The sequence below is a fragment of the Acinetobacter sp. ANC 3832 genome (assembly GCF_002135415.1).
Classification (GTDB): domain Bacteria; phylum Pseudomonadota; class Gammaproteobacteria; order Pseudomonadales; family Moraxellaceae; genus Acinetobacter.
The window spans coordinates 1-230,686 of sequence record NZ_NEGJ01000003.1 but is presented as its reverse complement, the minus strand read 5'-3'; the positions used below and the strand labels follow the sequence as shown (position 1 = coordinate 230,686).

The 230,686-nt window shown below is 36.3% G+C and carries 196 protein-coding genes, 4 tRNA genes, 4 pseudogenes and 1 other annotated feature; of the genes and pseudogenes, 119 read left to right on the top strand and 85 right to left on the bottom strand.

Going from position 1 to position 230,686, the window contains the following annotated elements; translation table 11 throughout:
- Positions 1-25 precede the first annotated feature (25 nt).
- The 8 genes from B9T35_RS05470 to B9T35_RS05435 all read left to right on the top strand — a co-directional run bounded on the left by B9T35_RS05470 (position 26) and on the right by B9T35_RS05435 (position 11,963).
- Positions 26-1,141, top strand: coding sequence for a beta-ketoacyl-ACP synthase III (locus B9T35_RS05470; RefSeq protein ID WP_086190110.1), 1,116 nt, complete (start codon positions 26-28; stop codon positions 1,139-1,141).
- Between the two features lie 27 nt (positions 1,142-1,168).
- The gene (locus B9T35_RS05465; RefSeq protein WP_086190109.1) at positions 1,169-1,963 is read left to right on the top strand and encodes a lysophospholipid acyltransferase family protein; all 795 of its coding nucleotides are present in this window, start codon (positions 1,169-1,171) and stop codon (positions 1,961-1,963) included.
- Between the two features lie 36 nt (positions 1,964-1,999).
- On the top strand, positions 2,000-2,398 hold the full coding sequence (locus B9T35_RS05460; RefSeq protein ID WP_086190108.1) for a GFA family protein: 399 nt from the start codon (positions 2,000-2,002) through the stop codon (positions 2,396-2,398).
- A gap of 240 nt (positions 2,399-2,638) precedes the next feature.
- Entirely contained in the window at positions 2,639-5,407 is a 2,769-nt protein-coding gene (gene blp2 / locus B9T35_RS05455) for an Ig-like repeat protein Blp2 (protein WP_086190107.1), read from the top strand.
- Between the two features lie 126 nt (positions 5,408-5,533).
- Positions 5,534-10,720: a DUF4011 domain-containing protein gene (locus B9T35_RS05450; protein ID WP_086190106.1), complete on the top strand. Its 5,187-nt coding sequence runs from the start codon at positions 5,534-5,536 to the stop codon at positions 10,718-10,720.
- Between the two features lie 183 nt (positions 10,721-10,903).
- On the top strand, positions 10,904-11,191 hold the full coding sequence (locus B9T35_RS05445) for a PadR family transcriptional regulator (protein WP_086190105.1): 288 nt from the start codon (positions 10,904-10,906) through the stop codon (positions 11,189-11,191).
- Positions 11,184-11,480: a glutathione binding-like protein gene (locus B9T35_RS05440; RefSeq protein WP_139842006.1), complete on the top strand. Its 297-nt coding sequence runs from the start codon at positions 11,184-11,186 to the stop codon at positions 11,478-11,480. Before B9T35_RS05445 ends, B9T35_RS05440 begins: the two co-directional genes overlap by 8 nt.
- A gap of 18 nt (positions 11,481-11,498) precedes the next feature.
- The gene (locus B9T35_RS05435) at positions 11,499-11,963 is read left to right on the top strand and encodes a hypothetical protein (protein ID WP_086190103.1); all 465 of its coding nucleotides are present in this window, start codon (positions 11,499-11,501) and stop codon (positions 11,961-11,963) included.
- A gap of 185 nt (positions 11,964-12,148) precedes the next feature.
- On the opposite strand, the gene B9T35_RS05430 is transcribed toward B9T35_RS05435, so the two are convergent.
- Together B9T35_RS05430 and B9T35_RS05425 are read right to left on the bottom strand one after the other, a co-directional pair.
- Positions 12,149-12,577: an EamA family transporter gene (locus B9T35_RS05430; RefSeq protein ID WP_086190102.1), complete on the bottom strand. Its 429-nt coding sequence runs from the start codon at positions 12,575-12,577 to the stop codon at positions 12,149-12,151.
- Between the two features lie 301 nt (positions 12,578-12,878).
- Complete coding sequence (locus B9T35_RS05425; protein WP_086190101.1) at positions 12,879-14,324, bottom strand: SulP family inorganic anion transporter; 1,446 nt, start codon at positions 14,322-14,324, stop codon at positions 12,879-12,881.
- A 215-nt stretch (positions 14,325-14,539) separates the two neighbouring features.
- Between B9T35_RS05425 and B9T35_RS05420 the strand changes: the two genes are divergently transcribed.
- Complete coding sequence (locus B9T35_RS05420; RefSeq protein ID WP_086190100.1) at positions 14,540-15,151, top strand: glutathione S-transferase family protein; 612 nt, start codon at positions 14,540-14,542, stop codon at positions 15,149-15,151.
- 53 nt (positions 15,152-15,204) lie between these two features.
- Here B9T35_RS05420 and B9T35_RS05415 read toward each other — a convergent pair whose 3' ends face one another.
- Positions 15,205-15,855, bottom strand: a complete 651-nt coding sequence (locus tag B9T35_RS05415; protein ID WP_086190099.1) for a hypothetical protein — start codon at positions 15,853-15,855, stop codon at positions 15,205-15,207.
- Positions 15,856-16,004: 149 nt separating this feature from the next.
- On the opposite strand from B9T35_RS05415, the gene B9T35_RS05410 reads away from it, so the two are divergent.
- Positions 16,005-16,586 carry an NAD(P)H-dependent oxidoreductase gene (locus B9T35_RS05410; RefSeq protein ID WP_086190098.1) on the top strand — a complete coding sequence of 194 codons (582 nt, stop codon included), beginning with the start codon at positions 16,005-16,007 and terminating at the stop codon, positions 16,584-16,586.
- 27 nt (positions 16,587-16,613) lie between these two features.
- Complete coding sequence (locus B9T35_RS05405) at positions 16,614-16,925, top strand: putative quinol monooxygenase (protein ID WP_086190097.1); 312 nt, start codon at positions 16,614-16,616, stop codon at positions 16,923-16,925.
- Between the two features lie 145 nt (positions 16,926-17,070).
- Here B9T35_RS05405 and B9T35_RS05400 read toward each other — a convergent pair whose 3' ends face one another.
- From B9T35_RS05400 to B9T35_RS05380, 5 genes are all read right to left on the bottom strand, one after another.
- Positions 17,071-17,856, bottom strand: coding sequence for a thiazole synthase (locus tag B9T35_RS05400; protein ID WP_086190096.1), 786 nt, complete (start codon positions 17,854-17,856; stop codon positions 17,071-17,073).
- Between the two features lie 14 nt (positions 17,857-17,870).
- Positions 17,871-18,068 carry a sulfur carrier protein ThiS gene (gene thiS, locus B9T35_RS05395; RefSeq protein WP_086190095.1) on the bottom strand — a complete coding sequence of 66 codons (198 nt, stop codon included), beginning with the start codon at positions 18,066-18,068 and terminating at the stop codon, positions 17,871-17,873.
- 25 nt (positions 18,069-18,093) lie between these two features.
- Positions 18,094-18,459 carry a DUF423 domain-containing protein gene (locus B9T35_RS05390; RefSeq protein ID WP_086190094.1) on the bottom strand — a complete coding sequence of 122 codons (366 nt, stop codon included), beginning with the start codon at positions 18,457-18,459 and terminating at the stop codon, positions 18,094-18,096.
- Positions 18,460-18,606: 147 nt separating this feature from the next.
- Positions 18,607-19,476 (bottom strand): RNA polymerase sigma factor RpoH, encoded by an 870-nt coding sequence (rpoH, locus tag B9T35_RS05385; RefSeq protein WP_086190093.1) that lies wholly within the window; start codon positions 19,474-19,476, stop codon positions 18,607-18,609.
- Between the two features lie 160 nt (positions 19,477-19,636).
- Positions 19,637-19,861 carry a sulfurtransferase TusA family protein gene (locus tag B9T35_RS05380; protein WP_086190092.1) on the bottom strand — a complete coding sequence of 75 codons (225 nt, stop codon included), beginning with the start codon at positions 19,859-19,861 and terminating at the stop codon, positions 19,637-19,639.
- Positions 19,862-20,252: 391 nt separating this feature from the next.
- On the opposite strand from B9T35_RS05380, the gene B9T35_RS05375 reads away from it, so the two are divergent.
- Positions 20,253-20,465, top strand: a complete 213-nt coding sequence (locus B9T35_RS05375) for a cold-shock protein (RefSeq protein ID WP_004822370.1) — start codon at positions 20,253-20,255, stop codon at positions 20,463-20,465.
- Positions 20,466-20,991: 526 nt separating this feature from the next.
- On the opposite strand, the gene B9T35_RS05370 is transcribed toward B9T35_RS05375, so the two are convergent.
- On the bottom strand, positions 20,992-21,204 hold the full coding sequence (locus tag B9T35_RS05370; protein ID WP_086190091.1) for a cold-shock protein: 213 nt from the start codon (positions 21,202-21,204) through the stop codon (positions 20,992-20,994).
- Positions 21,205-21,797: 593 nt separating this feature from the next.
- On the opposite strand from B9T35_RS05370, the gene rhlB reads away from it, so the two are divergent.
- Positions 21,798-22,949, top strand: a complete 1,152-nt coding sequence (rhlB, locus tag B9T35_RS05365) for an ATP-dependent RNA helicase RhlB (RefSeq protein WP_086190090.1) — start codon at positions 21,798-21,800, stop codon at positions 22,947-22,949.
- A gap of 80 nt (positions 22,950-23,029) precedes the next feature.
- Here rhlB and B9T35_RS05360 read toward each other — a convergent pair whose 3' ends face one another.
- The gene (locus tag B9T35_RS05360; RefSeq protein WP_086190322.1) at positions 23,030-23,416 is read right to left on the bottom strand and encodes a hypothetical protein; all 387 of its coding nucleotides are present in this window, start codon (positions 23,414-23,416) and stop codon (positions 23,030-23,032) included.
- A 223-nt stretch (positions 23,417-23,639) separates the two neighbouring features.
- Here B9T35_RS05360 and B9T35_RS05355 point away from each other — a divergent pair, with 223 nt between their 5' ends.
- From B9T35_RS05355 to B9T35_RS05290, 14 genes are all read left to right on the top strand, one after another.
- Positions 23,640-24,224 carry a nitroreductase gene (locus tag B9T35_RS05355; protein ID WP_086190089.1) on the top strand — a complete coding sequence of 195 codons (585 nt, stop codon included), beginning with the start codon at positions 23,640-23,642 and terminating at the stop codon, positions 24,222-24,224.
- 92 nt (positions 24,225-24,316) lie between these two features.
- Complete coding sequence (locus B9T35_RS05350) at positions 24,317-25,390, top strand: NAD(P)H-dependent glycerol-3-phosphate dehydrogenase (RefSeq protein ID WP_086190088.1); 1,074 nt, start codon at positions 24,317-24,319, stop codon at positions 25,388-25,390.
- A gap of 71 nt (positions 25,391-25,461) precedes the next feature.
- Positions 25,462-25,917: a SixA phosphatase family protein gene (locus B9T35_RS05345; RefSeq protein WP_086190087.1), complete on the top strand. Its 456-nt coding sequence runs from the start codon at positions 25,462-25,464 to the stop codon at positions 25,915-25,917.
- 38 nt (positions 25,918-25,955) lie between these two features.
- Entirely contained in the window at positions 25,956-27,098 is a 1,143-nt protein-coding gene (gspL, locus tag B9T35_RS05340) for a type II secretion system protein GspL (RefSeq protein ID WP_086190086.1), read from the top strand.
- Entirely contained in the window at positions 27,098-27,577 is a 480-nt protein-coding gene (gene gspM, locus B9T35_RS05335; protein ID WP_171264222.1) for a type II secretion system protein GspM, read from the top strand. Before gspL ends, gspM begins: the two co-directional genes overlap by 1 nt.
- Before the next feature lie 90 nt (positions 27,578-27,667).
- The gene (locus tag B9T35_RS05330; protein WP_086190084.1) at positions 27,668-28,672 is read left to right on the top strand and encodes a quinone-dependent dihydroorotate dehydrogenase; all 1,005 of its coding nucleotides are present in this window, start codon (positions 27,668-27,670) and stop codon (positions 28,670-28,672) included.
- Between the two features lie 2 nt (positions 28,673-28,674).
- Positions 28,675-29,259, top strand: coding sequence for a CvpA family protein (locus B9T35_RS05325; RefSeq protein ID WP_086190083.1), 585 nt, complete (start codon positions 28,675-28,677; stop codon positions 29,257-29,259).
- Between the two features lie 24 nt (positions 29,260-29,283).
- Complete coding sequence (gene purF / locus B9T35_RS05320; protein ID WP_086190082.1) at positions 29,284-30,825, top strand: amidophosphoribosyltransferase; 1,542 nt, start codon at positions 29,284-29,286, stop codon at positions 30,823-30,825.
- A 162-nt stretch (positions 30,826-30,987) separates the two neighbouring features.
- Positions 30,988-32,877, top strand: coding sequence for a M48 family metalloprotease (locus tag B9T35_RS05315; protein ID WP_086190321.1), 1,890 nt, complete (start codon positions 30,988-30,990; stop codon positions 32,875-32,877).
- 184 nt (positions 32,878-33,061) lie between these two features.
- Positions 33,062-33,742, top strand: a complete 681-nt coding sequence (locus B9T35_RS05310) for a hypothetical protein (protein WP_139842005.1) — start codon at positions 33,062-33,064, stop codon at positions 33,740-33,742.
- The gene (locus B9T35_RS05305; protein WP_086190080.1) at positions 33,739-34,707 is read left to right on the top strand and encodes a 2-hydroxyacid dehydrogenase; all 969 of its coding nucleotides are present in this window, start codon (positions 33,739-33,741) and stop codon (positions 34,705-34,707) included. Before B9T35_RS05310 ends, B9T35_RS05305 begins: the two co-directional genes overlap by 4 nt.
- A 79-nt stretch (positions 34,708-34,786) precedes the next feature.
- The gene (locus B9T35_RS05300) at positions 34,787-36,226 is read left to right on the top strand and encodes a M48 family metalloprotease (RefSeq protein ID WP_086190079.1); all 1,440 of its coding nucleotides are present in this window, start codon (positions 34,787-34,789) and stop codon (positions 36,224-36,226) included.
- A gap of 79 nt (positions 36,227-36,305) precedes the next feature.
- Positions 36,306-36,701, top strand: coding sequence for a hypothetical protein (locus B9T35_RS05295; protein ID WP_086190078.1), 396 nt, complete (start codon positions 36,306-36,308; stop codon positions 36,699-36,701).
- A 103-nt stretch (positions 36,702-36,804) separates the two neighbouring features.
- Positions 36,805-37,167, top strand: a complete 363-nt coding sequence (locus B9T35_RS05290) for a hypothetical protein (RefSeq protein ID WP_086190077.1) — start codon at positions 36,805-36,807, stop codon at positions 37,165-37,167.
- Between the two features lie 149 nt (positions 37,168-37,316).
- Here the strand turns inward: B9T35_RS05290 and B9T35_RS05285 are convergent, their stop codons facing one another.
- The gene (locus tag B9T35_RS05285) at positions 37,317-37,763 is read right to left on the bottom strand and encodes a GatB/YqeY domain-containing protein (protein WP_086190076.1); all 447 of its coding nucleotides are present in this window, start codon (positions 37,761-37,763) and stop codon (positions 37,317-37,319) included.
- Between the two features lie 38 nt (positions 37,764-37,801).
- Positions 37,802-38,017 carry a 30S ribosomal protein S21 gene (gene rpsU, locus B9T35_RS05280; protein WP_001136722.1) on the bottom strand — a complete coding sequence of 72 codons (216 nt, stop codon included), beginning with the start codon at positions 38,015-38,017 and terminating at the stop codon, positions 37,802-37,804.
- A 144-nt stretch (positions 38,018-38,161) separates the two neighbouring features.
- Between rpsU and tsaD the strand changes: the two genes are divergently transcribed.
- Both tsaD and B9T35_RS05270 read left to right on the top strand, forming a co-directional pair.
- Entirely contained in the window at positions 38,162-39,178 is a 1,017-nt protein-coding gene (gene tsaD / locus B9T35_RS05275) for a tRNA (adenosine(37)-N6)-threonylcarbamoyltransferase complex transferase subunit TsaD (protein WP_086190075.1), read from the top strand.
- 313 nt (positions 39,179-39,491) lie between these two features.
- Positions 39,492-40,817, top strand: a complete 1,326-nt coding sequence (locus tag B9T35_RS05270; protein ID WP_086190074.1) for an esterase-like activity of phytase family protein — start codon at positions 39,492-39,494, stop codon at positions 40,815-40,817.
- Between the two features lie 97 nt (positions 40,818-40,914).
- Here the strand turns inward: B9T35_RS05270 and B9T35_RS05265 are convergent, their stop codons facing one another.
- On the bottom strand, positions 40,915-41,787 hold the full coding sequence (locus tag B9T35_RS05265) for an ATP-binding protein (RefSeq protein ID WP_086190073.1): 873 nt from the start codon (positions 41,785-41,787) through the stop codon (positions 40,915-40,917).
- A 198-nt stretch (positions 41,788-41,985) separates the two neighbouring features.
- Here B9T35_RS05265 and B9T35_RS05260 point away from each other — a divergent pair, with 198 nt between their 5' ends.
- From B9T35_RS05260 to B9T35_RS05240, 5 genes are all read left to right on the top strand, one after another.
- Positions 41,986-43,497, top strand: a complete 1,512-nt coding sequence (locus B9T35_RS05260) for a DUF3336 domain-containing protein (RefSeq protein ID WP_086190072.1) — start codon at positions 41,986-41,988, stop codon at positions 43,495-43,497.
- Complete coding sequence (locus tag B9T35_RS05255) at positions 43,484-44,293, top strand: protein kinase domain-containing protein (protein WP_086190071.1); 810 nt, start codon at positions 43,484-43,486, stop codon at positions 44,291-44,293. Before B9T35_RS05260 ends, B9T35_RS05255 begins: the two co-directional genes overlap by 14 nt.
- 108 nt (positions 44,294-44,401) lie before the next feature.
- Positions 44,402-44,486: transfer RNA gene (locus tag B9T35_RS05250), tRNA-Leu, on the top strand.
- Between the two features lie 41 nt (positions 44,487-44,527).
- Positions 44,528-44,601: transfer RNA gene (locus B9T35_RS05245), tRNA-Trp, on the top strand.
- Between the two features lie 37 nt (positions 44,602-44,638).
- A tRNA-Leu gene (locus B9T35_RS05240) sits at positions 44,639-44,723 on the top strand.
- 137 nt (positions 44,724-44,860) lie between these two features.
- On the opposite strand, the gene B9T35_RS05235 is transcribed toward B9T35_RS05240, so the two are convergent.
- Positions 44,861-45,064 (bottom strand): hypothetical protein, encoded by a 204-nt coding sequence (locus B9T35_RS05235; RefSeq protein WP_086190070.1) that lies wholly within the window; start codon positions 45,062-45,064, stop codon positions 44,861-44,863.
- A 642-nt stretch (positions 45,065-45,706) separates the two neighbouring features.
- Positions 45,707-46,438: a hydroxyacylglutathione hydrolase gene (gloB, locus tag B9T35_RS05230; RefSeq protein ID WP_086190069.1), complete on the bottom strand. Its 732-nt coding sequence runs from the start codon at positions 46,436-46,438 to the stop codon at positions 45,707-45,709.
- 254 nt (positions 46,439-46,692) lie between these two features.
- Between gloB and B9T35_RS05225 the strand changes: the two genes are divergently transcribed.
- The 10 genes and pseudogenes from B9T35_RS05225 to B9T35_RS05180 all read left to right on the top strand — a co-directional run bounded on the left by B9T35_RS05225 (position 46,693) and on the right by B9T35_RS05180 (position 58,914).
- Positions 46,693-49,200 carry a TonB-dependent receptor plug domain-containing protein gene (locus tag B9T35_RS05225; protein ID WP_086190068.1) on the top strand — a complete coding sequence of 836 codons (2,508 nt, stop codon included), beginning with the start codon at positions 46,693-46,695 and terminating at the stop codon, positions 49,198-49,200.
- 19 nt (positions 49,201-49,219) lie between these two features.
- The gene (locus tag B9T35_RS05220; protein ID WP_086190067.1) at positions 49,220-49,630 is read left to right on the top strand and encodes a DUF4951 domain-containing protein; all 411 of its coding nucleotides are present in this window, start codon (positions 49,220-49,222) and stop codon (positions 49,628-49,630) included.
- 346 nt (positions 49,631-49,976) lie between these two features.
- Entirely contained in the window at positions 49,977-50,594 is a 618-nt protein-coding gene (locus B9T35_RS05215) for a paraquat-inducible protein A (protein WP_416202421.1), read from the top strand.
- Positions 50,581-51,354 carry a paraquat-inducible protein A gene (locus B9T35_RS05210; RefSeq protein WP_086190065.1) on the top strand — a complete coding sequence of 258 codons (774 nt, stop codon included), beginning with the start codon at positions 50,581-50,583 and terminating at the stop codon, positions 51,352-51,354. Before B9T35_RS05215 ends, B9T35_RS05210 begins: the two co-directional genes overlap by 14 nt.
- 6 nt (positions 51,355-51,360) lie before the next feature.
- Positions 51,361-53,034: an intermembrane transport protein PqiB gene (locus tag B9T35_RS05205; RefSeq protein WP_171264221.1), complete on the top strand. Its 1,674-nt coding sequence runs from the start codon at positions 51,361-51,363 to the stop codon at positions 53,032-53,034.
- Complete coding sequence (locus B9T35_RS05200) at positions 53,024-53,752, top strand: PqiC family protein (protein ID WP_086190063.1); 729 nt, start codon at positions 53,024-53,026, stop codon at positions 53,750-53,752. Before B9T35_RS05205 ends, B9T35_RS05200 begins: the two co-directional genes overlap by 11 nt.
- A gap of 520 nt (positions 53,753-54,272) precedes the next feature.
- Positions 54,273-54,579, top strand: a pseudogene (cas1f, locus tag B9T35_RS05195) (type I-F CRISPR-associated endonuclease Cas1f); the annotation flags it as partial.
- Between the two features lie 253 nt (positions 54,580-54,832).
- The gene (locus tag B9T35_RS05190; RefSeq protein WP_086190062.1) at positions 54,833-57,037 is read left to right on the top strand and encodes an OsmC domain/YcaO domain-containing protein; all 2,205 of its coding nucleotides are present in this window, start codon (positions 54,833-54,835) and stop codon (positions 57,035-57,037) included.
- A 492-nt stretch (positions 57,038-57,529) separates the two neighbouring features.
- A complete protein-coding gene (locus tag B9T35_RS05185; RefSeq protein WP_086190320.1) occupies positions 57,530-58,555 on the top strand; it encodes a type I glyceraldehyde-3-phosphate dehydrogenase in 1,026 nt (341 codons plus the stop codon).
- A 59-nt stretch (positions 58,556-58,614) separates the two neighbouring features.
- The gene (locus B9T35_RS05180; protein WP_086190061.1) at positions 58,615-58,914 is read left to right on the top strand and encodes a hypothetical protein; all 300 of its coding nucleotides are present in this window, start codon (positions 58,615-58,617) and stop codon (positions 58,912-58,914) included.
- Positions 58,915-58,999: 85 nt separating this feature from the next.
- Here the strand turns inward: B9T35_RS05180 and B9T35_RS05175 are convergent, their stop codons facing one another.
- Together B9T35_RS05175 and B9T35_RS05170 are read right to left on the bottom strand one after the other, a co-directional pair.
- Positions 59,000-59,296 carry an AzlD family protein gene (locus B9T35_RS05175; RefSeq protein ID WP_086190060.1) on the bottom strand — a complete coding sequence of 99 codons (297 nt, stop codon included), beginning with the start codon at positions 59,294-59,296 and terminating at the stop codon, positions 59,000-59,002.
- Positions 59,293-60,036 carry an AzlC family ABC transporter permease gene (locus B9T35_RS05170; RefSeq protein WP_086190319.1) on the bottom strand — a complete coding sequence of 248 codons (744 nt, stop codon included), beginning with the start codon at positions 60,034-60,036 and terminating at the stop codon, positions 59,293-59,295. Before B9T35_RS05170 ends, B9T35_RS05175 begins: the two co-directional genes overlap by 4 nt.
- 225 nt (positions 60,037-60,261) lie before the next feature.
- On the opposite strand from B9T35_RS05170, the gene B9T35_RS05165 reads away from it, so the two are divergent.
- From B9T35_RS05165 to B9T35_RS05140, 6 genes are all read left to right on the top strand, one after another.
- A complete protein-coding gene (locus B9T35_RS05165) occupies positions 60,262-60,720 on the top strand; it encodes an Lrp/AsnC family transcriptional regulator (RefSeq protein ID WP_086190059.1) in 459 nt (152 codons plus the stop codon).
- 167 nt (positions 60,721-60,887) lie between these two features.
- The gene (locus B9T35_RS05160; protein ID WP_086190058.1) at positions 60,888-62,054 is read left to right on the top strand and encodes an ATP phosphoribosyltransferase regulatory subunit; all 1,167 of its coding nucleotides are present in this window, start codon (positions 60,888-60,890) and stop codon (positions 62,052-62,054) included.
- Between the two features lie 69 nt (positions 62,055-62,123).
- On the top strand, positions 62,124-63,443 hold the full coding sequence (locus B9T35_RS05155; protein ID WP_086190057.1) for an adenylosuccinate synthase: 1,320 nt from the start codon (positions 62,124-62,126) through the stop codon (positions 63,441-63,443).
- Between the two features lie 178 nt (positions 63,444-63,621).
- Positions 63,622-64,416: a M48 family metallopeptidase gene (locus B9T35_RS05150; RefSeq protein ID WP_086190056.1), complete on the top strand. Its 795-nt coding sequence runs from the start codon at positions 63,622-63,624 to the stop codon at positions 64,414-64,416.
- Between the two features lie 163 nt (positions 64,417-64,579).
- On the top strand, positions 64,580-64,885 hold the full coding sequence (locus B9T35_RS05145) for a hypothetical protein (RefSeq protein ID WP_086190055.1): 306 nt from the start codon (positions 64,580-64,582) through the stop codon (positions 64,883-64,885).
- Between the two features lie 121 nt (positions 64,886-65,006).
- Positions 65,007-65,786, top strand: a complete 780-nt coding sequence (locus B9T35_RS05140) for a M48 family metalloprotease (protein WP_086190054.1) — start codon at positions 65,007-65,009, stop codon at positions 65,784-65,786.
- Between the two features lie 167 nt (positions 65,787-65,953).
- Here B9T35_RS05140 and B9T35_RS05135 read toward each other — a convergent pair whose 3' ends face one another.
- Complete coding sequence (locus B9T35_RS05135) at positions 65,954-67,003, bottom strand: NADP(H)-dependent aldo-keto reductase (protein ID WP_086190053.1); 1,050 nt, start codon at positions 67,001-67,003, stop codon at positions 65,954-65,956.
- A gap of 167 nt (positions 67,004-67,170) precedes the next feature.
- Complete coding sequence (gene crp / locus B9T35_RS05130) at positions 67,171-67,881, bottom strand: cAMP-activated global transcriptional regulator CRP (protein WP_086190052.1); 711 nt, start codon at positions 67,879-67,881, stop codon at positions 67,171-67,173.
- A gap of 154 nt (positions 67,882-68,035) precedes the next feature.
- Here crp and B9T35_RS05125 point away from each other — a divergent pair, with 154 nt between their 5' ends.
- Complete coding sequence (locus tag B9T35_RS05125; protein WP_086190051.1) at positions 68,036-68,455, top strand: OsmC family protein; 420 nt, start codon at positions 68,036-68,038, stop codon at positions 68,453-68,455.
- Between the two features lie 190 nt (positions 68,456-68,645).
- Here B9T35_RS05125 and B9T35_RS05120 read toward each other — a convergent pair whose 3' ends face one another.
- From B9T35_RS05120 to B9T35_RS05105, 4 genes are all read right to left on the bottom strand, one after another.
- Positions 68,646-69,446 (bottom strand): peptidoglycan DD-metalloendopeptidase family protein, encoded by an 801-nt coding sequence (locus B9T35_RS05120; RefSeq protein ID WP_086190050.1) that lies wholly within the window; start codon positions 69,444-69,446, stop codon positions 68,646-68,648.
- Positions 69,447-69,818: 372 nt separating this feature from the next.
- Positions 69,819-71,762 carry a family 2A encapsulin nanocompartment cargo protein cysteine desulfurase gene (locus B9T35_RS05115; protein ID WP_086190049.1) on the bottom strand — a complete coding sequence of 648 codons (1,944 nt, stop codon included), beginning with the start codon at positions 71,760-71,762 and terminating at the stop codon, positions 69,819-69,821.
- Complete coding sequence (locus B9T35_RS05110; RefSeq protein WP_086190048.1) at positions 71,737-72,669, bottom strand: family 2A encapsulin nanocompartment shell protein; 933 nt, start codon at positions 72,667-72,669, stop codon at positions 71,737-71,739. The genes B9T35_RS05115 and B9T35_RS05110 overlap by 26 nt, the downstream gene beginning before the upstream one ends.
- A 212-nt stretch (positions 72,670-72,881) precedes the next feature.
- Positions 72,882-73,370 (bottom strand): rhodanese-like domain-containing protein, encoded by a 489-nt coding sequence (locus tag B9T35_RS05105; protein ID WP_086190047.1) that lies wholly within the window; start codon positions 73,368-73,370, stop codon positions 72,882-72,884.
- Between the two features lie 310 nt (positions 73,371-73,680).
- On the opposite strand from B9T35_RS05105, the gene epsC reads away from it, so the two are divergent.
- From epsC to B9T35_RS05090, 3 genes are all read left to right on the top strand, one after another.
- Entirely contained in the window at positions 73,681-74,589 is a 909-nt protein-coding gene (gene epsC / locus B9T35_RS05100) for a serine O-acetyltransferase EpsC (RefSeq protein WP_086190046.1), read from the top strand.
- Between the two features lie 782 nt (positions 74,590-75,371).
- A complete protein-coding gene (gene clpB, locus B9T35_RS05095; RefSeq protein ID WP_086190045.1) occupies positions 75,372-77,951 on the top strand; it encodes an ATP-dependent chaperone ClpB in 2,580 nt (859 codons plus the stop codon).
- Between the two features lie 190 nt (positions 77,952-78,141).
- The gene (locus B9T35_RS05090) at positions 78,142-78,597 is read left to right on the top strand and encodes a hypothetical protein (protein ID WP_086190044.1); all 456 of its coding nucleotides are present in this window, start codon (positions 78,142-78,144) and stop codon (positions 78,595-78,597) included.
- 20 nt (positions 78,598-78,617) lie between these two features.
- Here the strand turns inward: B9T35_RS05090 and rlmKL are convergent, their stop codons facing one another.
- Both rlmKL and B9T35_RS05080 read right to left on the bottom strand, forming a co-directional pair.
- Entirely contained in the window at positions 78,618-80,822 is a 2,205-nt protein-coding gene (rlmKL, locus tag B9T35_RS05085) for a bifunctional 23S rRNA (guanine(2069)-N(7))-methyltransferase RlmK/23S rRNA (guanine(2445)-N(2))-methyltransferase RlmL (protein ID WP_086190043.1), read from the bottom strand.
- 339 nt (positions 80,823-81,161) lie between these two features.
- The gene (locus B9T35_RS05080) at positions 81,162-82,055 is read right to left on the bottom strand and encodes a LysR substrate-binding domain-containing protein (RefSeq protein ID WP_086190042.1); all 894 of its coding nucleotides are present in this window, start codon (positions 82,053-82,055) and stop codon (positions 81,162-81,164) included.
- Between the two features lie 148 nt (positions 82,056-82,203).
- Here B9T35_RS05080 and B9T35_RS05075 point away from each other — a divergent pair, with 148 nt between their 5' ends.
- The 5 genes from B9T35_RS05075 to B9T35_RS05055 all read left to right on the top strand — a co-directional run bounded on the left by B9T35_RS05075 (position 82,204) and on the right by B9T35_RS05055 (position 88,402).
- Positions 82,204-83,610: an aspartate ammonia-lyase gene (locus tag B9T35_RS05075; protein ID WP_086190041.1), complete on the top strand. Its 1,407-nt coding sequence runs from the start codon at positions 82,204-82,206 to the stop codon at positions 83,608-83,610.
- A gap of 354 nt (positions 83,611-83,964) precedes the next feature.
- The gene (locus B9T35_RS05070; RefSeq protein WP_086190040.1) at positions 83,965-85,467 is read left to right on the top strand and encodes an OmpA family protein; all 1,503 of its coding nucleotides are present in this window, start codon (positions 83,965-83,967) and stop codon (positions 85,465-85,467) included.
- A gap of 111 nt (positions 85,468-85,578) precedes the next feature.
- Positions 85,579-86,598, top strand: a complete 1,020-nt coding sequence (locus tag B9T35_RS05065; RefSeq protein ID WP_086190039.1) for a hypothetical protein — start codon at positions 85,579-85,581, stop codon at positions 86,596-86,598.
- Between the two features lie 86 nt (positions 86,599-86,684).
- A complete protein-coding gene (locus B9T35_RS05060; RefSeq protein ID WP_086190038.1) occupies positions 86,685-87,464 on the top strand; it encodes a Rossmann-like and DUF2520 domain-containing protein in 780 nt (259 codons plus the stop codon).
- A 149-nt stretch (positions 87,465-87,613) separates the two neighbouring features.
- The gene (locus B9T35_RS05055) at positions 87,614-88,402 is read left to right on the top strand and encodes a fatty acid desaturase family protein (RefSeq protein WP_086190037.1); all 789 of its coding nucleotides are present in this window, start codon (positions 87,614-87,616) and stop codon (positions 88,400-88,402) included.
- A 71-nt stretch (positions 88,403-88,473) separates the two neighbouring features.
- Here B9T35_RS05055 and trmB read toward each other — a convergent pair whose 3' ends face one another.
- Positions 88,474-89,190: a tRNA (guanosine(46)-N7)-methyltransferase TrmB gene (gene trmB / locus B9T35_RS05050; protein WP_086190036.1), complete on the bottom strand. Its 717-nt coding sequence runs from the start codon at positions 89,188-89,190 to the stop codon at positions 88,474-88,476.
- A 191-nt stretch (positions 89,191-89,381) separates the two neighbouring features.
- Here trmB and B9T35_RS05045 point away from each other — a divergent pair, with 191 nt between their 5' ends.
- Positions 89,382-91,847 (top strand): ExeM/NucH family extracellular endonuclease, encoded by a 2,466-nt coding sequence (locus B9T35_RS05045; protein WP_086190035.1) that lies wholly within the window; start codon positions 89,382-89,384, stop codon positions 91,845-91,847.
- A gap of 105 nt (positions 91,848-91,952) precedes the next feature.
- Here B9T35_RS05045 and B9T35_RS05040 read toward each other — a convergent pair whose 3' ends face one another.
- Both B9T35_RS05040 and B9T35_RS05035 read right to left on the bottom strand, forming a co-directional pair.
- A complete protein-coding gene (locus B9T35_RS05040) occupies positions 91,953-93,872 on the bottom strand; it encodes an ATP-binding protein (protein WP_228147075.1) in 1,920 nt (639 codons plus the stop codon).
- Positions 93,873-94,261: 389 nt separating this feature from the next.
- Complete coding sequence (locus B9T35_RS05035) at positions 94,262-94,960, bottom strand: response regulator transcription factor (protein WP_086190034.1); 699 nt, start codon at positions 94,958-94,960, stop codon at positions 94,262-94,264.
- A gap of 231 nt (positions 94,961-95,191) precedes the next feature.
- Here B9T35_RS05035 and B9T35_RS05030 point away from each other — a divergent pair, with 231 nt between their 5' ends.
- Both B9T35_RS05030 and B9T35_RS18545 read left to right on the top strand, forming a co-directional pair.
- On the top strand, positions 95,192-97,819 hold the full coding sequence (locus tag B9T35_RS05030) for an ESPR-type extended signal peptide-containing protein (RefSeq protein ID WP_086190033.1): 2,628 nt from the start codon (positions 95,192-95,194) through the stop codon (positions 97,817-97,819).
- Between the two features lie 211 nt (positions 97,820-98,030).
- The gene (locus B9T35_RS18545) at positions 98,031-98,534 is read left to right on the top strand and encodes a hypothetical protein (RefSeq protein ID WP_213033353.1); all 504 of its coding nucleotides are present in this window, start codon (positions 98,031-98,033) and stop codon (positions 98,532-98,534) included.
- A 147-nt stretch (positions 98,535-98,681) separates the two neighbouring features.
- Here B9T35_RS18545 and B9T35_RS05020 read toward each other — a convergent pair.
- The 6 genes and pseudogenes from B9T35_RS05020 to dnaE form a co-directional block, all read right to left on the bottom strand.
- Positions 98,682-99,536, bottom strand: a pseudogene (locus B9T35_RS05020) (tetratricopeptide repeat protein).
- A gap of 205 nt (positions 99,537-99,741) precedes the next feature.
- A complete protein-coding gene (locus B9T35_RS05015) occupies positions 99,742-101,745 on the bottom strand; it encodes an esterase/lipase family protein (protein ID WP_171264219.1) in 2,004 nt (667 codons plus the stop codon).
- 115 nt (positions 101,746-101,860) lie between these two features.
- Positions 101,861-102,784 (bottom strand): ABUW_2363 family tetratricopeptide repeat lipoprotein, encoded by a 924-nt coding sequence (locus tag B9T35_RS05010; protein ID WP_086190031.1) that lies wholly within the window; start codon positions 102,782-102,784, stop codon positions 101,861-101,863.
- A gap of 111 nt (positions 102,785-102,895) precedes the next feature.
- Positions 102,896-103,714, bottom strand: a complete 819-nt coding sequence (gene cysE, locus B9T35_RS05005; RefSeq protein WP_086190030.1) for a serine O-acetyltransferase — start codon at positions 103,712-103,714, stop codon at positions 102,896-102,898.
- On the bottom strand, positions 103,714-104,550 hold the full coding sequence (locus B9T35_RS05000; protein WP_086190029.1) for an RNA methyltransferase: 837 nt from the start codon (positions 104,548-104,550) through the stop codon (positions 103,714-103,716). Before B9T35_RS05000 ends, cysE begins: the two co-directional genes overlap by 1 nt.
- A 28-nt stretch (positions 104,551-104,578) precedes the next feature.
- Entirely contained in the window at positions 104,579-108,175 is a 3,597-nt protein-coding gene (dnaE, locus tag B9T35_RS04995) for a DNA polymerase III subunit alpha (RefSeq protein WP_086190028.1), read from the bottom strand.
- Between the two features lie 184 nt (positions 108,176-108,359).
- Between dnaE and B9T35_RS04990 the strand changes: the two genes are divergently transcribed.
- Positions 108,360-109,241, top strand: coding sequence for a tetratricopeptide repeat protein (locus B9T35_RS04990; RefSeq protein WP_086190027.1), 882 nt, complete (start codon positions 108,360-108,362; stop codon positions 109,239-109,241).
- A 188-nt stretch (positions 109,242-109,429) separates the two neighbouring features.
- Here B9T35_RS04990 and B9T35_RS04985 read toward each other — a convergent pair whose 3' ends face one another.
- A complete protein-coding gene (locus B9T35_RS04985; protein ID WP_086190317.1) occupies positions 109,430-110,488 on the bottom strand; it encodes a type II asparaginase in 1,059 nt (352 codons plus the stop codon).
- A gap of 303 nt (positions 110,489-110,791) precedes the next feature.
- The gene (locus B9T35_RS04980) at positions 110,792-112,027 is read right to left on the bottom strand and encodes a pyridoxal phosphate-dependent aminotransferase (protein WP_086190026.1); all 1,236 of its coding nucleotides are present in this window, start codon (positions 112,025-112,027) and stop codon (positions 110,792-110,794) included.
- A 151-nt stretch (positions 112,028-112,178) separates the two neighbouring features.
- Here B9T35_RS04980 and msrB point away from each other — a divergent pair, with 151 nt between their 5' ends.
- The 4 genes from msrB to B9T35_RS04960 all read left to right on the top strand — a co-directional run bounded on the left by msrB (position 112,179) and on the right by B9T35_RS04960 (position 114,897).
- Positions 112,179-112,598: a peptide-methionine (R)-S-oxide reductase MsrB gene (gene msrB / locus B9T35_RS04975; protein WP_086190316.1), complete on the top strand. Its 420-nt coding sequence runs from the start codon at positions 112,179-112,181 to the stop codon at positions 112,596-112,598.
- Positions 112,595-113,077, top strand: coding sequence for a glutathione peroxidase (locus B9T35_RS04970; protein WP_086190025.1), 483 nt, complete (start codon positions 112,595-112,597; stop codon positions 113,075-113,077). The genes msrB and B9T35_RS04970 overlap by 4 nt, the downstream gene beginning before the upstream one ends.
- 33 nt (positions 113,078-113,110) lie before the next feature.
- Entirely contained in the window at positions 113,111-113,968 is an 858-nt protein-coding gene (locus B9T35_RS04965; RefSeq protein ID WP_213033352.1) for an AraC family transcriptional regulator, read from the top strand.
- 308 nt (positions 113,969-114,276) lie between these two features.
- Positions 114,277-114,897, top strand: a complete 621-nt coding sequence (locus B9T35_RS04960) for a LysE family translocator (protein WP_086190023.1) — start codon at positions 114,277-114,279, stop codon at positions 114,895-114,897.
- A 39-nt stretch (positions 114,898-114,936) separates the two neighbouring features.
- Here B9T35_RS04960 and dapC read toward each other — a convergent pair whose 3' ends face one another.
- The 5 genes from dapC to B9T35_RS04935 form a co-directional block, all read right to left on the bottom strand.
- Positions 114,937-116,106, bottom strand: a complete 1,170-nt coding sequence (gene dapC / locus B9T35_RS04955; protein WP_086190022.1) for a succinyldiaminopimelate transaminase — start codon at positions 116,104-116,106, stop codon at positions 114,937-114,939.
- 24 nt (positions 116,107-116,130) lie between these two features.
- On the bottom strand, positions 116,131-118,797 hold the full coding sequence (glnD, locus tag B9T35_RS04950) for a [protein-PII] uridylyltransferase (protein ID WP_086190021.1): 2,667 nt from the start codon (positions 118,795-118,797) through the stop codon (positions 116,131-116,133).
- A 44-nt stretch (positions 118,798-118,841) separates the two neighbouring features.
- Positions 118,842-120,062 (bottom strand): formate-dependent phosphoribosylglycinamide formyltransferase, encoded by a 1,221-nt coding sequence (purT, locus tag B9T35_RS04945; RefSeq protein ID WP_171264218.1) that lies wholly within the window; start codon positions 120,060-120,062, stop codon positions 118,842-118,844.
- Positions 120,063-120,399: 337 nt separating this feature from the next.
- Positions 120,400-120,747, bottom strand: coding sequence for an L-valine transporter subunit YgaH (gene ygaH / locus B9T35_RS04940; protein WP_086190019.1), 348 nt, complete (start codon positions 120,745-120,747; stop codon positions 120,400-120,402).
- The gene (locus tag B9T35_RS04935; protein WP_086190018.1) at positions 120,737-121,492 is read right to left on the bottom strand and encodes an AzlC family ABC transporter permease; all 756 of its coding nucleotides are present in this window, start codon (positions 121,490-121,492) and stop codon (positions 120,737-120,739) included. Before B9T35_RS04935 ends, ygaH begins: the two co-directional genes overlap by 11 nt.
- A 105-nt stretch (positions 121,493-121,597) precedes the next feature.
- Here B9T35_RS04935 and B9T35_RS04930 point away from each other — a divergent pair, with 105 nt between their 5' ends.
- Positions 121,598-122,083, top strand: coding sequence for a hypothetical protein (locus B9T35_RS04930; RefSeq protein ID WP_139842004.1), 486 nt, complete (start codon positions 121,598-121,600; stop codon positions 122,081-122,083).
- A 151-nt stretch (positions 122,084-122,234) separates the two neighbouring features.
- Here the strand turns inward: B9T35_RS04930 and B9T35_RS04925 are convergent, their stop codons facing one another.
- Entirely contained in the window at positions 122,235-122,624 is a 390-nt protein-coding gene (locus tag B9T35_RS04925) for a hypothetical protein (protein ID WP_086190017.1), read from the bottom strand.
- Between the two features lie 538 nt (positions 122,625-123,162).
- Positions 123,163-123,861 (bottom strand): Crp/Fnr family transcriptional regulator, encoded by a 699-nt coding sequence (locus tag B9T35_RS04920; protein ID WP_086190016.1) that lies wholly within the window; start codon positions 123,859-123,861, stop codon positions 123,163-123,165.
- Between the two features lie 104 nt (positions 123,862-123,965).
- Here B9T35_RS04920 and B9T35_RS04915 point away from each other — a divergent pair, with 104 nt between their 5' ends.
- Positions 123,966-124,505: a DUF962 domain-containing protein gene (locus B9T35_RS04915; protein ID WP_086190015.1), complete on the top strand. Its 540-nt coding sequence runs from the start codon at positions 123,966-123,968 to the stop codon at positions 124,503-124,505.
- Between the two features lie 156 nt (positions 124,506-124,661).
- On the opposite strand, the gene ychF is transcribed toward B9T35_RS04915, so the two are convergent.
- The 8 genes from ychF to B9T35_RS04875 all read right to left on the bottom strand — a co-directional run bounded on the left by ychF (position 124,662) and on the right by B9T35_RS04875 (position 133,359).
- Positions 124,662-125,753 (bottom strand): redox-regulated ATPase YchF, encoded by a 1,092-nt coding sequence (gene ychF / locus B9T35_RS04910; protein WP_086190014.1) that lies wholly within the window; start codon positions 125,751-125,753, stop codon positions 124,662-124,664.
- Between the two features lie 168 nt (positions 125,754-125,921).
- Entirely contained in the window at positions 125,922-126,581 is a 660-nt protein-coding gene (locus tag B9T35_RS04905; protein ID WP_086190013.1) for a methionine ABC transporter permease, read from the bottom strand.
- On the bottom strand, positions 126,562-127,632 hold the full coding sequence (locus B9T35_RS04900; protein ID WP_086190012.1) for a methionine ABC transporter ATP-binding protein: 1,071 nt from the start codon (positions 127,630-127,632) through the stop codon (positions 126,562-126,564). Before B9T35_RS04900 ends, B9T35_RS04905 begins: the two co-directional genes overlap by 20 nt.
- An 11-nt stretch (positions 127,633-127,643) precedes the next feature.
- Entirely contained in the window at positions 127,644-128,480 is an 837-nt protein-coding gene (locus tag B9T35_RS04895) for a MetQ/NlpA family ABC transporter substrate-binding protein (RefSeq protein WP_086190011.1), read from the bottom strand.
- A 10-nt stretch (positions 128,481-128,490) separates the two neighbouring features.
- On the bottom strand, positions 128,491-129,372 hold the full coding sequence (locus tag B9T35_RS04890) for a MetQ/NlpA family ABC transporter substrate-binding protein (RefSeq protein WP_086190010.1): 882 nt from the start codon (positions 129,370-129,372) through the stop codon (positions 128,491-128,493).
- A gap of 55 nt (positions 129,373-129,427) precedes the next feature.
- Positions 129,428-130,873: an LLM class flavin-dependent oxidoreductase gene (locus B9T35_RS04885; protein WP_086190009.1), complete on the bottom strand. Its 1,446-nt coding sequence runs from the start codon at positions 130,871-130,873 to the stop codon at positions 129,428-129,430.
- The gene (locus B9T35_RS04880; RefSeq protein ID WP_086190008.1) at positions 130,873-132,117 is read right to left on the bottom strand and encodes an SfnB family sulfur acquisition oxidoreductase; all 1,245 of its coding nucleotides are present in this window, start codon (positions 132,115-132,117) and stop codon (positions 130,873-130,875) included. The genes B9T35_RS04885 and B9T35_RS04880 overlap by 1 nt, the downstream gene beginning before the upstream one ends.
- Before the next feature lie 36 nt (positions 132,118-132,153).
- Complete coding sequence (locus B9T35_RS04875) at positions 132,154-133,359, bottom strand: SfnB family sulfur acquisition oxidoreductase (RefSeq protein WP_086190007.1); 1,206 nt, start codon at positions 133,357-133,359, stop codon at positions 132,154-132,156.
- Between the two features lie 396 nt (positions 133,360-133,755).
- Here B9T35_RS04875 and B9T35_RS04870 point away from each other — a divergent pair, with 396 nt between their 5' ends.
- Together B9T35_RS04870 and B9T35_RS04865 are read left to right on the top strand one after the other, a co-directional pair.
- Positions 133,756-134,520, top strand: coding sequence for a glutathione S-transferase family protein (locus B9T35_RS04870; RefSeq protein WP_086190006.1), 765 nt, complete (start codon positions 133,756-133,758; stop codon positions 134,518-134,520).
- Between the two features lie 366 nt (positions 134,521-134,886).
- Positions 134,887-135,357 (top strand): Lrp/AsnC family transcriptional regulator, encoded by a 471-nt coding sequence (locus B9T35_RS04865; RefSeq protein ID WP_086190005.1) that lies wholly within the window; start codon positions 134,887-134,889, stop codon positions 135,355-135,357.
- A gap of 142 nt (positions 135,358-135,499) precedes the next feature.
- On the opposite strand, the gene B9T35_RS04860 is transcribed toward B9T35_RS04865, so the two are convergent.
- The 3 genes from B9T35_RS04860 to B9T35_RS04850 form a co-directional block, all read right to left on the bottom strand.
- On the bottom strand, positions 135,500-136,249 hold the full coding sequence (locus B9T35_RS04860; protein ID WP_086190004.1) for a YebC/PmpR family DNA-binding transcriptional regulator: 750 nt from the start codon (positions 136,247-136,249) through the stop codon (positions 135,500-135,502).
- 151 nt (positions 136,250-136,400) lie between these two features.
- Complete coding sequence (locus B9T35_RS04855; protein ID WP_086190003.1) at positions 136,401-136,967, bottom strand: 1-acyl-sn-glycerol-3-phosphate acyltransferase; 567 nt, start codon at positions 136,965-136,967, stop codon at positions 136,401-136,403.
- A gap of 531 nt (positions 136,968-137,498) precedes the next feature.
- Entirely contained in the window at positions 137,499-137,918 is a 420-nt protein-coding gene (locus B9T35_RS04850) for a hypothetical protein (RefSeq protein WP_086190002.1), read from the bottom strand.
- A gap of 148 nt (positions 137,919-138,066) precedes the next feature.
- On the opposite strand from B9T35_RS04850, the gene B9T35_RS04845 reads away from it, so the two are divergent.
- A complete protein-coding gene (locus B9T35_RS04845) occupies positions 138,067-141,045 on the top strand; it encodes a BapA/Bap/LapF family prefix-like domain-containing protein (protein ID WP_086190001.1) in 2,979 nt (992 codons plus the stop codon).
- A gap of 261 nt (positions 141,046-141,306) precedes the next feature.
- Here B9T35_RS04845 and B9T35_RS04840 read toward each other — a convergent pair.
- The 5 genes and pseudogenes from B9T35_RS04840 to B9T35_RS04820 all read right to left on the bottom strand — a co-directional run bounded on the left by B9T35_RS04840 (position 141,307) and on the right by B9T35_RS04820 (position 146,985).
- Positions 141,307-142,196 (bottom strand): annotated as a pseudogene (locus B9T35_RS04840) (IS5 family transposase).
- Between the two features lie 154 nt (positions 142,197-142,350).
- A complete protein-coding gene (locus tag B9T35_RS04835) occupies positions 142,351-142,737 on the bottom strand; it encodes a transcriptional repressor (protein ID WP_086190000.1) in 387 nt (128 codons plus the stop codon).
- A 66-nt stretch (positions 142,738-142,803) separates the two neighbouring features.
- Positions 142,804-145,323: a TonB-dependent siderophore receptor gene (locus B9T35_RS04830; protein WP_086189999.1), complete on the bottom strand. Its 2,520-nt coding sequence runs from the start codon at positions 145,321-145,323 to the stop codon at positions 142,804-142,806.
- Positions 145,324-145,497: 174 nt separating this feature from the next.
- Positions 145,498-146,454: a FecR domain-containing protein gene (locus B9T35_RS04825; RefSeq protein WP_086189998.1), complete on the bottom strand. Its 957-nt coding sequence runs from the start codon at positions 146,452-146,454 to the stop codon at positions 145,498-145,500.
- 15 nt (positions 146,455-146,469) lie between these two features.
- The gene (locus B9T35_RS04820; RefSeq protein WP_086189997.1) at positions 146,470-146,985 is read right to left on the bottom strand and encodes an RNA polymerase sigma factor; all 516 of its coding nucleotides are present in this window, start codon (positions 146,983-146,985) and stop codon (positions 146,470-146,472) included.
- Between the two features lie 242 nt (positions 146,986-147,227).
- Here B9T35_RS04820 and B9T35_RS04815 point away from each other — a divergent pair, with 242 nt between their 5' ends.
- From B9T35_RS04815 to B9T35_RS04785, 7 genes are read left to right on the top strand one after another with little or no spacing between them, the layout of a single operon-like run.
- Complete coding sequence (locus B9T35_RS04815; RefSeq protein WP_213033351.1) at positions 147,228-147,518, top strand: hypothetical protein; 291 nt, start codon at positions 147,228-147,230, stop codon at positions 147,516-147,518.
- On the top strand, positions 147,515-149,206 hold the full coding sequence (locus tag B9T35_RS04810) for a PepSY-associated TM helix domain-containing protein (RefSeq protein ID WP_086189995.1): 1,692 nt from the start codon (positions 147,515-147,517) through the stop codon (positions 149,204-149,206). The genes B9T35_RS04815 and B9T35_RS04810 overlap by 4 nt, the downstream gene beginning before the upstream one ends.
- Complete coding sequence (locus B9T35_RS04805) at positions 149,203-149,556, top strand: DUF3325 domain-containing protein (RefSeq protein ID WP_086189994.1); 354 nt, start codon at positions 149,203-149,205, stop codon at positions 149,554-149,556. The genes B9T35_RS04810 and B9T35_RS04805 overlap by 4 nt, the downstream gene beginning before the upstream one ends.
- Before the next feature lie 9 nt (positions 149,557-149,565).
- Entirely contained in the window at positions 149,566-150,777 is a 1,212-nt protein-coding gene (locus B9T35_RS04800) for an efflux RND transporter periplasmic adaptor subunit (protein WP_086189993.1), read from the top strand.
- 4 nt (positions 150,778-150,781) lie between these two features.
- On the top strand, positions 150,782-153,868 hold the full coding sequence (locus B9T35_RS04795; RefSeq protein ID WP_086189992.1) for a multidrug efflux RND transporter permease subunit: 3,087 nt from the start codon (positions 150,782-150,784) through the stop codon (positions 153,866-153,868).
- Positions 153,865-156,972, top strand: a complete 3,108-nt coding sequence (locus B9T35_RS04790) for an efflux RND transporter permease subunit (RefSeq protein WP_086189991.1) — start codon at positions 153,865-153,867, stop codon at positions 156,970-156,972. The genes B9T35_RS04795 and B9T35_RS04790 overlap by 4 nt, the downstream gene beginning before the upstream one ends.
- Positions 156,973-156,981: 9 nt before the next feature.
- The gene (locus tag B9T35_RS04785) at positions 156,982-158,376 is read left to right on the top strand and encodes an efflux transporter outer membrane subunit (RefSeq protein WP_086189990.1); all 1,395 of its coding nucleotides are present in this window, start codon (positions 156,982-156,984) and stop codon (positions 158,374-158,376) included.
- 127 nt (positions 158,377-158,503) lie between these two features.
- Here B9T35_RS04785 and B9T35_RS04780 read toward each other — a convergent pair whose 3' ends face one another.
- Together B9T35_RS04780 and B9T35_RS04775 are read right to left on the bottom strand one after the other, a co-directional pair.
- Positions 158,504-158,881 carry a VOC family protein gene (locus tag B9T35_RS04780; protein WP_086189989.1) on the bottom strand — a complete coding sequence of 126 codons (378 nt, stop codon included), beginning with the start codon at positions 158,879-158,881 and terminating at the stop codon, positions 158,504-158,506.
- Between the two features lie 150 nt (positions 158,882-159,031).
- Positions 159,032-161,221: a TonB-dependent siderophore receptor gene (locus B9T35_RS04775; protein ID WP_171264217.1), complete on the bottom strand. Its 2,190-nt coding sequence runs from the start codon at positions 161,219-161,221 to the stop codon at positions 159,032-159,034.
- A 236-nt stretch (positions 161,222-161,457) separates the two neighbouring features.
- Here B9T35_RS04775 and B9T35_RS04770 point away from each other — a divergent pair.
- Positions 161,458-162,679: pseudogene (locus B9T35_RS04770) on the top strand (IS3 family transposase).
- Positions 161,732-161,848, top strand: a sequence feature (AL1L pseudoknot). Its footprint overlaps the pseudogene before it by 117 nt.
- Before the next feature lie 125 nt (positions 162,680-162,804).
- On the opposite strand, the gene B9T35_RS04765 reads toward B9T35_RS04770, so the two are convergent.
- The 3 genes from B9T35_RS04765 to B9T35_RS04755 form a co-directional block, all read right to left on the bottom strand.
- Positions 162,805-163,275 carry a DUF4102 domain-containing protein gene (locus B9T35_RS04765; protein WP_086189988.1) on the bottom strand — a complete coding sequence of 157 codons (471 nt, stop codon included), beginning with the start codon at positions 163,273-163,275 and terminating at the stop codon, positions 162,805-162,807.
- A gap of 171 nt (positions 163,276-163,446) precedes the next feature.
- Positions 163,447-163,523 (bottom strand) — tRNA-Ile (locus B9T35_RS04760).
- 533 nt (positions 163,524-164,056) lie between these two features.
- Positions 164,057-165,685, bottom strand: coding sequence for a long-chain-fatty-acid--CoA ligase (locus B9T35_RS04755; RefSeq protein WP_086189987.1), 1,629 nt, complete (start codon positions 165,683-165,685; stop codon positions 164,057-164,059).
- A 752-nt stretch (positions 165,686-166,437) separates the two neighbouring features.
- Here B9T35_RS04755 and B9T35_RS04750 point away from each other — a divergent pair.
- Positions 166,438-166,650, top strand: a complete 213-nt coding sequence (locus tag B9T35_RS04750) for a hypothetical protein (RefSeq protein WP_086189986.1) — start codon at positions 166,438-166,440, stop codon at positions 166,648-166,650.
- 220 nt (positions 166,651-166,870) lie between these two features.
- On the opposite strand, the gene bioB is transcribed toward B9T35_RS04750, so the two are convergent.
- Both bioB and queG read right to left on the bottom strand, forming a co-directional pair.
- Positions 166,871-167,860, bottom strand: coding sequence for a biotin synthase BioB (bioB, locus tag B9T35_RS04745; RefSeq protein WP_086189985.1), 990 nt, complete (start codon positions 167,858-167,860; stop codon positions 166,871-166,873).
- Positions 167,861-168,159: 299 nt separating this feature from the next.
- A complete protein-coding gene (queG, locus tag B9T35_RS04740) occupies positions 168,160-169,254 on the bottom strand; it encodes a tRNA epoxyqueuosine(34) reductase QueG (protein ID WP_086189984.1) in 1,095 nt (364 codons plus the stop codon).
- 23 nt (positions 169,255-169,277) lie between these two features.
- Between queG and B9T35_RS04735 the strand changes: the two genes are divergently transcribed.
- The 3 genes from B9T35_RS04735 (at position 169,278) to B9T35_RS04725 (ending at position 172,135) form a co-directional block, all read left to right on the top strand.
- Complete coding sequence (locus tag B9T35_RS04735; RefSeq protein ID WP_086189983.1) at positions 169,278-170,795, top strand: NAD(P)H-hydrate dehydratase; 1,518 nt, start codon at positions 169,278-169,280, stop codon at positions 170,793-170,795.
- Positions 170,796-170,915: 120 nt separating this feature from the next.
- Entirely contained in the window at positions 170,916-171,791 is an 876-nt protein-coding gene (locus B9T35_RS04730; RefSeq protein ID WP_086189982.1) for a hypothetical protein, read from the top strand.
- A gap of 2 nt (positions 171,792-171,793) precedes the next feature.
- Positions 171,794-172,135, top strand: a complete 342-nt coding sequence (locus B9T35_RS04725) for a hypothetical protein (RefSeq protein WP_086189981.1) — start codon at positions 171,794-171,796, stop codon at positions 172,133-172,135.
- Positions 172,136-172,139: 4 nt separating this feature from the next.
- Here the strand turns inward: B9T35_RS04725 and ruvC are convergent, their stop codons facing one another.
- A complete protein-coding gene (gene ruvC / locus B9T35_RS04720) occupies positions 172,140-172,685 on the bottom strand; it encodes a crossover junction endodeoxyribonuclease RuvC (protein ID WP_086190313.1) in 546 nt (181 codons plus the stop codon).
- A 121-nt stretch (positions 172,686-172,806) separates the two neighbouring features.
- On the opposite strand from ruvC, the gene B9T35_RS04715 reads away from it, so the two are divergent.
- Positions 172,807-173,391: an FxsA family protein gene (locus B9T35_RS04715; protein WP_086189980.1), complete on the top strand. Its 585-nt coding sequence runs from the start codon at positions 172,807-172,809 to the stop codon at positions 173,389-173,391.
- A 123-nt stretch (positions 173,392-173,514) separates the two neighbouring features.
- Positions 173,515-174,141, top strand: a complete 627-nt coding sequence (locus tag B9T35_RS04710) for a LysE family transporter (RefSeq protein ID WP_086189979.1) — start codon at positions 173,515-173,517, stop codon at positions 174,139-174,141.
- Here the strand turns inward: B9T35_RS04710 and B9T35_RS04705 are convergent.
- Complete coding sequence (locus tag B9T35_RS04705; protein ID WP_086189978.1) at positions 174,112-174,318, bottom strand: hypothetical protein; 207 nt, start codon at positions 174,316-174,318, stop codon at positions 174,112-174,114. The two genes, B9T35_RS04710 and B9T35_RS04705, sit on opposite strands and share 30 nt — an antisense overlap.
- 296 nt (positions 174,319-174,614) lie before the next feature.
- Here B9T35_RS04705 and B9T35_RS04700 point away from each other — a divergent pair, with 296 nt between their 5' ends.
- A complete protein-coding gene (locus tag B9T35_RS04700; RefSeq protein WP_086189977.1) occupies positions 174,615-174,872 on the top strand; it encodes a hypothetical protein in 258 nt (85 codons plus the stop codon).
- Positions 174,873-174,933: 61 nt separating this feature from the next.
- Here the strand turns inward: B9T35_RS04700 and B9T35_RS04695 are convergent, their stop codons facing one another.
- Both B9T35_RS04695 and metK read right to left on the bottom strand, forming a co-directional pair.
- Entirely contained in the window at positions 174,934-175,236 is a 303-nt protein-coding gene (locus B9T35_RS04695; RefSeq protein WP_086189976.1) for a monooxygenase, read from the bottom strand.
- Positions 175,237-175,357: 121 nt separating this feature from the next.
- Positions 175,358-176,524, bottom strand: a complete 1,167-nt coding sequence (gene metK, locus B9T35_RS04690) for a methionine adenosyltransferase (protein WP_086189975.1) — start codon at positions 176,522-176,524, stop codon at positions 175,358-175,360.
- A 529-nt stretch (positions 176,525-177,053) separates the two neighbouring features.
- On the opposite strand from metK, the gene B9T35_RS04685 reads away from it, so the two are divergent.
- From B9T35_RS04685 to B9T35_RS04675, 3 genes are all read left to right on the top strand, one after another.
- The gene (locus B9T35_RS04685; RefSeq protein ID WP_086189974.1) at positions 177,054-178,223 is read left to right on the top strand and encodes a GGDEF domain-containing protein; all 1,170 of its coding nucleotides are present in this window, start codon (positions 177,054-177,056) and stop codon (positions 178,221-178,223) included.
- A 185-nt stretch (positions 178,224-178,408) separates the two neighbouring features.
- Positions 178,409-180,397, top strand: a complete 1,989-nt coding sequence (gene tkt, locus B9T35_RS04680) for a transketolase (RefSeq protein WP_086189973.1) — start codon at positions 178,409-178,411, stop codon at positions 180,395-180,397.
- Positions 180,398-180,571: 174 nt separating this feature from the next.
- Positions 180,572-180,787, top strand: a complete 216-nt coding sequence (locus B9T35_RS04675; protein WP_086189972.1) for a hypothetical protein — start codon at positions 180,572-180,574, stop codon at positions 180,785-180,787.
- Positions 180,788-181,003: 216 nt separating this feature from the next.
- Here the strand turns inward: B9T35_RS04675 and B9T35_RS04670 are convergent, their stop codons facing one another.
- Positions 181,004-181,411, bottom strand: a complete 408-nt coding sequence (locus B9T35_RS04670) for an OsmC family protein (RefSeq protein ID WP_086189971.1) — start codon at positions 181,409-181,411, stop codon at positions 181,004-181,006.
- Positions 181,412-181,725: 314 nt separating this feature from the next.
- Here B9T35_RS04670 and B9T35_RS04665 point away from each other — a divergent pair, with 314 nt between their 5' ends.
- Positions 181,726-182,304: a YceI family protein gene (locus B9T35_RS04665; protein ID WP_086189970.1), complete on the top strand. Its 579-nt coding sequence runs from the start codon at positions 181,726-181,728 to the stop codon at positions 182,302-182,304.
- A gap of 221 nt (positions 182,305-182,525) precedes the next feature.
- On the opposite strand, the gene B9T35_RS04660 is transcribed toward B9T35_RS04665, so the two are convergent.
- Positions 182,526-183,677 carry a catalase family protein gene (locus B9T35_RS04660; protein WP_086189969.1) on the bottom strand — a complete coding sequence of 384 codons (1,152 nt, stop codon included), beginning with the start codon at positions 183,675-183,677 and terminating at the stop codon, positions 182,526-182,528.
- 537 nt (positions 183,678-184,214) lie between these two features.
- Here B9T35_RS04660 and B9T35_RS04655 point away from each other — a divergent pair.
- The 10 genes from B9T35_RS04655 (at position 184,215) to B9T35_RS04610 (ending at position 197,125) form a co-directional block, all read left to right on the top strand.
- Entirely contained in the window at positions 184,215-184,961 is a 747-nt protein-coding gene (locus B9T35_RS04655) for a HesA/MoeB/ThiF family protein (protein ID WP_086190312.1), read from the top strand.
- Between the two features lie 39 nt (positions 184,962-185,000).
- Positions 185,001-186,299 carry an ABC1 kinase family protein gene (locus tag B9T35_RS04650; protein WP_086189968.1) on the top strand — a complete coding sequence of 433 codons (1,299 nt, stop codon included), beginning with the start codon at positions 185,001-185,003 and terminating at the stop codon, positions 186,297-186,299.
- Positions 186,300-186,425: 126 nt separating this feature from the next.
- The gene (gene folB / locus B9T35_RS04645; protein WP_086189967.1) at positions 186,426-186,806 is read left to right on the top strand and encodes a dihydroneopterin aldolase; all 381 of its coding nucleotides are present in this window, start codon (positions 186,426-186,428) and stop codon (positions 186,804-186,806) included.
- Entirely contained in the window at positions 186,763-187,200 is a 438-nt protein-coding gene (locus B9T35_RS04640; protein ID WP_086189966.1) for a 2-amino-4-hydroxy-6-hydroxymethyldihydropteridine diphosphokinase, read from the top strand. Before folB ends, B9T35_RS04640 begins: the two co-directional genes overlap by 44 nt.
- A gap of 368 nt (positions 187,201-187,568) precedes the next feature.
- Positions 187,569-188,672, top strand: coding sequence for a sterol desaturase family protein (locus B9T35_RS04635; RefSeq protein ID WP_086189965.1), 1,104 nt, complete (start codon positions 187,569-187,571; stop codon positions 188,670-188,672).
- 370 nt (positions 188,673-189,042) lie between these two features.
- Complete coding sequence (gene kdpA, locus B9T35_RS04630) at positions 189,043-190,773, top strand: potassium-transporting ATPase subunit KdpA (protein ID WP_086189964.1); 1,731 nt, start codon at positions 189,043-189,045, stop codon at positions 190,771-190,773.
- A gap of 12 nt (positions 190,774-190,785) precedes the next feature.
- Positions 190,786-192,813 carry a potassium-transporting ATPase subunit KdpB gene (gene kdpB / locus B9T35_RS04625; RefSeq protein ID WP_086189963.1) on the top strand — a complete coding sequence of 676 codons (2,028 nt, stop codon included), beginning with the start codon at positions 190,786-190,788 and terminating at the stop codon, positions 192,811-192,813.
- A gap of 10 nt (positions 192,814-192,823) precedes the next feature.
- Positions 192,824-193,429, top strand: a complete 606-nt coding sequence (gene kdpC, locus B9T35_RS04620; protein WP_086189962.1) for a potassium-transporting ATPase subunit KdpC — start codon at positions 192,824-192,826, stop codon at positions 193,427-193,429.
- A gap of 295 nt (positions 193,430-193,724) precedes the next feature.
- Positions 193,725-196,397, top strand: coding sequence for a sensor histidine kinase (locus B9T35_RS04615; protein WP_086189961.1), 2,673 nt, complete (start codon positions 193,725-193,727; stop codon positions 196,395-196,397).
- A 17-nt stretch (positions 196,398-196,414) separates the two neighbouring features.
- A complete protein-coding gene (locus B9T35_RS04610) occupies positions 196,415-197,125 on the top strand; it encodes a response regulator (protein WP_086189960.1) in 711 nt (236 codons plus the stop codon).
- A gap of 272 nt (positions 197,126-197,397) precedes the next feature.
- Here the strand turns inward: B9T35_RS04610 and B9T35_RS18375 are convergent, their stop codons facing one another.
- Positions 197,398-197,541 (bottom strand): hypothetical protein, encoded by a 144-nt coding sequence (locus B9T35_RS18375; protein ID WP_171264216.1) that lies wholly within the window; start codon positions 197,539-197,541, stop codon positions 197,398-197,400.
- 81 nt (positions 197,542-197,622) lie between these two features.
- Here B9T35_RS18375 and B9T35_RS04605 point away from each other — a divergent pair, with 81 nt between their 5' ends.
- The 4 genes from B9T35_RS04605 (at position 197,623) to B9T35_RS18535 (ending at position 201,064) form a co-directional block, all read left to right on the top strand.
- Positions 197,623-199,170, top strand: a complete 1,548-nt coding sequence (locus tag B9T35_RS04605) for an FAD-dependent monooxygenase (protein ID WP_086189959.1) — start codon at positions 197,623-197,625, stop codon at positions 199,168-199,170.
- A gap of 228 nt (positions 199,171-199,398) precedes the next feature.
- Positions 199,399-200,400: a helix-turn-helix domain-containing protein gene (locus B9T35_RS04600; protein WP_086189958.1), complete on the top strand. Its 1,002-nt coding sequence runs from the start codon at positions 199,399-199,401 to the stop codon at positions 200,398-200,400.
- Complete coding sequence (locus B9T35_RS18540; RefSeq protein ID WP_213033350.1) at positions 200,400-200,801, top strand: NAD-dependent epimerase/dehydratase family protein; 402 nt, start codon at positions 200,400-200,402, stop codon at positions 200,799-200,801. Before B9T35_RS04600 ends, B9T35_RS18540 begins: the two co-directional genes overlap by 1 nt.
- Complete coding sequence (locus tag B9T35_RS18535; RefSeq protein WP_213033349.1) at positions 200,798-201,064, top strand: hypothetical protein; 267 nt, start codon at positions 200,798-200,800, stop codon at positions 201,062-201,064. Before B9T35_RS18540 ends, B9T35_RS18535 begins: the two co-directional genes overlap by 4 nt.
- 72 nt (positions 201,065-201,136) lie before the next feature.
- On the opposite strand, the gene B9T35_RS04590 is transcribed toward B9T35_RS18535, so the two are convergent.
- Positions 201,137-202,600, bottom strand: a complete 1,464-nt coding sequence (locus tag B9T35_RS04590) for an aldehyde dehydrogenase family protein (RefSeq protein ID WP_086189957.1) — start codon at positions 202,598-202,600, stop codon at positions 201,137-201,139.
- Positions 202,601-203,546: 946 nt separating this feature from the next.
- Here B9T35_RS04590 and B9T35_RS04585 point away from each other — a divergent pair.
- From B9T35_RS04585 to B9T35_RS04575, 3 genes are all read left to right on the top strand, one after another.
- Positions 203,547-204,554 (top strand): DUF1852 domain-containing protein, encoded by a 1,008-nt coding sequence (locus B9T35_RS04585; RefSeq protein WP_086189956.1) that lies wholly within the window; start codon positions 203,547-203,549, stop codon positions 204,552-204,554.
- A 30-nt stretch (positions 204,555-204,584) separates the two neighbouring features.
- Positions 204,585-205,616 carry a methionine synthase gene (locus B9T35_RS04580; RefSeq protein ID WP_086189955.1) on the top strand — a complete coding sequence of 344 codons (1,032 nt, stop codon included), beginning with the start codon at positions 204,585-204,587 and terminating at the stop codon, positions 205,614-205,616.
- A 201-nt stretch (positions 205,617-205,817) separates the two neighbouring features.
- The gene (locus tag B9T35_RS04575; RefSeq protein ID WP_086189954.1) at positions 205,818-206,309 is read left to right on the top strand and encodes a flavin reductase; all 492 of its coding nucleotides are present in this window, start codon (positions 205,818-205,820) and stop codon (positions 206,307-206,309) included.
- Positions 206,310-206,670: 361 nt separating this feature from the next.
- Here B9T35_RS04575 and coq7 read toward each other — a convergent pair whose 3' ends face one another.
- Both coq7 and B9T35_RS04565 read right to left on the bottom strand, forming a co-directional pair.
- Positions 206,671-207,306 (bottom strand): 2-polyprenyl-3-methyl-6-methoxy-1,4-benzoquinone monooxygenase, encoded by a 636-nt coding sequence (gene coq7, locus B9T35_RS04570; protein WP_086189953.1) that lies wholly within the window; start codon positions 207,304-207,306, stop codon positions 206,671-206,673.
- A 1-nt stretch (position 207,307) separates the two neighbouring features.
- Positions 207,308-208,627 (bottom strand): MFS transporter, encoded by a 1,320-nt coding sequence (locus B9T35_RS04565; protein WP_086189952.1) that lies wholly within the window; start codon positions 208,625-208,627, stop codon positions 207,308-207,310.
- A 177-nt stretch (positions 208,628-208,804) separates the two neighbouring features.
- On the opposite strand from B9T35_RS04565, the gene B9T35_RS04560 reads away from it, so the two are divergent.
- From B9T35_RS04560 to B9T35_RS04515, 9 genes are all read left to right on the top strand, one after another.
- Entirely contained in the window at positions 208,805-211,531 is a 2,727-nt protein-coding gene (locus B9T35_RS04560; protein WP_086189951.1) for an autotransporter assembly complex protein TamA, read from the top strand.
- A gap of 113 nt (positions 211,532-211,644) precedes the next feature.
- Positions 211,645-216,183: a translocation/assembly module TamB domain-containing protein gene (locus tag B9T35_RS04555; RefSeq protein ID WP_086189950.1), complete on the top strand. Its 4,539-nt coding sequence runs from the start codon at positions 211,645-211,647 to the stop codon at positions 216,181-216,183.
- A 601-nt stretch (positions 216,184-216,784) separates the two neighbouring features.
- Positions 216,785-217,159 (top strand): hypothetical protein, encoded by a 375-nt coding sequence (locus B9T35_RS04545; RefSeq protein ID WP_086189948.1) that lies wholly within the window; start codon positions 216,785-216,787, stop codon positions 217,157-217,159.
- A gap of 130 nt (positions 217,160-217,289) precedes the next feature.
- Entirely contained in the window at positions 217,290-217,559 is a 270-nt protein-coding gene (locus B9T35_RS04540; protein ID WP_086189947.1) for a hypothetical protein, read from the top strand.
- A gap of 347 nt (positions 217,560-217,906) precedes the next feature.
- Positions 217,907-220,546, top strand: a complete 2,640-nt coding sequence (locus tag B9T35_RS04535) for a bifunctional aconitate hydratase 2/2-methylisocitrate dehydratase (RefSeq protein WP_086189946.1) — start codon at positions 217,907-217,909, stop codon at positions 220,544-220,546.
- A 133-nt stretch (positions 220,547-220,679) separates the two neighbouring features.
- Positions 220,680-221,939: a PD-(D/E)XK nuclease family protein gene (locus B9T35_RS04530; protein ID WP_086189945.1), complete on the top strand. Its 1,260-nt coding sequence runs from the start codon at positions 220,680-220,682 to the stop codon at positions 221,937-221,939.
- A complete protein-coding gene (locus B9T35_RS04525) occupies positions 221,936-222,271 on the top strand; it encodes a hypothetical protein (protein WP_086189944.1) in 336 nt (111 codons plus the stop codon). The genes B9T35_RS04530 and B9T35_RS04525 overlap by 4 nt, the downstream gene beginning before the upstream one ends.
- Before the next feature lie 69 nt (positions 222,272-222,340).
- The gene (locus tag B9T35_RS04520; protein WP_086189943.1) at positions 222,341-222,556 is read left to right on the top strand and encodes a hypothetical protein; all 216 of its coding nucleotides are present in this window, start codon (positions 222,341-222,343) and stop codon (positions 222,554-222,556) included.
- Between the two features lie 265 nt (positions 222,557-222,821).
- A complete protein-coding gene (locus B9T35_RS04515) occupies positions 222,822-223,841 on the top strand; it encodes a tyrosine-type recombinase/integrase (protein ID WP_086189942.1) in 1,020 nt (339 codons plus the stop codon).
- On the opposite strand, the gene B9T35_RS04510 is transcribed toward B9T35_RS04515, so the two are convergent.
- From B9T35_RS04510 to B9T35_RS04470, 9 genes are all read right to left on the bottom strand, one after another.
- Complete coding sequence (locus B9T35_RS04510) at positions 223,834-224,127, bottom strand: hypothetical protein (RefSeq protein WP_086189941.1); 294 nt, start codon at positions 224,125-224,127, stop codon at positions 223,834-223,836. The two genes, B9T35_RS04515 and B9T35_RS04510, sit on opposite strands and share 8 nt — an antisense overlap.
- Before the next feature lie 11 nt (positions 224,128-224,138).
- Positions 224,139-224,402 (bottom strand): hypothetical protein, encoded by a 264-nt coding sequence (locus B9T35_RS04505; RefSeq protein ID WP_086189940.1) that lies wholly within the window; start codon positions 224,400-224,402, stop codon positions 224,139-224,141.
- A complete protein-coding gene (locus B9T35_RS04500; RefSeq protein WP_086189939.1) occupies positions 224,399-224,998 on the bottom strand; it encodes an HNH endonuclease signature motif containing protein in 600 nt (199 codons plus the stop codon). Before B9T35_RS04500 ends, B9T35_RS04505 begins: the two co-directional genes overlap by 4 nt.
- A gap of 3 nt (positions 224,999-225,001) precedes the next feature.
- Positions 225,002-225,241 carry a hypothetical protein gene (locus B9T35_RS04495; protein ID WP_086189938.1) on the bottom strand — a complete coding sequence of 80 codons (240 nt, stop codon included), beginning with the start codon at positions 225,239-225,241 and terminating at the stop codon, positions 225,002-225,004.
- Positions 225,242-225,490: 249 nt separating this feature from the next.
- A complete protein-coding gene (locus B9T35_RS04490; protein ID WP_086189937.1) occupies positions 225,491-226,258 on the bottom strand; it encodes an ERF family protein in 768 nt (255 codons plus the stop codon).
- An 11-nt stretch (positions 226,259-226,269) separates the two neighbouring features.
- A complete protein-coding gene (locus B9T35_RS04485) occupies positions 226,270-226,815 on the bottom strand; it encodes a hypothetical protein (RefSeq protein WP_086189936.1) in 546 nt (181 codons plus the stop codon).
- The gene (locus B9T35_RS04480) at positions 226,812-227,015 is read right to left on the bottom strand and encodes a hypothetical protein (protein WP_086190311.1); all 204 of its coding nucleotides are present in this window, start codon (positions 227,013-227,015) and stop codon (positions 226,812-226,814) included. Before B9T35_RS04480 ends, B9T35_RS04485 begins: the two co-directional genes overlap by 4 nt.
- A gap of 317 nt (positions 227,016-227,332) precedes the next feature.
- On the bottom strand, positions 227,333-228,748 hold the full coding sequence (locus B9T35_RS04475; protein WP_086189935.1) for an MFS transporter: 1,416 nt from the start codon (positions 228,746-228,748) through the stop codon (positions 227,333-227,335).
- A 573-nt stretch (positions 228,749-229,321) separates the two neighbouring features.
- Positions 229,322-230,092, bottom strand: a complete 771-nt coding sequence (locus B9T35_RS04470; RefSeq protein ID WP_086189934.1) for a LexA family transcriptional regulator — start codon at positions 230,090-230,092, stop codon at positions 229,322-229,324.
- Positions 230,093-230,220: 128 nt separating this feature from the next.
- Here B9T35_RS04470 and B9T35_RS04465 point away from each other — a divergent pair, with 128 nt between their 5' ends.
- Both B9T35_RS04465 and B9T35_RS04460 read left to right on the top strand, forming a co-directional pair.
- On the top strand, positions 230,221-230,442 hold the full coding sequence (locus B9T35_RS04465) for a transcriptional regulator (RefSeq protein ID WP_086189933.1): 222 nt from the start codon (positions 230,221-230,223) through the stop codon (positions 230,440-230,442).
- An 8-nt stretch (positions 230,443-230,450) separates the two neighbouring features.
- A partial coding sequence (locus tag B9T35_RS04460; RefSeq protein WP_086189932.1) for a CII family transcriptional regulator occupies positions 230,451-230,686 on the top strand: 236 nt, incomplete at its 3' end.

Here is a 230,686-nt window from a genome sequence, read left to right as displayed (position 1 = left end):
AATGTATTAGGAAAAGGAGTTTTACATGGGCATTCGTATTACAGGTACAGGTCTTTATCAACCTGAAGAAGTTATTACCAATGAAGAGTTGGTGGATTGTTTAAATGCTTATGTAGAACAATTTAACAGCGTCAATGCTGAGAAAATTGAAGCGGGTGAAATGATTGCTCGTCGTGGTTCAAGTGCTGAATTTATTGAAAAAGCATCGGGTGTAAAACGTCGTTATGTCATCGAAAAATCAGGTATTTTAGACATTAATCGCTTACGTCCACGCTTAGAAGAACGTACTGAAGATGAACTTTCAATTCAAGCGGAATGGGGCGTAATTGCCGCTAAACAAGCGATGGAAAATGCAGGTGTAACTGCAGAAGATATCGATGTGGTTATTCTTGCTTGCTCGAATATGCAACGTGCATATCCTGCGGTAGCCATTGAAATTCAAACAGCACTGGGTATTCAAGGTTATGCTTATGACATGAATGTTGCATGTTCTGCTGCAACTTTTGGTTTAAAACAAGCATATGATGCGATTAAAACGGGTGCGCGTCGTGTATTACTTGTGAATGTAGAAATTACTTCAGGTCATACAGATTATCGTTCACGTGATTGTCACTTTATTTTTGGTGATGTTGCGACAGCGTCAATTATTGAAGATACAGACAGTAAAACAGGTTTTGAAATTGTAGATACGCATTTGTTCACGCAATTCTCAAACAATATTCGTAATAATTTTGGCTTTTTAAACAGTTCAGAATTAACATCTCGTGACGATAAGCAATTCCGTCAAGATGGTCGTAAAGTCTTTAAAGAAGTCTGCCCATTGGTTGCTAAAATTATTACAGGGCAATTAGAAAAAAATAATATTGCGCCTGAAAATGTGAAGCGCTTTTGGTTGCATCAAGCCAATAAAAGTATGAATGAATTGATTCTGAAATTAGTGGTGGGTAAAGAAGCGGCTGAAGCTGATCCAGATTTAGTACCGATTATTTTAGATGAGTTTGCAAATACTTCTTCAGCAGGTGTGATCATTGCTTTACATCGCACAGCAGATCAAGTGAATGATGGTGAATATGGCGTACTGTGTTCATTTGGTGCAGGCTATTCTGTTGGTGCGATTCTTGTACAAAAGCATGTTGCATAAAACTTTAGCTCTATAGAGATAAAGATCATGAAATCAAAAGCGTTGCATATACAACACAATTCGACATTGATTCGATTGATTAGTAGTGTGCAACGCTTTTATTTTTCTCCGACTTATCTCGGTACAGAAAACTTAATTGCCAATAAACCCGCGATGTATGTGGGGAATCATACGATTTATGGTGTACTCGATTCACCTGTTTTGATTGATTATTTATTTAATGAACATAAAATTGCCATTGTCAGCCTAGCGGATCACATGCATTTTCACATTCCTATTTGGAAGGAAGTGGTCAAACGTGTAGGTGGCGTAGACGGTGTGCAAGAATATGCCCGTGAAGCCATGCGACAAGGTTATTCGATTCTAGTTTTCCCTGGCGGTGGACGAGAAGTGATTAAACGTAAAGGCGAGGCTTATCAATTGATTTGGAAGCAGCGTTTTGGTTTTTTAAAACTTGCCCAAGAATTTAATTATGATATTGCACCATTCGTGGCTTTAGGTGGTGATGAAGTTTTTGATCTCGCTTTTGACGTGAATAGCCTACTTAAGAAAAAATGGTTTCAGAAGTTATTGAGTTATCCTAAAATTGATAAATTATTACGCAATGGGGAAGTCATTCCATCAATTCCAAAGAATATTATTCCGAAAAGAATTCCTTTTTATTTTAAATTTTTACCCCGTTTAAGTATTCAAAATATCCAGTCATTTGATGAGATGATTGAGTTTAGAGATGAGTTACAACAGCAAATTTATGCCGAAATAGAATTATTAAAACAAGTTCGTCAATCTGATTTACGTGATAAAAAGACTTTTAAAGAATAAATATATTTATTCAAAAATATGAGCAAAGGATTAAAAATGTATACAGCTTCATGCTTGTGCGGTGGAATTCAACTCAAAATTAATGCGGAGATTCCCAAAGTATTTATTTGTCATTGCCAGCAGTGTCAGAAAGCTCAAGGATCTGCTTTTGTTGCCATTGCACCTGTACTGAGTAAAGATTTGGAAATACTCGCAGGGCAGGATTTATTTACTGAATATTGGGCGACTGAAAATAAGAAAAGAGTATTTTGTAAAAATTGTGCTTCGCCATTATTCAGTGCACGATTAGATTTTCCCGAAGTTATTCGCCTACGTGTTGGTATTATCAATGAACCGCTTAAAGCTGAACTAGCATCACATGCTTTTACTCAAAATAAAGCAGCTTGGTTTGAAATTTTAGATGATCATGCAAAGTTTGAAGGAGCTGTTAGATAGAGAGGTTTCTTATATACAGTGCTTGGTAATATTGTTGTAAAATATCTAATAGAATATTTTGGTAATTTTACATACGTTAGATTTATCTAAACCTTATTGACCGAGATTGAATAAAAATACCGTATATGTTTTATAGTTATGAAAAAATAAAAAAAGTGTGATGCGTAATTCATTTTGTGAATAGGGTCACATCCTGTATAATTTCAAAAAAACTTAGACTTTTTAAAATCGAGGATAATAATGACAAGAATAGTTGTTGCAGCAAAACAAGATAAAACACTATTGCAAGATACGCAGTCAAAAGATGTCATATTATCTCAACCATCTATTGTTCAAGTGGGTGTGACGAAGGATGATGTTCAATCCATAGTCAAAGATGGCAATAACATAATAATAAATTTAAAAAATGGTGAACAAATTGTTTTAGAAAATTTCTTCAATCCAAGCGCTGATACAACAAATTCACTGGCTTTTCCTGAAAAAGATGGAAGTTTTACGGTTGCTAATTTTGATGCACAAGGAAAATTTACCAATTATTCAGGTTTAACTGAATTAGATGGCTTGTTGTATAAAAATGCGACCAGTAATGCTGTAAATCAACTAGATGCTTATGATTCGCATACTAGCTCAGACTTCTCATTTGAAAATCTTTTATCAATGAATACGGTAAAAGCAGGTCTAGGAATTCTTTCTGCTGTTGGTTTGGGTTTATGGTTATTGGATGATAATGGCAGTAGTAGTACACCTGCTAATCCAGACATTGTTGCTCCAGTGACTCCAACGGCTGTATTAAATGCAGATGCAGTTTCAATCACAGGTACTGGTGAAGCGGGTTCAACCGTTTATGTGGTTGATGCAAATGAAAAAGTTTTGGCAAGTACCACTGTAGATTCATCTGGTAATTATTCAGTTAAATTATCGACTGCTTTAACAGATGGAAATAAGGTTTATCTTAATGCTAAAGATAGCGCAGGTAATGCTTCAAAATATGTCGCGGTAACAGGAACGAAAGATACAATTGCTCCAGATGAACCACAGGCTCAGTTAAGCGATGACGGTAAGGTGGTTTCTGGTAAAGCAGAGGCAAACTCAACGATTAATGTATATGACCCAGCAGGTAATTTAGTGGGTACTGCAAAAGCCAATGCCAATGGTATTTTTTCAGTTCAAGTTTCACCTGCTTTAACAGGTGGAAGTGTTGGAACAGTTGTCGCTGTCGATAGCACAGGTAACAAGTCAACTGCACATTCTGTTATTGCGGGTAAAGATACTGTTGCTCCAAATGCGCCAATGATTGAAGTCAATAAAGATGGCTCATCTGTTAAAGGTACTGCGGAAGCGAATGCTAAAGTAGAAATTCAAGACTCAACAGGAAAAGTGATTGGTACAGGAACTGTTGATGCAAATGGTAAATTTACAGTCAGTATATCTCCTGTTTTAGCAAGCACGGATACAGCTAAAATTGTTATTGAAGATGCTGCTGGAAATAAATCAACACCTTTGGATATTAAATTAGGGTCAGATACTTTAGCACCAGACAAAGCGGTTGCAACCTTAAATACAGATGGAAATCTGGTTGCAGGTACAGCAGAAGCGAATGCTAAAGTTGCTGTATATGACTCAAGTAATAATTTACTAGGAACAGCAACAGTTGATGCAAATGGTCAATATTCAGTGACACTTTCTACGCCTATTACAGACAGTAAAATAGGTAATGTTTATGTTACAGATGCTACGGGTAATAAATCTGATGTCACCAATGTAACAGGGATTAAAGATACAATTGCTCCATCTAAAGCTGTTGTCAGTGATGTAGTCGATGCTGTTGGTGCGGAGAAAGGTTCTGTTAAAACAGGTGGAACGACTGATGATAGTAAACCGACCTTGTCAGGTACGGGTGAAGCAAATGCCACATTAACTATTTATGACAATGGTAAAGCGATTGGTGTTGTAACCGTGCCTGCAGGTGGTAAATGGTCATATACACCTAATGTTGATTTAGGCTTGGGAAGTCATAGCATCACTTTGATTCAAACAGATCAAGCTGGAAATACAAGTTTAGTCAGCGACTCATATACTTTTACGGTAGTTGAACCTGTAGCGACTACAAGTAGTGTTGAGGTTGCTTCTACAGCAATGAGTGCTGATGTTGTACCTGAAACGGTTGTAGCGACTTCTGCATCTATACCTGAAATAACAGCGACAGCTGAAAATTTAGCTGTTCCTAATACGGCATCTGCAACAGTAATTGGAGTGAATGCAAGTAGTTTAAAACTCGCAACAACATCTTTGGTAACAAATGTAGATAACAGTTTAGATGTGCATCAAAATCCAATTGTAAGTACTTCAAGTGTTACTTCACCTGAGGTTGTATCAACTTCAGATGTTACATCAAAGAGTGTTATACAAACTGCTTCTGTTGCAGATACTATTGCTCTACCTGAAAATAGTGTTTCACCTACAAGTATTAATACTACGGTTATTCCAACCGCTATTGACGCTTCAAGTGTTGTAACGGATCAGGCAACAAGTGTTGCACTACCATCTGCAATAACAACACCAGAGATTGCAGTCACTTCTGCAAGTATTTCAAATGAACCTGTTACAGACACGACTGTAGTGACTCATGCAGTTGATCCTACAGCCGAGTTGATTAGCTCTTTTGTAAATCCTATTTCTAGTTTTTCTTTAGGTAGTATTTTAGAACAGTCTGATTTAAATGGTATTGATTATTCAGCACCATTAGCAACGGCAACAAATGTTCCAAGTATTGCAGATTTACTCAGTGATCATCAGCTCAATACAGCATCAACAGTGGATTCAACAATCAATCAAGCGATTCATGAGTCTGCGCCAGATACAGTCCATACGCTTGCACAATCTACAGAAATGACTGCTCAACCGACAACAGCAGTAACTCCAGATGCAGATGTATTGACACATTTGATTTCTGTTGGTCAAAGAGACGATTTGTTCGATTTACTCAATTCAAATCACTCGATCATCTAAATATTTTAATGATGTTATTAAAGCACCTTCGGGTGCTTTTTTACTGTACATCTAGGTTTAGATAGCGTATAGAAATTTATAGTTTAAAAATGAATGCAATAAAATAAACATAGAGGTTCAAGCCACATGCAAGACGTTGGGACACAAAATCAATATCAAATTTCTATCGATGCAAGTAAAACGCTTAATTTTGTCTTCCAGCAAAATGCAGTACCTTTTATTCGAAGTATTCATTTAACTTTAGATGTTTTACAAGAAATTGGAAATGAAGAAAGTGATATAAAAACAAAATCATTACTTTCTAAAAGTATGTTAGTGATTAAAAGTAATCCAGAATTTTTGATTGAAACAAAAATCAACTTAGGAGAAATTAATGCAGGACAAGCATTAACGCTCAGCAATCCTAAACTGAATTTTGATGTGCAATATCTACAAAATTTACCTGAAAATATTCAAGCCGTGGTGACATTACAATGGTTAGATGCAGAACAAAATATACTGATAGAAAAACAATGCGATGTTGATGTTTTAACCATTGATACATGGGGTGGTGAAACTCAGCCATTAGAGTTATTAGCGAGTTTTTCACAACCTAATTCAGCGTCTTTATTGCCTATTTTAAAGCGTTCAAGTGAATGGCTGAATCAAAAAAGTTTAGGTAGTCTCAATGGTTATCAAGATAAAAGTATTGAGCAAGTATTCAATCAGCTTAATGCTGTATGGAATGCTTTAGTAGAGCAAAATTTACATTATATCGTGAGCCCACGCGGTTTTATTCAAGCAGGGCAACGGATTCGCTTTGCTAAACAAATTTTAGAAGAAAAACTCGCATGTTGTTTAGATTCAACTCTGTTGCTGTGTTCTTTAGTGGAACAAATTGGCTTAGATCCAGTGGTCATTATTGTTGAAGGGCATAGCTATTTAGGTGTTTGGTTGCAAGAAACACCTAATGTTGATGTTTTGATTGATGATCTACAAACTTTACGTAAATGCATGGAATTAAATGCAATTACATTTATAGAAACCACTTTATTGGCACAAAAATCTTCGCTTAAACAAGCCATTGAAGTAGCAAGAAATTATCTGACTCAGCAAGATGAAATTGATAAGTTTTATGTGGCGGTTGATATTCGTCAAAGTCGTTTACGAGGCGTACGCCCCATTTCTAGACAGTTAGATACTCAAGTCAATTTAGATGATGAAGAGATTGGGTGGAGTGAAGCATCTTTACCTGCTTATGGTGCAATTCAAGAAGGTGAAGTGATTGCTACCCGTGTAGATCGTTGGTTAAGGCATTTACTGGATTTAAGTCTGCGTAATAAACTTTTGAACTTTAAAGATAATCGCTTAAGTATTCCATTGCAATGTACGGAACAAACCTTATCAAATTTAGAAGATGCGTTATCGCAAAGCCAAGGTTTTTTCTTGAATAGTGTCGATCATATTTCTTTAAAAGGTGTGACACGAGAAAATGAAGCACAACATGTTCAGCAATATGTAGAAGATAATTTAAGTCGTCAGTTACTTTTCAGCTCACTTGATACGGATACCTTAAATAAAAGGTTGGTTGAGGTGTATCGTGCATCTCGAACGGCATTGGAAGAAGGTGGGGCGAATACTTTATTTTTAGCGATTGGTTTCTTAGAATGGAAAGAATCGGAACGTGCGGAAAGAACCTTTAAAGCACCTTTGCTGTTAATTCCTGTACGAATGACTCGAGAAAGTGCCAAATCAGGTTATCGTTTGTTTATGTATGATGATGAACCTCGTTTTAACTCGACTTTATTACAATTATTAAGACAAGATTTTGAAATAGAAATTCCAAATTTAGATCCATTGCCGACTGATGATTCAGGTGTTGATGTAAATGCAATTTTGCATTTAGTCCGCCGAGCTGTGGTCAATATGAGAGGGTGGGAAGTCAAGGCTGAAGCTGCAATAGGACAGTTTTCATTTTCAAAATATTTAATGTGGTTAGATTTATCAACACGGATGCAACAACTCAAAGAGCAACCTGTAGTCCAACATTTAATTGAAACGCCACGCGAGCCTTTCCAAAAACAGGATGCATTTCCACATCCAAATGAATTAGACCAAAAATATACCCCACAACAATTATTTACGCCCTTGTCTTCAGATTCCTCACAACTTGCAGCAGTCATGTCCGCAGCTTTGGGGCGAACTTTTGTACTATCAGGTCCTCCAGGGACAGGTAAGTCACAAACGATTACCAATATGATGGCGCAGTGTTTGGCAGATGGTAAATCGGTATTATTTGTTTCTGAGAAAATGGCTGCATTAGATGTTGTTTATCGTCGTTTAAATCAAATTGGTCTCAGCAGTTTGTGCTTACAATTACATTCTGCCAAAGCACAGAAAATTGAAGTTTTAGATCAATTACGTGAACGTGCTGATTTAACCAATAATCCCTATGCTTTAACGCAAAAAAATACCCAAGCTGAATGGCAACAATTATCAGAACAGTTGGTACACAGCCGAGATGATTTAAATCAGCATGTGAAGGTTTTACATCAAACTCATGCCATTGGTTGGAGTTTATTTGATGCAATGAGTGAAGAATTATTGCATCGACAATTAACAACATTACGTTTTCCGCAGATTGATATTGCACAATTGTCTCAATCCGCGCGTGAAAAATTGTTAGAACTCAGTCAAAAAGCTGTTCTTCAATATCAACAGATTGCATCGAATGGATTGACGGTTTTGGATGGTTTTGCTGAAGGAATAGAACGTAATATTTGGAACTTGGCATGGCAAGATCAGTACTTGCAACTACAACAACGCTTAGCTGAATTGATTCCAAGTTTAAAGTCGGCATTACAAACTTGGCAAAATAGTTGTCAATTCGCACCCGCTGAAAATTTAAAACAAGTTCAAACTGATGTTGATGTTTTTCAAAAGTTAGTTCATTTTGTTAATAGTCATGATCTCAAGCTATTGAATATTATCAATACTATGGATATTCGAGATATTCAACAAGCACAGGCAATGTGTGTAGAATTATCCAGTTCTCGAACCAAGCTGATTTTTAATTATGATGCTGCAATTTATCAGGCAGATTTAAAGCAGATTGAATTTAAGTGGCATGAAGCCGAAGCGAAATTTTGGCCATGGTCTTGGTTTGCAAAATTTCAATTGCGTAATTTAATACGAAGCTATCAAGCAGATCAACAGCGTCCCTCTGCAATGGTGATGAGCCATGATTTACCCATTCTGATCAATATCCAAAACCATCAGCAACAATTTCGAGCCATTGAGCAAAAAATCTCACAGCAATTAGAACAATATTGGCAAGGTGAAAAAACAGATTGGGCACAATTTGAGAATATGTCCAAAGCATGGACACAGCTTAAAAATGAACTCAGTGAACGTATATCGAGTACACAAATTTTAATTCAGACTGTACAGTTTGCCAGTCAAAATGATTTAACCAAGGTCAACCAATATTCTGATGAGTTGACGCAACTGATTCAGCAATTACAAGCCGATATTCAATTGCAAGGTCAGGAACTTGAACGTGATTATAGCCAAATTGACTTTAATCAACTTCTGCAAAGACAGCAACAATTACAACAATATTCGAGTGAATGGCGTCATTGGTTAAATTGGCAAGCACTTAAAACTCAAATGAAACAGCAAGGGCTTGCATCGTTTGTCACATATCTACAAGAGAATGTGCTAAACCAAGAACAAGCCACGTTATTGGTGAATATTAATCTGGCACGACAATGGATTGTTCGTCAATTCAGTCAGCATCCTGAGCTAAATCAATTTAGTGGTGAGATACAGCAGCAGAAAATTCAAAAGTTTTCTGAGCAAGATCAAGCGCATCAAAAATTTGCCAGTGAAGAAATTATCCAGCGTTGGCATAAGATCTTTGAACAGCCTGATGAATATAAAAAACAGTGGTCTTTACTAAATAAAGAATTGGGTAAGAAACGTCGTCATATTCCAGTACGCGAATTGATTCGACAAATTCCAGAAGTCTTAGAGGGGTTAAAACCCTGTTTGCTGATGAGCCCTTTATCTGTAGCTCAATATTTAGATACAGAATCTAAATTTGATGTGGTCATTTTTGATGAAGCTTCACAGATTCCAGTGTGGGATGCCATTGGTGCATTGGCGCGTGGAAAACAATCCATCGTGGTGGGGGATAATAAGCAAATGCCACCGACCAGTTTCTTCGGCAAAGGCGATACTGAAGAAGTAGATGAGGATGTGACTGAGGATTTAGAGAGTATTCTCGATGAGTGCTTGGCAGCAAAACTGCCTGAATTGGTTTTAAATTGGCATTATCGCAGTCGTTATGAAAGTTTGATTCAGTTCAGTAATCAAAAATATTATAAGGGTGAATTATTAACATTCCCTGCACCTGTGGCAAAAGATACCGCTATTCAATTACATGCAATACAAGGTATTTACGATAAAGGCAATACTCGAACCAATCAGGCTGAAGCTGAAGCCATTGTTCAATTTATTCTTCAGCATTTACGTAGTCAGATGGGGCTTGAGCAAAAACAAACGCTAGGTGTTGTCACTTTTAATATGACACAACAGAAATTGATTGAAGATTTGTTAGATCATGAGTTGGCAAATTCACCTGAACTGGATGTGTTAAGTCGAGAAGGAATAGAACCTTTATTTATTAAAAACTTAGAAAATGTTCAGGGCGATGAGCGAGATATTATTATTTTCTCCATCACCTATGCCAAAGATGAGCAGGGCAAGTTATTAATGAATTTTGGCGCATTGAATCGTCAAGGTGGACAGCGCCGTTTAAATGTGGCGATTACCCGTGCACGACAAGCTTTACATGTATTTTCAACTTTAGCACCTGAACATATAGATTTGTCTCGAACCAATAGTGAAGGTGTTCGTGATTTAAAAGACTTCTTAATTTTTGCCACAACTGGACAGATGCCTTATTACGCTCAAACGACAGAGAAGCCAAAATCTAAAGATGAGTTTATGTTGTATCTAAAAGATCAATTACAACAGTTGGGTTGGAAAGTAGATTTAGCGGTGGGTAGTGGTGATAGTCGAATTGACGTAGCCATTCAGCATCCTGAAATTTCAGGAGAATATCTAACAGGTATTTTGGTAGATGGTGATGATTATGCTAAGGCCGCGACAGCACGAGACCGTGATCAACTTCGTCCAACTGTATTGAAAGGTTTAGGATGGAACGTATTGCAACTTTGGGCGGTAGAATGGTGGTTAGATCCGAAAGGGAATTTAGCGAAATTAAATAGTAGATTAAATCTGTTGTTAGAAAAGGATGAAGTGATTTAATCGAATAAACGTCTTGTATAAATATGAACAAGCTCTTTATTTTCCTCCTACAAGAAGAAATGAAAAGGAGTTATGCAAAAAGTCCAACGAGACTTATATTGAATATTAAATGTGTTGAATATAGAAAACATTAATTTTCTTTTGGAGTAAGGGATGTCACTTCGTCAAGTATTGTAGGTTTATCTGGGTACAGGTGCTGCCACGGGCTATGACATTGTCAAAGGTTTTCAACATAGTTATGGTTATTTGTGGAATGCTAGCTTTCAGCAAATTTATCGTGATTTAGCAAAACTGCATAGTGATGGTTTAATCGAATGTGACATAGAGGAAAATGCACCTCGTCCACCACGGAAGGTTTATCGGCTGAATGACCGTGGTTATCTTGTCATGCAAGAATGGCTTGCGACCCCGCTTAAATTACCGCATATCAATAGTGCATTATTGGTAAAGCTAGCATCGGTTCATTTATGATGCAGAGGTTGCTCACTCTTGGGACTGTATTCAGCAAGGATTAATCCAGTTAGAAGAGTGGTTGGGTGGTCAAGTTGATCATTATTTGGTGGGTGATCAATTTAGTCTGGCAGATTTAACGGCAACAAGTATGCTTGCGCCATTGGTTGGACCTGAGAATAGTCCGTGGAGTGATGCTCGTTTATCGCAACTCGGTCGACAGCAACGGGATGAACTGAGACCGAGTTTAGCAGGACAATGGGTATTAAGACTTTATAAAGACTATCGAAATCAAGTATTACTCAAATAATGATTGAGTGACAGAACAATGATGAAAAAAATCTATATTTCTCTATTATTTTTAAGTGGTTTTTCTGGTCAGGTTTATTCTGCAGAAATAGATCAAGCGACTGCGAACCGTTTTATTTCAAATTTCTATCAAGCGATTCATAAACATGATATGACAACTGTCAGTAAGATGATGGATGATAAAGTTACCATTAAAATAGTATTAGCTGAAACAACACCGCAACAGACGTTTACGTTAACGAAGGTAGATTATTTACAGCAGTGGAAAGCCATATGGCGATTTGCTTCTGATGAAAAGTATGAGCTTAAAAATGTGAAGGTGAATACACTGAATGGCTTGGCTGTGGTGAGTTTACAGGGAAAACAAAATAGAGTATTTTTTGGCAAAAAAACAGTTCAGGAAAATGATCTAAACATTATGTTGAATAATGATCAAAACCGACTAAAAATTGTTGCTATTAACAGTAATACTAAATTGGGTTAAATTTAGGAAAGAATACCGTTCTTGCATAAAAGAGATCGTAAATACTTGCAAGATAGGTGTTTAATAGAAGATGGAAAAATAGTTTTAAAAGAATATAAGAAGTTTCAATAAAACTATAGATGACGTGAGATGAATTATTTATTCATTATCATATAAAAATTGAGTTTATACTTTCACATAAGCAATCATTTTAATGCGATAGTCAGGACACCGACCGTAATCATGGTGATGCCAAAGTATTCTTGTAAACTTGGACGTTCGCCTAAAAATATAATGGCAAAGATAGCGACCAATACCACGCTTAACTTATCAATTGGAGCAACTTGAGAAGCATTTCCTATTTGTAGAGCTCGAAAATAACATAGCCAAGATGCCCCAGTTGCAAGGGCTGATAAACTTAAAAATAACCATGTTTTGCCTGAAAGTAGAAATGGGTTTTGCCATTTACCGAGAATAAAGACGATAAAAATAAGGACAAAAACAATAATGATGGTACGAATAAGCATGGCATAGTCTGAATCTACGCCTTGAAGCCCAACTTTTGCAAAAATTGCAGTGAGAGCAGCAAAGTAAGCTGACAGTAAAGCCCAAAATAACCAGTGTTCTATATTCATTGTTATCACCTTTTTATGTTTAAAACTGATTTTCTAAGCTATCCATTATTTTTTTTATGTTTGAATGATAAGTCATAAATATATTAGGTGTCTTAAAGTAGTATTAACAATTTCTTTATTCTCTCATTTATGCAAATGAAATAGTTATGTGAGAAAGTTCACTATGAGAGCAATAAAAGGTAAAACGTAGCTTGACGATGTATTTAAGAAGAAAGGAATTTTAAAAGTAAGGCATTTAAAATTAAGGTCTTAAAAGACTAAGCCTATGTAGACTTAATCTAGATAAGAATAAAGAGATATTCTATGAACTGAATTGATCGATAATTGTGCTACTGGCTTCATTTAAACCAATAACCTCAACATCTATTCCATTTTCAAGGAATTTACTTTTTACAGTATTGAGCATTGCAACAGAAGTAATATCCCACACATGTGCTTGGGTTAAATCAATAACGACCTTTTCAACCTTCTCATCAAAATCAAAAAATTGATAAAACTTATCCGCACTACTAAAGAAAATTTGACCTTGAATTTGATATAAGCGGGTATGCTGATTTGAAAGAGTGGATTGAACCTTGACTTCACTTTCTAGTTTATTGATTAAGAATAATGCAGATAAAAGTACGCCAACTAAAACGCCCAAAGCCAGATTATGTGTTGCGAGAACAATAACGACAACAGTGACCATCACTACATTACTTTGCTTAGGATGTTTAGAAAAATTCTTTACCGAATCCCAATTAAATGTAGTGAATGCGACCATAATCATAATTGCAACTAAAGCAGCCATTGGAATATAAGCCAACCAATCTTTTAGAAATACCACTAAACACAGAAGAAAAACACCTGCAACTAAGGTCGATAAGCGAGTTCGTGCACCCGAGGAAACATTAATGATGGATTGACCAATCATGGCACAACCCGCCATTCCCCCCATAAAACCACTGACGATATTCGCAATACCTTGCCCGCGACATTCCTTATGACGATCACCTTCTGATTGGGTCGCTTCGTTCACAATAGTTGTTGTCATCATGGTTTCCAATAAACCCACTGTGGCAAGTGTGATGGCATAAGGAAAAATGATTTTTAAAGTCTCTAAATTAAGCGGAATATCAGGCATTAAAAAGATTGGTAGAGTATCTGGGAAATGACCTAAGTCACTGACAGTACGTATATCAGAACCAATCAATAAGGCGATTAAACTTAAAAGAAGAATACAAATTAATGGTGATGGAATGAGCTTGCCAATTTTAGGAATATAAGGAAAGAGATAAACAATAAGCAGCCCTAAGCCTACAAGTAAATAGCCTAAGCCATCCATTTTTAATAGCTCTGGAAATTGCGCAATAAAAATTAATATCGCTAAGGCATTCACAAAACCATAAACCACAGATTGGGACACAAAGCGCATCAGTTTGGCGACTTTGAAGTAACCCGCAATAATTTGTAAAATACCCGTGAGAATAGTGGTCGCAAATAAATATTGTAAGCCATGGTCTTTAACCAGAGTGACCATGAGTAAAGCCATTGCACCTGTGGCTGCAGAAATCATGGCAGTGCGTCCACCAAAAAAGGCAATGGTGACCGCAATACAAAAAGAAGCATACAAGCCAACTTGAGGGTCTACACCAGCAATCGCTGAAAAGGCGATAGATTCTGGAATGAGTGCCAGACCGACAACTAAACCTGCAAGAACATCTGTTCGAATATTGGAAAACCATTCCTCTTTTTTCAAACTAATCACAGCAAACCTTTCATCATTCTTTAAAGATGCGTATGTTAAAACATCTATTAATGAAAATGCAGGGGAATTTCACTTGAAAAAGAAATGCTTTTGCTGAATATTCAAAGGGTCATATTTTTTATATTTACGCTTTATTGCAATTTAGTTGGATTGAAAACTTGCAAGATTGTTGGAAGCGTTTTAAAACATTAGAAGTTCAATAACAAGGATCAAGTATGAAACTATATTATTCTCCGGGTGCATGTTCGCTAGCATCACATATTATTTTAAATGAAATTAATGTTGATTTTGACCTTGTTCGAGTCGATTTAAAAACACATAAAACAGAAAAAGGCGCTGATTATTATGAGATTAATCCTAAGGGCTATGTGCCTGCTTTAGAGATTAATCCGGGTTTGATTCTGACTGAAAATGTCGCAGTTTTACCATTTCTCGCACAGCATGATCCTAAACAGGATTTGATTCCACCATCAGGTTTAGGGCGCGCTAAAGTTTTAGAATGGTTAGGGTATTTGAATTCTGAATTGCATGATGCATATGCTGTGTTTTTTGGTCCAGCATTGTCAGAAGAACAAAAAGAGCGTGGCTATGCAACTATTAATAAAGTTTTAAAATATACAGATGACTATTTGCAAGAATCTGATTATGACTATCTTGTGAATGATCATTTCGGTCCTGCGGATGCCTATCTATTTGTACTCACAAATTGGTCAAATGGGATTCAGCATGATTTAACACCGTTTAAAAATGTGATTGCATTGCGTAATAAAGTGGCTGAACGCCAGTCAGTGCAAATTGCAATGCGTGACGAAGGCTTAATTCCTTAATTGGCTTGGACTATATTCACTTTATAAAAATAGTACCTTTAAAGGTGCTATTTTTATTTCAGCATCTGTTTTAGAAAGCTGTCGCTTTGTTTCAATTGAATTTTAGACAAATGATCAGGTTGAATAGGTGCTAAAGTCTTCCATGATATTTTAGGAGTCACATTTTCGATCCTCTCATTTTCTAAGGTGGTCTTTAATTTGTGTGTTAAAAAATTACCACTATAATTTGTGGATTCTCCATTATTTTTATTAAAAAAATTATATTCAAAACCGATCAACTTAAAATCTATGGTTTGCCATTGAAATCGATAGGTTGAAGAAATGCCATACCAATTAGAGCATGCGTTCATTTCAGCAAAGGTAAGATCTAAAACACCACGATGAATAGAAACACCACCACTTTCTATAGCATCATTAATGCAATTTTCTTTTTCAGAATAGGTCCAGTTTGGAATTTTTTTACTGAGGTTTAAATGCAATCGGTTTTTTTGAGACATTAAAATCAATAATTTACGATTCTGTAGTATTTGATTTTTAGGTTGAATAATAATGGCAAAGTCATCTTTTCTATCTTGATTTAAATCACCTTGAGCTTTAGAAATGATTTCCCAGTTTTTAGGGACAAATTGCTTTATAGATGGGGGAGTGGCATAGCAAAAATCAGGAAGTAAAAGGGCAGAAATAAATATAATTGATTTTTTCATAGAACAGGCTCAGCTTTTTAATCTTAACTAATTCTTCTTTGAATTTTATTATTGCTTTTTAAGCAATAATATTTTGCATATTTATGCGTTTTTCTCAATAGTTTTTTCAACTATATTGTCTGCAAATCAAATTTATCTAAGGCAAAATCATGAGTAATATTTTAATCATCAATGGTGCAAAACAATTTGCGCATTCCAATGGTGAATTAAATGACACGTTAACCCAAGTGGCAAATGAAGTGCTTGCTGAGTTAGGGCATACCATTAAAATAACACGCACAGATGGTGATTACGATATTACTGAAGAAATTCAAAAGTATGTTTGGGCAGATGTAATTATTTATCAAATGCCGGGTTGGTGGATGGGTGCACCGTGGACAGTTAAAAAATATATTGATGATATTTTTACCGAAGGGCATGGCACGTTATATGCGAGTGATGGGCGTAGTCGTTCAGATGCATCTAAAAAATATGGCTCAGGCGGCTTAATCCACGATAAAAAATATATGTTGTCACTCACGTGGAATGCACCGATGGATGCATTTACAGATGAAGATCAATTCTTTCATGGTGTGGGTGTAGATGGTGTTTATTTACCCTTTCATAAAGCCAATCAATTTTTAGGGATGCAAAGTTTGCCTACCTTTATTGTGAATGATGTGATTAAAGCACCGAATGTTGAATTGTATAAAACAGAATATCGTCAGCATCTATTGGCATTATTTGCTTAAGTCTATTTGCTGAGGAGAGGTTAAATCATGCTTACCGTTATTGCTGAAATTTTGACAGATTCTGAACAGGCTTTTCAAACAGTTATAGATTCGTTTAAAAGTATTCAGGCAAGCGTTTTAGACGAAGAGGGTTGTCATGGCTATGACTTGTATGTAGATAGTACAGTAGATAGCCCAATGCAAAACAAAGTGCCTTATTCAATTGTCATGTATGAATATTGGGAAAGCATTCAGCATCTTGAAGCACATATGCAAACCGTACATATGCAAGCACATCAAAAAACCACCAAAGGTTTGATTTTAGATGTCAAAATTAGAATCTTAGAAAAAGGCATTTGATGGTTTATATAAGATAAAGGTGATTTTTATCATCATTATATTTCTAAGTATTAATTTAAAAATGCCAGTGATAAAACTGGCATTTTTTTGAGATTAGATTTCACATGAGAAATTTAATCGTAAATGGATTTAAAGTAATCAAAAATTATTTAAAAAAATAGCCTGTTTCAGGCGAGCTAGCATTTGCCATACGTTTACGTGGCATACGACCTGCTAAGTAGGCTTCTCGACCTGCTTCAACTGCTTTTTTCATAGCAGAAGCCATTAAAATAGGATGTTGTGCTGCTGCAATAGCAGTATTCATTAAAACACCATCACAACCCAATTCCATCGCAATCGCAGCATCACTTGCTGTACCAACGCCTGCATCGACTAAAACAGGAACTTTAGCATTTTCTTTAATAATAGAGAGCGTATGCGGATTTAGAATGCCTAAACCTGAACCAATTAAACTACCTAAAGGCATAATTGCGACACAACCCATACTTTCCAATTCTTGTGCCACAATTGGATCATCAGAGGTATACACCATGACTTCAAAACCATCGTCAATTAAGGTGCGAGCCGCTTTTAAAGTATCGATGATATTGGGATATAAGGTTTTTTCATCACCTAAAACTTCAAGTTTTACCAAATTATGCCCATCTAAAAGTTCACGTGCTAGCATACAAGTACGAATAGCACTATTGGCATCAAAACAACCTGCTGTATTCGGTAAAATCGTATATTTTTCAGGTGGAAGCACAGAAAGTAAATTCGGTTGATCAGGATGCTGACCAATGTTCACTCGGCGAATAGCAACAGTTACAATTTCAGCGCCACTGGCTTGAATAGCAGTCTCTGTTTCATTGAGGTCTTTATATTTTCCAGTTCCGACAAGTAAACGTGATTTAAATGTACGAGAACCAATAATAAGAGGGGTGTCTTCCATGGGAGAGCTCCGTATTAGCCGCCACCGACAGCGTGAATAATTTCAATACGATCGTGTTCAAAAATAGGGGTATTTTCAAGTCTGCTCTTGGAAATGATCATCTCATTTTTTTCCACAGCAAATCGTTTTCCTTCCAATGCTAATTCTTGAATCAATTGCAATAAATTTTGGCAAGTGGTTTGTTGTTGCTCACCATTTAAATAAATTTGCATGAAAATTCCATCTATGCTGAATCAATTATTTTGAGTATTTGTATGCATTCCAAGCAAGCAATAGCCAGCCTATAATCATGAGTGCTCCGCCTATAGGTGTAATTGCACCAAAGATACGCAGAGAACCTAATGCCATGATATATAAAGAACCGCAGAAAATTAGAATGCCAAACTGGATACAGATAAAACTTGATTTAATGGGAAGTTGAGGAATCACTTTTGCAAGTATTCCCAATGCCAATAGTCCCAGTGCATGATAGAAAAAATATTCAGTCGCGGTATGCCACCATGTAAGTTGCTCAGCACTAGCACGTGCTTTTAAACCATGTGCCCCAAATGCACCTAAAATCACAGCCAAAGCTAAATTGAGTGCCGAAATTGCAATCCACATAAGCAAGCTTAACCTGAATAAATTTGCACAATACCTTAACACAATTATTTGTTAGGGATAAAGGCAAAATCATTTAAATGAGACGGTATAAAAGACAAAATAAAAGGGCAATCAAGCCCTAATATTTTAATCAATGAGGAAGTTATTTTAGTTTGAAGACATCGCCACTTTAATTTTTTCCATCGCATTTTTTTCTAGCTGACGAATACGTTCCGCTGAAACATTATATTCTGCAGCCAATTCATGCAAAGTCGATTTATCATCATCTAACCAACGACGTTGTAAGATGTTACGTGAACGATCATCCAGCTGTTCCATTGCACTGTGAAGCGCAGAATTACTTTGTTGTTCGTAATCTTCTTCTTCAACTAAGCGAGCAGGATCGTAACGGTTATCTTCTAAATAAAGCGCAGGAGCAACATGAGTTGAACCTTCATCGTCATCATCACCTTGAGCTTCGAAGGCAGCATCATAAGCCGTTAAACGGCCTTCCATCTCAAGGACTTGTTCTGCTGTGACATTTAAATCATTGGCAATCGACTGTGCTTCTTTCAACGTTAGTTTTTTACTGGATTTTTTAAGGCTACGTAAGTTAAAAAATAATTTACGTTGCGCTTTAGTCGTTGCGATTTTCACAATACGCCAATTGCGAATCACGTATTCGTGAATCTCGGCTTTAATCCAGTGAACGGCAAAAGAAACTAAACGAACACCCATATTAGGATCGAAACGCTTTACAGCTTTCATTAAACCAAGATTACCTTCTTGGATAAGGTCACCTTGAGGCAAGCCATAACCTGCATAACTGCGTGCAATATGCACGACAAAACGCAAATGAGACATCACTAACATTTTAGCGGCATCTAAATCTTGATCATAATAATAACGATCAGCCAACTCTTTTTCTTGTTCAGCTGTCAATATAGGAATCTGATTCACGGTACTAATATAAGCACCGAGATTTACACCAGGCGCAGATAAGGACAGGGGCATCAATTGATTGCTGCTGTCACTCATAAGTTCTCCTTATAGCATTTTCTTTGTATGACCAATGTGACCATATTAATGCGAATACCTTTCATAAGTAAGGAAATTTGGGTAGAGAAATGTAAAATTTTATGCAAATTTGCAAATATTGAGTCTCAATAAAAATTAACATTCTGTCAATACTAAATAATTAAGATTCAATCAAGTAGTGAAATTCATGATTTGACACTTTGGTTAATTGACATGAGATCTGATGTAATTGGCAATAACGAAGTATATCTAGTTCACTATGTGGGTCAGAAGCTTTCAATAAAAACACCTGATGATCCTGAGATTTTTTGAGCTCACGCTTTAGCATTAACAAGGGCATTGGACAAGGTTTGTGCATTGCATCGATATAAATGTGTTCAGTCATTTCCTTAAAAAATCAAGATATTTCGGGAAGTCTATTTTAACAAACAAAGAAACGAGAACCAAAAGATTTGAAGATTCTTTTTATGTAAAAGTGGATTTATGTTCATCTTTTGAGTTGGGTGAAATTTATACAGTGGTTTTTAAATATAATTATCAAAAAAAATTCTATTAATTACAATAAACCCGTGGTAAGCTCGTCGCGTACTTAAGATTAATGATAAGCAATTATTGTTTAGAATCAATCTTAAATATTTATGGATGTAACCCAGGATTTTGTTAATAGTTTTATAGAATGATTACAAACTTTGAAATACAAAAATATTTTAAACTTTGTTTGCTCTGCTGTTTGCAACACCGGGTGGTCCTTTTTCTTAATAACTGAGGATTAACTTATGACAGCTCGTGAACAAGGCGTTGTTAAATGGTTCAACGATACTAAAGGTTTTGGCTTTATTCAGCGCGCTGGTGGCGATGATGTATTTGTTCATTTCCGTGCTATTCAAGGTGACGGTCACCGTTCACTTCGTGACGGCCAACGCGTTGAATTCAGTGTTGTTCAAGGACAAAAAGGTTTTCAAGCTGAAGAAGTTCAGCCTTTAGACTAATATTTAGTTTTCGTAACTGAATATTCAAAAATGCCTCAATTCTATATTGGGGTATTTTTTATTCTAAAAAATAAATAAAATTAGATAGCTAACTCTTTCTTTTTGTATTTTTAATTTAGTTTTTCAATTGCGATAACCATGAGTCTTTCGTATGGATTGTGCTAAGTATTTATAACTAAAAATAACATCATTTTTGTTTTTCTTGTTTAATTCGAAACCAAATTCTTTATAAGGTTGGTTGATAGATGTTCTTTCAATATCAATGAGCTGGGAATTTTATAGGCGAGAAGGCGGTTAAAATACAAAAATGTAAATCATGATATGGGGAGTATTTAGTATTTTAAATAGATACAACTGATTTTATACAAGCTTGATGTTGTATATGTGAGAGGTCTGGTGGCTGTAGAGAGTGCGCTTTGAAGTGCTATTTTATTGTGTTTTTATAATTAGATTTTTAATTAAAAGTGAAAATATAGAATCTTAAAAATTAAAAAGCACCATTAAGGTGCTTTTTAATACATTCTACTTAAAGAACAACGATATTAGTCGCTGTAGGTCCTTTTTGACCTTGACCAACGCTGAATTCAACTTTTTGGCCTTCAAGTAAAGTTTTGAAACCAGAGCTTGAGATTTCGCTGAAATGAGCAAAAACGTCAGGGCCGCCTGATTCTTGTTGAATGAAACCGAAACCTTTAGTTTCGTTGAACCACTTAACAGTACCTTTAACAGTGTTAGACATAATCTATCCTATAAATTTTAACAATTTGGTATTTAAACCAATGGTTTGACAAGAAAACAGAGTGGAACTTTAAATCTAAAAAACGAAGGATTATGACTAAAACTGCGAAATATAAGGAGATTTACGTGAACAAAACTATTTCTCTATTCACGCAAGATTATACATGTAATAAAACAAAATTCAATTGATTAATTTTCTATCCATCACTAAAGGTTTATATGCTAGTCAATTTATGATTGATGGTATTGGAATTTTTGGTATAAAAACATTTTTAATCAGTATCTTATGTCTGTTGTGAGAGTTTTAAAATAAATGGTAATTAAATGTATTATTTGTGTTCGCTTGTAAAATAGGATGAAACAAAATGGATTAAGTTATGCGGATAGGGCAATTTAAGTCTATAATTGTAGAGATCAACATAAGAAGATAATTTTTTAAAAATGCTTTATTTATGCCGTATTTTAAAAAAATTATTTTGATAAATGATTGATTTTAAATTCTTTCAATAAGCAAGATGTACAATACACATGTTATTGCATTTTAGTTTTATATAAGATTCCGTTTTTTAGTCGATACAGTTAGAGCACGCATATATGGCATCTGGTTTCCAAACCTTGAGTTTACATCCGCAATTAAGTCAAGCGATTGATGCTTTAGGGTTTAAAGAGATGACCCCAATTCAGCAAAAAGTTTTAAGATATACTTTGGCTGGGCATGATGCGATTGGTCGTGCACAAACAGGTACAGGTAAAACAGCTGCATTTTTAATTAGTATTATTAATGATTTACTTGAAAAACCAATTTCAGGTCAGCGTTTTCGTGGTGAGCCTCGAGCATTGATTTTAGCGCCAACACGTGAACTTGCAATTCAGATTGAAAGCGATGCTAAAGATTTAACTAAATTTACCAATTTAAATGTCGTTACTTTGGTCGGTGGTGTTGATTTTGATAAGCAAAAGAAATTATTAGATCAAAACTTTGTTGATATTATTGTGGCTACACCAGGTCGTTTAATTGATTTTGTTGAGCAAAAAGAAGTTTGGTTGGATCAAATTGAATTTTTAGTGATTGATGAAGCAGACCGTTTATTAGATATGGGGTTTATTCCCTCAGTAAAACGTATTGTTCGTTATTCACCACGTAAAGAGCAACGTCAAACGCTTATGTTTTCAGCAACATTTAGTTATGATGTTTTAAATTTAGCTCAGCAATGGTTATGTGAACCTGTAACGGTTGAAATTGAGCCAGAAAAGAAAACCAATGCTGATGTTGAACAACGTGTTTACATGGTTGCAAAACAAGATAAGTACAAGCTGCTAGAAGAAATTTTACGTGATGAGCCGATTGAAAAAGTAATGATCTTTGCAAATCGTCGTGATCAAGTACGTAAATTGTATGATCATTTAAAAAGAGATGGCTATAAAGTGGTCATGCTTTCTGGTGAAATTGCGCAAGATAAACGTTTGAAAATGTTAGATCAATTCAAAAATGGTCAACATAACATCATGATTGCAACGGATGTGGCGGGTCGTGGTATCCATGTAGATGGTGTATCACATGTAGTGAACTTTACTTTACCTGAACAGTCTGATGATTATGTACATCGTATTGGCCGAACTGGTCGTGCAGGTACACAAGGTGTAAGTATTAGCTTCTTGTCAGAAGATGATGCTTTCTATCTACCTGAAATTGAAAAAGCCATTGGTCAAAAATTACCTTTGACACGTTTGGAAGGGTATTGTTAGTCTTAAATTTATTGATTAAATCATCAATAAAATAAAAAAACCTCACCTAAATTGGTGAGGTTTTTTTTAATTCAAGTTTTTTAGCTAATCGCCTTACAAGTAAATGTTAACGTGGTTTGATAGTCAGTATCTTTTTCAATGTTGGTATTCTTACCCAATACAGAACCTAAAACACCAGCAGCCGCTTGAATCATCTGTCCTGTTTTTTCATCAACAATACCTTTTAATGCACCTGTGTATTCAGACTTTTCATCAATAACGACAGGTGCTGCTTTTTTACCACAGGTATTATTCGCAGCATTAATGGCATTATTTTTTGCAATAATCTGACTTTTGCCTAGGCCTGTGACTTCGTATTGATTATTTTCTTTCTGAATAGCGAGACTTTGAGTTGGTGTGGTTGCACATGCTGTAAGAGTAATGGCTGCAATTGCAACACTTAAGCCTAAAACTTTCTTCGCGTTCATAATGGTATTTTGCATTTTTATTCCCCATGTTAAATAAAAGAGTCATTCCTATTGGAACATAGGAGTCGCATGTAATGAGGAGTAAGTTGTATAAAAATTGAAGTTTTCTATTGTATTACTGTGAATATCAAAGTGTTCATCGTGGTTTATAAAAGAGTGCATAGCGCATTTTTTTAAGATTATGCTAAGCTTGGAACATGATAGGTTTTATAGAAAATGATCAATGTCAGATTTAAATCTACAAGCAGTGCATGAAAATATTCATCAACGTCAGTCTATTGGTCATTTGCTTGAGCCTGCGCCAAATTCAGAGCAACTTGAAATTGCTTTTCAAGCAGCATTAACAGCACCAGATCACCATCGTTTAAAACCAACCCATTTTATTGTTGTAGCAGGCGAAGAGCGTGAAGCCTTTGGTAAATTATTGGCGGAAGTTGTTACTGATCTAGGTGAAATGGAAGAGGCACAAGTTGAACGTGTGAAACATCATCCATTTCGTGCGCCAATCTTGATTCTTGCGGTGACTAAATTTGTAGATCATCCGAAAGTTCCATATTTTGAACAGACTTTAAGTACGGGTGCTGCAATACAAAACTTCCTACTTTCTATGCAAGCTCAAGGGTTTTCAACCATGTGGCGTAGTGGAGCAGTGGTTGAATCTATATTCTTTAAAAAAGCATTGGGTTTGAATGAGCATGATTTGATTTCAGGCATTATTTATGTTGGCACAGCAGCAAAGGCTATTGCTCCGCGTGGTGAAATTGAAAGTCAAAATTATGTGAGCTTCTGGCATAAAAAAGGAAAATGATTTAAGACTTTTTGAATAAAGAAGTTGTAAGCATTTATGTTAGATGTCTATTGTTTAATAATTTAAAAGTGAAATGAGTTGGGATAAAAATAATGTCGGAATTAAAATTTTCAGATTTAGTTGAACCTGTGGTACTTGATCAAAAAACTGCATTGCGAGTGACTGTGTTGGGGGGCGGGAGTTTTGGTACAGCGATGGCAAATACGGCTGCACGGAATGGTTGCGATACCAAAATTTGGATTCGAGATCCATCTGTTGCAGAAGAAATTAATGCTACGCATGTGAATAAGCGTTATTTGGCTGACTATACTTTAGAAGCATCATTGCGAGCAGAGTCTGATTTAGAAAAAGCGGTGCGCGATCGTGACATTATATTGGTTGCGATTCCTAGCCATTCATTTCGTGACGTGCTTAAACAGATCAAGCCATTTATCAGTGCGCAAGCAGTTATCTCACTGACTAAAGGTATTGAAGCTAAAAGCTTTAGTTTTATGAGTGATATTATTCGTGCTGAACTTCCTGAAGTTCCGTATGGCGTGCTTTCAGGTCCGAATCTTGCGAAAGAAATTATGGCTGGAATGCCTGCGGGAACAGTGATTGCCAGTGACTCTGAGTTGGTGAGATACGCAGTTCAACAGGCTTTACACAGCGCATTGTTCCGCGTGTTTGGTAGTGATGATGTACATGGTGTAGAGCTCGGTGGTGCATTAAAAAATATTTATGCTGTAGCGATGGGTATGGCAGCAGCATATAAAGTGGGTGAAAATACCAAAAGCATGATTTTGACCCGTGCATTGGCTGAAATGAGCCGTTTTGCCGTTAAATTGGGTGCGAATCCATTAACTTTCTTAGGTTTGTCAGGTGTGGGTGATCTTTTTGCAACGTGTAATAGCCCATTGAGTCGAAATTACCAAGTCGGTTTTGCACTCGGTTCAGGAAAAACATTGGATCAAGCAACCAAAGAGTTAGGGCAAACAGCGGAAGGGATCAATACTATCGTACAGGTCAATACACGTGCTCAAGAATTAGATGTGTATATGCCAATTACAACAGCTTTATATGAAGTGATTTTTGAAGGAGCACCACCTTTAAATATTGCCGTATCACTGATGAAAAATGGACATCGCAGTGATGTTGAATTTGTATTGCCACATAATGAAGTTTAATTTTCAAGTCTAGGATTAAACTTGTCATAAAGCTTAGATATAATCAGTTTTAAATAAAATAGGGAAAGTAAATGCAACTGACATTAGTGAGACATGGCGAAGCTGCTCCACCGATTAATGGAAATGACACAAAACGACCATTAACCCAACGTGGTCATCTTCAAGCAAAGCAAACGGCAGAATTCTTAAAAGAGCTTATAGTGCCTGATGTCTTTGTAGTCAGTCCTTTGTTGCGTGCACAGGAAACTTTGGCACACATTCAGCATTATTTTAAAGATGTACCTGTTTTAATCTGTGATAAAATCAAGCCAGAAGATGATGCTAAATCTGCAGTGGAATGGTTGTCTCAGCTTCCTTATGGAAATATTATTGTTGTATGTCATATGAATGTTGTCGCGCATATTGCTGAGCAATTAACACTAGAAAATTTTAATCCTTTTGCTTTGGCAGAAGCGAGATTATATGAACAGACAGTCATCGTAAATGGTTTATCAACACAACAAAAAGCCTTTATTCCAACTGCATAAAAGCACTATATAATTAATTAACTGGCAGAAAATGATCGATGTTGTACTTATGGATGCCTGAAGCCAATGGGGTTTGGCAATGGTCGCGTGGTGAGCAATGGATTCAGTCACAAAGTCTGGAACAGCTTATTCATGAGGCTAAAATAGAACAAAATGAAGAAGCAGTGGTCTTTTTTCCTAGTCGTGATGTACAAATTCTTCAGCAAAACTTCAGTAAAACTCAATATAAGCAGTTGGGTGTAGATGGGGTTAAATATTTATTAGAAGAATTTGTGATCTTACCCATTGATCATATGAAGGTTTTTTCACACTTTCAGCAACCTGATCAGCTTTCAGTTTTGGGTGTTGCACAGAATACAGTGCAAACCATTCAACATGCTTTATTACTATTGCCGATTAAAGTTGTTTCATTGTTACCTGATTTTTTAATTTTGCCTGTTCCTGAAGCTAAGCAAAGTATTATTGCCAATATTAATGGCAGATTACTGGTTCGAGAAAATGAATTTCTTGGAACATCAATTGATGACCTAGCTGTCTATACGGAATTTGCTGTAAAAGACAGAACGTATCGATATAGTGGTTTGACCAGTGAACAAGTGGATAGTTTGTTTGCTGTTACAACCTCAGATTTACGTGAAAGTTTTGACTATTCATTCCTAGAGATTAAAAAGCCAAAAAGCCATCCTTATAATGTTTTGCCTAAAGCCAAACAATCGAATGACGGTATTTCGGGGTATTGGAAAGCATGTGCGGTATTGTTGTTAGCACTATGCGTTGTACAGCTCAGCTATGATGCTTTGCGATGGGTGAAACTCAAAAAAGTCGCAGATCAAACTGCTGTCATTGCAATTGATCAATATAAGTCATGGTTCGGCACCAATAGTCGTGTCACAGAACAGAATATTAAAAGCCAATTTGAAAGTAATTTACGTTTAAGTCAAAGTGCAAATACACAAGCCTTACAATTGTTGAGCCGAGTGGGTCCAATTTTAATGCAACATCAAATTGTTGCGAATAAGGTAAATTATGATACTGCAATTTTGCATATGGATTTGGTTTCAAAAACTGCGGACGGATTACAAACCTTAGTACAGCAATTAAATCAACAAGGTTTTAAAGCTGAATTAGGAAATGTACAGACGCAGGGTACATCTGTTATCGGATTGGTGAAAATACAATAATGAAAGCAATGGATAATATGCAGAGTAAATTCGATACTTGGTCAGATCGAATGAGTGATCATTTAGAGAAGATGTCGCCACGTGAACGTTATATGGTGGTTTTTACTTCGCTTTTTGTTGTACTTGCTTTGATCGGATCTGCGCTATGGTATACACATATTGCAGCAGAAAATCAAAATAAGCGTGTTAATGAACTGAAGGACTTGGTGGTCTGGATGCAAAGTAATGTTGTTACCATGAAACCTGCCAATGATTTAGCCATGACGACTGCTGAAAAAATACAGCGTGTTGCTCAACAGCAGAGTATTTCGGTTGCCTCTCAGCAAGTGGGAGAACAAATGCAGATTGTTGCTCAACATGAAAATTATGCGGTGCTTGCTAACTTTTTAACGCAAATTGCACAAATGGGCATTAGTATTGAAAAATTAGAGTTAGTGAAGTCTGAAGCTCAGATTAAATTAACAGCGACAGTACAATAAGCGGTGAAAATAAACACTTATCAGGCATGGTGTTTTCATGGGGCTGTGCCTATAATATGGCAACTTAAAAAGCCGTAGACTTTTATAGATATGTTGTATTCACTTGCTCGCCCATTGTTGTTTTCTTTGGCACCAGAGCGTGCACATGAACTGACATTATCATTACTTAAATCTTCCCATAAAATGGGTGTAATGCGTCAAGTTGTAGAATCGAAACCCGTAACATGTATGGGGATTGAATTCCCGAATCCTGTAGGTTTGGCTGCTGGTTTAGATAAAAATGGTGCTTATATTGATGCTTTGGCAGGATTAGGCTTTGGTTTTATTGAAATTGGTACAATTACGCCTAAGCCACAGGAAGGTAATCCAAAACCTCGTTTATTCCGCATTCCAGAAGCGAAAGCCATTATTAACCGTATGGGTTTTAATAATGATGGTGTAGATCAGCTCATTGAAAATGTAAAAGCTTCTAAATTCAAAGGGATTCTTGGGATTAATATTGGTAAAAATGCCTCTACGCCCGTTGAAGATGCTGTTTCTGATTATTTGATTTGCCTTGAAAAAGTATATAACTACGCTTCATATATCACCGTTAATATTTCTTCGCCAAATACCAAAGATTTACGTAGTTTACAAAGTGGTCATGCACTGACAGAGTTACTTGAAACTTTAAAAAACCGTCAATTGGAATTGGCTGAAGAACATCAACATTATGTGCCTTTGGTTTTAAAGGTCGCTCCTGATTTAACTTCACAAGATATCGACTTTATTGCGTCACAATTAATTCAATTTAAAATTGATGGTTTAATTGTGACCAATACAACCTTGTCACGTGAAGGGGTTGAAAATTTAGCTTTTGCAGATGAAGCGGGTGGCTTATCTGGCGCGCCAGTATTTGAAAAAAGTACTGCATGTTTGGCTGCTTTTGCTCAGTTACTGAAAGATAAAGTTCCATTGATTGGTGTTGGTGGTATTCTGGAAGGTGATCAAGCCCTCGCAAAACAGAAAGCGGGTGCAAGCTTGGTTCAAATTTATAGTGGCATGATTTATACAGGGCCGACTCTGATTAAAGATTGCGTTAAAGCTATGATGTAAACATGAATACCCCTGATATCATTATCCTGATTATTTTGCTCATTGGAGGGCTAAACGGTTTGCGACAAGGATTTGTTAAAGCCTTTGCGAACTTGGTAGGTTGGATTTTTGCGCTGATTGTCGGTGCAAAATATGCCAATATCATCGCACCCTCCATGGCATCACTGAGTCAAGATCCAGTGGTACAAAAAATTGCTGCTTTTGCATTTATTGTCTTACTTATTATTGTTTTAACGTGGATTGTTACCGCTTTTCTGAATCGAATTTTAAAGACTTTAAAGTTGGGTCCATTAAATCGTTTAGCTGGTGGTGCATTTGGCACCTTGAAAGGCTTACTGGTCGTCCTCATAACTATGCAAGGATTAGGTCCTTGGGTGGAAAGTTCTCCGCATTGGAAACAATCTAAGTTTATACAAACCTTATTACCATTCGCACCATTGGCAACGGAATTTTCTCGTAATGCGGCAAATCATGCATTGGATGAGATGAAGTCTGAAGGTGGTTCAGAGTCAAAGAATTTAGAGTCAGAACCTGATCAAAATCAAAAAGATCAGTCTTCTCATTCAACGAAAAACCCTTTTTATTAATCCTAGCTAGTCTGCGAGGTAGTTATGTGTGGAGTCGTTGGTATAGCTGGTAAAACACCTGTTAACCAAATGTTATTTGATGCGTTGACGATGTTACAACATCGTGGACAAGATGCAGCTGGGATCGTGACTTGCCATAATGGCCGTCTTTATTTAAGAAAAGACAATGGGATGGTACGTGATGTATTTCATACCCGCCATATGCGTGCTTTGCTTGGTAATTATGGCATTGGTCATGTTCGTTATCCAACTGCAGGTTCATCAAGCAGCGCGGAAGCGCAGCCATTTTATGTGAACTCACCTTACGGTATTACCCTTGCACATAATGGTAATTTAACCAACGCCGTTGAAATTCACGAAGATTTGTACAAAACCGATCTTCGTCATATGAATACTGACTCAGACTCTGAAGTATTGCTGAATGTGTTTGCGCACGAGTTGCACAAATGCGCGACTTTGTCACCGAGCCCTGAAGATATCTTTCATACGGTAAAACGTGTGCATGAGCGTTGTAAAGGTGCTTATGGCGTTGTTGCAATGATTACAGGGCATGGATTAGTTGGTTTTCGTGATCCAAATGGTATTCGTCCTTTAATTTACGGTTCTCGTGTACTTGATACTGGTGAGAAGGAATATATCATTGCATCTGAATCTGTTGCGATTACAGCGTTAGGTTTTAAAGTCGAACGTGATATCGAGCCAGGCGAAGCGATCTTTATTAATGATAAAGGTGAGTTATTCAGCCAACAATGTGCTGAAGGTTCACGTTATCGTCCATGTATTTTTGAATATGTGTACTTTGCTCGTCCAGATGCAACAATTGATGGTATTTCAGTTTATAAAGCTCGTTTAAAAATGGGTGAAACTCTTGCAGGTAAAATCTTACGTGAATGGGGCGTGGATCATGATATTGATGTTGTGATTCCTATTCCAGATACCAGTCGTACATCGGCATTAGAGTTGGCAAATATATTGGGCGTGAAATTCCGTGAAGGTTTCATGAAAAACAGATATATCGGTCGTACTTTTATCATGCCAGGTCAGTTACAGCGTGAAAAATCAGTCCGTCAAAAACTGAACCCAGTAGAACTTGAGTTTAAAGGTAAAAATGTTCTGTTGGTCGATGACTCAATTGTACGTGGTACAACGTGTAATGAGATTATTCAGATGGCGCGTGATGCAGGTGCGAAGAAAGTATATTTTGCATCGGCTGCACCTATGGTGAAATATCCCAACGTGTATGGTATTGATATGCCAGCGAAAGCTGAGTTGATTGCATCAAATCGTACTGTTGCAGAAATTGAAGATATTATTGGCGCTGACCGTTTAATTTTTCAAGATTTAGAAGATCTGAAAAATGCGGTACGTACAACAAAAGTTCCTGCAGTCACAGATTTTGATTGTTCTGTTTTTGATGGAATTTATGTAACAGGCGATATTGATGAAGCTTATCTTGATAAATTAGAGAAAAGCCGTAGCGATACTGCAAAGAAAGAAAAAGATGGTTACATCGATGTAAACATCGATTCAGCCTCTGTAGATTTATGTGGGATAACAGAGCACTAAGTAGCTGTTTTCCTTGATGTGTAAATCTCTTTGAAAAAGCGGGTAATTCCCGCTTTTTTAATTTATGATGATCGAATTGCGAATATATTCATTCATGTGCTACGTCATTGACAAATAAATGAATGTTCATTAGTCCTAAGCAATGTAATGAGGATGTTTACATTGAAAGATGTTGGTCATTATTTATTAAAAAACAAAAATATGTTGTGGTCTGCGAGTATCTGTTTGCTTGCGGTCATTTTGACCATTTTTATTTTAAATACCGTTTTAGGTTTACTGGTTTATTATATTAATCCAATACAATCCATCTTTTGGCATGCTTTAAGCCCTTATTTTGTGGGTTTATTGATTGTAATTATTGGTTTTTCTATTCTTTATGAATTTTATGTTTTCCGCTCGGGCGGGCATTCACTGGCTAAACAATTAAATGCAAGACGATTAAGCTTCATTGAAAGTACACCTGAAGAAAGCGTGGTTTTAAAGCTCACTGAAAAATTAGCGCAGACTTTTGAAATTGATGCGCCAGTCATTTATATCTTACCAGATGAAGTGGGTGTGAATGCACTGACGGCAGGTTTTCATCCTAAAGATACCGTGATTATTTTAACGTGGGGTGCATTACAAAATTTAGATGAACTTGAGCTATATGGCTTATTGGGGCATGAGTTCAATCAAATTTTATCTGGCGAAGCAACTGAGAATACTCGCTTAAAAATTTTGTATAGTGGCTTAACCACCTTTAGTCAGTGGGGCAGTAAGATCTCGAAGCAAGGTTTTAACCGTTATAACACGACGACACGGCATAAGTTTGAAACCAGTTTTGTGGCTATTGGTGGTGTCATTTGGTTGATTGGTAGCATGGGGATTTTGATTGCACGATTAATTAAATACCTAACTTTAGGTGGGCGTACTTTTTATAATGATTATAAAGCCAAAAGATTGATGCTGAACAATGCCAATATACAGACTTTATTGCGTATTTATGTGCATCATGCGGGTTCGCAAATCCATAGTGAATATTCAGAAGCGATTGCACATATGTGTTTTGCAAATTCACTCAGCCCACAAAGTTGGTTGAATATTCATCCGAGTATTGAAGACCGAATTTTTGAATTAAATCCAACTTTATTGCAAGATTTACAACTTGAAAACCTAAAAAAACTGAAAATCCAGCCTTTATTTAGTATCTTACGGCCATTAGAAGAGGCGAATATTGAGGCTTACAATCCATGGGTTTCACCACAACCATTGCCATTATTACGTTTATCACCCATTAGTTTTGCACTGAATGATGCAATTAAGCCGTTGAATCCTGAAATAAGAAAAAATATGCAACGTCCTGAGCTTATTCAGCGTGCGATGCAAACCGCAACAGGTTCAAGAGAGGTGATGGTCGCTATTTTAATGATTCGCCAATATCGTGAATATATTCCATCAGAAGCGGAAGTCAGTCGTGCAATTGTTGATTCATTGCTGAATTTAGATGGGCGTGTTCATATTCAGATTTTTCATGCTGCCTGTGAAAATTTGGGCAATATGCCTGCAACCAGTGCCCGTCAATTTATAACAAAATTGGCTAAAATTATTCAAGAAGATGGTGAAATTGGTTTATTGGATGCATTGCTGATAGAAAAGGTTAAAAGTGAATTAAATTTATTGCCGCTACATACACCATCCTCATTAGAGAATGTTAAACCGCAAATTGTACGTTTAATTGATGCATTACTGCATGTTCAGCAAATTAATAGTGCCAATCAACTTGATGTACGTTATCAAATTCTAGAACGTGTTTTGAGTCATGATGAACTTGAATTATTTGAAGAAATTTCGGATGAGCCGATTGACTTGGGTGAAATTGTTAATGATATTGCGGGGCTGTTATTGCGAGATCGTTTGGGTATTCTAGGAATAGCGGAAATTTGTTTGTGGAATGATCGTATTATTACTCAAGATGAATTAGATGTCTTAGAATTGTTATATTGGCGATTGGGCTTTGAAACAGAAGATATGATTGATCAAATGCAGAAGAAAAATAGCATTATGATTATTTAACAGCTATTTAAACAATTATTGAAAAGAGTGGTTAAAATAGTTGTCTAATTTACATCATTAAGTCTTGGTAAATATTGAGTCGGACAGCGATATAAATGAGTAGAGAGAAAGCTCAGCAAAAGATTGAAAAGCTCGTTAAAATAGCGCCAAAGTGAAATGATTTAGAATTGTGATGAATGTGAATATGCTAGAACATCAGCGGAGTGTTTTAACTGCCTTAGGTATCGATGTTTGGGTGCCTAAAACTGATGTGCGTTCACGTACCTATACGAAAAGCTTGTATAGAGATATTGCTGTTGCTGAAGTTGAAAGTCAGATTGAGTTTCAGATAAAAACTCCAATTATTCATGCTAAAGAAGAAGAATCTGTTCATATCCCCGTCAAAGCCAAAGTTGAAGCGATTGTCGAGAAGTGTGAAGAACCATCACAATTATCTGTTGAATCTGTTCGGGTCATTAAAACAGACTTTGATTTACAGCCAGCATTAGATGTTGAGCCTTTCACATTACAAGCATATTGTTTGCATCATTGTGTTCTTATTTTGGATGCAACAAATTTAACCGCTGATCAAGCGAAATTGTGGAGTAATATACAAGCAGTGCAAAGGGGCTTGTATCACGAGTTAAAATGGCCTTTTGCCTTAAAACAATTTCAAGATGGGCGTGGTGCTGCGGCTTATATCCAAGGTTTTATGGATACTTTGGCACAAGAAAAACAAGTTTTAAGTATTGGTATTTTGGTGCATTCACAAGAGCAACAATTTATTCAATTGGCAGGTTTGCAGGAAATGTTGGAGCAACCTTTATTGAAACGTCGTTTATGGCAATTTATGCAACCTAAAGTCAGTCAAATGGAAGTGAAATGAGTAACAAAGTTGTAGTCTTTAGTCAAATTGATTCAGATGTTTTAGAAAGTTTACAAGCACGTTATAACGTAGTGTTGATTAACCCTAAAAATGGCGATGTGAATGAACAAATTCGAACGGAAGTGGTTGATGCTGATGCGATGATAGGTTCAGGGCGATTACTGAATGAAAGTAATCTGGCTACTGCACAAAAACTTAAAATCATTTCCTCTGTAAGCGTGGGCTATGATAATTATGATGTTGAATATTTAAATCAACAAAAAATTTGGTTAGCCAATACACCACACGTGTTGACTGAAACCACCGCTGATTTAGCCTTTACTTTGTTGATGAGTGCTGCACGCCAAGTTCCACATTTAGATCAATGGACAAAGCAAGGGCAGTGGAAACGCACAGTAAGTACAGCGCAGTTTGGGCGAGAAATTTTTGGGAAAAAACTTGGAATTGTTGGTTTAGGCAATATCGGTGCTGCTATTGCTCGACGTGGTTTTTATGGTTTTAATATGGATGTTCTTTATCATAATAGAAATGAAAAAATTGAGTTGGCACAATCTTTAAATGCACAATATCGAAACTTAGAAGCCTTATTGCAAGAATCTGATTTTGTGGTTGTTGCTGTAGATTTAAACAGTGATTCTAAGGCACTGATTGGCACGAAAGAATTTGATTTAATGCAAAAACATGCTGTTTTTGTCAATATTGCACGGGGTTCTGTCGTAGATGAGCAGGCTTTATTTGAAGCTTTGCAAGAACAGAAAATCTTTGCAGCAGGATTGGATGTATACCAAAAAGAGCCATTACAAGATTCTGAATTATTTAAATTAAACAATATTGTGACATTGCCACATGTTGGCTCAGCGACTGCGGAAACGCGCCGGAAGATGGTAGAATTGGCGTATCGTAACTTAGAAGATGCTTTGGAAGGTCGTACACCACGCTATTTGGTCAATGCAACTTTTGGTTAAAACAAGATAACACTTCACTATAAATTTGTTCAAATTTCAATGTTATAGTGAAGTGACTTTAAATTTTTGAGTTTCAGCTTTGAAAAAAACTTTACTTGCCCTTAGTTTGAGCTTGAGTACAGCAATCAGTTCTGCAGAAGACTTTAGCTCATTTATTGCACCACAATTTGAAGTGCCTGAAATTGGTGGTGGCATAGGGCTGATTGATCAACAAAAAGAAAAAATGATCGGTGAAAAAGTTTTTCGCGAAGTTCAGCATCAACTTCCCACTCTTCAAGACCCATGGCTTGAGGACCAATTCATGATGGTTTTTACCCGAATTTTGAGCCAGACCCAACTTGGGCAACCTATTGGTTTAATTGTGGTCAGAGATCCTCAAATTAATGCTTTTGCTGTGCCCGGGGGTTTATTTGCATTGAACAGTGGCATGGTGACATCGTCAAAAAATATGGATGAAGTTGCAGGTGTTATGGCGCATGAAGTTGCACATGTGGCACAACGTCATTACAGTCGATCACAAGAAGCTTTTAAAGGGCAGGGTTTATTGGCGCTTGCAGGTATTATTGTTGGTGCTGCTTTAGCGGCTAAGTCGGATGGTGATGTCGGCGGTGCGGTGATGCTAGGTACTCAAGCAGCTCTAATGGATAAGCAGTTAAGTTATAGTCGAAATCAAGAGCGTGAAGCAGACCGTATTGGTATGCAATTTATGTACAGTGCAGGTTATAACCCAGAAAGTATGGCTGACTTTTTTGAAGTGATGCATAGAACAACGAGTCGGTTGAGCTTTTTACCTGATTTTTGGCTCACTCACCCACTCACAACAGAGCGTATGAGTGAAGCACGATTACGTGCTAATCAATTTCCAAAAGTACCTTTTAGTAATACTCAGTCCGATTTTGATATTATTAAATGGTATACCGCAGTGATTTCCAATCAAGCCAATGAACGTCAATTACAAGTTTTAGCATCACAAAAAAATTATGCAGGTTTAGTGGCTCTAAGTAAATTTTATTTGATGCAAGGTGATTTTACTCAAGCACAGCAACAATTAGATTTGGCAAAAAAAATAAATGCTGAGCACAACTTAATCAATATAATCCAGGCAGATATTTATTTGGATCAGAATAAGATAGATGATGCTTATCAGATGATGGTGAATAAACAGCGAACGATGCCAGAAAATCGAGCTTTGAGTTATAAAATGGCTGAAGTATTAATACGCCAAAATAAACCAGAAGAAGCAGATAAACTTGTTCATCGCTTTATCAATAAGAATGATAGAGATTTGATGGGTTGGCAGCTATTACAGCAGGCAGCAAATTTAGACAAAAATAATCCAATGCGTACAGTGAATGTTTTACGTAATCGGGCAGAAGTGGAGTATTGGTCTGGTGCGGAAGAAAATGCGATTAAATCTTTATTACATGCGCAACGATTAGCAAAAGGCAATGTTGCGATGACTGCAAAAGTCGATTCTCGTTTAAAAGTGATGCAAGATGAGCATCGCGCTAAAATTTAGACTTGATGATTTAATGTTGTATTGTGAAAATAAGGATGGATTCATTTTTATGCAAGATATTTATTGAAGAGGAACAATAATGAAAAAAATCATATTAATTTTACTGAGTGTTTTAAGCTGTACTTATGGTTTAGCAGAGCCTTCAAAACAAAAAGATCATAGTCAAATCACAAAGATGACGGATGATGAATTAAATAATCGTTTAAATAAACTGAATGAAAATTATGAATTACAAATGCAATTACTTTTAGAAGGACTTGATCAAACTGGGCATGTGAATGCAGTACAGAATGAAAAAGCTTGTTTAATTCTTCAAAATTTTATTAATGAGTTTTATGGTTATTTAGATCAATACAGACCGATGTTTGAAACTGAAATTAAAAATTATAATCGGGAACAATTTGTTGCGGCAGTCGATCAGCTTCGTAATTTTAAAATTGCAAAAAGTGTTGGAGTGAAGTGCCAATTTAAATAGTTTTTATAGTGGAGTAAATGATTGAAATAAAAATTAACTATCTATTATTGTTAGAAAAAGATAATCTTATTTGTAAATTTATTGGTGGAATTTTTGAATCAGCATGAAAAAAATCATAATCTCCTTGGTGATGTTACTGAGTTCAGTGCAGACATTTTCAGCTGAAATTCCAGAACGTTATGTACGTGATGTAGAAAAAATTTCAAATCAATATAATGCAGATATGAAAAACTTTCTGAGAAGTCTAAATCCACAAATTACACAGTTTGATGCACAACAACAGGCTCAATTTTGTAATATTGTGGTTCAATATGTAGATTCGATGTATAAAACGACAGATCAAAATAGACAGTATTTGCCTTTATCTATTCAGTCATTAACAAAGCAGGATGTAATTGATAAAGTAATGCTTTCTCCAGAAATGCAAATTCTAAAGAAATATAATATTCAGTGTAAATTACAATGATGTAGAGAAAAAAATAAAAAATTCTAAAAAATGAAATATTTGTTTTAATAAAATTTTTGAGTTTTCTGTGATATTTGGGCTATTTAATATATTAAAGGATCATTAAATAGACCAAATCAAACATGGATAATAAAGATACTATTTCGGGCTTATGCGAGTTTTGCTTTAATTTTCGCAGAAACTTGTGCAGGATCGGCACGTCCGGCTATGATCGGACGTAGAGAATTCATCACCTTACCCATATCTTTAATGCTAGTAGCTTGTTGAGCAAGAATAGTTTGCTCAATCATGGAATCAAGTTCTTCCTCAGTCATAGCTGCTGGTAGAAATTGAGAAATAATCTCAAGTTCGGCTTGTTCCTTACTAGCTAAGTCTTGTCGATTAGCGCCTTCATAGGCTTTAATCGATTCTTTACGTTGTTTGATTTGCTTTTCAATGACCGCAAGAACTCGACTTTCATCAAGCTCTATACGCTCATCGATTTCAATTTGTTTAATTGCTGCTTGTAGACCACGCAGAACCGTTACTGTTGCCATATCTTTGGCACGCATAGATGTTTTCAATGCATCAGCAATTTGGTTTTTTAAAGTCGTCATCTATTTTATCCAAGCAGTCAATTGGTCACAAATTAATTTTAGTAAAGGCGAGTAGTACGTACAGATTCACGCGCCAATTTCTTTTGGTAGCGTTTAACTGCAGCAGCTTTTTTACGTTTACGTTCTTGAGTCGGTTTTTCGTAAAATTCACGTTTACGAACATCAGCTAAAACGCCTGCTTTTTCGCATGAACGTTTGAAACGACGGATAGCTACGTCTACTGGCTCGCCTTCTTTCAATTTAACTTGTGGCATGAAGAATCCTCTAGTTTATGGATAAGACTTAGCGCACGATTGCACCAAGTCACAAGTGAAGCTCAGTATTTTACTCATTTACATCTCATACCACAAGTCTATAATAGCTTTGGCAATATTTTGATACGGGTAAAAGGCAGTTTAATGATCGTTCTCGGCTTAGAAACTTCTTGTGATGAAACAGGTTTGGCACTTTATGACAGTGAAGTCGGCTTAAGAGGACAGGTACTGTATAGCCAAATTAAATTACATGCAGAATACGGTGGTGTTGTTCCTGAGTTAGCATCACGTGATCATGTGAGGAAATTGATTCCTTTAATGAATCAATTGCTTGAAGAAAGTCAAATTAAAAAATCTGAAATCGATGCGATTGCATATACACGTGGTCCAGGCTTGATGGGTGCATTAATGACGGGAGCATTGTTTGGTCGAACACTGGCTTTTGCCTTAAATAAGCCTGCCATTGGTGTACATCATATGGAAGGTCATATGCTTGCACCTTTATTATCAGAAAATCCACCAGAATTTCCTTTTGTTGCTTTATTGGTCTCTGGTGGTCATACCCAATTGATGGCTGCTTATGGTATTGGGCAATATGAAATTTTGGGCGAATCGATTGATGATGCTGCGGGTGAGGCTTTTGATAAAGTCGCAAAAATGATGGGTTTACCTTATCCAGGTGGTCCAAATATCTCAAAACTTGCGCAACAAGGTGATGACAAAGCTTTTATATTTCCGCGTCCAATGTTGCATCAAGGTTTAGATTTTTCATTCAGTGGATTAAAAACTTCAGTTTCAAATCAATTAAAGAAAGTAGAAGGGCAAGGTCGTGAAGCCGATATTGCTGCCTCTTTCCAAGAAGCATTAGTGGATACTCTAGTGAAAAAATCTGTGAAAGCACTCAAGCAAACAGGTTTAAAACGTTTAGTGATTGCAGGTGGTGTCAGTGCGAATCAGTGTTTGCGCGAGCGTTTAGAAGCTGATTTAGCTAAAATTAAAGCACAAGTTTATTATGCAGAACCTGCTTTATGTACAGATAATGGTGCGATGATTGCTTTTGCAGGTTATCAGCGTTTAAAAGCAGGAGAGCAGGACGGTTTATCTGTCACGACGACACCACGTTGGCCAATGACGGAATTGACTAATCCTGAGCAAGTTTAAAATTGAATTATTTTGAAAGAGGCGAAAGCCTCTTTTTTTATTGATAAAACCTTAATTTTCATTATCTTTTATCTCTCTTAGCTACATTTAAACAAATAGAAAAGCTTTTACCATGTGCAAATTATAAAAATGAATGAAATTTGATTGGAAAGATTATCTAGTCATATTTGCCTTTTCTGTCTTTATTCTAGAAAGTTATCTATTAACAATTATGCTTTGAATAATCTATGCTATTTGGAGATTTTTATGTTGAATTATTGTGTTGCTCTTACATATCAGGCATGCTGAAAACAAAGAAAATCAAGGAAAAATAATGACTGATCAAAATGACAAGCAAGAACTATTAAATTTTTACCAACCTTTTTTTAAAGGTGTTCAGTTACCTTATGATCTCCTTGAGATTCATAATATTCCTGATGGGGCAAAGCAGGGACATTTTATCGAGTTTCGATATGGTGGTTTTGGTTCAGAATTATCCGCACATCCTACAGAAAAAAACCAATTTTATGCATTAACAGATCGTGGTCCAAATACGACTTATGACGTTAATCATGATCATGGGAAAATATTTTTAAATCCAAGTTATACGCCACGTATTGGGTTATTTAAACTTGAGGCGAATGGCACAATCACTAAAATACAAGAAATTTTATTAAAGAATCCAGAAGGTCAATATATTACAGGATTGCCGAATCAACATTTTGGTGCAACCAAAGAAATTGCTTATGATCAAAATTTACAAGTTCTCAAAGAAGGAACAGATGAATTTGGTTTGGATTCAGAAGGATTTACAGCATTAAAAGATGGAACATTCTGGGTGAGTGATGAATATGGACCACATATTGTACATTTTGATGAAAATGGTGTGGAAATAGATCGTATCAATGCGTATGAGCAAGATCATCGTCGAAAGTCAGGCTATTTACTCCCTGCGGAATATGCAAACCGACGTCAAAATCGTGGGATGGAAGGTTTAAGTATTACGCCTGATCATAAAAATTTAGTCGGGATAATGCAGTCTACCATGAGTAATCCTGATGCATCTGTGACCAAATCAGATTTGGTTAGAATTGTGATGCTTCATTTGGAAACTCAAGCGATTTCCCAATATTTGTATAAGCAAGAAGGGGGGGCACAAGCTTATTCAAATACCGCGATTACCGCATTAAACTCAAACAGCTTTTTAGTGGCTGAACGAGACGATGATTTTTATAAAGATAATCCTCAGGCCTTTAAACGAATTTATAAAATTAATTTAAATGATGCTACTGATTTGGAAAGTGTTATTGAATCAGATCAAATAAAACAAGATGCTAAGATAGGTTTAACGATTGATGGGCAAAGCATAGAGCAGTATGTGTTGAGTGCGGGATGGGAAGGATTGGCTGAACACGGTATTTTCCCGGTCAGCAAAACGTTGGTTATTGATTTGGTGGAAAGATTGCAATATCCACATGACAAAGTTGAAGGACTTTGGGTGATTGATGATCAGCACTTGGCTGTCATTAATGATGATGATTATGGATTTTCTGAAACCGATGGTGTGTTAGAACAGAAATATTTAGATCAAGATAAAACCATCATTGATACAAATACGCTTTATATCATTGATGGTTTGGACTTAAAGCCCATCCCTTAAATGTGTTGGAAAATAAAAGAGGCAGAGACCTCTTTTATTTTTGCGAGTAAATATACAACGTAAAGCTAATCAACGATTTGCATAGAGTCTTTTTATTTCACATTGCTTTTAAACGTTCTGAACCAATCCAATGTTTTGAAAATTGATAGGCAGCACGCCCTGAACGTTGCCCACGAGCTTGACACCATCTTAAGGCTTCAGCACGTATTTCTGCATTAAAAGGCATATTTTCTTTTACTAAATAATGTTCAACGATTTCTAAATAGAGATTTTGATCCATTGGGTAAAATGACAACCAAAGCCCAAAACGGTCAGATAAAGAAATCTTTTCCTCAACTGCTTCTTGAGGATGTAACTCTGTATATTGTGGAACATCGACACGGGTTACAGGGGTATTTTCATGCATAAATTCGGGTAATAAATGACGGCGATTACTGGTTGCATAAATAATAAAATTACTTGAACCTGATTGTAGTGAGCCATCTAATACGCTTTTTAAACTACGATAATTCTCATCTTCCGCATTAAAAGCTAAATCATCACAATATACGATAAATTTTTCAGTACGATCTTTAATTAGCTTTTGAATTTCAGGTAAATCTGATAAATCGTCACGTTCTATTTCAATTAAACGTAATCCTTGATCTACATATTTCGTTAGTAGCGAACGGACAATTGAAGATTTTCCAGTACCACGTGAACCTGTGAGCAAAATATCATTGGCAGGAAGCCCATGCAAAAACTGTTCTGTATTTTGTAGGATTTTATTGACTTGTCTTTCTATGCCTTTTAAATCATCCAAATGCATCGCTTTAGGCTGATAAATGGGTTTGAGTTGTTTGTCTTGCCATCTAAAGGCAGGTGCAGAAAAATCCGTTTCTTGCTTAGGTTCTGGTAACATTTGGTGTAATTGTTCAAGAACAACGGATAAAGATTTGATTAAATGATCAGGTAAATCAAGGGTCGCCATATCTGTTCGCTGAGTGTTTACTTTATGATTTGAATATTAGCACTAGAAATACAGCATGTCCTTGGTTTCAGCATAACAATTGATGATAAAAGTCAGTAAATAGTTTCGTTGTGCGATTGATTATCTGTATATTATTTAGCATAGTCTAGGCAAATAATATTCAATCCATTGGATGAGAGTCAAAGGAAAGAGGCATATATGATGTTAGATTTCACCCGTGATCTTAATCCACACCAAGCATATCGTATAAAAAAATTAAAACGTCAGTTACGAAAAGCTGAATCTTATGAAGAGTGGAAATCTACCGCTTTAAAATTAGATGAAGAAAGTGGGGCGCAGGAGTGGAAGTATGACAATAGCTCTCCTTATTTTGATGCCGAAATTATTTCCCACCGTCTTAATATGATTCGCCGCTATCGACATCAACATCGAACAGCTGATCTGATTTATATATTACGTGAAGGCTTTAGTCATGATGTCGCTAATATTGGTCATCCGCTATTATTCACACATACGTATTTTGGCACTAAAAAAATTATTGAAGATTATATTGATGAAGTCAGTAAAGCTTTGGCTTATATCGCTTCATCAAGCTGTGAAACATTAACGCTAAAAGATAAATTGGAGTTTTTTGAGAACTGTCAAAAAGTGTATGGTCAGCCTGCATTAATGTTCTCTGGTGGGGCTACACTCGGATTGTTTCATAGTGGTGTGTGCAAGGCATTGATGGAACAGGATTTGATGCCTAAAGTCTTATCAGGTTCAAGTGCTGGTGCAATTATGACAGGGATGTTGGGTGTTGCAGACCCTAGTGAAATACCGAATTTGCTAACAGGTGATCATTTTTATAGTGATGCTTTTCATTTCAGAACCTTAAGTGAACTGATGAAAGGCAATGGTGGCTTTGCAGACGTTAAATATTTAAGAAAATTTCTGATTGAAAATTTAGGTGATGTCACTTTTGCTGAAGCCTTTGAAAAATCAGGTTTGGATATTAATGTGACTGTTGCACCGTATGATGTATCACAAGAAGATGCACGGATCATGAATAAATACACCTCACCTGATTTATTGGTGTGGAGTGCCGTTTTAGCGTCGTGTGCAGTGCCTATTTTATTCCCACCTGTACGTTTAACCAGTAAGCGGTATGATGGCGTACATACGCCGTATTTGGCGAATACGCGTTGGGTTGATGGAAGTGTACGAAGTGATTTCCCTCAGGAGCGCATGTCACGCTTATATAATTTAAATTACACCATCGCTAGTCAAGTGAATCCGCATATCGTGCCTTTTATGCAAAGCGATGAAGAGCGTTTTAGAAAAGATCTATTTAGTTGGCCTGAACGTATTGTACGGATGCAAGGTAAGCTTGCAGCAATGGGGGTGATGGATTTTACTCGTGATCGTATGGGACGCGTACCTTCAATTCGACGTTTACTTGATCATGGATATGGTGTTGTTGATCAGCGTTATTATGGTGATGTGAATATTGTTGGAAATTATAGTTTGCGTCATTATGGCTATATGTTACAAAACCCGCGTCCTCATTTATTCAAGTTGTTACAACGCGAAGGTGAGCAAGCAACGTGGCCTAAAATTTCCTCTATAGAAACACATGCACGCATTGGTAAAACCATTGAACACTGCCTTGAAGTGTTAAAATTACCCAAGTTAAAAGTTGAAGCTTCTGGGCAATATGCAACAGTCTGATTTTATATTTCAGTTTGATGCCGCATGTAATTCGTTAAACAGCCAAAGTTTTGGTCGTCGTCTCTATTTACTCAAAGAAGATGACCAAAAGCATTGGTTGAAAATGCAAATGAGGGGTATAGATGCCGAAAGAGAGCATAGCTTCTTACATGAAATTGATATTTATACGCAAATCAATGCGTGTATAAAACCGAATCAGAATATTTTACTAAACTTCAAAATATTTAATCCACATCACACATTTAAATTGCCTGTGGACATACTTCCTCAGGCATTATCCCTTCAAGATTCCAACGTACTTTTTTCTCAAATACCCGATCAGCTCAGTAATTCAGAGTTATTGAATCTATTTTGGCAAAGTTTAACTGTCCTCGAGAATTTACATCAGATGGGTTATTTACATGGTGATTTGAAAGTAGAACATTTTCGTCGGCAAGGCAATCAAGTTGCATTAATCGATTTTGAGCAAACGTGTTTGATTGAACACGCTGTAAATATGCGAAACTCAGCAACGCCACGCTATATGGCACCTGAATTATTTCATGCAAAAGCAAAATCTATTCAATCTGATCTTTATGCGCTTGGAATTATTTGGTTGGAATGGCTGACTCAACAACGATTACAAGGAAAAAGTTATATTGATTGGGCATATTTACATTGTCAGCACTTAAATATTGAACTATTAACGCAATATCAATATTTAAAACCTGTTTTAGAGCAGATGTTGATGAAGAAGAAAGAGCAACGTTGTGCAAATATTAGTGAAATAAAACAAAGATTAAGTGATTTTGTATAAAGAAAAAGCAGTAAATATTGGATTTGTTTTATATTTAGTCAAACGAGTATCTTTTTAATAAAAAGGACTTGTCAGGATGTAATGATCTCTATAATATACACAGCCATTGGGGACGTGGCGAAATTGGTAGACGCACTGGATTTAGGTTCCAGCGCCGCAAGGTGTGAGAGTTCGAGTCTCTCCGTCCCCACCAAGTTTTTAATTAAGTGGTACTAAAACTTAATTAAATGCGATAGAGGATTGGTGTAATGGTAGCATGACGGTCTCCAAAACCGTTCGTCAAGGTTCGAGTCCTTGATCCTCTGCCAAGTTTTATAAAAAACCACTTTAGTGGTTTTTTTATTCGGGGACGTGGCGAAATTGGTAGACGCACTGGATTTAGGTTCCAGCGCCGCAAGGTGTGAGAGTTCGAGTCTCTCCGTCCCCACCATATATTGAAAAGAAGGCAAGATGAAAATCTTGTCTTTTTTTTGCTTTAAATTTAACAATAAAAATTTTAGGCATTACTCTTTTGACTAATGCCTATTTTGAAATCTACTCAAATTTTAGAATAGAAAAAATATTTGATTAAGCTTTTAAGTGATCTTCAAACTCTTCACCTAACTGTACTGCCAGTGAGTTTCCTGCGAGATCACATGTGACAAGACCATACTCTTTCTTGAAACTAAACGTAAATCCTTTATTGTCAGTTAAAGTTTTGACTGAATAACCTAATTTTTCTAACCAGATACGAAATGCGATTAAATTTTTTGCCTTAACAACTTTTTTCACAGAAGATCTCCTTAATTCCTGCCCTTAAAAATTAATAGGGATGATCATTAAATTTTTAAAGGGGGCGAACAACAAATTAATTTTTTTATATCAATTTTTGATCAATTGCGAAAGATGGGCTTTTGTATGTGAATGTAAAAATGGGTTAATGATGTAAGTGGGAAAATAAGATGTGTTTATTATAAATTTGTAAGATGTTGAATTTATTTATAAATATTTTAGGTAAATACTTTGTATTTAGCGTGATGTAAGTGAATTCACTCCCTAATTAAATTGCAAAGAAATATTTGCATATAAAGTAGCCATACTGAATTTACTGTACAAGTGTAACTAAATATGTCAAATTTATTTAATATATCATTTATCGATCAATTTTCTAGCAAACATTCTTTTCAAGAAATTTAAGGATGTCTGAATGGAGCTGTATTGGGTTAGGGTTAAGAGTGAGTAAAGGCGATGACTCTTATGTAAATTAGACCGCTCGATTGGGTATTTATTGAATGAAATTAAGCTTTTCTCACATCGCGCTTTTTAATTGTCTTTGAAGAGAAGGGTGAATAATTGGCACTTATGCAATAAATTTTTAAAAAGCTAAATATCAGTTCATTATTGATACCTAGCTTACTTAAGTAAATTGGCTTACTAAAAGTTATCTTTGAGTTGTCGAATTCTTGCAAACTCTTCGGCGCTTTCAACTCTTAAAAATGGGTTGGTTTCTAATTCAAGTTCAATGCTGCTCGGTAAAGTAATTTCACCACGATCACGTTGTAATTGGATCTGTTCAGCACGATTTCGAATCGCAATATTATCTGGCTCTATGTGTAAGGCAAATTTTGCATTTGAAAGGGTGTATTCATGGGTACAATATACTTTGGTTCGTGGAGGTAGTGCCGCTAAGCGATTCAACGAATGGTAGAATTGTTCAGCTGTTCCTTCAAACATTCGCCCACAGCCCATTGCAAATAATGTGTCACCACAGAATACGCTGTCTAAAGCATCAATAAAATACACAATATGCCCAAGGGTATGACCAGGGACGGCAATAATTTCAACTTTTAAATGATGAAACTCAAAATGATCATCGTGTTGTAATGGATGAGTCAGAAAAGGGATATGACTCAGTTCTTCACGTGGTCCATAAACAGGAATTTGTTGTTCAGCAATAAGGTCAGGAACACCGCCAATATGATCTTTATGCCAATGTGTCAGCCAAATTTGTTTTAACTGGAGTTGATTTTCCTGACAGTAAGCTTTAACTAAATGTGCTTCAGTTGGGTCAATTGCAATCACATCATGTGTTGATGTTTCTTCAATGAGCCAAATGTAGTTTTGTAGTTGATTCTTAACGTCAATGACATGAATTTTAAACATAATCTTTTAAATCCATTTTGATATATGATTAAAGTGTATTTAAGTTGGTCATAGAATGCTAGCGTTGATTTTATATGCAACAACTGAATTATTATAGAAAGTAAGTATTATGAAATATATTTTAAATATTAATAAATTATTGGATTAATTGATATTTATTTAGTCGTTGGAAATATATTCAATTAGATTGTGTTTTCCTTGCTATTAAAACATAAATGTAAATAATAACGAATCTCATTTATATTAAGATTCGGTTGATGCAATATTCGCGTACAACATTGGCATGTTCAATTTATTTGGTTTTATCTACTGTACATGCGGAATCTATTCAAAATGAGGTGCAAGCACATCGCTCTGTATCTTTAATACCGATTGTTGTGCAAGCTGATAAAACCGATGAGGTAGGCACAACGACATATAGTAAAGAACAATTAGAAAACACGCCAAACGCTCAAAAAACCATGACTGATTTTCTAAAGATTAATCCGAATGTGCAGTTTTCAAATACTGTGATGGAAGGTGGTAAACAAGGGGAAATCTCAGGTGCTGAAATTAGCATTAACGGTGCATTGGCTTATGAAAATAAATTATTACTCAATAATGTCAGTTTAAATAACTTAATAAACCCAGCGAGTGGCAATCAGGATTATAACACGACAGATTTAAGTGGTTCTTCTGCAACTACGACTGTAAATACGCATTTGATTTGCGAGTTGGAGGTGCTCGACAGTAATGTCAGTGCTGAATATGGTGAGTTTACAGGTGGTGTTGTTAAAGCAAAAACATGCGCACCTAAAACTCAGGTTGGTAAAATACATGGACAGATGAGCTATGACTATACTTCAAGTGACTGGACCAACTTTAGTCATGTTACAGAAGGTGAATTAGAAGAATATGACGATGACAATAAACAATATCAAAAAGATTTTGTTAAACAAGGTCTATCAGCATCTTTGTATGGTCGTGTAACGGATCGAGTAGGTATAAGTTTAGGGCTCGCTAAACGTTGGTCTGATATTGATTTAAAGTCAGACTTACTTACTGTCGAAAATGCCAATCAAAAACGTGAAAATGATAATGTAAATTTAAATGTTTATGCAGATTTAAGTGATCAGCATAAATTAAGAGTCGGCTTACAATTTCAGAATGATCAAAAAGATTTAGAACAAGCCAATAATTTAAATAGTGGGAAGCAAGTTAATAGTAAGAATGCAGCATTGGATGTCGAACTGGTTTCACAGTTTCAGAAAGCAAAAATTACCCAGTCTTTAGTCTATCAACAACAAAAAATGCTAAATGAGTCAGATAGTGATGCCTTGGTGTCATGGAAAAGCTCGCCTGATAAAGATTGGTCAAGTACAAATACTGCTGTAGAAGGTGGGTATGGAACACGATCTCAGCAACTGGATGTTTTAGAATATAAAATAAAATCAGAATTTACACCGTTTCATTTCGAGAATTTAGAGCATAAAGTCACTGTCGGGGCTGGCTATGGTAATTACACAGCAGATTGGCAACGTCCAGATTCAGTTTATTCCTACTTTTTACCTTCGGGTGTTGGTCTTGCTGGAACGAGCTCATGTTTAAATGCTCAGGGTGATGTCGATCCCTATTGTGATTTAAGCTATAACGATGGCAAAGGTCAGTTTCATATTCAACGTGATGTATTTGGTGCAGGTAAAATTGATGTTAGTCAGGATCGTGCGCATCTTTTTCTAGAAGACCGCATGAACTGGAACAACCTTCTGAAAGCGAATATTGGTTTACGTGCAGATTATGATAGCTTGAATGGTCAGACGAATTTGGCACCGCGAAGTTCATTTATTTATCAACCCTTTAAAGATAGCCGTCTTGCATTTACAGCAGGGTGGAATCGTTATTATGCCAATAATCTTTTTACTTACAAATTACTGGATGGGGTCAATCAATTAAATTCTCGTGAGAAGCGCAGTAGTGTGAAAGATGATTGGACGTTTGTATCTGCAAGCACCAATAATGTGCAACGTAGCGAGCTTGATACACCATATACCAATGAAACGGTATTTGCTGTGAATGGTCGAATTGGGTTGTTTGATGCACAGTTAAAATATGTGAATCGTGATAATAAAGATCAAATCCGTAAAAAACGCATTTCATTTACACCAATTACAGATGAATATGATAATTATGGTATGAGTGAGGCAAATATTTATACATTCAGCATTGCAAATCATCACCCAATCGAATTCTTATCTACACAAAATCGTTTCCAATTGGGTTTGGACTATAGCGATATCACACGTAATTTTACTGATTATGATAACAACAGTTATAACTCACTCACTTATCAGCAATATATTTTATATCAGGGCGATATTATTGATGAATCGCTACGCCCAGCAGAAAATTTCGCTCGTCCATGGTCTGCACGATTAAGTTGGGATATTCAACATAACTATTTACCTTTAAAAATCAGTCATTTATTTTGTTATCGCTCGAATTATGATGCGATGGTTTCATCAACAATTCCTTTTGCAAATCGTCCGATTGCACCCAATGGTGATGCGATAAAAACAGCTTATAACGCCACACGAATTGACGGTAGTTTCACATGGGATATGCGCACGACTTATGATATTGCTTTAGCAAAAGAAAACAAATTAATACTTGGTTTAACCATCAATAATTTAACCAATCAAGATAATAAATATACTCAAAGTAATAGTAATTATCTGTATTCAGAATCAGGTCGTCAATTTATTGCAGACATCACATTTAAGTTTTAATTAGCGTGGAAATTAAATCATGAAACACTTAAAAGCCTCATTGCTCATCTGTTCATTGTTGAGCATAAGTGCTTGTTCGACAATACAACATGACAAAGTAAAAGCACCCGAATTAGTGAAACATCATCTATGTAAAGTAAATACAAATATTGAGCGTAATCCTATTCCCAAAACACCAAATAATATGAGCTTACCTAATTTTGGACAAGGTGTGATTGGTTGGGCGACAGGGCAAGAAGGTGCTAAAACTCGGCTGGAAAGTATTAAAAAATCAGATTTGAAAGCGATTCAAATTAAAGGCACAACTTTGGATATGGTAAAAGAATGGCAGGCTTTTTATGAAAATGAAGTAGTTCGTAATCCGTGTAATCCTACAGCGCCATATCGTGCACAATTGATGAAAAAAATTGCTCAGTTATGGGTTGAATAAGCCTGTGGTATATAAGTTTTAAATTTTTGTTTATACAAACAAGATAAGGAATTCGTCAGTACATTTTAGTAAGGTATTTCCTCATCTGATTTAAATAGAAGTGAATCATTTTAAGGGTTCATTTCTATTGATTTGACTGATTTAGTGAAATCAAAGAAGTGAGTTGTTAAAAAAACACGAACAAGATATCCTCAAAAAACATCATAAATCATCTGTATGATGATCAATAAAATATAGCAAAATATTGACGATCCTAAAAACACAGCAATGGTATGCATGCTCTATGAGCCAATTCCCTTTAGTTCATCCCATTCCACCTGTTATCAATCAGTCTCAATTGTCTGATTTGTCACCTGAGGAATTAGCAGGTTGTGAAGAATGCGATACGGTATATCGTAAAGTTCCGCTTGCTTCAGGTGAGCGTGCATATTGTGTATGTTGTGGTGCAGAACTTTATCGGCAAAGTAAACCGTTCACAGTACTTTTGGCTTTAGCTATTACGGCACTGATCGTTTTTGCGATTTCGAATAGCTTTCCAATTGTGAAAGTTGAATTACAAGGTCATGACTCACAAACCACATTATTAGGTGCAGCATGGGCAATGTTTCATGCTGACCGAGCTTTTGTTGGCGTATTGATATTAATAACCACATTCGTTGTGCCACTCATGGATTTACTTTTACTGATTTATGTACTTTCATCCATCAGTTTATTTAAAACAAAACCTAAATATCTTGTTATTGCCCTTCGTATTATTTTCTTGTTTAGAACATGGGGAATGATTGAGGTTTTTTTAATTGGAGTTTTAGTAACATTGGTGAAGCTCGCAGGAATGGTGGTTGTGATTCCGGGGATTGCATTGTGGTCATTCGCTGTATTGAGCTTGTTACTGGTTTATATCGCATCAGTCAAAGTTAAGGATATTTGGGACGAAATTGATAGGTATAGTCATGAAAAATCATGATGTAACAACGGTATTTTCAAAATATCCAAGAGCGACTGATTTATCATTGGTGCTTTGTCATTGTTGTGGCTTATTAAATCAAGAATCGGTCTTAACTGAAAGTGATCAAAAAAAATCGTATTGTTCAAGATGCCGTACGATATTACATCAACGTAAGCCTAAAAGTTTAGACCGAACAGTAGCACTGATGATTGCAGCAAGTATTTTATATATTCCTGCCAATGTTCTGCCCATGACAATCACAGACTCTCTTTTAGGTCATCAGCAAGATACGATTATGAGTGGTGTGATTTACTTTTGGCAAAGTGGTGATTATTTTGTTTCGAGTGTCATTTTCATGGCGAGTATTTTTATTCCCATGTTGAAACTATTTATTTTATGTTTTTTAGTGATGGCAGTAAAAATGCAATCATCAAAGCGTTGGAATTTTTTACCAGAACATTGTGCAATGCTTTATCGTGTGGTTGAATTTATCGGAAGATGGTCAATGATTGATGTATTTGTGGTTGCTTTACTTACTGCACTGATTCAAATTCAATCTTTAGCGACGATTTTAGCAGGACCGGGTTCAGTTGCTTTTGGTGCAGTTGTGGTTTTGACGATGTTAGCTTCATTGAGTTTTGATCCACGGATTATTTGGGATAACTATTATTCAGCTCAAGCCAAAGATGATAAAAATTCATCTTCTAATACAAGTACCCGTATTATTCAAACAGGGCATACTCCTTTGAATAATGATTTTTCCAATTCTAGCCAATAAAGAATAATGCGTATGTCTGAAAATAAAACAAATAATGAGCATTCAGATTCAGATCATGATGAGACAAACTCGACCACAGTAAATCAGCACGTTTTGCCAGAACCTGAAAAAAAGAAAGGCAAATGGAGACCCTCATTCATTTGGCTGATTCCACTGATTGCTTTTTTAATTGCTTTGTCACTGGCAGTGAAAACTTTTATGGATACTGGGCCAACCATTAATGTTTCTTTTAAAACGGCAGATGGTTTGGTTGCAGGAAAAACTACAGTTAAATTTAAACAAGTGGATATTGGCTTAGTACGGAAAATTGGATTTTCGGAAGATCATTCTCATGTCATGGTTAAAATTGAACTGCGCAAAGATGCCAGTAATTTTGCTACAAAAGATTCTCGTTTTTGGGTGGTGCGACCACGTATAGGTACAGGGGGTGTATCGGGTATTGATACATTATTGTCAGGTTCTTATATCGAAGTGGATGGTGGAAAAGCACAAGAAAAACAAGATGAATTTAAAGGTTTAGAAGTTCCTCCTGTGATTGCCTCAGATGTACCGGGAAAAGTATTCTTTTTAACAGCAGGAGATTTGGGTTCTTTGGATGTGGGCTCTCCCATTTATTACCGTCGAATTAATGTGGGGCAAATCACCGCTTATAAACTGGCGAATGATGGTAAAACTGTGGAATTGCAAACCTTTATCCAATCGCCATACGATAAATTTGTGACAACAGATGCACGCTTTTGGCAAGCGAGTGGTGTTGATGTCAGTTTAAATGCTTCTGGATTTAGCTTAAATACCCAGTCTCTCGCCAGTATTATTGCAGGGGGAATAGCATTCGGTTATCCCGAAAATTCAAATGCTGCTGTAGCCACGAATCAAAGTCATTTTAATCTTTGGAGCTCAAAAACAGATGCACTCAAAGTGCCTGATGGAAAAGCACATCCAATTGTGATGTATTTTGATCAATCATTGCGGGGATTGGCAGCAGGTGCACCGATTGATTTCATGGGGATTGAAATTGGGGATGTTAAATCGATTAATGTCGAATTTGATGCAAATTACACGCAACTACGTATGCGTGTTGATGCTGTAATTTATCCATCTCGTTTAGCCCAAGGAAAAGAATTAGACCCTGATGGTTCTATTTTTAAACGTTTCATTCAAAATGGATGGCGTGCACAAGTCAGAACAGGGAATCTATTAACAGGGCAAAATTATATTGCCTTTGATAAGTTTCCTAAAGCAAAACCTGCTGTGTTAAAAATGCGTGGTGATGGAAAAACAGAAGTGCCAACGACACAAACCGAGTTGAGTGGATTGCAAGCTCAGGTTTCACAAATCGCGGATAAATTAACCAAATTTCCATTGGTAGAGATTGGGCAAGACGTTCGTAAAACTTTAAATAATATGAATACGACAATTGAAACTACAGATAAATTAGTGAAGCAGTTAGATACTAAGGTTGCACCGGGTATGCAAGCAACGCTTGAAGATGTACGTAAAACAATGCGTTCAACTGAGTCTATTCTATCCAGTGATGCGCCTTTGCAACAAGATGTACGCCGTGCATTACAACAAATGACACGTGCTGCAGCATCCTTACAGCTCATGTCAGATTATATTGAACAACATCCAGAATCATTAATCCGTGGGAAATCAGTTGAGGAAGAAAATGGTCAATAAAAAAAGTAATTTGAATTTCTCACAGATTTTTTCATTCCGTAGACTTGGGTGGAGTGGGTTGTCGGTGCTTTTGTTAGGTTTAACAGCATGCTCAAGTTCGACTACACCGAATTATTATACATTGGCACCAAAAATTGCTCCTTTAGTTAATGGTACAAATATACGGGTGATTGAAGTGATGCCCGTTGGTTTGCCTGATCGTTTAGATCGTGCACCATTGGTACTACAAGAAATGAGTGGTAAGTCAAATGTGCTGGATAATGAGCGTTGGACATCAACACTAGGTGCTGAGCTGAGAGATGGTTTATCTGCGGGTTTACAGCAAAAATTAGGGGCGGTAGATCGTTATAATAGTGGAATGACGGGTGGGCAAATCTCTTATCGAATTTCTGCTGATTTTTCTCGTTTTGATATTGTTGAACATGCCAGTCCCCAATCTTTAAAGGGGGATGTGAATCGTGATGTTGATGTTACAGTCGCTTGGACGATTAAAGTCGATGATCCGAATCGACCATTAACTCAAACAAAGACATCCAATTCGCCATTAAGTTGCAGAATGGCCTTTAGTACACCTGTAACGAAGGATGGTAATAAAATACAAAATGTAGTGGGTGCGTCTCGTCAGTCACTTAGTCGGGTGATTGAGGCTGTTAGTGCATCAGTCATTGTAGTAGAAGCTAAAAAAACAGTCATTGCACAAAATGTGGTCTGTTCTTAATGATTTAACACCTAGTATTTTAAGAGACGTTGTGTTCTAAATACTTCTCTTCAAAAGCTTTTGCATAAGTCAGCGTTTAATCAACATTTATTTCGCAATAGGTTCCTCCTTTCCTTTTTTAAGGAAAGGACTAGGGAGAGGATTATCCTTAAGGTTCACCCTTATCCTAACCATCTCCCAAAAGGAGAAGGAAAATTCAATATTAATCAAATATGATTTCACTTATATAATTTTGTTTATTTTTTGACCTTTGCGAGGAGATCTAAGTTTTATTAAAGAAGACATTAAAAAGCTTTATGCTTGAAGCCACATGTGATTGTAATTATATATTTAATAATCAGTAATATAAGTATCATATAAAAACTAAAATTAAACTGTGATTGAAAATACGACAATATGTGTCGTTTGAAGGAGAAAGACTTATTCTATTTTTCAAAAATACATATATACTCAAATTAAAATGATATAATACAAAGATTTGAATAAAATTAAATAACTCAATCCGTCAGACTTAAAAGCAATTTTACATTCTAAACATGCCAATGTGTATTACCTCGAATATTGTCGAGTCATGTAAAAAGATGGTCGAATTTTATATTTGACCGAAGCCAAAAATGAAAACCAATATTGGAATATTCCCATTGCCGATACTACGGTGATCATGCTCGGCACAGGGACATCGATTACTCAAGCCGCCCATGCGGATGCTCGCCAGTGCAGGCGTATTGGTTGGTTTTTGTGGTGGAGGTGGGGCGCCACTGTTTATGGGTAGTGAAATTGAATGGATAACCCCACAAAGTAAATATCGCTCAACGGAGTACATACGTTCACTGCCATATAAACAGCCATAAGTATGAAATTCATGTAAAGACAGATAAAAGTTATCAACTCAAGCAAATAACTCTATAATAGTGCCCATCATTACATGACGAGAGTCAATTATTGATTACAAACATTGGATCAATAGTTATAGCTCGCGTCGCTTTTTTAAGTCAATTTCTTATCCGCTATTCGGCTTATGTTTTAATATTTTAAATTTTATGTGTGCCTGCAGACACATAAGAACATTTAGGTGCCCGCATGGAAATCAAGGTCAATTATCTCGACAATCTTCGAGTTGAAGCCAAATTCGATGACTTCACGGTAATCGCCGATCAACCCATTCGCTACAAAGGCGATGGTTCAGCGCCGGGACCATTTGACTATTTTCTCGCTTCATCAGCACTCTGTGCAGCTTATTTTGTCAAAGTGTACTGTGCCGCGCGTGATATTCCGACTGATAACATTCGTCTTTCACAGAACAATATTGTCGACCCTGAAAACCGCTATAAACAAATTTTTAAAATTCAGATTGAATTACCATCTGATATTTCTGATAAAGATCGTCAAGGTATTTTACGCTCGATCGACCGTTGTACTGTAAAAAAAGTAGTACAGACAGGTCCAGAATTTGTCATTGAAGCTGTTGAAAGTATCGATGCAGATGCACAAGCTTTGCTGATGCCAAGTTTAGCTTCAGAAAATACTACATATATACAAGGTAAAGATTTACCGCTTGAAGAAACCATTGCCAATATGTCAGGTATTTTGGCAGGTTTAGGCATGAAGATTGAAATCGCTTCATGGCGTAATATTGTACCAAATGTGTGGTCTTTACATATTCGTGATGCACAATCTCCCATGTGTTTTACCAACGGTAAAGGCTCAACCAAAGAAAGTGCTTTAGCATCAGCTTTAGGTGAGTTCATTGAGCGTTTGAATTGTAATTTTTTCTATAATGATCAGTTTTGGGGTCAAGATATTGCCCATGCTGAATTTGTACATTATCCAGATGAAAAATGGTTTAAGCCTGGTGCGGAAGGTGCGTTACCCACTGAAATTCTAGACGAATATTGCTTAGAAATTTATAATCCAGAAGATGAGTTACTCGGTACGCATTTGTATGACACCAATTCAGGTAATACGGAGCGTGGTATTTGTTCATTACCTTTTGTACGTCAATCTGATGGTGAAACCGTATACTTTCCATCTAATTTAATTGAAAACTTATATTTATCTAATGGGATGAGTGCGGGTAATACCTTGGCGGAAGCACAGGTACAGTGCTTATCTGAAATTTTTGAACGTGCAGTAAAGCGTGAAATTTTAGAAGGTGAAATCACACTGCCAGACGTACCACAAGAGGTTTTGGCGAAATATCCAAGTATCGTAGAAGGGATTAAAGGTCTAGAAGAACAAGGTTTCCCAGTCTTAGTGAAAGATGCATCATTAGGTGGAAAATATCCTGTGATGTGTGTGACGTTAATGAACCCACGTACAGGCGGTGTATTTGCTTCATTTGGTGCACATCCAAAATTAGAAGTAGCGTTAGAGCGTAGTTTGACTGAATTGTTACAAGGTCGTAGTTTTGAAGGTCTAAACGATTTACCAAAACCAACATTTAGCAGTAATGCAGTGACTGAACCCAATAATTTTGTTGAACATTTTATTGATTCTAGTGGTGTAGTGTCATGGCGTTTTTTCAGTGATCAGGCTGATCATGAGTTTGTAGAGTGGGATTTTACCAGTCAAGGTGAAAATGCCAACGCTGATGAAGCTGCAACGATGTTCGGTATTCTTAAAGAAATGGGCAAAGAAGTTTATATGGCTGTATATCAACATTTAGGCGCAACGGCTTGTCGTATCTTAGTTCCAGGCTATTCAGAAATTTATCTTGTGGAAGATTTGGTTTGGGATAATACCAACAAAGCCTTATTATTCCGTGAAGATATCTTGAATTTACATCGCTTAGATGAAGAACAGCTAGAAGCTTTGCTTGAACGCCTTGAAGAAGTTGAAGTGGATGATTACACAGATATTAGTACTTTAATTGGTATTGAATTTGATGATAATACTGTTTGGGGTCAATTGACCATTCTGGAATTAAAGCTTTTAATTTATCTGGCATTACAGGAATTTGAAGAAGCGAAGGAACTTGTGGAAACATTCCTGCAATATAATACCAATACAGTGGAACGTGGTTTGTTCTATCAGGCATTGAATGTTGTTCTGGAAGTGGAGCTTGATGATGAGATGGACTTGAATGATTATGAAGTCAATTTCCGCCGTATGTTTGGTGATGAGCGAATGGATGCCGTGATTGGTTCTATGGATGGCAGTATTCGTTTCCATGGTTTAACTGAAACAAGTATGAAACTTGAAGGTTTGGATCGTCATTTACGCTTGATTGATAGCTATAAGAAGCTGCATAAAGCGCGTGAGAAGTTTGCGAATTTATCGAGTTAAGTTTTGATGATGTAAATTTAAATAAAAAAGCCAGCGATTATGCTGGCTTTTTTATTTTTGTATTTGACATAGTACTAGATATTCGAATGACTCATGTTAGAACTCATTGAAAGTGTCTATATTCTTACCAATAAAAATGTCTGGTTTATGATGGTTTTTATCATCATGGACTGGATATAGATGCTAATCACTATGTCTGATAAAGAAATTTAATTAAAATAGTTCACGAAACCTCTTAGTCTTTCTGGCTATTTGGCAAGGATTTATGCTTCATTATGTGTTAATCAGGTTTATTACCCAAATAAACCAACGATTCAAATTAACGGAATGTTGGCTTAAATAGGATTCAGGTTGATTTAAGTTAAATTTCGATCAAATTGTCAGCAAAGATAATATATTTGCATTCTCATCTGACAAATTATAACGATAAGGCTTAGAAATCCGATAACATATCTGTATGTAACAATGAATGTTTCAAAAGAAGGACAGCTGATGCAACGTGTGGCGATAAATGGATTCGGACGAATCGGGCGTAATGTATTACGGGCTTGGTTTGAAAATCCAAAGAACTTTCATTTTGAAATCGTTGCAATTAATGATATTGCAGATGTTGAAACACTGGTTCATTTATTTAAATACGATACCACACATGGTCGATTTCAAGGCAAGGTCAATGTCATTCAAGAAAATGAACAGATCTATATGCACATTGAAGCAGGATTATCCCAATTAAAAGTACAAATCCTACGTGTGGAAGACCCAGAACAATTACCATGGAAAACATTAGATATTGATCTTGTACTTGAATGTACAGGTTTATTCCGTTCTAGAGTTGCTGCGACCAAACATATTACAGCAGGGGCGAAGCGGGTCATTATTGGTGCTGCACCATTTGATACTGTAGATGCTGCTATTGTTTATGGTGTGAATCATCATGATGTCAAAGCGACAGATCAAATTATTTCAGGTGTGTCATGTACGACACAAGCACTTGTTCCTTTAGTCAAAGTTATAGATGATGCGTTTGGTATTGATACAGCTTTAATGACCGAAATTCATGCTGTAACAGCAGATCAATCAGTTCTAGATCATGCGCATCGAGATTTACGTCGCGCACGTGCGTCGGGTCATAATATTATCCCAACGACATCTTCAGCATTGGGTGCTTTAAAACAAGTCATGCCAAAAATGGAAGATCGCATTGATGGTTATTCAATACGTGTACCCACAATTAATGTTGCTGCCATTGATTTAACGTTTATTTCTCAAGCTCCGATTACAGCACATTTATTAAATGAAAAATTGATTCACGCAGCAAAATTTGATTATGCTGAAATTATGTCAGTAACTGATGAGGCGCTTGTTTCAAGTGATTTTAATCACTCACCTTATTCTTTAATTGTAGATTTAACTCAGACAATGGTCGTAGGTCGTCAAGCAAAGGTATTTGCTTGGTATGATAATGAGTGGGGTTATGCCAACCGTTTACTTGATTTATCAGAATCATTTTATTTTTAACATATAGATTTATCATCAATTTTAAATATTTATAAAATAAAGTATAGAAGGGAAATTATATGACATTTGTATTGTTGGGTATTGTCTTGCTCTATGTTGCAATCATTTTTTTAGTTTGGCAATTGGGCAAATTGAGTAAAGAAAATAAAGATTCGCTACTGATGATTCAAGATCAAGAAACGAAAATTGCGGCACAAGAAGATCATTTGAAAAAGACCTTAGAAATTATGCAAGATTTAGCAAAGAAAATGCATATCCAACAAGAAGTCTTAGATCAAACCACAGCAAGATTGAATCAAGTTGAATTTCAAAATGCTGAATTGGTTCGAATTTTACAAAACCAACAATCTTCACATTAACATCTAATTATTTTGAAAAAAACGAAGATCATCTATTTATCTTCGTTGTTTTTTTATTCGCGATGATGTAAATATACAAAAAATCTTATATCAAGTAGCGCAATAAACCCGTCACAGTAATGCTAATAATCACGGTGGGTAATAAGGAAAGATACATTGCAGCAAAAAAAGTAACAATAATTGCAAGCAGATCCGCAGGATTGTCTGTGACAAAATAGGGTGCAATTACTGAAATTAAGACACAACCTGGAATGACTTGTAAAATTCGTTGCGCACGAACACTGAGCGTTTTATTTTTTAATAATAAATAACCTAGAATTCGGGTCAGATAGGTTGTTAAAGCAATGCATAAAATTGCGATAAGGGTTGCAGAATGAATCATTTTTCATCTCCAACTAAAAAAAATGCAGATGCGATACCACATAAAGCACCGACAAGCACATACCAACCTTGCGGGAGAAAATGATAAGCCAAACCCGCTGAAATTAAACTGATAAACCAAGGTTGAGCCGCTTTAAAGCCTTTCCACATACCACGTAAAAGCACCAGGAAAACGGCAGGGAAAGCCATATCAAAACCAAATTGAGTGACATCACCTAAAAATCCACCAATACCAACACCGAGTGTTGTAAAGACAACCCAAATTAAATATAAAGCAAAGCATAAACCCATATAAAAAGAGACACTAAAGCCCGCATACGGGTTTTGTGGATTACGCTTATGTGCATCGGTCATGCTCATTGCCCAACTTTCATCACACATAAAGAACAACATAGGCAATGTTTGGCGATTGGGTAAATGGCGAATAAAAGGGGCAATACTTGCACCCATCAGTAAATGACGACTATTCACTAAAAAGGTAATTAAAATCAGAAATAGAATATTTGGTGGATTGGTCCAGACTTGTAAAATAGCAAACTCTGATCCACCTGCAAAATTAAGCCCCGTAAACAGTGGAACTTCTACAACCGAAAAGCCTTTTTGAGTTGCTTGTGCCCCCAGTACCAATGCAAAAGGGATGATTCCAAGCATCACTGGAATTGAAACCTTGATACCACGGAAAAACTCTTGGTAGCTTACAGACTGGTTTAACTCATTGACTGATGTTTTTAGCGTGGACATGATTTTACCTAAAGCGTATTTCAAGCTAAGCATTTATTTAAAACAAGCGAGATATTGCACTGCATATTTTGTGAAATATAAAAAAGAGCAACTTTTTATACTTATTATTTTATGCTTATAGATAAGGTGTTTTTCACCTTATTTGGCTAGATAATGATAGATATTGAAATTTTGTTCTAATTTTTATATATTTTTAGCAATAAAATTTTAATTCGGTCAGTCGTTGTGAAATTAGATCATCTGGATAAGCGTATTTTACAAGTCTTACAGCAGAATGGAAAACTGCAAAATAATGAATTGGCTGAAAAAATTGGTTTATCTCCATCACCCTGTTTACGCCGAGTCAAACAATTGGAAGATGCGGGAATCATAGAAAAATACGTGGCTTTGGTCGATTCTCATAAAGTGGATTTAAAACTCACCGTTTTTGCTCGAATTTGGTTGAAAGAACAAGATGAAAAAACTGTGAATCAATTTATTGAATCTATTATGGATATGCCGGAAGTCGTAGAATGCCAATTAATGGCAGGGGACTGTGATTTTTTTTTAAGAATCGTGGTGTCTGATTTAGAAGCCTATCGTAAATTTCAGATTCATCATTTAAATAAAATATCAGGCATTCAAAATGTAAAAACTGAGATCCCGTTGCAGAAAATTAAACACACGACCGAATTGCCTCTATAACGTTATTCGTAAATTGTTGATGAATTATAAAATATTGGGTGATTTAAATTTCCTTAAATTCCCTGATGCATGGCTTTAACTATCGTGCTAAAATAAGAGAAATCGGGTGTGTTCCCGATTTTTTTATGCGGATTAGTTCCGCGCAGACAAGAATTTAGGTCTACAACATGCCCATTTCAGAGACATGGTTATTACCTGATGGTGTAGCTGATGTATTGCCAGAACAGGCGCAAGTCATTGAAACTTTGCGTCGTGACGCACTAGATGTCCTCGCTTCACGAGGTTATCAATTGGTGTACACGCCATTTATTGAATACATCGAATCTCTATCGTCTCTTTCAGAATCGAATCAAGATTTAGACTTAGCCACTTTTAAAGTCATCGACCAACTCTCAGGTCGTTTACTTGGTGTGCGTGCCGATATGACACCACAAGTGGCGCGTATTGATGCACATGTACATCCAGTAGAAGGTGTGGCGCGTTACTGCTATGCAGGAACGGTTTTACATACGAAACCACAAGGGTTTAATACCACACGTGCGCCATTACAGTTGGGGGCGGAGTTATTTGGTTCCAACAGTATCGATGCAGATGTCGAAATGGTTGATCTGATGCTCAACCTCATTGAAAAAGTCGGTTTGGTGGATGGAATCCATCTTGACTTAGGACACGTTGGACTATTCCGTAGTTTAGTAAAACATGCTGGATTAAGCAAAGCGACAGAACGTCAGCTTTCAGACTTATATCAACGTAAAGCATTACCTGAGCTTGCTGAATTTACCAAAGCGTTGAAATTTGGTTCAGATTTTTATGTATTGGGTCGTTATTCAAGTGACTTAAATGCATTGCAAAGTCATTTAAGTGCTGAGCTTTTAGCTGATGAAGCATTCAAACAAGCGTTTGATGCTTTAAAAACGACACAAATTGAAATTCAAACGCGTTGGCCAAATCTTCATATCGGTATTGATGTGGTTGAACTTCGCTCATATCATTATCATACAGGTTTAATGTATGCCGTTTATGCACCTAATCGTGCAGCGCCTTTAGCTCAAGGCGGTCGTTATGATGGTATTGGTGAACATTTTGGTCGTGCGCGTCCAGCAACAGGTTTTAGTTGTGACTTATATGCATTGAGCGTAGGTCAGTTTAAAGATATTAAAATTGTTGTTGCACCCAAAGGTACAGATTCGAATTTACTTAAAGCTATTGCTGATGTGCGTCAGCAAGGTTTAAGTGTAATTCAATTGCTTGGTAATGATGATTTAAATTCAGTGCCATATGCGACACACCAATTGGTGAATGTTGTAGGTGAATGGACAATCAAACAGATTTAATCGCTTAATTTGGTTGTTTTAACCAAAGCAAGTTTTTCAATTTTAACAGCATGATGCAATGAGGCTATTATGGGCAAGAATGTTGTGGTACTTGGTACCCAATGGGGCGACGAAGGCAAAGGCAAGATCGTCGACCTGCTCACAGATCAAGCGGCTGCGGTAGTACGCTATCAAGGTGGACATAACGCGGGTCATACTCTCGTAGTTGGTGGTAAGAAAACTGTATTACACCTCATTCCATCTGGTATTTTACGTGAAAACGTACTGTGCTTAATTGGTAATGGTGTTGTACTTTCACCTGCTGCATTAATTGAAGAGATGGACATTCTTGAAAAAGAAGGCGTGCCAGTTAAAGAACGTTTACGTATTTCTCCAAACTGTCCTTTAATTCTTCCAAACCATATTGCACTTGACCAAGCACGTGAGAAAAAACGTGGTAATGCTAAGATTGGTACAACGGGTCGCGGTATTGGTCCAGCGTATGAAGACAAAGTTGCACGTCGTGCAATTCGTGTTGCAGATTTGGTTCGTGGTGGTGCACATTTGAAAGCTCAACTTGAAGAGCTTCTTGAATACCATAACTTCCAATTAACTCAATTCTACGGTGTAGAAGCGGTTAATCTTGAAGAAGTGCTTGCGCTTTGTGATGAATGGCGTGAAGTCGTTGCTCCACTTGTTGTGGATGTAACAACTGAATTGCATAATTACCGTAAAAACGGTGAAAACATTATGTTTGAAGGCGCTCAAGGTTCACTTCTTGATGTTGACCATGGTACATACCCGTATGTAACATCTTCAAACACAACTGCTGGTGGTGTAAGTTCAGGTTCTGGTTTAGGTCCATTGCATCTTAACTATGTACTTGGAATTACCAAAGCGTATACAACACGTGTAGGTGCAGGTCCATTCCCAACTGAGTTGGTTTATGACGCTGCTAACGATGTTGGTGATGCCATTGGTAAACACCTCGGTACTAAAGGTTCTGAGTTTGGTGCATCTACTGGTCGTCAACGTCGTTGTGGTTGGTTTGACGCTGAAATTCTACGCCGTTCTGTAGATGTAAACTCATTATCAGGTATTTGCTTAACTAAACTTGACGTTCTTGATGGTTTGGATGAAGTGAAAATCTGTATCGGTTATGAAGCAGCAGATTCTGGTTGTGTTGGCTCTTCTGATGCACTTGCATTTGAAACGTTAAAACCAATTTATGAAACTATGCCAGGTTGGTCTGAATCAACTTTCGGTGCGAAAAGCTTTGATCAATTGCCTGCAAATGCAATTGCTTATGTAAAACGCATTGAACAGTTAATTGAATGTCCAATTGACATCGTTTCAACGGGTCCAGATCGTGAAGAAACAATCGTTTTACGTCATCCATTTGATGCTTAAAATGATCTGTTAAAGAGAGCTCCTTCGGGAGCTTTTTTTATGGGTTGCTTAAAAAAAATAACGAGAATAAAAATATATTTTTGAAATTTATTGATAATTAGTATACATTAAGCCAAAGAATTTCGAATGATATTCTTAATAATAAACTTAGATTCAATAATTTAATTTTGGTGTATATATGTTTAATAAGAAAATTTTAATGGGTATGATTATCGCGTCTAGCTTATCTGGATGTTCAACAGTGGCTGAATTGACAGGTCAAGACTCAGCAACTTTAAATCTAAATGCTGCTCAAGATTATAAACTCCTTGTAGATGATGCAAAGGCTCAAAAAGCTTTGGATACAACATCTGCGACGTATAAGCGTGTGAATGCAGTTTTCTTAAAAATGAAACCTTTTGCAGATCAAGTCAACCAAACAGGTCAAAAATTTGACTGGCAGTTAAGCGTACTTAGATCTGATGAGTTAAATGCATTTGTGATGCCAGGTGGTAAAGTTGTATTTTTTACAGGTATTGTGAATACTTTAAAATTAACAGATGCGGAAATTGCTGCGATCATGGGTCATGAAATGACGCATGCTTTAGAAGAGCATTCTAAGAGTGCTGCTGGTGCAACTGCATTAACTGATTTTGCTGTGAAAATGGGCAAAACTTATGCTGGCGATAAATTGGGTTCTATGGGGACTCAAGCATTAGATATCGGTAGTAAATATGGTGTTGGTCTACCTTATTCACGTAATCTTGAATCAAAGGCTGACCGTGGTGGTTTAATGCTTATGGCGAAAGCAGGTTATAACCCTGATGCTGCAATTACCGTATGGCAAAAAATGAATAAAATTGATGGTGGAGCAAATAACGGCGTTTCGAAATTTACTTCAACGCATCCATCGAATAATGATCGTATTTCAGATTTAAATAAAAGTTTAGCTGAAGCGAAAGTTGTGTATCAATCGAGTAAAAAAACAACTTAATTTAATCAGTTATTAGTGACAAAAGACTCGGTTTTAACCGAGTCTTTTTGTAAAAAATTAGGTGTCAGTAAAAGTCCAAGACTAAAGTTGCAGTTAAGTGAACTGATTATATAATTTGAGCTTGTTAGAATACGGTTTTGAAATTGGGATAAGGTTTTGCGGGATGCATAAGAATATTTCAGGTACCATGTTTTATTCATTGCTTTTTGCAATGGGTGGGGCTCCAACAATTGCAATGTTAATTATTCATGCTCAGACACAAGACCCTGTTGTGATTAATAATGCCTTACTTGGGCTTAGTGTGATTATTGCGTGCATTTTAGTGCCTCTTATTTTAATCCAAAATGCTTTTCTTTTTTTGAAGCGTAAAAGTGAAACATTGGAAAAAAAAATTAAACCACTATGTCAGCTTTATTTGGGTTTGAATGCTGCTTGTCTTGTTTATTGGTTGTGTATTCAATTTCTATAAGTTTTGAGTTTAAAATTACATAATTAATAAAATTATGAAGTTATTAGTGATTTAATCAATTGAAGTGATTGCATATAATCCACATTATTTTAAACTATTTTTAAATTTGGAGATTATTATAATGAACAATAAGTTCTTACTGAGTTTATGTTTAACAGGTGTAGTGAGCATAACTGGATGTACCACGATTGCAGATATGGCAGGGGCAGATTCTGCAACATTAAATCAATCTGCAACACAGAATTTTAATAAGACTGTACAAGAAGCGCAGGGCAATAAGACCTTAGATACATCATCATCGACGTATAAGCGGATTAATGCCGTTTTTCTTCGTTTAAAACCGTATGCAGATCAAATGAATCAGACTGGTCAACAGTTTGATTGGAGGCTTGCTGTATTAAAATCTGATACCGTGAATGCTTATGTTGCACCAGGTGGTAAAGTTGTTTTTTATACAGGAATTGTGACGAAACTTAATCTGACCGATGCAGAAATTGCGGCTGTAATGGGTCACGAAATGACGCATGCGCTAGAAGAACATTCTAAACAAAAAATGGGTGCTCAAGCTTTAACTAATTTGGCATTGAATATCGGTTTGTCTGCAGCGGGTGATAGTGTGGGGCAGCTTGGAACAGCGGCTGCTCAATTAGGAAGTCAAGTAGGTGTCGGTTTACCTTATTCACGTAGTTTAGAAAGCCGTGCAGATCAAGGTGGCTTAATGCTTATGGCACGTGCTGGTTATAACCCACAGGCTGCAATTACCCTTTGGGAAAAAATGGGCAAACAAGGTGGTTCACAAGGTCTCGCATTGTTATCAACGCATCCTACAGATGAAAATCGAATGAATGCAATGAAGAAAAATTTAGCAGCCGCAATGACAGTATATAACCAACGTCGCTAATTCATTGGTGTAATAAAAAAGGATGCTTAAGCATCCTTTTTTATGGGGCAATCTTTTAAATTAATTTTCAATATTTTAAAGTGGTACTCTAAAAAGAGCTTATAAAAATAAAACGTTGCTTAATTCTAAAAAACTTTAATAAATAGAAAACACCACTTTATATTTATTTAAGGCGCAGGGTTCGGTTGTTGACGATGGATCGCTTCAATTTCTTGTAAAATATCTTCAGATAGATCAATTTCAAATGCTGAGATATTTTCTTTGAGCTGTTGCATATTGGTTGCGCCAATAATGGTACTGGTGACAAAAAACTGTTGTTTGATAAAGGCTAAAGCCAGTTGGGCTAAACTGAGCCCATGCTTTTCAGCCAATACAGCGTATTGCTCAGTTGCCCATTCACTTTCTGGGTTGCTGTAGCGTGTAAAGCGAGAAAATAAGGTGATTCGCCCATCTTTCGGTCGAGCGCCATTTTTATATTTTCCAGTTAAATAACCAAAAGCCAGCGGGGAATATGCGAGTAGTCCAATCCCTTCATGCTGTGCAATTTCAGACATCCCTATTTCATAGGTTCGATTGAGTAAATTATAAGGATTTTGGACGCTTACAATTTTTTCTAAGCCCATTTTTTCAGCCAATTGGATGAACTTCATGGTACCCCATGGCGTTTCATTGGATAGACCAATATGACGGATACGACCTTTGCTCACTTCTTTTGCGAGTGCCGTTAAAGTTTCCTCCAATGGCGTAATATCTATACTCTGTATTGCCTGTTGATTGCCATAACCGAGCGCACCAAAGAAGTTGGTTGGTCGTTGTGGCCAATGCAGTTGATATAGGTCGATATAATCCGTTTGTAAGCGATTTAGAGAGCTGTCTATCGCACTAGAGATCTCTTGTTCAATGAAGCGAGTATGTCCGTCACGGATGCTACTTCCGCCTTGCTGAGGACCTGCAATTTTTGATGCTAAAAATAGCTGATCACGATTACCATTTTGTGCAATCCAATTTCCAATAATGATTTCCGTTGAACCTTGTGTTTCTGGTTTAGGCGGAACAGGATACATTTCAGCGGTATCCCAAAAATAAAGCCCTTGGTCCAATGCATACTTTAACTGTTCGAAAGCTTCTGATTGGCTATTTTGTTCACCAAAGGTCATTGTACCTAAACAAATTTCAGGGACTTGTAATCCAGATTGACCCAACGGATTAAATTTCATGAGTAAATATCCTTACATCATCATAATTGGTTGTTACTGATTCAAAACACTATGTCTAGTAGCGTGAAAAATCAACGATAAAGTTGCATAAGTATTGTATTGGTTTAAATTAAGACATAAAAAAAGCAAACCCGAAGATTTGCTTTAATTTTATTTATGGATGATGATTATTCATCATCATTTTCGCTCTCATCTTCAGAGAATGCTGATTCATCAACAGACACATCAAAAATTAAAATAGCTTTACCATCGGTTTCGATCATGCCTTGTTCTTCAAGTGTTTTTAGAACACGACCAACCATTTCACGTGAACAACCGACAATACGACCAATCTCTTGGCGAGTAATGCGAATTTGACGACCATTCGGGAGAATCATGGCTTCAGGTTGTGCAGAAAGATCAATCAAGCAACGCGCGATACGACCAGACACATCAATAAAGGCAAGGTCAGTAACTTTACGTGTGGTGTTTTTTAAACGACGTACAAGCTGAGCAAATACGGCATAACTTAAGTCAGGATATTGTTTGCTGATTTCATGGAAATTTTCATAAGATATTTCAGCAATCTCACAAACATCACGTGTTCTTACTTCTGCTGTACGTTGAGGGTTTGTTTCAAATAAACCCATTTCCCCAAAAAAATCACCAGGGTTCAAATACGCAACAACAATTTCACGATCATCATCTTCACGTAAAATAATTGAAACTGAACCTTTTAAAATTAGATACAGAGATTTAGACTCAGAACCTGCATCAATGATTGCCGTACGTTTAGGGAACCGATTAATGTGAGCTCTTTTGAGTAAAGCTTTGACTGACTCAGGCAGTTGCCCAGGAGACAAAGCATCTGTACTTAGTTGTGCAAAATTAGAAGACATGCTTAAACATTCCGAATTGGATTATACTAGATCTGCTGATCTAAAAATGAACGCGTCACATAGAAACAGCAGTAGAGATGAAATTCCTTATCAACTCATTTTATGCTAGTGTACAGGTACCCCGTAAATTTATAGCTTTTTTTAGGTAGTTGCAATGCAAACTAGCGTACATTGGTTAGAGAATGTTGCTTTCGAAGCAAAATCAGAAAGTGGTCATCAAATCGTGATGGATGGCTCTGCTGAGTATGGCGGTGAAAACCGTGGTCCACGTCCTATGGAACTGATATTAATGGGACTTGGTGGGTGTGCTTCGTTTGATATTGTGACTATATTGAAGAAATCTCGACAAGATGTGACAGATGTCATTTGTCAGCTACAAGCAGAGCGTGCCGATACCATCCCTGCTGTGTTTACAAAAATTCATTTACACTTCGTTATTACTGGTCATGAAGTGAAAGAAAAACAAGTGGCTAAAGCTGTTGAGCTTTCAGCTGAGAAGTACTGTTCAGCGAGTAAAATGTTGGCAGATGGTGGTGTGGAAATCACTCACGATTTTGAAATTATCAATGTATAATCATTTGAAGATTCATGTAAAAAAGCCAATTTAATCAATTGGCTTTTTTTATTTAAATTGTCTGTTATATCAAGTGACTGGTCAGACATCATAATTTGATCATTAAATTATTACAAAATGTGTATTTTTTAATGAATGCGCTCATTTTTTATAATTTAATATAAAAAACTTAGCATCTCTTAAAATAGAATCATTTAGATAAGAATAATTGTGGGTCAACTCGGGCATTATTAAGACTCATTCCCCAATGTAAATGTGGACCAGTAACTCGACCAGTTTTTCCAATTAATCCAATAAGTTCACCTTGTTTAATAGTTTGACCTTTTTGCACATCTATTTTACTTAAATGGCAGAACATACTAATGAGTCCTTGCCCGTGATCTATTAAAACCGTGTTGCCATTAAAAAAATAATTACCAGTAGCAACCACGATACCATTTGCAGGTGCGACCACTTTTTGCCCTACGGGTGCAGGAATGTCTAAACCTGAATGTGGCGCTCGTTCTTCACCATTGAAAAAGCGTTTGCGTCCAAATGAATTACTGAATTTTCCAGCAGTCGGTCGAATAAACTGAGGAAAGTCTGTCCATTGTGCTTTTGTGAATGATGAATAAATATCATTTTGCTCTTTAGCCTCCACAGCATAGCGGTTGAGTTGTTCTTCATTGGGATTCACATAGTCATTATTTTTGACATTCAGGCGTTGTTCTACATATTTATACGGTTTGATCTCTACACGAATTGGCTGTGCATTGGTTTGTAATTCAATTGAACCGACTGGTGTAGAAAGGGGAATTCCAAAAATGGCATAGTTACGTGAATTAGGCTGCGTGATTAGAATAGGCTGATTATTATATTTGACTTCAGTGATATTACTTTCGAGTGGAATAACAGCAATACCACCCGCATGCCTTGAATCTTGTGGAAGGGCGTGTAATTGAGATGCTGAAAAGAATGCAGTAAGAACAAATAATTTTTTGAATAAAGACATAACAAGAATGCTGATTTTGATTTGATTCAATTATGAAGCTGATCTAATGTTTTGCTCAAGATCGACTTTGTTAATTCAAACTGAAATTATTCGAAGATTTCAGCTAACAGAATGTATATTCACGTGTCTAAAACTTTAAATATGTGAGTGATCGGTGATTGTATATAAATATTAGATCTCTTACGAAAGTGGAGAAATAAACAAAATTTTATAAGCGGAAATGCTATTTGACAAAAATTGAATGTTCTTTCTCACTTTCAGAGAAGGTTAAGATTAATCCCAAAGATAACCCTCTCCTTAAAAGGAGAGGGGGACACATCCATTATGAACCAATGTTGATTAAAAGCTGACTTATGCAAGATATTTAATAGATTATGTTTTATAAGGTCTATTACGTCTTAGTTGGTGCAGGACAGAAATCAGCGTATCAATTTCATCCGTGGTATTGTAAAAAGCCAAAGAAGGACGAATTGTTCTTTCAACGCCAAAGCGCCGTAAGATCGGTTGAGCACAATGATGACCTGTACGCACAGCAATACCATGCTGATTCAGCACTTTACCAACTTCTTCTGTTTCATAACCCGCCAATGTAAATGACATAACACTGGCTTTATTTAATGCTGTGCCAATCAAGCGTAGACCTGAAATACTTTGCAAAGCATGTTGCCCATATTCTAATAAATCATGTTCATAACGGGCAATATTATGAATTCCCAGACTTTCTACATATTCAAGTGCAGCACCTAAACCGACAGCATCAGCAATATTTCCAGTACCTGCTTCAAATTTGCTTGGAGCAGGTTGATAGACAATATTTTCAAAGGTGACATCCTGAATCATATTACCGCCACCTTCCCAAACTGGCATGGAATCTAATAACTCAGATTTTGCATATACAGCACCGATACCTGTTGGTCCAAATACTTTATGCCCTGAGAATACAAAGAAATCTACATCCAAAGCAGTGACATTGGTAGGCATGTGAGACACAGACTGCGCACCATCCACCAAAACAGGTACACCTGCAGCATGTGCAAGGGCAATGATTTCTTGAGTAGGCGTCACAGTTCCAAGCGCATTGGATACCTGAGTGATTGAAACAAGTTTAGTTCTTGGATTAAGTAGTTTAACAAACTCTTCAATCTGAATTTGACCTGTATCATCCACAGGAATCACGCGTAGTTTAGCACCTGTTTCTTGAGTAAGCTGATACCACGGTACAATATTGGCATGATGCTCCAAGTGCGAAACAATAATTTCATCTCCTGCTTGAATATTTTGCTTACCCCATGTTTTGGCGATTAAGTTGATGCCTTCAGTCGTTCCTCTGACAAAAACAATATTCTGTGATGATTTTGCACCAATAAATCGGGCAACCACATCACGCGCGTGTTCATAGGCATCACTGGCACGGGCAGCCAACTCATGTGCGGCACGATGAATATTGGAGTTTTCGTGCTTATAAAAGTGACAAATTCGTTCAATAACGGCTAAAGGTTTATGCGTTGTCGCTGCATTATCTAACCAGATCAGCTGCTTTCCATTGACACGTTCTTGCAAAATTGGAAAGTCTTTCCGAATTTGCAAAATATCAATTGGCTGATAGTTTTGCGCTGTCGTTGGGATTTGCAAATCTGAATGCGGACGAGTTGTTTCAACCGTTGGTGATTGTAAAAAGTAATAGCCAGATTCTGCTGTAGCAGGTTTGTCATTACGATCTTGTAAAGCACTTTTCAATTGATGATCTTGACTAAAATGATAGTCATCAAAAGCATACGGATTTCTTAATACATCTGATTGTGCTGAACGTGTCTGCACAGTTTGCTGGTTCACAGCATTAGGTTTTTGCAAATCGAGGAAATAAAACCCAGAAGATGCTTGAGCAGGCGAAGACACAGGAATACTTGTCGGCGCAGAGTGCTGTGAGAACGGTGCAGAGTTGAGTGATAAATCCAATCTATTTACTGCCACCAATGGATCAGGCGTGTTCGCGCCACCAATCACAGGAGCAGAAGATAAAATTCTACGTTCAGGATGATCCGCGATTGGCTCAATAAAATGCTGTGTTGAATTTGGATTTAAATTTGTCTGTTCAACAATCGCAGGAATTCGACCTGATAATGCAACAATCGGATCTTTCGGCTGTGGAGAATGTCTCGGTAAATCAAAGTTGAAACCTTGCAGGTTTTGTTTTGGTAAAGCAGAAAAAAATTCTGCTGCCAACTGAGTAATGAATGATTCACTGATCGGTGCTGTTGCAATCTGTTCTGAAAGATCAGCCCTTGGTGAATTACTTGTAAGTTGTTGGATAGTCATGGTATTTGTCTACCTCCACGTCATCAAGTACCGCAAGGGCATCATCAGTTAAAACAGCAAGTGAGCAATACAGTGAAATTAAGTAAGATGCAATCGCATTACGGTTGATGCCCATAAAGCGTACTGACAAGCCTGGCGCTTGTTCACCTGCAAGACCCGGTTGGAATAAGCCAACCACACCTTGACGTTTTTCACCAACACGTAAAAGAATAATCTTGGTTTTACCATCTTCAACAGGGATTTTATTGGATGGAATCAGTGGAATACCGCGCCAAGTAATAAACTGAGAACCAAATAGGCTGACTGTTGGAGGCGGAACACCACGACGCGTACATTCACGACCAAAAGCAGCAATTGCATCTGGGTGTGCAAGGAAGAAACCTGGTTCTTTCCAAACTTTACGCAATAAATCATCAAAATCGTCAGGCGTTGGTGCGCCAGTCAATGTTGAAATACGTTGTTCATCTGCAACACTGGCCAATAAACCATATTCAGGGTTATTGATCAGTTCGCTTTCTTGACGTTCTTTGATGGTTTCAATGGTTAAGCGTAATTGTTCTTTAATCTGATCATGTGGACTGCTGTAAAGGTCTGAAACACGGGTATGGATGTCTAATACCGTAGAAACACCGTTTAAAAAGTATTCTCTTGGATTAACTTCATAATCAACAAAAGTTTGTGGCAAAGTCGCTTCATCACGTTGTGTACATGCGACTTGAATATCATCGGTATTGCTGACTTTATTGACACGGTAAATACCTGCTTCAACAGGTGTCCATTGCAGTAAATGCGTGAGCCAACGTGGCGTAATGGTCGAAAGCTGTGGAACTGTTTTGGTGGCATTGGCAAGCTGACGAGCGGCTTGATCGTTCAGCGCTTGACGGGCAACATCTGGGTGTTTAGCCATGTTTTGAATCCTTAGAATATCTTTTTAATTGGGTTTAATTTTTCGGTTAAGAGGTAATGAATCTGCATATTTATAAAATTTTAGTAATAGTGATCCTCTCCATGAAAATTGAAGTTCTAAAATGATGTTTACTTGTTATGTTTAAAGACTTTTTACGTATCTGAAATTTAATTCGATCACAAAAAATGAATCATTATTTAATCGGTTTTTAATTATTCCTGTCGCCATGGCAGATTATGAAAACGCCAACCATTGAAAGCACCACGATGATTAGTCTCATCTAAATCACCTTCAAAACCTTGATCAATATTATAAATTTCAGTGAAACCTGCATTAAAAGCGACATTGGCAGCAGCAGCGGAGCGTTTACCACTACGGCACAATAAGAGAATGATTTTGTCTTTACCGACTTTGCTTTCAAGTTCTTTTGCAAAGCGTGGGTTACGGTTTAAAGCCGTGCCTGTTGCCCATGGGATATGAATAGTTTCTTCAACAAAACCGACAAATTTACGTTCTTCAGCCGTTCTGACATCTACAATTGATACATGACCTGCTTGGAATAAAGCCCATGCTTCATGTGGAAGAACTGTGCCTGTAAATTCTAAATAATGATCTTCAACCCGCTGTTTTGCCTGATCAAAGATTTGCTTAATTTGATCAGAATTTAATTCGGGAAAATTAGGATTTGTTAAACTATTCATTTCTAGTGCCTTCGATCAAACTCCATTTATTTAACCTTAAAAATAGAGTTTGCTCTCATTTATTGGTAAAGATGATATTTAATATAATGATTTTTTATATTCTTAAAATGAATAAAAATTGGATTAGTTATTCTTAAAAAAGGAAAGGTTTTTAATTCAAAATGTAGATATCGATATACAAAATAATGTTTATCTAAAACGGAGATAATAAAATACTATTTGCTCAGTGAATTGAATAATAAATCATAGTTTTTCATTCTTAAAGTTTAAAAAATAAAACAATGACTCTATGTGCAATGTAGGTAAACATATGACAATGTGGAATATTCAGAATATTGTTGATGAGTTGCAAGAAGCTCGTAACCAATGGCGAACTCAGCAAAGAAGCCTGAAAGATTTTGGTGGGCGTGAGTTACCATCCAAAGATGAAATTAAAAAAATACTGAATGATTTATGTGGTGTTCTATTTCCGATGCGTTTAGGGCCACATGATTTAAGGCAGCAAAGTGAAAATTTCTATATTGCACATACGCTTGAAAAAACATTATATGCTTTGCTTGAGCAAGTTAAATTAAACCTAACCTATGATTATAAATATAAAAAACATCATGAAAATATAGAAGTGAGCACAGTGCTTGCTGAAAGTATTGTTAATGAATTTGCACAAAAGCTTCCTAACATTCGTAAAATTTTAGATACAGATGTGATTGCTGCTTATGAGGGTGATCCCGCTGCCCGCAGTGTAGATGAAGTCTTGTTATGCTATCCGGGGATTCTTGCGATTATTTATCATCGAATTGCGCATGAGTTTTATAAAAAAGATCTCTCTTTATTGGCAAGGCTGATTGCTGAAATTGCACATTCTAAAACAGGGATTGATATTCACCCTGGTGCACAAATTGATCAGGGCTTTTTTATTGATCATGGGACTGGTGTGGTGATTGGCGAAACTTGTGTTATTGGTAAAAATGTCCGTATTTATCAGGCTGTCACACTGGGCGCTAAACGCTTTGAAATTGATGATTCTGGGCGTTTGCAGAAAGAGTATGCACGGCATCCAATTGTTGAAGATAATGTGGTGATCTATGCAGGGGCGACCATTCTCGGACGCATTACCATTGGACAAGGCGCGATTATTGGTGGGAATGTTTGGATTACGCAAAGTGTTGCACCGAATAGTGCTGTTTCACAGAGTTCGCTGACAAAAACAGAAGTTTAATAATCGAGTAAATTCATTTACTAGGGTGTGACAGCGGCTTACATATCGTATTGAAACGAAGACAGATCAGCATTTTATAATTAAAACCATTTCTATGATCTGTTATTAGAGCTCTTGCGAGAATCGAGAAATGAACAAAATTTTATAAACAGAAATGGTATTTGATTGAGATTGAATGTTCCTTCTCTTTATGGGAGAAAGTTTGGATGAGGGTGAATCCTAAATAAAGATAATTCTTTCTCTAACCCTCTCCTTAAAAAGCGGAGGGACATCCATTATGAACAAATGTTGATTAAAAGCTGACTTATGCAAGAGGTCTATTGAAGATTTTAAATCGGTTATTTCATCAAAATGGATGCTTTAGGCTAGCCTAGATATTTATGGGGCAAATGCTTTCTATTGTGAGGGTTGAAAGCGACGTGAAAGGAGCTAATTTCAATGAGATTAGTGATAGAAGTCTCTATTCTTTCTATTAAAAAATTAAAATAAAACAGTTACTAAAATTCTACATTGTTTTTATTCTCAATTGCTGTGTAAGTGCTTATTGTAGTTATGAGCTTATTCAATTTTAAATATTCATGGGGAATTAAGTAATGAATATTTAAAATAAAATGAGCTTGAAAGGGTATGCGTTAGTACCCATGTTATAACTGTAGTTTAATTTTATTTCAATATTTGTTAGTTGTTGAAAAAAAACAGTATTTTTATAAAATTTCCTTGAAAAAACGTAAATCATTCCCATATATCTATCAAGTAGAAAATTTGTTGTGAGGAAAATAAGAATGCGTTTTGAAAAATTTACAAACCGTTTACAGCAAGCGTTATCAGATGCCCAATCTTTAGCAATGGGCAAAGACAATACCTCAATTGAAGGTATTCATATTTTATCTGCCTTATTGGAAGAACCAGCCAATATTAGTCTGTTACAACAGGCAGGTGCAAATTTACGTGATCTTCAAACCAAGTTGCAACAAGCATTAAATGATGCAGCAACGATTGCCAATCCAACGGGTGATATTAACCTGAATCCTGAAGCTGTACGTGCCTTGAATTTGGCAGACAGCTATGCACAGAAAGCAGGGGATGAGTTTTTATCGACTGACTGGGTGATACTGGCTTTAGCGGAAACAGGTACAACCAAAACATTATTAAATGGCGTAGGTGTAACAACTGAAAAACTACGTAAAGCAATTGAAAATATTCGAGGTGGCGACAAAGTTATGGCAAATAACCACGAAGATCAAAGAGATTCATTAAATAAATATACCGTCGACTTGACTGAACGTGCGATGGTGGGAAAATTAGACCCTGTAATTGGTCGTGATGAAGAAATTCGTCGTACCATTCAAGTATTATCACGCCGTACCAAAAACAATCCAGTATTGATTGGTGAGCCAGGTGTGGGTAAAACAGCGATTGTTGAAGGTTTGGCACAGCGTATTGTGAATGGTGAGGTGCCTGAAAGTCTAAAAGGTAAACGTGTTTTATCTTTAGATTTAGGTTCATTGCTTGCAGGTGCAAAATATCGTGGTGAGTTCGAAGAACGTCTAAAAGCAGTGTTGAAAGACCTTTCTAAGCATGATGGCGAAATCATTCTATTTATTGACGAATTACATACGCTCGTTGGCGCAGGTAAGGGTGATGGTGCAATGGATGCAGGGAATATGTTGAAACCTGCATTGGCTCGCGGTGAATTACGTTGTGTGGGTGCAACGACTTTAGATGAATATCGCCAATTCATTGAAAAAGATGCTGCTTTGGAACGTCGTTTTCAAAAAGTATTGGTCGATGAGCCAAGTGTAGAAGATACCATTGCGATTCTGCGTGGATTGAAAGAGAAATATGCAACCCATCATGGTGTGCAAATTCTTGATTCTGCGATTATTGCCGCTGCGAAAATGTCGCATCGTTACATCACAGATCGTCAATTACCTGACAAAGCAATTGATTTGATTGATGAAGCAGCATCACGAATCAAAATGGAAATTGACTCTAAACCAGAGCCTTTAGACCGTTTAGATCGACGTTTAATCCAGTTGAAAATGCAATTGGAAGCAGTGAAAAAAGATGCTGATTCTGTCAGTCATGTTGAAGTGCAACATCTTGAAAAACAAATTGAAGAAGTTCAGCGTGAATACAATGATTTGGAAGAAGTATGGCGTGCTGAAAAAACTTTAGTTGAAGGTACAAATCAGGCTCAGGTTGAATTGGATAAAGCACGTACTGCTTTTGAAAAAGCGCAACGTGAAGGTGATTTGGCAGAAGCAAGCCGTTTGCAATATGGTGTGATTCCAGAGTTGCAAAAACGCTTGAATGAAGAAGAGGTGGCTGAAGCAAATGACGAGCCAAAACTGATTCGTACTAAAGTGACTGAAAATGAAATTGCAGAAGTTGTAAGTGCTGCGACAGGTATTCCTGTGACCAAAATGTTGCAAGGTGAACGTGAAAAACTCTTAAATATGGAAGAGTTTTTACATAACCGTGTTGTAGGTCAAGATGAAGCTGTAGTTGCTGTATCAAATGCGGTACGTCGTTCACGCGCCGGTTTATCCGATCCGAACCGTCCAAGTGGTTCATTCTTATTCCTTGGACCAACAGGGGTCGGTAAAACTGAGCTGACTAAAGCATTGGCGAACTTCTTGTTTGACAGTGATGATGCGATGATTCGTATCGATATGAGTGAGTTCATGGAAAAACATTCTGTGAGCCGTTTAGTGGGTGCACCTCCTGGTTATGTGGGTTATGAAGAAGGTGGTGTGTTAACTGAAGCTGTTCGCCGTAAACCGTATAGTGTGGTGTTATTTGATGAGGTTGAGAAAGCACATCCTGATGTATTCAATATTTTACTACAAGTGTTGGATGATGGTCGTTTAACCGACTCTCAGGGTCGTGTCATTGACTTTAAAAATACGGTGATTGTGATGACATCAAACCTTGGTTCAAGCGATGTGCGTGAATTGGGTGAGGGTGCAAGTGATGATGAAGTGCGTGTGACTGTAATGAATGCAGTTTCACAACATTTCCGTCCAGAGTTTATTAACCGTATTGATGAGCTTGTGGTTTTCCATTCATTGAAAAAATCACAAATTCGTGGCATCGCAGACATTCAATTGGATCGTTTACGTTCTCGTTTGAATGATCGTGATATGGGCTTAAAAGTAGATGATGCTGCTTTTGATTTATTGATTGAAGCAGGTTTTGACCCACTTTATGGTGCGCGTCCATTGAAACGTGCCATTCAGCAACAGGTTGAAAATCCATTGGCTCAGAAAATTCTGGCGGGTGATTTCATCCTAGGTGATACAATTTTAATCACTGCTGAAAATGGTCGACTTCAATTTGATAAATTGAAATTAAGTTAATGGTTTAGCTTTACTCAGCAATAAAAAACCCAGCTTCGGCTGGGTTTTTTATTGCATATGAACTCAGTACAGATAGAAAGCGATATAAATATGGACATACCTGTTATCGGGTAATTGAAGGATATGATTGCGGTTGTTTTATAAAATTGTTAGATTTTACTAAGCAATAATAAAAAATGGAGTAAGGATCATGATGATCAGGAATAATGAATTATATCAAAGCTATGTAAAAATAATTTTATCTGGTTGTTTAGTACTAGGGTCTTCACTGGCTATCGCTAAAACAGAAATGAATGATGAAATGTTAGCAGAGCAAACAGATCATTTAGCAAGGTTAACACCCATTGTTATTGTCGCAGTAAAAGAAGATTTGAAACAATCTACAGAAGCTCAAGAAAAAGTGCATGGGCAAGTTGCCAAAGAACGATCAGATAAAGAGAAAAAGAAAGAAATTTATACGACTGTGTTAACAGATTATGAATGGCAGAAAAAAGATCGTGAATATGATAAATCATCAGACAAATATATCAGCCCTATTGAACAGTATCGATTTATTGAAATTGCGGATTCGCCATATTTAAGACATGATGTCCGCATCACAACCGCAGATAAAGTGACAGTCTATCTGGGTCATGAGCGGGATTAAAACAATGCGCTAATTAAATATTAAACAGGATGGTGCTTAATAATCCATGATTTATGGATTCTTGTATTTCGTTTAAAATCAGGACCAATCGTTTCACTGGTGATTTCCTGAACATCAAACATGGCTTGAACTTCTTCATCCATTTCAAAACCACGATAGTTATTTGAGAAATACAAAGTACCAGCAGTGGTTAAACGATTCATGGCGCGTTTAAGCAATGAGTTGTGGTCACGTTGAATATCAAAGGTACCATGGAATTTTTTAGAGTTTGAGAATGTTGGTGGATCAATAAAGATCAAATCATATTGTTCATGACCTTCTTTCAACCATTCAAAACAATCACTTGCAAAGAATTGATGTTGTTGGTCAACGTGATCTACTGTTAAGCCATTGAGCACGAAGTTTTCTTTAGACCAGTTCAAGTAAGTATTCGATAAATCGACACTTGTTGTACTCGCAGCACCACCTAAAGCCGCATGTACACTTGCAGTAGATGTATAGCTATAAAGATTTAAGAAATGCTTACCTTTGGCTTCAGCAGCAATACGTAAACGCATTTGACGATGATCAAGGAATAAACCTGTATCTAAATAATCTGTTAAGTTCACCAGAATTTTAGCTTTGCCTTCTTGAACAATAAAGCGTTTAGAAGCAGTACTTTGTTTTTCGTACTGAGTTTTACCTTCTTGACGTGCACGTGTCTTAATGAAAATTGAATCACGACCAATACCTGTAACAGCACGAATAGAAGCAAGTGCTAAGTTAAAGCGTTTTTTTGCTTTTTCAGGATCAATAATTTTTGGTGGAGCATATTCTTGAACGTGTAAACGATCACCATATAAATCAACAGCAACATTAAAGTCAGGTAAATCCGCATCATATAAGCGCAGGCAGAAAATATTTTCTTTTACAGCCCATTTTTTCAATGCTTGCATATTCTTTTGCAAACGATTAGCAAAATCTTCTGCACCTTCAATCGGTTCAAATTGTAGAGGTTGCCAATTTGCTAAGAACGGTTGACTAACTGCCGCAGGTTTGATGTCACCAAAACGAATATAAATAGGCAATTTACCATTCATTAAACGTAAAAGTTGTGGGTTGTTGAAAGCTAATACATCGGCTTGCTCAACAGCAGAAGCAATGACTGCTGCATATTGATTTGGAAAGTTTTTCTGTAAAAGCCCAGATAAACCTAAATATAAAGAACGGTTTGAGGCTTTTTCACCTAAACGTTCACCATAAGGAGGATTTGTGACGATAAATGCTTTTTTGCCTTCGGCTTGAAAGTCAGGCCAATCCGCCATGGTACGTTCTTCGATTTTAATATGATCAAGAACTGATTCAAAACCTGCAGCGATAATATTTTGTTTGGTGGCTTTTACAGCTTCCCAATCTGCATCGTAGGCATAGAATCGTGGTAATTCATATTGTAACGCTTCTTGATGGCGATCGGCCGCTTCAGCTTTAATTGACATCCATAATTCATGGTCATGCCCATTCCAACCATTGAACCCAAAACGACGAACTAAACCAGGTGCGCGATCTGTCAAAATCATTAAAGATTCAATAATAAATGTACCAGAACCACACATTGGATCTAAAATAATATCTGGATTACGTTCTTTTAATTTGGCTTTCTGCAAAATTGCAGCTGCTAAATTTTCTTTAATTGGTGCATCTGTCATAAAGTGACGATAGCCACGTTTATGTAATGAATCGCCTGATAAATCTAAGCAATAAGTATGTTCTGTTTTACCTGCAAGCACATACAATGTAATTTCAGGTTGTTTAATATCAACACTTGGACGTTTACCAACCGCTTCCATAAAGGAGTCGACGACACCATCTTTCACACGTAATGTTGCAAATTGCGTATTTACTTTAATATCGCGTTCCACATGCAAACGAATAGCAAAAGTACTTTGTGGTGCAAAAATAAGAGACCAATCAAAATTCATTGCACCTTCGTACAATTCTTCAGCAACATCACGTGCATCATGAGTGAATTCAAGTTCATGGGTATGAATCGGGGTAAGTACACGTGAAGCCAAACGTGACCACATGCAAACGCGATAAGCGTCTTCAAGTTTACCTTTAAAAATTAATCGACCAGGGAAACGTTCAATGTTTTGGACGCCTAAACCTTCTATTTCTTCTTGAAGTAAGGTTTCAAGTCCATCTGCACAGGTGACCCAATATGTAGACAGACGTGGTTTCGAATTCATGAACATTTCCAAAGACAATAAAGCAATCTGCTATTTTAACGTATTTTGCGTGGGAAAACTTAGAGATTAAAATGAGACAGACGTATTTTTATTGAATGTTTAAATTTTTATTGAAATTCAGTTACTTTGCCAAGGTGAACTTTTAAGCATCTGGGTGGTTGATGATTCTATCCCTGAATTTAATTTACTCGATTTTAGGATTAGGCATCTGATATAAAGATGAGTAACATCTTTGATATATCCAGAATAAAAAGGTTTTACATAAAATATTTCATAAGATCGAAAAAATTAAAGTTCAAGGATGATATTCCATCATCCTTTTGTTTATAACGATTTAAATTATTTAATTTGATTACGGAGTTGATTCCAAAGCATGGAAATCGATTCTCGATGAATTAAATTACTCTTTAGAATAAAGATTTGCTGTGCTTTGTAGACCATGTTTTCATCACAAATGACCAATTGGTTTTTTATCAGTTCATCTTTAATGGTCAGTTTGGGTAACCACGCAATGCCGAGACCTTGTAAGACTAAGTCTTTGACATTATTTGCATTATCAGTTTCGTACAAAATACGATAAGTGAGTTTTTGTGTATCTAATAACTCATTCACCAAAATTCTCAAATAGGCTTTCGGGCTGTAAGTTAACAATGGAAAAAATTGATGAATATCAAATTTAGGTTGCCCTTGGTCATTTAAAAGGGTGACTGGAACAATGTCGGTTTCACCGATTTGAAGGTAGGACAAAATTTTCAAATTAATACTTGAAATGAGATTTTTATCTGCATAACAAATTAAAAAATCACAGGCACCTTCTTTGAGTAGATTGATCCCTTCATTAACATTGGTTGCAATAATTTCTAATTTAAAATTTTCAATATTACTGGGGAATAATTTAATAAAATTTGAGAAAAAATTTGAAGCTAAGGAATGTGCTACAGCAAAACGGATGGACATATTATTTTCTTTGCCCATGTTGTGTAGCAATTGAATGGTTTCATTCAATTGTTTTTCAATATCTTTCGCTGTTGAAAGTAAAACTTGACCTGCTTCAGTAAATTGAATATCTCTAAAGTTTCGTTCAATAATTTGAAAGCCTAGACTTTTTTCAATGTGTTGCAATCTTCTGGTAAAGGCCGATTGGCTGACAAAACGAATTTCTGCTGCCTTGGAAATAGATCGAGTTCGCTCTACTGCGATTAAATCTTCAATCCATTTAATTTCTAAACTCATTTTCACTAAATATCACGTATTTCATCATTATTAAGTATAAATGTATTATGCAAAAAATGCATAGCGAAATATAACAATGCATTAGCAAGCAGAAAACGAAATATTTATGATTTATTTACATTATTTATTGTTATTTACGGTTTAAAAAATGAATACAGAAATTGCTTCACGGACTGAGAAAGATTTATTAGGTACGAAAGAAGTTCCTCATCAATTTTATTTTGGTATTCAAACATTACGAGCAATTGAAAATTTTAAACTCAGCAATTCAAAAATTAGTGATCATCCTAATTTCATTAAAGCTTTAGCGATGGTGAAGCAAGCATGTGCAGAAGCAAATTATAAATTAGAATTATTAAATGATGAAAAATATCAAAGTATTGTTCATGCATGCCATCAATTAATTGAAGGTCAATATCATGAACAATTTCCTGTAGATATGCTTCAAGGTGGTGCAGGCACGTCGACCAATATGAATGCAAATGAAGTGATTGCAAATATTGCTTTAGAGCGTTTAGGACAACCTAAAGGTGCATATAAACATTTACATCCAAATAATGATGTCAATATGTCGCAATCCACGAACGACGTTTATCCGACAGCAATTCGTTTGGCTTTGTTATTAGATTTAGACCAGTTATATGTTCGTTTTAATAGTTTAATTACAAGCTTTAAAGCGAAAGGTGAAGAGTTTTCTGATGTTCTAAAAATGGGTCGTACGCAGTTACAAGATGCTGTGCCGATGACGTTAGGACAAGAATTCAATGCTTTTGCAATTACACTTGAAAAAGATTTAGCAAAATTGATGCAAATTGCACCTGAAAGTTTAAATTATATGAACTTAGGCGGAACTGCCATTGGTACAGGAATTACAACACCAAAGAACTATGCAAATTTAGCAGTATTGGCTTTGGCTGATATCAGTGCAAAACCTATTAAACTTGCACCAGACTTGATTGAAGCAACATCTGATATGGGTGATTTTGTACTTCTTTCTGGTTTATTAAAGCGTACTGCAACGAAATTATCAAAAATCGCCAATGATTTAAGATTGTTATCGAGTGGTCCACGTACTGGATTAGGCGAAATTAATTTAGAAGCAAAACAGCCAGGTAGTTCAATTATGCCAGGTAAAGTGAATCCAGTGATTCCTGAAGCTGTGAATATTTCATCATTCCAAATTATTGCCAATGATTTAGCGATTACTTTGGCTGCTGAAGCTGGACAATTACAGTTGAATGCGATGGAACCTTTAATTGCCTCTAAGCTTTTTGAATCTATTGATTTAATGGGCAGAGCAATGCAAATGTTTGAAACGAAATGTATTCGTACAATTACTGCAAATAAGCAAGTGTGTAAAGATTATGTTGAAAATTCAATTGGTATTGTGACTGCATTGAACCCTTATTTGGGTTATGAAACGACAACACGTATTGCAAAAACTGCGAATGAAACAGGGCAAAGTGTTGTTGATTTGATTCGTCAAGAAAACTTATTAAGTGAAGATGTTTTAGCGAAAGCACTTTCAATTGAAGTGATGGTGAATGCGGCATAACACTGTATTTTCAATACTTCGATAATTGCATAAGGATCAGTCATTCTTTCTTTTTTAAATAGAAATTAGAAAGTTTGATGTAAGAAATCTACGCATTGAAGTTCTAAAAGAGCCTGTAATCAGGCTCTCTTTTTAATGATTTTTTTATTGGTGATCGTGATTATTTTTTTAAAATTATGAGTGAAATTTGTTAAATTTTCTAAAAAGTCATTCTATTGTAACTATAGGTAAATAATTCGCGGTTCTGAATAACAAAACTCAAATAATTAGATTGAATAATAAGCGCATAATCGTGTTGTACAAATAAGCATCACAACAAGAAATTGAAAATTCTAATGAGCTAGGAGTATTTATATGGATCTAATCACACTGCTGAAAGATCGTGTAACACCGATGGTTATGAAAGGTCAAACAACCTACTTAACAGAAAAAAGCACAGCACTTGCTGAATTTTATCCCTTTTTATTAGCAGCTTTAAAATCCAATTCACATCTGATTTCTTTTTTTCAGAATAATTTGAATCCAAGACTGAGTGATTTATTTACCAAACATCCTCAAGTTAAAGATGAGTTTTTACAGGCGGTTAGTCAGGGTGTACCTGCGGAAGAAATAGAACCACTGTTAAACCACGCCATTCCAGCAACCCTAAATGTTATTGAAGAAGAAGCTGGGTCTAGAGACACTTCTGTCATTGAGCATTTTCTAGGGCAACATCATACGGATATCAGTTCTGCAATAGCGCCATGGGCAAAAGGGCTATTAGCAACATTAGGCTTTGGTGCTTTATCTCATGCGACTACGGCACATGCTATTCCACAACAGGCTCCGCCTACGCCAACAGTGGTTACACAAAGACCAGTTGCAACGGAAGAAAATAAAAAGAAATCAGGTGGTGGTTTATTAGCGGTCATTGCACTGATTATTTTAGCTTTACTTGCATTTTTATTCATGCGTAGTTGTAAAAAAGAGGATGCACCCACTGCGCAGCCTACGGTTGCACAAAGTAATAATGTTACTCAACAAGCTGCATTATTCCAAGTCGCGACTGATGCGAGTGGTAGTTTAACCAATTGTATGGCAAATATTGGTAATCCAAGCTTTATTGAAACTTTACAAAAAGATGTGAAGCAATTATTCAACCATCAAACTGGTTGTACCGTAGATTCAAGTCAAAGTTTTGGTGCAGAATTGGTTGATCAAAGTGCTTTGGCTGGTGTATTGAATTTGATAAAAGGTACACCAAATGTTCATATGACATGGACAGGAAATCAATTAACCTTACAAGGTAGTGATGCGATTGCTGTACAAGCTTTAGCGGATAAAATTAAACCGCTTGTTAAAGACATGCAGGTCGTTGTGGAAAAACCATTGAATGAGGCTGATGCGGTTAATTCAAGTATTGATCAAGCGAAACAAGCTTTATCAAGTATTAATCCTGATCAAGCAAAACCTGCTGATATTGCAAAAGCACTTAATTTGCAAATTATTAACTTTGCCAGTGCTTCTAAAGAAATTCCAGATGCGAACAAGGTTATTTTAGATCAAGCTGCTGAATTGATGAATAAAGTACCGAATGTAAAATTAGGTATTAAAGGCTATACCGATTCAACAGGTAATGCTGAAAAAAATAAAGCTTTATCTTTAAAACGTGCACAATCTGTGGCTGATTATCTTGTATCAAAAGGTGTTGACCCAAGTAAATTGGTGGCTCAAGGCTTTGGTCAAGAAAACCCAGTGGCTGATAATGCAACCAAAGAAGGTCAATTCAAGAATCGTCGTATCGAGTTTGAGGTTGTAAATACTGAAACTGGAACGGTTCGTGAAGTCACTGAAAATGGTGTACAAGAAAAAAAATAAATTAATCTTTAAAAAAACCTCGATTTTCGAGGTTTTTTTATGCATTCTATCGAACTGTAAAAGTAGATTTGTTTAAATACAGACAAAACAAAGACAATAAGGTTTTATAAAATGAAGAAGTTAGCATTGATTACAGCATTATCCAGCACATTATTAATATCAGGTTGTGATTTTTTTAAACATAAGAAAGATGAAACGAATGCAAAAGAAATGTCGGAATGGAGTTGTACAAATCAGGATAATATCAATCAAATTCAACAATACTTAAAAGATGAATATTTAAAACAAGTGGATAAAAATCTACGCGATACTAACTATTATGAAGCAGACCAAGTCCTTTTAAATCAAATTAATAGTGGTTTGAAATTTGAAATTAAAAATATTCGTACAGTAACAACAGATCCTAAAACTGCGACTCAGTTAGAGTGTGAAAGTCAGCTAGTTGTGCATTTTCCGAAAGGGCTACAGAAACGAGCAGAAAATGCATATCTAGAACAACCTTGTGAAGAATGTGAAAGTGAGGGAAATACGACACTTCGTGATCATTTAGAAGCAGGCGAGTATAAATTGACTTTGGACAATGACACTTTAAAAGGTGCATTTAACTATGATATTACCAAAACAGACAAAGAGGGTTTAAGCCTGAATGTACAAAATCAAAGTGCAGTAATTGATGGTGTAGCTTTGGTGACTGTCAATGCGGTGCAATATGAGGCGTACGTAAAAGCCAATAAAAAGAATCAAGAACAAAATGAGAAATCGAATGTAGAAAATGCTGAACAAACAGCATTAGCGCAAAAATCTATGGATATTCGTAAGAAAGAATTAGATGAAGATAAAGCGAAGCAAGTTGATCGCTTGAATCAAACGTGGGATCGTTTTACTGATGAGCAAAAGGCACAATTGCAACAAGATCAGTCTGAATGGTTTGAAAAACGTGATGTTGATTGTAAAGTAATCTCTCAGAAATCTGTTGGTCAACTTTCGGATAGTGAAAAAGAAACCTATCAAAAACAATCAAATTATTGGGATGATGCTTTAAGCGCTCAAAATCAGGAAATGCAATATACCAATTGCTTTAATCAACGAACAGCTGAACGCATTATTTATTTAAACAACGTTTTTAATTGATTTTTAGACAAAAATAAAAAGGACGAATTGATTCGTCCTTTTTTTATTGGCATGCTGTATCAATTATGGTGATTTAGTACATTCAAATGCGTATCAGTTTTATTGGCTCAGGACGAGTGGCAACACATTTAGCTCGTGTTTTATCGGCTTCATATCAGATTGTACAAATCTATAGTCCACAATTAAAGCATGCTGAAATGCTTGCAAAGCAAGTTCATGCTCAAGCGATTAATCAAGATCAGCAAATAGATATCGATATTGATTTATTGATTATTGCAGTAAGTGATTCCGTCATTGCTAAGGTGATTGAACAAGTTTCAACGCGTTTGAGAGATATTTTAATTGTCCATACCTCAGGCAGTACCAGTTTAGAGGTACTGACTCAATATCACCTAAAGTCAGGTGTTTTTTATCCATTACAAACCTTTAGTTTTGAGCGTAATATAGATTGGTCGAATACACCTTTATTTGTTGAGGCTCAGGAAGAATCTGATCTTCAAATTTTAACAGAACTTGCACATAGTCTTAGCCAACGAGTATATCAGTATTCATCTGAGCAGCGTTTAAGCTTACATTTAGCAGCGGTATTCGCCTGTAATTTTAGTAACTACTGTTATGACATGGCAAAACAGGTTGTCGATGCTCAACAGGTTGATTTTAGTTTGCTTTATCCACTGATATTAGAAACAGCACATAAAGCGACTCAAAATGATCCAAAGAGCGTGCAAACTGGACCTGCGATTCGAAATGATTTCAATATCTTAGAGATGCATCAACACATGTTATTAGCTTCAGGGAGAGATGATTTAAAACAAGTTTATGCATTGCTGAGCCAAGGCATTATACAAAGACATGAATCTGAATGAATTGAGATGTTCTAATCTAAAGTTATGATGTGATATGGATGATCTAAAGATTCTGGAAATAAATTGAGTTGTAATGGTTGAAAAATAGACTTGCAACTCAAAGCCCAAAAACTTATATTCTGATTTAAGTTAATAAAAAATATATAAAAATGAATCAGCATAGTCACTTATTACAAGATGTTGAATGGAAAGATTTGCTCAAATTAAATTTATTTGATGTGATCAATGAATTATTATTGTCCTTGCCATGGCTTATTCTTTCTTTTATTTGTGCATTTCAGCAGTGGTATCCAATCGCATTATTCTGTTCATTTATGTTTTTCTTAACAGGTTTAAGGCAAGTGCATAATGCCTTTCATTTTGCTCTAGGCATTGGTCGTCAACAAACCCATTGGGTCATGTTTATACTGAGTATATTGATGCTCGGTTCAATGCATGCAGTGCAAATTAATCATCTTCGGCATCATCAACATTGTATGGAGGATGAGGATATTGAAGCGAAAAGTGCCAAAATGAAATGGTGGCAGGCTTTTTTATTTGGCCCATTCTTTCCTTTAATGTTACATAAAAAAGCTTTTGAAGTGGGTACGCCTATACAACGCAAATGGATGAGTGCCGAATTATTGGCGAATGTGATCGGGCTTATTCTCGTTTTTGCTGTACTTGATATCACTTTATTAAAATATCACGTCATTGCAATGCTGATCGGTCAATGCATGACTGCCTTCTTCGCAGTTTGGACAGTACACCACGACACTGAAGATCATATTTATATGGCGCGTACGGTACGAAATGAGTTTAAAAGAGTAGTCACTTATAATATGTTCTACCATGTTGAGCATCATCTTTTCCCTGCTGTGCCGACACGTAAGCTACATATTTTGGCAAAGCGTCTGGATGACTATGATCCAACCGTTGAAATTAGGGAAGTTTTTTAATTCTATAATTGTTGATTGCAAAATAAAAAACAGAGCCTAATCGCTCTGTTTTTTATGACATGGTTTAAGAATTAATGAGTTTTCTTAAACAAGAAGTCATTAATTTTATGACCTTCTTCTAAACCACGACGTTCAAATTTAGTTTGAGGACGCCAATCTGGGCGAGGGTAGCTATTGCCTTTACCTGCCATATTTTCAAGATTCGGACGATTCTCTAAAACATCCAACATCCATTCAGCATACGGTTCCCAATCTGTTGCTGAGTGGAATGTACCACCCATTTCCAGTTTTTGTTCAACCAATGGCATACGGTCATGGGAAACGAAACGACGTTTAAAATGACGTTTTTTCTGCCAAGGATCTGGGAAATACAATTGAATCGCATTAATGCTGTTGTCAGGCATTTCACGTAACACTTGAATAGCATCAGCATCTAAAAGACGTAGGTTGCTTACTTCTGCCATACCTGCTTCATAAACACACTGTGCAATCCCAGGCACATGAACTTCAATACCAACATAGTTACGCTCAGGATTTGCCTTTGCCATGAGTACCAGTGAACGACCCATACCAAAACCAATTTCAACAGTCAATGGACGTTCAGGGTGCTCAAACTGTTGACGTAAGTCGCCCACAGGATATTCCAAAATTAAATCACGATGTTGTTCAAGCGCAGTACGTTGTGACGTATTTAGCGGAGAAGAACGGCGCATAAAAGTCACAATTTCACGGTGCTCTTGCAAATTGTCTAGTTCTACAACTTGCGAATCTAATTGATCGTTCGACATAACCTTGGCAAATGTAAAATTCAAAAACGGTATTGTAAGACCTCAGTCAACCAAGTCAAACTTTTTATTTTCAGGATGATAATCTCTTCACATTAGATTAGGTCATTTAAACTAAAACTGTCATCAAGCATTCATAGTGATGTCATGTATAAAAATTACTCTACATTCAATTTTAACAACTGTTCAAAATCATGATGAATATAAAACCACAGCTATTAAGTTTAAGTATGATACTTCTAGGGTGCTCTTTTTCTGTACATGCACAATTGATGTTTAGTCAATATATTGATGGATCTGCAAATAAAAAAGGGATTGAAATTTATAATCCAGATGGTACAACTGTGAATTTAGCAGATTATGAGATTCAGCAATTTACGAATGGATCTACGACTAAGTCAGCTACTTTTACATTACAAGGTTCATTAGCAAGCAAAGCAAAATATGTCGTTGGTCGCACAGAGTTACAGACAGAAATTGGTTCTAAAGTGAATCAAGTTGCGGGGCTTGCATTTAATGGTAATGATGCTTTGGTGCTTTTATATAAAGGAGTGCCTGTCGATCGTTTTGGTCGTGTTGGGGAAGACCCTGGAACAGGGTGGAGCGGAGCGAATTTTAGTAGTTATAAGAATAGTTTGTCACGAATTAAAACATCGAATAATGTGACTTCAATTGATCCAACTGCTGTATTTAATTTAGAAAGTGAATGGTTGAAGTGGTCAGATCAAAATGCATTTTCTCAGTATTTAGGTACGGATTCCGTCGTTACACCACCTGTGACAACCATTAGTTGTAGTACCACTGATACACCCATTGCAGATTTACAGTCTGCAATGCAAAATCAGCAATATGTCATTCGTGGTGTTATTACTGCAGACTATCGCTATGACAATGGTTTCTCAGGCTTTTACGTACAAACACCTGATACAAAAGCCAAAGCAAATTTGAGTAATGCTATTTTTGTATACTTACCACCAAGTAGTCAAATTATTGGAGGAAAAGTAGGTGAAGAGATAATTTTAAAAGGTCGTTTAACCTCTTATCTCAATCAACTTCAAATGGATCAGCTTGATCAAAATATTCAGACTTGTAATCAACAAGCATCTAATGCAGTCACAGCACAATCAGTAAGTTTACCTTTTGCTAGTTTGACTGATACAACGGGGAATGTACCTAAACGCTTTCAAGGAATGTTGGTTAAAATTCCACAGGCTTTGACAGTGAGTGAAAATTATAATTATGGTCGTTATGGTGAGTTATATTTAAGTTTAGGGCGTTTATATCTCCCAACCAATTTATATCCTGCAAAATCAGCAGAAGCCATTGCTTTGGCGAAACAGAATATTTTGTCAAAAATCATTTTAGATGATGGATACAACAATCAAAATAGAACGCCGTGGTTACCACAAAATTTTAGTGCATTAAATACTTTACGTTCAGGTTATCAACTTAAAAATGTAGAAGGAATTTTAGAATATCGTTTTGGTGCATGGCGTATTCAACCGATTTTAGGTAAGGCACAGCCTGAAATTGTGAAAGATACCAATCCTCGAAGCAGTGTACTGGCTAAAGATAGCAAGCAAATACGTGTTTCATCCTTCAATGTGCTTAATTATGATAATGGTACTGAAAAAGGTTTTCCTACAGAACGTGGGGCATCTACTGAAGTTGAGTTTAAAAAGCAGCATCAGAAAATTGTCAGTGCTTTAAAAGCCATTGATGCAGATGTGTACGGCTTAATGGAAATTGCAAACAATGGGTATGATGATAAAAGTGCAATTGCCTATTTAACCAAAGCGCTAGGTGCAGATTGGAAATATGTGATTCCACCAAAAACAACGAAGTTAGGTACGGATGCGATTGCTGTTGCTATTATTTATAACAGTAAACGCGTGAAAACTGTAAATGATGCTGTTGTATATGATGATCTCAGCCAAAAAAATCGTGTCACCATGGCACAAAGTTTTCAGCCTATCAATGGTGGGGAAATATTTACCGTGGTTCCAAATCATTTAAAATCGAAAGGAAGTTGCCCTGAAGATAAAAAACTAGCAGATGCCGATCAAGGCGATGGTCAAGGATGTTGGAACCCAACTCGATTAACTGCCGTACAAAAACTGATGCAATGGATTGCAACGAATCCCACCAAAACACAAAAATCTAATTATTTATTGGTCGGAGATATGAATAGTTATGCCAAAGAAGATCCAATTTTAGCATTTGAAAAAGCCAATTATAAAGTCCTACTCAATGACGAAAAAATTGGGCAAGGTAAAACGGCTTATAGTTATGTTTTTGGTGTGGCAAGTGATGCAACAGGCAATGGTGGTGCAGGGAACTTAGATCATGCAATTGCTGATGCAGATTTATATCCGATGGTGAAACGTACTTTTGCATGGCATATCAATGCAGATGAGCCAACAGCCTTGGATTATAATGATGATTATAAAACAAATGAGCAAAAAACACTGTTTTATAATGATGATGCTTTCCGTTCATCAGACCATGATCCAGTCATTGTTGATTTAGATTTGAATGAATCTGTTTCAAATAATACCGATGGGAAAAGTGGTGGTGGTAGTGTAGGCCTGTGGTCTATTTTGTCTTTAATAGGATTAGTGATAGGTACAACTTTACGTAGACGTAAATCTTTAACTTAGAATACAGATATGCATCAAGCCTGATCTAAGAAAAAGGAGGAATAAGATATTTCTCCTTTTTCTTTCAACTGATTCATCATTATCATCAGAGTTTTTTAAACAGAATTATACAGAAGGAATCAGACTAATAATTACACGGATTGTAGTATGTCCCGAGATCGAAACAATATTTAATGTGCCTCCAATGCGTTGAATTCGTGCTTGCATACTTTGTAAACCCACATGTAAGCCTTCCTCAACGTTGTCTGGATTAAAACCAATCCCGTTATCCGTGATTTCAAAGAGTAACTGTTGACCATTTTCAAGCAATGAAACATCTACCTGCGTTGCTTGACTATGTTTTACGATATTGGTTAACGCTTCTTCAGCGACACGTGAAAGGGTTAAACATTGTAAGGAACTAGGCGTAGTTTTCCATGTATGTGCAAAAACCCATGTTGACTCTATTTCCATCTCTTCAAAAATTTGAATAAAACGGTGCCGAATAGGGGCAGCCCAAATAATAGGGCTTTCAGGAACTTTTGCACCAATACTTGAACCTGAATCAATTACTTGGCGCAGATCATTCCGTAATAGTTTTAACATCGACATCATATGCGGTTTATCAACTTTTTCATTATGGTCTAGCATAATCATCGAGCGAACAATTGATCCGCCTAATCCATCATGTAAATCATGAGCTAAATTAATGCGTTCTTGTAGTTTTGTATTTTCAATTGCAAGTTGATGTTGAGTATTCAACGCATTGGTCAGTTCATTTCTTGCAAGAATGACACTGTCTTCTAAGGTTTTATTGAATTGCTCAATACGTTTTGCATTTCTAGCTAATCTTAGCGCTAAAATAATACCAATAAACAAAGTACTAAATGGTGATGTATAAGGGGAAAGTGCTCGCCCTTCATGGGTAATCATGAAATAAGCATCATTGATTGCAATCGGGAAAAAAGTGACATAAGTAAAAGCTAAAAAATAGATTTCAGGTTGTTTAACTTGATAGGCAATGAACGGGTACGTTAAACATTTCAATAGAAAAATAATGACAGCGAAAACAAAGAAACTATTTAAAACAAAGGGAAGATAAATATTAGGGACTAAAAAAAGACAAAGACCAGCGATAATGCAGAAAATACAAAAAAATTTTTCTATGAGAGGATAACGACGATTTGCAAATCGCCATGCTGCCATATATCCAAATACAGAATAGCAGCAAAAAATGAAAATAGTTATTCGGTCAATTGTAGCGGTGGGTAATGAAAATATAGGTTTCTGACTAAGTATAATTCCGACATAAAGTACCCAAGACAAAGAAACAAGGGCGAACCAAACAAAAGCTTTTTCTTTAGAATGTAATAGCCACACTAACAAACAAAATAAGCCAAGAACGAAATTAATCATGACATTAGAAATCAGTAATGTTCTTTTTTCCAAGATTAAATTATTGAAATGATCTGTCGCTGTAATTTGATCACCAATCAATACTTCACCTAAGCCTGATCTTTGAGTTGCAATACCGACCACACGGATCCAAATAATATTTTCACCTTTTTTTAGACTTGAAGCAGGTAAAATCCAAGAGCGAGGTGTTTGCCAACTTCTTGATAAAGGTTCATGTAAAGACTGGTCTTGCCACAATAATTCATCATTTAAAAAAATTTGACCTGCCATGTTAATATTAGAAACAACAAGAGAAATAGGTGTGGTTTGTGAGGTTGGACAGTCATATTTCCATGTAATTTTATACCAAGCATTGCCGTGATAATTTGGCCAACGTTTGCTCCAAAAGTCAGGAAGGCTGTCTAAAGTGATCCAATTTGCATTGGGTATTAACTGATTATTTTTATCAACACTTTTAGAAACAGCGATGTGATTGATTTGGCCCTGACATTGCTCTGTTGCTTGTAACGAGTCATCTACACGTGCTGAAACAGTATGTAGACTTTGCAAAATAAAAAGAATAAAGCATAAAAATAAAGTCATAGATACTTTATAACAAGTATTTTTCACATCACTTTTTTTGTCTCGCATTGATCAAGCCTTAGATAAAAATGTATGATCTTTAATATTAAAAACAGACATTTTGTATTAGTGTTCACCAGTTTTTTACTTTTCTCACGAAAATAGAAAAGAAGTAAAAAAGTCTGATGAAAAGTTGTTTCCTGAAGAAAGATTTTAAATTTTCGATATTAAGTCAAAATAGTTTAGCATTTTTATTTTTAAATATTTGATTTTAAATGTGATTTTATTCACGCTTTATATGGGTGAGTGTTGCATAATTACGAATATTTAGTTTAATTTTTAATCGCATTAAGTAGGTGTCTTGCACAACGATTAATAAAACTCTTTATTTTTTCTTTTTGAGAGAAAAATTAAATCGTGTTGTGCAAGAAATATAGTGATTAAAAGAGTATAAAAATTTATTGCTCAAGCAAGCCGAGTGTTCTTGCTGTATCTACGGCCTTGGTACGGGTACATACCGCAAGTTTCCGATAGATATGTTTAATGTGAGATTCAACAGTATACCGAGATATAAATAATAGATCTGCAATTTCTTTATTACTTAAACCACGGGCAACTAAAGTTAAAATTTCATGTTCACGTTTTGATAAGTTTTCATATTCATCATTTGGTTTTATTTTATTTTTATTGGTCATTGTTCGACTTTTTTCAGTCAATTGCAGGAGTTTTAAAATTTTCTGTGCAATAAACGGATCAATTGGTGCTCCGCCACGAAGGACGCTACGTATAGCAAGAGAGACTTCTAAATCATCTCGTTCTTTTAAGACATAGCCTGTTGCACCCGCACTTAAGGCTTTTAATATAACGTCTTCAGTACTCCATGCAGATATCACTAAGATAGTGATGGTGGGGTCATATTGTTTGAGTGTTGAAATAAATTCAATGCCATTGCCATCGGGCAGACCTAAGTCAACAAGTGCAAAAGAAGCTGAATTTTTGTCAAGCAAGATATTGGCTTGAGCGAGACTTTGAGCAAAAAAAAGGTCTTCTTGCTGGTAACCAATCTCTAAGAGAATTGCTTTTAAGCGTGTTTGAATTAACGGTTCATCTTCAACAACAATGACGGGAACGGGTAAAACAAGCGCATTATTGTTCATCTATCAAACTCATCTATATTCTTTCTGTGTCTAATGTGCCATATCCCCAAAATTTTACGATCACTAATTTTAGGTATTTAAAGTTAAATATATAAGATATTTAATTTTTCTAATGAATAAGTCACTTAAGTCTCATCGAAATAAGAAAATACCTAGTTTCAGGGATAATTAAATAATTTAGCACATGATCAAATAAAAATAGGGGAAACTTTTTATTTAAGGGGATAAAGCATGAACAAAATTTTTAAAGTTATATTTAACACATCACTCGGGCGTATGGTCATTGTTTCTGAAAATGCAAAAAGCCAAGGAAAGGTAAAATCCACGCAAAATACAAAAAATCAGCCAATAGCATTTAAAATAAAAGTCATTAAACCGCTTATTATAATAAGTAGTCTATTTTTAAGCCCTTATATTTTTGCAGGAAATATTGTACAAGGTGTTTCTTGTTCAAATAATAATATGCCCGAAATTCGTCTTACTTATAAAAATGGTAATGATCCTCGTGTCAGTTTGTACTATGGAGGTGGTGCTCATATAAATAGTGCACAGATTATGTACAATACAGATAACGCCGTATCGATTGGAAGTGATTGTAGTAATTTAAATTTGGCGTTAAGTAATGCTGTTGCTATAGGGGGCGCTGCAGCATCTGTTTCTGGTGTTGCAGTAGGAACAGGTGCTTTAGCTTTTTATGAATATAATGTGGCAATGGGTTCTCAAGCAAAAGCAAGAGGAGAAAATAGTGTTGCTCTAGGGGCTAACTCAGTTGCAGATCGTAACAATACTTTTGCTGTAGGCAGTACGACAAATTTACGTCAAATTACGAGTGTTGCAGCAGGCACAGACAATACCGATGCTGTAAATAAACTACAAATGGATGATTCGGTTGGCGTTGTCAATAAACGCGTTACAACCGAAGTGGGTACATTAGATGGAAAAATCAAACTCAATAAAGATGCAATAACGACATTAGATACCCGAGTAAGTAATGAAGTCAGTACTTTAGATGGAAAAATTGGTACAAATACAGTTGCGATTACAGCATTAGATGGTCGAGTGACGATCAATGAGTCAGATATTAGTAATTTACAACAAGGCATTGGTTCGTTAGCAGGTGCAGTTGTCACTTATGATGATCCAATGACCAAAGATAAAATTACTTTAGCGGGCAGTTCAGGTACAACGTTAAGTAATTTAAAAGCAGGTGATATTAGTTCTGTTAGTTCAACAGATGCAGTGACAGGTGGACAGCTCTTTACAACCAATCAGAATGTATCGGCTTTAGAGACTCGTGTAAGTAATGAAGTCAGTACTTTAGATGGAAAAATTGGTACAAATACAGGTGCGATTACAGCATTAGATGGTCGAGTGACGATCAATGAGTCAGATATTAGTAACTTACAACAAGGTATCGGTTCGTTAGCAGGTGCCGTTGTCACTTATGATGACCCAATGACCAAAGATAAAATTACTTTAGCGGGCAGTTCAGGTACAACGTTAAGTAATTTAAAAGCGGGTGATATTAGTTCTGTTAGTTCAACAGATGCAGTGACAGGTGGTCAGCTCTTTACAACCAATCAGAATGTAATGACATTGGCAACTCAAGTAGATGGTCATGCAAATCAAACTGCTTCAATATTAGGGGGCGGAGCAGGTTTTAATAATGGCGTATTTACATTACCAAACTATTCAATTCAAGGTAAAAATTACTCAAATGTAGGGGATACTTTTGGTGCTGTAAATAACGAACTCTCTAGTATTAAAGGATCTGTGGTTGATTTAAAAAATTATGTTGATCAGCAAAACCAAATTGTATTAGATCAATCTAAAGATTATACAAATCAGAGTGGGCAAGCATTAAATAGTGCATCTAAAAATTACGTTGATCAGAGTGTTGCATCCTCTAATCAACAAGCTCAGCAGTATACAGATCAAAGCATAGCCTCTTCTAATCAACAAACTCAGCAATATACAGATCAAAAAGTTGCTGGTTTACATGCTCAAATAAAAGAAGATGGTAAATTTATTAATGTAACGGGCTCTTCAACAGGACTATCTGGAAACAATAGTGGAAATGGTAGTGGAAGCGCTGCGAGTGTGATTGGCGACAACTCTCTTGCATTAGGAATTAATGCAAGTGTTCAAGGTACAAATTCAACAGCAATTGGTTATGGTGCTCAGGTCATTGGGGATTCCTCTATTAGTATTGGAGACCAGAATCAAGTTACAGGTAATGGTTCAGGTGCTTTTGGTGATCCAAATATTGTGGTTGGAAATGGTAGCTATGTTATTGGGAACGATAATACAGTCAAAGCCGATAATACTTTTGTACTGGGTAATAATGTGGAAACTGAAGCTAAAAATGCAGTTGTTCTGGGGCATAATTCAGCATCTACACGTGATAATACTGTCTCAGTTGGGGCGAAAGATAATGAGCGTCAAATCATTCATGTTGCAGATGCAACAGAAGCTACTGATGCTGTTAATTTACGTCAAATGCAAGCTGCGAATACAGATACATTAAAAACATCAAAAGATTATACTGATACGCGTATTTCTGGGTTGGAAAGTAGTTTTACAGACTTTAGTCTTCAAACAGAACATCGTTTTAAAGAGGTAGATAAGCGTTTTGACCGTCAAGGTGCAATGAGTTCGGCTATGATGAATATGGCAACCAGTACTTCAGGTTTGAAGGGGCTCAATCGTGTTGGCGTTGGAGCTGGCTTCCAAGGTAGTGAGAAGGCCGTTGCAGTAGGATATCAGCGCATCGTCAGTGATAATGTGAGTCTTAGTTTGGGTGGTGCATTTACCGAAGATGAAAGTTCAGGTGGTGCTGGTGTAGGCTTTAGCTGGTAATTTATTTGTATTTATTTTCAAAAAAGCCAGTTTAGATAACTGGCTTTTTTTCTAAAAAATATGACGTTTCTCAATCTAAAGTGCTAATGTTAGAGGTGTATTTTCAAATCCGAGAGCAACTTTTTTATTGATCACATCGTAAGCTGGTTGGAGATGCTAAAGATCTTGAGCCTTTTGTCATAGCTTTAATAGGTTCTTTTTGAGAATTTTAATGAAAGTAATATTACTGTTAACATTTCTTTATTGTTTTGTGGGCTGCACAAAATCTAAAATAGAACTTGGTTTAAATTTAAGGCAATTAGAATCTAGAGTTAATAAAAGTGAATCTGAATATTTAAAGGAAATGGGATATATTTTTTCTAATTATGATTTGAATCTATATGATATTCAATCAATTAGAGAATCTAAATTTTTTTACTTTATTGAAAGAACAGGTTTTTTTAGTCAGGAAAATTATATTAAAGAAGTAAAATCTAGGCTAGCTGAAAAAAGGTGGTTTCTAGTAAAGAAAGATAACTACAGCGAATTATATTGTAATAATAAAAATCAAGCGATTGGAATAACATTTCCAACAAATAAACAAGAATTAGATGGTGTACATCGTGGCTATTTTACATATCAATTTTTCAAAAAAGCTTCTGTTACTTTACACTATACTTCGGGTAATAATAGTGTGAGTTGCCCTCAAAAGAAAGCGGCACGTAGTTCTGTTTAAATGAATGTAAAATAGATCTTCAATTATTCACTAACTCGTAGGGCATACGTGGGATTTATGAGTACATGGTTTCCCATCAAGTTATTCGTTTAATAAAATTAAAGCTGACAAATTTTTTCTTAATGAAATTTAATCTTGTTTTGTATTTTAATTTAAATGGGTTAATTCTTCTATGGCAAAAGAATTTCCATTTTTTACTGACTCTTCAAACCAAGTTCTAGATATAGATAAATTTTTATCAACACCTAATCCATCTTTGTAAATTTTACCTAAGTGGTATTGCGCATCACTATCCCCTTGATTTGCAGCTTCTAAGAACCACCGTCTTGCTTCTGAATAGTTTTGTTTAACATGATCACCAGTTAAATACATAAGCGCAAGGTTGTATTGTGCACTTCTTATTCCTTGTTGGGCAGATTTATTAAACCACTCAAAAGCTTTTAATTTATCTTGAGCTATTCCTCGACCATAGAAAAGCATAATACCCATATTTGCTTGAGCATTTTAATCTCCTGCATTTGCGGCTATTGAATAGTATTCAATAGCTTTTTTTAAATCTTTTGGAACACCTAGTCCTTGACTAAAAATATTTCCTAATTCATTAAGCGAAGGTATATTTCCTTGATTTGCTGCTTGTTCATGCCAAAATTTTGCTTTTTCGTAACCATTTTTAATATTAGGGTTATTACTATATAAAATGCCTAAATTATATTGAGCATTAATATTTCCTTGCTTTGCAGAAGATAAATACCATTTTATAGCTTCATTTATATTTGGTTGAATATCTCCATATCCATCAGTATAAATTACACCCATATTGTATTGTGATTCAGAATCACCTTTTTCAGCTTTCGATCTAATATCATTAACATCAAGGTCATCTGAATTAGATTGTTGTTGAGTAATATTATTTTCATTATTATTCGAATCTACAGATTTTGCACAACCTGAATTTAGGATGCTAAGCAAAAAAATTGGTAGAAGAATTCTTTTTGATAACATACTTTTTTCTCAAATAAAAACTATATGAGTAATTTACTACAAAGAGCTTTTTTGTCTTTATAGTGAACACAAAACTTACATAATCCAATGAATAGTAATTTAATTAAATTTTTTCTATTGAAGTTGCTAATCAATAATCGGGTCAGATGAAACAAACAATCATCCTCATTTCACCAGAATGATTCATGAATAAAGCAGCAATAAACTAAGGCTTGTAAATACCCAATTGTATTAAATGTAATCTTAAAATACGTCGTAACTCTAGTACCGCTTCAGGCGTTTCTTGAATAGAATGCCCACCTTGAATAATTTTTTCAGAAGCAGCTCCATCTAAGTGAGCACTTTTATAAGGAACAATGCCGTCACTCATAATATTCGGATCATTACTTTTGGTGTCATTACCAATAATCGAATGATAAATAACGCCTTTACGTGGCATCACATTTTCAGTTAAAAGTGTAAATTTTGAATTGTGACTTAAATCACTAGGTCCATTTTGAATAAGCCCATGCCCAACATCCTTAAGAAAGTTTTTAGCATTAATATCACGCTCATCAATTGAGTCTGCTAAAGCTCCTAAGAAAGCCCCAGGAAGCTTGATGATTCTACGTGCAGCCAGAGTGAACCATCGATCAGCAAACTCAGTACCACGATGCGGTGCAGATAAGAAAATAGCACGATCAAAGTTGGTAATCGGTTGAATTGAAAGACGAGCTTTAAAAATTGGATCATTTTTAAATTTATCGAGTTGCCTAGATTTCATTATCTCTTGCGCAGAGTGGGTCAAATCAGCATCACTTACCAGTAAGCGAGAAATAATTCCGCCCATGCTATGTCCAATCAACACAGAATCTTGCGATGCCAATGCTTTAGGGTCTAAAGTATCAAATGCTTGATGAATAATGGAATAGATTTGAAAACGACTTTCTAAAATTGGCATATTGGTTGAATAAAAAACTTGCCAAACTTGATAATTATTTCGTAAAACACTATCGCCCATTACATCATTGGTCAAACGAATCCATGCTTCAGGGCTACTGGCTAAACCATGAACTAAAACAATCACTTTCTTATTGGGATTATAAGGTTCTAGCATATACAGGTGGGGCATGGTTAAGCGCTGATCACGATCGATCAAACTTAAATAAGCTGCAATACCTAAGTTATTTTCAGCTAACCATAAACCATAGGGTGCAGAAAAATTGGCAGCAAGCGGGTAATCTTTTCCATCTATTTGCAATTTATCCACATTATAAGGATCATAAACTTTTAACTTAAAATTTGGATTATGAATAATTTCTTTCACTGATCCTATTGCATCAGGTTGGGCTGCAATGGTGACAGATAAATAACGTGGTTGATGAATGTTTGGGTTTACACCTGTTTTATATTGATGATGTAGCGGATCAATAATATATTTATTTTCTTCGGGTACTTTAGCATCAGGTAAAATGGCAACAAATTCCGAGCCGAAACCATCTCTGCGGTTAATGGAACGTAAGCCTGAAAAGTTAAGATTATAACTCGACAATAAACTTTCTAACTCAAGCTTGGCGAGCTGAGGATAATTGTCAAAGTCGATGGTATATATACTTTTTCCAACCCGAATCTGCTTGGAAAGTTTCTGATCTTTGTGTCTTAAACTATATGTGGTAATTAATTTTGCTAAAGATTGATTATAAAAATCACGTATCTGAACCTGTCTATTGTCAAAAATACGATCTTGAGGATGGCGTTTCGTTTCAAATAAATAAGCGTAACTATAGCGAATTGTTTTATCCAACATATCCATTTGTTGATCTAAACATTGTTCGTAATTTTGTTGATTAATTTTTTGTTTTTCTTCAGATTGATGTTTTGAAATAATACTAATTTTACAATTGGATGAAGAACTCAGCGCAAGCGCTTTGGTTAAAAATATTTCACTGGCAGTAGACAGCAATTGCTCATCTTGAATTTGCGGAATTTGTTCTAAATCACTGACACATTCGACAGGATTTTCAGTACAAAGCTTTGCTTCACGTCCAGTCATAGACAAAACATTTAAGCTTGCTTCACTCATTTTATTACGTGTAAGAATACTATCGCGTTCATTGGCAAGCGTGACATTTACAGCTTGATTTTTTACACTAACCACTTGGCAGCCACTGATAAAAACAGGACTAAGAGCGATTGCAACGAGTAGAGCTGTTCTTTTTGTATGTTGCATATTGATTTTCGTACAGAAATATAACCTTGTGAAATAATACGTTATTTAACTAATTATGCAATTTTCTTTTAAAAAAATAGACTGAATAATCAGTCTATTTTTTTAATGTATTTACTTATTTAGAAAGTGCTGGGTTCTTTAGCACTTGCCAAACATTATAACGACCTTGTTTTTCAATTTCTTGAATCAAACGGTCAGCGACTTCAGCTTCTTCAGGATATTTAACTTTGTAATTTTTCAAAGTTTGAATAGCATTTTTCTTCTGTTCTAAACCAAGGAAGTTATTCACAGTCGATAAATAAGCTTCTTGAACATCAGCTTTCATTGCTTTGTCTAAATATGGAATTGCTTCTTTTTGACCACCACCTTCAGATAGTGAGAAACCAAACCAAAGATTGGCTTCAGGATCATTTTTGTTAATTTTAAGAATACGTTGTGCATAGTTAAGTGATTTAGTGGTGTAGCTTGAACCTAAATCTAGGTTACGACCCATAACACTGGCTTTAAAAGCACGAATTAAAATATCAAAAGAAGCATTATCTTTTGCTGCTAAAGTGTCTAATTCAGCAGAAACTTCTTTCAACTTGGTTTCAAAACCGCGACGTTCTTGGCGATCTGTAAATTGTGGTGGGTAATGACGTGCTTTACCTTCAACCATTTGTAAGAAGTCATCAATTGCGGTGATATCAATTTCATTACTACCTGCTAAAACAGCATATTTCATGGTACGTTGGCTGTTATTTACAGTCGGAATAATCAATTTGTTGGTATCTAAAACCAATTTCTTATCAGGATTATTAGGATCAGCAACTTCAAGTTTCGAAACCGGTTGAGCCGCCGCTTTTTTGAGTTCTAATTCAAATACAGGGGGTAAATTATAATTAAATGGATTTAATGCATAAAATGGAGGTGAAAGATCAGGTTCTGTATAGACGATCGGGTCGGTAGGATTTGGCTTGTTTTGTTGTACAGGTGCTGTTCCACACGCTGTTAGCATAGAGGCAGCAATAATAGCGTATGCCAAGGGCTTAATCGTCATATATGTTTCTTCCGATGATTTGTTTTAAAGTTGAAAGTGCATGTTCGTCAGTCTAAAAAAACAATGGAGAACATGCAACTTGAAATACATGACATTATTAAAAATAATACATTAAGTTTTAGATGGTGTGCTTTGTGCCTCACATTCACGTCTAACTTCTTCAATAATTTTAAGTTCTTCATCGCTAAAAGGTTGAGCTGTTTGCGACTGGTTTTTGAATGTTGGGTCTAAAAGTGATAAACGATGACATAAATTATTCATTCGTTTTTCATTGTTTTGAATACGATCGAGTAAAACACGCATGCCTTCTAACATTGGGTCTGTTTGATCTTGTGTCGCTGCATAAGGTTGGAAACCAATACTTTCTGCATAATCACGACGACGAGCTTCTTGTTCATTCTCGACCACTTTATTTTTATCTTTTAAAATAAAACGTGCAGGATTTCCAACAGCGGTTGCACCTTCAGGTACAGCTTTGGTCACGACTGCATTAGAACCCACTTTGGCATTTTTCCCAACCGTAAAGGGGCCAAGGATTTTTGCACCTGCACCAACCACAACACCATCTTCAAGGGTCGGATGGCGTTTGCCTTTATTCCATGTGGTTCCACCGAGAGTGACACCGTGATAAAGCGTGACATCATCACCAATTTCAGCCGTTTCTCCGATCACGACACCCATACCATGGTCAATAAAAAAACGACGACCAATTCGCGCACCCGGATGAATTTCAATGCCTGTGGTAAAACGACTAAATGAAGACAAAATACGTGCTGAAGTTTTACACTCATTATTCCACAACTCATGCGCAACACGATGCATAATCAACGCATGAATACCAGGATAAGTGGTTAAAACTTCAAATGTATTACGCGCAGCAGGATCTCGCGCGAATACAGCTTGGATGTCTTCTTTTAGCTGTTTAAGCATTATTTTTGCTCCTCATTAGAGTTTGAGCTTTTCCATGAACCATTCTTGAGTGCTTGTACACGACTAAAGATGCCACGTAGCAAGTGATATTCCATTTTATCTAATTGTATACGTCCAAATAAACGGCGCAAGCGTAATGGTAATAATCTTGGGTTTTTCGGATCTAAAAATTCAATTTCAGCCAACATTTTTTCAATATGTGGATAAAATTGTTCCATTTGTTCATGAGTTACCAGTGGTTCATCCCAATGCATATCTTCCTGATCAGTCACATGCATCGTGGCTTGCTCATCCACTTGTTTATCCATGAGCTCTAATGTTGCTATCCGCATTTCATAGCAAATGACTTGAATGGCTTGAGCGACATTGAGAACGCCATAATCAGTATTCACAGGAATAGTGACATGGTAGTTTGCCAGTGCAAGTTCTTCGTTGGTTAAACCACGGTCTTCACGACCAAATACAATCGCAATCTCTTGTTTTTGTTGAATAACACCGTGCATAGATTTTTGTGCAGCAGGTCGTGCATCTAGCAGTGGCCATGGAATCGTACGACTACGAGCACTGGTACCAAAAACCAAATGACAATCTTTAATGGCATCTTCAAGGGTTTCGACTAATTCAATTTGTTCAATCAAATCTGTTGCACCTGCTGCCAAAGCATCAATGTCAGGGTGGGGATAGGTTTTTGGTGAAACAAGCACCAATTTACATAGACCCATGGTTTTCATCGCGCGTAATGCACTACCAATATTGGCAGGGAGTGTGGTATTGACCATCACAATACGCACATGACTTAAATGCTGTGACACCACAGCATTGTCAATAATATCCATTGTATATTTCCAAATTTAAAGCTTGAATTTAAGAATACTGGTTCGCATCCACGGGCATATTTTCATACGGATTTTGCTCAGATTGATAAAGATCAATCGCATCATCCATACTCATATCGTTTGGTGGGGGAGTTGGTTGCGAAATAGGTTGTGTACGATCTACAGCCTTGGCTGCTTTTGATTTAACCTGATATTCAACTTGAATAGCTTCTTTACCAAAATAATCACGAAGTTTGGCAAGCAAGTCATCTAAAGGTACAACTTTCCATTGCTGACCTAAATGTAGTTCAGCTGTCGCATAAGGATAATCAAGTTGAAATTGCACGGGAATATGTTGGCACATATCGACATTGCAAAAAGGAAGTAAAATTTTGCGTAAGTCACTGGCTAATGTTTTTGTAATGACATCAGCATTCAATTGTAATTTAATACTATTGGCACGTTTTTGGCGAATTTCATTTAAAGTGAATGCTTTGGTCAAGCGCCCCATCGGTCGGTCAAAGCCTTCACGTTCATAAATTTCACCTTCAATCACCACAACTTTTTCATTTTGAATAATGTCTTTAAAACGCTGGAAACGTTCATGGTTTGCCGAAACTTCTATACGTGATGTCCCATCATCTAAGGTAATCATCATACGATTCGGGAAATTCGCAATATCAACCACTAAGCCTGCAAATACTGTTGTCACACCACGGCGCGTCGGTGTCAGCTCGTTAATACGTTGTGATACAAACGATTTTAATTCAGGGCGATAAACATCAATTGGATGACCTGTTAAATATAAGCCAAGCGTGTCTTTTTCACCTTTTAAACGAACTTCATCTGCCCATGGTTTGACGGGTTTAGAGGGCTTACGTTGAACTTCTTCAACTTCACCAAATAAATCCATAATCCCTGTTTCACGGTTTGAACGGGCCTGATCTGCCGCTTGCACAGCTTCAGGTAATTGTGCCATCAAACTTGAACGCTCTATGCCCAAGCAGTCGAGTGCACCTGAACGAATCAGTGCTTCTAAGGTTCGTTTATTGATTTTTTTCAGGTCAATACGATGGCAAAAATCAAAAATGTCTTTATATGGACCCAATTGATTGCGCGAATCAATGACGGACTGCATGGCTTGTTCGCCTACGCCCTTAATTGCCCCTAAACCATACACAATTGTACCTTCAGCACTGGCATGGAATTGGTAAATCGACATATTGACCGAAGGCGGTAGAACTTCTAAACCATTGTTACGGCAGTCATCAATCAAGAATACAATATTATCAGTATTTTGCATCTCTGATGTTAATACAGCAGACATAAATTCAGCAGGATAATAGGCTTTAAGCCAAGCTGTTTGATAAGCAACTAGGGCATACGCTGCAGCATGTGATTTGTTAAAACCGTAGCCTGCGAATTTTTCCATATAGTCAAAGATATGGTTTGCTGTACCTTCATCAATTTCTTTTTTTGCAGCACCTTCAATAAAAATTTGGCGTTGCTTGACCATTTCTTCAGGTTTTTTCTTACCCATAGCACGACGTAATACATCTGCGCCACCTAGCGTGTAGCCTGCACAATACTGTGCAGCCTGCATGACTTGCTCTTGGTATACCATAATGCCGTAAGTCGGTTCTAAAACACCTTCCAACAAAGGATGTAGATATTCAAAATCTCCACCATGCATACGATGAATAAAATCAGGGATAAGATCCATTGGACCTGGGCGATATAAGGATACAAAGGCAATAATTTCTTCAAATTTACTTGGTTTCGCCTCTTTCAGCATTTTTTTCATGCCGACGGATTCAAACTGGAAGACCGCAGTGGTATTGGCATTCGCAAAAATTGAATAGGCTTTTGGATCATCTAAAGCAATACGAGAAATATCTAACGGCGTTTCTGATTTAATGCGTGCATTAATATGCTGAACAGCATCTTCAATTACGGTTAAATTACGCAAGCCCAAGAAGTCAAACTTAACTAAACCTGCTGCTTCAACATCATCTTTATCAAATTGTGCAACACGGCTTGTACCATCGGCTTCACACATTACCGCTGAATAATCAGTGATTTTAGTCGGTGCAATAACAACACCACCTGCATGTTTACCGGTATTACGCGTAATGCCTTCAAGTTTGAGTGCCATTTCCCAAATTTCGGCGGCATCGTCATTGTCAGGATTAGATGGATTGGTCACGATGTCTTTGAGTTGTGGCTCAGCTTCAATCGACTCTTCTAAGGTGAGTCCCAACGGTTTTGTTGGAATCATTTTTGAAATGCGATCGGCTAAACCATAAGATTTACCCAATACACGGGCAACATCTCGAATAGCACCTTTTGCCGCCATCGTACCAAAAGTCGCAATCTGAGAAACTGCATCACGTCCATAATGGCGCGCTACATAATCAATTACTTTATCGCGACCTGCGATACAGAAATCGACGTCAAAGTCGGGCATTGATACACGTTCAGGATTCAAGAATCGTTCAAAAAGCAGATCGTAACGTAAAGGATCCAGATCCGTAATTTTTAGGCTGTATGCGACCAATGAACCTGCACCTGAACCACGTCCAGGACCTACAGGAACACCATTGTTTTTAGACCAATTAATGAAGTCCATGACAATTAAGAAGTAGCCAGGGAAGCCCATTTCATTAATGATGTTAATTTCATAGCTTAAACGTTCATCATAAGGCTTACGAATTTCAGTCCAATCTTCATTCCGTTCTTCAATTGGATATAAGAAATTTAAACGCTCTTCTAAACCTTTCTGAGAAATATGCTCAAAATATGTCGCAATGGTGTGTTCTTCTGGAATTGGGTAATCAGGTAAATCATTGAAACCTAAGCGTAGTGTTGCATTACAACGCTTTGCGATTTCTACTGTATTTGCAATTGCACTTGGAATATCTGAAAATAATTCAGTCATTTCATCGGCTGTTCTGAAATATTGCTCTGTGCTATAGAGTTTAGGGCGTCGGTTATCTCCTAGAACATAACCATCTGCAATACAGACACGAGCCTCATGTGCTTCATAGTCTTCAGTGCGAATAAAATGCACATCATTGGTTGCGACAACACCAATTTGATATTTTGCTGCGAGTTTTACAGCTTCTTGGTTAAAATCTTCTTCTTGTGGACGACCCGTTCTCGTCAATGCTAAATAAACACGATTGCCAAATTTTTCAATCCATTCTTCTAATAATGCTTCAGCTTTATCTGGATAGGATGAACAGAGCATTCGCCCAACATCACTGTGTAAACCTAAAAGTACAATAATGTCTTGAGATTGTTCTAAAATCCATTCTTTTTGAACACATGGAATGCTCAGTTGTTGTCCTTCAATGAATCCACGGGACACAATTTCAGTGAGTCCTCGCCAACCTTTATTGGTCATTGAAAGTAAAGAAACGCGATGTTCAGCATCATTTAAGCGGATCGCACTGCCTAAAATAGGCTTAATCCCTTTATTTAGACACTTATTATAAAATTTGACTGCGGCATGTAAATTTGACAGGTCAGTAATTGCCAATGCAGGCATTTCATCACTTGCTGCAGCTTTAATCAGATCAGGTATACGTACAATCGATTCAGTGATCGAAAATTCTGTATGAATACCAAGATGTACAAACTGCATAAATGAATCCTGTGCGAGACGAAGCGATATTTTAACACGCTCTGAACGGTGAATGATGCCGAAACTTTATTTTAGAAAGAGATATCACAAGATGTTGCTTCTTTTGAATGTTTTGCAATCAATCAATTTTATGCATAAGATGAGTCATTACAATAAATCAAGCCAATAAGCTCGTAGGATTTCGATGAAAATTAAAACTTTAGCCATGTTAGCCATCTTGGTTTGCCCAATTTCGACAGTCATCTATGCGGATGATGTTGAATATAGTCAAACGTTAGTTCAAAAAGCACAAAAGGGTGATGCAGAAGCTCAGTACGATTTGGGTGAAGCTTATTATCAGGGCTATAACGTCGATCAGGATTATCAAGAAGCCTTTAAATGGTATAAAAAATCAGCTGAAAAAGGCAATTTAGATGCTATTTTTTCAGTAGGTTATATGTATGATTTTGGCGAATTTGTTGATGAAAATAATGTCGAGGCGGTGAAATGGTATTTGAAAGCTGCTGAAAAAGGCCATACTTTTGCACAATATTATTATGGTTCTATGCTTGAAGATGGTGAGGATGGCGTAAGTCCAAACCCAACTCAATCTATTTATTGGCTGACAAAGTCAGCTGATGGTGGTTATGCCCAAGCGCAAAACTATATTGGTTATAACTATGCGAATGGCATCAATGTAAATAAAGATATAGCCAAAGCCTTGCGTTATTATCAACTTGCTGTCGCTCAAAATTATGATGAAGCACAAAACAATCTAGGAACGCTTTATCATACTGGAGAAGGTGTTAAACAAGATTATGCAGAAGCAATGCGACTCTACCAATTGGCTTCTGAACAAGGGAATGAGCTTGCAACATCGAATATTGGATTACTTTATGAAAATGGTGAAGGGGTTAAGCAGAATTACGTGACTGCCGCAAAATATTATGAAGAAGCTTATGAGCAAGGAAATAATGATGCTTTGAAAAGCCTTGCGGACTTATATGAAATGGGTGGCTATGGTTTGAAAAAAGATATTCGGAAGGCGAAAGAATATCAAAAATTATATAATGAAACTGTAGCTTAAAATGAATGAGCTTTTTGTTTAAAGTCCTATTATTCCTTCCTTAAAAGAAGTGAAGAGGGAATACGTATTTATCAGATTGCTATATAAATAAAAAAGTGCCGAATAAATCGGCACTTTTTTAAGTAAAAAATTAGGCTTCTTGACTAAAAATTTATGAATACAAAGGCAAGATGTCTAATTGATTACCCTTAATAATCCCAAAAAATACGTTGTATTTCTTTAGCATCTTTGGTTTTAGTCAATGCTAATGCTGCAAGTAATTTTGCTTTTTGCGGATTTAAATCATGGGCAACCACCCAGCCATATTTGTCATCAGGTTGTTCTGCATTACGTAATACAAAGCCTTCTGGTACACGAGATGAACGAATGATTTGTACGCCTTGTTGCTGTAATTGATTCAGCGTTGGAACAATATAATTTGCGACAGAACCATTGCCTGTCCCTGCATTAATAATTGCCTGTGCACCAGCTTTTGCATAAGCCAAATAAGCATCAGGTAGCATATTTCCTGAACCATAGACAATTTGCACTAAAGGTAAACTATCCCCTTTAATATCATCAATATTAAATTCAGAACTGTTGTTATGACGTTTAGCAACATTTCTAAACCAATATGGTTTAGCTTCTACTAAGCTGCCTAAAGGACCCCATTGGCTCGCAAAAGCATTGGTATGAATGTTGATCGTTTTAGTAACATCGCGTGCTGCAAAAATATCATCATTCATAAGCACAAAAACACCTTTACCTTTTGCGCTATCAGCCGCAGCCAATGCAACCGCACTGTATAGATTCAGTGGTCCATCAGCAGAAAGAGCAGAAGGTGGACGCATTGAACCAACCACGACAATTGGTTTATCTGTATGAATGACTAGATTCAGGAAAAAAGCAGTTTCTTCTAAGGTATCTGTACCATGTGTAATGACAACGCCATTTACATCTGGTTTTTTCACAAGTTCATTGACCTTACGTGCAATGATTAAAAGCTCTTTATCTGTAATACTTTCAGATGCAACTTGTAAGGCTTGAACGCCCGTTACATTGGCAAGGTCTTGAATTTGTGGAACGGCATTGAGCAAAGCATCAACTGGAACTTTAGCTGCGGTATAGGTTGCACTGTTTGTTGAACTTGCGCCTGCACCTGCAATTGTGCCACCTGTTGCAACGACAACAACATTATTTTTAGCAAATGTTGAAAATGGAAGCAGCAAACCTATTGCCAATGTTAAGGCTGTAACCGTTTTTTTCATAAAAAGTTCCTTTTCATTCATAATTAAATTCAATTTTAATTAGCATTTTTTGTACCAGTTTTAACTTAATACAGTTAAATATGCTTTGCACATACCTAAATTAAAATGTGAATTTTTAAATGATCAATTAAATTTATAGTATCAGGTTTTATTTAATTTTTTTGAAGTTATGCATTCGATTTTTGACATTAATCGCTTGTGAGTAATTATGTAGTATCAATTTGTCTATTTATATTAAAAGTAATAAAAATAAAAAGGCACTAAAGTTGAACTTTAATGCCTTTAGATAAACTAATTTAGAATTTAACGCATTTTAGCTAGGAAACGACTTAAACGATTCAATGCTTCACGTAACTCATTTTCAGCAGGTAAGAATACTACACGGAAATGATCAGGTGTCGGCCAGTTAAAACCAGTCCCTTGCACCAAGAGTACTTTTTCAGCTTTTAAGAAATCTAGCATGAATTTCTCATCATCTTGAATTGGATAAACTTCAGGATCAAGGCGAGGGAAACAATACATTGCACCTTCAGGCTTTACACACGTTACACCTGGAATGTCGCTTAACATTTCCCATGCGATATTGCGTTGCTCATATAAACGACCGCCTGGGCGAATCAAATCATTAATCGATTGATAACCACCGAGTGCAGTTTGAATCGCGTACTGCGCTTGATGATTTGCACATAAACGCATAGAAGCGAGCATGTCTAAACCTTCAATATAGTCCATTGCGCGAGAACGATCCCCAGTAATTGCCATCCATCCTGAACGGAAACCTGCAATTCGATATGCTTTAGATAAACCATTGAATGAAATACACAGTTGGTCACCTGCCAAAGCGGCTACAGATACATGCTCAATACCGTCATAAATAATTTTATCGTAAATTTCATCGGCAAATAAAATCAGGTCATATTTCTTAGCCAAAGCCACAATTTGTTCTAAAACATGACGTGGGTAAACTGAACCTGTTGGGTTATTGGGGTTGATGACAACAATACCGCGGGTATTCGGTGTAATTTTGCTTTCCATATCCGCAATATCAGGATACCAATAGTTTTCTTCATCACATTTATAGTGAATGGCAGTACCACCTGAAAGATTGACTGCCGCTGTCCATAACGGATAGTCAGGCATTGGAACCAGCATTTCATCGCCGTCATCCAATAAACCTTGCATTGCCATCACAATTAGTTCAGACACGCCATTACCGATATACACGTCATTGACATGCATATCTAAAATACCTTTCTGTTGATAATACTGACAAATGGCCTTGCGTGCTGGAAAAATACCTTTAGAGTCAGTGTAACCAATTGCATTGGGTAAGTTTAAAGCAACATCATTAATAATTTCTTGAGGTGCTTCAAAACCAAATGGGGCTGGATTACCGATATTCAGTTTGATAATTTTATGTCCAGCTTCTTCCATTTCGTTGGCGGCGCGTAACACTGGTCCACGAATGTCGTAGCAAACATGCTCGAGTTTTGACGATTTCTTGATTTCGCGTGGAGTAGTGTTACCTAAAACGGACATAATCCCATCCAATTATTTTGAGTTTTTAAAAATAGATTACTGAAATATCACAATCTATGTTGAAATTTAGCTAGAAATTTTCCAAGCTCTAGCGTAAATATGGAAGTACTGAAGCATGACATTGAATGTCAAAGATTTAAAGGAGTTAATGATGGGAAAACTCAATAAAACAGACCGAGAATGGCAAAGAGAGTTATCACCCGAGGAATTTAAGATTACTCGTCAGAAAGGGACTGAACCTGCATTCACCGGGAAGTTCTGGAATACCAAACAAGCGGGTACTTATGTTTGCCGATGTTGTGGGACAGAACTTTTTAGTTCGGATACGAAATATGACAGTGGAAGCGGTTGGCCAAGTTTCTATAAGCCGGTCAATGCGGGGGCTGTAGAAGAACATGATGATGGCTCACACGGGATGGTGCGCACAGAAATACAATGTCATCATTGTGATGCTCATTTGGGGCATGTTTTTGAAGATGGCCCACAACCGACAGGTTTACGCTATTGTGTAAACTCAGCTTCATTAGAATTAAAAACACAAGAAAAAAGTGATGAGGAAACCTATCCATGACAAGTATTTACCAATTTGATGCTGAATTGTTAGAAGGGGAAAATAAAGCATTGTCTGATTATCAGGGCAAAGTTTTATTGATTGTAAATACAGCCAGTAAATGTGGATTTACCCCACAATTTGCAGGGCTAGAAAAATTATATGAAAAATATAAAGATCAAGGCTTTGAAGTACTGGGTTTTCCTTGCAATCAATTTGGTGGACAAGACCCAGGTTCAAATGAACAGATTGGAGAGTATTGCCAAAGAAATTATGGCGTTTCATTCCCAATGTTTGCCAAGGTTGATGTAAAAGGACCTGAAGCCCATGTTATTTTTCGTTATTTAACCAATAATAGTAAAGGGATTTTAGGTAATGGCATTAAGTGGAATTTCACTAAATTTTTAATCAATAAAAAAGGTGAAGTCATTAATCGTTATGCGCCGACAACAAAACCTGAAGAGTTAGAAGCAGATATTGAAAAAGCGTTGGCAGAGTAATGAATATTTTAAAACACGTCTTGTGAGTTCAGAATGAGTTTAGAACCAACAGTCGAGTTTTGGAGCCATCCGAACATGCCTTATGTGGAAACACGTAGGGCATGTCGAAGTCGTATTTGTTATAAAGCACATAGTCATCCGACATTTTCAATTGGTGCTGTAGATGTAGGAGAAAGCAGATTTAGTAGCCGTTTTAGTTCAGAAGAAAAAATTGAATCGGGTTCTTTGGTGATTATTCCTGCACAAATTCAACATTCGTGTAATCCATTGCCCAACCAAGCATGGAGCTATCAAATGATGCATTTAGATGCGGATTGGATCGCAAACTTAATTGCAGAGTTAACGCAAGAGTCCGTGAATGCTGATATTACAATTCCACCTTCAAGAAATTTTCCGCAACTTACACCGCAAATTATAAAAACACCGTATTTATATCAATCATTTACTCATCTCAATCATATTTTATTTGATCCCAATATTTCAGTACTCGAAAAAGAGCAATATTTAATTGAAGTTTTAACACAAGTTTTATTGCCTCAATTTGAGTGGAAGCCTTTAGATTTACCTAGATATTATCAACAACATTTAGATCTATTACTTGATGCTTTAAATGCACAAGAAGAATTTGTTTGCTTAGAAACTTTATCCCAAAAAATGGGAATAAGTAGATATGCCATTATCCGTCTATTTAAAAATAATTTAGGTTTAACACCGCATGCGTACCAATTGAATCATAAGGTGAATCAAGCGCGAAGTTTATTAAAATGTGGTGAACCGATTATTCAGGTTGCTGTTGATTTAGGTTTTATTGACCAAAGTCATTTTCATCGAGTTTTTAAATTACATACGGGTATTACACCTAAGCAATATCAAACTCAATTTACGTATTAGACCTCTTGCATAAGTCAGATTTTAATCAGGATTTGTTTATAATGAATGTTTCCTCTCCTTTTTAAGGAGAGGGCTAGGGAGAAGGGAAATTCAATCTTAATCAAATGCAATTTCTGCTTATAAAATTTTGTTCATTTTCGACTTTCGCAAGAACCTTATTAGATTCATCGTATAAAAGCTTTAATTCATTTATATAAAATTTATAGATGATGTCTCTGTTGATGAATGATATTTATTAAAGTGCGCAATTTAATACAATAATTAGCATTTTATTTTTTCTAAGCTGTCCCTGATGATTGAGGATAGACATGGAACTTTTTTTATTTATTGCATTCACGCATTTTATTGCTTTACTTTCACCTGGGCCAGATTTTTTCCTTATATTTACAAGCTTATTAAACAAGGGAAAGCGAGCGGCTCAATTCGTTTGTATTGGTATTGCATTGGGTAATGCCATCATTCTTGTATTGGTTTTCAATGTTTTATTCTTTTTAGATCAATCGAGTGTTGAATTTTTGAAATACTTGAAATGGGGTGGAGCCGTTTATTTGGGGTATTTAGCTGTACAGTGCTTTTTATATGCTAAAAACTCAGCAAATGCATTTGAAATCGAAAATGATCAAGTAGAGTCTAAAACAGTATCCTTGACTAAATATATGGCTTTAGGAATACAATCCAGTCTAGTTAATCCTAAAAATATTTTGTTTTATAGCAGTTTGATGCTACTTATAAGTACTGAATTTAACGGGTTTCAGAAAGCATGCATGAGTATATGGATGGTCTGCGTTGTTTTGGGTTGGAATATTTTTTTAGTTAAATTATTGAACCAAAAGAAATGTTTAGACTTTATTAGGACGTATTCAAAATGGTTGTATTATCTTTCAGGTAGTTTTTTTATTGGTTTTGCACTTTTATTAATTTATAGCTAAAGAAAAAATAAAAAGCCTCGTTAGAGGCTTTTTAAAAGATTAAAGAATATTCTTTAAACGCTGAATCGCTTGTTCACACTGTGCAATATCTGCAACCAAAGCCATACGCACATGATTTTCACCTGGGTTGCCTTGTTCTGTCTCACGGGATAGATAACGCCCCGGAAGAACTTTGATATTGGCTTTTTCCATCAACATTTTGGCAAAATTTTCATCATTATCTACTTTTAGCCAGTAGTAGAAACCTGCATCGGGTTTTTGTAAGGGGAGTAGTCCACCCAATTCATTTTGAAATAATTCAAATTTCGCACGATACAATTTACGGTTTTCTTCAACATGGCTTTCATCATTCCATGCTGCAATTGATGCCAATTGATGTTGTACAGGCATTGCTGCGCCGTGATATGTACGGAATTTCAAATAGGGTTTAAGTAGGTTTGCATCACCTGCAACAAAGCCTGAGCGCATTCCTGGTAAGTTTGAACGCTTAGACAGTGAATGGAATACGATGCAATTTTTATAATCGTCACGTCCCATCTCCGCACAGACTTCTAAAAGCCCAGTAGGTGCTTGATCAAACCATAATTCTGAATAGCACTCATCAGAAGCAATCACAAAGTCATATTGATCTGACAGTGCAATCAGCTTTTTAAATTGTTCTTTAGAAAGTACAGCACCTGTTGGATTGCCCGGAGTACATACAAAGAGCAATGCTGTTTTTTCCCAAACTTCGGCAGGAACAGCATCAAAATCACCTAAGTAATGATTTTCTTCAGTACAATTAATTAAGTAGGGCGTTGCACCTGCTAAAAGTGTTGCACCTTCATAAATTTGATAAAACGGATTAGGCATGACCACATAGGGTGCTTCATCACGATTAATTAAAGCTTGAACAAAAGAGAAAATACCTTCACGTGTTCCAGTCACAGGAATGATGTGATCTTCGGCACTGATTGAGTTCAAATTAAAACGACGAGTTAGCCAATCTGCAATACTTTGACGTAATTCAGGTAAGCCTTTGCTGTTTGGATAGGTCGATAGATGCTGAAAATTATCAATAATCGCTTGTTTCACAAACTCTGGAGCAGGATGCTTAGGTTCACCAATTGAAAGCGGAATCAAAGGTAAATCGGCAGGTTGTACATCCTTAAAAAGCTGATTCAACTTTTCAAATGGATAAGGATGTAATAAAGACAAACTAGAGTTCATGAAACAATTACCAATCTAAAAAAATTAATGGTGGCTAGAGACTTGATTAGAAGCTTCATCTAATGCAGCTTTTAATTGCACTGCAAAAATTTCAGTTTCTTCGTCTGTCATCGGCACGCCGTCCTTTTTGGTGACAAAGAAAATATCTTCTGCTCGTTCGCCAAGTGTGGCAATTCTAGCAGAATGAATATCTAATCCTTGCATCATAAATAAACCACCGACTTTGGCAAGTAGCCCAGGGTGATCTAGTGTTGAAATTTCAACCATATTTTGTTGTAGCGCTTCATTGAGCGTGATATCAACAGTATTTTCAATATCAAAATGGCGTAATTGGCGTGGAATTCTACGTTGCATCAAACCAGGGTATACATCTGAATTACTCAATGCTTTAACCAGTGCTTCTTTCACCGTCAGTTCACGCTCAGGATCTGTTAATAACGTACCAAAACGGTCTAATACCACATAAGTATCTAAACTAAATGATGTGCTTGCGGTAATAATGCGCGCATCTTGAACATCCAGATTCATTTTATCCAGTACAGCGACCGTTGTTGCAAACAAGTTAGGTTGATCTTGCGTATAAATAAAGATCTGTACTGCATCTTGTGCCGCTTTACGGTGCGCACGCATGAGTACTAATGGTGCAGAATTATGACCATGTTGTAAAATAGCACGAGTATGCCAAGCAATTTCATCTGCAGTCTCTTTAAGAAAATACTCATCGCCCAGTTCTTGCCAAACTTTTTCGACTTGATCTAAAGGAAACTCATCTACCAAAATTTCACTGGCTGCAAATTTAGTGTCTTCAATCAGCATTTGATAATCAACAGGGCGACCTAAACCTGTGCGAATCACATCACGTGCATGGGTATAAAGTTGACGCATTAATGAAGCACGCCAAGTATTCCAAAGCTTTGGATTAGTCGCATTAATATCAGCGACTGTTAAGGTATAGAGATAATCTAAATGCTCCATATCACCGAGTTTTTCTGCGAAATCTTTAATCACATCTGGGTCGGAAATATCTTTTTTCTGAGCTGTAATAGACATCAATAAATGATTTTGAATAAGCCATGCAACCAGATGACATTCACGTTCAGTAAAGCCATGTGCACGACAGAAATTGATGGCATCTATTGCCCCAAGTTCACTATGATCACCGCCACGACCTTTGGCGATGTCATGGAATAGAGCTGCGAGTAAGACGATGTCACGGCGTACTAAGCGTTGAAATACTGAGCTGACTACTGGATATTCTTTGGCAAATTCAGGTTCTTTAAAGCGATTTAAATTACGAATCAATAAAAGGGTATGTGCATCTACAGTATAAATATGGAATAGATCATATTGCATTAGACCTAAAATTTGCCCAAACGCAGGAATATAATTGCCCAAAACACCATAGCGTTTCATTGCAACAAGAGTTTCATACAAGCGATATGGCGAACGAATAATCGCCATAAACAAGGCTTGATGTTCAGGGTTATTCCGATAATTTGTATCAATGCGTTTGGCTGCAAGAATCAGTAAACGTAAGGTGCGTGCACGAATACCTTCAATTTCAGGACGGTTTGCCAATAAATAGAAGATTTCTAAAATTGCACTCGGTTTTTCAGCAAAAATTTTATGCTGTTGTACTGCAAGCTTGCCATCCACAATTTTAAAATGATCGTTAATATTTTCTATTTGACGTTCATAATTGGGTAAACGTGGCGTAATCACCGATTCATTAAAGTAAGCCAACAACATTTCATTGAGCGTTGAAACTTGTTGTGCAGTACGATAATAACGCTTCATGAACTGTTCAATTGGATAGTTTGGATGGTGATTGTCTTCACGGGTATAGCCAAACTTTGCAGCGATTTCACGTTGATAATCAAATAATAAACGATTTTCATCACGTTTGGTTAAACGATGTAGATGATGGCGAACTTCCCAAAGGAAATTTTCAGCTTCTTCAAGTACACCCAGTTCAAATTCAGAAATAAAGCCCAAATGAACAAGGTCATAGATCCGATTGACACGGAAATGACGTTTTGCTATCCATCCAATTTGATTAATATCTCGAATACCACCCGGTGCATTTTTAATATCAGGTTCTAGGTTACTTTCGGTATTGTTATTTTGAGCATAACGGCGTGCTTGCTCATCCATTTTTGCATCAAAAAAAGTTTTATCTGTCCAAGTCTGTGACACTACACGACGTGGCCATTTGGCTAAGTGTTGATTGCCTGTAATAATTCTGGCTTCAATCAGTGCTGTAGCAACTGTTAAATCATTGGTGGCTTCTTCAAAGCAACTGCGAATTGTGCGAACACTCACACCCGGTTTGAAATTACCGACATCCCATAATGAAGAAATAAATGAGGTCACTTTTTTTTCATATGCTTCACTGAGTTCTTCTTCCGAAAGTACCATAATATCTACATCGGAATACGGCAACATTTCTCGGCGACCATAACCACCAACAGCAAATAAACTCAAATTGGTTTGATCAAGCCCTGCATGATTCCAGAGGAAAATCAGCGCTTCATCAATAATATCTGAACGAGTGCGGACAATCTCACGTATGGGGTGACCTAAATCAAAACTATCCTGTAACTGCTTTTCAACATCTGTACGCCATTGGTTAATCGCTTTAATGTCGTGGTCATTTGAAACATAAGAGAGCAGAGGAGTAGTATTGATCATGTATGATTTGTCCGCAAATTTATCAATGAATTATTCAGCGAGTATTAGTGAGTCGTCAAATTGACTGTAACGGCATCTGCTGCTGCTTGGGCAAGCTTACGTGCTTGATCTGTATTTTCAGCTCGTGCAGTTGCAACACCCATACGACGACGTTTAAAACCTTCAGGTTTACCAAATAGACGTAAGTCTGTATCTGGATGAGCTAATGCAAGATTTAAGCCACTATAAGACAAATCACTCGCATCAACACCTGCATAAATCACAGCACTTGCCGCTGTACTATGACGTGTGGTATTCACAGCTAAGCCTAAAATAGCACGTGCATGTAATTCAAATTCACTTTGGAATTGTGATGCAAGCGTGACTAAACCTGTATCGTGTGGACGAGGAGACACTTCACTAAACCATACTTTATCGCCTTTGACAAACAGTTCTACGCCAAAAATACCACAGCCACCTAAAGCAACAGTGACTTTATTGGCAATGCGTTTGGCTTCTTGTAAAGCGGTTTCAGTCATCGCTTGAGGTTGCCAGCTTTCTACATAATCACCCGCATCTTGACGATGCCCAATCGCATCACAAAAATGGGTTTCAACTTCACCTGTTTCAGCATTTTTAGCACGTACGGTAAGTAAGGTAATTTCAAAATCAAAATCAATTTGTGATTCAACAATCACTGTACCTTGATTTACACGACCACCTGTTTGAGCATATTCCCATGCTGCATCGACTTCTGAAAACTCTTTAACACGCGATTGACCTTTGCCAGAAGAAGACATCACGGGTTTGACAAAATTTGGATATCCAATGTCATCACACGCAGCACGGAAGCTTTCTAAGCTGCTTGCAAAACGGTAAGCAGAGGTCGGTAAACCCAGCTCTTCTGCAGCTAAACGACGAATACCTTCACGATTCATGGTGAGATTCACGGCTTTGGCAGATGGAATGACTGTTGCAATGTTTTGTTCTTCGACTTCAACTAAAACTTGTGTCGCAATGGCTTCAATTTCAGGAACGATTAAATTGGGTTTTATTTTTTCAATGAGTGCTTTTAATTCGGTTGGATCTGCCATATTCAAAGTATAAGAAAAATGGGCAACTTGCATTGCAGGAGCATGGTCGTAACGATCTGCAGCATGAACTTCCACACCTAAACGTTGTAATGAAATCACCACTTCTTTACCTAATTCACCTGAACCGAGTAATAGAACTTTAAAAGCAGAAGATTGAAGTGGAGTACCAATTGTTACGCTCATGTGAATCATCCATGCGAAATGTAATAATGGACTTTAAGCATAGCAGAACTAGCGCAAGTGTTAAGCCTTGATTCACATAAAATAATGATATTGTCTAACAGCAGTGTAGGTTTATATTTTTGTTAGATTAATATGTTTTGAATCACTTTCTTTAAGTGTATCAATACGAACTAAATAGCGATTATTTAGTTCGTTTCGTAAATGATTTTGAATCAATATTTAAAGATAGTTTGTATGAAAGAATAAGTGTTTTGTATTATGATTTAACCAATTCTTTTTCTGTAAAGGAAACATTAAAAGATATGATATAAGTAACCTAATGATTGAACTTTACATAGGTATCTGATTAAAAATGAAAAGGCACATAGGTATACACCAAACCATATGCCAAAGCTGCTGTTAAAGTCGCCAATACAATACGTTTAAACTTGAAATATAAGCCCGTAAGCACTACAAATCCAACAAACATCGCAAAACTTTTATTGGGTGTTTCAAGTAGTGGAGGGAGTGTTGCAACCACGAGCATTGAACTGATGGCTGCAATACCAATCGAACCTAAAGCGATTTTAATCCAAACTGCACCACGTTTTTGAGTGTGCTGTTGATGCTTTTGGATGAAATAAAAAGGTCCAAAGCGTGAAGCAAAATTTGCGATACCAACAAGAATGCCGACTAAAATAATCTCAAGACTCATGTTGCTCTCCAAATTGTTCATCGTGTTGTTTCAGTACATAATGTTTAAATAAGCCTGCGAGAATACCTGAGGTAATTCCAATAAAAATAGCAGCAGATAAATTAATAAAATAACAAGCAATTGCTGATACAACGAGACTGACGGCAACAACTAAGGTGTATTTTTTTTCAAAGGCTGCCAATAAAAAACTTAAGAAGAGTGCAGGAAGTAAGAAATCAAGTGCTGCTTGTAAAAACTGAGGTAAATGGCTGAATTGATCTGCAAATAAACCACCTAAAAAAGACCCAAGCGCCCAAGACAACCAACTAAATAAACTCAGACCTAACATCCAAGATTCTGACCATTCTTGACGGCGCTGAGATAGTTTAATCATACCACTGGCAAAAACTTCGTCTGTTAATCCCCAAGACCAGATTGCTGTTTTTTTAAGGTTTAAACGATCTTGAATGAGATTTTGTAAAGCAGGGCCATAGAGTAAATGACGTATATCCAATGCAATTACAGTAAGCGCAGTCATCCAAATCGATGTGCCACTGCCTAATAATGCAACCACTAGAAATTGACTTGCACCTGCATACATTGAACAAGACAGAAATAATGCTTCCCAAGGTGTAAAACCAAATTGAGTTGCAGAGACACCAAATGCAAAAGAAACAGGCAAGTAGGTGAAAATAATAGCTTGGCTATCTTTCGCGCCTTGCCAAAAGCCAGCTGGTTGGACAGGAGGAGTTTTGTGCTCAGACACGATACACCTAATTCAGGAGATGAAAACAAAAGGTAAAACTGATTGTGTATTCTAACCGAATTTACTAGCATAGTGCCGAACGAATTATTGGTTTGGGTGAAAAATATGTCTTTTCAAATAGCACGACCGAGTTTAATCATGATGGCAATCATCAGTATGGTTGGATTACAGGCGTGTAGTGAATCGACTTCAACGGATGAAACGAAAAAGGTAGAAATTAAGGCAGCACCCAAACTCACCAATGATGCAACAGCTTATGCAAATGAAGCATGGAAGCTGATGAATGAGGTAGATCCATTTATCTATCGTAAACAATTGAACTTAATTGACGAAAAAGTCCGTAAACCCGTTCGTAAACTGAGTACAGATTGGCGTATTAATGTCAAAATGACAGATTCAGTGACAGAAGGTAAATATGCATTGTGTCGAAAAGCGTTGACCAGCTTAGATTCATGGGCAAGATCGACACTCGAAAAAGATGGGCAATTGGTTCAAAGACAGAGTGATTATGAACGTGATAAAGCACAATGTAAGGATGCAATTGATCACCCAGCATTAGGAAATACCAAAGCAAATAACAATATTTTCTAAATAAAAATCAAAAGTCGGGTCTATAAAAAACGAGACCATTAAGTCTCGTTTTTTTGAATGAGTAGTTATTTAGAATTTCGTAGACATTTCGCTAGTTTTTTCTAATAAAGAAAAATTTAAAAGCAGTATGCAATAAATCTACTGAATTAAATTAAGGTTTTACAGTTGTTGCCGCTTTAGCGTCTGCTTTGGCTTTCGTTGCAGCATCTTTAGCTGTACTTGCTTTCATTGTTGCTTTGTCTGCTGCTTTTTGAGCAGTCATTGCAGATTCTTTTTTAACTTGTGTTGATGTCATGTTACCTGCAGTTGTTGCTGCCATTGTTGCTTTATCTTTGGCTTTAACGGCATCATTTTTTGCTTTTACAGCAGTGTCTTTGGCATTGGTTGCTGCTTTTGCTGCGCCTGATGAAACAACACAAGTTCCACCTTTATGATGTGGACCCGTACCACCTTGTAAAGTTTGACCTTTAGGACATGCAAATGCTGAAGCGCTGAGCATTGCAAATAAACCCGCTGTTAATACCGTAGTCATTTTTTTCATTGTCTTATCTTTTTATAACGAGGCATTAGTACCTAAGTTAAAATGTAATATGACAGAGCAATTTTGAAAAGAAAAAAGTTGTTAATTAAAGCAATCATTTATAGTGTTCTTGCAGTTTAATGACATTTTTAATTTACATTTAAGTTTAATCTATAAATATAAAAGGGTTTTAAATTATTATTTTAAGTTTTAATGGCTTAGCATTTTTTTTAAAATTTAATTGTGAATAAATAATGTATTGATGATAACGCTTGTGTAAAACAATTATAAGAAATTTTAAAGAGAATAATGTATGAGTTTTATCATTGAAAAAGCTGAAGAGACAAATGCTAATCACATTTATCAATTATTAAGTAGTTTGCTTCTTTGTTTTTAGATGGTATTGATTCTAATACGCTGACGTATTTTCAAAAAGATAGCATTTTAGGACTCAGCAAAAGTAAAGATTTTAGCTATTACATTACTTAAGAAGAAATGCACAAAAATTTTAATGGGATGAAGTTTGTTCCTAAGGTTTTTGATTGCTGAAGAAAAAGCACTATTCAATAACTGAATGGGCAATTTGATGAAGATGTGCAAAATCGAGGATTTCAATTTTTCGAAAATATACTTTTAATAATCCAAGTTTTTCTAATTGTTGTAACTCTTGATTCACGGTTTGTCGTGAACAAGTGAGCATCTGAGCTAATTGCTCCTGTGATACATGTATCATATTGGTTTCAATGGTTAAGTGACTTCCATAACCATTTAAAATAAATAGTAAGCGCTGAGCTAAACGTTGCGTTAGGGTTTGAGTTTGAATTGAAATTAATTCTAAGAAAGCGAATCTAAGTTTTTGACTGGTAAGTTGTGCGATGTGATACCAAAATTTTGGATGTTTTTGCAATAAATTTTCAATATCGGCACTTGGAAGATGCAAGATAATAGATTTTTGTACGGTGATGGCATCGTGAGAACGAGGTTGATGATCAACTAAAGAAATTTCACCAAACCACATAATCGGTTCAACAATAGCTGCAACAGCTTCATTGCCATTAATATCAATATATCCTAACCGAACAGCACCTTCTAAAACCGCATAAATACCATTAAATAAATCACCTGTATGGAAGATCTTTTGTTCTTTTTCATAGTGGTGATGCTGAGCATGATTCAAAATAAATTGTTTGAATAATTCAGGGAGCTGAGAAAACCAAATATTATTTTCTAAGTATTTTAAATAGCTTATATCCAGCACGATTTATCCTTATTCATATTTTTCATTCAACTGTCGGCTAATTGACAACTGCTTCTATCATTATTTTATATAGTCAAAATATAAGTTTAACAAGCATGAATATCATGACAAAACTAGAACAGTTGTTGAGCCAATATGCTGCTTATCATTTAGATCAAAAAAATGTACTCACACACTTTATTGGTATTCCATTGATTGTGTTTTCGATCATGTGTCTGACCGCAAGATTAGGCGTGTCTATATCGGGTTTTGATATTACATTGTCTCTGATCTTAATTGTCGTTACTACGCTTTATTATTTAAGTCTAGATCGAATCTTTGGTTTGATCATGCTGATTATTTTTGCTATGAGTTATCCGTTTGCATATAAAATTGCACAGTTGGATCTGACGATGTGGTTGGCTTTAAGTATTGGTATTTTTGTATTGGGTTGGGCAATTCAATTTATTGGGCATTTCTATGAGAAGAAAAAGCCTGCCTTTATGGATGATATTGTTGGATTAGCGATAGGTCCATTATTTGTTTTGGCTGAGTTTGTGTTTTTATTGGGCTTTCGCAAGGCATTAGAGGAACGGATGTTGATTGAAGCGAGAAAGCAACGTGCAGAAATGGAAAGTAAGAATCTGCACTCAGTATCAAGTTAAGGTTTATTGATTGCATTTTTAAAATATTGAATGCAATGAAGAATTGAAACTAAGAATATAAAAAGCTCCGAATTTATCGGAGCTTTTTATATAAAGGCTTTGTATTTTATCGATTAAGTAAACTTAAAAGCTTTTATAGATAATGATGCAGAAGAATTAAACATTAAAACGGAAATGTAAAACATCGCCATCTTGAACGATATAAGTTTTACCTTCTAAACGCCATTTACCTGCTTCTTTAGCGCCAGCTTCGCCGTTATATTGAATGAAATCATCATAAGCAATACATTCAGCACGAATAAAGCCTTTTTCGAAATCTGTATGAATTACACCCGCAGCTTGAGGTGCAGTTGCACCTACTTTTACAGTCCAAGCACGTACTTCTTGTACGCCAGCTGTAAAGTAAGTTTGTAAGCCAAGTAATGAATAACCTGCACGAATCACCACATTTAGACCGGGTTCAGCCATATCCATTGCTTCAAGGAATTCAGCACGATCTTCATCTTCAAGTAATGAAATTTCAGCTTCAATTTGGTTGCAAAGCGGAACGACGATTGCATTTTCTTCAGCCGCTAATTTTTTAACAGCATCCAAATGTGGATTATTTTCAAAACCATCTTCTGCAACGTTAGCAATATACATGGTTGGTTTTAATGTCATTAAACCAAAACCACGAACCAATTTACGTTCATCATCATCAAGATCAGCAGCGCGAGCAGGTTTACCTTCATCCAAAATTGGTTGAATTTTTTCTAAAACAGCTTTAGTCGCAACCGCGTCTTTATCGCCACTTTTTGCAGATTTTGCTAAACGCGTAATTGCTTTAGCAACAGTTTCTAAATCTGCTAATGCAAGTTCAGTATTGATGGTTGCAATATCATCTAATGGATCAATTTTACCATTTACGTGAATGACATTTTCATCTTCAAAACAACGTACAACGTGAGCAATCGCATCAGTTTCACGAATGTTTGCAAGGAATTGGTTACCCAGCCCTTCGCCTTTAGATGCACCAGCAACGAGGCCTGCGATATCCACAAATTCCATCGTTGTGGGAATCACACGTTGTGGTTTTACAATAGCAGTAAGTTTATCTAAGCGTGGGTCAGGTACAGGTACAATGCCTGTATTTGGTTCAATGGTACAAAATGGGAAGTTTTCAGCGGCAATTGCAGCTTTGGTTAATGCATTGAAAAGGGTAGATTTACCAACGTTAGGCAAGCCAACAATACCACAATTAAAACCCATGAAATGACTCACAAAGTGTTATATAAAATTGTGGCTGATTTTACATGAAAGCCGAGGTAAAGTCAGGTCTAAGACCTAAGAATTAAATTTTTCCAAGCGATTATTAAAATTCTATTTTGAGAGATAGAGGCGATACCGATGAGATATAACCTCTGTCTATATATATTTTTAGATCTTCCTTTTATCTAACTGACTAGCCAAACTGTCACCAAATGCTTGAATGATCATAACTAAAGCGACTAAGACGACAATGACGGCAAACATCATTTGCATGTCAAAGCGTTGATAACCATAACGATAGGCAATATCACCTAAACCACCTGCACCAATCGCACCTGCAATGGCAGAAGAGTTAATCATGGTGACAATGGTGACTGTAAAACCTGCCACAATACCGGGTAAAGCTTCTGGTAAAAGCACATGCCAGACAATTTGCTTACGGTTACATCCCATCGCTTGAGCCGCTTCAATTAGACCTTGATCAACTTCACGTAAACTTACTTCTGCAATACGCGCAAAGAATGGTGTTGCTGCTAAAGTTAGTGGAACAACTGCTGCCCAAACGCCGTAACTGGTTCCGACAATCCAACGTGTTAAAGGAATCAGTGCCACCATTAAAATCAAAAAAGGAACAGAACGAGTAATGTTGATCACTGTGCCTAAGGCATGATTGATCTTTTTAGATGGATAAATCCCTTGTTCAGAAGTATTGACCAAAATGACTGCCAAAGGTAAGCCAATTAAAAAAGCAACAAAAGCCGATACGCCAACCATCAGTAAGGTATCGATGGTTCCTGTCAGCAATAAATCAATGAGTTGGTCTTGCATAGCCAAGTACCTCTATTTGCGCAATGTGATGTTTCAATTTTTCTTGTAAATGATGAAGATCTAAATGAGTTTGTTCAGTACCAACAATCAACGTCCCAATCAAATGGTTTTGTATGTTATCAATATGGCTTTGGTACAGATGTACTGATTTATCAAATACCTGAAAAAGTTCAACTAAATTAGGTGAGCTTTTCGGATCTGTTTCATAACGTAGTTTAAAAATGCTATGGGTTGAATCTTCTTGCAATTCTGCATGAATTTGAAAGGGCAAATCGAGTTGTTCTAAATTTAACAATTCTTGTGTGATTTTCTGCTGAGGCCTTGAAAACACTGACCAGACTTGTCCTGACTCAACGATTTCACCATGTTCAATCACTACCACTTGATCGCAAATTTCACGAATCACTTGCATCTCATGTGTAATTAAAACAATGGTAATTCCCAATTCTCGATTGATTTTTTTCAGTAAGGATAAAACCACTGAGGTACTTTCAGGATCTAACGCAGATGTTGCCTCATCACACAATAAAATTTCAGGATGATGCACCAGTGCACGAGCAATACCAACACGCTGCTTTTGACCACCAGACAGTTGTGAAGGGTAGTTATGCGCTTTATTTCCCAATCCGACCAGTTCTAATACATCATTGACACGTGTTTCAATTTCAGCTTTATCGACATGGGCAATTTTTAAGGGTAATGCAACATTTTCCCAAACTGTTTTGGCAGACATTAAGTTGAAATGCTGAAAAATCATCCCGATTCTTTGACGTGTTTGAATCAACTCAGCATGACTGAGTTCAGCCAAGTTCTGTTGATGAATATGAATGCTGCCTTCTGAAATACTTTCTAAGCCATTTAATGTTCGGATTAGAGAAGATTTACCTGCGCCACTTTTACCAATAATGCCAAAAATCTTGCCTTGAGGAATATCTAAGTTGATATTTTTTAACGCATGAATGTGTTGATCTTGCCCATCATAAAATTTATTCAAATCACGAATTTTGATATGCGGAGCTGAAAAATCAACCTGTGAACCGAAACTAACCATTTCTATTCTCCTTATTTCCAGCCTGCAAACCACATATCTTTGCCGAAATCTTTATCTAAAATATCTCGAACTTGTTGTGAGTTTTGGAAAGCTTGAATAAATTTCTCTAACTTTTGATTTTTGTCTTGATAATCGGTACGTGTTACAAAAAGAATGGCGTACTTTTTATCAATGGGATCTAAAAACAGGGCACTATGCGGATCTGCTTTTTTTGCCAGATTTAAGTAATGTGGAAAACCAAAGATTAGATCTGCATCATCATAAGCTAATGCCGTTTGTGGACCTTCAACTTCTAAAAATTTCAACTGTTTTGGGTTTGAAATAATATCCTGAAGTGTTGAAAGTTCATTGTTGATGTCTTTGATTTGAATTAATCCAGCACGATGTAACAAAATCAGAGCACGAGCAGAATTAACAGGGTCGCTTGGAATGGCAACACGTGCATTCTGAGGCAACGCATCTAAGGATTGATACTGTTTTGAATATAAACCGACATGGCTGCCGCTACCTGTACCAAAAGCATGCAAATCGTAATGGGTTTGCTTAATGGCATTCTTTAAAAATACACTTTGTTGGAAAAAGTTAGCGTCAATGTCACGGTTTTGTACCGCAACATTGGGTGCTTGCCAATCTGAAAATTCGACCAGTTTGACATGGATACCATCTTTCTCTACCTCTTTGGCAACCGTTTGTAGTAATTCGGCATAAGGTGGGCTAATACCAATCGTGAGCACATTATCCTTTTGTTGATTTTGCACATAACGATAGGTAAATAGTCCTAATAACACAATCACAACAGCGAGACCAATCAGCAGGTTTTTGTTTTTGAGCTTGGGAAATTGAGACATGGGCTACTCCTTATTTCCAACCTGGAAACCATAAATTTTCACCAATATCATCATTTAAAGCCTGTTTGACCTTGTCCGAAGTTTGGTAAATTTTGATGAACTCTTTTAACTGTTTGGCTTTTTCTGGGTGCTTTTGCTCATAGTCATCTTTTACAACAAACAAGATGGCATAACGTTTATTAGTATTATCATCGAGTAATAATGCTTTGTTTGGATCAATGGTTTTTGCAAGACGTAAATAAAGCGGGTAGCTAAATACTAAATCAGCATCATCTATAGCACGCGCAGTTTGAGGTCCTTCAACTTCAATAAATTTAAAGTTTTTAGGATTTGAGGTAATGTCTTGTAAGTTTGATAAATGGTTATTCGGATCTTTCAAGGTGATGAGTTTTGCCTGTTGTAAAAGCAACAGTGCGCGACCTTGGTTGACTGGGTCATTTGGAATCACGACACGTGCATTTTCAGGTACAGCAGCCAAAGAATCATATTTTTTAGAATATAGGCCCACATGTGTTGCAACACCTGTTGCAATTGGTTTTAGTTTAAAATCCGTTTCTTTTAGCGCATTGCTTAAAAAGGGTTGATGTTGGAAATAGTTCGCATCAATATCACCATGATTCAGTGTGATATTTGGAGTATTCCAATCCGAAAACTCCACCAGTTTAATATGAATCCCTTGTTTCTTTGCTTCCTCTGCTGCAACTTGTAAAGGCTTGGCAAAGGGTGGGCTAATACCAATGGTGATTTCTTCTGAACTGGCTTTTTTATGTTGGTTCCAATAAAAAAGTCCTGTAATCACTGCAATAATGATCACACCAAGCAAAATAAATTTATTCTTGGAGCCTGTTTTTGAGGATGGATTACCATCTGCAGGTGAGTTTATTTGAGACATGTGATACCCCTTAATGTGAAATTATTCAATTCATCATATTTACTGGTTAGGTTATTTAGGCAGTTTGCTTTTGCTGATTTGCCATTTCGATGCCGTTTTGATGTTTGTTGTTATGATTTGAATTTTGACATCGAAAATCAGCAGCAGGGTGTTGCTCTGTTAAATGATCACCTTGTTTAAAGATTTTGTTGCGTAAAGAACCACTTTCATATTTGGTTTTAAATCTGTCACGTTGTTGCAGTTCAGGAATAACAAAATGAATAAAGTCATGATGTGATTCAGGCGCAACAGTGCGCGTTAGGTTAAAACCATCAATACCTGTTTCATCAATCAACTGAATTAATTTTTCAGCAATTGTTTCACCACTTCCAACAATCAGTGGATAACGACCACCGAGTTGATGCTGTGCTTTAAGATCATTAGGCGTGATCTGGTTTTCCTTAAATTTATTATTGACTGAAGCAATACTATTGGTTTGTTGATATGGGATGGCCTCATCATCAGCATATTTGGATAGGTCTATACCGACTGAACTTGAGAAATGTGCTAAACCTGCTTCTGGACTTGCATAGCGGGCATATTCAGCTAATTTCTCTTGAGCTAATTCATCTGTTTCTGCTGTAACCACTGTGATTCCCACAAAGATTTTAATATCTTCTGGATTACGGCCTTGCTGTACAGCCAATTCTCGAATCTTATCCACTTGTTGTTTGATTTTTGCAGGTTGGTCCCCCCCAATAAAGACACATTCCGCATGACGTGTGGAGAATGCTAAACCGCGTGGTGAAGCACCTGCTTGAAAGAGTACAGGGGTACGCTGTGGTGAAGGTGAAACTTGGAAAACACCTTGGCTTTGATAAAAGCGCCCTTGATGATTAATTTGATGCACTTTTTGTGGGTCGGTAAAAATACGCTTTTGCTTATCTTTTTGTACGGCATCATTTTCCCAAGAACCTTCCCAAAACTTATAGCAAAGCTCTAAAAATTCTTCAGCTTGTTCATAACGTAAGTCATGATCTTTTAAACCTTTTTGCCCAATCAAGCGTTCAGCACTGTCCAAATAACCCGTCACAATATTCCAGCCAATCCGACCTTGTGTAAGATGATCTAAACTCGCAAAGCGCCGTGCGAATTGGTACGGTGTTTCATAACTTAGGTTTACGGTCACACCAAAACCTAGATTTTGGGTTACCGCCGCCATTGCTGAAATTAAGGTGGAAGGATCATGACTCGGGAGTTGAATGGACTCTTTTAAGGTTAAATCTAGACCATTCTGATAAACATCATAAACACCTGTAATGTCTGCGATAAACAGACCGTCAAATAAACCTTGCTCCAAGGTCTTAGCGAGATCAGTCCAGTAATTGAGCTCATTAAAACGATGAGATTCATCACGCGGATGGGTCCATAAGCCGTGATTGATATGGCCGACACTGTTCATGTCAAAAGCATTGAGTAAGATTTGTTTTTTAGGTGCTGTATGTTGAGATGTATTTGTCATTACAATGTCCCTCTGCGTGGTGGAAGAATATTGTTTAATACATAGTTTCCAATAAAATAATATTTCCAGCGTGATGCATCGTGCAGTGTATGCACGCGTACATTTCGCCAATGTCGATCTAAACCATCAGCACGTTGACTACCACGACTTCCTGCAAGTTCAATTAGCTTGGATGAAGCTTTTAAAGCTGTTTCTGTACTGTGTGCACGGACTTTAGCCACATCTAAAGAAGCCTTAGCAATATTTTCAACTGTAGGTTGTGGTTTTGCTGCATCAATAGATTGAGCCGCTTGTTTTAACAAGACTTCACTTGCACGCACATCAGCAGCAACACGACCTAATTCATAAATTGTCAGTGGGTCTTGGTCTGCATGTTCAACATTGGCATCAATCCATGCACGTGCTTTTTTAACTCGTTCAATTGTTTCTTCAAATGCTGCACGAGCAATGCCTGTTTCAATAGCAGCATGCATAATTTGTGCAAATGGCCCAACGAGCGTAGGTTCAAAAAATGCGGTATCAAAAGGGATGACATATTCAGATTCAACATAAACCTGATTGAATTTAACTGTGCCACTACCTGTAGTTTTTTGTCCAAAGCCTGACCAATCATTGATACGTTGTAAGCCTTGTGCATCGGCAGAAATAAAAGCTAAATATTCACGTTCTTCAGCATCACGGACTAATGTCGGAATACGATGGGCAAATAGACTGCCCGTGCAATAGAACTTTTCCCCATTGACTACATAACCGTTTCTGTTTTGATTTTGAGTTTGACTAATTTGAGTATGTTTTTGTGCAGCGGTCTTGGTCTTAAATTCAGCGAGCGCATTGCCAAAACGAGCGCCTTGGAGCACTTCGCTATACAGTTTTTGCTTTTGTTGCTCTGTACCTGTATTGCGTAATACTTCCAATGCATAAAAATGGTTTTGTGGAATTTGCCCAATAGAGCCATCAACACCGCTGAATAATGCGATTATTTTAGCAACCGTATGACTCGATACATCTGCGCCACCATATTGTCGAGGCACAGTGATTGCCCATAATCCTGATTGACTAAATGCTTCAATCTCTTCAAAAGGTAAAATTCTTTCAGCATCACGAAGGACTGCATTTTCTTTAAATTGTTGACTTAGTTGTTGCGCGATTTTTAAAGCTTCTTCATCACTTTTAATAATATGTGCATGTGCAAATGACTGATTGAGTATATCCAGTGTTTTATTGATGTCTTGATAAGTTGTCATATATATTCCCCTGATGACTAAAAATGTCTTTTAACTTTAAATCCACGCATGGCGTTGATTTTGTGTGCCATTTAAGTAGTAATTTCCAATGGCATGAATTTTCCAACGCACAGGGTCATGTAAGGTATGCACACGAGCATTACGCCAGTGTTGATCGAGGTTATGTATTTCTAGACTTGAACGACTACCGCCCAATTCAAGTAATTTTTCAGAAATAAGCAATGCTGCATCATTGGCATAGACTTTTGCTTCAGCAACGATAATGGATGCTTTACTAGCTTGTTCAGGGCTGACGATATCTTGTGAATCTAATTGATCTAAATATTCTGCGGCTTCATCTAGCAATAAAATGGATGCATCGAGTAGGATATTGAGCTTACCGACTTCTTGTAGGGTATACGCTTCAAAACTGGCTTTATCCACATTGGCATCAATGATGGGACGGGCTTTGCGGATTGCAGATAAGGTATCTGCAAAAGCAGCTTCTGCAATACCGACATCAATTGCAACCTGAAGAAGTTGTGAGTAAGCACCACGATATTTTGAAATATCGGCAAGTGGTTTTTCATCCATAATAAGATCTGGGTGAACCACAATATTTTTTAAACGGACTGTGCCACTGGCTGTTGTACGTTGTCCAAAGCCATCCCAATCATCAACAATTTCAACACCGTCAGCTTTTGCATCAATAACAGTTAAAACAATATGACCATCTGGGTGAATTGCGCGTATTGCCAACCAATCAGCAAAATATGAACCTGTTGAATAAAACTTTTCACCATTTAAAAGATATTGACCGTTGGTATGTTCTAAACGTGTTTCAATGGTGCGGGTGTCTTTGGTGTTGCGTTCAGGACCACCATTGGAAAGTCGTTTACCATTTAAAATTTCAGTATAAATAAACTGTTTTTGCTGTTCATTGGCAATATTTTCAATGGCATTTAACAAGCCAAATTGATTTTGTGGAATCTGTCCAACACTGGCATCTGCCTTAGATAAAATACGGAAAACCTGTGCAAGTGTTTTATTTGAAACTTCAGCACCACCATATTTTTTGGCAATACGAATTGCGCCTAATCCTTTACGACTAAGTTCTTGAATGACATCAACAGGTAAAATTCGCTGTTGATCACGTATATTTCGTTCTACCAAAGCAAAATCAGCAACTTGGTAAGCTGCATTAATCGCTTGTTGATCGTTTTGGATCACATAGGCTGAGGTAGAGGAGTTCAAACTGGACATATTGGCACCTTTCAATAGATACCCAAAAACTAAGCAATATTATGGTAAAAATTAAACGAACTATTATGCTTAACTTATCTAAAATTATTGTTAGTATAAAAATAGCAAAGTTTTCTTAAATTAAACCTAAGCTAACATTTTGAAATTTATTATTTAATTAAAAATTTTATACTGAGTGCTAACTTTCGATGTGTAACGTTATTCCTTTGGTTTATAAAGAATAAAGAAACAGATATAACTGCAGTAATCAGTATTGGGTCATATGACGAGCGATTGACGTAAAAAGTACATTGTAATTCAGGTAATGAATGTCTAAAGTAAACAGGATTGTTCAGGATTAATCTTAACTTTTAGATTTATCTAAATTTTTAATTAAAAAAATAACTTGGAGACTACATGCGTACGTTGTACCAATTCCCACTCTCGCATTACTGTGAAAAAGCACGTTGGTTGTTAGATCATAAAGAATTGGATTTTACTGCGCATAACTTAATTCCTGGAATTCATCGTGCTTTTACGCAGCTTAAAACAGGGCAGAATAAGTTACCTATTTTAAAAGATGGCGATAAATGGATTGCTGATTCTACTCAAATTGCATTGTATTTAGATGATACTTATCCTGAACATGCATTATTACGCTCTGATGCACAGCTTCGTGAAAAAGCGCTTGAAATTGATTCAATGGCGAATGAGCTTGGCTTGCATGTACGACGTTGGGGTTTAGCCCTCACTTTGTCTATTAGTGATGAGCCTATTGAGATTATGATTGGTGAAAAAGGCTATTTACGCCAATTTGAAAAGTTTTCTAAACCTATCTTAAAAAGCTTAATCTCTAAAAATTATCAATTAGATGCAGAAAAAGTTGCCGAGTCTAAAAAGCAAATGGATATTATTATTAACCAGCTTAATCAGTATTTAATTAAAAATGATTGCCGTTATTTTGTTGGTGATCGCCTAGGGTTAGCTGATATTGCCGTATGTTCAATGCTTGCTCCATTGTTAGAGCTAAATGGTACGCCGTGGGAAAATGATACAAGTGAAATTCAATCAGAGGAATTTCTCGCTTATAAAAATAATTTTCTCAGCCTTCCTTTAGGACAATATGTACAGCGTATTTATGCGACTGAACGTAATGCACGTGTAGATTGGCGTGGGATGTAGAAGGCTTTGTTTAAATCATATTTTCGTTTTTAGATCTCTTGCATAGGCTTGAAAAAAAGAAGCGGAAATTACCTTTTTTATGAGACGTTATATAAAACCTTTTAATTTTTTCTTGCAGGGAAAAAATAGAAGCCTGTGAATGTTTATATAAGGATACGTAATGTGTCCAAAATATCAAATAAATAGAAATAATGAAAATTTAAAATAACTTTAGCTCAGTTATGATTGATAATTATTACAAATATCCAGTAAAGTGAAATTTTTTTTCAAAAATAGTGGAAATGAATAAGTAAATACTTTATTAATGAAGTGAATCAATTATTTTATTGATTGATTTTTACATGGACAATAATAAAGGTGCTGGTGATGGAACTTGATCGTTACGACAAACAAATTCTAGAAATATTAAGTTATGAAGATATTAATCTAAATGAGTTATCTGAACGGATTAGTCTGTCGGTGAGTTCGGTGCATCGTCGTATTAAGCATCTGATCGAAATCAATCTGATGACCAATTTAAAGCGCGATATTAATTATGAAAAATTAGGCTTTAAATTACATATCATTTTACAAGTATCGCTAAGTAAACATGATACTGATACTTTTTCTAAATTTTTAGAAGAACTTGAGAATATTCCCGAAGTGATTAATGCATTTTTAGTGACAGGGCAATCGGCAGACTTTTTAGTAGAAGTAGTTGCGAAAGACATGGAAAACTATAGTGAAATTTTACTCAAAAGAATTGGTAAAATAGAGCATGTCGTAGCACTGCATTCAAGTTTTGTGATTAAGCAATATAAGGTCTTTAACTGTAATGGTTTATTAAGTCGAGTTTAAAGAGATCTAAATTTAACTTCATTTATCATTTATTTCTTATTAGATGATAGATAAAAATTTATTAACCTTTATGACGCATGGTCAATATTTTTAAATTTAGAAAGAAAAAACGCACGAAATCGTGCGTTTTTTAATTTATTTCTTATTCATCAAGTTGAGCTAAGACTTCATCCGAGAATTCAACATTGGTATAGACGTTTTGAACATCATCAAGATCTTCAAACATATCAATCATTTTTAAGATTTGTTTCGCTTGATCAACATCATTGATTTCAGCTTTCGTTGATGGACTCATAATAACTTCTGCATTATCAGATTTTAAGCCAGCAGCACTTAATGCATCTTGAACATCACCAAAGCTTTCAGGTGTGGTGATGACTAAAATTTCATCTTCACTTACTTCAATATCTTCAGCACCAGCTTCTAACGCAACATCCATGATTTTATCTTCTAAAGAAACATCTTCAAAAGTAATCTCACCACGTTTCGTGAATAGATATGCGACTGAACCAGCTGTACCTAAATTACCATTGGTTTTAGAAAAGCAATGACGAACGTCTGGAACAGTACGATTTAAGTTATCTGTCATGGTTTCAACCAATACAGCAACACCACCGACGCCATAACCTTCGTATGTGATTTCTTTTAAATCATCATTATCTTCACCACCAGCACCGCGTTGAATGGCACGGTTGATCACATCACGAGTCATGTTTACAGATAGCGCTTTTTCAACTACAGCACGTAGACGAGGGTTGCTTGCTGCATCAGGACCGCCGAGTTTAGCGGCAGTTACAAGCTCGCGAATGTATTTTGTAAAAACTTTACCGCGGCTAGCATCTTGTTTTGCTTTACGATGCTTAATGTTAGCCCACTTGGAATGACCCGCCATGCGAAATATGCTCCTTGTAGATTGGCCTTATGCCATATCAATTTGCAGTGATTCTACCATAAGCTCTTTTTTCTGAGAAAGTGCTTTGATTTTCGATTTATTCATTAATCGTAAAAAAATGGAGTTTCGTCTATTTAATCATCAAATTATTTTATGTGATAGATTTTGCAACAGGAATAACGATATCTAAACCTGTATTCTCTTTATACAAACGTTTAATTTCAGCAAGGTCATGATCTAAATCACTTGGGTAAATTTTCCCAAAAATTCCACCTTGTTTAGTAGTCGAGTTTGCATACATAAAAACAATAGGTACACCAGCTGCTTTGGCAATATGCCAAAAACCTGTACGAATAGGTCTGCGTTCTTCCTCATTTTTTGCACGAGTAGCTTCAGGTGCAATCACTAAATTGAATTGATCATTGCTTTCAAAAAGCTCAACCATTTGAGAAACGATATCTTTATTTGAGTTTCGGTCTACTGCAATTCCCCCAATTTTTTCTAAAATTGGTTTCATTGGACCTTTGAAGAGCTCTTTTTTGATTAAAGTGTGAATTTTAATATCGTAAATTTGAAAAAGAGCAAGTGAAAGGATCGCATCCATCATTGAGGTATGTTCAAAGCCAATGATGACTTGTTTGTTTTCAAGGACATTAGGTTCAACATGGTACTTCCAACCTGCAAGTTTGAAAGTAAGTTCACCAAGTTGCTTTTTCATTTTTGACCTTTGTGTTATGTATGAAAAAAGAAGATCGAATTTTGCGATTAAAATTTAAAAAAAACAATGTTATAAATGCTAAATCATGACATGAGTTTGTAATAATTCTGTAGGTTTTAGTGGGTTGGATTAGAGAGTCGTAATAATAAATAAAACAATTTTAACATTTAAAACACTCACAGGCATCTCTTGGCTTACTTATAAATTGATGATTGCGATTCTGAAAGCTCATTCTGCATCAACAGGTTGACCTTCGATACTGACTTAAGAAGACCAGTTATTGCTCTAGGAGAATGGTGATAGTCCATTATTCAACCAAAAGCACCTACAAAATCGATGGTTATTTAATTGTCATTATAGATGTAAACTTCGTACAGCAGCCTAAAAATATGAATTGTATACGATTGAATTACAAAAACCGATTCATTAGAAGACACAACAAATCCTCAGTTTATGTATGTTTAAAATTGAAATTAATGATTTTTAATTATTAAAAAAGAATCTATATTTAATTTCATATTAAACATTTATTTATAAGTTTTTATTTATAATAAATGGTTTTCCTTCTTGGTTAATTGATAATATTAAGCTTGTGGTTGGTAACTTACTATCTATGATTATTTTCATGTGAAAAGTATTGCATTTCTCCTTGCAGTTTTTAACAGTTAGTACATATTCATTAGGCTTTAAATAATACGTAGTTGCATTATTTATATAAAAATCGCCTGCCTTAAAATCATCAATATATAATTTTATAGGGCAATTTTGGTTATTTTCTTTATCATCATCACAAAGTTTTTCATTACGCTTAATTTGAAGTGGAATTGTATTTATATCATTGTTTATAAACATTAAATTTAATGGTTTTTTAAAATTATGGGTTGTTTTAAACGTAGAACAAGAGGATAAAGAGAGTAGTAGGCTTGCTATAAGAAGGGAGTGTTTTAACATTATGATTCCTAAAAGATATATAAAATTTTAAAAGGATTTTTTTTTACTTTTTTGTAAAAAAAAAGTAAAATTGAACACGGATATTGTACAAAAAAATAGCGCTCTGTTAAAATATTTTTCTAATTTTTATAGAGTTTGGCTGTTCGATATGCAAAATTTTACAGTTATAGATAAAGTTTCATTAAGTAGATTTTCTACAAATTCAAGTGAAATTTTATTAGAAAAAGCATCGATAATTCAGACCAAGTTACATAAAGAAGATATTGCAGAAATAATTCAAAATGGTAATGATTTAATAATAAAATTAAAAAATGGTGAAACAATCACTTTAGAAAATTATTTTGTGAAAGATGCCAATGGTCAAACTTCTGATCTGGTTTTTGAGGGCACTGTTTGTGCGTTTGAGAAAATGGTGTGGGAGGATGGAGCTGCTGCATTTAAAGAAGTGACAGGATTAGAAGAATTACTTCCGATTGTTACGGGTAGTTCAGGCGGTATTGGTGGTTTACCTTGGATTATTGGTGGTGTTGTAGCTGGAGGAATTGGTGCTGCTACAGGATCATCAAGTAATGATAATGCTGGTAATTCAGAAGTATTATCAAAGGTATTAGAAGCACCAACTATTTTTATCTCAAATGATAAAAATAATGATAGTTTTTTGAATAAAGAAGAATTAGGCAGTTTAAATACAGTTAATGTAAGTATAGGTCTACCGAATGGTGCTCGTGCAGGTGATAAAGTTACTGTTATAGATCAAACTGGGAAAGAGTATACGCATACCGTAACGAGTGAAAATATTAATGCAGGCGTAGTGACAATAGAAGTAGATCGTCCAATCGAAGGCTGTGAGCTTAAAGTTACAGCGACAGTGACCAATGATGCAGGTGAATCTGCTGAATCAATCCCTGATAGTGCTGTTGTAGATACCGTACCAGCGAGATTGACCATCGAAGTCCCGGCAACAGGCAATGACAACACCCCAACGATTACGGGTAAAACCGATGAACCTGCGGGCAGTACCATTGAAATCAGCATCACTGACCAAGATGGCGCAAGCCAAACCGTGAGCACCACGGTCAAAGAAGATGGCAGCTACACAGTGGATGTGCCGAATGGCTTACCGGATGGCGAGTTTACAGTTGTTGGTAAAGTGACGGATCCAGCGGGCAATAGCACGACTGCGACAGACCAAGGCAAGATTGATAGCGTACCACCGAGATTGACCATCGAAGTCCCGGCAACAGGCAATGACAACACCCCAACGATTACGGGTAAAACCGATGAACCTGCGGGCAGTACCATTGAAATCAGCATCACTGACCAAGATGGCGCAAGCCAAACCGTGAGCACCACGGTCAAAGAAGATGGCAGCTACACAGTGGATGTGCCGAATGGCTTACCGGATGGCGAGTTTACAGTTGTTGGTAAAGTGACGGATCCAGCGGGCAATAGCACGACTGCGACAGACCAAGGCAAGATTGATAGCGTACCACCGAGATTGACCATCGAACTTGAGGAAAATAATTTGATTGATCCAGTGATCATGATTAAATTTTCTGAAGTGCCTTATGATGCAAATGGTATTCCATTAACAGCTGCACAGATTAAATCACTATTGACTACACAGGGCTTTGATTTTAACAATCCAGCAAATAGCGGTGGCTTAATCTCTAATGATGATGGTTTAACTTGGACAGCGCCAATTACTTATACAATAGGTGATGCCAAAGCTTCTATTGCTGATAGTAGTTATTTTGATGCTGTCAAAAATTCGGGTAGCGGCGCAACGGATAGCTTAATTGCGCCAGAAGTGATTTCTGTAGAGCCAACTAAATCACTTGAAGTGACGGGTGGTAATATGGGAGGTGGTCAGTTTGAAAGTGGTATTATTTCAGGCGGTGTCAATGCTTCAAAATTTAATAAGCACGATTTAAATGTGGATTTAGGTAGTGATTCTGATAATGCAAGAATCATTATTAACTTAAATGAAGTAGATAATGCTTTCACATTGATGGTTAATGGCGTAGATCTGATCAAATCTAACAATAGTAATAAAGCTGTTTTTCAAATGGAAAATAGTGATAAAACGCATGGGACTAATCAAATATTGCTTAAATATTATGATTCAAAAGGCGATTTACAGGAATTTGGTACTGCCAAGCCTTGGGAGGGAAATATTTATGGCTTACCACGCATTCAAGTAGTGATTACTGAAGATGGAGTTCGCCTATTTGGTACACTAAGTACAACATCAACGGAACTAGTAGAGCTATATATCTCTGATGTAGATATGTCACGCCTGAATCACCTTAATCTAAAGGATGGTGTAAACACGATTTCTGTGATTAATCCTGATAGTACTGGAGCTGATGAAATTAAAGGAAATGTGTCTGCTTTATCTGGAGCAGGTTTCACAATTTCTGATGATGACAGTGGAGAAGTTTCCAAAGCGGTAATTAAAGTGACAGGTGATTTGAATGGCACCATTATTACTCCTGTTTTACCTGAAGGTATGAAAGCAGTATGGAAGGCAGATCATTCTGAGTTGACACTTATTGCGACAAATGGTGCGCTAGATCAGCAGGATTTTACAGATGCAATTAACCTGTTAATGTTTGGTGTTAAATCAGGACAATCGATTTCAGCGGGTGAGCGCAAAGTCGAAATTACTGTATATGATGAAGACGGTCTTAAATCTGATACAGTTACTGGAGTATTCGATTATCAATCTGGTTTAGGGAATATTTATATCAACCAATTTGATTTCTCTAAATCAACATTAATTTTAACTTTAAATAGTGATGAGTTGGTTACTAATGACATCGTTTTCAATATATTAAACGATGATAATCTTGGGGGGCATTTCACAACAACTGAAAATAATTTCATTGTTGGCTCAGCACAGAAAATTGACTTATCACACCTCCTTGATTCGACTGCAACGGCATTGAACATTCATGATTATTTGGGTATTAAGTATGATGAACATACTCAAACAGCAACACTCACAGTTGATCGCGATGGGCAAGGGACGCATTATTATACTGAAAATTTATTATTATTTACTCAGAAAACAACTAAATTTGATTTAGATGAGCTACTTAAAAACAATCAAATTATCTTTTAATGGATAATTTGATCTAAAATTTGACTATAAAAAAGCTCCTTAATGAGCTTTTTTATAGTCAAATTAAAATTGAATATTATTACTTTGATTTCTTCCAAACACGATAGTAACTTTTAAAGCGATTTTACAATTACAAAGTTATGTCTGGAAGAGTTTGGAAATCTATCTAGTAATTAATGTTAATCGGCTTTGTTGCACAAATATTCAAAAGCTAAACTTTCCTTAAGTTATTCAAGTTTAAGTGACAACTTGGGTATGAGGTCAGCCTAATTCCGTAAATCTATTGAGGACTGGTACACGTGCATGAATTTCATTGACTTGGCTTTGAAAATTTCTTGCACTGAGTTTATCTCCTAATAATTTGATGCAATGCATCTTAGTTTCTACCAAACTTCGCTGATGATAGCCTGACCATTTTTTCCATAGTGTCCTGCCTGAGAAGCACTGCTTCGCAAGATTAACTGTTCGAAGTAATTCATTTCGATCTCGCGAATGAACTTTTATATCTTTCCAAGGCTTTGCATTTTTTCTGGGTGGAATCACTGCATGTGCTTGCCGATCTGCAATGACCTGACGGCATTGTTTTGTGTCATAAGCCCCACCTGTATAGACTAAATCAATCTACTCATCCAACGGGATTTGATTAAGTAGGTCTCCAAGGACTTGTGAATCACTTACATTATTCGTTGTCAGCTGAACTGCCCGTATTTGCAGGGTTTTAGCATCTATACCAGTATGTATCAAGCCATTGGCGACGGTATTCAGGCTGATATTTCTTACGCTTCTACTCACCTTCACCTAAAAACTTTAAGCCTGTTGAATCGACGAGTAGATGTAGTCCATCATGATTTTTCTGAAAATCTATCTCAATATGTTTTTGTCTGCGACAGAGAGTTTAATACGAATTTCACTGATATTCGGAGTTATCCAATCTAAACCACAAAGTTGAATAGGGCTTTGAATAAAGCCAGTGACCATATGTAAAGAAAGGCAAAATAGAAATTTAATTTCGTCCATGCTTGCCTTGTGGCCGAGCGTACCATTGAGTCTTAGGGTCGAACCAAATTGAAAATATTTCCTCGCTTGATTAAAGTTTGGTTATACGAGGACCAATTGGTTGTACGATAGATTTTGGATATAGGCTTCTTCATTCGGAAATTATATTACTCAAGAAGTTTTTAAGAACAGCTTTGTGCAACAAAGCCGTTAATCAAGGAAATATTTCTATTTAGGACATCTATTAATCATGGCTTTATATGGTGGTGTTAAAATAAATAGAACACGTTTGGAAATACTACCAAAATTCTATTTATAAATATTTAATTCAATATTGACAACATCATCATCTAAAAGAAGATATATTTTATTTAATAAAATATTAATTTCTTGATCAGTATTTGCCGATATTTTTTTAGTCTCTAAATCTATTTTATTACAAGAAATTTTTGTATTTATTATTTTATAGGTTGCTTTTTCTTTTCCATAAGATGTTCTGTGTATAAGCTTAAAATTTTCTAGTTCTAATAAAATACGATAAACACTAGGAATAGTAATGCTTACTTTTTTATTAATACGAAGATATATTTCATCTGCAGTGAGTCTTGTTAGACTTGTATTAAGCAGATTGAATATCGCAAGCCTTGCTTTTGTTGGGTTTAGACTATTTGGGAATTGGGGCGAGTAATTAATCATGAATAATAAGCCTTTTAAATTGTATATTTAAAATAGACGTACAAAAGTACGTCTATTTATGATCAATTAATATTTAGCTTTCAACGTTAAAAGAAGGCTCCTAGGCTCTCCATAAAAGTTTCCATAACCAGGAATACCGATTGTGCTATAGTATTTTTTATCAAGAATATTATTTAAATTGAGTGCTAGATTTAAATTAGAATTAATTTCGTAAGCAGCTCGCAGTGACCAAAGAGTATAGTGTGGTTGTACAATATCTACGTTCACCCAAGCGCCATCAAACTTATTTGTAATGGGGTTAAATTCTTGTTTATAACCTGTAGCATAAGTTTTACTCTGAGCTGTGACACCACCGCCTATTTCTAACCCTTCAAGCCATTGGTCAAGTTTGTAATTTGTCCATATTTTTAAAAGATGTTTAGGTGTGTAAGTATCATAAGGTTGGTCTAAATTTTCTTTATTTTCATTTTTATTATAGGTATAGCCAAGAGCAATCTCCCATTCAGGAGTGATTTGACCATTTAATTCTAAATCTATTCCCTTGCTTTGCATTGATCCTGATGCAACATAGCAACATGATGAGTTGCTATTTCCTAAAGCTGTCCAAGACTTATAGACTTTCTCATTTTCCTTTTGAACATCAAAATAGGCAATCGAAGCTAATAGATTGGAGGTTAATTCATGTTTAACTCCAAATTCAATGTTTCGCCCAGTGAGTGGCTTTAAACCTACAGTATCTGCCTCATTTTCTAAATAATTTCTTTGACTTTTATAAATTTCAGCAAAACTTGTATAAAGTGTTGTTGATGGAAAAATATCGTAAGTTATTCCGTAGTATGGAACAAACTTATTATCTTCCTTATATTTATTTTTAGTTGTTATATACACATTATTATCTAATTTATTTTTTATTAAGGTCGTTTCATCGTTAAAAGTATACCGTCCACCTACAATCACAGCTAATTGTTCTATCGGGCGAAAACGTAATGAACCATAAGTAGCTGTGATATTTTTTTTATTTGTAGTATTTGTATCCCAAGGTTGTGCAGGGTAGTCCCATTCAGGTGGAGGTACACGATTGAAGGCATTTCCATCGGCATAATAAATCCAATTTTCTTTATAATTTTTTTTATTATTAGTTTGGTCAATTCCTAAAATGACATCATGCTTTTGATTGAATAGATTAAAACTTCCTTGTAAATTTAAATCCAAGGTCGTTTCTTTAAAATCAGTTTTACTCTGATTCCGCCACCATTGGCTTTCTAGCGTTTCATAATTAACAGCGCCTTCCATTTCGGCTGTATTAATACCATCATCACCAATGTTATGACGGACATTGAATTGTGCTTTCCACTCATCATTAATTTCGTGTTCTAAATTAGCAAATAAAGCAACATTTTCTCGCTTCATCCATCCCCAAGGAGCCCCTGTAGTTGTACTTCGAGGCAACTCTAAATCAGCTCCATCTTGCCAACGGGGTAAGCTTGCATTAAAGGCATCAGTTTTATCTTTTTGATAACTTGCACCCGTAAATAATGTTGTTTGTGGTGTAAATTGAAAATTCAAAGCACCGTAAAACATTTCACGACGATTATGCGTAGGTTTATAAAAAAAATCTTGATCTTGAAAGACTGCAACAGCACGTCCTTGAATAGTCTGATCTTGATTGAGTGAGCCTGTACCATCAATTTCAGTCCGATAGTTATTCCAACTACCTGCACTTAAGGTTCCGTTGAGTTCCGCTTCTGCTTTTGGCCGCTTAGATGTCAGGCTAATAACACCACCAGCTTCACCAGCACCAAATAACCCATCAGCTCCACGTAACAGTGCAACAGATTCATATTGTGCCATGTCGGCATTATTATTTCGGTCTTGAATTGTTGATGTTCCTCCACCATCGTACCGGATATTCTCAATCTTTAAACCACGAGAACTATAATTGTTATTTAACCAAAGTTGTTCACGGGTAACACCTGTTGTTTGTAGCATGACATCATCTAAGGTTTTTAATCCTTGTTGATCCATACGTTCCCGAGAAACCACAGTAACAGATTGAGGAATTTCTTTTAAGTTTTGCAGTGTTTTCCCAATCTGGGCTTGTTGCTTATCATTTGAAGCTGTCATCGAAATTGTTGGTAATACGGTTCCATCAGACTCTGCTATATTTGAATTATTTTTTTGAGCTGTAGTATCTGCTTGGGCATGAATTGGTTGTAAGGTTATAATTTTAGGAGAGGTAGGCTGAATGATTTGTTTTTGGATGGCATAGCCACCTGTTTCTAACTTTATAAATTCTAACCGATGTGGCTTGAGTAACTTCTCTAAAGCTTGATTAACTGAATAAGATCCCTTAATTCCATTACTTTGTAGCTTTGCTAAGTTTTCAGCATCATAACTAATCGTAATACCTGTTTGTATAGCAAATTCTTTCAAAACAAGATTAAGAGAATTCTTTGAAATAGCAAAATTTTGCTCACTTGCTGCATAAATAGATGTTGTTGTAAAAGTACTTACAAGTAAGGGCATCCCTAGAAATATAGCTCTAATCGCCAAACATAAGGCTGTATTGGATTGATATTCCTTCATGAAAATTCTCATTTGAGAGTGTATTATTTGTATAAGTCGGATGACATAAAAAAACAGCTCATTTTTATAAAATTAAATATCTTAGATGAGTCTTTATGACCTTTAAATTTTTCCCTCTAAAAATAAGTCAAGGGGTTTTATGCCAGAGGTCTATGTATTCAGCTACATCGGAAATTATTTTTTGTCTATATTTAAAAGGTATGGCGTATAAAAGGTTAGCTCTAATTGATTTGAATACGCTAAAGTTTCTAAACTTTGTTGAATATTATCAAGTGAAAACACACCAGAGACTTGGGTATTTTGAATACTTTGATCTAGAACATAAGTCCCATGTTTATAGCGATATAACTCAGAGATAACTTTTTTTAATGGCCATTGTTCTACAACGAGTAAATGTTGAGTCCAATAAGGCTGCTGATTTTTAAGTGGAATCAGTTTTGAAATAGTTTTATCACCAAAGACAGCTCGCTGACCTTGATGAATAATTTTACTTTCTGATGTTGCAGATGGATGAATGGCTACAGCATGTTGATAGACATTAATTTTAGTTTTATGGTTATTATTCTGACGGACAGTAAATTGGGTACCTAATGCCTCTAGCTGGCCGTTTCTTGTTTCTACCAAAAATGGTCGATGTCGTTTATCTTTGGCTGTTTGAATGAAAATTTCCCCATTAATCAGTTCAATTTTCCGCATTTTTTCTGAAAAATTAATATTGATATAACTATTACTTGCAAGTACGAGTTTAGAACCATCTTCTAAGATTAATGTTTTTATTTGACCTACTTTGGTATGTTGACCTGCTCGCCATTCATTCCAAGGCAACGTATATAAAGTGAATCCTAAAAGTATAATTGTTGAGAAACCAAGGAGCATGTTTCTATTTAATGTTGAATTAAACCGTTTTTTAGATTGGACTAAATTTTCGTGCTGAAAGGTATTGGGTAAATGTGATAAACCATTTGTAAATTTTTCTATTTGTTTGATGGCTAATGCGTGCGTTTGATTTTGAGCTTTCCATTGTTCAAATTGTTGAAACTGTGGTTCAGTCATCTCACCTGAATGAAGTAATACCAACCAATCAGTTGCTTCATCTAAAATATGTTCAGGGATAGGGTGCTTAATGATCATAATATTAATTTAAAATCAGTTTTCTTCATTATATAAACTTAGGCATGCTAAAAAAGCGAGTTTCATATCACGTTTTACAGTTGCTTCAGAAATGTCTAGTTTTTCACTAATTGCATAATAAGTTAAACCTTCAAGTTGAGAAAGAAGAAAAACATGAGCTGCTCGTTGTGGTAGTTTTTCTAGCATGAGTTGTACTTGGTATAATGTTTCTCGTATACATACTTCATGCTCAGCAGAAGGGTAATACTCTTCGGGAATATGTGTCAAAGCATCTAAGTATAAGCGTTCAACATGCTGATGCCTCCAATGATCGATAATAACATGTTTTGCAATACCCATTAACCATGCTTGCGGCTCTTTAATACTTTCATAGGCATATTGGCTTTTTAATGCCCGATAGAAAACCTCCTGACTTAAATCTTCAGATTGATGATGATGTTGAAGTTTATGTTTAAACCAAGATAATAATGAACTTTGATAGGTTCGATAAACATGACTAAACCATAACTGCTTTTGTACATTCATATTCATGAGGTTTTCCATAAATGAGCAATTTAGAATCTGTACAGATTTTTTGAGGCATAGAAATATAAAAGCGAATATTAATGATAATCATTCTTAAATGCAATAAATAATAATACAAATAATTACATGAATAAATGAGCTCTTTTTACGATTCATTCGTCTTAGTAGGTAATACATGCAGGCGTATGTAGAAAAGATATCTAATTTTGAAGTAGTGAAATGTATTAATGAAACTGGATTTTTTAACATTGAGTGAGCTACAGCATTATCGCATGATGGTACTCATTCGAATTATTCTCGCAATTTTCGGTGGCTTCCTGATTGCGAGTTTAACAGTGGCTTGTATTGGGCTCATGTTTCCAGACCAACGTGCGCTTGCAACTTATACAGGACTTTTATTGAGCTTTGTAGTGTGGCTCAGCTTCATTATTGGTATTTTTACCGTTAAGCGCACGATTTTTGCAATACAGCTTACTTTTATCATTATCACTGTACTTAGCATTTTGACATGGTGTCTTCAAAAATGGGGGCAGTCATGAAACAGGGTTTTCGCCAATGTATGGCATGGCTACATACGTGGACAGGTCTAGTTGTGGGTTGGGTACTTTTTTTTGTATTTCTTACAGGTACTGCGGGTTATGTGCAAGTTGAACTTACTCGATGGATGCAGCCTGAACGACCACTGCAATCTTCCATGATTCCAAATACATCTGAACAATTAAATAAAGCCTATCATTATTTAAAAATGAATTCTGAAGCACAAACAGCCGAACGTTGGGGGATTAACTTTTTAGTCAATGAGCGCGGTCGTGATGAGTTAAATGTAAATTGGTCACAACCAGCCAAACAAGATCAGCGCTATGGGGAATATAAACAAGAAACTTTAGATGCTAATACAGGACTAGCTTTGGCACAGACTATTAAGCCGAGAGAAACAGGCGGTGGAGATAGTTTATATCGGATGCATTATGCACTGCATTACATTCCTTACGATTGGGCAATTCGCATCGTTGGAATTTGTACCATGTTTATGTTTGTTACCATTATTTCTGGCGTTATTACACATAAAAAAATATTCAAAGATTTTTTTACTTTTCGTCCTGCAAAAGGTCAACGATCTTGGCTAGATGCCCATGCAGTACTAAGCGTCATTGCATTACCTTTTTACATCATGATCACCTATAGCGGTCTTATTTTCTTTGCAAATGCTTATATGCCATTGGGTGTACCCATGGTGTATGGTTTTGGAGAAAAAAAAGTAGATCGATTTTATGAGGAGCTATATCAAGATAGTGGTTTTTCACCTTCATTTGAAAATACAAAAATAATGACTTTAGGACAATCTGCCACCAACTTTGTAAATGTTCAACCGCTTTTAAAACAAGCCCAGCAACAATGGGGTAAAGACAGTATTAGCAGTGTTAATTTTTATCCACAAAAGGGAAATACACCACCAAAACTGGAATTTTATAAAATCAATAATGACAGTGTCGTTAGGCAGCGGACTTCAATGGATTTTGATTTATTTACTGGAAAAATACTGAGTAAAGACCTCAATAATCAAGAAAAAGCACCACTAAAATTTGCCAATACGATGTTGGGATTACATGAAGGCTTATTTGCATCACCTTTAATGCGTATTTTTTATGTCATTACAGGCTTACTTGGTACAGCAATGATTGCAACGGGATTAGTCTTATGGACAGTAAAACGACGACCAAAACAAATTAAGGCAGGGCAAATGTCATTTGGACATGCATTGGTTGAGCGATTAAATATAGCCGTAATTGCAGGATTGCCTTTAGCAATAGCCACTTATTTTTGGGCAAATCGTTTTATTGATAGTGGTTTTTCTGGTCGTGCAGCATGGGAAGTACATACATTATATATCACGTTATTGGTCAGTTTTATTTATAGCTTATTTAGACCGATTGCAAAGGCATGGTTTGAGTTACTTATTATTGCTGCTTTGGCTTATTTGTTTTTGCCAATTTTAAATTTATTCACGACAGAACGACATTTGGGTATCACGCTTCGGCAAGCAGACTATGCACTTGCAAGTATCGATATTGGATTTTTTATAATAGGTCTTGTACTTGCTTGGTCGGCATATCGAGTTTGGATAAAACGTAATGCAATTTTAAAACCTATAATAAAAACAGCCAAAAAAACGATAAAAACCTCAAAAACTTTATCCTCAAAAGACCCGGTTAAGGATATTTTATGAGCGTTTCTCTAATTAATATTATCACGATTTTAGCCTGCATTTTGGGCGGAATGATGGGGCTGAATTTGTCTATGGAACGTCATGCAAAAGCTTCTTTTCCCCAAGGAATATCAAAAAAATATTTACATATTTTTTATTGCTTAGGTTGGTTTTTTCTTTGTATTGCTCTTTATTTGAGTATTGCTGAATGGGGTGTTGGCATTGGCTTAACAGCTTGGTTTGGTATTTTAACGGTTATCGTTGGGCTAATTATTTTTACTCAGTCGTATCGTCCACAAATTGCATTAAATATGGCATTGGTTTTGATTTTTTTTGCCTTAGGGCTTCAGTTTTTCCGTTTTAATGAGTAGTAGCTAATCATGAGTGAGCAACCAGAAACTTTACACATACAATCACATTCGGCAAAGCGTAAAGTGAAATGGCTGATTGGCTTTATTGTCGCGGCGATGATTGTAGGCATTACGTGGACTTATTGGAAAAAAAAGCATGCTGAAAAAGATGAAAGCTTTAGCCAATGGAACAAACCTGTACCAGTTCGGATTGTACCTGTGCAAAAAAATGATATGCAATTACAAATCAAAGCAATTGGTACAGTAGTACCTGCGCATGTCGTTCAAGTTCAGAGCCAAGTGGCAGGAACTCTACAAAAACTCTATTTTGCAGATGGTCAATATGTCAAAAAAGGGCAACTATTAGCCCAAATCGATCCAGCTTTCTTTCAAGTGGCATTGGCTCAGGCGCAAGGAGTGCAACAACAAAATTTATCTCAACTCATCAATGCAGAAACAGAACTTTCACGCTATCAATTACTTTATAAACAAGACTCTATTGCTAAACAGCAGGTTGAGCAGCAACAAGCTTTAGTCAATCAGTTAAAAGGTCAAGTTCAAGCCAATCAAGCGCAAGTTGATGCCGCAAAATTACAACTTTCTTATACCAAAATTTATGCGCCCATTGAAGGTCGAGTTGGTTTTCGACAAAAAGACGTAGGTAATTTAATTCAAGCAAATGAGCCAGCAGGATTATTGAGTATTATTCAAACGCATCCAATTTATGTACAATTTCCGATTGCTGAAAATTATCTAGACATTGTGCGCCAAGAAACGAAGAATAATAAAACTGTGACTGTGAGCGTTTGGAATAAATCAGAACAAAAGCAATTGGCGATAGGTCTGGTTCATGCTTTAGATAATCAAATTGATTTGGGTACAGGAACATTAAAATTAAAAGCTATATTTGAAAATAAAAATGATGTTTTATATCCCAATCAATTTGTAAATGTGCGCTTAAATGCGCAAACAATTATAAATGCAGTAAATTTACCCAGTGATGCCATTCAACATGGGGCAAAGGGAACTTATGTTTATATTATAAATAAAGATAACAAAGCCGAAGTGAAAATGTTGACATTGGGATTATCATCCAATGGACAAACAGAAGTTTTATCGGGGTTAAATGGGACTGAACGTGTTGTATTAGAAGGTATTGATCGACTTTCAGAGGGAAGGGAAGTTCAAGTGGTTCAAAAGAATGATTCTGATCAATCGTTGCCTAAACCAACGGTTGGATAAATTCATGAATATTTCTCAATTTTTTATTTTACGCCCAGTTGCCACTATTTTATTAATGTTGGCATTGTTTATAAGTGGTTTATTTGTCTGGCGGTTATTACCTGTTTCAGCGCTCCCACAAGTAGACTATCCAATTATTCAAATTTACACGTTTCAGCCTGGTGCAAACCCCGATACGGTTCAACGGATGATTACCTCACCCTTAGAGCGGGAAATGGGAAAAATTGCTGGTTTGAAACAGATGTCATCTAATAGTTCAGTCGGTGCATCTGTGATTACATTACAGTTTGAATTATCTGCGGAACTTGGTGTGGTTGAACAAGAGGTTCAGTCTGCATTAAGTACTGCAAGCTCCAAATTACCCAGTGATTTGCCTACACCACCTATTTACAGAAAAGTGAATCCTGCTGATATTCCAGTGATTACGCTTGCTGTTAGTTCCGATACATTGCCATTAACAACTGTGTACGACATGGTTGATACTCGAGTTGCACAAAAACTATCTCAACTCACAGGCGTTGGAATGGTGAGTTTAGCAGGAGGACAACGTCCAGCTATTCGAGTGCAAATGAATCCAACAGCACTAGCAGCTTATAAAATGAGTGCTGAAGATGTACGTTCAGCAATTGCAGCAGCCAACGCGAATCAGCCAAAAGGCAGTTTTGATGGTCCATTTCGTAGCACTATGTTGGATGCAAACGACCAAATTCGCTCAATAGCGGATTATCAAAATTTAATTTTACGGTGGAATAATGATGCACCTATTCGCTTAAAAGATGTAGCAAATGTAGTAGTGGGTAGTGAAGATCGTTATATGGCAGCATGGGCTAATAGTCAGTCTGCTATTTTAATTAATATACAACGCCAACCTAATGCCAATGTGGTTCAGGTAGCAGATCAAATTAAACAGGTATTACCTGAGTTACAAAAGAATCTGCCGAGTAACGTACATATTCGCGTGTTGACTGATCGTACCGAAAGTATTCGCAGTTCTATTCATGATGTCCAAAAGGAATTGGTCTTTGCTGTTTGCTTAGTGGTGATGGTGACTTTCTTATTTTTAAGAAGTTTATCCGCAACCTTAATTCCGAGTATCGCCGTACCTTTATCTATTATTGGTACTTTTGTATTGATGTACTTTTTGGGATTTTCTATCAATAACTTAACGTTAATGGCATTAACAATTGCGACGGGTTTTGTCGTAGATGATGCAATTGTGATGCTTGAAAATATTACACGGCATCGTGAGGCAGGAGAAACTATATTACAAGCGGCATTAAAGGGTTCTAAAGAAATTGGATTTACCCTGATTTCTTTGACAATTTCGCTTATTGCTGTACTTATTCCCTTATTGTTTATGGGGGATGTTGTAGGTCGCTTATTTCATGAGTTTGCAGTGACTTTAGCGGCAGCGATTGCTTTATCTCTTGTAGTTTCACTAACTTTAACGCCCATGATGTGTGCGTATTTACTTAAAAATAGTCAACATCAAGTCAAACGGCAAAAATGGAGTTTGGATCAGATTGTTGATGGTTATGCAAAATTACTCAAATGGGTATTTCAGCATCAAACATTTACTCTCGCTGTCATGCTGAGTACGGTTGTTTTAGCAGGACTAATGTATTGGTTTATTCCCAAAGGCTTTTTTCCCGTCCAAGACAGTGGTGTGATTCAGGTTGTGACTGAAGCACCAGATCATATTTCTTTTCAAGCTATGACTGAACGACAACATGACTTAGCCAATCAAATATTGAAAGATCCTGCAACAGAAAGTCTATCTTCATTTATTGGAATAGATGCTAATAATCCTAAATTAAGCACTGGTCGTATTTTAGTTAATTTAAAACCACATGCCGAACGTGATTCTGTCGAACAAGTTATTGTAAGACTTCGTGAAAGTTTTGAACAAGTACATGGAATAAAAGGCTGGATGCAACCGATTCAAGAGTTAAGTATTGAATCGAAAATAAGCCGTACACAATATCAGCTCAGTCTCACTGCACCCAATAATCAACTTATAGAAGAATGGACTCCAAAATTTATTGATGCTTTAGCTCAATATAAAGAATTTTCAGATATTGCAAGTGATGATGCAGGTCAGGGGAGGCAAGCTTATATTGATATTAATCGAGATGCAGCAGCGAAGTTAGGGCTAACAGTAGAAGATATCAGTTTGGCTTTGCAAAATTTATTTGCTCAGCGTCAAATAGCAACACTTTATACGCAGTCCAATCAATATCGTATTATTTTAGAACTTGATCCTAAACAAACACAGGGTATTGAAGCATTAAGTCAAACTTATATTCATAATCAAGATGGTCAAGCTGTGCTTTTAAGCTCAGTTGCAACAATTGAGCAAAAACATGCACCGATCTTATTACAACAACAAGCTCAATTTCCTGCATCGGGAATTTCATTTAATTTAGCGCATGGTGTTTCACTTGGTGAAGCAATAAACGTAATTCATACTGCTGAGAAATCATTAGGTTTACCACCGGAACTCAGTGTTGAATTACAAGGAGCAGCAGCAGCTTTTGAAAAATCATTACAGCATATGTTTTGGTTAGTCATTGCAGCGATTGTAACGATGTATATTGTGCTTGGCATACTTTATGAAAGCTTTATTCATCCTATTACGATTCTTTCAACTTTACCTTCCGCAGGCGTCGGTGCTTTATTAGCATTATTTCTTACGCAACAACCCTTAGATATGATTGCGTTGATTGGTATTATTTTGTTGATTGGTTTGGTCAAGAAAAACGGCATTATGATGGTAGATTTTGCACTTGCTGCACAACGCAATGAAGGACTATCCCCGCAAGAGGCCATATATCAAGCAGCATTATTACGTTTTAGACCGATTTTAATGACCACTTTAGCTGCATTGGTCGGTGCTATTCCGTTAATGCTTGCAACAGGTTCAGGAGCAGAATTACGGCAACCACTAGGTATTGTGATGGTTGGAGGTTTATTGCTAAGCCAAATTCTGACTCTATTTACTACACCTGTGGTCTATTTGTTATTTGATCGTCTACAACACTCTATTCATACAAAAAATAAGCCATTGGCTTCAAGAGGGGCATCTTCTTGAATCTGTTTGTTGTATTCATTCATCGTCCAGTTGCAAGTATTTTAATTGGTATTGCTATTATGTTATTGGGGGGCTTGGCTTATTTTCGCTTGCCTGTTGCCGCATTACCTCAAGCAGATATTCCAACCATTGTAGTTCGAGCAAGTTTGCCCGGTGCAAGTCCAGAAAGTATGTCTGCCACCGTGGCTACACCATTGGAAAGAGCAATGATTGGAATTTCTGGAATTAAAGCCATTAATTCATCTAGTAATCAAAGCTCTACTCAAGTTGTTTTACATTTTGATTTAAATACAGACATTAATGAGGCCGCTCGTGAAGTTCAGGCAGCTATTAATACCGCAATGTCACAATTACCTTCAGGGATGCCAAGCCCACCTGAATATTTTAAAATTAATCCTAGTCAAAGCCCTATATTTTATTTGGCGTTTAGTTCTGAACACTTATCTGCAGGGAAGTTATATGAACTTGCAACAGAACAATTACAACCAAATCTTTCTAAAATTAGTGGTGTAGGTGATGTTGCAATTGATGGTGCATCAATGCCAGCGGTTCGTATTACTTTAGACCCAAATAAATTAATTTCCCAAGGTGTTTCATTAGAACAAGTCAGAGAGGTGATTGTAAAAAGTAATATTGTTCAAGCTTTAGGCGTAGTTGAGCAAGAACAATGGCGATGGCAAGTTGCACTTTCAAATCAGCTTAAAAAAGCAGATGATTTTGCCAATTTAATTATTCATCAAAGCAATAAAGGCGTAGTCCGTTTAAAAGATATCGCCCAAGTTGAAGATTCAGTTGAAAACAGTTATGTGAGTGGATTTCATAATGGCAAGCCTGCTGTTATTTTAAAAATTAGTCGTCAACCAAATGCCAATACTATTGCAACTATTGAGCAAATTAACCAACAGTTACCTATGCTTAAAGCTTTAATTCCAGCAGATGCAACATTAACAGTGGTGATGGATGGTTCTGAGGTCATTCAAGCTAGTCTAAATGAAGCACGTAATACACTCATTTTCTCAATGCTATTGGTCATTATTGTCGTAGCGCTCATGTTGGGTAAGTTGCAAAGTGCAATTGTTCCCACTGTTGCAATGTTAGTTACTTTAGTTGGTGTGTGTAGTTTGATTTATTTGGCGGGGTTTTCATTAAATAACTTATCGATTATGGCTATTATTGTGGCGATTGGTTTGGTGGTTGATGATGCAATTGTTGTACTCGAAAATATTGAACGGCATGTTGAAAAAGGTCTATCTCCATTAAAAGCTGCAATTATTGGAATTCGTGAAGTCGGTTTTACACTAATAGCAATGAATTTTGCCTTAGTCGTAATATTTATTTCTATCTTATTCATGGGTGGGGTGATTGAACGATTGTTTAGAGAGTTTTCTCTCACATTAGTTTTTATTGTGATTATTTCTGTCCTTGTTTCATTGGTTCTCACTCCAAGTTTATCTGTGCGTTGTATAAAACCGATTGAAAATAGCCAACAAACAAAGCTATATCAATATAGTCATTTATTTATTACAAGTTTGACACAAGCTTATATCCGTTCTTTACGTTGGGCGATATTACATGGCTATTTAGTTGTTATTTTTTGGATTGGGGCAATTATTGCTTCAGTATACTTATATCAGACCTTACCTAAGCGTGTGATTCCAGAGCAAGATACAGGTAGAGTCGAAGCTTTTATTCGTGGTGATGATGGTTTTTCCTTTCAAGTCATGCAAGGAAAAATTGAAAAATTTAATCAAGCCTTACTTGCTGACCCTGCTGTAAAAGATGTTATTGGTACTTCGGGTGGAAGTGGTGGAATGACTAATTCATTAATGATGGTGAGTTTAAAGCCAAAAGCTGAACGAGAAGGGCAAACGTCATTTGAAGTCATTGAACGGTTGAAACAAAATGCGCCATGGCAAGCTGGTGCAATATTTTCAGCAGATGTAGAGCAAGATTTACAACTTGATGACCCTTTTGCAAGTCATAACAGTCAACAGAAACTCTTATTACTACAATCCGATAATATTACATTATTAAGACAGTGGTTGCCAAAAGTTGCCGAAGAAATAAAAAAACTTCCTGAACTTGAAGAAGTTGAAACGATGGGGGATGAGGGGGCACAACATGTCATGTTGGATATAAATCGTGAAAATGCAAAACGCTTAGGTGTAGACATCGAAAAAATTTCGAGTGTATTAAATAATTCATTTTCACAGCGGCAAATTTCGACTATTTATGATCAGCGTAATCAATTTAATGTGGTCATGGAAGTTGATCGACATTTTACAGAACAGCCTGAATCGCTCGCAAATGTAAAAGTACCTAATGATAAAGGTGAGTACGTTCCTTTGACCAATTTTGCAACGTGGTCTTACGGTATTAGTAATGATCGTATTTATCGACGCAATCAATATGCTGCAATGGGAATCGGTTACGTTGTGAAAAATGGTTATAGCCCTGAACAGGCTGAAACGGCTATTCGAAACATACTACCTAATATTATGCTTCCCAAGGAAATTTTTATGACGACAGATAAAGACGTTGAAGCTGAAAGTTTACAAACGGGTTTAAGCACCACATGGCTTGTTTTTACTGTAGTCATATTGATTTATATTGTTTTAGGAGTGACTTATGAAAGTCTCATTCATCCTTTAACGATTTTATCTACGATACCTGCTGTTGCATTAGGCGGTTTACTCACACTTTGGCTGTTTAAAATCCCATTTAGTTTAATTGCACTATTGGGCATGTTCTTGCTGATCGGAATTGTGGTGAAAAATGCAATCCTTTTAATTGATTTTACGTTGCAAGAACGTAGAAAAGGAATGTCGAGTTTTGATGCCATTATAGCAGCTGCCCAACTCCGTTTTCGTCCCATTTTCATGACAAATACAGCAGCATTATTAGGTGCTATTCCGCTTGCATTCAGCTGGGGTGAAGGGGCTGAAATGCGTCAACCACTAGGTGTCGTGATTGTCGGTGGGTTGGTTTTAGGTCAGCTTTTAACTTTATATACCACGCCAATACTTTATTTAATTTTAGAACGATTTTCTCAGTTTTTAAAAGTGTGGGTTTTAAAACTAAACGTATTGAACTGGGAAAAATAGGAATTTTATATGCCATATTTATTATCTAATCTTTCTATTATTTTACTATGTTCAATGTTCATGAGTGGTTGCCAATCTACTCATGTAGTTAAGCCAGTGACATATCAAACACCTGATATTCAAAGTGTGGATCGTTATAAATATTCAGATTTGAATTGGATTGCAATACCTAAAAATCAGACGAATCAGCAGGAGTGGTGGAAAGTCTATAATGACCCAGTGTTATCAGAGATATTACAGCAGTTAAATCTAAATAACTTAACGCTACAACAAGCAGAAGCCCGCTATCGTTATGCGATGGCTTTGGTCAATGAACAAAAAAATAACCGACGCCCTACGATAAATCTAAAGGCAGAAGCAAATCGAAGTGCTTCTAAAGAGGAACGTATCCATAATCAATTGAGTACGGGAATAAATGTCAGTTGGGCTCCAGATTTATGGGGGCGGGTAGCAAAAGCTTTAGAAGGTCAGCAAGCCAATCTAAAAGCATCACAGGCAGATTTAGCTGCAATACAATTGAATCAGCAATTATTGGCAAGTGATGCCTATTTGATGATTCGTTTGCTTGATTTAAAACTAGACATGCTTAGAGAAACACAAAAGAGCGACCAACGCTCAGTACAAATTTTACAACATCAAAATAAGGCAGGAATGATTGCTAGAGCAGATGTGATTCAAGCAGAAACACAGCTCAAACAAATTGAAATTGAATTGAATATCACGCAACGTGAACGAGCATTACAAGAGAATATTTTAGCCGTACTTTTAGGAAAAACTATCACTAGTTTTCAATTACAAAAAGTCGTTTATACATATTATGTGCCTAAAATTCCAATGCAAATTCCCAGTCGTATATTAAGTCAACGTCCAGATGTGATACGTGCAGAGCGAGAATTAGCAGCCATACATGCTCAATTAGGTTTAGCAGAAACTGCATGGCTTCCAGATATCAATATTGACATCGATACAGCATTGAATAGTCAAGCTTTGAGTTCATTACTACAATCGCCTCATTATTTGTGGTCTATGGGGCTAAAAATGACAAGTTCACTGTTCGATGGTGGTAATCGTCAGGTTGATATTGAAAAGGCAAAAGCAAATTATGAAGAGAAGATAGCAGCTTATAAGCAAACAGTACTTACAGGTTGGAAAGAAGTTGAGGATGCTTTATTACAATCAGTAAGTTTGAATCAACAGACTGTGCAACAACAGCAATTATTGAATTTAACAACTGAAAATGAACGTGTCGCTATACAGCGTTATCAAGCGGGTATGGTAACTTATTTAGAAGTTGTGATTGCTCAAAATGTACGCTTACAAGCAAATCAAATTTTATTAGAAGCACAAAATCAAGAAGTTAGAAATAGCATGCAATTGATTGCTGCGTTAGGAACCAATTGGTAGTTTTTTTAACATCTATTTATATACTCATTGTTTAAATAGTATATCTTCTTTATATGTAGATGCGATATTCGAGTGCTTAGATAACGCCTTTTTATTTATGTTTAGAAGATAGAAATAAAGAACTTGTTCATACTGAGGCAACCTGTCTATACACTCGGCTTGAAATAGACACAGAGTTCCCGTCAGGATCTTTAGTATTAGAAAATTGATAGCCATTGGCTTGATGAGTTGCGCCAAAAACTAATCCGCGGTCAGCACTTTCCTGTTTGTAAATATCTATATTTTCTACAGAAAAGATCAATTTTATATTTGCTTGTCCCATTTTTATGCTTTTAGCTGCTTGATGGATCAAAAGTTGTATCGATCCATTGGTTTGGTTCAGCTCAATAAGCCCTTCGATAACGTCTGAACTCCCTTGAAAAGCAAAATATTTTTGATAAAACTCAGCAGTGTTTTTCATATTTTTGGCATAGATCATAATGGTGTTTAAATGAGGGGAATTCATGATTTTCCTTATAGAGTAAAAGTAGTTTTAGTTTAATTATTCATGTTGTATACAAATGAAACGATTTTATACAATATATTTATTATTTATAACAGATGAAAAAATCGTTTAGATATGATCTAAACGATTCCAAGTGAAATTTAAATCATCTTAAAATTTATATTTTAGCCCTAAATTATAGTTACGGCCTTCACCCCATGTGTAGGTACTATACCAACTAAAAATCGTATAGTATTTTTTATCCAAAAGATTATTAACATTAAATGAAAGTGACAACTGATCATTAAATTTATAGTTTGCCATCGCGTCAATTAACCAATAATCAGATACTACGTGTTTATCAGTAGCTTTGTTACTAGGATTGGTGATATTACCCCAAGTTTCATCTTGCCAACGCGCACCACCACCTATCGTTAAACCATCTACCCATTGGTTTAGTTTATAACTTGTATAAAGAGAAAGTTCATTTTCTGGCGTTAGCGTACTTTCTTTTTCACCTTGTTGTTTTGAAACTTTATGATTAAACCCTGCATGTAGGTTCCAATCAGGTAAGATTTCTCCTGTAATTTCTAGCTCAATACCTTTAGTCTTAACCCCTTGTATTGCTTCAAATGCGGTATCACCAGAAGGGGTTACTGTATTTGGAATTTCTTTAGCAAAATTGTCTTGAATCAGTTGATAATATGCCAAGCTTGTATTTAGTCGACCATTATAAAACTCACCTTTAATACCTGCTTCGTAGTTTTCACCTTCTAGAGGATCAAGTGATTTTCCTTCAGGTGTTTTTGAAGATTGAGGCTTAAAGATTGTACTATAACTTGCATAAACTGAATAATTGTCATTTAGATCGTATACAGTGCCTATATATGGAACAAAAATACCTGATTTTTTATAATTTTCGGCTTTGTAGTTAGCATAACGTCCTCCTAAAATTAATTTTAAATCATCACTTAGATTCCAACGAGACGTTGCATAAAGTCCATTTTGTCTTGTAGTTTCATTATCTGACCAATGGCTACCTTTTTGCCAATCAGGTTCTGGCACATCACCATTCCATTGATAATATTGATCTACTGCATTTTTATAATCCTCTGGCGCACCATAGCCATTATTTTTCCAAGTACTTTTTGAAAGGCTAGCACCAACAACTAACTCATGTTCACGTCCAAACAGTTGAAATGGTCCTGACATATATAAATCAGCGGCATCACTTTTAGTTTCACCTTTATAGTTTCCAAGCCACATAGAAACACCACTTCCATTGGAAGGATTAGGATTACCACCAGTTGCTGCACCTAAGCGGGCATCATAACCATTTATTTGATGATTTAATTGTAGTTTTGCCACCCAATCATTATCAAACTTATGTTCTAAGGTTGAAAATAGGGTACGCGTGTATTGTTCCCAAGTACTCCATTTTGCACCATTATTAAAACTACGAGGCATGTCATTGAAATGGCCTGTTGCATCATAAATTGGAATTCCTCCCCAAGTTGAACCTTTAGGTTTACTATCTTGATAATCTGCACCCACAGTCAGTAATGTTTTATCTGTTAAATCAGCTTCTACAATGCCGTAAAAAACAGGTGTTTTACGTTCATAATGATCAAGTTTAGATTCTTTGTCTTGATATGCGGTTACACCACGAGCACGAATACTTCCAGATTCATTAAGTGAACCACTGACATCTAATTCACCTTGATAATTATTCCATGACCCTAGGCTTAAAGAAGCACTTCCTTGAAATTCCTTTGTTGGTTTTTTACGAATAAGATTGATGGTTGCACCTGGATCACCTACGCCAGTTAGTAACCCTGTTGCACCTTTTAAAACCTCTATACGATCATAAATTGCTGTATTACTAAGTGTGTTGCCAGATGAATATGCGGAATCTCGAAGCATGGGAATGCCATCATATTGAAAGTTCTGTATGGCAAAACCACGTGAATAATATTCAGTACGTTCACTGTCATAAGTCACTACGCTTACACCAGGTGTATGCCTCATGACATCATCAATAGAATTTAGATTAAAATCATCCATTTCTTGACGAGTAATTACACTAATCGTTTGAGGTGTTTCTCTTGGTTTTAAAATTAAACGTGTCGCAGTGGCAATGGTTCCAGGTGTGTATATACCACTATTTTCTGTAATTTCACCTAATTGATTCGCTGTATAGCTGATCGTGGGCAAAGCTTGAATTTGTAGGTCACTGGGAGTTGTGCTTTCTGCTGCATGGGAGAGGGGGCTATAAACTCCAAAAGCTGTTCCTAACATAATAAATTGAATGATTTTGGACAGATATTTTTGGTTCGGATGGACGTGTTTTTTGGGTGACATATTAAATAATCTCTATAGGAGTTTGAGCTTGTTTCTATAGATGTCGTTTGAAATTAATAAAAGTATCAAAATATGAAATTTATTAGTTCTGTCGTATTAAGAATAGTTTGAGCTAATATTTAATTTTATAGGAGCTTAATAGGTCGATTTCCAGTGCATTTAAACGATTACATTATCCAACCGATGTGAACCGTACCGAGTTTGTCGGAGAGTCACTATTCTGAGAGACTACTCCAATGAAAAAATCAAACTACCCCCCTGAAATCAGAGTAAGAGCGGTTGAACTTGTGATTGAGTCTGAAAAAGATTATTCATCGAATTGGGCTGTGATCACTGCTATTGGCCTAAGATTGGTTGCACTCCTGAAACTCTACGTGTTTGGTATCAAAAATATTTAGATAAACAAAACCCAATTAAAGTACAGCAGCTTTCAGATTAAGAACGAATTAAACAACTCGAGCGTGAAAATAAAGAACTGCAACGTGCCAATGAAATTCTGCGTAAAACAGCTGCTTTTTTCGCCTAGGCGGAGCTCGATCACCTACACAAATAATGGTGGATTTCATTCATAACAATAAAGATCGATATGGTGTTGATGCAATTTGTAGAGTTTTACCGATCGCAGCATCAACCTATTATTACCTGACTTTAGATCTCGTTCATAATCCAGAATTTCGAGCGGAACGTGTTTTGCATTATTTACATCATGCAGAGCAAATTAAACGTATTTGGAAGGAAAGTTCGGGGCGATATGGCATACGTAAAGTATGGCAACAATTGAGACGTGAAGGCTATGTGATTGCACGTTGCAGAGTAGTTCGCTTGATGCAAAAGTTAGACATACAAGGTGTTTGGCGTGGTAAGAATAAACAAACCACCTGTAGCCGAGATGATCAAAAACGCGCAGATGATTTAGTGAAACGTAATTTTAAAGCCGCTCACCCTAATCACTTGTGGGTTGCTGACTTCACCTATATTCAAACCCATTCAGGCTGGGTGTATACCGCATTTATTATTGATGTGTTCTCACGAGCAATTATTGGATGGAAAGTATCCACACGTATGAATACAGATATGGTTCTTGATGCACTTGAACAAGCATTACATGATCGAGGTATGCCAAAGAATGTGATTCATCATTCAGACAGAGGTGTGCAATATCTTTCTATTCGTTATACCAATCGTTTAGAAGTAGCAAATTTACGAGCATCAGGGGGTACGACAGGTGATTCATACGATAATGCTTTGGCTGAAACGGTGAATGGCTTATACAAAACAGAGGTGATTGAATATTTAAAAGCCGATTGGAAAGGTTTAGAAGATATACAACTTGCGACATTAAATTGGGTAGATTGGTTCAATAAGAAGCGTGTACACAGTGCAATTGATTATGTATCGCCTTTTGAGTTTGAAGCAATGTACTATGATAAGATTAATCCGTTAGGTCAGGTGGCCTAACTTAAATAAAAAGTTTCCGACAAACTCGGTACGGTTCAATCATAAGCATTTCGACAATGTGAGACTAGTTTCTCTACCCGATTGTAGATACTTTCATTCCTGAGCATATCCTGAAAAAAAGATAACTATTGTTGTGGCAATATTTTGGTGAAGTCCAAATCACCAAAAACAGATAAAATTCGTTTTCCAATAGATTGAGTTTCTTTCTTTATTGTTATTTTAGCCCAAGTAGTTTTCTTAGTATCAAGCCATCCACACATCAAACTTTTTAAATTAAGTTGTTGCTCCTCAACTTTTTGCAGTTCAATTTGTTTTTTTGTTAATTTTTTTTCTTTTTGCTGTAACTTGAGAAAAATGGTTGAAGCTTCAAGTTTAGCTTGTACAAGCGATAACTCAGGATAAGCCCCAATACTATGCCATTTCCATTTCCCTATCTCATCCTTAAAGCGTACTTGCCAAGACTTTTTTCCTTTTGGTGATACACGAAAATAAAGCCCCACATCACATGAAATACGATACTCCTTATCCTCAGATTCAAGATTATATAAATGCGTGTCTTTTATTTGTTTAATGCCATTGAGGGCAGTTCTTTTCATAGCTAAACACTTTGTATCCCAGTAATGCAGAAAGAGTACGGATACAAACAAGGATACAAATGAATGGTTCCTGTATGAGTGTATATGAGTTTATTTTTATATTAAAAAAACCTATAATTCTTTTAAAATTAGAGGTTTAGTAATCATATAAGTGCATATGATGATGTAATTTGGTGGGCCCACCCAGACTTGAACTGGGGACCAACGGATTATGAGTCCGCTGCTCTAACCAACTGAGCTACAGGCCCTTTAAATACTGATATATCAAGTATTTTCGTTGAAGAATACTAGCGAAAATAAAAACCAAATACAAGCGCTTTTACTTGAAGAAAATGGGTATGTTTGTTTATTAGGCAAAAATTGAATTAATTTTTAAATTACTCTCTAGTTTCTTTACGTGCATCTAAATAAATATCAATTGCACTCCAAGCACAAATCAACATTAAAACAGCTAAGCTCACCATCGACAAAGTTATAAACATGCATTCATCCTTTTACGCATTCATTTAGTATTAAGCAAATCATAGACTAAAGTCTATATTATTTATTGTCTGAGTGAAGGTTTTTTTTGATGGTTTTTAATACAAAGTTTATCTCATACTATTGTTTTTAAATATCAATTTGTCCTTTGCATGTTTAAGATACTAAATTAAAATTAAATGAAAAGTATATGTTAACAATAGAAATCATTTCATTAGATGCGGTTATAGCCTATTTATAGAACATAAAAAAGCACTCAATCTATAAGTTTAAGTGCTCAAGAAAAATTGAAATTGCAATATTAGCTATCTAAGAGAATAGAACCATATTGTTCACGTAATTCACGTTTAAGCATTTTACCTGTACCACTTAATGGAATTGATTCAACAAAAATCACTCGGTCGGGAATTTGCCATTTCGCAATCTTGTCAGCAAAATAACCTAAAAGGTCAGCTTCACTAATATTACTATTTTGTATCTTGATTGCAATAATAATAGGGCGTTCATCCCATTTTGGATGGGTCGCAGCAATGACGGCTGCCATCGCAATATCAGGATGCCCCATTGCAATGTTTTCAAGTTCTACAGAAGAAATCCATTCGCCACCAGATTTAATTAAATCTTTAGCACGGTCACTCAAATATAAGAAACCATCGGCATCAAGAGAAGCAATATCACCTGTGTCAAACCAACCATCGGAAGTTAATGCAGACTCATTTTTACCAAAATATTCATTGATGATCCAATGTCCTTTCACTTGTAGATTACCTATGGCATGACCATCACGAACTAATTCATCTGTTCCTTTTTCTTGATCGGCAATACGCAAGTCAACACCGAAAGGTGGGCGACCTTGAGAAAGACGTATTTTAAATTGCTCTGCTTCAGAAAGCTGACTGTGTTTGGCTTTTAATTGATTGCTCGTTCCTAATGGACTCATTTCCGTCATGCCCCATGCATGAATTGTTTCACAGTCAAATAAGTCTTTAAATGCTTTCATCATTGATGGTGGACAAGCAGAACCACCTACGACATTACGTTTTAAGCTGCTTAAATTGCTATTGGCTGCTTTGGCTGCAAGTAATAAACCTTGCCAAATAGTTGGAACACCTAAAGCTTGTGTAACTTTAAACTCATCAATCAATTGAACTAAACTCGCACCATCCAAACCTGGTCCAGGCAGAACCAAAGTACAGCCTACCATCGCTGCTGCATAAGGCGTACCCCAAGCATTTACATGGAACATGGGTACCACAGGAAGCATGACATCTTTGGCAGATAAATTTAATGAGTCTGGTAAGCAAATAGCATACGTGTGTAAAACAGTAGAGCGATGGCTGTACAACGCACCTTTAGGATTACCTGTCGTACCCGATGTATAGCAAAGTGAACTTGCTGTGGTTTCGTCTAATTCAGGCCATTCAAATTCTGATGGTTGTTCGGCAATAAGCACATCATAAAATTTAACTTCAGGTAGGGCATTTGCAACATCTTGATCAAAAGCACCCAAGCAAATGAAATGTTCAACCTTTGGAATATGTGCTTTTACCCCTGTAATTAATGGTAAAAAGGTTTTATCAAAAAGAACCACACGATCTTGAGCATCATTAATAATAAAAATAAGTTGTTCTGGGAATAAACGGGGATTAATGGTGTGGCAAACCATACCACTGCCTGAAATTGCATACCATGACTCTAAATGTCGATGGTTGTTCCATGCAATGGTGGCTACACGATCAGATACATTTAATCCTAGGGAATGCAGGGCATTTGCAAAACGCTTTGAGTTTTCAGCGACATGAGTCCAATCTGTTTTTGTAATTGTGCCATCAGTATTTTTAGAAATAATAGCTGTATCACCATGATAACGTGCAGCATGTTCAATAAAGCTACTGATTAGCAATGGTTGAAACATCATTTGTCCGTGCATAAAAATTCCTTATATTGTTGGTATTTATTTCAAAATTTTTGAAAAGCTTTCTATTTAAAATGGTGAATAATTAGAGAGGGCTACAATTTCATCCTATAGATTTGTTGGATTTAATCAAGATATCTTGCATCTTTTTTACGATATGATGAAGGGGAATTGATATTGAAAAACAATGAGTTGTGGTTTTCTCATCATTTGAAAATATGACGATTTTTATTGTCGATATTTTATTTTTTTTATTGAAAGAAAATACTTGAATATTCCTTGAATTATGCTAAATATATAAGCAAGTCATCTAAGTGACATAGATGTTTCAGGATGAAACATTGCAGAAGCGAATCATAACAAAATAGGAGATTTTAATGCTTCAGAAAATTAAAAAATTATTTTGTATTCATGCTTATGAATATGAAATTTCTCACAATATGGTCATGGTTAAAGAATGTCGTAAATGTGGATTCTATCATCATTAAGAGAATATTTTTTCTTTATTGATATCTTTTTTGAATCTGCTTTAACTCAATTTTTTTATCTTATTTTCAAGCGATTATCACTTTATTGATTTTAAGAAGTGATAATCAGAATTAATTTTTATTTAAAATTTTCAAAGAGTGCTTTTCTGAGTTTGATATTTATCTTCTTAAATAAGCAGCATTATATTTTCATTATGCAAAGATATGCTTGCATAAAAGAATGATTTTTAAATATCGTTATGAGTACAATCAGCAACAATATATTTGATCTTAATTGATATGCCTAAAGATTTTAATGCGGAAACTTATGTTGTTGATGGAAATTTAGCAGATACGTTAACATGGCTATGCCATCATCAAGATTGTTTTGATTCTTTTCAATATGATGCAATCACTCAAGAATTAAAAGTCCATCATGCCAATGGTGCAGATATTATTCGAGTAGGGATGTTCTTAAATGCAAAATATGTTGTTCTGATTACCTCTTTATAATTTAGTAAAATATTTTTGTAGTTTTAGTTTTATATTAGCGATTAGCATAACCATGAATAATCTTTTAATTTTTTCTTGTTTAAGAATAAATTTAATGGTGTTAAGCATGAATTTTATTCTACTCATAAAATCTGTTTCTAAAAAAAGGGATTAATAACTTAATCCCTTTTTCTCGCGATCATTTTATAGATCAGAGAGCACTTGTTAAGTTGCAACTCTCTTAACTTGCCATTGCATCTACTGAAAGTTCAGCCGCTGTCGCTTTAGCTTTTTCAGCTTTTAGTCCGAGTTTATTAAATAATTGCTTGTCTTTACCTTCACCTGCATTTGGCGTAGTTAATAACTTTTCACCAGAGAAGAGTGAATTTGCACCTGCCATAAATGCAAGCGCTTGATCAGAATCCGTCAAGGCTTCACGACCTGCCGAAAGGCGAATGTAGCTGAGAGGCATAATAATACGTGCCACAGCAATGGTACGAATCCATTCGGTTACATCGAGTTTTTCAACATCTACAAGTGGTGTGCCTTCAATTGGAACAAGCATATTGATCGGCACAGATTCAGGATGCGCGGGTAATGTAGCGAGTTCTTGCAATAAACCGATACGATCATTACGGTTTTCACCTAAACCGACAATCCCGCCACTACAGACTTTCATACCTACATTACGTACATGATCGAGCGTATTTAAGCGATCATCAAAAGTACGGGTACTAATAATATGTGAATAATATTCACGTGAAGTATCCAAGTTATGGTTGTAATAATCTAAACCTGCTTCATGTAAGCGACCTGCTTGTGATTCATTTAACATGCCCAAAGTCATACAAGTTTCTAAACCTAAAGCTTTAACTTCACGAACCATTTCTAAGACATAAGGCATATCTCGTTCATGTGGATTACGCCAAGCCGCACCCATACAAAAACGTGAAGAACCTGACTCAAGGGCTTCTTTTGCTTCACTAATGACTTTATCTACAGCAATACGCTTTTCAGCTTCTAGCTTAGAATCATAATGTACAGATTGAGAGCAATACTTACAGTCTTCAGGGCATTTCCCTGTTTTAATTGAAAGTAGCGTGCTGACCTGAATCATATTGGCTTCAAAATGCTCACGATGTGCACGCTGCGCTTCAAAAACTAAATCTAAAAAAGGTTGTTCATATAAAGCTTGAATTTCTTCACGCGTCCAATCGTTGCGTACTTGCATGATCTATCCATTTATTTTCAACATTGCCTTGATCATACCTGATTTGAAATAGGATGAAAGGGTAAAAAAGTTCAAAATAAATCAATTATCTCTATAGTTTTTGTGAATGTTATAGAAAAATAGAATCTTAGATTTAGTTGCAAACTGAGCTATATTTACTGAAAATTACTCGCAAAGTTGTTTTTAATAAAAAATAGATTGCTAGATCTTCGGTGCTATAAAATCAATATTTAATAAATTTTGCAAAGAACGTGCAAAGTTAGAAAACGAAATCAAAAATGGTCAGTTCCTTGCAAAGTTTATGATTTTTTAGTCAATTGTTCTTGAATTGCCCAGTCAATATGGACTTGCACAATCTCATCATGTTGTTCATTTTTTGTTTGTAATGCCAAGATGATTTGATCAGAAAATGGTGCATTACCTAATCCAATTGCAATATTGCGTTTAAAACTTTGAAAACCTGTGCGTCGTAAGGGGCTACCCTCAGTACAGGCTAAAAAGGTCGTTTCATCCCAATGCCATAAATCTAATAGACTAACATCATCTAAACCATGTCTTGGATTGAAATCATCAATGGTTGCTTTCTTCGCAAAACTATTCCAAGGGCAAATTAGTTGGCAATCATCACAGCCAAATACACGGTTACCAATTCCTTTGCGTAATTCCTCAGGAATGATGCCTTGAAATTCAATGGTCAAATAGGCGATGCATTTGCGTGCATCTAACATATAGGGTTCAACAATAGCCTGAGTTGGACAAATATCAATACAGGCTGTACAAGAGCCACAATGTGCAGTTACAGGCGAATCAAAGGGTAAGTCTAAAGAAGTGAAGAGTTCACCCAACACAAAAAAAGAGCCAGATTTTTTATGAATCAGCAAGGTATGTTTACCTGTCCAACCCATACCTGCATTTTCGGCTAAAGATTTTTCAAAAATAGGGGCTGAATCGGCAAATGGACGTGACTCAAAATCACCGACTTTTTCTCGAATTTTAGTCGCTAAGGTCTTTAAGCGACCACGCATGGTTTTATGATAATCACGTCCACGAGCATAACGCGCAATAATCGCAGCATTCGGTTCATCGGGTACATAGCGTGGTTTAGGTGTTTCCACCAAATAATTCATACGTACACAAATAATGCTTTTCGTACCTGGAACAAGCAAAGTTGGATCGGCACGTTTTTCTAAATTTTCTTCCAAAAATTTCATGTCACCATGGTAACCACGTTTTAAATATTCTTTGAATCGTGGTAATTCCGCTTGAGCATCTGGTTTGGCAATGACACAATCAGCAAAGCCCAGTTCCAAAGCCTGTGCTTTGATCCAAGCTTTTAATGTTTCAGGATCAATCTGTTGTGTAGGAATATGAGGTGAAGATGTGATTGCCGACATAAATAACTAAATAGGGAAGAATAATGCATCAGCAAGTTTATCATAGCCGAGATATTCAAGCATGGGAGCAACGTTGGTTCTCTGAACAAAATAATTCTTTTGGATTGATCCAACAAGTTGCTTGGACGATTGCACAGCGCTTAGATGCTTTATTTCAGTCAAAATTTCAGACTACATCACCATCACATAAAAATATGAAGAAAATCGCAGTGTGGTGTGGTGAGGGCAATAATGCAGGGGATGGGTATTGTATTGCCAGTTATTTGAAGCAATGGGGTTATGAGATTGAAATTTTTGCAAGTGCAATTGGGCATTCTTCAGATTTAAAACGTGCTGTGGAATATGCACGGCAGAATGATGTCACGATTCATTCAAACTTTAATATGACACAAACATTCGATTGTCATATCGATGCTTTATTTGGTATTGGTTTAAATCGTGATTTAGATGAAACGTGGCAAGCTATTGTTCAAAATTATAACTATCAATCTGGTTTGAAAATTGCGATTGATATGCCAAGTGGCTTAAATGCCGATACAGGTCAGCCTTTACCTTGTGCAATTCAAGCAAATCATACTTTTACAGTATTGGGATTAAAAGCAGGTTTATTTACAGGACAAGGGAAGGAATATTCAGGACAGGTTGATGTCGTATCACTTATTCCAACCGATCGCGAATTAAAATCGATTGCCCAGTTATCACCTACACATATTCAGCTTCCTGAGCGTCAAGCATTCGGTCATAAAGGCAGTTATGGTCATGTTTTAGTCGTTGGTGGTCATGCAGATATGGGCGGTGCAGTCATGATGGCTGCTGAAGCTGCATTTAGTGCAGGTGCAGGAAAAGTCACCATTGTATGTCATGAAAAACATCACACGGCAATTTTGGCACGGTCACCAAATATTATGATTCGAGATATTAATGCGTTAAACAACTTAGATATTCAGACATTACTCGATCAAGTGAATGCCGTTTGCTTTGGAATGGGCTTAGGACGAGATCTTTGGTCTGAACAACAATATTTAAACTGGTTTTCGAAAATTAATAGATCTGAACATTTAGAAATTGTTTTAGATGCCGATGCTTTATGGTTTTTGGCTTTAAATCCTGAACAATTAAGATCAAATGTGTATGCCACGCCACACCCTGGTGAGGCTGCAAAATTATTGAATTATAGTGTTAAAGAGATTGAATCTGATCGCATAGATGCTATACAAAAATTACAGCAGAAATACGCAGGACAATGGGTGCTGAAAGGTGCAGGCAGTTTAATTTTACAAGATGAATCAGTGCATAATGATTTATGGATTTGTACTGCGGGTAATGCAGGCATGGGTACAGGTGGTATGGGGGATGTATTGGCAGGTATGCTTGCCAGTTTAAAAGCGCAATTTCACGATGAAATTGCATTGCATGAGATTGTGACTTTACATGCCTTAGCAGGTGATTATTTGGCTAAAAAAGGCATACGAGGTTTACAGGCACATCAGATGAATGAAGCTGTATATCATGTTGTAAATCATATATGTGCTAAAGCTTAAGCGTAAATATTGTTTATCAATTCTAAACATTTTATAATGAATTGGTGATGTTATGATCGTTTTTTAGATACATTTGAACGTGATTTTTGATTTTTAGTGATAATAATAAAGTGGTTTATGATGATTAAAATTTTATTTAGTTTGGTTTTGTTATGTGGTTTTATGGGCGAAGCCATGGCAACACCTTATGATGAGAATATTGAAACTCACGATATAAAAAATGATCAAAAAACCATTATTTTAAAAGGTTTAGATTTTAAAACCGTGATGATGGTGTTTTATCAAAAGGATATTCAACATATTGTTATTCCTGAACTGGATAAAAATAAAGAACAATATGTAGGAATGAAAAAGGATCAAGATGGTTTGGTCCATGTTTTGATTTATGCAAAACCTAAGCAGTTTTTAGATAATCAAAAGCAAGAAAGATATTTACTTACTGTTTCACAGGTTGTGGTGGATGAGGATTTAAAAGAAATTCAATATTGTTGGGTGTGTACGAGTTCAACCGATATTTACGTGTTTAAAATAAATACAGATAAGAGGTTTGAATTGGTTGCATCTGCAACTGGAGAAGATGGCTGGTGGGGTGATGGTCGTGAAGACAATACATTTTCACCTGAGATGATTCTAAGTGGTTTAAGCCCAGTCGGACCACAAGTAAAAGGTTATATTGAAGAGATTGAGTTAAGCAAGCAGGGATATACAACAACAACTTTGTTTATTGCACCATTCAATAATCGTAAAAATTTGAAAAAGTTAGAAATTGCAAATACTTATGAATCAAATGATATTGCGGGTGATGAAAGAGTCTACAAGATACAGGGGAAATATCAGTTTTTAAAATCTGTTCATGATGGTTTATACGATATTGAGATTCAATATTCAGGAACGCAGCGTAAACAAACAAAAGATGATTTTAAAGTGATTCCTATGCGCGAAACCCATATTTATCAATATAATGAAAAACAGAAAAAGTATATTCGAGTGAAATAAGTGTGATGGAAAAATATTTGGTGGTAGGAATCGTCTTTGCTGCGTGCTTGGCGTTGATTATTTATACGCAACTTGATAGCAAGAGGAGTGAAGATAAAAACCTCAGTTTTAAAGATAAATTACAAAAAGAATTTCCAAACTTTAACGTAATTGAGCGTAATCAGAATTTGATTATTTGTCGGGAAAATCCAAATCAACGTATTCCTGATGAATTGGTGTTGATTCGAATTGATCCAAATCAACAAAAGAATTTGCGTAATTCAGGGAAACTGTTAATTGCAACGTATCCAAAACAGCCATCTTTACGTGAAATTAAAAAAGATGCAACCGCTTATTTAAACTAGATAATTAACGTCGTCTACTGCTATTACGACTGCGACCTCTCGCCATTCCCCCTAAAGCATTTAATACAGCTAACTTGCTCATACTGCCTGATGCATGAGCATGGCAAATTGCGGCAGCCAATGCATCGGCAGCATCTTGTTGCGGTTTAATGGTTAAATTTAAAAGTCTCATTACCATCATTTGGACTTGATCTTTATCCGCAGCACCATAACCAACTACAGCTTGTTTAATTTGACGAGCAGAGTATTCAGCGACTTGTAAATCTAAATTGACTAATGCCGCAATTGCAGCACCACGTGCTTGACCGAGTTTTAACGCTGAATCAGGATTAACGGCCATGAACACTTGTTCTACAGCAGCTTCAGTTGGACCGTGATGCTTAACAATCCGTTCGACACCTGCAAAAATTCGTTTTAAGCGTTCAGGCATTTCTGTTGTTTCAGTACGAATGGTACCTGCATCTACAAAAGTTAATTTTTGACCATCTTTTTCAATAATGCCATAACCAGTTAAACGAGAACCTGGATCAATACCAATAATTAATGACATATTAGACTTTAAAAATAAAATAATGCCCATATTGTTACATAAAGGCATGGAAAAAGCTTAATAGAGATTAAGCGAATAAATGCTGTAATTTATTTATTCATATGAGATTAGATTAATTTTCATGAAATTAGCTCTTGGTGTTTTAATTGGTTTAGTCCTCGAATTGTTCGTATGGATCGGGGTTGGTGATTTAGTCGGAAGCATGTGGTATGTGTTTTTCTGGTTTATTGCAGCCTTTTTTATCGGTCTGAATTTAATTCGTGCGAACTCAAAAGGTTTAATGCCTCAAATGCAGCAGATGCAAATGGGACAGATGAGTGCTGATCCACAATTAAGTAATAACTTGCCTAAAATTTTAGCAGGTATCTTATTTATTATCCCAGGACTAATTACTGATGTGATTGCTGTTTTGATCCTCATTCCACCCGTACAGCGTTTATTTAAAAAAATCATGATGCAAACCATGATGAAACGTCAGCAAGCCATGATGGAAAAAATGATGGGTGGTATGATGGGTGGAGATATGTCTGGAATGGGCGGGGCGCAAGGTCAAAATCCATTTGCTGATATCATGCGTCAAATGCAAGACATGCAGAATCAACAGGGTGGTGGGAAATACAGTGACTCTACGATCATTGATGGTGAAGCACATGAAGTTGAACCAGAGCGTAAACATATAGAATTTAAAGATGTAAATAAAAACTAAAACTGAACGGTTAGTAAAAAAAGCTGAATATTATGTTCAGCTTTTTTTTTGTGAAAGTGTTTTTATAAAAAAGTAAAGCATAGGTATAATTATTCATCTTAAATCATTCACTTTTCATTTTATATGTCACTTTTATTGACGATCTGTGCATTACATTTTATTGCTCAATTAAGCCCTGGACCTGATGTTTTATTGGTTGCGAAAAGCGCGGCATCAACCACACGTAGAAATACTGTACATATCATTTTAGGAATTTCTGCTGGGGTCATTGTTTGGGTTGCTCTAACCTTGCTAGGTTTTACTGTGTTGATTGAGCAATGGCCATGGATTCAACAAGTCTTGATGTTTATCGGTGGGTTTTTTCTAGCAAAAATGGGCTATGCCATGCTTAAAGGTGGGGTGGCTAGTTTAAAACAAGAAACAACTTTAGAAGGTGTGCTCACAGAACCTAAAAACTATTTTTTATTGGGATTTTTAACCAATTTAGCCAATCCGAAAATTTTAATTTATTTTAGTAGTGTCTTCTCATTGGCATTAGCATCGACAGCAAGTGCCAATTTAAAACCTTATTTGGCTGTGATTATTCCAATACAAACCTTTGTTGTATTTTCATTGCTGATGTTGATTATGTCTATTCCTAAAATTAAAGCTTTGTACCAACGCTCAGGAAGTTATATCGACATTATTTCTGGTGTTTTATTCTTAGGTTTTGCTGTATTTTTATGGATCGATGTGATCCAAATGATTTAATGACTTCGGTTGAATTTGATCAGATGTTAATACTCCTTCTTGCGGCGTCGGTGTTTCAGATGCTGTAGGTGTATATTGTTTGGGATTAAGCACAGTTTGCTGATTTTCGGAGTGTTGATATTTTTTACTCCGATTCGCGCGTTCTCTAAAACCACCTTTGTTGATTAATTTAATCATGATCTTTACATAACAATTCTCATTTCTATAATCCTACCATAAAAATGTCATTAAATTGCTACATTGGTATTCTATGCTTCTAAACAGACAAGAGGTTTCTGAATAAATTTTTAATTTAGTTTTTATTAACTTAATTGTTTTTAATGTAATTAAACTTAAATATGGATTACCTAGTCACATTTTGTAAGAAATTAGAACTTGAGTTTGCGATATAGGTCACATATTATGATGAAGCTTAAGGAATTATAAATTATGCAAATGGATGGCATATAAAAATAAAATAGGAGGCATCTATCATGATGTATCAATATCAGTGTGCGTGTTGTAACAATAAAGCGTTGAGTAGCCATGACAAAGCATGCTCAAAATGTGGCTCTCATCATATCAAAAGCCCAGTGAGCCTGTGGATCTTCTGTATATTTGCTTGTTTTGCAGTGGCAATTACCATTAAGTTGGTTCATATTTATGTTCAAGATCATCAAGATACGCCAACACAATCCACACTATTAGATGTTTTAAATCACGATAAAGATCATTCTTCGATATCAAATTAGATCATTAAGCCAAAGTTAAAAACTTGCAAAATGCAGGTTTTTAAAATTTATAATGATGTAATTAGAGGGGTGCATGATTCAATTCTGATAATGCTTGATTCACTTCAAAAATCTTTCCTCGAATATTGTTTAAGCCAAAACTTTCTAATCGGGTAGTGTGCATCTTTAAATATTTTTGCGCATTTTCTTGGCAATTAAATAAATAAATTCCACCTGCTTCTTTTGTTTCACTATTTTCTGTCCAAATTTTCCATTGCATCCCATCTTCAAGGTTAATACTTTCAGCCAGTGTTTTAAAAGCTGTAGTCATTTCCGCTTTAAATGGACCTTGAGTTGGAAAATCAACTTGCAGAATAACAGGCATGATCATTCTCTAAAATTTATTAGTGTTAACGTTGATTATATCATTCTATGTTTTTATAAAGTGTAATATTCAAGGCATAAAAAAGCTCGCAATATATGCGAGCTTTTTTATAGGCAAAAAATTATAGATTAGCTTCAGCTTTTAAGGCTTCAACTTTATCTGTTTTTTCCCATGTAAATGCATGATCAGAACCATCACGACCAAAATGACCATAAGCAGCAGTTTGCTTATACATCGGTTGTAATAGATCTAACATACGAGTAATACCATATGGACGTAAGTCAAAGTGCTCACGAACCAATTGGATAATTAACTCATCAGAAACTTTACCTGTATTAAATGTATTAATTGAAATAGATGTTGGTTCAGCAACACCAATTGCATAAGACACTTGAATTTCACATTTTTCAGCTAATCCAGCAGCAACAATATTTTTTGCTACATAACGACCTGCATAAGCAGCAGAGCGGTCAACTTTAGATGGATCTTTACCAGAGAAAGCACCACCACCGTGACGAGCCATACCACCGTAGGTATCAACAATAATTTTACGACCTGTTAAACCGCAGTCACCAACAGGACCACCAATCACAAACATTCCTGTTGGATTGATGTGGAATTTAGTTCCTGCATGGAACATTTCAGCAGGAATAATTTTTTTCACGATTTCTTCAATTACAGCTTCTTTTAAATCCGCTTGTGAAATATCAGGATCGTGTTGTGTAGAAAGAACCACAGCATCTAAACGTACTGGCACGCCATTTTCATATGCAAAAGTCACTTGGCTTTTTGCATCTGGGCGTAACCAAGCAAGTGTACCTTGTTTGCGAAGTTCAGCTTGCTTTTCCATTAAGCGATGCGCATAGGAAATAGGCGCAGGCATTAAAACATCAGTTTCACGGCTTGCATAACCAAACATTAAACCTTGGTCACCTGCACCTTGTTCTTCAGGTTTTTGGCGATCGACACCTTGAGCGATTTCAGGTGACTGTTTACCAATCATATTGATGACGGCACAAGTCGAACCATCAAATCCAAGATCTGTATGATTATAACCAATACTATTTACCGTATCGCGGACAACAGTTTCGAAGTCAATATTTGCCGTTGTTGTGATTTCACCTGCAAGTACTACAGCACCAGTTTTTACTAATGTTTCACAAGCAACCCGTGCAAATGGGTCTTCTTTTAAGATTGCATCCAAAATAGCATCACTGATTTGGTCAGCCATTTTATCTGGATGGCCTTCGCTCACAGATTCCGAAGTAAAAACAGCGTACTCGCGCATGTAAGTCCTATCACAGTTATTCAAAAGACGCATTATGTTACATCGAGTTAGTCTTTAGGACTAGCTTAACCTGACTAAAAAGCATGAAATTATTTCAATTCGTCGCTTTTTTTATAGATATAGACATTCATAAAACTGATATACCGATTTTTTTAAATTTTATTTATTAATATCCAGCTGAATTTACGCTTGTTGAGTCATCATGTGTAGCTGTTTAATCTACTTTTAAGAAATAGTGTGATCAATGAGTCATTTTAAGCGGGAGTCGAATGAGGATGAGTAAATATTTCACTTATTTTTTTGAAAGATGAAATTTATTCACTTTAGCCATTTGTAAAAAAATGAGCAGTTGAATTGTGAATCTTAGTCAAATTAAATCATTTAAATATAAGGCTAAATGCTTTAGTTTATTGTTAATTGAAAAGATATTATTTAAGATAATAAAATAAATTTCATCAATGAATTTAATGTCGTATATACAAAGTATATCTTTAAATAATACTTTTAAACTATAGGGGATTCTTTATATATGTCATCAATTATTCACTCTTTAAAACAAAGTCTCAGGTGGATGATTGATAACCCATATGTGTTGAATTGGGGACCTGTAGAAAGATGTATTTTGATTTTTATATTTTTCATTGGGATAAAAATACTCTGGGTTTCATGGAAAGTTTATATTTTATTGAATATTGATGTTCAGCAATTTGTTCATCTATCTGTTGTTAAATTCCAATTAAATTTCGAACTTATTCAAATTGTTGTTGCTGCTCTCTTGATTATTGTTTTGTCTTTTCTAAAAGGCAAAAAGGAAATAGAGAATTACGTTCCTTATTTTTGTGTGAATTTATTTGCAATAACACTATTGCCTGATGGATATTTGGCAGGAATATTTGCTTCAAATACGATGTTGAATACTGCCTGTTATCTATTTGTCGGTATTATTCTTTTTAATTACCGTGTGATGGCATCGGTTGTTTTATTGTCAAGTGTTTGTTTTGGTATCATTATTGATGCAACGCTCAAAGGTAATATTCCTTATGCGCCTCTTTTTAATTTTAAAACGATTGGCGAGCCGAGCTATCTCAATTCTTTTTGGTTAAATTCGACTTCTTTTTTTAGTTTCCCGATATTAATCGCATGTATAACAGTATTGATACTTATTTTAAAACAATTGCGTGAACGTGAAAATTATATTGCATATTTGAGTGAGTTTGATGCGCTAACGGGAATTTATAATCGCCGTATGCTGAATTTGGCATTGGCTGAATTGGATCGAAATAAATTTTTAACTCAAATAAATGCCATGATCATGATTGATTTAGATGATTTTAAAGATGTGAATGACACTTATGGGCATTTGGTGGGTGATCTTGTCTTAGAAAATACAGCAGAAGCTCTAAAAAATGTGATTCGTGATTCAGATATCGTTGGACGCTTTGGTGGGGAAGAGTTTTTAATTATTTTGAAAAATACAAGTATAGAGAAAACCCAAGTCATTGCTGAAAAGTGCCACGATGCATTACAGCAAATTGAGCATCTATCAAAAGATCAAATCAAATTTAAAGTCAGTGGCAGTATGGGAGTGGCATTTATGCAGCAAGGAGAGCTTGCAATGAATTCATTGCATGAAGCTGATTTGGCTTTGTATCGTGCAAAAGCATCTGGGCGAAATAAAATTTGCTATGCATCACATTAAGGATCTTCATTCTTTTTGTATTATTTGAAGCATGGCTTGTGTATTTTTTAGTCAATTTGAAACATTAGGGCATAAATATAAAGTTAAGGCTTTACCCCAGTCGCTTTTTTTAAGACAATATGACGCAGTTCTGAATACTTATTCATCTTCCTTTATTTATTTTTCATCTTATTGGACTCTGATCTATGACAACCCCGCTGAATGAACGTCGTATTGCCAACGCAATTCGTGTATTAGCAATGGATGCTGTGCAAAAAGCAAATTCTGGACATCCAGGTGCTCCAATGGGGATGGCAGATATCGCTGATGTTGTTTGGCGTGAGTTTTTAAATCACAATCCAACAAACCCACAATGGGCGAATCGCGACCGTTTTGTATTGTCAAATGGTCATGGTTCAATGCTTCAATATGCATTATTACATTTGACCGGTTATGCGCTTTCAATTGAAGATCTTAAACAATTCCGTCAATTGCATTCAAAAACACCAGGTCACCCAGAATTAGGTTATGCACCGGGTATTGAAACCACGACTGGTCCATTGGGTCAGGGGATTGCGAATGCTGTTGGTTTTGCTCTTGCTGAGAAAACCTTAGCTGCTCAATTCAATAAAGAAGATATTCAAGTTGTTGATCATTTCACTTATTGCTTCTTAGGTGATGGTTGTTTAATGGAAGGTGTTTCTCATGAAGCATGTTCATTGGCAGGTACTTTAGGTCTTGGTAAGCTTGTTGCTTATTATGATGACAACGGTATTTCAATTGACGGTGAAGTAGAAGGTTGGTTCTCTGATGATACAGAACAACGTTTCTTAGCTTACGGTTGGCAAGTGCTGAAAGTTGATGGTCATGATGCTGATGCATTACGTGCTGCAACTTTAGAAGCAAAAGCTGAAACCAAGAAACCTACACTCATCATGTGTAAAACCATTATTGGTTTAGGTTCGCCAAATAAACAAGGCAAAGAAGATTGTCACGGTGCTCCACTGGGTAATGATGAAATTGCATTAACTCGTGAAGCATTGGGTTGGAAAGAAGAAGCATTTGTTATTCCTGCTGATGTTTATGCAGCTTGGGATGCAAAAGACAAAGGTGCAAAATCTGAAGCTGCTTGGAATGAAGTATTTGCTCAATATGCAGCAAAATATCCAACAGAAGCCGCAGAATTAAAACGCCGTGCAAATGGTGATTTACCTGCTGAATTCGTGGCTCAGGCAGATGCTTTTATTGCTGAAACCAATGCAAAAGCTGAAACCATTGCAACACGTAAAGCAAGCCAAAATACACTTCAAGCATTCGGTCCATTACTTCCTGAATTATTAGGTGGTTCTGCTGACCTTGCAGGTTCTAACCTGACGCTTTGGAAAGGTTGTGTCGGTGTACAGGACAATCCAGCAGGTAACTACGTACATTATGGTGTACGTGAATTCGGTATGACTGCAATTGCCAATGGTGTAGCACTTCATGGTGGTTTCATTCCTTACGTTGCAACATTCTTGATGTTTATGGAATATGCACGTAATGCAGTACGTATGTCTGCATTGATGAAACAACGCGTGATTCATGTCTATACGCATGACTCTATTGGTCTAGGTGAAGATGGTCCTACACATCAACCTGTAGAACAAATTGCATCTTTACGTGGTACGCCAAACTTAAATACATGGCGCCCATGTGACACTGTTGAAGCCGCAATTTCTTGGAAATCTGCATTAACACGTGCTGAAGGTCCAAGTGCATTGATTTTCTCTCGTCAAAATTTACCATTCCAAACACGTACTCAAGTTCAAATTGAGAATGTTGCGAAGGGTGGTTATGTATTGGCTGAAGAAAAAGGCGAATTAAAAGCCATTATCATTGCAACTGGTTCAGAAGTTTCTTTGGCAATGGAAGCCTATGCACAGCTTGATGGCGTGCGCGTTGTGTCTATGCCATGTGCGGAAGAATTTGTGAAGCAAGATGCTGCTTACCGTGAAGCTGTACTTCCTGCTAATATCCGTGCGCGTGTTGCTGTTGAAGCTGCACATGTAGACTACTGGTGGAAATTTGTTGGTCTTGATGGTCGTGTGATTGGTATGACGACGTATGGTGAATCTGCACCTGCCAAAGACTTGTACAAACACTTTGGTATTACAACGGATGCCGTTGTAGCAGCAGTGAATGAAATTACAGCTTAATCGAAAGATTTAAGTGATTTAAAAACGCTCCTTAAGGGGCGTTTTTTTATGATGCAATTATTGTTTGCTTTTAGATGAAATTTTACTGGTAGTTTTTATCAATAGGTATATAGTGATGCGATTCATTGAGTATGCATTTAAATATGGTATTCATTCGCCATAAGTGAGGAAAATATGAGCTTGTATAATCAGATTAATGATGAAATTACCCTGATGGACGCCGGTGAGCAGAAGTGGATTGGTCAAGATCTCCCTCTTGAGTCGATGATGGCTGTTGTGTTGATGTTGAAAGACTTAGATGAAGAGAAAATCATTAAAGTTCGTCGTCAAAACCGTGAAAAACATACAGGTTTAAAACAGATTGACCGTGTATTGGTTGAAAAGTTGTAAGACTGTACAAGTTGTAAAGGCCCCAGTTGGGGCTTTAGTTTTTTCTAGACTTATAAAAATAACTGCTAATTGATAGTGAATGATTTATAGTCCTAATAGCTTTTTTCACTTATAGAAACCCAAGATTTGCATTCTAATTACACATCGCGATCAGTTATTTTTTACTTTAAAAGACAGGGAATCAATTGATCTAATATTTAAGAATACAAAAAGTTGTTATATATCTAATTCCGTCTGAATTTGAATATTCGACGTCAATAATTTATGTACAGGACAGCTTTCTGCAACTTTTAATAGACGTTTATGCTGATCTTCTGTGAAATCACCCTTTAAAGTAATTTTACGCTCAATGATATTTTGCCCAGCTTCAGGCTCTCCATTGGGATTTAAAGCTAAATCTACCTGTACATGTTCGAGTTTAATTTGTTTATGGTCTGCATACATTTGCAAGGTTACTGTAGTACACGCACCTAAAGCAGAAAGTAATAACTGCATTGGGTTTGGAGCAGAGTCTGCACCACCTTTCTCTATAGGTTCATCGACATACCAGATATGCCCTTGTGGATTAGTAAGTGTGACACGATAGGGTGTCGTTGTACTTTGAGCCAATACAGAATGAATCATTTGTGCATCTTCTTAAAATTAGAAATATATATTGATATACAACGCTTTATGCTTTGATTCGACTGTAGGTTTTTTGTATAAAATACTTCACAGAATATAAATTAAGTTTACTAATACTCAGGATTAAGAATGTTAATTATATACTTAATTTTAATAATTTATTTCTTATCAATGTGATAGTGAATTTTTTATCTATATGTGATGTGTAATGAAAGAGAATCGTTCTAATAATGAAACATATCGTTTTATTGATATGAGTGCATTAAAATCGATAAGGTATAAACTAATCATCATTCTAAAGCGAGATAAAAAACATGAACATTAAAGCATTAACATTAGGTTTAGCGGTAGCAACAGCAGCGACATTCTCTTTTGCAAAACCAGTTGCATATCAAATCGATCCTACCCATACAGCGACTGTATTTACATGGAATCACTTTGGTTTTTCTACACCATCTGCGAACTTCAGTGATATTACAGGTACCATTAATGTAGATAATGAAAAACCTGCCAATTCATCTGTCGATGTAACGATTCCATTAAGCAGTGTTAATACCAATGTTCCTGCTTTAGATAAAGAATTTCAACAAGAAGCATGGTTTGATGCAGCAAAATTCCCAAACATTACGTTTAAAAGTACCAAAGTACAGTCTTTAGGTAAAAATAAATACAAAATCACAGGTAATTTAACTGTAAAAGGTGTGACTAAACCTGTGGTATTGGATGCAGTTTTAAATAAACAAGGCGAACATCCAATGACTAAAGCTCAATCTGTAGGTTTTAATGCAACGACTACATTTGATCGTTCAGCATTTGGTATTGGTAACTATGTACCGAATGTAGGTGACAAGATTACTGTAAATATTACAACTGAAGCATCTGTTGCTAAGTAATACTTTATAAAGCATATGCTTATATTTTCAAAACACTCTCCAGGTGAGAGTGTTTTAATATCAGAATTACGCAAATTATCCTTATTATCTTTATATTCCTCATTTTTTGGATATTATAAATACAAATCTGCACCAATATTTTTAGTGAAATTTTAACAAGATTAAAAAATTTAGTTTCTCGTTCAAGTTCATGATTTCGAGTTTAGTAAAATGAAATTCCTTTATGGTTCTACCATCTGCGTAGCATTCATTTCATGTCGAACTTTACTGATACGCTCATAAATAACTTTACGAAGTCGGTTTGTTACACCAAGAGGTCTATGTTCAGGTAAAGCATGCCATGGTGTAAACGAAAGATTTTCACAAAACTTGTTCTGTTCAGCTGTATCAAAAACTTGTTTAGGAATACGAATCGTAGCGACTTTATAAAAAGGAGCTTGCTTTTCTTGCCACTCAGTCATTGAGTCTTCGACAGCTAATTTGTCTGAAGTTCTAGGCTGAATGAGAAATTCCATGCAAGCATCTTCTTTTTCTAAGTTAGTTCGTAGCGCATCTCTCAAATAATTATCATTAGGTTTATTAGGAATCGCATCTAGAGCTTTTGAGCAAGCACGAGCTGAATATTTGACAGCTTGACGATCAGCATCTATTCCAAGTTGATAGGGAACCATTGACCAATATCGTGCTTGTAGTGGATTCGAAATTCTTGTATTTAAATCTAGTGCAATCTTCGTTCCTTTTAAACCCAGTGCAAAAGGAATATGAAGTTTTTTAAGTGAACTTTCACTGTTTACATCATGCATGAGTGACATATAGCGATTGGGGTCATTCGCGAAAAAGACAGGATGATTAATCATAATGAAGTCTTGAGTCGTCGCTTGTTCTTCGCCTTCTAAAATTTTCTTTCCTGAAACATTTAAAATTTTGATGGCCATCCCACGTGCATCTTTTTTAATATCTGGCTGTGTTGCATCATGAGAACCATTTGAAAATCTAATCCATGCTTTATATGTTTTACCTGGAATAAAAATGCCTTGAGCAAAACGACTTGGCAGATTTTCTAAGACATGGAACTCTGCTTGAACGCAACCATGTGCTTTAGGATGGGCATCACGAAGAGCTGTTGTTGAGGAGTATTGTTTACGAATAGAGTTTTCAATAATATCTGCAATCTCTTTAGCGACCATTTGTTCATTGGGATATAGTTTTTCTCCTAATTGTTGATCAATATTGGGATATTGAATCGTATTAAGATGATTAGGTGGAGCAAGATTTTGGTTTTTAGATGTAGTGGAAGCACAGCTACTTACTGTGAGTATAAGTGGGATAAGAGCGATTGTTTGAAAGTATTTTGATTGTAGTAATTTTTGCATGGACTTCCTTTTCACTTCAAAAATAACAATAGAGTAATATTTGGAGTCTTTATGTTGCTAAAAACATTGATTTATCATACTCCTTTATAGAAATTTAATTTGAAAAAGACGTTTTTATTTTTTGCATAAAATTTAGAAAAAACTCATGTAGAAAGTATAAATTGGTTTTAGCTTTCTAAGCTGCCTACATGGCAGTGAACTACACATTGAAAGGAGAATGGGTTTTTAGTATTTTCTAAGCTGCCTACATGGCAGTGAACAGTAATATTAAGTGATAAACCATAAAAATAACAATAGGATAAGTATAAAATGCAACAAATAACCAAAGTTGTTTTAAGGTTGTATAACTTATTGATTTTATTAAGCTGTTAAAGAGCGCTTAAAATATTGGGGTAAAAAATAGCAACTGTTAAAGAGTTTCACTAGAGCAATCAGCTAATTCCTTTATAATCCATGCTATTGATACGAACAAAAATGTAATAGGCTAAATACGTGATTGATCAGACCGAAACAGATTTAGAACTCACAGAATCCGAAATGCATCTCTATTCTCGTCAGATCCTTCTTGATGAGTGGGATATCGAAGCGCAGGAAAAGCTTAAACTCGCCAATGTTTTAATCGTTGGTTGTGGTGGAATAGGTTGTACTACAGCTGAGTTACTCGCACGTGCAGGTGTAGGAAAAATCGCTTTAATAGATGCTGACAGCATTGAGATGAGTAATTTACAACGTCAGATTGCATATACAGAACAAGATATTGGTTTTTATAAAGCAGAAATTTTAGCAAAGCGTTTACAGCAGGTTAATCCGAATATTCATGTAGAAAGCTATGTAGCTAAGCTTGATGAAAGTAATGCTACGGACTTGATAGCATCACAAGACTTGGTTTTAGATGGATGTGATAATTTCACGACACGCTATTTGGTTAATCAAATCTGTACTCAGTTGAACGTGCCACTCATCAGCGCATCAGCCATTGCGTTTCAAGGGCAGTTATTGATGGTCGAAGGGGATTCAGCTTGTTATGAATGCCTCTTTCCAAAAGAACAGCATATTAATGAAAGTTTCCGCTGTGCAGATTCAGGCGTATTGGCAACCACGCCGAATGTGATGGCAAGTTTACAAGCACATCATGCATTATTATTTTTAGGCTTAGGAATGACACCACTCAAGCAAAAACTGTTACTTTGGGATGGTTTAACAATGAAACAACGAATTTTAGCTTTTGAAAAAGAAATAGATTGTCCAAACTGTCAGGCAAGTCATACTGCAAACATCGATTAATTTGCTACACTCCAATAAATTTGATGCTACTTAGACATTATGAAAAACAATATCTTCTTAGATGGACTGCGCTCAGTTGCCCGAGTTGGGGAAACGGCTGTGATTGCTGCGAAGGCGGGCATTAAATATGCCACTGAAAAACCGAGTAATGCCAAACTTATGCGAGAAACATTTGAATCACTCGGTTCAACGTACATTAAACTCGGGCAGTTCATTGCAAGCACACCTTCATTATTTCCACGTGAATATGTGGAAGAGTTTCAAGGGTGTTTAGACCAAACTCCATCGTTACCATTCAGTTATGTGCAAGGTGTATTGGCTTCGGAATTTGCAGGTCGTGATTTAAGTGAAATTTTTGCTTCAATTGAAGAAAAACCACTTGCTTCAGCATCGATTGCCCAAGTGCATGCAGCGAAGCTGGTTAGCGGCGAAGATGTTGTGATTAAAGTACAAAAACCTGGTGTAGAAACCATTCTCTATACCGATTTAAGCGTACTGCATTGGGCAACTAAAGTTTTTGAAAGACTTGTACCGAAAGCGAAATTTGCTTCACTTGCAGATATTGTTGATGAAATTAAAACGCGCATGGTACGTGAAGTTGACTTTATTGAAGAAGCACAGAATCTTGATGATTTTGTTGATTATTTGAACGTATCGCAAAATAATGCAGCAACAGCGCCTAAAGTTTATCATCAATATTCAACGCGTCGCGTATTGACCATGCAACGCTTATATGGCGTACCATTGACTGATTTTGAAGTGGTAAAAAAAGTGGCAAAAGACCCTTCACAAGTGTTAATCACAGCGATGAATACTTGGTTTGGTAGTTTGATGATGTGTAAATCTTTCCATGCAGATTTACATGCAGGCAATCTAATGTTGCTTGAAGATGGTCGCATCGGTTTTATTGATTTTGGTATTGTCGGACAGTTGAATCCTGTGGTATGGACAGCCTGTATGGCCTTTATGGATGCGTTGCAAAAAACAGACTATGTTGCAATGGCTGATAATATGCTCAAAATGGGCATGACCAGTCAACAAATTGATACCCAAGTTTTAGCCGCAGATTTAGAGCGCTTGTTTAGTGGTGTGCTGATGGCTGATCCACAGCAAATTTTGACTTCAAATCCAGCAGATTTAAACGACATTATGATGGACATGGTCGGTGTTGGTGAGCGTCACGGTATTAAATTCCCACGTGATTTTGCCTTATTGTTTAAACAAATGCTGTATTTTGATCGATTTATGCGCGTTCTTGCACCATATACAGATATTTATGCAGACCAACGTTTACAGATGGTGCAAAATATCGATCCAAGTTCACTGTTAAAGCATTGATTCATATTTAATTAAACTCTCCAAAATCCTTGCTTTAGATAAAGTGAGGATTATCTTGATCTATTTTAAAGAAGAGAATTTTTCTTTTTTGAAAATTGAAAGATAGGGAAACTTTCTAGGTGAAAAATGGACGCAATTATTATTGAAGGTTTAAAGGTTGATACCGTGATTGGCTGCTTCAATTGGGAACGTCAAATCATTCAGCCTTTAATGCTCGATTTAACCATCAATACAAGTCTGGAAAAAGCAGCAAGTTCAGATGAGTTGGATGATACGCTGAATTATGCTGAAATTTGTGAAATTTCAGCCAAAGTCATTCAGGATGCTGCACCGAAATTGATCGAACATGCCGCAAAGTTAGTTTTAGATGCACTTTTTACTACCTTTCCCGCCGTTGAATCTATTAATATAACCATCCGTAAGCCTGCCATTATCGCGCAAGCAAATTCTGTAGGAATTCGTCTTGAACGCCACCGAAACGATATTCGCCTTAGCACTGGCGAGTAATTGTCATCCTCAACAAAATTTCAAAAAAACTTTCGCTCAAATTTCAACGTTGGGCGAAGTAACGTTTTCTCCAATTTATCTTATTCCGTGCCGAGATGGTGTTGGGGCAGATTATTGGAATGCAGCATGTTTATTACATTGTGAGCAATCTGTTGAAGAAATCACAACTGTATTGAAAAAAATGGAAGCAGATACAGGGCGTATTCGTCCCTCACATCATATTTCTTTGGATGTGGATTTAATTGCATGGGGAGTAGATTTAAATAGTATGCAATTTAATCCTAAAAAAATGCCCTTAGCTCTAGATGTGAAAATTCCAATGTTTGATCTTTGGAAGGATGAAAGATTCAGTCATTTAACACATCAATTTCCTGTGGTGAGATGCATAGATTAAGATTATTGTTTAGCAATGGATTAAGAGTAAATATAAGATTTTGCCTAAATTAAAAATTAGAATAGTGATGCAGTATCACTATTATAGGATGAAAAACAATCTTGTTTTGTATTTATACCTTGGATGTGTTCAATACATTAAAATTTAAAAGCTTTAAGCATGATTTATTTGAGATATTTTATTAAAAGAAAAATTTAAAAAATTGCTAAGATTTAGTTAGGTTAAAACAAGTTTTTATTAATGAAATTTTAATATTCTGCTCATAAAACTATATACACATAAAAAGTGATCATACTGATAAGTTGATTGATAATGTAGCTTACTTGTCAGTGTTGCACTTCATCGTTGGTGTTGCAGAGTAGGTAAGTATGTTATCTGAAATAGTGACTCTTTGGGAGCAATGCTCGATTTGGCTTGGTCAGCATGCAGTCTTACCCATTCTTAATTTTTTACATATTACGAAATATACGGATACATCAACAGAAATTGCCACAACCTTAATGGTTGGTATATTACAGTTAGTGATTATCGGTTGTTTATTTCGCCCTTTAGAAAATTTGATTCCTGCTGAAAAGTGGGATAATCGTCGTTATGCTCGCATAGATTTTCATTTAACTTGGTTGATGTTAGTGGGTTTATTTCCACTTTTTGCATTTTTAATCATGACACCAATCATCAATTATTTTAGCGGTATTTCACCAACTGTAGGTGATGACAGTATTTGGAGTATGAAAGCTCAATTCCCTTGGTTAAAAAATCATTCTTGGGTGTTTTTTATCCTCTATTACTTAACGTATGATTTAGTTTATTACTGGATGCATCGTATTCAACATGTTCTACCGTGGTGGTGGGCAATGCACAGTTTTCATCATAGCCAACGGCAAATGAGCTGTTGGACCAATGATCGCACTAATTATCTAGATGGAATGGCGCAGTCATTTGTTTTAGCAGGTGTTGGTATATTTTGGGGAGTATCAGGCGAGGAGTTTGCTTGGTTAATGCTTCTTGGTGAGTTGGTACAAAATTTTTCCCATGCTAATGCCCGTATTGGCTTTGGTCCAACCGTGGGTAAAATTTTCGTTAGTCCAGAATTTCATCGTTTACACCATATGGACTTTGTACCTGAACGACCAACATTGCATAACTGTAATTTTGGACAGGTATTTGCAATCTGGGATGTAATTTTTAAAACAGCTTTATATAACGAGCCTATACATCTTACGGGAGTAACTGGCGATAAGATGGTGGATATTGACAATGATAGAGGTATTATTGGTGTGCAGGTTGAATCTTTGAAGCGATTTTGGGGTAGTGTTACTTGTGTAGATGATTGGCGTCTTGGTGGTGTGGTCTTTAGCAAAAATTATCGACCGATTCATATGAAAAAACCAGTGAATGGTCAGCAACAAGTACTTAAACCTCATGTGAGAACAGATGCACCGCTACCTATTCATAAATCATCAAAAGACTAGGACTACGTTGGTTATGAAAAGCTAAAATAAAATACCTAATGATAATAATTACATGATTCAATAATCATTCATAAATTAAGCTGTACAAGCCATTTATTCAACGCAAATTAATAATGTAACGACAATAAATGTCGCTTAGCTTTATATAATTTACGCAAATTTTACGCCAAAGTTTATTTTCTCAATAGAGAGTTTACGCCATTATTTTTCATACTACATCTTGGAATATCCCCGATGTTAGGATGAAAACGATGGACGCTAAATTCATAGCTCATCAACGTGTAAAGCATCAAATCAAATGCTTAAAATGTAAGACCTTAAAAAATATAACGCAGATCAATAGGGCAATGCAGGTTCAAGGAGCATTGTCATGTTAGAGCTCATTTTACTTTTAGTCATTGTTACGATTCTGGCTTTTCCGCTCGGAAAATACCTTGCTGCTGTTATGCAAAACCGTGAGATGAAGATTGATCCGCTTTTCAATTGGATCGAAAAACCGATTTATGCAATGTTGGGAACCAATCCTCAGCAAGGGATGAATGTTAAAACGTATATTCTAAGTTTTGTATTTAGTTGTTTGATTCTTGGTGTAGCGGTGTGGAGCATGTTTATGGTGCAAGCATGGTTGCCTTTAAATCCCAACCACGCACCGAATATGTCATGGGATTTGGCATTACATACCATGATTTCATTTTTGACGAATACCAATCAACAACATTATTCAGGTCAAGCACAGCTTTCCTATTTATCACAAATGGTTGGAATTGTTGGCTTGCAAGTCATTACTCCAATGATGGGTTTGGCGATGGTGGTTGCAACCGTTCGTGCTTTATTCTTTGATCGTTCAAATGACCTAGCCACAGTATCAGACTCTGTTGCAGCAGGTCTCGCTCAGAAAATTAAAAGTATCAGTGTTGGAAATTATTGGGCAGATGTTATTCGTCCAACATTTCGCTTTTTATTGCCACTTTGTATGATTTGGGCATTGTTTCTAAATAGCCAAGGTGTACCTGCAACATTTCAAGGTGGACCAGAGATTCAAATTGTAGATCAGACTTCTGAATTAAAAGTACAAAAAATTCCACTGGGACCTGTTGCACCAATGGTTGCCATTAAACAACTCGGCAGTAATGGTGGAGGATGGTATGGACCAAACAGTACTGTGCCATTAGAAAACCCAACACCATTTTCAAATTTTATGGAAATGCTCGCAATCTTATTAATTCCAGTCAGCGTTATTTTTATGTTGGGATTCTTTACAAAACGTCCAAAATTTGCAGGCTTTGTTTTTGGTTCAATGCTATTAATGTCCGTAATTTCAGCATCCAGTGCAATTTGGTCTGAAAGCCTTTCTCAAACCGCTTCGCAAATTTCGCTGATGGAAGGTAAGGAAATGCGTTTTGGTGAATCATCATCTGCACTGTGGGCAGCATTAACAACACAAGTGAATAATGGTTCAGTCGATATGATGCATGATTCTACATCACCACTCACAGGATTGGTCGCACTGTCCAATATGCTGATTAATGCCATTTGGGGCGGAATTGGTTGTGGCTTACAGCAATTCATCATCTATCTATTTTTGGCTGTGTTTATTGCAGGTCTCATGACAGGGCGCACCCCTGAACTGTTCGGTCGAAAAATTGAAGCAGGTGAAATCAAACTACTTGCTGTGGTGATTTTGATTCAACCGATTGTGATTTTAGGATTAACCTCGATTGCCTTATTTTTCCCTGAACTTACAGGGAATAGTAATCCTGCATATCATGGGGTTTCACAAGTTTTATATGAATACGTTTCTGCATTTGCCAATAATGGTTCAGGTTTTGAAGGCTTGGCAGATAACACGGTTTGGTGGAATCTGACTTGTAGTCTTGCTTTACTGTTAGGGCGTTTCCCAACATTGATTATTCCTCTGATTATTGCGACACGTTTAGCCTCTAAACGTCAGGCACCTGAAAGTAATGGTAGCTTAAAAGTTGAAACACCGACCTTTGCTTTAACTTTAATTGCCATTGTTGTGATGCTGACCTTATTACAATTTATGCCTGTCTTAGTGTTAGGGCCAATTGCTGATCATTTGTTATTGGTTCAAGGCTAAGGAGTAAAATTCATGAATCACTCAGTACAGTCTGAACAAAATATATCAACGCTTTTTCAAGCTGAAGCATGGAAAAATGCTTTTATTAAGTTGCTTCCACAACATGCAATGCAAAATCCTGTTATGGCGATTGTATGGCTCGGGACGATTATTACTTTAATCAGTACGATTTTAGGCAAAGCGAACCTTATATTCGGTTTACTTGTCACGTTGATTCTATTTATTACCGTCTTATTTGCCAATTATGCAGAAGCGATTGCAGAAGCTAAAGGGCGAGGTCAAGCATCATCACTGAGACAAGCACGTCAAAATTTAACAGCAAGACGAATCACAAATTTACAAGACACAGAAGGCGTTCAAATTGCTGCATCTGCATTGAAACTCAATGATTTGATTGAAGTTCGAGCAGGTGAGCTAATTCCCTCTGATGGTGAAATTGTTTATGGTTTTGCCACGATTAATGAAGCAGCAGTAACAGGTGAATCTGCGCCTGTATTACGTGAAGCAGGAACAGATCGTTCAGGTGTGATTGGTGGTACTAAAGTTTTAACAGATCGTATTATCGTACAAGTCACAGCAGAAGCAGGTAATAGCTTTTTAGATCATATGATTGCCTTGGTTGAAGGTTCAAATCGTCAAAAACCCCCCAATGAGATTGCACTCGGGATTTTACTGACGGTGATGACTGTGACTTTTATCATGGTCGTGGTTAGCCTACCGATTATTGGTCATTTTCTCAATATTTCCATCAATCCGATTCTTTTGGTGGCTTTATTAGTGTGTTTGATTCCAACGACAATTGGCGGTTTATTGCCTGCGATTGGTATTGCGGGAATGAACCGTGCTTTAAAAGCCAATGTGATTGCCAAATCAGGTAAAGCCGTTGAAGTTGCAGGTGATATTGATGTCTTACTTCTAGATAAGACAGGAACGATTACTTTTGGTGATCGTCAAGCAACCGCATTTTATCCACTGACAGGTGTATCAGATTCGGAGCTTCGTCAAGCTGTTGTATTGACTTCACTTGCAGATCCAACACCTGAAGGTAAGTCAGTTGTTGCACTGGCAAAAGAACAGGGTGAAAAAGTTCATGAACCTGAACAGGCTGAATTTATTCCGTTTAGTGCTTCAACTCGTATTTCAGGCTTGAATTTGATCGATGGGCAACAAATCCGCAAAGGTGCTTTGGATGCAATTTTAAAATTTACTTCGCAAGATATTTCACGTCATAGCGAACTTAAAACACGTGTCGAACAAGTTGCTTCAAAAGGTGCAACACCACTTGTGGTTGCACGAGGTCAAAATTTATTAGGCGTGATTGAACTGTCCGATGTGATTAAACCAGGCATTAAAGAGAAGTTTGCACGTTTACGTGAAATGGGTATAAAAACAGTGATGGTGACAGGGGATAATCCATTGACTGCTGCTGCAATTGCGGCTGAAGCGGGTGTGGATGATTATATTGCTGAAGCTAGACCTGAAGATAAGTTGAACTGTATTCGTGCCGAGCAAAATAAAGGACATTTAGTGGCAATGGTGGGCGATGGTACCAATGATGCACCTGCACTTGCGCAAGCAGATATTGGCTTGGCGATGAACTCAGGCACACAAGCGGCTAAAGAAGCGGGCAATATGGTGGATTTAGATTCTGATCCAACCAAATTATTGGCTGTAGTCGAAATTGGGAAACAACAATTAATTACCCGTGGCGCATTAACCACATTCTCATTGGCGAATGATATTTCAAAGTATTTTGCAATATTGCCTGCACTTTTTGTTGCAGCCATTCCGCAAATGAGTGTGTTGAATGTGATGCAATTAGGCAGTTCTGAAAGCGCCATTCTTTCAGCATTGATCTTTAATGCCATCATTATTCCCTTGCTTATTCCAATCGCATTACGTGGTGTGAAATTTAAACCATCAACATCAACACAATTATTGCGCCGTAATATGCTGATTTATGGTGTAGGTGGAGTGATATTACCTTTTGTTGCAATCAAAGCGATTGATCTTGTGATCAGTCAAGTTTTGGTTATTTAAGGAGTTGAACATGAATACGATCAATACAGAACATTTAGGACAAGCTTCATATCTTTCATTGCTTCGGTCTTCTATTGGGTTGACTATTGTTGGTTTAGGTTTGTGTGGCTTTTTATATAGCGCAACCATGACTGGGCTAGGTCAGGTCTTATTTTCGGATCAAGCCAATGGAAGCTTAATTGAATTAGATGGAAAGGTTTTAGGTTCTCGTTTAGTTGCTCAACCTTTTACAGATGCAAAGTATTTTCAATCACGACCTTCAGCAGTTAATTATGATCCCATGGCAATGGCAGGTAGTAATTTGGCAAGAACCAATCCTGAATTAACAAAAATCATTGAACAACGCATTGCTGATATTCAAGTGAAAGATCAGGTTGATCGTGGTCAAATTCCAAGTGATTTGGTGACGGCTTCGGGAAGTGGGATAGATCCTGAAATTAGTTTGAAGTCTGCAATGATTCAAGTGAAACGTGTTGCAGAGGTAAGGCATTTAGCTGAACAGCAAGTCCTTGAGCTAGTTCAGCAATATACTTTAAAACCTACTTTTGGGATGTTGGGGAAAGAGCGTATAAATGTACTTGAATTAAATTTAGCTTTAGATCTGATCAAAGAATAATTTCTGTATATTTATTAGAATGATTGGTTATATTTTTTCACGACGGCATCCTACCAGAGAAAGTTTAATGGTAGGAGCTTGTTTATTATTTTTGTCATGGTAAAAGTAACCAAAACCGTTTGGCATTCGCTGAACTTGTCAAAATGAAATATTGCTCAAATATTTCGCAGAAATATGATGAAATAGATGGTTGTTTGTCTCGGACAATAACGAATCCCATTTTTAGTTAAGATATCAATTATTTATATTTTCAAAAAGCAACATTGTTGATTTAATTATTTTAAAAGATATTTCTATGGAAAATCGAAACAATAAAGCAGATGTTTTATTACAACATGCCAAACGCTATCAATCAGGGCGTTTAACCATATTTTTAGGTGCTGCACCCGGCGTAGGTAAGACTTATGCCATGTTAGTTCGAGCACGTGATTTATTTCAGCAAGGGCAAAATATTATTATTGCGTATATTGAAACACATGGGCGTATCGAAACTGAAAGTTTAATTGAAGGACTACCTTGCATCCCTCGAAAAAAAATAGAGTACCAAGGGCATCATCTTGAAGAAATGGACTTAGATGCTGTTCTTGAAAAGAAAGCTAAAATTGTTTTGGTTGATGAGTTTGCCCATACCAATATTCCCGGAAGTCGGCATGAAAAACGTTGGCAAGACATTAACGAATTGCTCGATGCTGGCATAGATGTTTTTACTACTATGAATATTCAGCATTTAGAAAGTCTGAATGATGTTGTATATCAAATTACAGGCATTCGAGTAAATGAAACAGTGCCTGATCGGGTATTTGAGCGTATTCGTGATATTCGTTTAATTGACTTACCTGTCAATGAATTACTGGAACGCTTAAATCAGGGCAAAGTTTATATTCCTGAACAAGTACAGCATGCGTTACAAGGTTTTTTTAATAGTTCAAATTTAACGGCTTTACGTGAACTGGCAATGCAAACCGTTGCAAGTCATGTCGATAGTGATGTGCGTGAAAATTTTGCATTACAAGGATTAACACCAATCCCACTCAAAAATCATCTATTAATTATGGTTGATGGTTTGGGGCAGTCTGAAGCTTTAGTACGTGCAGGATGTCGCCTTGCTGAAAACCGTTTAGCGACATGGACAGTTGTTGCTTTTATACATGAAAATCATTATCAAACAGTAAATTCAAAAATTCCTGAATTAGATGCACAAAGTAGAGAAATTGAGCGAGCTTTGAATTTATGCCGACAACTGGGTGGTATGACTGAAATCTTATATGGTCAACAACATGCAAAAACGCTTTCAGAGTTTGCCCTTGAACGGGGTATCTCCACATTGGTTGTGGCACAGACACAAGCTCAAAAGTATCATTTAAAAGTTAAACCGAATTTAATTGAGCAAATTTTACAATATCATCCTCATTTTGAGTTGAGTATTGTTCCGATTCAATCGGCGCAAAAAGTACTTCATTCTGTCGGGGAAACACGTCTATTTTTAAGTTTGAAAGAATCTTTATTAGTTTTATTCACTACGATCATTAGCATTACCATTGCCAGTTTAGGCGAAAAATATTTAGGTATTGAAGAGCTTTCGGTTATTTTTATTACGGCAGTGGTTTTTGTCGCATCTAAAACACGCATGGCTGCGGCAGCATGTTCTGCGATTATTTTCTTTCTTGCGTATAATTTTTTCTTTATTTCACCTAAATATACCTTGCAGATTTCGGCACATCAGGGAGTGATTACCGTCGTAGCATTCTTGGCAGCAGCATTAATTGCAAGTCGTTTAGCCTCTCGTTTAAGGGGGCAAGTGACCGCATTAAAAGCAGCCAATGGCTATAACAGTATTATGCAAGACTTGGGGCAAAAGTTATCGACTGCTGTGAATATTGAGCAGGTCAATCATATTGCAGAACAAAGTTTAGAGAAAAATCTAAAAGCAGATGTTTTATTGTATTTTCCAAATCAAGTGCTGATTTGCAATGAGTATAATCACACGAGGCTATCAGATAAAGAAAAAATATCAGCGGAATGGACAATCACTAATCAGCAACCATCAGGACGTTTTACTCAAACATTAACTGAAAATGAATGGTGGTTTTTACCACTTTTAGCATCAAAACAATGTTTGGGTGTTGTCGGCTTAAAGTTTCCAAATCAGATGAAGATGCTAAATGTTGAACAGAAGCGCTTAGCGGAAACCATGATTGAATATATCGCTCAGGCACTTTCACGTACTCAACTGACCAAAGAATTAGAAATTGCCAATGTAACATCTGAAACTGAAAAATTACGTTCAGCATTATTATCCTCTGTTTCGCATGATTTACGTTCGCCTTTAGCATCGATGATTGGAGCAGCAGAGACTTTGAGTAACTATCGACACTCGATGGATGAAGCAGATCAAGACAGTTTATTGGAAGCGATTCATTTAGAGGGTGAGCGCTTAGATCGTTATATTCAAAATTTATTGGATATGACGCGTTTAGGGCATGAAGGCTTGAGTTTAAAAAGAGATTGGATTGGTATAGATGAATTGGTTGGATCAGCAGTGCGCCGTTTAAACCGATATTTACCCAAAGTAAAGGTCAATATTTTAATGCCTGAAGAAGCGATTAATTTATTTGTACATGCGGCTTTAATTGAGCAAGCCATTTTTAATGTATTGGAAAATGCAGCCAAGTTTTCACCTGAAGATGAAGTTGTTGAAATTGAAGTTAAAAAAGTGAATGATGAACAGGTTCAGATTACGATTAGTGACCAAGGGCTTGGCATTCCTGAAGAAGAACGTAATCGTATTTTTGATATGTTTTACACCATGCAACGAGGTGATCGTGGGCAATATGGTACGGGTTTAGGGCTCACTATTGTAAAAGCGATTATTGGTGCACATATGGGACAGATTTCCGCCACTGAGGCAAAAAATCATCGGGGTACTTGTATTCGTATATTACTACCCATACAGCAGATCATGGCATAAAAGAGAAATGAATAAAGATGAATGATTTAAATACAACAAGCAACGCCGTGAATGTATTAATTATTGATGATGAACCACAAATTCGTAAGTTTTTAGATATTGCTTTACGTGCACAAGGATATAAAACATTCTTGGCTGAAACAGGGCAAATGGGACTGGAAATGCTTGCTTTACAAGGGGCAGACTTGGTGATTCTAGATTTAGGTTTACCTGATTTAGATGGGCAAGATGTTTTAAAAGAGCTTCGTATTTGGTCACAAGTACCAGTAATTATTCTTTCTGTACGTGCAGATGAAACTGAAAAAGTTGCACTTTTAGATGCAGGGGCAAATGATTATGTGACTAAACCGTTTAGCATTCAGGAATTAATGGCACGTATACGCGCCATGTTAAGAAATCAGGTTACACAAACCACAGAATCCGCTATTTTTGATGATGATGTTTTAAAAATTGATTTTGCACAGCGTCAGGTGTTTTTATCGAATGAGTTAGTTTCTTTAACGCGCAAAGAATTTCAGCTATTAATGTTATTGGCTCAACATCGTGGGCAATTGATTACCCAACCACAAATATTAAAAGACTTATGGGGACCTACGCATCAGGAAGATACGCATTATTTACGGATTTTAGTGGCGAAATTACGTGCTAAATTAAATGATGATGCAATTCATCCTCGATATATTGCGACTGAACCAGGTGTAGGCTTAAGGTTTTTAGGAAAAATTTAGTTATCTAGTTTTAAATAGTCTGAGTGTTTTTGTTGGTTAATGGATGTAGAAAGCTTGTGCATTGATAATCAATGTGAGGCTTTAATTTAAAAGATAAACTTATTCAATTGAGACTTTTTATGATTTCAATTAACTGATTTAAAACAAGTCATATATTGAATTTTGCATAAGCTTTTTATGTTAATTATAAAAATAATATTAGACTGTATAGTTGTATTTTGATTTGAAAGTAGTCCTTGATCAGTTGCAGAAATTTTACTTTTCTTCTATGCTTAGATTGTCGAAAAAGGTGGACTGGCGTGGTGAGCCCCAGTCAGCCAAGTAACTTTTAAGTGCTTGGTTATATTATATCCAGCCCATAAGGGCAATGGACCACGACGAGGGCGGACGCATGCCGTTTCCTCGTCAAGAGCCATATGAATTTGATTTGACAAGCCTTTTGAAACCTTTGCGTCCTATAGCCGTGCCCGCGGCATCATGAATGCAAAAGGTTAATTATGGAACATACTCCTGTACTCATCATCGGCGGTAGTCTTGTTGGATTATCTGCTTCACTTTTCCTTGCGTGGCGAGGAATTCCTCATATTCTTGTTGAAAAACATTTTGGTAGTGCTTTACATCCTCGTGCAATGGGTTTTACTGAAACCACAATCGAACATTACCGTACAGTGGGTATTGCTGACAGTATCCCTCAAGCACCAAAGGGCGCACGTTTACGTCGAGTAAAGGTTAAGAATCTTTCTTCAGAGTGGATTTCTGAGTCAGATTGGACACCAGGTCAAGCAATCGACCGTTCAGATGACTTATCACCTTGTAGGGGGGCTGCAATCGCGCAAGATAAACTTGAGCCGATTTTACGCAACGCTGCACAAGAGATGGGAGCTAAGCATAAGTTTGGTTGTGAACTAATCAACTTTGATCATCATACAGAGCAACCCATCTCGGCTCGCTTGCGTGACAGAAAAAGTGGCGAAGAATTTGAAATTACTGCTGATTTTATGATTGCTGCTGATGGTGCAACAAGTAGCATTCGAGAAGCACTTAGCATCACATCGAGTGGCGTTGGATATCTAAAAACATTGAACAGTGTGCTTTTTTATTGCCCAGAAGCTGATCATTATCTTGAAAAGGGTGTGCAGCAATTTGAGATTGAACAGGAGAGTTTTCAAGGTTTCTTAACAACATATGGTGATAGCCGTTGGGTATTAATATTTGAGAACGATAATGTTTGTTCTAATGAAGAATTAATAGATCTCGTAAAATGTGCACTTGGTTCTGAAATGTCCTTTAATATTATTACAACTGGTCAATGGGAAATGGCAGGTCGTATTGCTGACAAATACAGTGAGGGACGAGTATTTCTCGCAGGTGATTCTGCTCATCAATTACCGCCAACTCGCGGTGGTTTTGGTGCTAACACAGGTATTGATGATGTTTGGAATCTAGCGTGGAAATTAGAGCGTGTAATCTGTGGAGTAGCAGATTCCGCATTACTTGATACTTACAATACCGAAAGACAACCAATTGGGTGGTTGCGCCACCAGCAAACTTTCTCTCGACCAGATTATGCACATTGGGTTGATGAGGATTTTGAGCCTGATATTTTGTTGAGTAACGATGCAATGGAATTTGGTCAACTTGTTCGTTCGTCGCAGATTATTGGCGCTGGACCTGAATTGCCTGCAGCAGCCTTACCAAGCGAATGGCATGGACATCCTGGAACACGTGCACCTCATATATGGGTCATGAAAGATAATATAAGAATTTCACTGCTTGATCTGTTTGGACAAGATTTTGTTCTCTTAACAGAAAATGGAGCTTGGTACGAGTATGTGAAAGAATTGCCACTGAAGTTTATTCAGATTGGTTCTGATATTATTTTCCCTTTTGATTTATCTTTTGGTGAATTGTTCAACACTGAAGCTAAAGGGGCAACTCTAATACGTCCTGATGGTATTATCGCTTGGCAAAGCCATTCAGCAATGAGTGAAAGTGATCTCAATGATATTTGCAGACTTGTTGGTAAGAAGCATTTAAATAAATGACTAAGACATGCCACTTAACCTAACGGTATTTATAAGAAATTATCAGAAAGAGTAATAAAAGGGAGCTTAACTCTTTCTTTTTTGATTTCGTATAACGTGTATTATGTTAATTTTAGGAAATATAATAAAATTACATATGGCGCATTTAGACAATCGAGTGTCGCCTTATAGCATATAAAAAATAGTCTTTTAAGTTTATTCTAAATATTTTAATACATTAAATATATTATGACTTCAGACAGTATTAAAATTCCAAATGCCTTCTGGCTTGCTATTGATAAATTAGGTATCAGTCGGGCTACTTTAATTAAGCAAGCAAAGTTACCATTAGCAGTCGGGCTTGAAGAGACAAAAATAAAAACCATCGTTTTTTTTAACTTATGGCATGCTTTAGAACAACTTGAAGGTGTAAATATTGGATTTAAACTTATATCCTCTCTCGATATAAATCAGATGCCACCTTCATTTTTAGTTGCATATCATGCGAAAGATTTACGTGATGCTTTATATCGTGTTGTACGCTTCAAAAGTTTATGTACCCCTGAAAGACTGTTAATTGATGAAACAGATCAATTATTTACAATCACTATTACATGGCCACTCGAAACGATATCTATACCTAATGCATTAATCGATGCCACTGTACTGTCGATGGCTTCTTTAGCATACTTAGGTACTGGTCAAGTTGTTCAACCTGCAAAAATATTTTTGACGCGCCCTGAAAGGGCTATAAGTCCTTTTTTAAAGAACTATTCTGTTGAATATAATGCTGAAAAAAATAAAATTAGTTTTCATCAGAGTGATTTATCACGTGTATTTCAACGCTATAACCAAGACTTACTGAAAATTTTAGATCAAGCCTTACATGCAAAATTAAATGATTTAAACACTAAAATAACTGTTTCTGAACAGGTGAAATGGTTATTACGTAAAGCATTAACCGCTGGTCGTCCGGAGTTGCGATTTATTGCACATGAATTAGCAACGAGTGAACGTTCACTACAGCGCCATTTAAAAAATGAAGGTGAAAGCTTTCAATCTTTGTTATCAAAAACACGGCATGAACTTGCATGTGAGTACTTGCAAGATAGCCGATTGGATCTTGCAGAAATTTCCTACCTACTGGGTTATGAAGAACAGGCCTCATTTTTTCGTGCATTTCAAGATTGGGAAAATACGACACCCAGTAAATGGCGTGAAAATCCAAAAAAAAAGTCAGGAATTAAATGATGAGAATAGTGATCTATGGTGCAAGTGGTATGGTTGGGCGAGGTACACTCAATCAAAGCTTATCAGCTTCAGATGTTGAAAAAGTTATTATTGTTGTACGAAGAAGTTTAAATATCCAACATGAAAAATTATCTGAAATTGTGATATCTGACTTAAATCAAACGCATGATTTAGACATGATTAAAAATTTTGATGCGTGTTTTTATTGTTTAGGCGTTTCAGCTTCAGGCATGACTGAAGCCCAATATAGTGCCATTAATTATGACTTAACTATCAATATTGCAAAGGCTTTACAAGCCAATAACCCTGATATGACCTTTGTGTATATTTCAGGTGCAGGTACTGATAGCACAGAACAAGGTAAAATAATGTGGGCAAGAGTAAAAGGGAAAACACATTGAAGTCTATGAATTTCAAGGCTGTATATTTATTTCGCCCCGCAATGATTCAGCCCTTGGATGGCATTGAATCACAGACCACGAGCTATCGTATTTTTTATAAACTGCTCAAGCCATTTTTTCCAATCATACAACGTGTCGCACCCAATGCTCTGCTAACAACCCAGAGTATTGCTGATGCCATGTTGAATGCGGTTCGTTTTGGTTATCACACGGAAATATTGGAAGTAAAAGACATTATTAAACTCACAAAAATCAATCTTTAAAATATTTTTAAATATAAAAAAATCAGTATAAGATTTAATCTTATACTGATTACCTGAACATTTTTTTAATACTTAAAAAGCAATCGTTTGTAATTCAATAAAGCTATTCAAACCCCATTGACCAAACTCACGTCCCATACCACTTTGTTTGAAGCCACCGAAAGGTGTATCAAATGAAGGCATTTGGCTATTTATATAAACACCACCAGTACGAATTTGGCGGGCAATTTCAATCGCTTTATTCGTATCATTGGTAAATACCCCCCCACTTAATCCATATTCACTATCATTGGCCATTTCAATCGCTTCTTCAAGCGTATCGTATGCAATAGCAACCACCACAGGACCAAAGATTTCTTCACGTGCCACTCGCATGTTGTTATTCACATGCGTCAATAGTGTTGGTTTGATGTACCAACCTTTTTCATACTGTACACCCTCAGGTTTATCTAAACCGCCACATGCCACAGTTGCACCTTCATCTACACCAAGTTGAATATAACCACGGACTTTGTCATATTGGCTTTTGTTAAATAGTGGTCCTAAAAATGTATCTTCTTCTATTGGATTGCCTATTTTTAAGCTATTTAAAGTCACTGCGAGTGTTTGAGTTATTTCATCGTATTTCGCACTCGGCACGAATAAACGTGTTAAGCCAATACAGGCTTGCCCATTGTTAAGGAATGAACGAATAAGCGTATGTTGAGCAACTTCTTGTGCAGAAATATCATCTAAAATAATCCCTGCTGATTTTCCGCCAAGTTCAAAGCTACCACGTTTCATTTGTTTACCTGCAATTGAGGCAATAATTCGACCTGCACTTGTAGAACCTGTAAATGCAATTTTATCGATACCTGAGTGACTAATTAAATATTCACTTGCTTCACGATCCGCAGGTAGAATAGAAAGTGCACCTTTATCTAAACCTGCTTCTTCAAATAAAGTCACAATATTCAAAGCATCAAGGGCTGTTTCAGGTGTAGGTTTCAGAATTACAGTACAGCCTGCAATGAGTGCGGGAATTATTTTTGTCATTGCCGATTGTAGCGGTGCGTTCCATGGTGTAACGGCTGCGACCACCCCAACAGGCGCACTACGTACAATTGAACCATGTTGTTCATCTATCTTGGTTATTTTTTCCCACGGGTGTAGTTTAGCTGCGCGAATAAACTCATCAATCAAGTACGCTTGCGATTGCTGTAAGGGCAAATTAAAAGAAATAGGTGCACCATTTTGTAAAGTAATTAATTCAGCATATGCACGATCATAAGCAGGCGCAATTCTATTAAGTTTTTCAAAAACTGCTAAACGTTGTTCAATCGGTTTGTTTGCCCAAGTCCCTGACTTAAAATGTTGTACAGCTTTTTGTACTGCACTATCAATATCTGCGTCATGTGCAAGGACGATAGAACCGAAAACTGATTGATCGTGTGAAGATATTAGTGTTCGTTTTTCTTCAAAGATAGGCTTAACCCATTCGCCTGCAATATAAAGTGCATTAAAATTCTTTTTGAGTTGTGAAATTTGAGTATTCATTATTCTATTTTCCGTGTTGAGAGAAGATATTTCTATTCAAACCGATAAGCAACTAATTAAAAAGTTAGAACACGCCAATGTTATTACAATATACGCCATTATTACCGCTATCCAATATAATAACTGTTATGCGAAAGGCCTTGTTCATGGGGCTTTTGCGCAATTATTTAACATAAAATTTCTTATGTGAAATCGAAAGTAAAATTGTTTTAATATTTAGACACTTATTTAGTAAAAAAATCGAGCGCAAAACCTGAAAAGTCGAGTTGGAAACATCTCGGCTTTTTTTAAACGCATTTGATAAATTTTTCCACAAAAATAGACTAATTATTAATCTATTTTTAACTTTCCCCTATATTTTTAACTGTCGCACTGCTGAAATAATCCACAATTTCTGCGGATAAAAAGGGGATAGTTTTTTATTCAGTTTTGTACGTTAAGACGTACATCAATTCACGCTGTTTGCGCCTAGATGTTTACCCATATATTGCTTATCATGGCCACATAGAGAGCAGGATGCTCCAGAACATAAAACAACAATAATCAGTTTAAGCAACGGAAAATGCAAAGGTGCGACCAGTGAATCAGGTAATGAATATGGAAAAGCCCAACAGGATGTTGGGCTTTTTTTATGTAACATTTTTATAAAAACCATCTCGAAATCTAAGTTTTATAGGCTTTGCATGAGCTGTATTGAGTTGATTTTATAAATGTTAATGATTTATTCAGTCTGGTGCATGAAAGCTTTGATAAGTTTGCAAATTCATTTTAAGCTCTTATAAAATATCATCATGCAATTCATTATTGATACGACAGAAAACTTAAACATGAATTTTACTCATCTTTGACTTAGATTAAATCATTTTTATTCATGTTGTGATTCAGGTATAAATTACTCCATACAGAAATTTTGGTTTTATCTAAAAAATTAGGGGAGCGGATTACCATGAGTAAAGAATTTGCATGTTCAATTAAACACATTCGTTTCGATGAAAACTATCTACCTGCAGATAGCACACGTTTAACCACTAACTTTGCCAACTTGGCTCGTGGTGAAAGTCGCGAACAGAATCTACGTAACACATTACGTATGATCAATAATCGTTTTAACGCATTGGCACATTGGGATAATCCTAAAAGCGATCGCTATTCAGTTGAAATTGACATCATTTCAGTAGATTTAGATGTTGAAGGCAATGGTCAAACATTCCCAGCTATCGAAACATTGAAAACGACCATTATTGATCATCAAACAAATCAGCGTATCGATGGTATGATTGGCAACAGTTTTTCTTCTTATGTCCGTGACTATGACTTTAGCGTAGTTTTACCCGCATATTTTCAGAATCAGCCTAAATCGAATGCACCAGAAAATTTTGGCGATTTGCATGGCAAGCTTTATCAATATTTGGTGAATTCAGAGGTATTTAAAGCAGAGTTTAAAAAACTGCCTGTGATTTGCCTGAGTGTTTCAACCACGAAAACTTATTATCAAACAGCCAATCAACATGCTGTATTAGGTATTGAGTACAAGCAAGATGAATATTCACTTACAGATGATTATTTCCACAAAATGGGCTTAACCGTCCGCTATTTCAAACCTGAAAATAGTGCTGCGCCATTAGCATTTTACTTTAGTGGTGATTTATTGCGTGATTATACTGATCTTGAGTTGATCAGTGCGATTAGTACGATGGAGACTTTTCAAAAGATCTATCGTCCTGAAATTTACAATGCCAATTCTGCTGCAGGTCAAGTATATCAAGCAAGCTTAGAGTATCCAGATTATTCATTGACCCAGATTGTATATGACCGTGTTGAACGTAATCAGTTGGCGGTAAAACAAGGTCAATGGACTGAGGAAAACTTCATTAAACCTTATCAAAATATTCTTGAGCAATGGGCTGCCAACTATGCTGTAGAGCGTAATAACCTTAAAACGAACGCTGCGTAATTCACTTAAATTAGAGATAGAAGATTAAAAATGGCCATTTTATTACCAACATCAACAGCTGGCAGCTTACCTAAACCGTCTTGGTTGGCAGAACCTGAAAAGTTATGGTCACCTTGGAAACTAGAAGGTGATGCACTCATTGAAGCGAAGCAAGATGCTTTACGCTTATCATTGCAAGAACAAGTACATGCAGGAATTGATATTGTTAGTGATGGCGAGCAAACCCGCCAACATTTTGTGACGACCTTTATTGAACACCTTGATGGTGTTGATTTTGAAAAACGTGAAACGGTACGTATTCGTAATCGCTACGATGCAAGTGTGCCATCGGTTGTTGGTGCTGTTTCTCGTCAAAAGCCAGTGTTTGTCGAAGATGCTAAATTTTTACGTGCGCAAACAAACCAACCGATTAAATGGGCACTTCCTGGTCCAATGACCATGATCGACACACTGTATGATGGTCATTATAAAAGTCGTGAAAAACTGGCTTGGGAATTCGCTAAAATTCTCAATCAAGAAGCGAGAGAGTTAGAAGCTGCTGGTGTTGATATTATTCAATTTGATGAGCCAGCATTTAATGTATTTTTTGATGAAGTGAATGACTGGGGTGTTGCGACCTTAGAGCGAGCACTTGAAGGTCTGAAGTGTGAAACGGCTGTTCATATTTGCTATGGTTATGGCATTAAAGCCAATACTGATTGGAAAAAGACACTCGGTTCTGAATGGCGTCAATATGAAGAAGCTTTTCCTAAGTTACAACAATCTAAAATCGACATCATTTCACTTGAATGCCAAAACTCGCGTGTACCGATGGATTTAATTGAACTGATTCGTGGTAAAAAAGTGATGGTTGGTGCAATTGATGTAGCAACCAATACGGTTGAAACACCTGAAGAAGTCGCAGATACTTTACGTAAAGCACTTCAGTTTGTAGATGCAGATAAGCTCTATCCATCGACCAACTGTGGTATGGCACCATTATCTCGTCAGGTGGCACGCGGTAAGCTGAATGCTTTAAGTGCAGGCGCAGAGATCATTCGAAAAGAACTTTCAAACGGCTAATAGCGAATTAAGCGATATGTAGAGGGTTAATTTTTAGTTTTATTCTATTTAAGCGTATAATTAAAGCCATGACCCTCTGCTCAATATAGCAAAAGTATACGTTCTATACAAAACTCATTCTGATGCTATATCTACGTGATGAAATTGCGTGGTGTAGTAAGTATCAAGAAAAAAGATCCAGTTCAATTTAGGAACAAAGTGATGATTCAAGCTACAGACTTTAAAAATGCAATGTCTTTGTTAACAAGTGCGGTTAATGTTGTTACCACAGCAGGGCTGTCTGGTCGTTATGGATTCACAGCATCTGCCGTGTGTAGTGTTACGGATACTCCTCCGACACTGTTGGTCTGCATGAATAAAGCATCTAGATCACATGAGCATTTTATCGAAAATAAAATTTTAACGGTGAATGTTTTGGGTGCAGATCATCAGCATATTTCTAACGTATTCGCTTCTAAAATGAGTTCGGAAGAACGTTTTGAATATGGGGATTGGTCAGAGTTAGAAACAGGTGCACCTGTTTTAGATGATGCTTTGGTAAGTTTTGATTGTGAAATTGAAGAAATTCAAGAAGTTGGAACGCATAGTATTTTCATGTGTCGTGTTGTTGCAATTCAGAAAAGTGAACAGGATCAAAGTTTAGTGTATTTTAATCGCGCTTATCATCATATCGGGCAAGTAGAAATTGCTTAAAGCAACTTTTATTCTTTTATGGAAAATATAGTGCTATATTTAATTAAATTAATAATTTAAGTGATTAATTGTTGAACATAAATCTATGACTTGAAACTATACGCAATTATCAGAGTAAAAATTGTTTCATATACGCTTAGGCGTACAACGATTTAGATGTTTTGCCAATATATGATGCTTATGTAATTTCTTATTATGAACACATAGAGAGTAGGATGCTCCAGACAATAAAAATAAAGTTAAGCATAAGGATGGTGAGGTAAGACAGGAGTCATGCCTAAGCACCAAATACGGAAAAGCCCAACAGGATGTTGGGCTTTTTTTATGTAGCTTTTATATAAATATTTTCGCAATCTAAATTTTAAATAAAATAACTGGTTTTGGTCATCAATTTAGAAATGGCTGTCATGGTGATTTTTACTGGAATAGGTAAATCTACACCGCCAGCATTTAATGCTGTATCACGATGATGCAATTCATCTTCATTCATCTGTACTAAAATTTTACGTGAACGATCATCTTGAGCAGGGAGTTGAGTAATATGATGCTGTAAATGCATGCTTACTTGGCGTTCAGTTTCAGCAACAAAACCAAGACTGTATTTATCTCCCGCAATACCTGCTAGCGCACCCATCCCAAAAGACAAACCATACCAAACTGGATTTAGTAAACTAGTATGACTATCCAATTCTTTTAAACGGTCTTCACACCACGCCAAATGGTCTTGTTCTTCAATGGCTGCAAACTCCATTTCACGACGAACATTCGGGAGTTTAGCTGTTAAAGCCTGTCCATGATACAAGGCTTGTGCACAGACTTCACCACTATGGTTGACTCGCATTAAACCTGCAACATGGCGTGCTTCACTCACAGCAAGTTGGGTTTCAACTGTATTTGAAGGATTCTCTCTTTGAGCCGATGTCGTACCCGGAACCAAACTTCTTAAAGCTTGGTCAAAAGAGTTAATCAATTTATCGATGCCAGTGTATTGACGCATTTTAATCCTCCAAAGAAACTTGGGTAGAGGCTGCCAACGGTTTAAGACGAAGGAGTAGCCATGTGCTAAAAATTGCACTGAGTACAGCAGTGATACAAAATAGAATCTTAATATCTATCTTTAATATACTTAAGATAATAATCGAGAAAATGGCAGATGCCACCATAAAAATAGCATTAAAAATATTATTTGCTGCAACAACACGCGCACGATGTGATTTTGGTGCATAAGCTTGCATCATGGCATAAAGTGGTACGATATAAAAACCACCACTGATTCCAAGTAAGGTAACTGCAAGCATGACATGATAATAAGCAGTACCCAGTGTAAACATATCTTGAACGCCAATTAAAGCACCTGCACGTTCAGGAATAAAAGCCAAGCTCGCTGCCAAATATAAAGCGAATCCTGTTAAGCCAATCGCACCAACAGGAACCATTTTAATATTAACTTCAGCACCACCAATTTTACGACACAATAAAGATCCAACACCAATACCGACTGAAAAGAAAGTGAGAAGGAGGCTAACTACATTTTCAGAAGCATGTAAGTTTTGCTGTGTGAGTTGTGGAATCTGAGTAAGGTAGGTTGCACCATAAAACCAATACCAAGAATTGCCTAAAAGCACGAGAAAAATAAGCGGTAAGCTTTTGGCATATTTTACAGTTTGAATACTGGTACGGAAAAAATTCCAATCAATTTTTAAATTTGTTGTTGATTCATTTTGTTTCAGAATGAAACGGCTACAGATATAACCAATAATCGCAATTGTAGTCACCGTAAGGCTAATCCACAGTAAATTTCCTTGTGAAAGAGAAATAACAGCGCCACCTAAAATCATACCTATTAAAATAGCCATAGATGTTCCAGATTGGAACAAGGCATTGCCCGACATTAATTCATTGGGTTTTAAAATTTCAGGCAAAATGGCGTATTTAATCGGTCCAAAAAAGGTACTGTGAGTACCCATTAGAAATAGGGCAAACAGTAGAATCCATAAATTGCCTAATAGAAAGCCCGCAGAGGCAATAAGCATGATGACAATTTCTAAAACTTTGATACATCGGACTAAAAATGAGCGCTCATACTTATCTGCAATTTGTCCTGCTGTCGCAGAGAAAATGAAATAGGGTAAAATAAACAACAAAGCAGCAAGATTATTGAGGGTGCTAACAGGAGCAGCTTGTTGTTGAATCCAACCATAGGTGATGACCAATAATAAGGCTTGTTTATAGACATTATCATTAAGCGCACCAAAAAATTGAGTGAGAAACATCGGTAAAAATCGACGTGTTCCTAATATATGTTCATTTTTATCCATTACAAATTGACTTCATTTAGATTTATTAAGAAATGTGGTGAATTGGTAACTATATCGCAAAATCATGTATGATGATTTAATCTCATAAACTATGAAAAACCAAATGATTTTAGTTCATAGTGAACTTATCTCATTTCATTTTTCCCATTTAATAAATTATTGTGTTTAGAGCTTGGTATGCCAGCAAAAATTAAATTTAAGAAATTAGTGCTTGCGCATTGCATGCACAGCATATTTAACACAAATGATATCAATAAATTGTTGTGCGCGAGTGTTTTTTTAAGTGTCTTTGCCACATCGTTAAGCCATGCCGATGAAGTGAGTACAGTACCGACAACATCGCAATCGAGTACTAAAATACCCTCAGATTCAGTAGAACAGTTAAAAACTATTGCACAAGAGCAAGGCAGTTCAAACGCTGAAGTCGCACAGATTGATGATAAAGTTGCTCAAATTAATCAACAAAGTTCTGTTGATAGTTTGTCTATGTTGCAACAACAAGAAAAAAATCAAGGGGTCGGAAATGACTTTAAACCGATTCAATTTGATGATTTAGAAGAGTTACCAACAGCACCTATAGACTCATCGATGGTTAATGAGATTTATCAAGTCGCTGAGCAGGCAAAAGTAGAAGCACAAAATTTTAGAGCAGGGGTAACCAAGACACCTGAAGTTGAAGTTGCTGATATTACCAAACAAGAATTAACCGAAATTAGCCAAGCACCTGTGAATGTTGATCAATTAATGAGTTCGATCAAAGCAGACAGTAAAATTGTGGTTGAAGCCAATGAATCTGGCAAAACTTTAACTGATTTTACAGCAAGCGATGAACAGGAAACAGCACAGTCACATAATATTTTTAAAAGATTATTTTACAAAGTTCGACCGCCAAAAGCAGATGTTGTTAAAATCGCTCGAATCAGTGCCGAGGTGGTGGGTGCACCGACTATATTAGCCAATAATATTAAAGCTAAACTCTCTACATTTACTGTGGATGCATTTTCAGATTTTAATGCATCAACACCGCAATTGAGAACTTTATCCACGCAAGCTGCCCAAGCTGTAGGTTATTATAATGCTCAATTCAAATTTCAAAAAGTAAGCGATAATAAAGTCAAAGTTACCGTGACTCCGAATGATCCTGTGATTATTGCCGAACAAAATATTGAGTTTTCAGGTGCAGGAGCGAAATTACCACAACTCCAAGTAATTCGTGTTTTACCTGATCAGGATGTGGGTGACATTTTAAATCATGCAGATTATGAAACCACGAAAAGCCGAATTAGTGATGCTGCCATCAATAATGGTTTTTTTGACAGTTATTGGCGCTTACATGATGTAAAAGTGGCACAACCGCAGAATAAAGCAGATATTAATTTACGCTATGAAACAGGTGAACGTTATAAATTAGCAGATGTCGAATTTAGAATGAGTGATCCGACTAAACCCTTGCCGATTGATCTTAAAATTTTAAAAACAATGGTCTCTTGGAAAGATGGGGCTGATTACACGGCTTGGCGTGTAAATGGTTTGGCAAACAATTTAACCAACTCGCGTTATTTTAACTATACGTTGGTTGATGCGGTAAAACCTGATCCCATTCAAAAACCATTAGAATTACCACCTGATGTACAAGTATTATTGGATCAACAGCAAGTTTCTGAATCTGCTCTGGTTGCACAAAATAAGCCTGAAGATCCAGTGAAATCATCGAAAGAAGTCACGCAAAATGTCGTTGATGAAAATCAATTTGCAGGGACTAAAACAGATGAAGCAAATCCGAATTTACGCCAACTTCAAACCCAGCAACAAGATAAAGATTCTGAGGATGAAAAATTACAAGAACAAGCCAGAATTGATAAAAAAATTCCTGTTATTGTGACGCTGAATGCAGATAAACTAAATAGTCTTGAGGCGGGTATCGGTTATGGAACGGATACAGGTGTGCGTTTACGTGGGCAATATCGCCGTGCCATTGTGAACCATTTAGGGCATTCATTTGATGCCAATATGGAACTTTCACAAATTCGCCAATCTTTTGATGGTCGTTACAATATTCCCTATAATCATCCATTGAATGATTACGTCAGTCTAGTCGGTGGTTATGAGCGTGAGGAACGCAATGAGATTGGTAATGATTTAAGCTTGGTGATTGAATCTGCCGTGATCGGTGTAGACCGTATTATTAAAGGCTCACGTAAAGATTGGCAGCATATTTTTGGGGCGCGCTATCGTTTGGATCGTGTGAATCAGAGTAGTATTGTTGATACCAGTGATATTCCTGATGCTTTTTTAATTCCGGGTGCAAAACCTGAGCAACAGTCTTTATTGTTAGGTTATGAAGTTTCTAAAATAACAAGTAATCAAAGGCTCAATCCAACTCAAGGGTTTAAGCAATCTTATAAAATTGAGGTGGGCAGTAAAGCTGTGCTTTCTGATGCGGATATGGCGATTGCCAGTGCCAATTGGAAAGGCTTGTATTCTTTGGGTGAGAATGATGATCATCAATTTTTAGCAGGCGCAAATTTAGCATATATTTTTACCAATGACTTTGAGAAAGTGCCTTATAACTTACGATTTTTTGCCGGTGGAGATCAAAGCTTACGTGGTTTTGATTATAAAAGTTTATCGCCTGTAGAGTATGGTTATAAAGTTGGGGGACAAGCACTCGCTGTTGGAACGGTTGAATATAATTACCAATTTAAAGATGGGTGGCGTGCGGCAGTATTTAGTGATTTTGGTAATGCTTATGATAAAACATTTAGCAATGAAACTGCGTATAACATCGGTTTTGGTATTCGTTGGAAATCTCCGATTGGACCAATTCGTTTAGATGTCGCTTCAGGTATTTCTGATCCTGATCATCCAATACGTTTACATTTCTTTATTGGCTCACAACTTTAATCGACTTCTTGTATAAAGCCATTTATTAATCTTTTGAATTGAAAATAAAGCGCTTGTGAATGCGGATACAAGATATTTAATTTATAAAATACATTTAATTTTTTGGAACAAATATGGCTGAAGTTGAACAGCAAGATGTTCAAAACGATCATCAAAATGACCAGCAAGAACCCGAACAAATGCCGAAAAAACGGAATTTGTTACGCAATATTTTATTGTCGATTGGTTTGGTTTTCATTTTATTGATTGCTGCTTTAGCTGTCATGTTTTCAACCGATAAAGGAAGTAAATTCCTACTCGATCGAGTGTTGTCGAATCAGCAAATGATTCAATACCAATACGAAAGTGGTAATCTTTTACAAGGAATTGTCCTTAAAAACTTTGTCCTGACTTTATCTGCGGTTGATGTCAAAATTGATCGTGCAGATGTTTCTTTAGGCTGGCGTGCGATTTTAGATAAAGAAATTCATTTAAGTCATGCAGATGTCAATAATTTACAAATTATCAGTAAGTCTCCGCCAAGCAATGAGCCATTTAAATTCAGTGCCATTAAATTGCCTTTTGTTTTGCGTTTAGATAAAGCCACAGTTGATCATTTGGTGATTCAGACCTCATCAGCCAAAGTTAATTTTGATGATATTGTATTAAACAATGCCTTATGGTCAGGTACTGAATTGAAATTCGAAGATTCTCGGATGGATATGGGTTATCTTGCAGTCAAAAATGCATCAGGTAGCATGGATTTTAAAGATAAATATCCAATTAATGCCAAAGCTGTTGTTAATTTACCCTCATTGAAAGCTTTAAATATTCAAGATGTTTATGTACATGCACGGGGTACTTTAGATACCTTAAAAGCAGGCGTTGCAACGCATACCCCAGATTTACTAACAGGCTGGGCAGTTGTCCACCCTGTAAGAACACATGTGCCAATGAATGGTGCTTTATATTTTAAAAATTATCATTTGCCATTATTACTTGATCAAGAACTTTTATCTAAAGATGGTATTGCGAAGTTTAAAGGTGATATTCAGCGTTTAGATTTAGACATTAATACAGACATTAGTGGGAAAAATATTCCGCAAGGTCAATATACTGCTTCAATGAATACAGACCTTGTCAATCAATTGAATATCAGTAATCTAAATGGTCAATTGATGGGTGGCGCTATTAATGTAGCAGGACTGGTCAGTTGGCAAGATCATGTGCATTGGGATGTAAAAGGTCGTTTAGATAAAATTAGTCCAAAAGATAAAATTATTCCTCAAGTGGTTCGGGATTTCCTTCCACCTGCCTTAGATGCCAATATTTCATCTTCTGGTGCTTTGCAAAAAGGCATGCAAGTCAATGCAAATGTTGATTTTGATAAATATGAATCATGGGCAGTACAACTCAATCAAGCTGAACAAAAAGGTAAAAAACCTGAGCCAATGTTACTTGCTGTTGATTGGAAAAATATTGATCGTGCCATGCCCTATGTCGGTTGGTTAAGCAGTGAAAAAGGTCATGTCAACTTGGCTTTGGTTGAAGGTCAGCAAAATATTCATGTTGCAACGGTTGTTCGCCCACATGAGAAAGGCAGTTTGCCTGCTGGACAATATGATGCTCAGCTAGACTTGAAAGGTAATAATTTATATGTACCTTCGTTTAGCTATCAAGCAGAAAAAGGCAGCTTAACAGGTAATGCAGTTGTTGAACTTCCTGATGAAAAACGTCAATTAAAATGGAATGCTTTACTTAACGCCAAAGACTTTAATCCTCAAGCTGTTGTTGCGGCTACCCCTGTAAATTTGATTAATGGGCAAATTAAAGCCAATGGCTATGCCAAGCCGAATCAGCAAATCATTCAACTTGAGTCGATTAATTTGATTGGTCGAATGGCGGGTCAAGCCAATGCAGAAACCATAAAACTCACAGGTAAAAGTACGGCTGCTGTACTTTTTAATAATGAAAAAGCAGGCGGCGGATTTAAAGGCTTCGCTGTGAACTATGATGGTGCATTAAATGCAACACAGTTAAAACAAGGCAGTGGTTTATTAAAATTTAAAGTTTCAGGTACACCAGAGCTGATTAAAATTGCAGAACTACAGCATGATGGTATTGCCGGTAAAGTTTTAGCAAATGGCTTGGTACATATAAGTAATGGGATTGGTTGGGATATCAATGCATCTTTAGTACGCTTTAAACCACAGTATTTTGTATCCGCAGTTCGTGGTGAGGTATCTGGTAATGTCAAAACACAAGGCACGTGGTCAGATAAAATCAAACGGATTGGTGTTCAAAATTTAAACCTTGCGGGCATCATTAATAATAAGCCTTTGCGCGGTCGTGGAAATTTAGCCATTGTTTTAAATTCAGATCAAAAGGGCTTTTTACCACAACAGTTTGAAGCCAATAATCTTTTCCTTTCTTATGCCAATAATCAGGTTCAAGCGACAGGAAATGCACAAAATTTACGTTTAAAAATTAATGCACCTGCATTATATGAGATTTATCCAGGATTACGTGGGCAAGCACATGGTTATTTAAATTTACAATCTCAACCACGGCTTAGTGCGACAGCAAACTTAGTGGTTGATAATTTTGGGTTTAATAATACGCTCAGTATTAAAACCATGAGTTTAAAAGGTGAATTACCAACATCTGAAAGTGTTCCTTCTAAAATGGTGGCTCAGCTTGAGACATTACGAAGTGGTGGTCGCGAAATTCAGCATGCTGCCATTACACTTTCAGGCACACGCAAAGCACATCTGCTACAACTGCAAGGTTGGAATTATTATTCTAAATTTTACATGCAACTTGCGGGTGGTTTTAATGCACAAAATGATTGGCTAGGTCAAATTCAAAAAGGTGAGTTTGACTCGGTTCGTGCACATTTACAACAAGTTCAAAATGCTCCTGTAATTTTTACAACTGCAAAATCTGAACTGTATATCGGTCAACATTGTTGGTCGAGCCAACAAAGCCAATTGTGTTTTGATCAGCCTATTCGTGCAAGCAAGCAACGTGGCAATGTTTCATTTGTAACGCAGAATTTAGATTTAAATGATTTCGCAGCCTTTATGCCTGATGGTTTAGCACTTACAGGTAAACTGAATGGTTATGCCAAAGCATCTTGGGCTGAAGGTTCACAACCCAAGCTTGATGCTCGACTTGTAACACGCAATGGTAAAATTGGTATTGCAGCTGAAGATCCAGATGATGCTTCATCTTCTTTGGATTATGACGAAGCCAGTATTATTGCGAAAAGTATTAAAGAAGGCTTGCTCCTTCGGGTCGATTTAAAAGCACCAAATGTTGGTACAGGCTATGCCAATGTCTTGGTTAATCCGTATGTTGATTCAAAACCAATTCGTGGTGAAATTGCCTTTAATGAAGTGCAACTTAAAATTTTAAAACCATTTATTGCTGATGTACGTAAATTAGAGGGTACTTTGTCACTCGCAGGCAAAATTAATGGAACCTTAACCAACCCATTATTTGACGGTGAAATGCGCCTAAAAAATGGTGCAATTAGTATGATTTCATTGCCTGTTAATTTAAGTAATATTCAGGTTTATTCATCGATTCATCAAGATCAGGCCACGATTAATGGTGCATTTAACAGTGGTCAAGGTGTAGGACGTCTTAGTGGTAGTATCGATTGGAAAGGTGATCCAAGAATTCAATTAAATTTAAAAGGTGAAAAACTGCTGATTCGTCAAGCACCATTGATCACTGCAATTGTAGATACCGATATTTCACTTGATGCCTTGCCTATGAGTAAGAGGATTACTGTAAAAGGTAAAGTGGATGTACCACGTGCATTGATTTCAATGCCTGAATCTAGTGCATCTGTTGTCAATGTTTCTTCTGATGTTCGAATTGTGCATGATGGTGATGATCAATTGGCGATTCTAAAAGCTGCGAAGCCTTGGGATATTCGTGCAGATGTTTCTGTTAATTTGGGGAATCAAATTATTTTCCAAGGTTTTAATAGCCGTATTCCATTGGTGGGTCGACTTTATTTATCTCAACGTGGCTTAGAAACAGCAATGCGTGCTAATGGTGCGATTGGTGTGAGCCAAAAAGTGACGATTGAAGCATATGGGCAACGTTTAGATTTGAATCGTGCGATTGCTCGTTTTAATGGGCCATTGGCAAATCCAACACTGGATGTGGATGCCAATAAGAGTATTTCAGGAAGTACGGTTGGCGTACGTGTAACAGGTACAGCAAGTAGTCCGAATATTCAAGTTTATAATGATGCAGGTTTGTCTGATCAAGAAGCAATGAATGCTTTAATTACAGGACGTATTAATGAAGGTTCGAGTGGTTTAAGCAATGAACAGGGCTTTAAGTCTGATGTGAATAATACCATTGCTGCCGCAGGTATTAGTCTCGGTTTAGGTGGGACGCGTGCATTTACCAATCAGATAGGGCAAACTTTTGGTCTAAGTGGTTTAGCTTTAGATGCCCAAGGAACAGGTGATGATACGCAAGTAAGTCTTACAGGCTATATCACTCCTGACTTATATATTCGTTATGGTGTTGGCGTATTTACACCAGTGAATAAACTAACTTTACGTTATCAAATGAATAAACGTCTATATTTAGAAGCGAGTCAGTCTTTAGAAAAAGCAATTGACGTATTCTATCATTGGCGTTTCTAAAATATTATTTCCAAAATAAAAAGAGCACTTTTGGTGCTCTTTTTATATAATTTAAATTCAATAATAAGAATCAGAGTGCATTCATGAGCTTTCCATTATTTTTGATGATCAGTTTGATTATCTTTTTTAGCATCAATAGCCTTATTGGAAAATTAAGCCACATTCCATTGAATAAATTTTTATGGAGTAAAGTTTACTTTGCGATTCATCCTTTTATGTTGTTGTTGATTCCGCTATTCATTCTGGTTAAATTTTTTAATGAACCGATTAAAGATGATAAACAAGCACTTATTTTTATCATATTATTGATTGGTGTACATTTGATTATCGATATAGTTGTATCGATGAAAATTTTCCATAAAAGTAAAGAAAGAATTAAATCGATTAGTTGGATTCTGACTTATCACACGATTTTAGTTTTAGGATTATTTATCTATTTTTTTATGTTTTTTAAGTTCAAATTTGGATTTTAAAATTATATAAAGCAAATTATTACGAGCCTAAAATGATTTATTACGATCTTCTACCTCTGATCAAAGCATAAATAATTCTCCCATAGAGTTCCATTTTCAGTATCATAATCGCCACGAGGAGATATGTAATGAAAAAATTGGTAATATTAAGTGCTGTAAGTACAGTTTTATTAATGACGGGCTGTTCTGAAAAGAAACCTGCGACTCCTGAAGAAATTTGGCAAGGATACTGTACTAGTATCGGTAATGCTGCTCGGACACTAGTTCTAGATCGTCAGAATGGTATTACGCATAAAGAAGCTGTTGAATATGCAGATAAAGTAACAGATCCGACCACCAAAGGATTTGTTAAAGAATATCTTGAAAAAGTGTATGCAATGCCAGATGCTGAGTTAAAAGCGGATAAAGATGCTGTACAAGCACAATTTAAACAAGAGGCTTATGAGCAATGCGTAAAGACACCGCATGATCCGAAAAAAATGCCAGATTACAAACCGTTCTAATGAACGGTTTTTTTATATCTAGAAATAGTTGAATTTGAATATTTTATGAAACAAAAAATGATTAGCATAAAAACTGAAAAGCTTATATAAAATATTAAAATAGAAAATAAAAAGTACAAGGAGCTGAAAAATGGAAGTTGTTGCATATTTACATAACGCAGACTTGCTTTTAGAAGGAGAGCAAGGCGTTGCGATTATTAGTGGAAGTCACTACGTATTAAGTTTAGGTGACAAAGTCGTCCTTCAACAAGTGATTGATGAGCAAGCCAAGTTATATCAGGTGCAAATCTCATTTGCATGTGCAGATCATGCTATGCTTCACGAAGATGAAATTCAATTGAAGTTTGAAGGTTGTCGAGAGCAGTTTAAAAAATATCAAATGAATACCACAGTCCACTAAGGTGGAATGTACAGCACAGTAGAAAAAGGGCAACATGAGTTGCCTTTTTTACGGTTCATAGCCAAGTTAAAAGTAATGTAAAAGATGCTAAAAGACATTGCTGATTCAAAATATACTGAAGATTCGTGATTTTCGGCGTCAAATGAAAAGTGATGGTGCTCAATAAGTTGTTTAATATGATTATGCGATGAGTATTTATTTAAAAAATAATGGTCATCACGATTAAATGCGATCTTTACATTAACTTTTGCCTTGATTTTTAGTAAAATTTGTCTGTCCATATTACTTGCGAAGCTTTTAATAAGTTGGAATTCACAAGTAATTTTTTAAAAAAGAGGAATATCACCGTGCTAGAAGCTTACCGCCAACACGTTGCAGAACGTGCCGCACTCGGAGTCCCACCGAAGCCACTAGATGATGCTCAAACAGCTGAGCTCGTTGAACTATTAAAAAACCCGCCAGCGGGCGAAGAGGCTTTCTTAGTAGATTTGCTTGAAAACCGTATTCCTGCAGGTGTAGACCAAGCTGCTTATGTTAAAGCTGCTTTCTTGTCTGCTGTTGCAAAAGGTGAAGCGACTTCTCCATTAGTTTCTAAAGAACGTGCTGTTTATTTACTTGGCACAATGCTTGGTGGTTATAACGTAGCGCCTTTAGTGACATTGCTTGATGATGCAGTTCTTGCTGAGCTTGCTGCTGAAGCATTGAAAAAAACTTTACTTGTATTCGATGCGTTCCATGACGTAGCTGATAAAGCAAAAGCAGGTAACGTAAATGCTAAGTCTGTTATGCAGTCTTGGGCAGATGCTGAATGGTTCACTAGCCGTAAAGATGTTCCTGAAGAAATCAAACTCACTGTTTTCAAAGTAACTGGCGAAACAAACACAGACGACTTGTCACCTGCACAAGACGCTTGGAGCCGTCCAGATATTCCATTACATGCAAATGCAATGTTGAAAAACGTACGTGATGGGATTAACCCAGAAGTTCCTGGTGAGGTGGGTCCACTGAACCAAATTAAAGAATTGATCGCGAAAGGCAACCAAGTTGCTTACGTAGGTGACGTTGTAGGTACAGGTTCGAGCCGTAAATCTGCAACTAACTCGGTTCTTTGGTTCTTTGGTGATGACATTCCACACATCCCGAACAAAAAAGACGGCGGTTATTGCTTAGGTTCTAAAATCGCACCGATTTTCTTCAATACTATGGAAGATGCTGGTGCATTACCTGTAGAAATTGATGTTGCAAACATGAACATGGGCGATGAAATCGTTCTTAAAATTGATCATGCTGCTGCAAAAGTAACTGCATTGAAAGATGGCGCTGTCATCGCTGAATCTGAATTGAAAACACCAGTACTTCTTGACGAAGTTCGTGCGGGTGGTCGTATCAACTTGATCGTTGGTCGTGGTTTGACCACTAAAGCGCGTGAAGCTTTAGGTCTTCCAGTTTCTACATTATTCCGTGTTCCTGTTCAGCCTGCTGCTACTGGCAAAGGCTTTACTCAAGCACAGAAAATGGTGGGTCGCGCTTGTGGTCTTCCAGAAGGTCAAGGTGTACTTCCAGGTACTTACTGTGAACCGAAGATGACAACTGTTGGATCGCAAGATACGACAGGTCCAATGACACGTGACGAATTGAAAGACTTGGCTTGCCTAGGTTTCTCTGCTGATCTTGTGATGCAATCTTTCTGCCACACAGCTGCATATCCAAAACCAATTGACGTTCAAATGCAACACTCGCTTCCTGATTTCATCATGAACCGTGGTGGTGTATCTTTACGCCCAGGTGACGGTATTATTCACTCTTGGTTAAACCGTATGTTAATGCCTGATACCGTTGGTACAGGTGGTGACTCACATACTCGTTTCCCAATTGGTATTTCTTTCCCTGCAGGTTCTGGTCTTGTCGCATTTGCTGCAGCAACTGGTGTTATGCCACTTGATATGCCTGAATCAATCCTTGTTAAGTTCAAAGGTAAAATGCAACCTGGTATCACACTACGTGACCTTGTACATGCAATTCCTTACTACGCGATTCAAGCGGGTGATTTAACTGTAGAGAAGAAAGGTAAGAAAAACATTTTCTCTGGTCGTATCCTTGAGATCGACTTACGTGAAATGGAAACGGACCTTACTGTTGAGCAAGCATTCGAACTTTCTGATGCTTCTGCTGAACGTTCTGCTGCCGGTTGTTCGATCACACTTTCTGAAGAGAAAGTTGCTGAATACCTTAAATCAAACATTACGATGTTGAAATGGATGATTTCTGAAGGTTATGGCGATGCTCGTACAATGGCGCGCCGTGTAGAAAACATGGAAAAATGGTTAGCAAACCCATCACTTCTTCAAGCTGATGCTGATGCTGAATATACGAAAGTATATGAAATTGACCTTGCTGACATTAAAGAACCTGTTCTTTGCTGCCCGAACGATCCAGATGATGCAAAACTTCTTTCTGACGTTCAAGGCGTGAAAATTGACGAAGTATTCGTTGGTTCATGTATGACAAACATCGGTCACTTCCGCGCAACTGGTAAGTTGTTAGAGAAAGTTCCTGGTGGCGTATTGTCAACTCGTTTGTGGATTGCTCCACCGACGCGTATGGACGAACGTCAATTGATGGAAGAAGGTTTCTATAACATTTATGGTAAAGCTGGCGCGCGTACTGAAATGCCAGGTTGTTCATTGTGTATGGGTAACCAAGCACGAGTAGCACCGAACACAACTTGTGTTTCGACTTCTACGCGTAACTTCCCGAACCGTTTAGGTCAAGGTGCTAACGTTTATTTAGCGTCTGCTGAACTTGCATCTGTTGCTGCTGTACTTGGTAAATTACCAAGCCCAGAAGAATATCAACAATATGCAGCTCAAATTGACAGCATGTCTGCTGACATCTATCAATACTTAAGCTTCGACAAAATGAGCGACTATACTGACGCTGCTGCGAAAGTTGATACCAAGAAAATTGTTGCTGCTCAATTGACTTAATGAGCTAGGACAAAGAAAAGCCGAAAGGCTTTTCCCTAGCGCAAGAGCAAATCTATGATTTGCTTTGAAAATTAAGTAATAAGCGGTATAAAATAAGGGCTGATTATTCAGCCCTTATTTTTTGGATAATAAAATGCAAGAATATATAAAAAAATTAATAGCCGAAACGATAGGGCTAATCGAAACAAATAGAAGTCATGGAAATGATTTTAATTTACTAAAAATATCTGGTATGGGAAGCAGTGAGGTTTTTACACATACTCCAATATTAAAGGAGTTATTAGATCCACGTGGCTCACATGGTCAAAGAGATTTATTTTTAAAAATATTTATTGACTCTTTTTGTCCTGAATTTATTCTGGATGAGTTCGTTCAGATAAAAAAGGAGCAACGTGTTGTCAATAAAAATAAAAATTATGGTCAAATTGATTTAATCATTTCAAATAAAACACAAATTTTAATTATTGAAAATAAAATTTATGCCGAAGATCAAGCTAAACAATTGAGTAGGTATTATGAATATTGTGAAAGTATGAAGAAGCAACCATTTATGATTTATTTGACATTAGATGGTAAAGAGCCAAGTCAATTTTCATTAGGCAATATAAAAAATATAGATGGAAAGTATTTCTTGGATGATGATGCAAATCAAAAAAATATATATTTGAAATGCTTGAGCTATCAAACAGATATTATTCTATGGTTGGAGAATATCCAATCTGCTACTGGTAAAGCATCAAATCTTGTAGCAGCAATTCGACAGTATATCAACTTGTTGAAAATGCTAACATGTGAGTTAATCACAGGAAAGAAGGAATTACAGAAAATGCTTATTGATGTTAAACCAAATGAATTAGAGGCAATCAAGAAAATTTCGGATGAATATAGCAGTAGTGAGTATCGAGGAAAATTACTTTATAACTTATTTGAATATATAAAAAATATGATTATGGAAACGGGCGAATTTTTGGACTCGAATACAGATGCCTTTTTAAATATTAAATATAATATTAAAAATTGTCAAAAATGGTTTGAGCAACTTAGTAGTAAAAATTTAGCACAAAATAGAGATGTAATTGGTTGTGTTTTACAAAGTAAAATTAATCCAAATATCACATTTTTATTTGTTGCTGCTACAGATTATTTCCACTATGGTATTGTTTTAAAAGAAAATGAAAATTTATCTATTGAGCATATTCAACAACTTTTCCCAACATGGGCGGTGAGAGGTCCTTGGAAAAAAATACCAAATTCTTGGATTAGTCATTCTATTGGAAATTTACGTGGCTTTTCAGGTGATGCTTTTAAATTACTAACTACTCAAAATAATATTTTTTTAAATGATTTTATTAATGAACGTCTAAGAGAGTTGGATTTAATAATAAAAAAATGAAAATCGGCATCTTTTGGTGTTATCAAAACCAAATCGTTGGCATTGCACATGATTTTAAACTATCCGAGCAAGATTCACTTGGTCTGATTGATAGTGCTTATGTTCATGTTAATTATTGGGAAGAGCTTAGAAGTCAAATTGCTGAGTTACGACATAAAGAATATGAAGAGATTCCACGAGGTCGTGTCATTTATAATAGCCTAAGCAATAAAACGATAGTCTATATGGACGCCAAACTCTTTAAAAAGAGAATTGCTCAACAAATCGCGGTATTTTTTGAGCTTAATTTTGATGAAGTAATTTGGAAAAAAGATCCACATTATCGAAGCTAATCTTTACAGATGAATCAATACGTCGTTTAATCACCGCCTGATTTAGTGATATAAAAAGTTGATTGAAAAATGGCGAAACAAACTCGATTTTTATGTATTGGTGGTTTTCTAAATGGATCAGCTATAAAAGATCAAGGTGAAAGCTTTGAATGTGTTGAGAAGTCAAAAAAAGTGACCTATCGTAAACTTGAAGTTTTTCATCCAGATTCACGGAATGACTATTACTACGTCTGCGAAACAACGACGGATCAACAAGCCAAAAATTGGGTGCATGACATAGAGTAATAGAAAAATGTAAAGCTGAATTGAAAAAGCTTTTATTCAGACATTAAAAAGCCCCATGGTTAAGTGCTATGACACTTAACCATAAATTAAGTATATTTAACAATATTTTAACATTTAATCATTAATAACAATAACTTATGATTATTAATTAAGATTTTTAACAAGAGTTTTAAAATGGTTCTTTGCATATAATTGGACATATTATCCATAATGGACATAATTTACGTTAAAATGTCCAACTCTTTACGCCAAGATTACGCCAAGAATGAAACTCCCAAAAGCTCGAAAACGTGGTGAAGCATTTCGCATTGAGTTAATGTTTAATGGGAAGCGGATAAGCGCCACAAGAGATACAGAAAAAGAATGTGAACAATGGGCCATGCTCAAGCTATTAGAGTTAAAGACAGAGAAAAGCGAGAGCAAGGGTGATGTTAAACCTCACTTTCCACTCTCAGTATTAATGCATAAATATTATGAAGAAATTGGCAAACATAAAAAATCATCAAGAACCATAAAAGTATCTATAAACCACTTCATAAAGAACTTCCTAGATATTGCTGAAATGTCAGTGCATGACATAACACCTCAAATTCTCACAGAGTGGCGAAATCTGAGATTAAAAGATGTGAGCACTGGAACGGTACTACGAGACGTTTCTTTATTCTCTGCAATTTTTACCTACGCTCAAAAAGAATTATTTTTAATAGACAACAATCCTTTTTCTCTGATTAGCAAACCACCGCAGCCAAAATCAAGAAATCGACGTATTAATGAATTCGAAATTGATTTGATATTACAGGCTCATGATTATGCGCGAGGGCAAATCCCAACGTGTGACCAGCACTTCATTGCTTGGGCCTTTTTATTTGCTATTGAAACAACAATGAGGCAGGGAGAGATTCTAAATATCGAAAGATCAAATATATTTGATGATTACATTCATTTAGCAGAAACAAAGAATGGTGACTATAGAGATGTTCCATTGTTGCAAAGTGCTAAAGATTTACTGAAACTAATTAAACCAAATGGCACAAATAAATTAATTGATATGAAAAATAGTACGTTTCAAAATATGTTTGGAAATAGAATAAAAAAATTAGGGATTAATGATCTGCATTTTCACGATACAAGACACGAGGGTATCACAAGACTTGTTAAGTTGAGAAAAGTACCAATTGAGATATTAATGAAAATTACGGGTCACAAGACAGCAGGGATATTAATTAATACTTATTACAATCCAACAGCTAGCGAAATTAGTTCAATGCTAAACGAGTCTAATTGACTCGTTTAGCACCACGTTTGTTTTTTTGGGGTTGAGATAAAATTACCATAGCTGTCTTAGAGTCATAAAGGTGTTTACCTTCAGTTCCCTGGTTATAACCTTCAAGCTTTTTAATAATTGTAGTTTTAGTGAAATTATATCTTTCAACCAACCAACTCACCGACACTAATTTCGGAACTTCTTGTATAACCAAGCCAACAACCTTACCACCTAAGATATTCTGACCTAGAAAAATTTGAGGAGGGGTATCTGCTTCCAGTGTGACTGTATATTTTTGAACTCCCATCATTACACCCCTCAACAAACTTTGCTTTTATGTCGCTTAACATCAAGCACCATATTTCGAGTAATCACTGAAATTTTCTTTTCCGCTCTATCTACATTCGTACCTGAACTCAAGTAACAGCCAATCGCATTAGCTGCAATGCAAAAACCAAAGTTAATAGCCAAAGCTGGGTTCACCTGATTTATCTCTTCAAACATTGGAGCAATGATTTTCCGAAATACTTGCTCAGCTATTTCTTCAGTGGTGCCTTCTAACTGCATTTCTGGAATTTTCATGACAGCTCCTTTTGCATCTGATGTTTCTTGTTTTTAACTTTGGCCATTAACAAACAAGTTTCATTATTTTCAGGATTTGAAAGCTTTTGAAAACTTTGGTTATAGCGAGCCATTTCCGACTTAGCCATTAAGATCAAATTTTCTATACGACAATCAGTTTTGTCCTGGTTCCTAAATGCTATGACATGATTTTCAAGAACCAGACCGTGGGCTTTTTCCCAAATAACACGATGCTTTAGCTCAAAGATATTTGGCTCACCGGTTTTAATTAAGACATATCCATCCTTAGAACAAATGCGCTCATAACCAACCGGCTTTTTGTTCCAGGTAATCTGACCTTTTTTAAAACTTGTTTTATTTGCAGAGGTAAGTCCTTTCGTGCCCTTGTTTGCTGGAATACTTCCTTTCTGAAAATATCCAGTTCGGCCTGTATTCCACTTTTTTCGAGTACATAAAGACTTAATGTTTTCTACAGAAAAACAGGTGTTAAATTTCAGATTTAAGATGTCTGTAAGTTCAGCTCGATTTAAAGTGCAATTCGATTGAATAAACTCTAATTGCGCTGATGAATACTTAATTGCAGATCCTTTAGTCATAAGTCACCCAATTAAGTTTTGTGGAATTTCAATAGATTCCACGTTTTTGATTCCGCGATATTCTGCAACTAATTTTGCAGCACTTAAACGCATATTATTATTCTTAATAACCTGCTCACTGATTTTCTCAATTGCATCTGCTTTTTGAATTTCTGCTTCAAGCTCACTTCCTTTTAAAGCAGGATTACTGAGTCGTTCGAGTTGCGCAAATAAAACTGTATTTAGATCGATTGGTGTATTCATTATTACCATCCTCACATTTCAAAATTGATATAAACAGACCCACTTACCGCAATAGAAAACTCAAGCCACAAAATAAGAATTTCCATCCTTGGACCTCCAGTTCGCTTCTTTAAATTTTGCATCTGTAACCAGCTCTTCAATTTCACCCACACCGACGTTGCTAAACACGTGGGTCATCTTTGCCCCGAACACAGTGAGTGTTCGAGTCGCCGTAGAATATGTAAATTTCATAGCTTCTCCTCGAGCACATCAATGATGCATTTGATTGTTTTGTTGAGCATTACTTAGTGTTGGCCATCCCATTTGATCTGCTCGAGCACGACAAGCATTGGTAATACCTGCTTCATAGGTCGTACCTTTAAATCTATTTGCAGCCGCTTTAAGAACACCTTTGTCCGATGTGCTTTTAATGGCATTCAAAGCATCATTAAAGAGTTGGGATTGGCTACGTTTAGGCTTTTGTTGGCCATTCGATTGTTGATTATTCTGATTCTGCGTTTGGTTACGCTGAGCATTATTTTGAGCAGGAGCAGACTGCTGTGTCTGTCTATTTTGCAGATTATTATTTCGGGCAGAGCCATTATTGACTTGGTTGTGATACTCATCAGAATCATAGTCTTTGGTGTCATCAATTAAGAACAAGCCATTGAGTGCATATTTACGAGCATAAGAACTCGATGCACCAAAGGTTTGAGCTACATCCATACCTTTCTTGCTAATCTCTACACCTGCATGGGCTTTGACTACCGTTTCTTTACCATTGGCATCAGTTAGAATTACTTTTGCTGTGACTACGACAACAGGTCCAATCTCTTGAACTTCATCAGTGATGATGAGTGTTGCATTGTATTTTTGAAGAAGTGGCTTAACTGCTTCAAGAATGTCTTCGCAGTTACGATAGTTATAATTACCAAATGTATTTCTTTTGCTTTTTGGTGCTTTTAATTCAAGTTGAATTTGTTGAAGCACATTAATGTTTTGTTCAGCAGGTATTTGGTTTTGAGTATTTGTAGTCATGATAATTCTCCTTAAACCGAACGATGGCTTTTAGACCATTTCTTATATTCTGGTGATTGAAAGTGGCCAGTATTTTCTAGAATCTGGTTACGTTCAGTATTGCGTTTGGCTTTACGTGCAACCAGTAATGCTTTAATTAGCCATTCAGGAGCAGTGGCCTTATCTACAAGAATTAGACTGCCTTGAGATTCTTTATAAATATCGAAACCATCTAAGTTGATTCCACTTCGACCAATGGGTTTAAGGACATAAAAGCTAGGGCGATCTTTACCTACACGGTAGCGCTCATTTTTATCACCATCTAAATTAAGAAATTCAGAGAAGTATTGAGCTGCTTTATCTTTTAGATCTCGTTGAATGCCGTTATCTAAACCTTGAGAGAAGCGAAATTTGATGAATCCACCAAAGAAGTCTGCAAAACCTAAACGTGCTTGAGGTGTTAAAAGCTCCCAATCGTTAGTTTCTACTTCGGCATAGTCGATATTTAAACCTCTAGCCAAAGCTTCAAAGACTTGAGCAGGTGCGAGGGTTTGTTTAATGGTTTGAGTGTTGTTCATGCTTGAGCACTCCCAATCTTTGCTACAGCGTTTTGATGAGCTGTGCAACTAAAGAGACCACCAACGCACATCACAATGATAATTATTGAAGCTAAGACCAAACCTGATTTAGATTTGTACTTTACTGTGTTGGTAGAGGTTGGGCTTTGGTACAGCGTACCTTGTGGGGTTGTTTGACTTTGAATAAGGTTTTGTTTCATACTTACCTCGTTGGTTACAAAAGCACATTGGTTTCTCAGGTCGGTGTGCTTTTTGTTTGTTTGATGCATTAAAATATACCTGTCAGGTAAATAAAAGTAAATACCTTGAAGGTGTAATTGATTAAATTATTTTTACTCTATAGGTAGAATTAATTTTATTAGATAAAATAAAACCCATCACAAGGATGGGTTTAGTTGAATATATTTATATTAATAAGATGATATTTTTAGCCGAATTATATAAAAGCATATGTTGCTCATATAGCGAAGACCAAGACTTTATTCATTAGAAATAAAGTAACCTACTACGATCCACTTTACTCATATTTTATTCGCCGCACCAATGTCATAGTCATCAATGGTGCAATCGCGAATAGTGCAAATAACCAAAGTGCTGCATTACGTGCGCCTTCTATGCCACCAGGGTAACTAATGCCTGCATTATTTACTACAATACCTGCAACTGCTGTAGCTAAAGCCATTGCGAATAACTGAATAGTGACCACTGAAGAAGATGCTAAATTTTCTTCCCCTTTTTCCGCCGAATTAAACACGTGAATCGCAAGATGTGGCCAACACAACCCAATGCCAAAACCAACACAAATCAAGGCTAAGACAAAAAGGCTGATAAGTAGAGCAGAGTGCATCAAGTTCGGCATTGGAATAAATAAAGCTAAGGCGACTAGAGCACTAATAATCATCACTGGTGAATAACGAATAATATATACCACTTGCTTCGGTGTTTTATTAGCAGTAATAAAGGCTCCTAAGGTCCAACCTGCTGCCATTATTGCAGTAAGATAACCTGCAATTAACGGTGAGGTTTGTTGAATAACTTGTAAAAAATACGGAATATACACTTCAGTCGCTAAACCTGCGATGAGTAAGATCATGACGGAAAAGATCACCCCAATTGGATGCTTTAATGTATATGCTCCAGTCGGCATTAGCTTAGTTTTACTTTTATTATCTATTGTCCCTATGGCAACAATAGATAATATTGTGGCTAAAACGCCGACTAAATTGATCCATAACACATCAGTTAGGCTCATTAAGGTCAAAATAGAAATACTCACCACTAATAATCCAATTTGTGCATATGGAATGGTAATATTTGCTTGGTTTTTCTGTTGAGTAATATTTATATGCTTTATAACAATTACAGCAATCAAAATCGCTACAGGAACTACAGACCAGAATGCCCAACGCCAATGACCATATTGTGCAAATAGCCCACCAATTGCTGGTCCAACCAGTGTAGCTACACCCCACATTCCAGAGGTTACACCCATAGCGCGAGACCAAAGTCGTTGTTCAAAAACAATTCGAATAAGGGCATAACTGAGTGCTAGTAGTATTCCTCCACCAAAGCCTTGTAACACCCGCCCCACTAATAACACTGGCATATTAAGGGCGAAACCACACCATATAGAACCAATCGCGAATATCACAAGTCCAAGTAAATAAGACGAGCGTGGGCCAAACTTGGCTAAAATTTGTGAAGCTATGGCTGAGCCGATAATTGAAGTAATCACAAATAAGGTGGTATTCCATGCATAATATTGCATTCCACCAATATCTTGCACAATGCTCGGTAAGATAGTGGTGACAATATAGATATTAATTGCATGTAACGCGACTCCGCCAGTGAGTGCAACTGTTCTAAGTCCATTTTTACCACTGAGTAATTCTCCCCATGAAGCATCTTGCGTTGCTCTATTTTGCTCATTCATACTTCATCACCCTTATCCATTACTTTTGATTAATTCATCTGGCTGATATTTAAGATTAAATTCTAGGTGCTTTCTTTTTTAGCTAGATATCAAAAAACAAGATCACTTTAAAACCTCAAGTTAGGTTGAGGTCAAGTCAAAGGTTAGAGAAGTTTTATTGGAAATTTAAGGAGGTGTGATCGAATATATGCATTACTGAAATTTGCTGACTGCAATTTCAATTAGATATTTAGGCAGAAGTTTCCCAAAGTAAATAGAATTTATAAATCCTCTATTACATAATAAATTCCATACTGTTCAATTTAAATGATGTTGCAATAGAAAACTTCCTTAATAAGGCGCTAAATTTTAAGCCTGAACTAAATGCGGATTGGTTTAAAAAAATCTTATTGAAAAATACTTTTAATATTTTTTTACTAGGAGTTTTGACGTTTTATACTGCTATTCAGTAGGCAAAGTATCAGCAAATTTAGACTTCAAATGATCATATGACACATTTGAATCGTGTCATAATCAACATTTTGGTATGCCTCGAATTGAGAGGTCTTGTTTATAATAATTTACTAAGTTTGTTTAAATAGAATTAGGGTGTTCTTGCCGATGCTGGCTAGGAGGTACAATATCTGTAATAGCAGTAATACTTTCCACATCATCCATATCAAAGGTAAGGCGCTCACCGCCATTTACAGCCAACAGATTTAAAACATTATTATGAATACCTATAAACTCTTTAATAGTACATCTTCCATCTTTAAGACAAACTTGAACAAATTCAGTTGGGGTTAGCTCTGCGTCAGGATCACACACTACATACCAACCATTGCGAATAGCAGGATACATTGAATCACCTGTACCTTTAACTCCATAAGATCGATCGCCCGCTGAATGTGTTGGAACATATCCATCACCGCCGTTACCTTCATATCCCATATCAGTAAAAAAACCGTCCATTCCCATTTTACTATAAGCCTTTACAGGCACCCATCTTTTATTAATTATTATTGGTTTTTCAATAATCCTAGAGAACAAGACTGAATCCTCACTATCTGGGATGTTGTATAACTTTTTAAAAGCTTCGATATCAAATGTCTTTATTTCCACACTGCCAGTTGTATCAATGCTGGATTGATCTAAATAACCTTTAGGCTTATTAAATGCTTTTTCAATTTTATCGGCAGTATCATCACCAATATTTTTAGTTGGTTTTTTACCAATATATTGACTAAATAGGTTGTAAGACATTTCAATTTTTTCAGCAAATTCGGTTCGATTTAGACCGGATTCCTTCATCAATTTTCTTACATTCTCAAGTCTAATTTCATGAATTGTCTTTAATTCATTCATTTTAAATCTGCCTGTTTACAATAACTAGTAATTTACCTTTCAGGTAAAAAAAATAAATACCCTGAGAGGTTGTTTTTTTGTTTACCTTGTGGGTATATTTATATAATATTTACCTATCAGGTGTATTTATGGCTACTCTGTACGATTTTTGGCGCGGTCTTGATAAAGATGAGCGCATCCAATTTTGTGAAACAACAAAAATTTCATATGGATATATGGAGTCTCATCTTATTCATGGTCGAAAAAAACCAGGCATGGAAACTATTCAAAAGATGGTTGATGCAAGTAATAAAAAGCTTACTCACAAATGCATTTTTGAATTCTTTCTTCGAAAGACAAGTGTTGCCTAGGAACTACTATGAGCAAAGTATCAATTGAATTATCTGCAAGCGCTCGCAATAACGAGTCGCTCATATTGCATTGCCTTGATTCTCAAAATCAAAAAGAGATTGCGGAATTGGTGGGAGTTGATGCAAGCACAATCACAAGAATGAAAACTGACAAAAAAGATAACAACAATTTGACTCAAGTCGAATTCATAAGTGCTTTTGTTGATTCTTTAGGATTGAAGCTTGTGAGAAAAGGGGATGTGTA

Coding starts and splice junctions, on each gene's coding strand:
- B9T35_RS04495 (WP_086189938.1), bottom strand. CDS start 225,241: ATGAATACACCAATCGATCTAAATACAGTTTTATTTGCGCAACTCGAA.
- B9T35_RS04465 (WP_086189933.1), top strand. CDS start 230,221: ATGGCTACTCTGTACGATTTTTGGCGCGGTCTTGATAAAGATGAGCGC.
- B9T35_RS04980 (WP_086190026.1), bottom strand. CDS start 112,027: ATGTCCGTTTTAGGTAACACTACTCCACGCGAAATCAAGAAATCGTCA.
- B9T35_RS05390 (WP_086190094.1), bottom strand. CDS start 18,459: ATGTGGATTGCAATTTCGGCACTCAATTTAGCTTTGGCTGTGATTTTA.
- B9T35_RS04830 (WP_086189999.1), bottom strand. CDS start 145,323: ATGAAGGAATATCAATCCAATACAGCCTTATGTTTGGCGATTAGAGCT.
- B9T35_RS05290 (WP_086190077.1), top strand. CDS start 36,805: ATGAAAAAAATCATAATCTCCTTGGTGATGTTACTGAGTTCAGTGCAG.
- B9T35_RS04925 (WP_086190017.1), bottom strand. CDS start 122,624: ATGAAAAAAATGACTACGGTATTAACAGCGGGTTTATTTGCAATGCTC.
- B9T35_RS05430 (WP_086190102.1), bottom strand. CDS start 12,577: ATGAATATAGAACACTGGTTATTTTGGGCTTTACTGTCAGCTTACTTT.
- B9T35_RS05135 (WP_086190053.1), bottom strand. CDS start 67,003: ATGAAATTTAATCCGTTGGGTCAATCTGGATTACAAGTCCCTGAAATT.
- thiS (WP_086190095.1), bottom strand. CDS start 18,068: ATGCAAATTTATTTAAATGGTGAGCAACAACAAACCACTTGCCAAAAT.
- B9T35_RS04560 (WP_086189951.1), top strand. CDS start 208,805: ATGCCAGCAAAAATTAAATTTAAGAAATTAGTGCTTGCGCATTGCATG.
- B9T35_RS05200 (WP_086190063.1), top strand. CDS start 53,024: ATGGTCAATAAAAAAAGTAATTTGAATTTCTCACAGATTTTTTCATTC.
- B9T35_RS04540 (WP_086189947.1), top strand. CDS start 217,290: ATGGAAGTTGTTGCATATTTACATAACGCAGACTTGCTTTTAGAAGGA.
- kdpC (WP_086189962.1), top strand. CDS start 192,824: ATGAATACGATCAATACAGAACATTTAGGACAAGCTTCATATCTTTCA.
- B9T35_RS05255 (WP_086190071.1), top strand. CDS start 43,484: ATGCAACAGTCTGATTTTATATTTCAGTTTGATGCCGCATGTAATTCG.
- dapC (WP_086190022.1), bottom strand. CDS start 116,106: ATGAACTCTAGTTTGTCTTTATTACATCCTTATCCATTTGAAAAGTTG.
- glnD (WP_086190021.1), bottom strand. CDS start 118,797: ATGATCAATACTACTCCTCTGCTCTCTTATGTTTCAAATGACCACGAC.
- B9T35_RS04650 (WP_086189968.1), top strand. CDS start 185,001: ATGAAAAACAATATCTTCTTAGATGGACTGCGCTCAGTTGCCCGAGTT.
- B9T35_RS05260 (WP_086190072.1), top strand. CDS start 41,986: ATGATGTTAGATTTCACCCGTGATCTTAATCCACACCAAGCATATCGT.
- B9T35_RS04820 (WP_086189997.1), bottom strand. CDS start 146,985: ATGAATATGAATGTACAAAAGCAGTTATGGTTTAGTCATGTTTATCGA.
- B9T35_RS05205 (WP_171264221.1), top strand. CDS start 51,361: ATGCGTATGTCTGAAAATAAAACAAATAATGAGCATTCAGATTCAGAT.
- B9T35_RS04865 (WP_086190005.1), top strand. CDS start 134,887: ATGGAACTTGATCGTTACGACAAACAAATTCTAGAAATATTAAGTTAT.
- B9T35_RS04960 (WP_086190023.1), top strand. CDS start 114,277: ATGGAACTTTTTTTATTTATTGCATTCACGCATTTTATTGCTTTACTT.
- B9T35_RS04520 (WP_086189943.1), top strand. CDS start 222,341: ATGGCGAAACAAACTCGATTTTTATGTATTGGTGGTTTTCTAAATGGA.
- B9T35_RS04585 (WP_086189956.1), top strand. CDS start 203,547: ATGAGTAAAGAATTTGCATGTTCAATTAAACACATTCGTTTCGATGAA.
- B9T35_RS04780 (WP_086189989.1), bottom strand. CDS start 158,881: ATGAATTCCCCTCATTTAAACACCATTATGATCTATGCCAAAAATATG.
- B9T35_RS04870 (WP_086190006.1), top strand. CDS start 133,756: ATGCGTACGTTGTACCAATTCCCACTCTCGCATTACTGTGAAAAAGCA.
- B9T35_RS04795 (WP_086189992.1), top strand. CDS start 150,782: ATGAATATTTCTCAATTTTTTATTTTACGCCCAGTTGCCACTATTTTA.
- msrB (WP_086190316.1), top strand. CDS start 112,179: ATGGGAAAACTCAATAAAACAGACCGAGAATGGCAAAGAGAGTTATCA.
- B9T35_RS05180 (WP_086190061.1), top strand. CDS start 58,615: ATGACATTTGTATTGTTGGGTATTGTCTTGCTCTATGTTGCAATCATT.
- B9T35_RS05030 (WP_086190033.1), top strand. CDS start 95,192: ATGAACAAAATTTTTAAAGTTATATTTAACACATCACTCGGGCGTATG.
- B9T35_RS04695 (WP_086189976.1), bottom strand. CDS start 175,236: ATGCCTGTTATTCTGCAAGTTGATTTTCCAACTCAAGGTCCATTTAAA.
- B9T35_RS05345 (WP_086190087.1), top strand. CDS start 25,462: ATGCAACTGACATTAGTGAGACATGGCGAAGCTGCTCCACCGATTAAT.
- B9T35_RS04705 (WP_086189978.1), bottom strand. CDS start 174,318: ATGATTAAATTAATCAACAAAGGTGGTTTTAGAGAACGCGCGAATCGG.
- coq7 (WP_086189953.1), bottom strand. CDS start 207,306: ATGCGTCAATACACTGGCATCGATAAATTGATTAACTCTTTTGACCAA.
- B9T35_RS04785 (WP_086189990.1), top strand. CDS start 156,982: ATGCCATATTTATTATCTAATCTTTCTATTATTTTACTATGTTCAATG.
- B9T35_RS04715 (WP_086189980.1), top strand. CDS start 172,807: ATGAAATTAGCTCTTGGTGTTTTAATTGGTTTAGTCCTCGAATTGTTC.
- B9T35_RS04970 (WP_086190025.1), top strand. CDS start 112,595: ATGACAAGTATTTACCAATTTGATGCTGAATTGTTAGAAGGGGAAAAT.
- rhlB (WP_086190090.1), top strand. CDS start 21,798: ATGGCATCTGGTTTCCAAACCTTGAGTTTACATCCGCAATTAAGTCAA.
- B9T35_RS04665 (WP_086189970.1), top strand. CDS start 181,726: ATGAACATTAAAGCATTAACATTAGGTTTAGCGGTAGCAACAGCAGCG.
- B9T35_RS04845 (WP_086190001.1), top strand. CDS start 138,067: ATGCAAAATTTTACAGTTATAGATAAAGTTTCATTAAGTAGATTTTCT.
- B9T35_RS04775 (WP_171264217.1), bottom strand. CDS start 161,221: ATGTCACCCAAAAAACACGTCCATCCGAACCAAAAATATCTGTCCAAA.
- B9T35_RS05175 (WP_086190060.1), bottom strand. CDS start 59,296: ATGATTCATTCTGCAACCCTTATCGCAATTTTATGCATTGCTTTAACA.
- B9T35_RS04965 (WP_213033352.1), top strand. CDS start 113,111: ATGAGTTTAGAACCAACAGTCGAGTTTTGGAGCCATCCGAACATGCCT.
- kdpA (WP_086189964.1), top strand. CDS start 189,043: ATGTTAGAGCTCATTTTACTTTTAGTCATTGTTACGATTCTGGCTTTT.
- rpoH (WP_086190093.1), bottom strand. CDS start 19,476: ATGAGTGACAGCAGCAATCAATTGATGCCCCTGTCCTTATCTGCGCCT.
- B9T35_RS04765 (WP_086189988.1), bottom strand. CDS start 163,275: ATGAAAAGAACTGCCCTCAATGGCATTAAACAAATAAAAGACACGCAT.
- B9T35_RS04825 (WP_086189998.1), bottom strand. CDS start 146,454: ATGATCATTAAGCACCCTATCCCTGAACATATTTTAGATGAAGCAACT.
- B9T35_RS04525 (WP_086189944.1), top strand. CDS start 221,936: ATGAAAATCGGCATCTTTTGGTGTTATCAAAACCAAATCGTTGGCATT.
- B9T35_RS04655 (WP_086190312.1), top strand. CDS start 184,215: ATGCATCTCTATTCTCGTCAGATCCTTCTTGATGAGTGGGATATCGAA.
- B9T35_RS05090 (WP_086190044.1), top strand. CDS start 78,142: ATGATGATCAGGAATAATGAATTATATCAAAGCTATGTAAAAATAATT.
- crp (WP_086190052.1), bottom strand. CDS start 67,881: ATGTCTTCTAATTTTGCACAACTAAGTACAGATGCTTTGTCTCCTGGG.
- B9T35_RS05185 (WP_086190320.1), top strand. CDS start 57,530: ATGCAACGTGTGGCGATAAATGGATTCGGACGAATCGGGCGTAATGTA.
- gspM (WP_171264222.1), top strand. CDS start 27,098: ATGAAAGCAATGGATAATATGCAGAGTAAATTCGATACTTGGTCAGAT.
- B9T35_RS04480 (WP_086190311.1), bottom strand. CDS start 227,015: ATGAAACAAAACCTTATTCAAAGTCAAACAACCCCACAAGGTACGCTG.
- B9T35_RS05325 (WP_086190083.1), top strand. CDS start 28,675: ATGAATACCCCTGATATCATTATCCTGATTATTTTGCTCATTGGAGGG.
- B9T35_RS05035 (WP_086190034.1), bottom strand. CDS start 94,960: ATGAACAATAATGCGCTTGTTTTACCCGTTCCCGTCATTGTTGTTGAA.
- B9T35_RS04855 (WP_086190003.1), bottom strand. CDS start 136,967: ATGAAAAAGCAACTTGGTGAACTTACTTTCAAACTTGCAGGTTGGAAG.
- B9T35_RS05075 (WP_086190041.1), top strand. CDS start 82,204: ATGAATACAGAAATTGCTTCACGGACTGAGAAAGATTTATTAGGTACG.
- B9T35_RS04615 (WP_086189961.1), top strand. CDS start 193,725: ATGGAAAATCGAAACAATAAAGCAGATGTTTTATTACAACATGCCAAA.
- B9T35_RS18545 (WP_213033353.1), top strand. CDS start 98,031: ATGAAAGTAATATTACTGTTAACATTTCTTTATTGTTTTGTGGGCTGC.
- B9T35_RS05015 (WP_171264219.1), bottom strand. CDS start 101,745: ATGCAACATACAAAAAGAACAGCTCTACTCGTTGCAATCGCTCTTAGT.
- B9T35_RS04730 (WP_086189982.1), top strand. CDS start 170,916: ATGATTAAAATTTTATTTAGTTTGGTTTTGTTATGTGGTTTTATGGGC.
- B9T35_RS05295 (WP_086190078.1), top strand. CDS start 36,306: ATGAAAAAAATCATATTAATTTTACTGAGTGTTTTAAGCTGTACTTAT.
- B9T35_RS05415 (WP_086190099.1), bottom strand. CDS start 15,855: ATGAAAAAATCAATTATATTTATTTCTGCCCTTTTACTTCCTGATTTT.
- ruvC (WP_086190313.1), bottom strand. CDS start 172,685: ATGTCATTAATTATTGGTATTGATCCAGGTTCTCGTTTAACTGGTTAT.
- B9T35_RS05065 (WP_086190039.1), top strand. CDS start 85,579: ATGAAGAAGTTAGCATTGATTACAGCATTATCCAGCACATTATTAATA.
- folB (WP_086189967.1), top strand. CDS start 186,426: ATGGACGCAATTATTATTGAAGGTTTAAAGGTTGATACCGTGATTGGC.
- B9T35_RS04750 (WP_086189986.1), top strand. CDS start 166,438: ATGCCTAAAGATTTTAATGCGGAAACTTATGTTGTTGATGGAAATTTA.
- B9T35_RS05405 (WP_086190097.1), top strand. CDS start 16,614: ATGCTTACCGTTATTGCTGAAATTTTGACAGATTCTGAACAGGCTTTT.
- B9T35_RS04510 (WP_086189941.1), bottom strand. CDS start 224,127: ATGGGAGTTCAAAAATATACAGTCACACTGGAAGCAGATACCCCTCCT.
- B9T35_RS05010 (WP_086190031.1), bottom strand. CDS start 102,784: ATGACGATTAAGCCCTTGGCATACGCTATTATTGCTGCCTCTATGCTA.
- B9T35_RS04600 (WP_086189958.1), top strand. CDS start 199,399: ATGACTTCAGACAGTATTAAAATTCCAAATGCCTTCTGGCTTGCTATT.
- B9T35_RS04470 (WP_086189934.1), bottom strand. CDS start 230,092: ATGAATGAATTAAAGACAATTCATGAAATTAGACTTGAGAATGTAAGA.
- B9T35_RS04555 (WP_086189950.1), top strand. CDS start 211,645: ATGGCTGAAGTTGAACAGCAAGATGTTCAAAACGATCATCAAAATGAC.
- B9T35_RS05170 (WP_086190319.1), bottom strand. CDS start 60,036: ATGTCCACGCTAAAAACATCAGTCAATGAGTTAAACCAGTCTGTAAGC.
- purT (WP_171264218.1), bottom strand. CDS start 120,062: ATGATTCACATGAGCGTAACAATTGGTACTCCACTTCAATCTTCTGCT.
- B9T35_RS05040 (WP_228147075.1), bottom strand. CDS start 93,872: ATGCGAGACAAAAAAAGTGATGTGAAAAATACTTGTTATAAAGTATCT.
- B9T35_RS04700 (WP_086189977.1), top strand. CDS start 174,615: ATGATGTATCAATATCAGTGTGCGTGTTGTAACAATAAAGCGTTGAGT.
- B9T35_RS04485 (WP_086189936.1), bottom strand. CDS start 226,815: ATGAACAACACTCAAACCATTAAACAAACCCTCGCACCTGCTCAAGTC.
- gspL (WP_086190086.1), top strand. CDS start 25,956: ATGTTGTACTTATGGATGCCTGAAGCCAATGGGGTTTGGCAATGGTCG.
- trmB (WP_086190036.1), bottom strand. CDS start 89,190: ATGTCGAACGATCAATTAGATTCGCAAGTTGTAGAACTAGACAATTTG.
- B9T35_RS04810 (WP_086189995.1), top strand. CDS start 147,515: ATGAAACAGGGTTTTCGCCAATGTATGGCATGGCTACATACGTGGACA.
- B9T35_RS05270 (WP_086190074.1), top strand. CDS start 39,492: ATGACTGATCAAAATGACAAGCAAGAACTATTAAATTTTTACCAACCT.
- B9T35_RS05225 (WP_086190068.1), top strand. CDS start 46,693: ATGCAATATTCGCGTACAACATTGGCATGTTCAATTTATTTGGTTTTA.
- queG (WP_086189984.1), bottom strand. CDS start 169,254: ATGTCGGCAATCACATCTTCACCTCATATTCCTACACAACAGATTGAT.
- B9T35_RS05400 (WP_086190096.1), bottom strand. CDS start 17,856: ATGGAAGACACCCCTCTTATTATTGGTTCTCGTACATTTAAATCACGT.
- B9T35_RS05305 (WP_086190080.1), top strand. CDS start 33,739: ATGAGTAACAAAGTTGTAGTCTTTAGTCAAATTGATTCAGATGTTTTA.
- B9T35_RS05360 (WP_086190322.1), bottom strand. CDS start 23,416: ATGAACGCGAAGAAAGTTTTAGGCTTAAGTGTTGCAATTGCAGCCATT.
- tsaD (WP_086190075.1), top strand. CDS start 38,162: ATGATCGTTCTCGGCTTAGAAACTTCTTGTGATGAAACAGGTTTGGCA.
- rlmKL (WP_086190043.1), bottom strand. CDS start 80,822: ATGAATTCGAAACCACGTCTGTCTACATATTGGGTCACCTGTGCAGAT.
- B9T35_RS05145 (WP_086190055.1), top strand. CDS start 64,580: ATGCATAAGAATATTTCAGGTACCATGTTTTATTCATTGCTTTTTGCA.
- ychF (WP_086190014.1), bottom strand. CDS start 125,753: ATGGGTTTTAATTGTGGTATTGTTGGCTTGCCTAACGTTGGTAAATCT.
- B9T35_RS05120 (WP_086190050.1), bottom strand. CDS start 69,446: ATGTCTTTATTCAAAAAATTATTTGTTCTTACTGCATTCTTTTCAGCA.
- B9T35_RS05380 (WP_086190092.1), bottom strand. CDS start 19,861: ATGACTGAACACATTTATATCGATGCAATGCACAAACCTTGTCCAATG.
- B9T35_RS04985 (WP_086190317.1), bottom strand. CDS start 110,488: ATGAAAAAAACGGTTACAGCCTTAACATTGGCAATAGGTTTGCTGCTT.
- B9T35_RS05410 (WP_086190098.1), top strand. CDS start 16,005: ATGAGTAATATTTTAATCATCAATGGTGCAAAACAATTTGCGCATTCC.
- B9T35_RS04835 (WP_086190000.1), bottom strand. CDS start 142,737: ATGATTAATTACTCGCCCCAATTCCCAAATAGTCTAAACCCAACAAAA.
- B9T35_RS18540 (WP_213033350.1), top strand. CDS start 200,400: ATGAGAATAGTGATCTATGGTGCAAGTGGTATGGTTGGGCGAGGTACA.
- B9T35_RS04905 (WP_086190013.1), bottom strand. CDS start 126,581: ATGCAAGACCAACTCATTGATTTATTGCTGACAGGAACCATCGATACC.
- B9T35_RS05470 (WP_086190110.1), top strand. CDS start 26: ATGGGCATTCGTATTACAGGTACAGGTCTTTATCAACCTGAAGAAGTT.
- B9T35_RS04475 (WP_086189935.1), bottom strand. CDS start 228,748: ATGAATGAGCAAAATAGAGCAACGCAAGATGCTTCATGGGGAGAATTA.
- B9T35_RS04900 (WP_086190012.1), bottom strand. CDS start 127,632: ATGGTTAGTTTCGGTTCACAGGTTGATTTTTCAGCTCCGCATATCAAA.
- B9T35_RS05285 (WP_086190076.1), bottom strand. CDS start 37,763: ATGACGACTTTAAAAAACCAAATTGCTGATGCATTGAAAACATCTATG.
- B9T35_RS04635 (WP_086189965.1), top strand. CDS start 187,569: ATGTTATCTGAAATAGTGACTCTTTGGGAGCAATGCTCGATTTGGCTT.
- B9T35_RS05465 (WP_086190109.1), top strand. CDS start 1,169: ATGAAATCAAAAGCGTTGCATATACAACACAATTCGACATTGATTCGA.
- B9T35_RS05330 (WP_086190084.1), top strand. CDS start 27,668: ATGTTGTATTCACTTGCTCGCCCATTGTTGTTTTCTTTGGCACCAGAG.
- B9T35_RS05150 (WP_086190056.1), top strand. CDS start 63,622: ATGTTTAATAAGAAAATTTTAATGGGTATGATTATCGCGTCTAGCTTA.
- B9T35_RS04530 (WP_086189945.1), top strand. CDS start 220,680: ATGCAAGAATATATAAAAAAATTAATAGCCGAAACGATAGGGCTAATC.
- B9T35_RS05370 (WP_086190091.1), bottom strand. CDS start 21,204: ATGTCTAACACTGTTAAAGGTACTGTTAAGTGGTTCAACGAAACTAAA.
- B9T35_RS05210 (WP_086190065.1), top strand. CDS start 50,581: ATGAAAAATCATGATGTAACAACGGTATTTTCAAAATATCCAAGAGCG.
- B9T35_RS04885 (WP_086190009.1), bottom strand. CDS start 130,873: ATGACAAATACATCTCAACATACAGCACCTAAAAAACAAATCTTACTC.
- B9T35_RS04710 (WP_086189979.1), top strand. CDS start 173,515: ATGTCACTTTTATTGACGATCTGTGCATTACATTTTATTGCTCAATTA.
- B9T35_RS04875 (WP_086190007.1), bottom strand. CDS start 133,359: ATGTCCAGTTTGAACTCCTCTACCTCAGCCTATGTGATCCAAAACGAT.
- B9T35_RS04545 (WP_086189948.1), top strand. CDS start 216,785: ATGAAAAAATTGGTAATATTAAGTGCTGTAAGTACAGTTTTATTAATG.
- B9T35_RS04805 (WP_086189994.1), top strand. CDS start 149,203: ATGAGCGTTTCTCTAATTAATATTATCACGATTTTAGCCTGCATTTTG.
- blp2 (WP_086190107.1), top strand. CDS start 2,639: ATGACAAGAATAGTTGTTGCAGCAAAACAAGATAAAACACTATTGCAA.
- rpsU (WP_001136722.1), bottom strand. CDS start 38,017: ATGCCACAAGTTAAATTGAAAGAAGGCGAGCCAGTAGACGTAGCTATC.
- B9T35_RS04990 (WP_086190027.1), top strand. CDS start 108,360: ATGAAAATTAAAACTTTAGCCATGTTAGCCATCTTGGTTTGCCCAATT.
- B9T35_RS04580 (WP_086189955.1), top strand. CDS start 204,585: ATGGCCATTTTATTACCAACATCAACAGCTGGCAGCTTACCTAAACCG.
- metK (WP_086189975.1), bottom strand. CDS start 176,524: ATGCGCGAGTACGCTGTTTTTACTTCGGAATCTGTGAGCGAAGGCCAT.
- B9T35_RS05350 (WP_086190088.1), top strand. CDS start 24,317: ATGTCGGAATTAAAATTTTCAGATTTAGTTGAACCTGTGGTACTTGAT.
- B9T35_RS04890 (WP_086190010.1), bottom strand. CDS start 129,372: ATGTCTCAAATAAACTCACCTGCAGATGGTAATCCATCCTCAAAAACA.
- B9T35_RS04930 (WP_139842004.1), top strand. CDS start 121,598: ATGTCTTTTCAAATAGCACGACCGAGTTTAATCATGATGGCAATCATC.
- B9T35_RS05060 (WP_086190038.1), top strand. CDS start 86,685: ATGCGTATCAGTTTTATTGGCTCAGGACGAGTGGCAACACATTTAGCT.
- B9T35_RS18375 (WP_171264216.1), bottom strand. CDS start 197,541: ATGGCTCTTGACGAGGAAACGGCATGCGTCCGCCCTCGTCGTGGTCCA.
- B9T35_RS05420 (WP_086190100.1), top strand. CDS start 14,540: ATGAAACTATATTATTCTCCGGGTGCATGTTCGCTAGCATCACATATT.
- B9T35_RS04915 (WP_086190015.1), top strand. CDS start 123,966: ATGACAAAACTAGAACAGTTGTTGAGCCAATATGCTGCTTATCATTTA.
- ygaH (WP_086190019.1), bottom strand. CDS start 120,747: ATGAGTCTTGAGATTATTTTAGTCGGCATTCTTGTTGGTATCGCAAAT.
- B9T35_RS05265 (WP_086190073.1), bottom strand. CDS start 41,787: ATGGCGACCCTTGATTTACCTGATCATTTAATCAAATCTTTATCCGTT.
- B9T35_RS05070 (WP_086190040.1), top strand. CDS start 83,965: ATGGATCTAATCACACTGCTGAAAGATCGTGTAACACCGATGGTTATG.
- B9T35_RS04850 (WP_086190002.1), bottom strand. CDS start 137,918: ATGTTAAAACACTCCCTTCTTATAGCAAGCCTACTACTCTCTTTATCC.
- B9T35_RS05140 (WP_086190054.1), top strand. CDS start 65,007: ATGAACAATAAGTTCTTACTGAGTTTATGTTTAACAGGTGTAGTGAGC.
- epsC (WP_086190046.1), top strand. CDS start 73,681: ATGACAATGTGGAATATTCAGAATATTGTTGATGAGTTGCAAGAAGCT.
- B9T35_RS05460 (WP_086190108.1), top strand. CDS start 2,000: ATGTATACAGCTTCATGCTTGTGCGGTGGAATTCAACTCAAAATTAAT.
- B9T35_RS05000 (WP_086190029.1), bottom strand. CDS start 104,550: ATGGATATTATTGACAATGCTGTGGTGTCACAGCATTTAAGTCATGTG.
- B9T35_RS04860 (WP_086190004.1), bottom strand. CDS start 136,249: ATGGCGGGTCATTCCAAGTGGGCTAACATTAAGCATCGTAAAGCAAAA.
- B9T35_RS04500 (WP_086189939.1), bottom strand. CDS start 224,998: ATGACTAAAGGATCTGCAATTAAGTATTCATCAGCGCAATTAGAGTTT.
- B9T35_RS04895 (WP_086190011.1), bottom strand. CDS start 128,480: ATGTCTCAATTTCCCAAGCTCAAAAACAAAAACCTGCTGATTGGTCTC.
- B9T35_RS04605 (WP_086189959.1), top strand. CDS start 197,623: ATGGAACATACTCCTGTACTCATCATCGGCGGTAGTCTTGTTGGATTA.
- B9T35_RS04505 (WP_086189940.1), bottom strand. CDS start 224,402: ATGAAAATTCCAGAAATGCAGTTAGAAGGCACCACTGAAGAAATAGCT.
- B9T35_RS04515 (WP_086189942.1), top strand. CDS start 222,822: ATGAAACTCCCAAAAGCTCGAAAACGTGGTGAAGCATTTCGCATTGAG.
- B9T35_RS05045 (WP_086190035.1), top strand. CDS start 89,382: ATGATGAATATAAAACCACAGCTATTAAGTTTAAGTATGATACTTCTA.
- B9T35_RS05155 (WP_086190057.1), top strand. CDS start 62,124: ATGGGCAAGAATGTTGTGGTACTTGGTACCCAATGGGGCGACGAAGGC.
- B9T35_RS04660 (WP_086189969.1), bottom strand. CDS start 183,677: ATGCAAAAATTACTACAATCAAAATACTTTCAAACAATCGCTCTTATC.
- B9T35_RS05190 (WP_086190062.1), top strand. CDS start 54,833: ATGGAAATCAAGGTCAATTATCTCGACAATCTTCGAGTTGAAGCCAAA.
- B9T35_RS05105 (WP_086190047.1), bottom strand. CDS start 73,370: ATGAATAGTTTAACAAATCCTAATTTTCCCGAATTAAATTCTGATCAA.
- B9T35_RS04755 (WP_086189987.1), bottom strand. CDS start 165,685: ATGCACGGACAAATGATGTTTCAACCATTGCTAATCAGTAGCTTTATT.
- B9T35_RS05375 (WP_004822370.1), top strand. CDS start 20,253: ATGACAGCTCGTGAACAAGGCGTTGTTAAATGGTTCAACGATACTAAA.
- B9T35_RS05435 (WP_086190103.1), top strand. CDS start 11,499: ATGATGAAAAAAATCTATATTTCTCTATTATTTTTAAGTGGTTTTTCT.
- cysE (WP_086190030.1), bottom strand. CDS start 103,714: ATGCTTAAACAGCTAAAAGAAGACATCCAAGCTGTATTCGCGCGAGAT.
- B9T35_RS04800 (WP_086189993.1), top strand. CDS start 149,566: ATGAGTGAGCAACCAGAAACTTTACACATACAATCACATTCGGCAAAG.
- B9T35_RS05355 (WP_086190089.1), top strand. CDS start 23,640: ATGTCAGATTTAAATCTACAAGCAGTGCATGAAAATATTCATCAACGT.
- dnaE (WP_086190028.1), bottom strand. CDS start 108,175: ATGCAGTTTGTACATCTTGGTATTCATACAGAATTTTCGATCACTGAA.
- B9T35_RS05450 (WP_086190106.1), top strand. CDS start 5,534: ATGCAAGACGTTGGGACACAAAATCAATATCAAATTTCTATCGATGCA.
- B9T35_RS04490 (WP_086189937.1), bottom strand. CDS start 226,258: ATGACTACAAATACTCAAAACCAAATACCTGCTGAACAAAACATTAAT.
- B9T35_RS05115 (WP_086190049.1), bottom strand. CDS start 71,762: ATGACTATCCAACAACTTACAAGTAATTCACCAAGGGCTGATCTTTCA.
- B9T35_RS05220 (WP_086190067.1), top strand. CDS start 49,220: ATGAAACACTTAAAAGCCTCATTGCTCATCTGTTCATTGTTGAGCATA.
- B9T35_RS05080 (WP_086190042.1), bottom strand. CDS start 82,055: ATGAGTTTAGAAATTAAATGGATTGAAGATTTAATCGCAGTAGAGCGA.
- bioB (WP_086189985.1), bottom strand. CDS start 167,860: ATGCAAGTACGCAACGATTGGACGCGTGAAGAAATTCAAGCTTTATAT.
- B9T35_RS04590 (WP_086189957.1), bottom strand. CDS start 202,600: ATGAATACTCAAATTTCACAACTCAAAAAGAATTTTAATGCACTTTAT.
- kdpB (WP_086189963.1), top strand. CDS start 190,786: ATGAATCACTCAGTACAGTCTGAACAAAATATATCAACGCTTTTTCAA.
- B9T35_RS04610 (WP_086189960.1), top strand. CDS start 196,415: ATGAATGATTTAAATACAACAAGCAACGCCGTGAATGTATTAATTATT.
- B9T35_RS04675 (WP_086189972.1), top strand. CDS start 180,572: ATGAGCTTGTATAATCAGATTAATGATGAAATTACCCTGATGGACGCC.
- clpB (WP_086190045.1), top strand. CDS start 75,372: ATGCGTTTTGAAAAATTTACAAACCGTTTACAGCAAGCGTTATCAGAT.
- B9T35_RS04685 (WP_086189974.1), top strand. CDS start 177,054: ATGTCATCAATTATTCACTCTTTAAAACAAAGTCTCAGGTGGATGATT.
- tkt (WP_086189973.1), top strand. CDS start 178,409: ATGACAACCCCGCTGAATGAACGTCGTATTGCCAACGCAATTCGTGTA.
- B9T35_RS05310 (WP_139842005.1), top strand. CDS start 33,062: ATGCTAGAACATCAGCGGAGTGTTTTAACTGCCTTAGGTATCGATGTT.
- B9T35_RS04735 (WP_086189983.1), top strand. CDS start 169,278: ATGCATCAGCAAGTTTATCATAGCCGAGATATTCAAGCATGGGAGCAA.
- B9T35_RS04575 (WP_086189954.1), top strand. CDS start 205,818: ATGATTCAAGCTACAGACTTTAAAAATGCAATGTCTTTGTTAACAAGT.
- B9T35_RS04670 (WP_086189971.1), bottom strand. CDS start 181,411: ATGATTCATTCTGTATTGGCTCAAAGTACAACGACACCCTATCGTGTC.
- B9T35_RS05160 (WP_086190058.1), top strand. CDS start 60,888: ATGCCCATTTCAGAGACATGGTTATTACCTGATGGTGTAGCTGATGTA.
- B9T35_RS05055 (WP_086190037.1), top strand. CDS start 87,614: ATGAATCAGCATAGTCACTTATTACAAGATGTTGAATGGAAAGATTTG.
- B9T35_RS04565 (WP_086189952.1), bottom strand. CDS start 208,627: ATGGATAAAAATGAACATATATTAGGAACACGTCGATTTTTACCGATG.
- purF (WP_086190082.1), top strand. CDS start 29,284: ATGTGTGGAGTCGTTGGTATAGCTGGTAAAACACCTGTTAACCAAATG.
- B9T35_RS05110 (WP_086190048.1), bottom strand. CDS start 72,669: ATGGCTAAACACCCAGATGTTGCCCGTCAAGCGCTGAACGATCAAGCC.
- B9T35_RS05125 (WP_086190051.1), top strand. CDS start 68,036: ATGCAAACTAGCGTACATTGGTTAGAGAATGTTGCTTTCGAAGCAAAA.
- B9T35_RS04880 (WP_086190008.1), bottom strand. CDS start 132,117: ATGACAACTTATCAAGACATCAATAAAACACTGGATATACTCAATCAG.